The organism is Halobellus sp. MBLA0158, assembly GCF_041477585.1.
GTDB classification, from domain to species: Archaea; Halobacteriota; Halobacteria; order Halobacteriales; family Haloferacaceae; genus Haloquadratum; species Haloquadratum rubicundus.
The window spans coordinates 666,579-892,195 of record NZ_JBGNYA010000001.1; the positions used below are offsets into that span (position 1 = coordinate 666,579).

Here is a 225,617-nt window from a genome sequence, read left to right on the forward strand (position 1 = left end):
TTACTGTATGATTGTTTCCGTCTAGCGATCCAGAGAACGAACTTACGGGATCAAATCCACGCTCATTACCCCACTGCGCAGTTCTGGAGGCATCAATATCGGCAACTAATTCATAATGCGCGTTCGGGTCATCTTCCATCGCCTGTAGTTCCGATGCGTTCGAGACCTGGTACGGATCAGCCCGCGTACCACCCCCAGGCAAGTCACTTGCATCAATATCCACTAAAGATCCATCTCCCCGGTCGTCTCCGCTATCGTCAGGAATAGATATCGTATCAGATTGTCCAGATCCACCATCATTTCCACCTGAATCTTCCGCAGTGCGTAGGATTGCAGTATAATCTCCTGACCCATCAACAGAATAATTTGAAGTATAAGTATGGTTATCTACGTCTCTTTCAATAAAGTCACTTCTGCGTAAATTCGTTACAACTGTTGTGCCGCGGATTAGATCAACGCTAATTCTGGAAAGTGGCTCTGAGGAGGTGAGATTAATTCTGAGAGCACTTCCATCGGTTTTTGAAAGAGAGATAGAGGGTGCAGATTCATCTACATCTTCTTGTACTGAAATTGTAGAACTGGTAGTGTCGACAAGCCCGCTACTATCAGTAACAGTCAGTGAAACTACCTTTTCACCTGCACTATTGAATGTATAATCTGGGCTGATACCTGTCGCCTCAATACTTCCATCCCCATCAAAATCCCACTCATATGATTCAATAGATCCGGACGGATCTTCTGATTCAGATGCATCAAAGCTTACAGTAGAACCAATGGATGGGCTTTGCGGCGAGTAGCTAAAGGACGCAGATGGTCCAACTACTGTTGTGAAACTCCAGACAGGACTCCTTGTGGTTAATCCGTGCTCATCTGTTGCTACAATTTGCCAGTAGTAGACTGAACCTCTCTCTAAATTGCTTGGAGAGTAGGAAGACTGTGACTGGCCACTAGCTACTTGTTCATCAGGAGTTGGATCACCTTTCTCCAGATATACATCGTACGAGACAGCATCTCCATCAGGATCATCACCGCTCCATTGTAGGACGGTATCTGTGCCTACAGAGTCCGCTCCGTCGCCAGGTGAAGGATTAGATGGTTCCTCGGGAGGGTTGTTTTGGTTGATCGTTATTGATTCGCTCAAAGCGTGCCTCTCATTGCTTGCATCAATTACTTCAGCAGAGATCGTATGGTCGCCCTCAGTAAGACTTAGTGAGACAGATTCCTCGTCTGATTCGCCAGCATCAACGTGGTAGGTTTCTGTCTCCACGATATTCCCATCAGCTTTGAACCGGATAATGTAGTTAGCCTGTGTTGAACCAGTGTTCTCCATACTAACACTCGCAGAAACAGGATTGCCAGCTGAACCTGTGTCAGGAACACTGAGTCCATTAATATCTAGGTCCGGGCCGAAATCATCTTCCACATAGAGGGTTGTCTCATCAATAACGCACCCGTCAACATCTGCAGTATCTGAGACAGTAACTGTGTACTCATCAGCACCTTCTAATTGAAGATCAGTACTTGACAGGCTGCTTCCCTGTTCTTCCTTAATAACGTCGACTTGACCATCATCCGGGTCTCCTTTGTATACATACCACGAGTAGCCTTCTATTCCAGTATCGCACGTATCCTCTTCTATGTGCGAGACATCAAGTGTGACCTCTTCATACGGACGGGGCTCAATCGGAAGTATAGACATTTCATCCTCGGGCGGCGAATGCTCTACATCAACCGTCGCTGATGTCTCAAAAGTATCCCCAGAGATCGAATGGCGGACAATGGCATCAACGGTATATGTTCCTGGCTCGCGGAATAATGCACCTCCCTCCAACTCCAAATCAGTAGCAAATTCTTCTCCCTCATTGGCATTATCCTCTTCAACGCCAATTACCGTACCACGCTCATTCACAACTCGGAGATCATAATCACTCTCTTGCACCCCGTCAATGTGCTCAACATAATTCATATACCCGAACTCCAACTGGTTATCCTTGATCTCCATAGGTCCATCCCGATCATCATTCTCGAACGAAATATCCGAAATAGAGATCGAACTATCTCCACTACTCGTCGAGAAAGTCCAGACACCGCTGGAACTCGTAGTTTGACCATCATCCGCAACAACTCTCCAATAGTACGTTGTACCCCGATCAAGTCCAGAAACCGTTACCTCAGAAGAGGAAGTTGTCGTATAAAATCCAGGATCAGAGTTTGCCCCGAAGTACACATTATACGATACGTCACTGTTACTGGATCCAGACCAAGACAAAGTCACATCTCCGGAGAAGCCGATTGAATCATTTTCAGGAACCGGATTAGAAGGCGCTGAAGGCGAATCACTTCCCGAACCACGTGTTGTGAAGCTCCACAGGTTGCTTTCTACTGTATTACCCTGTCCATCTTCTGCAACTATTTTCCAGTAGTATGTGGTCCCAGCTTCCAAACCCGCAGGATCATAACTGGTATCAGACTGATCTTCAGCAACTAATGCCGGTGTCTGGTCTCCTTTTTCTAAATATATATCATAAGATACGCTATCCGGGTTGTTTGATTCCCATTCTAGGATACTATCGGTGGGAATATTTGAAGCGGCATCAGTGGGGCTGGGATTTGAAGGTGGTTGGAGAGATGACGATTCAACCACATTCAAGTTGACCGATTTTGAAATCGAGCCTCTCTCATTGTCCACTCCAGATACGGTAACTGACAGAGAATGGCTGCCTAACGAGGTATCTTCAGATGTTTGAATTTCGGCAGCTGCCTGATTCTGGTATCCACTACTTAGATCCCCGATTGGAAGTACTTTGAAATCTCGGTCACTGCCGTTGAACGCCAATTCAGATTCAGAATTAAATGAAACTTCGCCTGTAACCGCAGCCACAGGTGCACCTGTACCTTGAACGGTGACAGGTAGAGTTACATTGTTACCTTTGGTTACAATTACTTCGCTCGGCACATCAACAGATAATGTGCTTTCTTCTGTAATAACACGAACAAGTCCTGCATAGTTCTCAGTTGGATGCAAAGGGTCAATTCCGTTTCCATCAACGGTGATTTGCCAATCCCCGGTAGATTCTGGATCTTGTATACTTATTTTCCTCACATTATTGGTATCACCGTCTGCGCAATACTTACTTGGGTCATCAACAGGCCCCACACAAACATCAATATCATTCACCAATGTGTCAGAGGAACTGATTGACGACTCTGGATCAAGCCAAGTGGTCGATACAACCACTCTCTCTGCATTTGGCGAAACTGAAAAACTATAAACATCCGTCTCATCAGCCACTCGCGTTAAACTACCACTGAACCGGTTCGCTGTAGATTCATAGCTATTATTATAGATCGCGTTGTGAACATTTGTTCCACCATATCCGGATGCATAATTTAGGCGATTTCTTACTGGGTGAGTCGTACCAATAATTGCAGCCTTAATCTCAGCTGCTCCAGCCTCAGGATATGCCTGCTTGTACATTGCCGCTACCCCAGCTACGTGCGGAGCCGCCATACTCGAACCAGCCTTCGTCCCGTATTCAGAGGCACCAGGTGGAGAAACGACAGGAGCCGTAATATACTCCCCAGGCGCAACTACATCCGGCTTAGTCCGTCCATCAACGGGGAGATCAAGATTATTGGAATCAGATACTTCCCCTAGCCGACTAGCCACACCATAAGGTTCGAACTCAGAAGAGCCATCTAACGATGAGCCAACGGTAAGTGCATTCTTTGCCAAACCAGGAGACGTGACATTTTCAACTATTCCATACTCTTCGGAATCATCCCCATAATTCCCACCAGAGAACAGAACAAGAGTATCTGGGTGATTATTAGCCCATTCATCAGTAGAGTGAGCCCCTTGATCATATCCACCGCCACTATCGTGACCCCAACTATTGCTGATAATAGTTGCACCAGCCTGTTCTACTTTATTATATAGATCGTCATACCCTGGTCCAATGATATTTCCGCAATTATTCACCTCAAACCCTCCAGTATCGTTGAAAATGCGCGAAATAACTAGTGTAGCTTCGGGGGCAACCCCGGTTAGGGTCCTACCTTCGTGAGTTCCTTCGCCTGCGACAGTACCAGCAACGTGAGTTCCGTGGTCATTGTCGATACCTGTATACGGCGCCTCAGGATCTACATCGCATCCTGCCCAATCATAGGAGTCAATAATATTAATCCCGGAAAAATGTGGATGATCGGAATCAATACCGGTGTCAATTATACCTACTCTTACTCCTTCCCCGTCATACTGTGAATCAACTTTGTGGGCGCCAACTAATCGGCGTCCTTCGGCCACGCTTGGATTTGGTTCCTGGTATTTTTCGATCCACGCAACCTTGTTTATTGATTGTAACTGTCTGATCTGAGAAACAGTTAGACTGCCTCGATAGGTGGTATTGTCAATACGACTTAAATTCGAATAGGATAACCTCTCAAAAGTTCTGATACTCACTTCATACTCTCCAGTAGCATTAGATATTGTAGAATTCAATGAGGGAGATATCTTCCATTTTGGTTTAATATCTATGATTGAACGAACAAATTGAATTTCATTTATTGAATTGATTTCTTCTGGAGGAATTGCAACATAGTATGTTCCATCAGTTACTGTTTCTACGAAAACAACGTCTTTACTACGAAGCTCACTGATTGCGTCTGTTGGCTTGTCTGCATAGAACTGTAGAATTGTCCAGTAAGTATCATTTGAAGACGTGTTAGAGATATTATCCTGTTCTATTTGAACGCCTTCTTTTGGAGTCACATTACCTGTACGAAGGGGAATTACGTACGAATTTGATTCAGAGTCTTCAGAAGTAGATGCTATAGAAGCACCTGTCAATCTCTCATTCTTTGGCTCGTTAACTTCGGTTAGATTGCCCATCAGAGTCTTCGTACTATTATTGGAATCGGGTTCGGTAGAATTTGATTTAGAACTCTCTACTGGTGGATTACTATCCGCTGTTGTGGATTCAGTATTACTTTCAGAAATATGGTTATCGTTAATTGATTTCCCCGGATCAGCGATCGCCGTACCTCCGACCGGTGCCGGAACTGTCGATAGCACCAGCATTAAAGCCAAAAAGAGCGCACACAGGCCCCTTTCACGCATACGCAAACAGGCTAATCTGTTGACACTTAATTCTGGTGCGGCCTTTGGATTAAACGGAAGCTTTTCCTAGTGCTCCGGCCAGCACCAAGTATTTAGAAAATGCTATTTTGAAGAAGCCGGATGAACTGGCACCTTATTTTTTAATCCACCTTGTATATTGATATCAAACGTGAAGTGATCCAACCGGGTTCTTTCATTTATTTTTATAATCAGTGTTTCAATTGTAAGCGTAGAAAGACTATTACCTCCACTGCAGTTTTCCTCTATATCAATTGTAATTGTCTGGTTCTCTTTAGCCACTGTTTTCACTGGATGTGAGCATTGACTGCTTGAACGAGTTTGTACGACCAGAATCGTTTTATTTCGCAGATTTGTATTTCGGATCGATTCTGAGGTTGAGTTGTTAGTTTCTTCAGCGATCCGGTCATAATTCAGTGAGACAAGTTGACTACGATTTTCGATTAACAAGGCTCTACTACCGTTATAATACGACCTTGTCGAGATTAGTCCGCCTTCAATAACCGGAATCATATCACTCTGCTTAAAATCAATAGTTTCAAAACCGATTTTCTGTCCCTCCAGCTCTGGTTCGTCCTCACTACCTCCAGGATCAGAAACAGAGTTAGACACACAACCCGAGGTTAGGACTGTAACAGCAAGAAGAATAATCAGTAACAAACGACCCATACAACATATTAGTCAGATAGAGGTTTAAAAAAGTAGGAAGGAATACGTGCATCTCAAAGATCCTCTACTTCGATGTCTGAGGAGTCTTGTGGTAATCCTAGACCGTTTCGACCGAGAAATTTCAAATAAGGGGGGATATATCCCTGAAATTGAATGGCGATCCTATCGAACTCGTCAACCAATTTCTCTTCCTCTATTAGTGTTTCACCATTGGTCGAGCCCGGCTTGCTGTGTGAGGACTTCGGTAGCTTCCATTACTTTTCGGTTGCCGGATTTCCGCAGTACCAGGTTTTCGTACTGTTCTTGGCCGTGGAGATCGGCTTGGTTCTCCAAGTACCGTTCGGCTTGTTCTATAGAGCCGAAGAACGGATCGACCGTGTCTTCCCCTGTCTCTGAGTGGTAGAGTACTCCTTGTTCTCCGCTCCAGTAGTACTGGGTGCCGCCATCCGGCAACAACTCACCTTCTTCCTCTTTTTCCTTTGTTTGTATGGCTTTCCGGTAATGAGCTTCAGGAAAGTAGTTCTCCAGTTCGTAGCGGAGAGGTCCGGAGAATGTGGTGCCGCCTCTAAGATTCAACCAGTACGGCTTCTCCTCCTCAACAAACCGTTTCTCTTCCTGATATTCTTCAAGCAGTTCGTCTACCTCTCGGATCGTGGATCACCCTCTTCGTATTCTGTTTCAAGTAGTGCTTGGAGCTCAGTCTCATACACTCCAACTATGTCTTCCACAGTACCTCCGTCCGGAAACAACGGCTCCTCCTCATCCGGATCTAGATCGGTACGGTAAGCACCCGCAGTTTCCAACTGGCTTTGGGTGAAGTAGCCGTACTCCCAGTTCCCGTACGTATTCGGAGATTTTACCCGGCCGAAGTAGACGCCGTCCTCTTCTTTGTCGTAAGCCTCCCACTCCCAATCAGGAAGCAAAGCCGCCTCCCAAGACGCGAGCGGTTCTTCTTCCTCATAATCTGTCATAGTAAGTCGAAGTTCAACAGGGCAAATTGAGGAAGATGTTTAGATACCTGATTTCAGATGAAGTTTGAGAGGCTTTTTTTCTAGTCGGTAGCGTGTTCTCCGAGAAATTCTTCCGCTGTCAGTATTGGAATATCTCTGAATTCGTTGAGTTGGAGCAGATCGGAGTCACCGGAGATCAGGTAGTCTGCGTCGACTGCGGCCGCACATTCCAAGAAGATATCATCGGCAGAATCAACGGAAGCGGATACGTTGATCTTTGAATCTGCGAACTCAAACTCGGCGACAACTATCTCCAGAAACGACTGCTTCTCCTTCTCTGTGAAGGGAAACTTGTCGTATTCAAGAACCTGTGAAAACTCATCAATCATCTCCTGAGTCGCATACGCCTCAATTTCATCCTCGAACACGAGTTGAAGACACTGCTCTGGTTTCCCATTCCAGCCAAGCGCCGAAATCAAGATATTAGTATCCAGTACTACCCGCGTGCCCATTCTACCGCATCCTCAACCTCATCTTCGCTGATATCCTGCTCGTTGAACCGTTTTTGAACCTTCTCGCTCAACCGGTCATACTCTTCCTGGACGTCAAAATCGATTTTCTTGAACATCACGCCATCTTCAACTGAAACAGCGATAAACCGGTCAGACGGCTCAAAGCCCGCTTCTTCACGTATCTCCTTTGGAACCACCAACTGCCCCTTCGGAGACATCTTCACAACATCTTCCCCACTCATAACTGTAAAACAATTAAACAGTTTAAAATTTAAATAAATAAGTAGTAGACTCTACGCTTGTATCTCGTGTTGCTGCATTAGTTCTCTCAGGGATTCGTCTTCGCCTTGCCAGTACTGAGTGTCTTCCTGTGAGTCAATCCGTTGTTGCACACGGCGTTCTACTGTTTCCCGACCCAAATATTCAGGATCAGGTATCTCGCTGTACCCGTTTTCAAGTAGTTTTGAGGCAGATTCGAACCCGTGGTCCAGTTCGTAGTCAGGGATAGAGTCGTCACTGTAGTGTGTAAGTGCTCGTGTAGCCGCGTTATACGTCTCCCACAACGTCGGATTATCCGGATCCGCAACTTCAGCCTGAAGAGCATTGAGTAGGTCGGGTACAGGCTGCTCCAAGTACTCACCAACCCCATTCTCCAGGAGAACCAGTAATGCTTCATCCTGATTCAACAGCTCCCGGTTCTGGGCCTGCGAAAGCCTGTGTTCGATCTCTGCCGGCGATTCGAGGACAGCGTCAACCGCGTTGTACGTCAATCCTGGTTGGAACTGTTCACTGTGACTCTGCTCGAAATGCAGGTCGGTGACAAAAGCCATCATACCATTACTACAGACCTGTCGCTCCGCACCAACGTCGTACTTCAACGCGTGAAAACCCGAGTGTCCACTCCTCACTTTCAATCCTAGGTCGATCGGGTCATCCTGGGATGCGTAGACTGTTGCTCCGTCAAAATCGAGTTTAGCACTCATCTTATGGGCTGTAGGAGACAAGGAAACACTGCCTCGCACATCCAAGTTCTGATCACTGTGCCGGTCGACAGCATCACCAACCGTCTCTAAAATATCACCGTACTGGATAACGTTGTAGAACTCTTCGTTGCTGGAAACAACTCCCGTAGCACGTCCATCATCCGTCCACAAACTATCACGGTAACGAACACGCTCCCACTCACCCATTTCTTCGTGGTGAGCATACACGTCCTGCCTCTCCACCTCCGGCAACTGTTCCGCGGTTTCGTATAATTCGTCTAAATCATCGAAACTGTAGCGTTCAGATTGAATTAGTGAATCACCTTTCGGCTAGATGAAGGAATTAAAACAAACTGTATAGTATAACCAGTAGAGGCCGTGTTTCAGTTGCTGTCCGAATCACTTTGAAGCAAAGTTTTTCGCTGCTCGATACTGGGATGTGCATCTGATAACGCGAAATTTCCGTAGTAAAATCCGTAGATACGATCCCAGAGATTACGGACCCTCTCTGAGCGAAAATTGTTGATCGTCGGGGAGAACTCAGGTACAACATTATGTACCGATTCGTACCGGATGCTTTGAAGCCGATCTAAAGCATCCGCCAGTGACTCCTGACCCACCTTGTTAGCAGCGTATTCGTCAGCACGGTGCTCCCGTTCCCTGAATCCTAACACACTGAACAAGACGTTTCGACCAGTGAAAACAAAGGGGCTCAAGGCTCCCACTAAGACCGCTATACGGGTATCACCGTACTCAAGATGAGCTTGTTCGTGAGCAACAACCGCCTCCAACTCTTCCTCTTCAAGCTCGTCAAGTAATCCCTCAGATACCACGATGAACTCTCGAAAAAACAGTGAGACAGCACCTGCCATACAGATCTCAGAATCCAAAACCCGGACCGGATACTCCGAACTCAGTTCAAGATCACGGTTCTCTGAGTTCAAGAACAAGGTGGCATTCCCGTAGATGAAGGTCGCTAGCTGATAAGCCACTCCTCCAAGAACGTAGAAGAATGGCAGTAAGGCCGCAAACAAGACGAAATACGCAGTTACAGGTCCGGTTTTACTTACGAAGGCCAGTCCTCCTACCAGGGCATATACCGATAAAACAGCAAAACCCATCGAGACGAGTACTGCAGTCAAAGCCAGAACCAAACTTTCGGTACGAGAGAACTCGTCTAATCCGTGTTGATCGAACTGGACTGCCTCAATCTGCTGTGCTTCTCTGAACGTTCTAATGCAGTACGCAGCTATAAATAAAAACAGAGCTGTGGAAATGGATGCGAAAAGGAACGGCGAATACCTAAGCAAGCCGGAGAAGCTCGGATACTGCATCAAGATCAAAAATAGTGCAACCAAACCGGTCATCAGTAATAGGCCGATAAGATAGTTTCCAAAAACTCCGGGAAGACGGCCAACAGTCTGTAACAAACCTTTCTGCCACCAAAACGACCACCGAGCCACCCATTCATTATATCGCCAGTAAACCACTGAGAGAAGTACGGCTCCGAACACTGCCAGTATCTGCAGGAATGGAGAACCACGAGTTAAGAGAACAACTAATACCAGTACTCCAGCAACGAAAGAAGCAATCGGCATATACTGATCCCGATTCCGTCCTTTCCGCATAACGTCCTGTAAAGGACTATCAACCCCGATCTGAACCCAGATCAATAACGCGAATGTGAAAGTAAAGAGATTGGTTACCCCCATCATCAACAAAAACCTAAAACCAGAGAATATCGGGGTGATAACCGTTGAAATCAGCATTCCAATCAGCACCAACGCAGTAATCAAAAAGAGTCGAGAAGAAACGTAGACATCCTCTATCAAACAGTAACTAGATTCCCGAGCAACCAGCCTCCACTCAAAACGGGTACCGAATAAACCTCTGAAAATTGATCGGCTGCACCGAAAGCCGCCAGATTGTGTTTCAACTACGTCTTCAGGAAGCCTCTTTCTGATCTCAAACGGTGTTAATCCAGTCTTTGCCTCAGTTCTCCGCAGATGCAGCCACTTCGTCATTCAGTAGAACCGGGGGACGTCCTCAATCTCCTGCAGCTGATCCGAGTCTGAAAACCGCTTATCAAACTGGTCTTCTGTTAACACGTAACACGTCTTTGGATCAGTCTCGGTCATATCTTCGTGGAACACGAAGTGCAGCCAGCCATCTTTCTGCAGGTTGATCTTGTCCGCTGCACGCGGATCGATTTTGGGCTCACCACGGCCCTTAAAATCCGAAAAGAATGCCTTCGGAATACCAACAGTATACTCACTATCACCCTCTCTAAACTTTCGAGACTCACCGCTATACTCGTAGTTCTCCTCTTTCAACTCATTTCGGGAGATAATCAAAACCCCGACCGTCTTCTCATAATGCCATAGCACCGGAAACCCAGGCTTCACGATGCTTTCCTCACGGAACAAACGGTCAGGAATACGGACATACCGACTCTCCTCACCCTTGATCTTAGAAATACCAGCAACAGTCCAAGAACGGTCCGTCATCTCTGTGTACAACCAGAGGCAAGTAGGGCTCAACTGAAAAAATAAACGGGAAAAACAGGAAATTGCTTTACTCTAAGTATCGCTGGACTGGTTCCCTTATATCTTGATTTAGCCGGTATGCTTCTTCAGCAGCGGCACCTAACTCATCCATCGTAGCTTGAACCATTGCAGGATCGTAATCCATCGGTATCTGGACCTGTAATAAGTCAAACGTGAGATCTTCAGAGCTTTCAGCAGTTGCCAAATAATCTGTTTTGTGATCTTCTGCAATTGACTGGTACGCGTCGGCAAGTTGGTGCTCGAAAGAATCAGGTCCAGGTAATTGGTTCGGATGTGGGTCTGATAGAAGTGCTTGACGTGTCTGCCCTGTTAATATGTGTTCGTGGCCTTCTGACGGTACTTGCCCGTACAGAACCGTATCTGTGTCGGGGTGTACGAGTTCTATTTCAGCAGTTCCACCTTCCGAAGCAGTCGTAACAGTCTCATCAAGAGTAAGCCAGGTACTGGGATGCCATTTCCACTCTTCGTGAGAACTGATTTGGTTTAGAAAATTCTCGAAATATTCCGTATCAAAGGAATCATCGTCAAACTCCATATTTACCACCCATATTCAACAAATTTTTTATGCTTTTGCTCTGGTCGAGATATCGTTCAACTACCATATCCACCGAGTTTAGCACCAGCCCTCAGTAGCATCAGAGGATAGATTACAGAATCCTCAATCTTCCAAGATCCCCCACGATATCGTCTCAAACCACATATTCACCTCTCAAAGCACTGGCTGTGATGCCAGAAAACAGAACAAGGCACGCAGCCCGGACCATCGCCATCACTGCCCTGATAACAGTGGTAGCGTCGACGCCGGCTGCTGCCGTCCACGACTCGGTCCCGTGTAGCCCACCAGAATCCTTGATGCCGTTGTTCAACCTGCTTCACAGCATCGTCGAACTGACGTTTCTGGGCGGGATCGTGCTCGCCACTCTCGGATTCATCACCGCCGGAATCCTGCTGATGATTCCGGGTGAAGACAATAGTCGACGCGGCAAGTTGGTAGCGCGGAACGTCTTGTTCGGCACCGTATTGTTGTTGAGTTCGTCGATGATTGTCCGGTTCTTCGTTAGTCAAACCGGGAGCGGCTTCTGCACCTGAACAACAATGAAACGAAGTAATTCTTTGTACGTGCGTGTCGCGCTCGCTGCCCTGCTCGCGACGTCGTTACTGGCGGTGCCGGTCGCTGCCCAAGATAGTGGTCAAGAGGATGAGAGTGATGATGGCGGTAATACGATCATCGAGATAGACGTCGGCGATATTGTCGACGCGATTGAGGATTTGGCCGACGACTTTCAGGACTTCGCCGGCGACTGGGACAACACGTTACAGGAGGTGTTGACCGCGGTCCTGTTCCGGCCGTTCCGAACACTTGGACAGCAAACCCTGGAGTCATTGACCTACCTGTTCCTGAACACTCCTTCCGTCGATCCGAATCCAGCAGTCGAAGAAGTTCACCGCGAAGTCCTGCTCGTAACCACCTTGCTATCTACCGCGGGTTTTGCCGTGGCGGGAATCCTGTATATGGTTGGTCCGGTGGTTGGCGTCTCTTACAGCCAAGTCCGATCCATACTGCCGCGGCTGCTGTTAGCACTGATTTTCTCGACCGTTTCTCTGCCGCTGCTTCAACTAGCGGTCGATCTCACGGATGCGTTGATTCTGGCTTTCGCACCCGAACAGCTCTCGATGTCGTTCTCCCAGTTGTTCGGATTCAGTATCGGGTTGGTCTTGGTCTGGGTGGTGAAGGCTACGCTGTTGTTGGTGTTGGCGGCGTTATTCGTGATCAGAGATGTCTACATCCTGTTCGTCGCCGCAATCAGCCCGTTAATCGCGTTGATGTGGAGCCTGCCGTCGACCAAGAAGTACGCGGACACGTTCATCTCTGGTTGGATCGCCGCACTCCTCATCGCACCACTCGACCTGCTAGCAATCAAATTCTCGATGGCGCTCCTCCAAGGAAACGGAGCCACTGGAATACAGAGCGTGTCAAACTGGATACTGGGCATCGGCAGCCTGGTACTCCTACTACTGATCCCACGACAACTCTGGAAAGCCTCACAATCCACAGTCGGGAAAGCCAACGAGCTTGGTTCAGAGTTGAAAAAGCGGTTCAGGAACAGTCAAACCGGCAAAAAAGTGAATCCGGTACATCGGTACCGAGACCAGAATATGTGGCGTCGTCGAAACCGAAGCTTCCAGGAGGATGACTGAAAAATGTCTGGACCCAGCATCCGGATCCCTGGCGACCTCAACATCCCTACCCGTTTCTTCGGACGATTCACGCCCCGCGACCTCATCAGAATCAGTACTCCGCTCATCCTGATATGGATCCAAGTTTCTGGCTCCCCACTCAACCTCTCCACGGCCGTACTCCTCCTACTCGGAGCCGGTGTCAGCACTGTTTGGTACGGTTTCCGGCCCTACGGAAAGCCGTTAGACAATCACCTGTACCACTTCCTCCGCTGGCTGTACAGACAGCAAACCGAGTCAGAACAGCCGGAGATCAACATCGAACAAGAATGCATCGTAGTCGGCGAGGAAACCGTAGTCGGGTACGTCGAGGTCGAGCCGACCAACCTGGAGATGAAAACCACGGCCGAGCAGAAAGCCCTCCACAACGTCTACGAAAACCTGCTCAACACCGTCTCCTACCCAGTCACCATCCATTCTAGGCAAAAACAGGTCGACCTCAGCCAGTACCGCCGAAAGATTCTGGACAACGCCGATGACTCCACCCTGAGAAACGATTACCTGCGGTACATCGACCAATTCAGCGAAAATGAACTCACAGCAACAACCCACATCATCACGGTCAAAACCCATCAAAACAGCGTCCAATGGCTTCAGCAACGCCTACCCGAATGGCTACCGATAGAGACAGAATCGGAAGTCGACGTCGAAAACCTGGCAGAAGAACTCAACAACCGAATCAACGAAGTCATCGACGCCGTCAACACAGCCGACCTCTCACCCGAACACGTCACCGGAAGAGAACTCGAAGAACTGGCAAGGGAGGAACGGCTCGAACCGTTCCAACCGACGCCTACCAAATCCACGACCCCCGCCGAACGAGGCGGAACCCATCAGCATCCGGTTATAGTCTCTGAACTGCCTTCCCAGACTGAACTGGCTTGGCCGCATCAACTGCTCCAAGTCGACGGACAAGTCGACATAACACAGGTCATCCACCCGCGAAGCCCCGCCAAGACCTCAAAAAAGCTCCAACGGATCTCGGAGAAGCTACACGCCGAGATCGACTCTCTGTTGAGACAGGGCCATACAGGCACTAACAAACTCGAATCACTGCTCGAAGACACGGAATGGTTCCTCGACCTGCTCGCAGACAGAGAAGCACAGCCCGTCGACTACGCCGCCTACATCACCGCACACCACGACGAACAGGAGAAAGCACGCCAGACACTCGAACAAGTCATCAACCGATTGGAAACCTTACAGATCCGGTATCAGCAGCCGGTTCTCCGAACCGACCAAGCATACCACACCCACAACCTGCTGTACTCCGACCAGTTAGACGAGACCTGGCTGGTACCGACCAGTAGTGCCGCCGCTGGCTTCCCCTTCGCCACCCAAAACACAGACCAAGACCACGGAGTGATCTATGGCGTCGACAAAAACAGTCAGTCACCCGTCCTGCTCGACCGATTCCAATGGAGCAGTCATTCAACGGCGCGGATGGGAATGGTCGGCTCCGGCAAAAGCTACGCCTCCAAAATCGAACTCCTCCGCACCTGGCTCGCCTACCAAGATACGCAGATCATCATCGTAGACCCGAAAAAAGAGTACAGAAGCATAACTCGACTCCTCAACGGCGAAACCCAAGTCCTCAAACAAAGCCAGGAGATCAATCCCAGCGACCACTCCGTCGTCAACTACACTGTCGAAGACCGCGGCCAAGAAGAAAACAAGAAGCTGCTAGTCGACGCCGTCCGAGAAATCTACCGATCTACAAGCCAAAACCGGCGTAAGACACTCGTCTTAATCGACGAAGCCCGCATCCTCCTAAACGATGACGAAGGCCGAAACGTACTGAACCAGTTCGTTCTGGAGGCACGAGATACGAACACTGCCATCACTTTGGTAACGCAGAACGCCTCCCACTTCACCCACCACCGGAAAGGCCGCGAAATCCTCGACAATATACCCGCGAAAATCTTTATGCGGCACGACCGCGTCCCCGACTCAGTCAGTAACTACTTCGACCTGAGCCAACGCGAAAAGCAACGGCTCCACGAACTCAAAACCGGTACCGACGCCGAGTACAGCGAAGCACTAGTCAAAATCACCGGAAAACTCGACACACAAATCGAAATCCAAGCCACCTCAAAAGAACACGCCACAATCACCGCAGGAAACGGAGGCAGGAGTCGATGAACTCGATCAAGCACCGCCTCCTCAACAACCACATCGTCCTTACTGAGGACGAAGCAGAAACTCTCTCACAGCCCTCTACAAACCACTACACGGTAGAAGTCAAACCCGCAGACCCATCCACCTCCAACATTCCCGAGACACTCACAGAGTTCACCGACGCAATCACCGAATTCCAAACCAGTTATCTCGGACTCAAAAACACGTCACCCACCACAATCTTCGAAATACTGCGACCACAACCCAACCAACTCCGGTTCCAATACCACGCACCTACCAAAAGACTGGAGCGGAAAATCCGGCTCCACCTCTCCAACCAGATACCCAAAGTCGGATTCCAAGAGGGTACCACAGAACTACCAGTCGGAGAAGGCGGTACTGTTGGCGGCGGATTCCTTACTACCGGATACAGCAGTTATCATCCGCTCCGGTACGAGTTCGACTCACCGCCTAACAACGCTGTAGTTTCAGCTCTGCACCGACACGCTACCCAGAGCACACGGTACCTGATCCAGATCCTGTTCAAGCCCGTAGCCGGCCACTCACTGAAACAGTGGCTGTGGAGAAAACGGGCGTACCACCACCGCAACTACCTGAAAAAAGAGAAAGACAGCTTGTGGAGAACGGTACAGCCCACCCGGAGAGAACGAAGACAGGCACAGGAGATCGATGACAAAGCCGGCGAGCCCCGGTACCGGACCAGTATCCGGTTCCTCGTAATCAACGCCGCCGACTACACACCTAGCCGAGTCAAAGAACTGGCCGGAGCCTACAACACGTTCGAAAACCCGGAAACCGGGCAATACCTTGACGCAGTCACCGTAACCCGGCTCCAGCGAAAACCCTTTCTCCGGTTCGCAGAAGCCGTCGGACAACGCCGTTTCTCCGGTTGGACACGTAGCTTCCAAACCAGTGCGAAAGAACTCGCAGCACTGCTCTCACTCCCAGACAAACAACAAGAAAACATCCAGTACAACCGATGACACCCGAAGAAGCCCAAAACCTGATCGAGAACAGCGACGCATTCACAACCACGTTCATCGGCACCCGCACCAGCAAACTCGGCGTCGAAGAAGATGTGGGTATCCCCGACGATCAACGCCGCTTACACGTCTTGACTACCGGCCCTACCGGGTATGGCAAGACGCAGGTGATGATCCACGCCGCACTCCAAGACAGCTACAAGAATCGGGGATTCTGCTTCCTCATCCCGAAAGGCGGCGCTGAAAAACAAATACTCAGCAAACTACCTGAAGACCGGCTAGACGACGTACTCTACATTAACCCAGGAGAATCACCGTTACCCTCGATCAACGTCCTCCAGCCCCACACAACGGAGGAAATGACCAGGCAGCAGAAAGAGAACCAGAAAGAGATTATCGTCTCCGACCTCATCGACCTCTTCAAAAGACAAAGTGAGAACTGGGGTGACCAATTCGGCCGTGTACTCGAAACTCTGCTCCGCGCACACCTCAACCAGAACATCTACCACGGCCAAAACAAGTCACTGCTCGACGTCTTCCACTGCGTAACCCAAGACGAAGAACTCTCAGACCTGATCGATCAAACCGAGGACCCGGTAATCCGGAGACAACTGGTCCAAGTCAAAGAAGACCTGTCCAGCTATGAAATGGGGCCGCTACAACGACGACTAAACGACTTCGTGATGCGGCCAACCATCCGAAAAATCATCTCCTCACAACACAGCGACATCAACTTCCGAAAAGCGGTCAACCAAGGCAAAATAATCTTAGTCGACATCCAAAAGGGTGAGATCGGGGAAACAGTCTCCACCCTCGTCGGCAGCATAATCATCACCCAAGTCTGGGCAGCAGCACAAAGCCGAATCACCCAAACCCCAGAGAACAGGGAACCGTTCTACCTGTACGTCGACGAACTCCAAAACTTCGGCAGCGAGGGCTCCGCACTCGCACAAATGCTCGCAGAAGCACGAGAATACCGGCTCGGACTCTGGCTCGCCACACAATACATCTCCAACCTCGACTCCAAAACAATGCAAGAAGCCGTTCTCAACAACTGCCGCAGCAAAATCCTATTCCAACCCAGCGACAGCGAAAACAAAAACCGGCTCATCTCCACACTCAACCAAATCAGTAAAAACGAAATCAACCAACTCGGCCGATACCGAGCCATCCTCCAAACACCGAGTAGAAAAACGCAGAAACCTGCCGTCAAAATCGATACCTACCCACCCTGGACCGGCGACCGCGACAACATCGACGATCTCGAAGACAGGTGTTCCGTCGCCTCCGAAAACCCAGAACAGGAAACCCGGTTGAAACAGTCACTCGGAAAAGGAAACAACGCCGGCAAAGAAAAACACAGAGAACTCCTCGCCCAAGCCAAAAAACAGCTTGAGCAAAAGCGGGACGGGATTCAGGTCCAGCTACTGCACCAAGGCGCGGGTGAAGACAAACCGGATGGTAAAGTCATTCTCCCCGACGACACAGTCGCCCACCTCGAAGCCGAACACTCAACGCTGAGCAAACCCGCGAAAGTCCTCACCAACTACCTCCGCGCCGCACAACAAGGCCGAGAAACCATTTTCGTCGTCGAACAAGGAAACGCGGTCAAACTCCAGAACATCGTCGAAGAACCGGTCAACCGCCGCGGCAACGACCACGAAGACCAAGACGCAGACGGAAGCTACAGCTACTACACAAACCAGGATGGAGAAGAATTCACACAGATAGACGAACTGCAAAACAGCGAATACCGCATCATCGAAATCCACGAAGACCAGTTAGAAATCCACAACAGCCCGGTGGAACCCGAATGCCCCGAACTCGACCACAACGACCGCGAAGATCTAGAAAACTTCTGCCTCTACCGCGAAGAAGACGGACACTGCACCGCACTCAACCAAAAATGCGTCCTCACTGAATAAACAATGAGTGAAGACATAGCGTTACGCGAAGAAGACCGTCTCATCCTTCAGCAAATCCGGGAGGGGAATGACGACGTCCAGAAACTCACGGAAAGCACGCTCTTGGAAAACCACCAGGTCAACTACGCCTTCGAAAAACTCGAAGAACACGGCCTCATCCACGTCACCAAACCCGACGGCTACATCGAACGCACAATCAACGGACAAAAACGGGTCTTCCAACATCCCAAACAAGCCGAACTCACCAAAAAAGGCCGAACACTGCTTCAAGAATCAGACCAGGAAAATCTAGAACAATACCAAGACCTCACCCGAAAAGAACTCGTAGAGAAAACCCAGCAGCTCGAACAACGAGTCAACGATCTTGAAATATCATTCGAAATATTCCGAAAACAAGTCCAGAAGCGGATAACACAGTGAGAGACGAATTTGAATTCAGGTCACCAATCCTCACACAAATAATATGTGAGATTAGAGCAATATTCTAAGCGAAATTGCTTCCGAGCACTCATCCCTCTTGGCTTTTTAACTTAGTGAGTGTTTTGGATACTAGTTATTCAGTTTCAGGGTTAGTAGGATTTGCCACGTATACTTCTGTGATTTTCTATATGTATCGCAGATTCGATGACAATATTCAAACAGCGAGAAGTATCCCGAGAAAGAGGGAATACCAGCGAGCGTCAACTTGGTGTCTGAGAGGTTCTTTGACGTCTTTTTTTGGCTCAACAACCTATGTGTTCGCTTCATTCGGAATTCAACCACTAATTTTTAATTCTATCACACTAGCACTAATAATATGCTCTACAATAATATTATTTTTCAGTATGTTTATAACGAAGGAGTAAGTCTGGAGACAATATGGTTTGGGCAGAAGAATACCCAGAGACAACCAAGGAAATTGAGGATCAACTAAAAGCTCTGGGTCCACAGTTGGAAGAGTCCTTACTGGAAAGCTGTGCATACATCGCCGACGAGAGAGAATCCAAACTCGAAGAATTAGCAGGAAAGCAAGGAATTAATCCAGATCCAAGCGGAGAATACGTACCTCAAGCAATATCATTCATCCATAGGGTGGAAGATTCAAAAAGAAATAAAGTTGGTGAAATTGAGGAGCTTTTGAATCATAACTACGATTTTGAAATGACTGAGCTTAAAAGAAATCTCGCACGGTCTATTGTCGGTTTATTGATATTAAAGAATGGGTCTGATGAGAAGCCTGACTCTCCTATAGATGTTTTTAGACAGGAAGCCGGATTGAAAACTTAAACCCAGTCAACTAGCCCATCAACAGTTAGCAGATACATTCTTTCCTCTTCAGCAATCCGTTGTTCTCTTAATTCAGAGCGGTCATCGTACTGAGCAATATGAAAGCGGTCGTGAATCCTGTCCAAGCCCGCAAGGACATCTTCGACTGAGTAATTTTCAGACATACCGATTCGCAACAATTCCAACTGTTCATCGGAAGGATCCAAATCACCTAAATACGAGCCTATTAACTGCTCAAACACGGATGGATCAAAGTGATATTTATCAGCAAATTCCCGAGATCTCATTATATTGATAACGTCAATCCCGTCTAAATCATCCAAGTTTTCAGCGTGTCCTCGCATCACTTCATAGGCCAGTTCAGGATCTGCTGCTTGACCAGCCTCAACCAAATCATCAAACTCGTGAAATTCTAATGTCTCCCCTGATTCCACTTTCTCCAAATATTTATTCAGATCATCCACCTTGTCTTCATTTTTATTGCCAGAATTTTTAAAATGCCACTTGCTGATGACGCTTGCAGGCCGGGTAGCCTTCGAAAATCCTTCACTATCCAGATTATAATAGACAAAACCTCCTGCGCCGGTTATTGTCCGCTTAGCGGATCTTGAACAATCATCTAGCTCCGCGCTAAACGAATTCATTATTTTTCCGCTGTCAAGGAGCTTCACTTGGTCAACCTCATCATACCCCTCGACGTATTCTGGCAAGTCCACTTTGTATCTCATATTATCCTCCTCTGCACCAGGAGCAGACTCTAGTTGAGAGTCAGAACTACCTTTCTCCAGAACGGCGCCGCCATCAGCTATGGGTTTAGAGTCCTCGATAATAGTGATTCCATCCACTTCCTCAACATCTTTAAGTCCGATCTCGATCTCATAGATATCCTCATCGATCTCTTTGATCGAGACAGTCTTTGTTTTCCGGGAATTAACAGAGTTAAAGCCCTCTTTACCCAGTGGCGGATGATTATGATGTTCGTGCTTATCTCTTCCCGCATTTCCTCGACCTCCACGATGGCCAGCTCCTCTCCGATTTTTATGTGAGCCACCGCCGTGAGTCCGACTACCGCGTTGTCGCTTCTTTTTATTCGTCATAGATCTGTATGAGTATGAGGTCCTTGGGAATCGAACAGACCTGTCGATAATAGTCTTAAACTTATACCTTCTTTGCAGGTGTTGAACCAGCTACTGAGATGCGCCAGAAAGCCGAGAGATGTTAGGGAAACGAGCTTGTACTGCTCGATTAAGAATAACATCTCCCAGCTCTTGGTTTGTCGTCTATACTACAGGATAATATAGTTCAGGGGAGGTACACTACATTTCGCTTGCAACGTATTCTTATAGCTGTGCTACATTCTCCAATTGAAATTAAGGTTTGTTCGATGTATAGCTGGATCAATTCAATATGTACTCCCCGTACGGAGCGAAAGCTCTCCAGCCCACTTGGAGATATAATAATCTAAACCAACTAAAGGCGAGTATATGATCTCTGATAAGCTAGAGCAGGCACGTATCAGTCCTGAAGAGGACTATCATTTGAAGGGAGATATTCGCCGGGCGCTAAGGGCGATTGAGTCAGATAGAAATCATTCAGGCCTTATCGAGGAAGAGTTGGGTTCTCTGGATCCAGATCATCCGGTTTACCGGTTGATCGACTCAATCAGGGTATGGGAAGGGTCCGATCACGAAGAGTTCGAGTCGGGAGTTAGAGCTGCTTTGGAGGCGTTGGATGATCTCTATGAATTAGCGTTGGAAGAGGAGTGGTACAGTGTCGCCAGCTATGCCTTGTTGAAGTCGATAGAGTATCGTGAAGGGCTCGGAGGCTTCGACGCTACTGAACAATTCGATGAAGTTCTGAATTTTTTCTATGACCATTTTTATGGAGGGTCTGAGGTTGATCTGGGCCAGTTAGGAGATCACGTTGAGAAAATGCTGGAGCACTTGGACGAAATGGAGGAAGACAACATCAGCAAGTTATCTCGCCTCGTCGAAGATCGAGCCCAGCAGCTGCGAGAGAATAGGCAGTATATGGCCGAACGCGACTATCTCGACTACTATATCACCATAAAGAACCACTTGGGGGAGAATGTTTCGGAAGAAGAGTCTCGTTTGGTCGAGTCGTATGAAGACGAGTTAGAGCAGAAGAGCTCTGCAAACAGTATGTTGAAAGCGGATATCTTGGAGAGAGGTGTTTCGAGATGCCAGTCTTTTCTCCCGGATGAGAAGGAGAATGAGTGGCGGCTTCGAATCCGCGAGCTCAACAAACAGGCCAGAGAGGAGATGCCAGCTACGGAACACGAAGTTGATTTGAGCGAAGATATTACCCGTATTGTCGACCACTTCAAACAGGTTCAAAGCAAGACTTCATCTTGGGAAGCCTTAGTCAACCTTCTCTACCAACCTATCGGACAAGGCAACTTCGAGGAAGCCTTGGAAAACATCGATGAAGCACCTGCCGCCAATATGCTTCCGAAAAACGTTATCTCATCTGAGGGCGATTCTATCGGTTTTGAACCTGGTATGAATCAGGACGGAGAACGTGCACCGACCGGTTACATAGCCGGATTACGGGCTTCTAACCATACTTTGGCCGTTGCCCTACGTCGGTTGATCGATCAAAAATTGTTGTCCGAGTCAGACTTCTATATGGTCCTAACACTTCTCCCCGGAATCGCAATTCAGGACGAAGCATTTCTCACAGACACAATCATCAACCTGTTCGAAGAACGCTACGCCGAAGCTGTACACTTAGCAGTTCCCAGGCTGGAAAGCGTAACAGCCAACGTCTACGAAGAAATGGGAAAAGCAGTAACCAAAAACCAGGGCCAACTCTACCGACAAAAGGGGCTGGGCGGCCTCTTCAAACTAATCGAGGAAGATATCAGCACCAACTTCGGAAAATACCTGCAATACCGGTATACCGATACAGCAGGTCAAAACATTAGAAACCAGGTCGCTCACGGCCAAATCAAATACTCAGCAGCCAACTTCAAACAAGCCTCAACCCTTCTCTTCGACATCTATCGCACAGCTGCAAGAATCGAGGAGAACTATAATTGAACGTATCTGGCTCCGCTTCTTCAGCCATCCACCAACACCAAATATTTAATATTTTCTACATATATTAATCATATCTAGAGGTGATTGGTTTTTGTGGCAAGACTAAGCGTAGACGTACCAGACGGCTTGAAACAGGATATTGAAGAGACCGCTGAGAGGAAGAACTTCAAGAACGCTTCCGAATACATCCGGCAGGCCCTCCGCGAAAAACTGCGAGAAGACAACGAACTCGACCCAGAACTGCTTCTGCGAGCACTCAAAGTCAAACAGGGCGATGTGGAAACCGTGGACATAGACGAAGTTATCGAGAAGTACGAGTGATTTCCAAGTGAAACTAACCAGCGAAGCTGAGGATGATCTCGATAACCAAGTCAAATTCGACCGGAAGAAAATCGCACAGGAAATCAGGGACAGACTAAGCACAGATAGAGACCGAGACAATATCAGCTATATCCACAAACCCGATTTTGGCGTTGAATTCCACCGCTTGAAACTAACCAATAACGGTCTCAATCATCGAATCTATTTCGACTATCAAGACTCCGAGCCCATCGTCTTCGCAGTAAGGCACAGAGACTACGCTTACAGCCCAGAAGACCTGAAAGAGGTAGAAAACCGGCTCAACGACATAGAAACAGACTGAAGATCTGACCCAAAGGAGTATAACGGCGTTATACTGATATTATGGAGTCGAGTTGTCCGAGATCTTTGTTCCCGACTGCTGGTAAAAGAGTGGAATGTCGCCGCGAATGCCAAATTATTGTTCTGTGATGTGGTCGAGGAGTTGGTTTTGGGTTAGTGTGGAGATGAGAAGCAATCTTTCCTGCGCGCTCATTTTTGAGAAGGCGTTTTTGTATCGGTTGATGGTGTCGCGGCTGACGTCGAGTTCTTCTGCGGTCTGTGTCTGGTTGGAGCGGGTGATTGCGTCTACGTATTGAGCTGCTGTTTCTCGGGTAAGCCCGTATTTTTCCAGTACCTCGTTTGTGTTCATCTTGCTTCTATAGAAATTGTTGAGGGATTGATTTTTATTAGAGAACCTGACAGGCCGCAGATCTAGAGAAAGGGGGGAAGAGGTGTTTAGAATGGTCCATCGTTTGCCTGCCTCATACTGTAGTGGCTTTCTCTGGAGATGATGACGTGGTCGAGTAGTTCGACGTTGATTTTCTCCAGTACTTCCCTGGCTTCCCTGGTGACTTCGATGTCTTTTGCTGTGGCTTCAGCCGTTCCTGAGGGGTGGTTGTGTACGAGGATGACTGCGCCGGCGTTAGTGAGTGCAGCGGTTCTGACCACGTCTTGTATGTCTATTTGGACGTTGTCGCGGCTGCCTAACCCGATTATTTTGTCTCCGATGAACCGGTTGCTGTTGGTGAGGAAAACAGCGTATAGGTGCTCCTTTTGCTCATTTTTCAGGGATTCGTACCTGTTGGTGACGTCGTGAAGTGACTTTACGGCGTCGGGTTCTTGGTCTTGTATCTCGGCTTTGACTGTGAGGTTGCCGAGTTCCTGCCTCACGTGTTGCCACCTCCGAGGGCTTCTTTGATTGTTGAAGGGTTTCGGTTGATCAGCTTGTCCAGTTTCTGTTTCAGGTCTTTAGGTGAGTCGAAGGCTGTGATAGTGTAGCTCTCTACCACTGTGCCCTCCCTGTTTCTAACGTTGTATTCGTCGTGCTCCGGATGGCTCCAGTCCACCTTCTCCAACGTGTAACCACGGTATTCTACGGTGTGACCGCAAACCTTCGTAAGAGCGTTTTTGTACAGGTTTTGGAACTTTTCCAGTCCGTCATTTGTGTTGTCTGTGCTCGGCAAAAACAAACCACCTTATATTACAATTAGTCAACAACTTTTAAATAACTATCTTACATTTTGACTGGTTTGGGTTTGAAAACCAGCTTCAGAAACAGGTCACAACCCTACCCCTGCAGGTCAAATAGTTAGCCTTGAATCAGGTTAGAGAGAAACTCGCCGGCTTTGACTGAATGGTTTGAAACGGGTTTGAAAACGCGAACGACTAACCGTTGTCTCTTGATTTTACAGCAGAGAAAGGAAGAATGGAAGAGAGGAGAGGGAGAGGTTGTTTTTTTTTTACTCGATGTTGTTGACTGCGTCGCTTTGCCGAGAGGTGCTGCTATGTTCGTACTTCTCTGTTGTTCGTTTTGATTTGTGCCTACATTGTTGTGCTGCTACTGCGAGTCCTTCTTCTTCGGCGATGTAGGTTGCAGTGCTGTGTCTGATGCTGTAGGGTGTTAGGTCGCGTTTTTCGAGGTTGAGGTTGGCTTCTTTGGCGATTTTGCGGAAGACGTCCCTAAACGAGTCTTTGTCGTAGCGGTTGCCGTACATTGTGAGCCAGAGTGCGTCTCTGCCGTCGTACTTTTCTCGTGTTTCTCGTTCGTCGAGCCAGCGTTTGAGGATGGAGCTGGTTTCTTCTTTGAGTGCGACTATCCAGTTTTCTCGGTTTTTTGAGGATTCTTCGCGTGGTATTCTTAGTACGCTGTTTTCGGTGTCGACCCAGTGGATATTGCTTCGTTTGATTTCGATGGGGCGTAGTCCTGCGTCGAGTGCGACGTGGATCATCGAGGTGTATTTGAAGCTGTTTGCACGGTTCCAGTCCTTCATTGTGACCTCGTCTTTCGGTTTTTGGAGGCGTTGGGAGAGGTAGGTTTTCCACCGTTCGCGTTCTTCAGGGGTTACACTGTTGTAGTGGGGTACACTTCCGTAGCTCATTGCGGCTTCGCGCAGCTTCTTCCTGTCTTCGCGTGTGAGGTAGTCGCGAGGGGTGTAGGTTGTACTTGGGTCGCTGTATTCGATCTGGGGTTCCCATTCAGTGTCTTTGTTGCGTGCGTTTCGTTTCCATTTGAACAGGGTTTTCGCGGCTTTCTGGTAATGGCATTTCGTACTTTCTTTCATATCTTGCCGCGCGAGGTGCTGCATCCATTGATCAGCGTGATCCGTGGTCAGATCCTGTACGTATCGACCTTTTCTGTCCCAGATGAACCGGTAGAAAATGTCCAATCTGTTCATCCGGTTTTTGGCGGTGCTATGGCTGTAACCCTGAGCCTTCTCCGGATTTTTACCAAGAGCAAGCATCCATTCTACGAGTTCACGGCGATGCTCACGGTAGGTAACCTCCTGTTTCGGATTTAGATATTCGCGGGCGTCGTCAGTGACGAGCACGATTCCATCAACCTTGTTCTCAGAACTGTACGTCATAGTCGGCACTCTCCTACAATAGAAACTAGACTAGATCGCAGCCAAGATTTAAATTGTTTGTCAAATATGACCGATACTTCTCTGCAATCGCGTGACAGCGACGGGGTACCACATTTTCGACCAGGTACTCGTTCTTGCGTCGGACTCATACTTGAACGACAGAGAACCCTTGAAACACCCGAAAACAACAGGAAGGAAGCCTGAGGCGGGATTTGAACCCGCGCTCTCGTCCTTACCAAGGACGCGCTTTACCGCTAAGCTACCCAGGCGCGTTCTCTCGTAGCGCGGATTCGTCTTTAGGGGTTTCGATTCGTGGCGGTGATTTTGATCCCGGCGAAGCGCGGCACGGCGCCGCCCCGAGCCTCACGAGTCGGTCGCCGAGGAGGGGACGCGGTCGTTCGAGCCGCCGCCGACCGCCGACAGCGACGCGATGCGCTCGGCGGTCGACTCCGAGAAGGCGTCGTCGGCCGGGCGGAGCCCGTCGCCGGCGTCGCAGTCCCCGGCCAGTTCGGCGGCGTACTCCAAGAGCGCGGGCGAGGGCGTCTCGCCGACGGCGGTCATCCCGGCGACGACCGCGAGGGCGAACACGTCGGCTTCGAGGTTCCGATCGAGCGCGTCGCGGTCGGCGCCGTCGCCGCGCCGGAGGGTCTGATCGCGGCCGAACGCGCGGACCACCTTGACCGCGCGGTCGGCGGCGTCGGTCCGCGCGAGGAGGTAGAACCCCCGCGAGACGAGCACGTCGGCCGCGAGGATGTCCAGATCGGCGTCGATGTCCCCCTCGATCCCCCCCGTCCAGGGCTCGTCGTGCGAGAGCGACCTGGTGAGCCGCAGTCCCTCGTAGATCAACTGGACGCCGGCGGCCCGCTCTGCGAGCCCGTCGGCGTCGGTGTCCGTTCCGCTCTCGGGTGCGCGAGCGCTCACCAGCGCCAAGACGGCCGGCGTCATCGGCGCGTCTGCGAGGCGGTCGAACAGCACCTCCCGGAGCTGGTCCGGTTCGATGTCCTCGACCGCCTCGCGGGCGGCGTCGCGAACCCGCACGGCGTCGTCCATCGAAGTGTCCTAGCGACGGGAGCGGCAAAGACCTTTGGAAACCCGGCGGTTCGCCGTCGGGCGACCTGCCGGGTCGCGGCCGACCGGTGCGCCGCCCCGCCAGCCGCTCCCGATTCCCGTCCCGAAGCCCGCTCCGATCCTCGGCTCCGACCCGCTTTCGAGACGCTTTTCGGACCTGAGACGAACGAGGGAGTATGTTCACCGGCATCGTCGAGACGACGGGCACCGTCGTCGAGGCGACTGACGACGAGGGCGGTCGCCGCCTGCGCATCGAACCCGACCGAGTCGGCGACGGCGACGGCGATGGCGACGGGACCGCGGACGCCGAAGCCGACGCGTCCGGCCCCGACTTCGCCGACCTCCACCACGGCCAGTCGATTTCCGTCAGCGGCGTCTGCCTCACGGTCGAGGACTTCCGCATCGAGCCGACGCCGCAGTTCGAGGTGTTCCTCGCGGCTGAGACCGTCGAGAAGACCTACCTCGGCGACGCCGACGCGGGCGATCGGGTGAACCTCGAACGCGCGCTCCCGGCCGAGGGGCGCTTCGACGGCCACCTCGTCCAGGGCCACGTCGACACCGTCACCGAGATCACGGGGATCGAGCGGATCGGCGACGACTGGGTCTTCGAGTTCGACCTCCCCGAGTCGGTGGCGCGCTACGTCGTCGCGAAGGGCTCCGTCGCGCTCGACGGCATCAGCCTCACCGTCGCCGAACGGGGCCCCGAGCGCTTCGGCGTCGCGATTATCCCGACGACCTACGACCTGACGACGCTCTCTACGAAGTCCGTCGGCGACCCCGTCCACGTCGAGGTCGACGTGGTCGCGAAGTACGTCGAGCAGATGGTCTCGGGCTACGCCGACGCGGTCGGCGAATAGGATCCGTTATTCGAACTCGGTCAGCTCCGACTCGAAGTCGGACTCGTTGGCCGCCGGCGCGTGCGCCTCGTGGTACTTGTCGCGGTACCGCTGGATCTTCCGCAGGAGGAAGAGTCCGAAGATCCCGTCGTAGATGATCACGAACACCAGGTACGGCGCCAGCCCGGACAGCCCGGTCAGGACGCTGATGATCCCCGTCCCGATCCCGACGGTCGTGTTGTACGTGGCGTGGACGAGCGCCGCCAGGAGGAGCCCCTTCACGACGATCGGCCCCCGGTTTCCGGGGTTGTACTTCGCGAGCCCGAGGTAGTAGCCCGCGATCGCGGAGTAGATGACGTGACCCGGCCCCGCCAGCGCGCGCACCGCGGTGATGCCGCCGCCGATCCCGATCAGGCCGAGGCCGAAGTCGAGCTCCCGGCCCGGCGGGATCTGCCGGGTGATGTACAGCGCGTTCTCGATGACGGCGAAGCCGAGCCCCGCCATCGCGCCGTAGACGGCGCCGTCGAGGACGGCGTCGAAGCGGTCGTCGGTGTACGCGTAGAGCCGCACGGCGAGGAGCTTCACGCTCTCTTCGACGGGGCCGACGACGAGGTAGAAGAACAGCGCCGTCCCGAGGAAGCCGAGCACCTGGAAGTAGGGCCTGAGGAGGCTGTTGAGCACCGCCGCGAAGTTCGCCGTCAGGACGCCGAGCAGGAAGGTCGCGACGAGCAGCGACAGCGGCTCGCTCGACGTGACGTCCGTCGAGTAGACGTAGGCCGCAAGCCCGATCGCGGGGACCGCCGACAGCGCGGTGAGAAAGCCGATCTCGGGGTCGGTCAGGGCGGCGAGGCCACCGATCCCGAGCAGGAGCAAGAAGGCGACGAGGACGACCGCGACCCGCGCGGAGCCGGCCGCGACCCGCCAGATGACCGCGGCCGCCCAGTCGACCCGGGTCCGCACCTCCCAGGTCGCCACGTCGTAGAGGTCGAGCGAGCCGTCCGACGCCTCTTCGATCGGGTCCCGTCGGTCTTGCATCGTGGTCGGATTCAGGGGCGCGTCACGTAACCTCTTCGGCGGATGCGCGGACGCCGGCGCGTCGCGGGCGAGCCCGCGACCGCGACGAGTGGGATTAAACCGTCGCCCGCCCGTAGCCGGAGCCACGATGCACTTCGACCAACGGACGCAGGCGGCGCTCCGCGAGGTCGGCCTCTCACGCGAGGAGATCCGAGAGGCCTCCGACCTCGTCAGCGAGGCCGTCGACCGCGACGCCGACCGACTCCGCGAGTTCTTCGAGACCGACGTCGTCTACTCGGATATGGACAAGGCCCACAGCGCCGACGAGATCCACGAACACGACGTCTCCTTCCTCGACCTGTTCACCCACGGGAGCGACCTCCGCGGCTACCTCCGCTTCGACTCCTGGGGCGTGCCGGTCGAGGGCGGTCGGATCCTCTCGGAGGATGTCGTCGAACTCACCCTCGGACCCACGGTCGACGGCCGCGTGCGGTTCGCCCGCGACGAGGACGCGCTGTGACCGGGGGCGACGCGGAAGGCGACGTCGGGGCGGACGAACACGCCGAGAGCGACCCGCCGCGCGTCCGCGTTCGCGGCATCTACACCACCGCCGTCACGCGGCTGCTCCTCGACGCCGGCCACGAGGTCGTCCAGGCGTCCGAGCCGATCCGCGAGCGCTTCGACGCCGACTTCGGCGACGAGGCCCACGACGTCGCGGTCGCGACGACGGACGACCGCCAGGGCGTCGGAATCCAGGGCGACTCCGACGCGGTCGAGACCGTCGCCGCCGAACTCGAATCGGTCGGCCGCGACGCCTTCGCCTGGTCGGATCCGACGCCGCCCGGCGCGGTATTCGATGCCGAGGTGGCCGACACGCTCGGCTCCGGGGCGGTCTGTGACCTCGGCGGGAGCGAGGGATTCCTCCCGTACGGCGAGACGGACGACTACGTCGACGCGGGCGATTCGATCCGCGTGCAGGTGCGCGAGAGCGCGCCGCCGTGGGCCGACCGCCGGGCGACGCTCGGCACCGACGTCCACGCCGAGGCGGGGCTCGCGACGCTCGTCCGCGGCGGCGACGGGATCACGGTCGACACGCGCGACGACGCGGCCGGGCGCGAACTGGCGGGGATGACGGAGTTCCTCGACACCTCGGTCCCCGACGGCTGGGGCCTGCGGTGGTCCCACGCCGCCACCCGCGCCGAGATGGACGCGCTCGACGCGTCGCTCTCGCGGGCCGCCGACCGCGCGGAGCGCCTGGACGCCGTGCTCGGTGGCGCCAACGAGGGGGACTCCGAGACGCCGGCGGACGCCCTCGTCGCGCCCGCCGCCGGCCGCTGGCTCTGGTTCGGCCGCGAGTCCCGCTTCGCGCTCGACGACGCCCGCCGCGCGATCGAGACGACGATGCCCGGCCACCACCGCACCAAGGCCGGCAGCGAGGCCGCGAGCGCCGGCGTCGACCTCGCGGAGGCGCTCTGCGGGCGCGGGATCGGCGGCGGTTCGGACGACGGGACCGATTTCCCCTTCGCGACCGTCGCCCGGCAGTTCGGCCCCGTCGCGGGCGACCGCGTCGAGATCGTCCACGGCAAGCCCGACGGCCGGGCGTTCTCGCTCGGCCGCGGCGAGGTCACCGACTGGGACGGAGACGGCACCGTCGCGGTCGAGCGCACCCTCGAAAGCAGCGGCACCTACGACGCGCTCGGGACCTCGCGCGAGCCCGGCGACACGGCGCTGACGAAGTTCCGCGAGGGCCGCTGGTGGTACCCGACGGTCTACCGCGGCGAGGACGGGGAATCGAAGGGGACCTACGTGAACGTCTGCACGCCCGTCGAGTGCTTCCCCGACGCCGTCCGGTACGTCGACCTCCACGTCGACGTGGTCAAGCGCCCCGACGGGACGGTCGAGCGCGTCGACGACGACGAACTCGACGCCGCGGTCGCATCGGGGACCATCTCCGAGCCGCTCGCGGAGAAGGCCCGAGCGGTCGCGACGAGCCTCGAACGCGCGCTCTCGGACTGACGGGGAAACCGCGGCTCACAGCGTCGCTCCCGGGGGGCAAGGGATCCCGCGTAGAACGCCGCACGAGGCGAGAACAGCAACTTTATCAGTCGCTCGCGGCGAATTGCACCCAAGATTACTCTCTAGGAGGTCAATGGTGACACAACAAACACAACAACCGGAGGTGAACATCGGACTCGTCGGGCACGTCGACCACGGGAAGACGACGCTCGTGCAGGCGCTGTCCGGCTCGTGGACTGACCAGCACTCCGAGGAGATGAAGCGCGGTATCTCCATCCGCCTCGGCTACGCGGACGCCACGTTCCGGACGGTTCCCGGCGTCGACGCGCCGGAGTGCTACACGGTCGAAGAGACCGGCCCCGACGGCGAGGAGACGGAGGTACTCAGAACGGTCTCGTTCGTCGACGCGCCGGGCCACGAGACGCTGATGGCGACGATGCTCTCGGGCGCGGCGATCATGGACGGCGCCGTCCTCGTCGTGAGCGCGACCGAGGACGTCCCGCAGGCCCAGACCGAAGAGCACCTGATGGCGCTGGACATCATCGGCATCGACAACATCGTCATCGCGCAGAACAAGATCGACCTCGTCGACCGCGAGCGCGCCGTCGAGTCCTACGAGCAGATCCAGGAGTTCGTCTCCGGGACCGTCGCCGAGGACGCGCCGATCGTCCCCGTCAGCGCACAGCAGGAAGTGAACATCGACCTCCTGATCGACGCGATCGAGCGGGAGATCCCGACGCCCGAGCGCGACGAGACCGAGGACCCGCGGCTCTTCGCGGCCCGCTCGTTCGACATCAACCGCCCCGGCACGACGTGGGAGGACCTCTCCGGCGGCGTCGTCGGCGGCTCCGTCGTGCAGGGCAAGCTCTCGGTCGACGAGGAGCTCGAACTCCGCCCCGGCCGCGAGGTCGAGGAGGGCGGCTCCTCGGAGTGGCAGCCGATCGAGACCGAGATCCGCTCGCTGCAGGCCGGCGGCCAGTCGGTCGAGGAGGTCCGCCCCGGTGGCCTCTGCGGCATCGGCACGGGCCTCGACCCGAGCCTCACGAAGGGCGACGCCCTCGCCGGACAGGTCGCGGGCGAGCCCGGGACGCTCCCGCCCACGCGCGAGCAGTTCACGATGGACGTCGAACTGCTCGACCGCATCGTCGGCGAGGACGAGGGGAGCGTCGAGGAGATCTCGACGGGCGAGCCGCTGATGCTCACCGTCGGGACCGCCACGACCGTCGGCTCGGTCACCAGCGCCCGCTCGGACGAGGCCGAGGTGGCGCTGAAGCGCCCCGTCTGCGCCGAGTCGGGCGCGAAGATCGCGATCAACCGCCGTGTCGGCGCGCGCTGGCGGCTCATCGGCGTCGGGACGCTCCAGTGAGCGGCCAGACGGCGGGTCGCGTCGGCGACGGACGATAGCGCACGATAGCAGACACAGGAGATGACGACGGTGATACTCGACACGAACGCGCTGATGATGCCGGTCGAACTCGACGTCCGCGTCTTCGACGAGCTCGACCGCCTCGTCGGCGCCGACGCCGACCTGGCCGTTCCCCGCTCGGTCGTCGCCGAGCTGGAGAAGCTCGCCGAATCCGGGAACGGGACCGAGGCGACGGCCGCGAGCGTCGGTCGGGACCTCGTCTCGCGGTGCCGGGTCGTCGAGACCGGCGAGTCCTACGCCGACGACGCCGTCGTCGAACTCGCCGAGGCGGAAGGCGACTACGCGCTCACCAACGACAGGCCGCTCCGCGACCGGTTGCTCGAACGCGGCGTTCGCGTAATCGGTTTAAGGGGGCGAAACACATTGGAGATAACAGAACCATAACGTATGTACAAACGGGTACGACTCAAAGACACAGTCGAGGTGCCGCCAGAGCACCTCGCGGACGTGACGCCGCAGCGGGTCAAACGGCTCCTGCAGGACAAGCTCGAAGGACGGATGGACGAAGACGTCGGCAGCGTCGTCAGCGTGGTCGACGTCCACGACATCGGCGAGGGGACGGTGCTCCCCGGCCGCGCCGGCGTCTACTACGAGGCGGAGTTCGACGCGATCACCTTCGACCCCTCGATGCAGGAGGTCGTCGACGGCGAGGTCGTCGAGGTCGTCGAGTTCGGCGCGTTCGTCGGCATCGGGCCGGTCGACGGGCTGCTCCACGTCTCGCAGATCTCCGACGAGTACCTCGCCTACGACGGCGAGAACCAACAGCTCGCCTCCACCGAGTCGAACCGCACGCTCGGCGTCGGCGACTCGGTCCGGGTCCGCGTCGTGACGAAGAGCATCGACGAGCGCAACCCCCGCGACTCGAAGATCGGCCTCACCGCCAAGCAGCCCGGCCTCGGCAAGCACGGCTGGCTGGAGGCGGACCGCCAGGCCAACACGGCGACGACCGGCGCGGAGGGCGAATAGATGGCGGAGTCCCGTCTCGCCTGCCGGGAGTGCCACTACATCAACCACGCCGACGCGCAGGCGTGTGAGAACTGCGGGTCGAGCAGCCTCACCGAGGACTGGGCGGGCTACGTCGTCATCACGCACCCCGAGCGCTCGGAGATCGCCGAGGAGATGAACGTCAACGAGCCCGGCGGCTACGCGCTGAAGGTCCGCTGAGACACGGATGCTCTCGCTGCCCGCGAGCCTGCGGAGCTCGTTCAAGGAGCCGTTCGGCCCCGTCTACGAGGACGCCGAGCAGCTGCTCTCCGAATCCGGACGCCCCATCGTCGCCGTCGGCGACGTCGTCACCTACCACCTTCGGCAAGCGAGCCACGTCCCCGCGGTCGCGCTGGTCGACGGCCGGACCGAACGCGAGGAAGTCGACGCGGAAATCCGGGACGCCCTCGCCGACCCCGAGCACCGGCGCGAGGTCGCCAACAAACCGGGCACGCTCTCGGAGGCGCTCCTCACCGCGCTGGCCGACGCGGTCGCCGACCCCGAACCCGTCACCATCGTCGTCGAGGGCGAGGAGGACCTCGCGACGCTCCCGGCGGTGCTCGTCGCCCCCGAGGGCGCGACGGTCGTCTACGGCCAGCCCGGCGAGGGGATGGTCGCCGTCGCGGTCACGTCCGAGGCGAAAGTCGAGATGCGGTCGCTGCTCTCCGAGATGGAAGGCGACGTCGACGGCGCGCTCGCGGCGCTCGGCCTCGCCGAGTGAGTCCCGTCCCCGTCGGAGTCGAAGCCGATACGACCGTCCGTTTCCGACGTTTCAGCCGATTTCGCGCCCGAGTCGGGCCTTCGAAATCCTTTTACTCCTTTCGGCTGGATGGTAGAACAACTGAACCATGGAAATCGACATTATCTCCGAGGACGAGAACCCGATGTTGCATCGGTCCGACGTCCGGTTCGAGATCGTTCACGAAGAGGCGACGCCGTCGCGGCTCTCGGTCCGCGACAGCCTCGCGGCGAAGCTGAACAAGGACTCCGACGAGGTCGTCATCCACGAGCTCGACACGAAGTTCGGGATGCGGAAGACCGTCGGCTACGCGAAGGTCTACGAGTCGCCGGACTTCGCCCGCGACATCGAGCAGGACTATATGCTCGACCGGAACAAGATCGAGGCGGACGAGGGCGCCGACGCCGAGGCCGAAGAGGCCTGAGTCGGCCGTAGCGAACGCTTTTTTCGATGCGCGTCGTCGGGATCGAAGGCACCGCCTGGGCCGCCAGCGCCGCGCTTTACGACACCGACACCGAGGCGGTCGTCATCGAGTCCGACGCCTATCAACCCGAGAGCGGCGGGATTCACCCCCGAGAGGCCGCCGAACATATGGGCTCGGCGATCCCCGAGGTCGTCTCGGCGATCCTCGATCACGCCGACGAGACGAGCGACGGCCCGGGTCTCGATATCGACGCCGTCGCGTTCTCGCGCGGTCCGGGACTGGGGCCGTGCCTCCGCGTCGTCGGCACCGCGGCGCGGTCGCTGGCTGGCACGCTATCGGTCCCGCTCGTCGGCGTCAACCATATGGTGGCGCACCTGGAGATCGGGCGGCACCAGTCCGGCTTCGACTCGCCCGTGTGTCTGAACGCCTCGGGCGCGAACGCCCATCTCCTGGGATACCACGACGGCCGCTACCGGATCCTCGGCGAGACGATGGACACCGGCGTCGGCAACGCGATCGATAAATTCACCAGACACCTAGGCTGGTCCCACCCCGGCGGGCCCAAAGTGGAACGGCGCGCCGCCGACGGCGAGTACTACGACCTCCCGTACGTGGTGAAGGGGATGGACTTCTCCTTCTCGGGGATTATGTCCGCCGCGAAGGACGCGGTCGACGAGGGCGTCCCCGTCGAGGACGTCTGCGCCGGCCTCCAGGAGACGATCTTCGCGATGCTCACCGAAGTCGCAGAGCGGGCGCTGTCGCTCACCGGGACCGACGAGCTCGTCCTCGGCGGCGGCGTGGGCCAGAACCGCCGGCTCCGGGAGATGCTCGAATCGATGTGCGAGCAGCGCGGGGCGGACTTCTACGCGCCCGACCCGCGGTTCCTCCGCGACAACGCGGGGATGATCGCCGTGCTCGGCGCGAAGATGCACGCGGCGGGCGACACGCTCTCGATCCCCGAGTCGTCGGTCGACCCGGACTTCCGGCCGGACGAGGTGCCGGTGACCTGGCGCGGCGACGCGGAGTCGGTCGTCCGCGACCCCGCGGTGGCCGGAACCATCCGCGGCGCGGAGGCGGTCGTCACGATCGAGGCGGACCGCGTGGTGAAAGAGCGCGTGCCGAAGGCGTACCGACACCCGGCGCTGGACGACCGGCTCCGGGCCGAGCGGACGCGCGCGGAGGCGCGGCTCACGAGCGCCGCGCGGCGGTCCGGCGTCCCGACACCCGTCGTCTACGACGTCGATCCGGCCGAGGGAACGCTCGTCTTCCAGCGCGTCGGCGACGGCGACCTGGCGGCGGCGCTCACCGCCGACCGCTGCCGCGACGTCGGGCGCCACCTCGCGACGATCCACGACGCGGGGTTCGTCCACGGCGACCCCACGACCCGGAACGTCCGCGTCGGCGACGCGCGGACGTACCTGATCGACTTCGGCCTCGGCTACCACACCGGCCACGTCGAGGACCACGCGATGGACCTCCACGTCTTCGAGCAGAGCGTCGCGGGCACCGCGGCCGACCCGGCGCCGCTGCTGGAGGCGTTCGAGGCCGGCTACGCCGCGGTCGGCGACGACGCCGTCCGGCAGCGACTCCGCGACGTCGAGGGCCGGGGCCGGTACCAGTAGCTACCGCGGGCGTTTCGCGTTCGTGTTGTGGCGAACAGTCGGCACGGTCGCTCTCGTCGTTTCCCGCGTCGCTGTGCCGAACGACCGCTGACGACGCGGGAGCGTCGGTCAGATCACACGGCCGCTGGCCGCCCGTTCGTATATAAACACTCGCGCCGAGCGATCGGCAGACCGCCTTCGGATGCCAAAACGATTTATTACCGCCCGGCGTACCCGACGGTATGGCAGACAAACCGAAACAGGGCGAGATTCTCGGGATCCCGTACAACTTCGAGCGGCCGTCGATCGGCCGACTCCTCTCGTCGTACTGGCAGCCGGGCGAGGGGATGCTCGTGAAGAAGCCGTTCGGCATCGGCTACACCCTCAACCTCGCGAACTGGCGGTCGTGGATCGCGCTCGTCGTCGTCGGGGCGCTCCTCTGGCAGGAACAGCAGTCCGGCGGGAGCGCCGAGACCGAAGACGACGAGGACGAGGGGCCGGTCGAGGTCATCGTCGACTGATTTTCGGGGCCTTCGACCCGCTCTGCGTTAGCTCCGAATCGGAGCGAGAACCGACGGGACTTTCTCCCGACGCCGGCCAGTACAGGCGAATGCTCCGCTACGTCACGACCAACTCCGGCAAGGTGCGGGAGGCGCGCGAGTACCTGGACGCGGTCGAACAACTGAACTACGACTACACCGAGATCCAGGCCGCGGAACTGGGCCCGATCGCCGTCCGGGGCGCCCGCGAGGCGTACCGCCACGCCGGCGAGCCGGTCCTCGTCGACGACGCCGGCCTGTTCGTCGAGGGCTTCGACGGCTTCCCCGGGCCGTACTCCGCCTTCGTCGAGCACACGCTGGGGATCGAGACCGTCCAGCGGCTCGTCGCACGCGAGATCGACGCCCCGCGCCGGGCGTCGTTCCGCTGCGTGCTGGCGTACTGCGACGGCGACGCCTTCGACGCGAGCCCCGACCCCGTCGACCGCGAGGACCGCGCGGCGGCCGCGGCCGTCGGGGCCGACGATGACGCGGACGACGCCGACGACCCCCTCCCGGTGAAGCTGTTCACCGGATCCGTCCGGGGACGGATCGTCGAACCGCGCGGCGACGGCGGCTTCGGCTACGACCCCATCTTCGAGCACGACGGGACGACCTTCGCCGAGATGAGCGCCGAGGCGAAGAACGCCGTCTCCCACCGCGGCCGCGCCTTCGCGAAGTTCGCGTCCTGGTACCAGGAGCGGTAGCCGTCCGGCCGCGACGGCCGGCGGTCGTATTCTGACCTGAAATATCAAATTTGATCTTTGAACGCGAACATTAATACCGTCAACCGATTCTCAGCGCTTCGCGTTATCGAAAACTGAAAACGGATCGTGGCCTTATAGATACCCGTCGGCATCGACTTCGTATGCTCCTCGAATCGTACGAACGGCTCCTGTGGGGGACGATGGACATTCTCGGCGTCTCCCGGTCGGTCGCTCGGAAGGTGCTCACCGCCGTCGGGATCCAGTTCGGCATCTCGATCGCCCAGGCCGGCCTGCCGCTCGTCACGAGCGGCGGGACCCAGACGCTCTTGTCCCTGGGCCTCCTGCTCGCGGCGCTCGTAGCGTTTCTGAACACCGTGTTGGTCGTCCGCCGGGACGTCGTCGAGCCGATCGACGCGCTCTCGACGTCGGCCGCCGCGGTCGCCGCGGGCGACCTCTCGACGCCGCCGCCCGAGACCGACGGCGACGACGAGGTGGCACAGCTCGTCGACGACTTCGCCGACATGTACGAGCACCTCCAGTTGGTCTCCGCCCAGGCGACAGCGATGGCCGATCGGGACTTCGACGATCCGGTCCTCGACGAGCGGCTCCCGGGGGCGTTCGGCGACTCGCTCGGCCGGATGGCGACCGATCTGACGACCCACACGCGGGCGCTCCAGCGGCTCGTCGACGCCTTCGCCGAGGCCACAGAGCGCGCTCGGAAGGGCGACCTCACGGCGCTGATGCCCGCCGAGGAGCTGGCCGAAGAGGACGACCGCTACGGCGAGGTCGCCCGCTCGTACAACGAGTTCGTCCGGACGCTCTCGGAGACGATCGCGGACGTCCAGGCGTTCGCCGACCAGGTCGCCGCGATGAGCGACGAGGCCCAGCGGCACGTCGAGCGCGCGACCGAGTCGAGCGAGGCGGTCGCGGCCGCGGTCGACGAGATCGAGGCCGGCGCCGACGAGCAGGCCGACCACCTCGGGACCGTCGCCTCAGAGCTCTCGACCCTCTCGGCGACGGTCGAGGAGATCGCCGCCTCCGCCGACGAGGTCGCGGGCTCGGCCGAGCGCGCCGCCGAGCGGGGCCGCGCGGGCCGGGACGTCGCGACGAGCGCGATGGACGAACTCGACACGGTCGAGACCCAGATCGAGGAGACGGCCGCGGCCGTCGAGGAGCTCGCCGCCCAGATCGAGGAGATCGACGAGATCGCGGCGTTCATCGACGAGATCGGCTCCCAGACCAATCTGCTGGCGATCAACGCTTCGATCGAGGCGGCCCACGCCGGCGACGCGGGCGACGGCTTCGGGGTCGTCGCCCAGGAGGTCAAGGACCTGGCCGAGGAGACCCGCGACTCGGCCGAGGAGGTCTCGACGCTCATCGAGGAGGTCACCGCCCGCTCCGAGCAGACGCTCGCGACCGTGCGCGAGACCGACCAGCAGGTCAAATCAAGCGTCGATACGGTCTCGGAGGCGATCGCGGAGTTCGAGTCAATCGTCGACGACATCGAGGGGATCGACGCCTCCATCCGCGAGGTGAGCGACGCCACAGACCAGCAGGCCCAGTCCGCCCAGGACGTCTCCGCGCGCGTCGACGAGGTCGCGAACATCGCCGAGGAGACCACGGCGCAGACGGCCGCCGCGGTCGACGACGCCGCCGAGCAGTCCGAGTCCCTCCACGAACTCGACGACCAGGCCGCGACGCTTTCCGACCGGGCGAACGGCCTCGACGGCCTCGTCGGGGCCTTCGAGGTCCTCGAAGAGCACCGCACGGACGCGGCCGACTCCCTCGGCGGCTTCGAGTTCGGCGACGGCGACGGGATCGCCGCGCCGGCGTCCGCCGACGACTGATCTCGAAGGGACTGTTCCGCGCTCTTTCGAGTCCCAGTCTATACCCTTATCCGTCCGCCGGGCGAACGCGGTGATATGAAGATAGTGCCGGACACGAGCGCGGTCGTCGACGGTCGCGTGTCCGAGCGGGTCGAGTCGGGCGAGGGCGGGACTGTGTTGGTCCCCGAGGCCGTCGTCGGCGAACTCGAGTCGCAGGCCAACGACGGCCTCGACACCGGCTGGGCCGGGCTCGAAGAGCTCCAGCGCCTCGCCGGGCTCGCGGACGACGGCGACGTCACCGTCCGCTACGTCGGCCGGCGGACCAAGCCCAGCGAGGCCACCGGCGCCCACGAGGGCGACGTCGACGCGCTCATCCGCGAGGTCGCAGAGGACGAGGACGCGACGCTCCTGACGAGCGACGTCGTCCAGTCGGAGGTCGCGAAGGCGAAGGGCCTCGACGTCGAGTACGTCGAGCCGCGCGTCCGCGGCTCCGGCGGCCTCGTCATCGAGGAGTTCTTCGACGAGCAGACGATGTCGGTCCACCTCAAGACGGGCACCAGACCGAAGGCCAAGCGCGGCGCCATCGGCGAGATGTCCTACCAGACCATCCGCGACGAGGTCACAGACGAAGCCCAGATGAAGGAGTGGGCCGACGACATCGAAGAGACCGCCCGTACCAGCTCGGAGGGCTTCCTTGAACTCTCCGAGCCGGGGATGAGCATCGTCCAGTTCCGCGACTACCGCATCGCGGTCGCGCGGCCGCCCTTTGCCGACGGCATCGAGATCACCGCCGTCCGGCCGATCGTCAAGACCGACCTCGACGACTACGAGTTCGCCGACGAGCTCCGGGACCGACTCAAGGAACGCCAGCGCGGCGTCCTCATCTCGGGGTCGCCCGGCGCCGGGAAGTCCACGTTCGCCCAGGCAGTCGCGGAGTTCCTCACCGACGCCGACTACGCGGTGAAGACGATGGAAAAGCCCCGCGACCTCCAGGTCGGCCCCGACGTCACCCAGTACACCGCGCTCGGCGGCGATATGGAGAAGACCGCCGACTCCCTTCTCCTGGTCCGCCCGGACTACACCATCTACGACGAGGTCCGGAAGACGAAGGACTTCGGCGTCTTCGCGGATATGCGGCTGGCCGGCGTCGGGATGGTCGGCGTCGTCCACGCCACTCGCGCGATCGACGCCCTCCAGCGACTGGTCGGCCGCGTCGAACTCGGGATGATCCCGCAGGTCGTCGACACGGTCGTCTACATCGAGGACGGCCGCGTCGACACCGTCTACGACGTCACGACCGAAGTGAAAGTCCCCGAGGGCCTCACCGCCGAGGATCTCGCGCGGCCGGTCATCCAGGTCGCGGACTTCGAGACCGGGAAACCGGAGTACGAGATCTACACCTTCAACCGCCAGGTCATCACCGTCCCGCTCGGCGACGACGAGGGGGCGAGCGAGACGGGCGTCGACCGCCTGGCCCGCCAGGAGATCGAACGCGAGATCCGCTCGATCGCCCGGGGGCACGTCGACGTCGAACTCAAGAGCCAGAACGAGGCCGTCGTCTACGTCGAGGAGGACGACATCTCCTACGTGATCGGCAAGGGCGGCGGGCGGATCTCCGACATCGAGGACCGCCTGGGGATCGACATCGACGTCCGGACCCACGACGAGAAGCCCTCTCGCGGGGGTGCCGGCGGTGCCGGAGGGGCTGGCGCCGGCGCGGGTGCCGGCGGCTCGGGCGGCGACGACGGTATCGTCGTCACGCCCGAGGTCACCTCCCGGCACGTCGTCGTCCGGATGGACGAACACGTCGGCGAGACGGTCGAGATCCGCGCCGACGGCGAGTACCTCTTCACCGCGACGGTGGGCCGCGGCGGCGACATCCAGGTCTCACGCGGCAGCGCCATCGCCGACGAACTGGAGCAGGCGATCGACCGGAAGGAGCGGATCACCGTCCACCCGGCCTGAATCGGTCGTTCGCTCCCGGCCGTCCGCCACGGATCGCCCGCCGAACCGGACGTTTCTTCCCCCGAGGCCGACCTACGCACCCGTATGGACTCGGACACGCCGCCGGCGGAGGTGCTCGACGAGCTCTTCGCGACGATCCAAGACCGGAAGGAGACGCTCCCCGAGGGCTCCTACACGGCCTCGCTTTTCACCCACGAGAAGGGGCAAAACGCCGTCTTGGAGAAGCTTGGCGAGGAGACGACAGAGACTATCCTGGCGGCGAAGGACGGCGACGACGAGGAGCTGCTGGCCGAAAGCGCCGACTTAGTCTATCACCTGCTCGTCCTGCTCGCGATGGAGGACCGCGACCTCGACGATCTCCGCCTCGAACTCCGCGATCGGTTCTGATTCTACCGGAACGAGACCCCGAGGTCGCCGAGGCCGTCGTTCTCGCGGGCGACGTTGACGAGGAGCGGCGTCAGCGACTCCACCTCCGGGGCGTTCGCGAGCCCGCCGGCGTCGAGCGCGCGGAGGCCGTCGATGTCCTCCGCGAGGCCCGCTACGCGCGATTTCGCGTCCGCGTCGTCGCCGATCACCAGCGTGTCAACGCCCAGTTCTGCGTCGAGGTCGGCGAGGCGGCCGGCCGCGAGGCTGTGGAAGGCGCCGACGACGGGGACGCCGTCGGGCGCGGCGTCGGCGACGAGGGCGGTCACGCTGCCGGCGCTCGGCGGGTGGTAGTGGAAGCCGTCGTCGTCGCGCTTCATCCCCGCGGCGGGCGTCACGAGGACGTCGCCGTCGTCGAGGCTCCCTTCGATCGACTCGACCGTGTCGGCGACGTGGTACGGCGGCACACAGAGGACGACGACCTCGGCGCGGTCGGCCGCCATCGTGTTCTCGAAGCCCGTGATCTTCCGCTCGCGGCCGTGGTCGGCGACCGCGCGTTCGTACCTGTCGGCCGCGTCGTGCGCGTCGTCGGGGTCGCGGGAGCCGATCACGACGTCGTGGTCGGAGTGGTAGGCCCACCGGAGCGCCAGCCCCTCGCCGACGTCGCCGGTCCCGCCGAGCAGTGCGATTCGCATACCGAGGGGTCGGCGGCGACCCGCTAAAGGATTGGGTGTGCGGGGACGCCTACCGGTGTCGGAAGCGCCTCAACTCCGCGCTCGCGACCGCGACACCGTGGGCGCGTACACGAGCAGGAACCCAAGCAACGGAGCGACGATCAGCGTCCCGACGAGCACGACCGTTCGGATCGACGCCTCGGGAGGTAGAAGCCACCACACGCCCAGTCCGAGCGCGTCGACGGCGAGGACGACGGAGACGAACCGGAGGAAGTGGTGGGCGACGCCGCGTTCGAATCCGCCGTCGCTCCCCGCGGCGCTCGCTCCGTCCGCCTCGGGTCCGTCGGGTCGGTCTCCGCCGCTCGCGTCTTCCCCGCTCACGCGGCGCCCTCCCCGCGTTCGCCCCAGCGCTTCGGATTCAGGCGCTCGCCCCACATCGCCGCGAGCCACGCGGCGCCGAAGGCGACGGCGGCGCCCGCGAACCCGCCGAAGCCGAGCGTGCCGAGCGCGACCCGCAGCGCGAGCGCGACGACGAAGAAGGTGAGATACCGGGCGGTCTGGTCGCCGACGACCGCGTCGCGAGGGATCGACCCGAGCGCAAAGCGCGCGGCGAGCACGCTGACGACGGCGAAGGCCACGAGGGCGACGCCGGCCGCCACCGCCCCGGTCGGGTCGGGGACGACGAGCAGGGTCCCGAAGACCGCGACGACGGCGGCGAAGACGACCGCCCAGGCGAGCCGTTCGAGTCGGAGCGCGTCCATCGTCGGACTGTCGGCCACCGGGAAGATAAGCCTACTCGTCGCGTGCGGTGGCCCCTCTCGGGGTCGATCCCAGTCTCACTCTCCGAACAACAGATCCGGGAGGTCGTTCACGGAGTCGACGACGGCCGCGGCGCCGGCGGCCTCGAAGGCCTCCCGGCCGGATTCGCCGGTCAGCCCGCCGGTGAGGACGCCGATCCCGTGGTACGTCCGGTCGGGGTCCGCCTCGGCGGCGTTGACGGCGGTCTTCACGTCGTCGAGGGTGTCGCCGGCGAACGCGACCGCGTCGGCGTCGAACCGCGCCGCGAGCGTCGTCAGCGCGTTCGGGTGCGGCTTTCCTTCCTCCCAGTCGTCCATCGTGAAGCGGTGGTCCGCGGGGACCGAGAGCCCGGCGCGCTCCAGGGCGATGTCGGCCTCGGCGGCCGGCCGACCCGTGAGGACGCCCACCTGGACTCGCTCGCCGAGCCGGTCGAGCGTCCCGCGCTCGACGAGCACCGGCTCGTCGTGGATGTAGCCCGCGGCCTCGACCGGCGGCTCGCCGCCTTCGAGCTCGCGGTAGAGGTCCGCGCCGAGGTAGAGCGCCTGGAAGACGTCCCGGAGGTCCTCGCGGTTCCACTCGGCACGGACGGCCTCCCACGCTTCGTCGTCGAGGTGGGATTCGGCGACCGACTCGGCGGCGTCGAGACCGCCACCCGCGGCCTCAATCCGGTCGGTGAACGCGTCGAGGTCGAGGGGGCGCCGCTCGTCGACGAGGACATACAGCGCCGCCGCGTAGGTCACGTCCCAGTCGTTGTTGAAGCCGCCGGCGTCCTTGAAGAACTGGACGTCCTCGCGGTCGATCGTCTTTCCATACCTGCGCTCGACGGACTCGACGATCGCGCGCCGGTAGGAGTCGGCGACGTCGACGAGGACGCCGTCGATGTCGAGGACGACCGCGTCTGCGTGCATACCCGAAGGCGTCCGGCGGCAGCCTTAGCGTTGTCCGTTCGGCGCGGCGGAGTTAGGAGATATTTTACGCCGGCGTCGTCAGGGAACAGGTATGGACGAGTACGACCCACAGGAACTCGAAGCGCGCTGGCGCGAGCGGTGGGCCGAGGAGGGTCGGTACGAGGCCGACCCCGCCGAGGCCGACGAGGACCCAACGTTCATCACGGTCCCGTATCCCTACCCCAGCGGCGGGATGCACATCGGCCACGCCCGCACCTACACCGTCCCCGACGTCTACGCCCGATACCGCCGCCAGCGCGGCGACAACGTCCTCTTTCCGATCGCCTGGCACGTCACCGGCACGCCGATCATCGGCGCGGTCGAGCGCCTGAAGAAGGGCGAAGAAGAGCAACTGTCGGTGCTTCGGGACACCTACAACGTCGCCGAGGACACCCTTCAGGACCTCGAAACCCCGATGGGCTACGCCCGCCACTTCATCGAGGACCACTACAAGAAGGGGATGAAGGACCTCGGCCTCTCGATCGACTGGCGGCGGGAGTTCACCACCAACGACGACCGCTACTCGAAGTTCATCACCTGGCAGTACGAGACGCTGCGGGACCGCGGCCGCCTGGAGAAGGGCCTCCACCCCGTGAAGTACTGCACCAACGAGGAACAGCCCGTCACGACCCACGACCTGCTGGAAGGCGAGGAGGCCGAGTTCCAGGAGTACACGCTCATTCGCTTCGGCCACGGCGACACGGTCGTCCCGATGGCGACGCTCCGGCCCGAGACCGTCCGGGGGGTCACGAACGCCTACATCGACCCCGACGCCGACTACGTGATCGCCGACGTCAACGACGAGGAGTGGTTCGTCTCCGCGCCGGCGGTGGAAAAGCTCCAACTGCAGGGCCACGAGGTCGTCCCCAAACGAACCGTCTCCGGTGAACACCTCGTCGGCGAGCGCGTGGCGAACCCGATCACCGGCGACGAGGTGCTCGTCCTCCCCGCCGACTTCGTCGACGCCGAGAACGCCACGGGCGTCGTGATGTCGGTGCCGGCCCACTCGCCCGACGACTACGTCGCGCTCCGGGAGGCGAAGGAAGACGACGAGCGGATGCGCGAGTACGGGATCGACCCCGCCGACGTCGACGCGATCGAGCCCGTGCCGATCCTCTCGATCGAGGGCTACGGCGAGATCCCGGCCAAGACCGCGGTCGAGGAGGCGGGCATCGAATCGAGCGCCGACCCCGACCTGGAGGCGGCGACGAAGGAGCTCTACAACAGCGAGTTCCACCGCGGCGTCCTGAACGACGAGTACGGCGAGTTCGCCGGCGAGGTAGTCGAGGACGTCCGCGGGCGGTTCAAGGACGCCTACCGCGACGAGGGCGCCTTCGGGACGATGCAGGAGTTCTCCGAGGAGGTCGTCTGCCGGTGCGGCGGCGACGTCGTCGTCGCCGAGCAGGACACGTGGTTCCTCCGCTACAACGACGAGGACTGGAAGCAGTTGGCCCACGACGCCGTCGCGGAGATGGAGGCGATCCCGGAGAACACCCGCGGCGAGTACGACCACACGATCGACTGGCTCAACGAGTGGCCATGCATCCGGAACTACGGGCTCGGAACCCGCCTGCCGTGGGACGAGGACTTCGTCATCGAGCCGCTGTCGGACTCGACGATCTACATGGCGTACTACACGATCGCCCACCGACTGGCTGAGATCCCCGTCGAGGACCTCGACCGGGAGTTCTTCGACGCGCTCTTTTACGGTCCCGACGCGGTCGACGACCCCGACGAGCGGGCGCTGGAACTCCGCTCGGAGTGGCTCTACTGGTATCCCGTCACCTACCGCTTCTCCGCGAACGACCTCATCTCCAATCACCTCACCTTCTATCTCTTCCACCACGCCGAGCTGTTCGACCCCGACCAGTGGCCCGAGGGAATCGTCATTATGGGGATGGGCCTGCTGGAGGGCGAGAAGATGTCCTCCTCGAAGGGCCACGTCGTCCTCCCCGGCAACGCCATCGAGGAGTACGGCGCCGACACGGTCCGCTTCTTCCTCCTCAACTCGGCGGAGCCCTGGCAGGACTACGACTGGCGCGCCGAGCAGGTCGCTTCCGTCCGGAATCAGCTGGAGCGGTTCTGGAACCGCGTCCGGGACGTCGTCGACGAGCCCGGCCCCGAGGAGCGACCCGACCTCGACACCGCCGACCGCTGGCTCCTCTCGCGGCTCCAGCGCACGGTCGCGAAGGTCACTGACGCGATGGAGGGATCGGAGACCCGGACGGCGAGCCAGGCCGCCTTCTACGACTTCGAGGAGGACCTGCGGTGGTACCGCCGACGGACGGACCGCTCCCGACCCGCGGCCCGGTGGACGCTCCGCGAGGTCGCCGAGACGCGCCTGCGCCTCCTGGCGCCGTTCGTCCCGTTCCTGGCGAACGAACTCCACGAGCGGCTGACCGGCACGCCCGCCGAGGACGCCCCGTGGCCGGAGGTCGACGCCGCGCTCCTCGACCGCGAGGTCGAGGTCGCCGAGACGCAGATCGAGCGGCTCGTCGAGGACGTCCAGGGCATCCAGCAGTCGCTGGAGAACGCCGACGAGGACGTCCCCGAGGCCGACCCCGACCGCATCCGGATCACCGTCGCCGCCGGCTGGAAGCACGACGTCTTCGGGACCGTCGCCGAGGTCGGCGCCGACCAGGGCGCGGTGATGGGCGAGGTGATGCAGGACCCCGACCTCCGCGAGCGCGGCGACGCCGTCAACGACCTCGTCGGCGAACTGATCGAGTTCGCCCGCGGTCGCGAGGACGCCGACCTCGACGCCCTCGCGGCCCTCGACGAGGCCGCGGCCTACGAGCGCGCCGCCGACTTCCTCGGCCGCGAGTTCGACGCCGAGGTCGTGGTCGAGCGGGAAGGCGTAGACGTCGAGGCGCACAAACAGGCCGTGCCGTTCCGGCCGGCGATCGAACTCGAAGCCGAGTAGCTCGCGGACGGACTCTTCCCGGAAATATCAACGAACCGAACGCAACGGGGAACACGCTGCGAGTAAATATTTTCACCACGATCGATTATCGTAAAATAGGGTTATGCGTGTCGAGATCATACGATTCGCCACGAAATGCTAGACTCGTCGCGGCCGCGGACCGAACAGAATTCGATCAGCCCGTACCGGCGGGAGACGAACCCCGGACCGACGCTCGGCGAGAGCACGACGTGTGAACTGTGCGAACACGAGACACGGTGTTTCGACCGGTACGGCTTCACCGCGTGTCGGACCTGTCACCGGGACCTTCTGCCCGGCGAAGCCGTGTTCTGACCGCTGAGGTCAAAACGAGATGTGTGAGGTCGATCCCGGTTCGTCGCCGCCGGTGCCGCCGGCGTGCAGGAACGTGTAGTTGTCGTCGCTGAGGAACACCGCGCCGTCCTCGACGGCGACTTCGACGTCCGAGAGCTCGGTCCCGGCGGCGGGGCCGTTGTCGCAGCCGCCGTCGCAGGCGTCGAACAGCGACCCGTGGCGCGGGCAGATGATCTTCCCGTCGCGCATCGCCGCGCCGTCGCCGCGGTCGAACGCCTGCTCCTGGTGCGTGCAGGTGTTGGGCCAGGCGGCGATCCCCGGCTCCTCCTCGCACCGCACCAGGATGAGTTCGGTCTCGTTCGTGAAGGCGTCCTCCGCCGTGAAGAGATACGACCCGGACTCGGGCACGTCGCCGACGTCTGCGATCTTCGCGCCGTCTGTCATCTCCGACCCGTAGGGCGGGTCGCCGCAAAAGCGTGGCGTCCGCTCGGTGCCGCCTCGCTCCGCTACGCCCCGGTGACGATCTCGGCGACGCGGGACCGGTCGAAGAGGCGCTCGCTCGGCGGGATCTCGGGGTACGCCTCGCCGTCCGTGTACCCGGGCCACTCGCCGAAGACGTCGGGGTAGAGCTGCTTCGCCGTCATCTCGATCTGGAAGAGGTTCATCAGCGGCCCCTGGTAGCGCATCCCCTGGGCGTAGACGCGGTCGTTTTGCACGGCGGTCAGGTCGCTTCCGACGGGGTGCGAGCGGAGGCGATCGCGGACCGACGCCATCTCGTAACGGGGCGTCACTCCCCACAGGTGGAGGATGACGTCGGGGTCGGCCTCCGCCATCGTCTCGTAGCCGACCGAGCCCCAGAGCCCGTCCCAGGTCTCGCTCCCGAAGGCGTCGTTCGCGGCGAGCGGGCGCGTGTCGGCGAGCCAGTACCCCGGGCGATTCAGGTGGTAGGTCCAGAACTGCCCGTCGCCGAGGGTGACCCGCACGGCCGTCGGCCGCTCGGACTTCGGCGGGAGGTCCGCGCGGATCCGCGCGAGCAGGTCCTCGTGGACCGCGGCCAGTCGCTCGTAGCGCTCCCGCTCGCCGAACGCGTCGGCGACGCGCCCGAACAGCTCCCAGAGCGTGTAGTACTGGTACCCCTCGGCGTAGGGCTCCGGCGGCGTACCGTGGGTCCCGCTGTAGAAGTTCCCGAGGAACGGCCCGAGGTTGTCGGTGAGCTCCCCAACGTCGCTCCGGTTCCACCCGTCCTGGGTCACGGCCCACGCCGGGTCCAGCAGGTGGAGGTCGCTGTCGAGGCCGTAGAAGAACTCCTTCGAGAAGTCGTCGTAGGGGTTCGGGAGTCCGTCCCACTCGAAGGCGACGCCGTCGAGGCGCTCGTAGTAGCGGTTCATCGTCGGACCCGCCATCTCCGGGACGAACATCGAGTTGACGGCGTCGCCGCGCCCCAGCGCGACCAGCATATCCGCGTACTGATTGTACATCGTGAAGACGTTCTCCGGGACCGACTCGAAGCGCACTGTCCCGACCGGCGACAGCGACGCGGTGTAGGACCCGTCGCTTCCCTCGCCCGTCGCCGTCGCTTCGGCGGTCGACGATTCGGCGCCGCCCGCTCCCGAATCGGTTCCGTCGTCCGTCGAGGGGTCTGTCCCCCCGTCGCTTCCGGCACACCCCGCGATCAGTCCGCTCGCGAGGAGGGCACTCCCGCCGGCGAGATACCGGCGGCGCGTGACGCGTCGCGATCCGTCTGGCGTTCCCATAATTTAGGCAAACCTAATCCACCGTATAGTCGTTGCGGATTTTAGGCGCGCCGAAAGAGTCGGACGGTCGATCAGATCGATCGAGCGAGCGGTCGGCCGAAACGCGATTACACCGTTGTCACCCGCTATCGTTCCGTTATCGTCCCGATTCGCCGTCCCGACTCGCGAAGGTTTATGACCGTTCGCCTTCTCGATTCGTACCGATGGCAGAGGCAGAACAGGAGAGTCTCGACGACCTCCCGCCGAGCGCGAAGCTCGTCTTCAAAGTACTCGAGTACAACGGCCCGCTGACCCAGAAGGGGATCGTGCAGGAGTCGATGCTCTCCGCACGGACGGTCCGGTACGCCCTCGAACGGCTCGAGGACATCGACGTGGTCGACGAAGACGTCTACTTCGCGGACGCGCGCCAGAACCTGTATCAACTCACCGACGACGCGCCGGAGACCCACCCCGCCGAGGGCGACGCCGACGAGGCCGAAGCCTGCTGTGCGGAGTGACCCGACGCCGGCGCTGACAGTCGCGGATAGTCGCGTCTGTACGTCTCCCTCCGACCGGTCCCGTTCGGTCTCGTCGCGGGGACGACGGGAGCCGACGTAGCCGACCGGTTCCACGAGAAGTTATCCCCCTCGACCTCCCAGTACGCGTATGTCCCTTTCCCTCGACGCCACGCAGCTGGACCGCTACTCCAGACACATCATTATGGACGAGGTCGGTCCGGACGGCCAAAAGCGGCTGCTCGGCGCGCGGGTGCTCGTCGTCGGCGCGGGCGGGCTGGGCTCGCCGGTCCTCCAGTACCTCGCGGCCGCGGGGGTCGGCACCCTCGGCGTCGTCGACGACGACGTCGTCGAGCGGAGCAACCTCCAGCGCCAGATCGTCCACGCCGACGCGGACGTCGGTCGCCCGAAGGTCGAGAGCGCGGCCGACTTCGTCGCCGATCTCAACCCCGACGTCGCGGTCGAGACCTACGAGACGCGGCTCGACAAGACGAACGTCGCCGAGATCGTCCCCGAGTACGACGTCGTCGTCGACGCCTCCGACAACTTCCCGACGCGCTACCTCCTGAACGACTTCTGTCGGATCCACGATATCCCGATCGCTCACGGCGCGATCTACAAGTTCGAGGGCCAGATGACGACGCTCACGCCCGAGGGGCCGTGTTACCGCTGTCTGTTCCCCGAGGCGCCGGAGCCTGGGACCGTCCCCGACTGCGCGACGACGGGCGTTCTCGGCGTCCTGCCGGGCACCGTCGGCTGCATCCAGGCCACCGAAGCCGTGAAACTGGTCCTGGACGCGGGCGAGGGGCTGGAGGGCCGACTGCTCTTCTACGACGCGATGGACCTCTCCTTCGAGACGGTGCCCTACCAGCGGACCCCCGACTGCCCCGTCTGCGGCGACGACCCGATCGGGACCATCGAAGATGTCGAGTACACCGAGGCGTGCGCCGTCGGCGGCGACTGAGCGACTCCCTTCTCACCGGCGCCCGCCCGGGACCGACGCGACGACCTGCCGCAGTACGGTCGCCTCGGCCTTCCGGAGGTGTTCGGCCGCGGTCCCGACCGCGCAGTCGAGTTCCGCCGCCACGGCGTCGAGCGTCGCCTCGCGCGGGCTCGCGTAGTACCCGATGTCGACCGCGACTTCGAGCGCCGCCAACTGCCGCGGCGTGAGCGCGGCCGTCGGATCCGCCACCCGGCCGTCGTAGGGGCGGACGCGGCGGACGGTCACGTCGACGTCGCCCGGAAGGCCGTCGATCGCCGTGGTCAGCTCGCCGCTCGCCCCCACAAGCGAGACGTCGATCGCGCGGTCCTCTCGGTAGACGATCGGCGGCACGACGACGACGCCGGTGCCGAGGAACGCCGCCGTGAGCCGCGCGTCGGCCGTCCGCTGGTCCTCGGTGACGGCCAGGTGGAAGCCGCGCCGGCCCTCCGCCGCCGCGGTCTCGTACTCGGCGATCGAGGGCTGGTCCGCCAGGGCGTCGGTGTAGGCGGCCTCGTCATCGCCGTCGACGAAGAACACGAGCGTGTTCCGCTCGCCGACCGAGGGGTTCCAGTGTCGCAGCCGCGTCTCCCGGAAGCCGGGCGTGTCGGCGACGAACGCGTGCATCGGGTGGACGTACGCCGCGGGCAGATCGAGTCGGAGTCGGACCGAGCGCATCGGGACCGGTGTCTCGCGCGACAAATAAAAATACTCCTCACCTTTGAGGCAGTAATTCCAGGCACTCCCGTTCCGAACACGTGCGTATGCGACCCCCCTCCGCGTCCCCCGCCGAATCGGTTTCGCCCGACGCGCGGTCCCGTCCTTCCGCCGAGGCCGCGATCCGCGGCCTGGACGAGCGGTTCTCGGTCCGCCGCGACGACCACCTCCACGCGCCCGGCGTCGTGATCCGCCCCGACGCCGTCCAGGACGCCCTCCGCTACCTCCGCGACGAGGCGGGCTTCGATCACTGCTCGTGTGCCACCGCCCAGCAGTACGAGGACCGCTACGAGACCATCTACCACCTCAAGCGGTACGACGACCCCACCGCCGAACTGAGCGTCGTCGTGCCCGCGCCGCTGGACGACCCCGCGAGCGAGTCGGCGGCACCGGTCTTTCCGACCGCTGGCTGGCACGAGCGGGAGGCCTACGACCTGATCGGGATCGAGTACGACGACCACCCGGACCTGCGGCGCCTGCTCCTGCCCGAGACGTGGCAGGGGCACCCGCTGTCGAGGGACTACGACCGGGACCGGCCGCAGATCGTCCCCTACACGGAGAACGTCAATCCGATCCAGGACGACGACCGCGAGGGCGACACCCTGTTGTTGAACATCGGGCCGCACCACCCCGCGACCCACGGCGTCCTCCACCTGGAGGTGACCCTCGACGGCGAGCAGGTCGTCGACGTCGAGCCCGATATCGGCTACATCCACCGCTGCGAGGAGCAGATGTGCCAGTCGAAGACCTACCGCCACCAGATTATGCCGTACCCCGACCGGTGGGACTGGGGCGGCGCCGGCCTGCTCAACGAGTGGGCCTACGCTCGGACGGCCGAGCGACTCGCCGACATCGATGTCCCGGAGTACGCGCAGGTGATCCGGACAATGGCCGCGGAGCTCTCGCGGATGCTCTCGCACTTCCTGGCCGTCGGCGCGTACGCGCTCGACGTCATCGGCGACTTCACGGCGACGTTTATGTACGCGATCAAGGACCGCGAGCGGATCCAGAACATCCTCGAAGACCTCACCGGCCAGCGGCTGATGTTCAACTACTTCCGGCTCGGCGGCGTCGCCTGGGACCTCCCCGAACCGCGCGAGGAGTTCTTCGAGCGGGTCTACGACTTCGTCGACGACCTGCCGACGCGGCTCGCGGAGTACCACGACCTCCTCACCGGCAACGAGGTCATCCAGATGCGGACGGTCGACACGGGCGTCCTCTCCGCGGAGACGGCGAAGGCCTACGGCTGCACGGGCCCCGTCGCTCGCGGCTCCGGGGTCGACTACGACCTCCGCCGCGACGACCCCTACGGCTACTACGACCAACTGGCGTGGGACGTCGTCACCCAGCCCGACGGCGACAACTTCGCGCGGCTGCTCGTCCGCCTCCGCGAGATCGAGCAGTCCGCGCGGATCGTCGAGCAGTGCGCCGAGCTGCTCGAAGACTGGCCCGAGGCGGACCGAGAGATCCAGGCGAACGTCCCCCGCACGCTCAAACCGGACGACGACACCGAGGTCTACCGGGCCGTCGAGGCCGCGAAAGGGGAACTCGGGATCTACATCCGCGCGGACGGCACCGACTCGCCCGCGCGGTTCAAGATCCGCGGCCCCTCCTTCTCGCACCTCCAGGCGCTCCCCGAGATGACCCGCGGCGGCTACATCCCCGACCTGATCGCGACGCTCGGGAGCCTCGACACGATTATGGGCGAGGTGGACCGGTAGCTCGGCGAGCACAGTCGCTCCGAGGCGATTTGCGAACAGCCGGCACCTCCCATTTCGAACCGCTCCCGCGCCGACGTGCCGGACACCCGCCGACCGGCGCAGGACCGCTATTACGTCACGGCGGGCCTGGCCTCGCGATCGTATGTAAACGCTCGTGGCCGCGGACCCGCGGGACCCGGACCGCGGCACCTCCCACACCGTAGCGTTTTATCCGCCCGCCGCCCAGGTGCGGGTATGGCCTCGCAGGGAATCGTCGAGGAGTTCCTCTCTCTGAAGTCCGAGACCGACGCCGACATCCTGACGATGCAGTGCGGCGACTTCTACGAGTTCTTCGCCGACGACGCCGAGCGCGTCGCCGACGAACTCGATCTGAAGGTCTCTCAGAAGTCCTCACACGGCTCGTCGTACCCGATGGCCGGCGTCCCGGTCGACGACCTCACGCCGTACCTGAAGGCGCTCGTCGAGCGCGGCTACCGGGTGGCTGTCGCCGACCAGTTCGAGGGCGACGGCGGCGACCACTACCGCGAGATCACCCGGATCGTCACGCCGGGCACCCTGCTCGAAACCGACGACGCCGAGGCGCGGTACACCGCCGCGGTCGTCGGCGACGTGGGCGGCGCCGGAACCGCGACCGACGACGCACGGATCGGCCTCGCCTTCGCGGACGCGACGACCGGGCAGTTCCTCGTGACCGTCGCCGAGGGCGTCGACGCGGCGCTGTCGGAACTCCACCGCTTCGGGCCCGTCGAGATTCTCCCCGGGCCGGACGTCCGCGGCGACGACGCCGTCACCCGGCGCCTCCGCGAGGAGACCGATGCCACGGTCTCGCTGTTCGAGGTCGACGCCTTCGCGCCCGGCCGCGCGGAGCACGCGCTCCGCGAGCAGTTCGGCCGGGAGACGCTCGACAGCGTCGGCATCCGGGAGGAAGAAGCGATCCGCGCCGCGGGCGCGGTCCTCCGCTACGTCGAGGAGACCGGCGCGGGCGTGTTGCCATCGATGACGCGGGTCCGGCGCTTCGAGACGACGGACCACCTCGAACTCGACTCGACGACCCAGCGCAACCTCGAACTCACAGAGACGATGCAGGGCGGCAGCGACGGGACGCTCTTCGAGACGATCGACCACACGGTCACGAGCCCCGGGCGCCGGCTCCTGCGGGAGTGGGTGACGCGCCCCCGCCGCGACCGCGACGAACTCGACCGTCGGCTCGACTGCGTCGAAGCCCTGGCGTCGGCGGCGCTGGCGCGCGAGCGCGTCCGCGAGGCGCTCGACGGCGGCTACGACCTCGAACGGCTCGCGGCCAGAACGATCTCGGGGAGCGCCGACGCCCGCGACCTCCTCGCTGTCCGGGACACGCTCGCGATCCTCCCCGCCGTCGCCGACGCCATCGCGGGCTCGCCGCTCGCGGACTCGCCCCTGGCGGAGGTCGTCGACCGGCCCGACCGGGAGATCGCCGGGGAGATCCGCGAGGAACTCGACGCGGCGCTCGCCGACGACCCGCCGAAGACCGTCAGTCAGGGCGGCCTGTTCGAGCGCGGCTACGACGACGAACTCGACGACCTGCTCGACCGCCACGACGAGGCCCAGGAGTGGATCGACACGCTGGCCGAGCGCGAGAAGCGACAGCACGGCCTCAGCCACGTCACCGTCGACCGCAACAAGACCGACGGCCACTACATCCAGATCGGGAAATCGGTCGCCGATCAGGTCCCGGACCACTACACGGAGATCAAGACGCTCAAGAACTCGAAGCGGTTCGTCACCGACGAACTCGAAGAGCGCGAGCGGGAGATCCTCCGACTGGAGGAGGCACGCGGCGACCTCGAATACGAGCTGTTCTGCGACCTCCGCGACCGGATCGGAGAGCGCGCGGAGCTCCTCCAGGACGTCGGCCGCGCGCTCGCCGAGGTCGACGCGCTGGCGTCGCTCGCGGCCCACGCCGTCGGCAACGACTGGGTCCGGCCGGAGCTGGTCGAGTCAGGGCCGCTGGAGATCGAGGCCGGCCGGCACCCGGTCGTCGAGCAGACCACGGAGTTCGTCCCGAACGACCTCTCGATGGACCGAGAGCGGGGGTTCCTGCTCGTCACCGGGCCGAATATGAGCGGGAAGTCGACGTATATGCGCCAGGTCGCGCTCATCACGCTTCTCGCTCAGATCGGCAGCTTCGTCCCCGCGCGCTCGGCGACGATCGGGCTCGTCGACGGAATTTACACTCGTGTGGGGGCGCTCGACGAGCTCGCGCAGGGCCGCTCGACGTTTATGGTCGAGATGCAGGAGCTCTCGAACATCCTGCACTCGGCGTGCGAGGACTCGCTCGTCATCCTCGACGAGGTGGGGCGGGGGACCGCCACCTACGACGGCATCTCGATCGCGTGGGCCGCGACCGAGTACCTCCACAACGAGATCCGCGCGAAGACGCTGTTTGCGACCCACTACCACGAGCTCACGTCGCTGGCGGACCACCTCGGGCGCGTGGAGAACGTCCACGTCGCCGTCGACGACTCGGGCGAGGACGTCACCTTCCTGCGGACGATCGAGGAGGGACCCACCGACAGGTCGTACGGCGTCCACGTCGCGGAGCTGGCGGGCGTCCCCGAACCCGTCGTCTCCCGCGCGGACGAGGTGCTCGAACGGCTCCGCGCCGAGGAGGCGATCGAAGCGAAGGGCAGCGGCGGGGGCGGAAGCGACAGCGGCCCGACGCAGGCCGTCTTCGACCTCTCGTCGGGGCAGTTCGTCGACGGGAGCGGCTCGGATCGCGGCGCCGACGCGTCGGGAGCGGCGGAGGCGGCGGAAGCGACCGACGGCGGCCAGCGCTCGGAGTCGGGAGCGTCGGAAGCGGCGACGGGCGCCGGCGGAGGGTCAACTCCCGACCCTGATCCCGACCCGGCGCTCGCCGACGTCGCGGCGGACCTCGAAGCCCTCGATCTGGCGGAGGTCTCGCCGATCGAACTTATGAGTCGCGTCCAGGAGTGGCAGGAGCGCCTCGACGACGCGTGATCGGGATCTCAACGGCCGACGCGGCGACGACCGGTAACGATTAGGCCGTCTACTCCCAGGGTTGGGGTAGCATATGTGTGGGGACGAGCGACCGCGCCGCGGAACGGTCGGCGTGTACCGGGGTGAGCGCCCGTGACCGAAGCGGCGGAGCGCGACGCGGAGGCCGAAGCCGACGAGCAGGACGACCACCTCGAGGCGACGATCAGCCAGCGCGGCGTCCTCTTTTCGGCTCGGGACCGCATCCTGATTGTCCGCCGGAGCACCGACGGCGGCTGGGAGCTGCCCGGCGGCCGGCTCGGCCCCTACGAGGACGCGCCCGTCGGCGTCCACCGCGAGATCGTCGAGGAGACCGGTCTGGACGTCCACGTCGGCCGGCCGGTCCACACGGCGTCGTGGCGCAACGACGTCGATCGGGGGCGGTTCGCGGTCTACTACCGGTGCATCGTCCCCGCGGCGCTCGACGTCGCGAGCAGCGATCCCGTCTCGCTCAGCGACGAGCATATGGACCACACCTGGCTGCCGCCGGAGGCGGCCGCAGACCGGCTGAGCAACGTCCAGAGCGAGGCCGTCGCGGCCGCGCTGGAGGTCCACGATGGGTGAGGGATCCGACGCGAACGCCGAACGTAGCGGGACCGACGCGGACGAACGTGCGGCCAGCGGCGACGAGCCCCCGAGCCCGACGATCCACGAACTCGACGACCGGACGGTCAGGCAGATCGCCGCGGGCGAGGTCGTCGAGCGCCCCGCCTCCGTCGTGAAGGAGCTCCTCGAAAACAGCCTCGACGCCGACGCCTCCCGGATCTCGGTCGCGGTCGACACCGGCGGCACCGAGGGCGTCCGCGTCCGCGACGACGGCGTCGGGATGGACCGCGAGGCGGTCCAGCGCGCGGTCGAAGAACACACCACGAGCAAGATCGCGGACATCGACGACCTCGAAGCGGGCGTCGGCACCCTCGGCTTCCGCGGCGAGGCGCTCCACACGATCGGCGCGGTCTCGCGGCTCACCATCCGGACGAAGCCCCGCGGCGGCGACACGGGCACGGAGCTCCGCGTCGAGGGCGGCGAGGTGACCGCCGTCGAGCCTGCGGGCTGTCCCGAGGGCACGGTCGTCGCGGTCGAGGACCTCTTCTACAACACGCCCGCCCGCCGGAAGTTCCTGAAGACGACCGCGACGGAGTTCGACCACGTCAACACCGTCGTCACCCACTACGCGCTGGCGAACCCCGACGTCGCCATCTCCCTGGAGCACGACGACCGCGAGGTGTTCGCGACGGAGGGCCGCGGCAGTCTCCGCTCGGCGGTCCTCTCCGTGTACGGCCGCGAGGTCGCCGAGTCGATGATCGCCGTCGACCACGAACCCGACGCGGGCCCGATCGGCCGGATCGAGGGGCTGGTGAGCCACCCGGAGACGACTCGCAGCACCCGCGAGTACCTCTCGACGTTCGTCAACGACCGGTACGTCACCGCCGGCGCCCTCCGGGAGGCCGTCCTCGACGCCTACGGCGGCCAGCTCGCGACCGACCGCTACCCCTTCGCGGTTCTGTTCGTCGAGGTCCCCGCCGACGCGGTCGACGTCAACGTCCACCCCCGGAAGATGGAGGTCCGCTTCGACGACGAGCCGGGCGTCCGCGAGGCCGTCACCGAGGCGGTCCGCTCGGCGCTCTTGGAGGAGGGACTGATCCGATCGACCGCGCCCCGGGGGCGCTCGGCCCCCGACGAGGCGGAGATCGCGCCCGAGTCGCCCGAGGACGAGGTCCGCGGCGGCGCCGGCCACAGCCCGCAGCCGCGCGAGGGGGAATCAGAGAGCACCTCCCGTCGATCGGAAGGGACCGGCGCCCGAACCGGCGGCGCGGACGCCCGCGACGGGGCGAACGACCCGACAGCGCTCGGACGCGCCGCCGACGGGGCGGACGCCGGAGCGACCGCCTCCGGCCTCGACGACTTCGACGGTGGCGACCTTGATGGGGGAGATCTCGACGGTGGCGACCTCGACGAGGACGACTCCGGCACGGTCGCCGCCGATTCCGACGCCGACGATCCAACCGACAGCGACCGGGCGCGCGCGGTCGACCCGTCGGACGAGGACGCCTGGAGCGTCACCGGTGGCGGGAGCGGCCGCGCGGACGGGAGCCTCGACGGCGCTTCCGCGTCGAACACCTCGAAGTCCGACGCGAACCGCCGCGGCTCGTCGGACGTCGCTCCCGGCTTGGATTCTGACTCCGGCGCGGAATCGGACTTCGACACCGACTCCACTGCCGCCGACCACGACGCCACCGAGTCGGGGTCGCGACCCGGCCGGTCGTCCCGGCCCGATCGGCCGACCGGCATCGTCGGGCCGACGACCCAGCGCGACCTCTCCGGCGAGAGAGCGACGCTGGAACCGGAGTTCGACTCGCTGCCGTCGATGCGGATTCTCGGCCAGCTCCACGACACCTACGTCGTCGCCGAGACCGACTCCGGAATGGTGCTCGTCGACCAGCACGCGGCCGACGAGCGCGTGAACTACGAGCGGTTGCAGACCGAACTCGACGGCGACGTCGCGACCCAGGCGCTCGCCGAGCCGGTCGCGCTCGAACTCACCGCCCGGGAGGCCGCGCTCTTCGCGGAGTACCGCGAGGCGCTCGCCGAACTGGGCTTCCGCGCGGAGCGCACCGGCGACCGGACGGTCGAGGTCGCGTCCGTGCCCGCGGTGTTCGCCGAAGCGCTCGATCCCGAGCGCCTGCGCGACGCCCTGACCGCGTTCGTCGCCGAGGGCGACTCGGGCGGCGCTCGGACGGTCGACGCCGTGGTCGACGACCTCCTCGCGGACCTCGCGTGCTACCCCTCGGTGACCGGGAACACCTCGCTCACGGAGGGGTCTGTCGTCGGCCTCCTGGAGGCGCTCGACGACTGCGAGAACCCCTACGCCTGCCCGCACGGCCGCCCGGTCGTCGTCTCGATCGACGCCGAGGAGATCGGCGATCGCTTCGAGCGGGACTATCCCGGCCACGGCGGGCGCCGCCGCGAGTGAGGCTCGGGGATCGGTCGGTCCGCGACCGACAATCGCTCTTATGTACCCCCTGACCGAACGAGGGGGTATGTCTGCCATCGTGACGTTCGGCGAGACGATGCTCAGGCTCTCGCCCCCGCGGGGCGAACGTCTCGAACGAACGCGCGCCCTCGACGCCCAGCAGGGCGGCGCCGAGAGCAACGTCGCGGTCGCGACCGCCCGACTCGGCGCGGAGACGACCTGGCTCTCGAAGCTCCCCGACTCGCCGCTCGGCCGACGGATCACCGCGGAACTGCGCAGCCACGGCGTCGATCCGGCGGTCGCCTGGGACGACAGCGCGGACGCCCGACTCGGCACGTACTACCTCGAACACGGGGGCGACCCCCGCGGCACCGACGTCATCTACGACCGGGCGGACGCGTCGGTCACGACCGCGACGCCCGACGAACTCCCGACGGAGGTCCTCCGGGACGCCGACGTCTTCTACACGAGCGGGATCACCCCGGCGCTGTCGCCGACGCTCTCGGACACGACCGCCGCGCTCCTCCGGGGCGCCCGGGAGGCCGGCGCCAGGACGGCCTTCGACCTGAACTACCGCTCGAAGCTGTGGTCGCCCGACGAGGCCGGCGAGGGGTACGAGGCGCTCTTCCCGCACGTCGACGTGCTGTTCGCCGCCGAGCGCGACGTCGAGACCTGCCTCGGTCGCGAGGGCGACCCGATCGAGGTCGCCAACGGCCTGCTCCGCGACTACGACTTCGAGACCGTGGTGCTCACCCGCGGCGAGAACGGCTCGGTCGCCGTCGCCGACGGCGAGGCCTACGAACAGCCCGTCTACGACGCCGACACCTTCGACGCGATCGGCACCGGCGACGCGTTCGTCGGCGGCTACCTCGCGAGGCGGACCGACGGCGGCTCGATCCCCGACGCGCTCGCGTACGCCGCCGCGACGGCGTCGCTGAAGCGCACGATCGACGGCGACCTGGCCGTCGTCACGCCGGCAGAGGTAGAGGCCGTGATCGACCGCGACGCCGGCGGGATTTCGAGGTGATGGTCGGGGATGCATCCCACGACCGACGGCCGCTACCGCGTGCTCGGCCGCCCGCACGACCCCGCCGAGCTCCTCCTGCTCTCCGTTGAGGCGATCGACGCCGACCGCGTCCCCACAGAGCCCGTCGCCGACGCGGGCGGTAGCGCCGAGCCGACTGACTCGGCCGACTCTGCCGACTCGGCCGACGCGCTGGCGCCCGTCTACCTCGACACCGAGCGGTTCGACTACGAGGGCGACTTGGCGGCGACCGTCGAGGCCCTCCGCGCGGGCGTCCTCGTCGACGCGACGATCGAGTGGGTCGACGGCGACCCGCGATTCGACGCCGTATCCGTCGTCGCCGAGACTGCCTTCGAGTTCTACGACGACGTCACCGGCCTCTTCGAGGCGGCCAAGCGGACCTGGATGGTCGCCGAGGGCGACAACGCGCCGATGCACGGCCGGGTGACGAAGAACACCGACGGCGACCCCAACGGCGCGCTGTACGTCTTCGCCAAGCAATCTGGCGCCCGCGACCTCTTCGAGGAGTTCCGCACGGGCGTGACGCCGCTGGACCCGCTCGTTCGACGGGCCGACCGCGCCGAGTCGGTCCCGCCGGAGCGCGATCAGGCCCGCGCGGTCTTCGTCCTGCGTCCCGTCGCCGAGCCCTTCATCGTCGTCTACGTCGTCTTCCGCCGCGACGGGGTACTGGCGGAGACGCTCCGGTCGACGTACGGCTGAGGCGACGGTCCGCGCGTCCCGCGTGGGCGACGACAGCGACGCCCTCCCAGTTCCAACTCTGAGAATTTGGCCGGTGTCTACATACGATCCGAGGCATAACGGCTCTCTGAGTACCCGACGGGGGCGGAAGCGACGCCGCCCTCCGTCTCGGACGTGATATCGATGGACTACCCAGGCCACAGGCGAAACCGGGACCGCCCCCGGTCGAACACGCGATCCGCAGACGAGTCCGTGGACGCAGACGACAGCGACGCGGCCGTGGTCCGGTCGCAGTCGGGGCCCTCGCTCGGTCCGGCGGACGTCGCGTTTCTCGCCGCGATCCCGGCCATCCTCGTCGGCGTCTTCTCCCTCCCGAAGCCCCTCCGGGTGTCGCTCGGCCTCTCGTACCTCCAGCCGACGGCGCTCACCGCCTACACCTCACACTTCGTCCACCTCGAACGCACCCACCTCCTCGCGAATCTGCTCGTGTTCCTCGCGGTCGTCCCCTTCGCCCTCCTCGTGAGCGTCAAGAGCGGCCGACGCCGCCGATTCTACCTCGTCGCGTTCACGTTCCTCACCGTCTTTCCCCTCGTCTTCTCGGGGCTGAACGTCCTCTTTCCCCGCCCCCGGCTCGGGTTCGGCTTCTCGGGCGTCAATCTCGCCTTCGTGGGCTATCTGCCGCACGTCCTGGCCGATCGACTCGGACGCGACGGCCCCGAGTCGACGCCGGTCGCGGACTCGGTCCTGCCGCTCGCCTTTTTCCTCGGCACCGTGATCGTCGCCGTCCGGATGGGGCTGTCGATGCTCGATTCCGTGCCGCTGGCCGCCCACACGCCGCTTCTCGCCGCCGGGATCGGGAGCATCCTCTCGATCGTCGTCTTCGCGCACCCGATCGCCGCCCGCCTGCGCCGGGGAGACGCGTCGCTCTCGGAGCTTTTCCCGCCGTCGGTGGCGTTCGGCGCGCTGCTCTTCGTGTTGATGCTCGTGATCGCCTTCCCGCACGTCTCGCCCGCCGACGGGACGATCCTCAACCTCTTCGTTCACTTCCTCGGGTACAGCTTCGGATTCCTCGTCCCGTACGTCGCGTTCCGGCTCCTCGCCGTCGAGATCGACCCCGAGTGAGTCCCGTCGCGGCCGCGCGCCGCGTTATCAAGATTTAACATATTGTCGGGCAGATGTTAATATATGACCGTCGTCAGCGTCTCGATGCCCGAAGCCCTGGTCGAGCGAATCGACGCCTTCGCCGAGGAACACGGCTACACCGGCCGCAGCGAGGTCGTCCGGGAGGCGTCCCGGAATCTGCTGGGCGAGTTCGAGGACAAGCGGCTCGAAGACCGGGAGCTGATGGCCGTCGTCACGGTCGTCTTCGATTACGAGACCACGAACGTCGAAGAGCGGATGATGAACCTCCGCCACGAGTACGAGGGCCTCGTCGCCTCGAACTTCCACAGCCACGTCGGCGAGCACCGGTGTATGGAACTGTTCGTCCTCGAAGGCGGCCTCGAAGACATCTCGACGTTCGTCGGGAAGATCCGCGCCACGAAGGACACCCTCAGCGTAGACTACTCGGTGATGCCGGTCGACGAATTCAGTGGGTACGAGATCGAGGAGTAGCGATCAATCGAGCCGCGTCGTACACCACGGACAGAAGTCGAGGTCGGGGTCCAGTTCCTTCCCGCAGTTCGGACAGGTGCCGCCGTCGGTCGGCTCCTCGCCGACGGTCCCGCCGACGCCGGGCACCCCCGACGGCGTCGCCGCGGATCGGGCGTCCCCGGATTCGGCGTCCGCCGCGTCGTCGGGCGTCGGCTCGCCGGTCCGCGACCGTGCCTCGCGCTGGCTCGCCCGCGCGAGGACGTACGCGTCCGCGACGCTCGCGACGCCGACGACGAACATCGGGAACAGCGCCGAGGGGTCGCCCCCGCCGGTCAGGAGCGCCTGCGCGGCGTCCGCCGGGACGAACACGAGGGAGGTCACGACGGCGGCGAGGAACCACCCGAGCCCGCGTCGCCACCGCCGGAGATAGAAGTGGCCGAGCCCCGTGGCGAGCGTCCCGAGCAGCGCGGCCAGCCACGGCCGCTTGCCCCGTCGGCTACGGCTTCCCATACGTACGCGTTCGCACGCGTCCGATTAGGTCTTGTGGGTTTTCGCCCGACGTCGTCGCGGTCGCGCTCTCGCTCGGCTGACCTGCCGTCTTGTTTGGCACACCGTATCAAACGTTAACTGTTCGCAGTCCTTTCGAACGGCCGGATCCCGCGATGTGCCACTACGGAGACCACCCGCGCGAACCGACCCACGAGCGGCTCGAAGCACTGCTCGACGACCACGCGACCGAGACCGACGAGGCTGACCCCGGCTTCGCCGAGATGGACGAAGCGGAGGACGTCCGCATCCTCACCGACGGCGGCGACGAGTGATCGCCGGGGTCGGTCGCTCTTTTGCGAGCGGCGCGTCGCCCGCGGTATCCCCATCGCTATGTAGGTCGATATAGCCGTCCGGACGCGGACGGAGTGGTCATAGCAACCGTTTACGCCGGACTGGTCGATCCGTCCGGTATGGACCACACCGCGACGCCGACCGACGACCGGCCCCTCGCACCCCGTCCCGACGCGGGGGCGACGGTCTCCGACGGCGACCTCCACCCGGCCGTCGCCGAGCGCCACGAGCGCCTCGACGCCTCGGCGTGGGACGACATATACGTCGTCGGCGACGTCCACGGCTGTATCGACGAGCTCCGACGGCTGACGGCCGCGCTCGATCCCGGCCCCGACGACCTGGTCGTCTTCGTCGGCGACCTCGTCCGGAAGGGCCCCGACAGCAAGGCCGTCCTGGAGTTCGTCCGCGAGCGCGAGAACTTCCGGTCGGTCCGCGGGAACAACGAGGACAAGCTCATCCACGGGCGGAAGACCCTCGACGGCCTCGACGATGCGGACCGACGGTATCTGGAGTCGCTGCCGGTCGCGATCTCGTGGGACGACGCGTTCGTCGTCCACGGCGGGATCGACCCGACCCGGCCGCTCGCGAGCCAGGACATCGAGTCGCTCCTGAACTGCCGCTCGATCCCGGCCGAGAACGGCTACGACGGCCCGTTCTGGTTCGAGCAGTACCGGGGGCCACCGCGGACGTTCTTCGGCCACACGGTGCTCGACGAGCCGGTCCGCACGGAGTGGGCGATCGGCCTCGACACCGGCTGCGTCTACGGCGGCTCGCTCACCGCCTACGACTGGTCCGCCGACGCCTTCGTGCGCGTTCCCGCCGCCCGGACCTACGAGGCCCGCGCCGACGAGAAAATCCTCGAACCGGAGCAGCTGGACGCCTAGGCCCCGATGACCGACCACAGCGAGCCCGGCCCGGAGCCGGCGGCCGACGGCGGATCGGCGGAAGCCGACGCGTCGGCGTCGAGTGCCGGCGACGCGGTAGCGGAGTCCGACACAGCGACGGAGGCGGAGACGGACTCGGAGTCGGAACCAGAGCCGGACGCCGAGACGCCGGAGGCGGCAGGCGGGACGGATCCCGTCGGCTCCGGCGTCGGAACGGTCTGCGATCCCGCGGACGGGGGGCCGGCCAGCGTCGTCCACGGCCCGCGCTCCGCCGACCCGGTCGAGCCGATCGAGGCGGTCGACCCCGACGAGGCGGACTTCTCGGAGCCAAGGTGGTACCTGAACCGCGAGCTCTCGGCGCTCTCCTTCCAGAAGCGGGTGCTCCACGAGGCGATGGACCCGCGGAATCCGCTCTTGGAGCGGACGCGCTTTCTCGGCCTGTTCACCAAGAACGTCGACGAGTTCTGTATGAAGCGGGTCGGCGGGCTGAAACAGCAGATGGCGGGCGAGGTCTCGGACCTCACCCCGGACGGGCGGACGCCCGAAGAGCAGTGGCGGCTCGCGCTCGAGACGCTCCGGGAGCTGTTCGAGCGGCAGGACGCGTGCTACCGCGAGGTCGTCAGGGAGTCGCTGCCGGAGATCGGGATCGAGATCGTCCGTCACGACGACCTCCCGACCGCGGTCCGGGACGCCCTGCGAGCGCACTTCAAGGCGGAGATCCTCCCGACGCTGACGCCGCTGACGTTCGATCCGGCCCACCCGTTTCCGTTCATCTCGAACCTCTCGCTGTCGCTCGCGGTCCGGACCCGGCGGCAGGGCGAAGAGCCGAAGTTCTCCCGGGTGAAGATCCCCGAGAACCAACCCCGGCTCCTCGAGGTCGACCGCATCCTCGCCGATTCGGATTTGGATTCGGATTCGGAGGCCGCCACGCTCGACGCCGATGCGGGCGGAGCCGCGGACGACGACGGGACCGATCGGTTCGTCTTTCTGGAGGAGGTCATCGCGGCCAACCTCGACCTCCTGTTCCCGAACGTCGAGGTGCTCGACTGGTCGACCTTCCGGGTCACGCGGAACGCGGAGGTCCGGCGGAACGAGGAGGTCGCCGAGGGGCTGATCGAGATGATCGAGGGCGTCCTCCGGGACCGCCGCTTCGCGACGGTCGTCCGGCTGGAGGTCTCCGCGGATATGCCCGACGAGGTGCGGTCGCTCCTGATGGCGCAGCTCGACCTCGACGAGCGCGAGGTCTTCGAGCGCGAGCCGCCGCTGAACCTCCGGCACGTCTCGCGGCTGACCGATCTCGACAGGCCGGAGCATTCGGTCTCGCCGTGGACGCCACAACCCCATCCCAGATTTGTCGGCGTCGACGACGACGAGACCGACCGCGACGTCTTCGACGTCATCCGCGACGACGACGTGCTCGTCCACCACCCATATCACTCCTTCGAGAAGACCGTCCAGGCGTTCCTCAGCGAGGCCGCCCGCGACGACGACGTGCTGGCGATCAAGGCCGCGATCTACCGGACCTCGCGCGACTCGAAGGTGATCGAGAGCCTCATCGAGGCGGCCCGGAACGGCAAGCAGGTCGCCGTGATGGTCGAGCTGAAGGCGCGCTTCGACGAGGAGAACAACCTCCGGTGGGTCGAGCGCCTCGAAGAGGAGGGCATCCACGTCGCCTACGGGACGATCGGCCTGAAGACCCACAGCAAGACCGCGCTCGTCGTCCGCCGCGAGGACGACGGCGTCCAGCTGTACTCCCACATCGGCACCGGGAACTACCACGCCGAGACGGCCAAGGGCTACGTCGACCTCGGCCTGATGACCCACGACGCCGACGTCGGCCACGACCTCACCCGGCTGTTCAACTTCTTCACCGGCCACTCGTTCCACGAGGAGTACCGCAAGCTGCTCGTCGCGCCCGGGACGCTCCGGCAGGGGCTCGTCGAGCGGATCCGGGCCGAGGCCGAGCACGCCAGGAACGGCGACGGCGGCCGGATCGTCGCCAAGATGAACGCGCTCGAAGACCCGGACATCGTCGCCGAGCTCTACCGCGCGGCGCGGGCCGGCGTCGACATCGACCTGATCGTCCGCGACATCTGTCGGCTCCGGCCCGGCGTCGCGGGCGTCACAGACACCGTGACCGTCCGGAGCGTCGTCGGGCGGTTCCTCGAACACTCGCGCATCTTCTACTTCGGTGGAGGGACGTCCGCGGACGCCGACGCGACTGACGGCGGCGACCCCCAGTACTTCATCGGCTCGGCCGACTGGATGACGCGCAACCTCGACCGGCGCGTCGAGGCCGTCACGCCGATCGAGGACCCGGAGATCGAGGCGGAACTGGAGTCGCTCCTCGAACGCTACCTCGCGGACGACCGGAAGGCGTGGCTGATGCGGCCCGACGGGAGCTACGTCCAGCGGCGCCCCGATCCCGACGCGGACCCGCGGAACGTCCAGGCGGAACTGATGCGGCGCGCCGACGCGAGCGCGGACGCGTCGCGGGACCGGTCGCCGTCGTTCCGCCCGAATGCGGGCCCGGAGACCACGGACTGACGCGGACGGCCTTCCGGATTCTATCTGAACACGAATTCAGACCGGAACAACTATCTGAACCGTAACTCAAGTAGAGTCGATGGCGACCACATCCGATCGGATCCGGCGGCTCCTCACAGATCAGTTGGCGGAGTGCTGCGAGGCCGACGTGGAGCGGCGGCTCGACGAACTGGGGACGCTCGCGGACGACGCCTTCGGTGACGACGCGGTCCGCCCGGCGTTCGCCGCCCTCGGGAACGAGACGCGGTACCGACTCACGCGGGCGCTCGCCCTCGCGGACGAGGAACTCTGCGTCTGCGAGCTCGAACCGCTCGTCGACGTGAGCGAGAGCGCGGTCAGCCACGCCCTCTCGGACCTCGTCGAGGCGGGGCTCCTCACGCGCCGCAAGGAGGGGAACTGGCGGTACTACGCGGCGACGCCGCTCGCGACGGCGCTGTTCGAGACCGCCGAAGCGGAGGTGACGACGGAATGAGCGACAGCCTCGGGGTCCTCGACCGGTATCTCACCCTCTGGATCGGCCTCGCGATGGCCGTCGGCGTCCTGCTCGGCCGCTTCGTCCCGAGCGTCGCCGACGCGCTCAACGCGGTCACCTGGCACGGTACGAGCCTCCCGATCGCCGTGGGGCTCTTCGTGATGATCTTCCCGATTATGGCCGAGATCGACTACGACCGCATCCCGCGGGTCACCCGGACCACGCGCCGGGAGATCGGGCTGACGCTCGCGTTCAACTGGCTCGTCGCGCCGTTCCTGATGTACGGGCTGGCGACGGCCTTCCTCGGCGGCCACCCCGAGTTCGTCACCGGGCTCATCATCGTCGGGATCGCGCCCTGCATTGCGATGGTGCTCGTCTGGAACGAACTCGCGGCGGGCAATCAGGAGCTGTGTGCGGTCTGTGTCGGCGTCAACAGCCTCCTCCAGATCGCGCTTTTCGTCCCCTACGCCTTTCTCTTTCTCACCGTTCTCCGCGGGACGACGATCTCGGTCTCGATGGGGCTCGTCGCCCAGATGGTCGGGATCTTCCTCGGCCTGCCGCTGGTCCTCGGCTACCTCACTCAGCGGGTCGCGTTCCGGACGGTCGGCCGGGAGACGTACTACCGGCGGTTCGTCCCGCGGATCAGTCCGCTCGGCCTGCTCGGACTCCTGTTCACGGTGGTGGTGATGTTCGCGCTGAAGGGCGAGTACATCGTCGCCAACCCCGAGCAGATCCTGCTCATCGCGGTTCCGCTCTTCATCTTCTTCGTCGGCCTCTGGGCGCTCGCCTACGGCGCGAGCGCGCTGGCGGGCTTCGACTACACCGAGAGCGTGAGCGTCGCGTTCACCGCGGCGTCCAACAACTTCGAGCTCGCGATCGCCGTCGCCGTCGCGGTCTTCGGCATCGGGAGCAACGTCGCGCTCGCGACCGTCGTCGGCCCGCTGATCGAGGTGCCGGTGATGCTCGCGCTCGTCCGCGTCGCGCTCGCCACGAAGGACCGCCTGTTCACCGCCGCGCCGACTCCCACCACTAATGTCTCGGACTGAGGCTGATTCCGATTCCGAAACCGACTCCGGCGACGACCCGATCCGCATCGCCCTCGTCTGCGTGCAGAACGCGGGCCGGTCACAGATGGCGTACGCGTTTGCCGAGCGGGAGCGGGCGGCCCGCGGGCTCGACTCCGCGGTCGATCTCGTCACCGGCGGGACGCGTCCGGCAGACCGTGTCCATCCCGAAGTCGTCGACGCGATGGCCGCCGTCGGCGTCGACATCGGCGACCGGACGCCCCGCGAGGTGACCGTCGAGGAACTCCGGGCGAGCGACTACGTGATCACGATGGGCTGTTCCGCCGACGACGTCTGTCCCGCCGGCTGGGCGGGCGACAATCGGGACTGGGACCTGTCCGATCCGGACGGCGAATCCCCGGCGGAAGTAGCACGCATCCGCGACGAGATCGAAGAACGGGTCGCGGCGTTGTTCGACGAACTCGAAGCGGCGGACTGACGCCGACGCGCTCAGGCGGGCGCGTAGGGCTCGTCCAGGGCCCGCGCGCGGTCGAGTTCGGCCTGTACCTCGCCCCACTCGACGGGCGGCTCGGCGGCCGCGCCGGTCTCTCTGAACGCCGCGATCCGCGCGCCGTAGCGCTCCCGCCACGACGGCTCGGCGGCGTCGTTGAGCGCGGCCCGCGCGGCCGCGACCCGCGAGTCGAGGTCGGCCAGTCGATCTTCGAGGTCGTCCGCCCAGCCCCCATCGACGCCCGCGCGCTCGGCCATCGCGCGGAGATCGTCGAGTTCGGCGCGCAGGTCCGCCAGCAGCACCGGCGTCACCTCGACGCGGAGGACGGCGTCGACCCACGACTCCGCGTCGAGCGGCGGCGTCGCCGCCGTCCGCGCCGCCTCCAGCGCGTCGGCGACGACGTCGACGTCCTCTTCGAACGCCTGCCGCCGGCGCTCGTGGGAGTCGAGCCACGCCTCGAAGTCGTCGAGGTCGAACTGGAGTTCGTCCGCGGTCTGCTGGACGTCGTCGGCCTCGCCGGCGATCCGGCGGAGCTCGCACACCGCCTCGTAGACCGCGTCGGGGGTGTCGTCGGGGTTCGAGACGGCCTGGAGGTCGGCTCCGAGGTCCCGCACGCGCGAGTCTATGTCGTCGAGCGTCGCCTCGTAGCGGTCGAGCCGCGCGCTGACGACGTCGAGGTCGTCGACGCCGTCGGCGGCCGCGGCCGCGTCCTCGAAGGCGCTCCGCGCGAGTTCAGTCCGCGTCTCGGCCGTGCTCAGTCGCTTTGCGACGTCCGAGACGGTCTCGTCGATCCCGTCGCGCGACACCCGGCCGCCGTCGTCGGTGACGTGATCGAGCACTGACCGCACGGTCTCGGGGTCGCGCGTCGCGTCCGCGTCGACGATCGCCGCTACCGCGCGTTCTGTCGCCAGCCCGACGACGCCGTCCGCGCCGTCGGCTTGCTCCGGAGTCATCGTGTCTTCGGTCTCTCTGCGAGGGGGCTTCCGTCCTGCTATTGGGTGTATATAGTGCTCGGTAGTCCTCCGTCCCGATCATTGGGGTACGTTCCGATCCGAGCGCTCCCGATCGGACGGGAGCACCGTAGACCCCTATTATAAACCGCTTTTGTGGGGTGACGGGACCGAACAGGTGATGACGCGCGACTCAAAGCGCTTCGGAGACCACGTATCACGTCGGGAGTTCCTCGTTGCGACCGGAGCCGCCGGGGCCGCCGGGCTGGCCGGCTGCTCGTCGCAGTCGGGCTCGGAGACCGAGACGGAGGCCTCGGGCGGCGGCGAGAGCACCGCGACGCCGACGCAGTCCCAGTCGCAGTCCGACTCTTCGGGGTCGAGCGGCGGCCCGGCGATGCTCACCGCGGAGGGCTCTTCGACGGTCTATCCCATCGCCAACAAGGGCAGTTCCTACTGGAACTCCAACGCGCCGCCGAGCGACGGCGAGTACTGGGGCTCGAACCCCGAAGAGGGCAACACCGTCCCCGGCTGGGAGGCGCTCGGCGAACCGGATATGCGCCTGGCCGACTACTTCGCGAGCCTCTACGGCTTCGAGCCGACCGGTCAGCAGGCCACGCCGCCGTTTCCGACGAGCATCGGCCTGAGCCACTCGGGCACCGGCTGTCAGTCCGTCGTCGACGGCCTCGTCGACATCGGCAACTCCTCGGGCCCGATCACGGCCGAACTCGGCTGGAGCGAGGAGAAGGCCCAAGAGGAGGTCGTCGACCACGTGCTGGGCCGCGACGGCCAGCCGGTCGTCGTCAGCAGCGACGTCTACAACAACGGCGTCCAGCAACTGACGGGCGAGGAGGTCCGCGGGATCTACCAGAACGAGATCACCAACTGGAGCGAGGTCGGCGGCCCCGATCAGGAGATCTACGTCATCGGCCGCGCGGAGGGCTCCGGGACGGACACCTCGTTCCGACTGAATATGCTCGGTAGCGCCGACGCGCCGATGCCGGGCGTCGACACCCGCTTCGGCCAGAATCAGCAGGTCGCCCAGGCCGTCCAGCAGAACGAGGGCGCCATCGCGTACATGGCCCTGGCGTTCACGAGTGACCAGGCGCCGCCGATCGCCATCAACTTCGAGGGCACGGTCTACGAGCCCGACCGCGACGCCGAGAACACGATCTTCGACTCCGACTACCCGCTCAACCGCGACCTCCACCAGTACACGAAGATCACCGAAGAGACGCCGAGCGGGACGGACATGCGCGAGGCGGCGTTTATGAATATGTTCCTGACCGAGTTCGGCCAGCAGGTGTTCGTCGAGGCGAACAACTACATCCCGCTGCCGACCGCCGACATCGAGTCCGAGTTCGAGAAGCTCCCCGACCAGGTGTAACCCCGCCGCGACCGACTCGCGACGCCGCACCACACCACGCTCGTCCCGTTTCCATTCATCCTATGCATACACGGAGTAACGATGGCGCAGGCGACTGACGAACTGACCGGCGCAGAGCGGCTCGGCCGTCTCACGAGGCGCTTCCGCGACTTCGTCGACGAGACCGAACCCGAGGCGCTCGCCGTCGTCGGCGTGATGTCCCTTTCGCTCCTTTCGGCCTTCGTCGGCTTCCTCCTCGTGTCGAACTACACCGTCGTCCCCTTCGCGGTCTTCCTCGTAGCCGGCGGCTACGGCTGGATCCGGTACCAGGGCCTCACGGCGAAACTGCTCACGCTCTCGACGACGATCTCGACGATCATCATCCTCGTGTTGATCATCGCGTTCATCTCCGTCGAGTCGATTCCCGTGCTCTTCTACGAGCGCGCCACGGTGTTCGGCGTCTCCGTGCCGGGGCTCCGGATGTTCATCCAGCCCAATTGGGACGCCGTCTCGCCGCCGATCCGCTACTCGATGGTCCCGATGATCCACGGGACGGTGATGGTCACGGTCGTCGCGACTGCCGTCGCCGCGCCGCTCGGGGTCGCCGCGGCGCTGTTCCTCTCGGAGATCGCGCCCGCGACGGTGCGCGAACTCGTCAAGCCCGGCGTCGAGATCCTCGCCGGGATCCCCTCGATCGTCTACGGCTTCATCGGCTTCACCGTCCTCAGCCCGTGGGCCTCCGATCAGTTCCGCATCCTCGGCCAGGGGACGTACCTCTTCGTCGGCGTCGTCGTCGGGCTGATGGCGCTGCCGACGGTCGTCTCCGTCGCGGAGGACGCGCTCAACAGCGTCCCCGAGTCGATGAAGAGCGGGTCGCTCGCGGTCGGGACGACCGACTGGCAGACGATGACCTCGATCACGCTCCCGGCCGCGTTCTCGGGGGTCTCCGCGGCGGTGCTGCTCGGCGTCGGCCGCGCGATCGGCGAGACGATGGCCGCGACGGTGATGCTCCGCGGCGTGCCGAGGCTCACCGATCCGCTGTACAACGTCTTCTACGGCCAGGAGACGCTCACCTCGCTCATCGCGCGGAACTACGGCGAGGCCGACGGCTTCCAGATGGACGCGCTGTTCGTCGCCGGGATCATCCTCTTCGTTACCGTCCTCGTCATCTCGATCGGCTCGCAGTACGTCGAGTGGCGGATGCGGCAGAAGTTCGGAGGTGAGGTCTGATGGCGGGCGCGACGCGGAGCCGGCTGGTCCGCTCTGACACCACCGCGACCGACGCCGTCGCGGCCCTCTCTGTCGGCGTCGCCTCCGTGCTCTTCGCGCTCGGCCTCGCGGCGATGTTCGAGCTGATCGCGCTCACGGGGACGCTGGCCGGCGTCCCCACGCTGACGCTCCTCGGGATCCTCCTCGTCGTCCAGGGCGGCGCCGTCGTCGCCTTCGGCGTCGGCTCGCGGCTCGGCCTCGTCGAGACGAACCCCCGCCCCGACGCCGGCGCCGTCGCGGCGGTGGCGTTCGCGCTGCTGTGGTTCGTCGTCGGCGGGGTCGTCGCCTCGCAGGCGCTCGGGCTCGGCCTCGCGGGCTGGCTCCCGGCCGCGGTCCTGACCGGCGCCGTCGCCTTCGCGGTCACCGTCCTCCCGCGCGAGGACGTCGGCTCGACCGCGCCCGCGGGCGCGGTGGCGGTCCTCGCGGGGCTCGCGTTCCTGGGCGGACTCGTCGTCCCCGACTCGGTGTGGGACCTCGGCTGGGAACAGACGGCCTCGCTGACGGCCGAGTTTATGGTGCCCGTCCTGACGGTGTTCTGCGCCCTGCTCACCGGCTGGGCCGCGGCGAAGGCCTACGGCGGCTTCGGGGCCCGCGGCCGCCGCGTCGGGGCGTACCTCCTGATCTACCTCAACGCCGGCGCGATCGTGAGCGTGCTGTTCGCGCTCGTCGCGTTCACGCTGTTCAAGGGCCTCCCCGGGCTGTTCCGGGGGCTCGCGTTCGGGGCCGGCGTCGGCCCCGACTCGACGATCGCGCTGTTCGGCCTCCGCCTCACGATCTCGTGGCCGGTCTCGTGGCCGTTCGTGATGAACGGCGTGGGCCTCCTCAACGACGTCAACGGCGTGCTGCCCGCGATCGTCGGGACGTTCTGGCTCGTCGTCGGCGCGGTCCTCTTCGCCGTCCCGCTCGGCGTCGGCGCGGCGGTCTTCCTCACCGAGTACGCCGAGCGCGGCCGCTTCACGCAGGTCGTCGAGGTCGCGACGAACGGCCTCTGGAGCACGCCGAGCATCGTCTTCGGCCTCTTCGGCTTCGCGTTCCTGATCCCGCGGTTCGGCAACGGCAAGTCGCTGCTTGCCGGGATGCTGACGCTCGGTTTCATGCTCTTGCCGCTCGTGGTCATCACGAGCCGCGAGGCGATGCTCGCGGTCCCCGACGAGTACCGCGACGCCAGCGCCGCCCTCGGCGTCACGAAGTGGCAGACGATCCGGAGCGTCGTGCTCCCGGCGGCGCTGCCCGGCGTCGTCACGGGCGTCATCCTCGGCGTCGGCCGCATCGCGGGCGAGACCGCGCCGATCCTCCTGACGATGGCCGGCGGCGTGTTCGTCCCCGGGAGCCAGACCGCCGACGTGATCGGCGGCTTCACGTTCACGACGGCGCCGCCCTTCGTCTCGAACCCCGAACTCCTGCAGGCGACCTCGGCCCTCCCGTACCAACTGTACGCGCTCATCACGGCCGGCGTCGGCGCCTCCGGCAACGTCGGGAACCCCGACCAGTTCCGGTGGGCGACGGCGCTCGTCTTACTCGCCGTGGTGCTGTCGTTCTACGCGGTCGGCATCGCGACGCGGTACTACTTCCGGAGGAAACTGAGCTATGAGTGAAACCACACAGCAGACCCAGACGCAGTCCCAGTCCCAGACCGAGGCGGAAGCGGCACAGCCGCTACAGACGACGAGCGGCGAATCGGAAGAGCGGCTCCGCGAGGAGTGGACCGACTACCGCTTCGACGGCACGACGAAGCTCGCCGTCGAGGACCTCGACGTCCACTACGGCGATGACCACGCGCTCAAGGGCGTCTCGATGGAGATTCCCGAACGGAGCGTCACGGCGCTCATCGGCCCCTCGGGCTGTGGGAAGTCGACGTTCCTCCGGTGTCTCAACCGAATGAACGACCGGATCAAGTCGGCGCGGGTCGACGGCTCGGTGCAACTCGACGGCCAGGAGATCTACCAGGAGGGGACGGATCTGGTCGAACTCCGCAAGCGCGTCGGGATGGTGTTTCAGTCGCCGAACCCCTTCCCGAAGTCGATCCGCGACAACATCTCCTACGGCCCGCGAAAGCACGGCGACATCGACACGAGCCTCCTCGCGCGGCTGTTCGGCCGGAGCGACGAGGAGGCCGAAGAACAACTGGTCGAACGCTCGCTCCGCCAGGCGGCGCTGTGGGACGAGGTCAACGACCGCCTCGACGACAACGCCCTGGGGCTCTCCGGCGGCCAGCAACAGCGGCTCTGTATCGCCCGCGCGCTGGCGACCGACCCTGAAGTCCTCCTGATGGACGAGCCCGCCTCGGCGCTGGACCCGATCGCGACCGCGAAGATCGAAGAGCTCATCCACGAGCTCTCTCAGGAGTACACGGTCGTCATCGTCACCCACAATATGCAGCAGGCCGCGCGCATCTCCGATCAGACCGCGGTCTTCCTCACCGGCGGCAAGCTCGTCGAGTACGGCGACACAGACCAGATCTTCGAGAACCCCCAGAGCCAGCGCGTCGAAGACTACATCAGCGGGAAGTTCGGCTGATCGCCGACCGGCTGCCGTCCCGGCCGACGCGACGGCACCTCGCACAGCGCGGCGACCGACAGCGATTCCGACCAAGGATGGAGACACGGAAGATACAGCGAGTCAGCAACGGAACGTACACGGTGTCGCTCCCGCGGGAGTGGGCCACAGAGCAGGGGCTCTCGGCGGGCGACGTCGTGCAGCTACACGCCCACCTCGACGGCCCCCTGACGATCCAGCCGGCGACCGACGACCTCTCCCGGCTCGAACTCCCGATCGCCGAGGAGTCGCGGACGCAGGTCACCCGCCTCCTGCGGGCGGCGTACACCGCCGGCGCGCTCGACGTCGACGTCGTCGCCGCCGACGGCCTCGACGACGACCAGCGAACCGCCCTCCGCTCGACCGTGCGGGCGCTCTCCGGCGTCACGATTGCCGAGGAGTCCGACACGACCGTCGCCGTTAGAAACGTCCTCGACTCCGAGCAGGTCTCGATCAGGCAGTCGGTTCGTCACCTCCGGTTCGTCGCCCTCTCCCACCACCGCGAGGCGACGGCGGCGCTGTGTGACCCCGAGATCGACGCGGGGCCCGCGACGGACGACGCGCGTGCCGACCGCCTGTCGGCGGTCGTCGAGCGGTACTTCGTCCGGAGCCTCTCGCGGCTGGACGAGGTCGACCGGCTCGGGGAGGGCCGCCCGGACCTGTTCTGCTTCTTCCAGTTGGCGGACGACCTCCGCCGAATCGCGGCCTGTGCCGATCGGATCGCGACCGTCGCCGCCGACTTCGACTCCCCTTCCGACCCCGACGCGGACCCCGACCGCACCGACACCCGCGTCGCGGCGTTCGAGACGGTCGCCGAAGACGCACGCGAGGCCGTCGAAACGGCCGTCGATACGGTCTTCGATCCCGACACGGACGCCGTCTGGAACGTCCTCGAACGCCGCGACGCCGTCCGCACGACCGTCGACGATCTCGGGCGCCGGCTCTTCGAGGCGCCCGACGGCGAGTACCGCCTCGCGCGGGCGCTCCCGGCGATCCGCGAAACGGCCGACTGCGCCGCGTCGATCGCGTCGATCGGCCTCCGGCGGACGCTCCAACAGCGCTCGCTCGGCTCGGCGGGACTTCACGACTCTGACTCCGCGGGAACGGATCCGCCCGTTCCGTCCGAAACGGACGATTGAGACGTTCTCTCACTCTGGTCATTTCCGGCGGGAGCGTCTCCGAGCGCCCGTCTGCCGTCACAACAGATTCAAGTACGGGCTTCGCTGAGCCGGTGTATGTTCGCTGTCGGCCCGCTCCAAGCGGGACCCTCGCTCACCCAGGTCGAGCTTCTGGAGGGGCTCAGAACCGTCTTCCGGACCGTCACGAGCGCGGAAGCGCGAGCGGTCGCGACGGTGGCGCTCCTGATTCTGGGGGCCGTTTTCGCCCGGTTCGTCGTCCCGCTGGTGATCCGGCGGTCCAGGCGCTTCGCCACCGAACGGATCGCCGAGACCCGCGCCGGGGAGGCCTTTGAGCGCGTCTTCGAGTACGTCCCGATGTCCCGGCCGGCCCGGCTGCTGATCCGGTTCGTCCAGCTACTGATCGCGGTGGGGCTCGCAATTGCGCTCTTGGTCGTCTGGGGGCAGATCGACGCCGCGGCGTTCGTCCTCGGCGTCCTCGTCGCCTCGGCGCCGACCGCCGGCCAGATCGTGCTCACCGGGCTCCTGTTCTTCGGGGCGTACGTCGCGACCGACCTCCTGGAGGAGATCGTCGCCGAGTTCGGCTCCGGAACCGACGAGATCACCGCCCACCAGGAGGAGATCATCGTCCGGGTGCTCCAGCTGGGGCTCTTCGTCTTCGTCGCGATGGCCGGCCTGTCCGTCTGGCAGATCGACCTCGGGGGCCTGCTCGTCGGCGCGGGCTTCCTGGGGATCGTCGTCGGGATGGCCGCCCGTCAGACGCTCGGCTCGCTCATCGCTGGCTTCGTCCTGATGTTCTCCCGTCCGTTCACGATCGGCGACTGGGTCGAGATCGGCGACGAGGAGGGGATCGTCACCGACGTCACGATCATCAACACCCGACTGGAGAACTTCGACGGCGAGTACGTCGTGATGCCGAACGACAGCGTCGCGAACGCCGCCATCACGAACCGCAGCGAGAAGGGCGTCCTGCGTCTCACCGTCGAGGTGGGCATCGACTACGAGGCGGACGTCGACCACGCCGTCGACGTGGCGATGGACGCGATCCGGGGGGTCGACGTCGTCGCGGACGCGCCGCCGCCCCGGGTGTTCCCCAAGTCGTTCGGCGGGTCGTCGGTGGTCCTCGAAGCCCGCTTTTGGATCGAGCCGCCGAGCCCCCCGCTGAAGGTCAACGCGACCTCCCGGGTCGTCCGCGCGATCAAGGAGGCCTACGACCGCGAGGGGATCAAGATCCCCTACCCGCAGATGGAAGTCTCCGGGCGGGCGGAGACCGACGGCTTTCGGATCAACCGCGAGCACGACCTCCCCGCGGAGGCGACCGGGCCGTCCGCCGGGGAACACGACTGAGGCGCGGGATTCGTCGGGGAGACTTCTCCTCGCTTCGGCTCAGAATCGGGTGTTCTTCGGATGGGCCCTGACGGATTCGAACCATCGACCACTCGGTTATGAGCCGAGCGCTCTAACCAGACTGAGCTAAGGGCCCTGCGAGACGCTACCGCTGTCTCCCTCTTAGACGTTACCGTTGACGCCGTCGCAGTAGACCTATGGTCCCGGTCATCCACCGTCCCGTATGCGACTCGCACGACTGCAGACCTCGGAGGGGATCGTTCGCGGACGGTACAGGGACGGCGTCGTCGTCGCGGACGACGGCGAGTACGTCGTGGGCCGCGACGGCTCGCTCGTCGCGCCCTGTTCGCCCTCGGCGCTGTACTGCGTCGGTCGGAACTACGCGGAGACGCTCGATCAGATGGACTACGAGCGGCCCGAGGAGCCGGACTTCTTCATCAAGCCGCCGGCGTCGCTGACCGGCCACGACGCGCCGATCCGGTACCCCGAGTGGACGGACGAACTCACCTACGCGGGCGAGCTCGCCGCCGTCATCGACGAGCGGTGTCGCGACGTCGCCGTCGAAGACGTCCCCGAGGTCGTCCGCGGCTACACCGTTATGAACGACGTCGACGCGCTGGACCAGCAGGGGCGGACCACCCGGAAGGCCTTCGACGGGTCGGGGCCGCTGGGCCCGTGGATCGAGACCGATCTCGACCCCGCGGGGATCGATATGGAGACGCGGATCAACGACGAGGTCCGGCAGGACGCGAACACCGAACTGATGCTGTTCGGCCCCCGCGAGATCGTCTCGTTCCTCTCGCGGCGGTTCACGTTCCGCCCCGGCGACGTCGTCGCGTTCGGGAGCCCGGCCAACCCCGGGCTGATCGAACCGGGCGACGAGGTCGAGATCACCTACGAGGGCGTCGGCACGCTCCGGAACGAGGTCGTCGCCGCCGACGGGGACGGCTGAGAAAGCGGAGTTACGGCTCGTAGCCCTGCTTTCGCAGCGCGTCTTCGAGCGCGTGCAGGACCAGTTCGACGTTGCTTGTCCGCGCCGAGTACCCCATACAGCCGATGCGGATGATCTCGCCGTCGAGGTCGCCGAGCCCGCTCGCGACTTCGAGATTGTGCTCTTCCTTCATATCGCGGAGCAGCGCCGACTCGTCGATCCCCTCGGGGATCCGCACCGCGTTCAGGGAGGGGAGCCAGTACTCGTCTTCGGGGTTCAGTTCGAGGCCGAGCGTTTCGAGGCCCTCCTTGAGGTGGGTCGCCATCTCGCGGTGGCGCTCCCAGCGCGCTTCGAGGCCCTCCTCGGCGACCAGCTGGAGCGCCTCGCGGAGCGCGTAGACGTTCGTGATCGGCGCGGTGTGGTGGTAGGAGCGCTCGTCGCCCCAGTAGCCCTCAAGCAGCGAGAGGTCGAGGTACCACGACCGGACCTCGGAGTCGCGGTCGAGCACCTTCTCCATCGCGCGGTCCGAGAGCGTGAGCGGGCTCGCGCCCGGCGGACACGAGAGGCACTTCTGGGCCCCGGAGTAGGCGACGTCGATGCCCCACTCGTCCACGCGGAGTTCGACGCCGCCGAGCGACGTGACCGTGTCGGCGATGACGTACGCGTCGTTGTCGTGGGCGATGTCGGTCAGCGCCGGGACGTTCGGCTGGAGCGCGCCCGTGCTCGTCTCGGCGTGGACGAACCCGAAGACGTCGGGGTCGTGCTGGTGGAACGCGTCGGCGACGGCGTCCGGGTCGAGCGGCTCGCCCCACGGCGCCTCGACGTAGGCGACCTCGCCGCCGGCGCGTTCGGCCATCGAGGCCATCCGCCCGCCGAAGTAGCCGTTCGTCGGGACGAGCACGGTGTCGCCCGGTTCGACGACGTTCGCGAACGCGGCCTCCATCGCCGCCGATCCCGTGCCGCTCACCGGGATCGTCCACCGGTTTTCGGTCTGGAACGTGTATCGGAGCAGCTCCTGTACCTCGTCCATAATCTCGATGAACGAGTCGTCGAGGTGGCCGACGAGCGGCGCGCTCATCACCCGAAGCACGCGCGGGTGGACCTCGCTTGGCCCGGGGCCCATAAGCGTCCGATCCTCCGGCGTGAGCGGATCCGTGTCTGGCGGCGTCAGCATATATTCCGCCAAGGGAAACGACAAAATAAAACCACAGGAAACGGATGCGGGGCGCTCGGCGCTCGGAAAACCACGCCGTCGCCAGGGCTCGAACCTGGGACCACCTCGTTAACAGCGAGGTGCTCTACCAACTGAGCTACGACGGCTCTCCGTCCGCACACGAACGTAGACCGAGGTGCAATGATAGGGCTTTCGTTTTCACCGCACGGAGCGGAGTACGGCGATCCGCGCCGACGCCGTTGGCGACGCCGACGCGGTCCGGCGCCCGTATCGACACCCTTTCGCCGGCGCCCCGCGAAGCCGCGACAACGATGGCCGCAGAGGAGGCACGCCGCCGCGTGATCGAGCGGGTCCGCGAGCGCGTCACGCCCGACGCCGACGAGCGCGAGGCGATGCGCGAGGCGACCGCGACGCTCGTCTCGCGCATCGAGGCCGAACTCGACGCGCTGCCGGTCGAGGCCGACGTCGTTCAGGTGGGCTCGACCGCCCGCGGCACGTGGCTCGCGGGCGACCGCGACATTGACGTCTTCGTCCGCTTTCCGCCCTCGCTCGACCGCGCCACGCTAGAGCGCTACGGCCTCGAAATCGGCAACGCAGTCCTCCCCGAGGGCCACGAGGAGTACGCCGAACACCCCTACGTCACCGGCGAGTTCGCGGGGTTCGACGTCGATCTGGTCCCCTGTTACGACGTCGCTGAGGGCTCGGCTCTCCAGTCGTCGGTCGACCGCACGCCCCACCACAACGCCTACCTCAGGGCGCACATCGACGACGACCTCGCCGGCGAGATCCGGGTGTTCAAGCAGTTCCTGAAGGGGATCGGCGCCTACGGGAGCGACCTCCGGACGCGGGGCTTCTCGGGCTACCTCTCGGAGCTTCTGGTCCTCGAGTTCGGCGACCTCGACTCGCTGCTCGCGGCGGCGGCGGACTGGCACCCGCCGGTCGCCTTCGACCCCGAGGGCCACGCGACCACCGAGCACGACGACCCGCTCGTGATGGTCGACCCGACCGATCCGTCCCGGAACGTCGCCGCCGTCTGCTCGGCCGAGAACGTCGCGCGGCTCCAGCACTACGCCCGCGAGTTCCGCGCGGACCCGCGCGAGGCGCTCTTCGAGCCCCGCGAGCCCGAGCCGCTCGACGCGGAGGCGGTTGCGACACACGTCGAACGCCGGGGGACGACGCCCGTCGCGGTCGTCTTCGACGCCCCGGACGTCGTCGACGACCAGCTGTACCCCCAGCTCGAAAAGTCGCTGTCGGGGATCCGGGACGCGCTCGACCGGTGGGGGTTCGGCCCGCTCCGCGCGACCGCCTTCGCCGACGACCGGGCGGCGCTGTTCGTCGAACTCGCCCACCGGACGCTCCCGGCCGTCGAGCGCCACCAGGGGCCGCCCGTCCACGTCCGCCGGCACGCCGAGGGCTTCGCGGACGCCTACGCCGACCGATCGGGCGAGCGGGTCGACCCCTACGGCCCGTTCATCGACGGCGACCGCTACGTGGTCGAGCGCGAGCGCGACTTCACCGACGCGGTCGCGTTCCTGGAATCCGACGAACTGTTCTCTGTGGGGCTAGGCGCCCAGGTCGAGACCGAACTGGAGAACGACTACGAGGTGCTCGCCGGCGACGAGGTGGCGTCGCTGGCGGCGGAGTTCGGGACCGAACTGGCCCGGTACTTCGCGCCGCGGCCGTAGGCGGGTCGGCTCACCCGTCGAGGTCGTGGGCCTCGCGGACGTCCTCGACGAGCCGACGGGTCTTCTCGTCGGGCTCGCCGTCGGGGTCCATCGCCTCGCGGCCGTCGAAGGTCTCGTGGACGATCGCGACGCCCTCCGAGAGCGTGTCGAGTCCGTAGCCGCCCTCCAGGACGAACGCGAGCGCGGCGCCGACGTCGTCGGCGAGCGAGCGGATCCGATCGGTGAGGAGGGCGTAGCCCTCCGTCGAGACGCGCATCCGCGAGATGGGGTCGTGGCGGTGGGCGTCGAAGCCCGCGCTGACGATGAAGAGGTCCGGGTCGTACCGCTCTGTGACCGGACGGAGCAGTTCCTCGACGGCGAGCAGGTAGTCCTCGTCGCCGGCCCCCGCAGAGAGCGGGACGTTCAGCGTCGTCCCCTCCCCGTCGCCGTCGCCGGTCTCGGCCACCTCGCCGGTGCCGGGGTAGAGCCCCTCCTCGTGGATCGACGCGTAGAGGACGTCGCCCTGATCGTAGAAGATGTCCTGGGTGCCGTTGCCGTGGTGGACGTCCCAGTCGAAGACGACCGCGCGCTCGACGCCAGTAGTGGAATCGTCCAGGAGGGCCTGGGCGGCGACGGCGGCGTTGTTGATGAAGCAAAAGCCCATCGCGTCGTCCTCGACGGCGTGGTGGCCGGGCGGCCGGCCGATCGAGAAGGGCGTATCGCGACCGTCGGCGCCGTCGACGGCCGCCTCGGCGGCCCACTGGGCCAGCCCAGCGGAGGTGAGCGCGGCGTCCCAGGTGGCGTCGGAGGCGACCGTGTCGGGGTCCCAGTTGCCGCCGCCGTCCTCGCAGAACTCCCGGATCTCCTCGACGTAGTCGTCGTCGTGGACGGCGGCCACGGCGGCCGCGTCGGCGGGGTCGGCCTCGACGTAGGAGACGCCGTGGCGCTTCGCGAGCGCCCGCCGGATGGCCCGGAGCCGGTCGGCCGTCTCGGGGTGGCGCTCGCCGGTGTCGTGTGCGAGACAGGTCTCGCTGTAGCCGAACTGCATCGCTACTCGAAGAGCGCGAAGTACGTCTCGATGTCTTCGGCCTGTACGGTCCGGCGGTCCGCGTGCCGCGCCAGCGTCGCGGCCGCGCTCGCGACGTTGTCGGCGTAGTCTTCGAGGATGTCCGCCAGGGCGATCCGGGCGTCCATCGCGACGCGGTAGCGGTCGTCGATCTTCAGCCGGGCGATGCGGTCGACCGGCGCGATCGGGAGTTCGAGTTCGCGTCGGCTGACGACCTGCTGGACGCCGAAGTCCTCGGCCATCAGCGTCTTGCGGCCGTCGCTCCCCGCTCGCTCGGCCGCGTCGACGGCGAGCTCCGCCCCGTGCTCCTGGACGCGGCGAGCGAGTTCCTCTGCGGCCCCCGAGCTGACCCGGAGGTCGCCGGCTCTCCGTCGGATGATGGCGTCCACGGGGGCGAACGGCAACTCGACACTCATTACCACTATATCCTGTTCGACCGGCGTATAATCCTTTCCGTAGCCGTACTGTGGCGGCCGGTGGCTCGGTGCGAGCGCCGCCGCTCGGTGCCGGCTTTGAGTCGATTCACGAGTCCCCTTCTCGGGGCCGGGGGCGAAACCGACGACCGACGACTGACGACCGCGGGATCAGTTCGGCCGCTCGATCTCCGTCGCTGCGATCGTCCCGCCGTCGACGGGCCCGGTGACGGTCACTTCCTCGCCCAGGCGGAGCGACTCGTCGGTCTCGACGCTTCGGGTCTCGGTGCCGTCGTCGAGGACGACCGGGCTCCCCGCCTGGACGACCGTGCCGGTGAAGGTCTCGGTCTCGTTCGCGCCGTCGCCGGCATCACCCCCTGCGGAATCGGGGCGCTCGGCCACGGCCGCGGCGTTGCCGCCGCTCGCGCTTCCGCCGGCGTCGGACGCCCCCGACGAGGCGGTCGCCGAGGCCGCCTCGCTCCCGGCCTCGGAGTCGGATCCGTCGCCGAAGGCGCCCAGCCCGGTCGACTGCGCGGACTCGGTCTCGGTGTCGGCGGCGTCCTCGGGCGCGTCGTCCATCACGCTGACCGCGGACTGCCAGCCCGCCGAGGCTTCGAGGTCGTCCTGCCAGCCGTCCTGGATCTCGACGTCGGTGAAGACGACGTAGTCCGCGAGGTCGATGTCGAGGTCCGCCTTGTCGCCCCACAGCGCCACGCGGATGTCGCCGGTCTCGTCCTTGATGCGGACGTTCCGCACCTGGCCCTCCGAGCCGTCGTCGCGGTCGAACGTCCGCTTGGGATCGGTCTCGATCACGCCGCCGGCGATATCGACGGTCTCGCCCATCTCCAGGTCGGCGACGTCGGTCGTGTCGGGGACGTACTCGATCTCCTCGTCGAGGGCGTCGACCGCGCCGCGGTTCCCTACGTGGAGTTCGAGCGTCCCGTCGCGCTCGCGGACGTAGCCGTCGACGACCTCGACGGACTCGCCCGGCCCGAACTCCGTCGCCAGGTCGGCCTTCTCGTCCCAGAGGGTCACTCTGATCCGCCCCGTCGGATCGCCGAGCGTGAGGTTCGAGACCCGGCCCTCCGAGCCGTCGTCGCGGTCGAACGTCCGCACGCTGTCGGTGCTGAGGACGCGGCCCTTGAGGTTCACGTCCGAGAGCCCGAGCGCGAGGTCCTCGACGCGGTAGGTGTCCTGGGTGTCGACGTCGACCTCGGCGTCCGGCGCGGGCTCGACCTTGTCGACGTCGACCTCGACGCCGTTGTAGCCCTCCTTGGGCCGGCCGGCCACGCGGAGGGTCTCCCCCTCTTCGAGGCTCTCGACGGCGTCCTCGGCCATATCGTCCCACATCGCGATCCGGATGCGGCCGGACTCGTCGGCGACCTCGACGTTGACGACCTTGCCGTCTTCGTCGTCGCCGTCGCGCTCGAAGCTCCGCAGCTCGCCGATCCGCATCACCTTCGCGAGGAACTTCACGTCGTCCATCCCGGGCGCGACGTCGGCGACGCCCTCGACCTCCTCGTCGCGGAGCTCGTGGGCGATGAGCATCGCCGCGGTCTCCTCGTCGGCGAGACCGCCCATCTGTTCGACCTTGTCCTCGACGGCGGCCTCGAACTCCTCGAAGTCGACGTCGGTGTCGAGGTCCTCGTACACCTCCTCGATGGCACCCATCTACGCGACACCCCCCCGGCGACCCGCGGGCCCGATCGGGAGCCCCGCGGGTCGAGCGAATACGGCCACAGGCATATCCACAGCCAAGGTAGGCCGCCGCTTAAGCGTTGTCTTGTCGGCGGTCTCGCCGTCGCTGTCGTGGCCGCGATCGCGCCGCAGTCCGTCGATCTCCGGCGCGTGGCTCGACAAATGCATACCGGCTGTGGCCCCGCCTTCGGCTATGAACCTTCGCCCGTCTATCGCGTCACGTCCGTGACGACCCGGCGGCCCTCGATGTCGTCGTGGACGACTTCGACCCCGGTCAGCGTCGCGTCGCCGGCGTCGACTCGGACCTCGTAGCCGAGATTGACGAGCGCCTCGGTGCAGGCCTCGTCCTCGCCGCGCTCTTCGACGGCGGCGACGACGACGGTCGCGACGTCGGTCTCGGCGTCGATCGTCACTTCCCGCAGGCTCGGGACGGTACAGCCGTTCTTCCCGACGACGCACCCGCGGACCGTGGCCGAGCCGTCGCCGAGTTCGACGGTCGCGTCGCCGGCCGTCGGGCACTCCTCGCGCGGGACCAGCGTCCCGCTGACGAGGTCGGCGTCGTCCGCCGTTCGGCTGGGTTCGTCGGTCGCGGTCGCTGACTCGTCGGTCGTCGGCTCGGAACCGTCGTTCGCGCTGCCGGTACAGCCGGCCAACAGCGGGAGGGACGCGGCGGCGCCTGCGAGGACCGTTCGGCGGCGCATACCTCCGCTTGGACAGTCGCCCCAAAAGCCGTACCGGAGAATCAAACGCGCCCTTGTCCCTCTTCCGGTTCCGTGCGTCGCCGTACCGCGGGGCTCTCGCATCGTAACCCTCATAAGTCAAAGCGGAGTACGGAGAGATGAGTCCTGATAGGGTAGTGGACTATCCTCTTGGCTTGCGGAGCCAGGGACCGGAGTTCAAATCTCCGTCAGGACGCTACATTTTACCGGCGCCACGCGACGAGCGTAGCGAGTCGCCTGCGCCGGTTTATGCGACTCCCGGAGATCTGAGCAGCGAGCATCGCTTCGCGATGCGAGTGAGTTCAAATCTCCGTCAGGACGCTCACTTCGTTCGCGACCTGACGTGCCCACGCTCGCGTTTGCTCGCGTGGACTCCGTCAGGACGCTACATTTTACCGGCGCCACGCGACGAGCGGAGCGAGGACTCTGTCCTCAGTCTCTATACGTGAAAAGATCGCGCGTCGACGGCGCCGGCTACTCCTCGCGCTCGTCGTACCGCGGGGGCGCGTCGGCCTCGTCGTCGTCGAGGTGCCGCACCGAGGGGGTCGTCCGACCGCCGAGGCGTCGCGGCTCCGGATCGGCGTCGTGTTCGTCGGTCCACGACTCGTGGCAGTCGGGGCAGTAGTTCCCCGCGTAGCCGTTCGGGCGGACGAACTCCGCGCCGCAGTCGAGGCAAGTCACGCGCGAGCGGGTCATCGTCGGACCGTGGAGGCGGGCTGTCTGATCATACGCTATTCATCGTACAAGAGGCACTGGACGCGGATAAGTCCGTCACCGGATGACATTCTCGAAGCCCCGAGCGCCGAGTATTTACTCCCGCGCGGCCGACGCCCGAGCGTGCAGGAGTCCCTGCGGGTCGGCGTCGCGGTGTTCAACGCCGGCGACTACCGCGCGGCCCACGAGGCCTGGGAGGAGCCGTGGCTGGGGCTCGATTCCGGCACGGCCGACGAGCGGCTCCTCCACGGACTCATCCAGTACGCCGCGGCGGTCCACCACGCCCGCGGACGCAACTGGAGCGGCGCGCAGAGGCTCGCGGCGAGCGCGGCCGGGTACCTCTCCGACCTCGACGACGACTACCGGGGTATGAACGTCGGCGACGTCCGAGGACACCTCCGCCGGCTCGCCGCCGACCCGGAGTTCGCCGAGCGCCGCCGCCCGCTCCCGCTGCGACACGAGGGCGCGGAACTGACGCCGCGGGCGCTCTCCTTCGCGGAGGCGGGGAGCGCCGCCGCGCTCCTCGCCGAGGAGTACGACGCGTTCGACGAATCGGTCGTCGACGACGCGGTCCGGTACGCCCGCGCGGAACTGGACGGGGACTCGGACTCGACGCTCGCTTCGGACCGCTCGCGCGGCTTCGCCGGGATGCTGTTCGAGTTCGCCGCCGACCGGGAGCGTCGGACCGTCGTCTACGACCGACTGCGGGCCCACGTTGAGCGGCGTCGGAGCCGCGAGCGCGACGTCTCGGGGCTGTTCGACTGATCCGGCTCGTCCGGACAAAACACTGATACGATTCCCGGCCCGTACCGACGCGTGGCTATGGTCATCCAAGACGACGTCAAAGACGCGCTCGAAGAGGGCCGAGACGAACTCGTCCGCGTGCTCGCGAGCCACGGCGTGCTCCCGACCGTCGTCGACGACTCGTCGGGATCCGACCTGCTCGGCTCGTCCACGCCGACGTTCCGCATCGAGACCGCAGACGGCACGAGCGTCGTCGACCGCCAGACGCGCTCGCAGGTCGTCGACGCCTTCGAGATGCGCTCCGAGGCGGACTGCGAGGCGGTCCGCGAGGAGATCCGCGCCCACGACGCGTGGAGCGGATCGTAGGGAACGGACGCCGATCGGCGACGCGCCGCCTCAGCGCTCGCCGTCGACGTGGTCTTTGCCGTCCCACTCCGCGGAGTTGTCCTGGGGCTCGTAGCCCAGCACCTCTCGCGCGCGGTCGATCGAGTAGTACTTTCGATCGTTATCGGAGACACCGCGAGACACGCCTCGCGAGGTCCCGCTCGCAACCTCGCGGGACTGCCGTAGACGATCTCGGGAGTCGTCGGTATCGTCCGTCGGTTCGGACCACCGATGAGCCGAGAACACAATCCCCCGACGGACGGGGACCGACCGAGGCGACTCGAACCGACCGAACCGACCGAAGCGAAACAACTGTATCTGCGATCTCGACAGGATGAATTAGCAGAGCGGTCCCTCGAATTGCACGACAAGCACCTTACGTCGTTCTCCGAGTGGTGCATCAAGAACGACATCCGAAACCTCAACGACGTGACGGCCCGCACCGTCCACGAATACCATCTGGCGCTCAAAGAAGAGTACCAGCAGTCGACGGTGAGTATCTACCTGTCGACGGTGCGGCAATTCGTTCGCTTCTGCGAGGGGATCGACGCCGTCCCGAGGGGCGTCGCCGAGCGGATCGTCCTTCCCGAGCGAGAGCGAAACGCCAGCTCCGAGATGTTGGAATCGGACGAAGCGACCGAGATCCTCGGGTACCTCCGCAAGTACCATTATGGGAGCCGCAGTCACGCCCTCTTTGCGCTCTTGTGGCACACGGGGATTCGGACGGGCACGGCCCAGGGACTCGACGTGAGTGATTTTGAAGCCGAGCGGGACCGCCTACGGATCCGACACCGACCCGACACAGGGTCACCGTTGAAGAACGGTGAGAACGCCGAGCGGTTCGTGACGTTGTCGACGGACGTCTCGGCGGTGATCGACGCCTACGTCGATGAACATAGACACGACGTCGTCGACGATCACGGGCGAGAACCGTTGTTCACAACGCACAACGGACGCCCCGCGAAAAACTCGATCCGACGGACGATCTACGCAGTCACACGCCCTTGTCAAACGGGGCGAGGTTGTCCGCACGGGGAAGATCCCGATACCTGCGAGGCGGCCCAACGGACGAACGACGCCTGCAAGTGTCCGTCGACGGTGTCGGGCCATCCTGTGCGTAGAGGCGCGATCACCCATCATCTCCGTCAAGACGTTCCTGAAAAAGTTGTGAGCGATCGGATGAACGTCTCCCAGGACGTGTTGGATCGACACTACGATCGACGGAGTGAGGACGAGAAAGCAGAACAGCGACGGCAGTTCTTAGACAAAATCTAACCACGTCTCCCTGTCTCTCTGCTGTTTCCAATGGAAACGGTGGCCTTTGTGATATATATCAGTCTGTACTCCCACATACAGACTGTTACCCTCTGCAATAAGTATAGGATTCCGTATAACTCTCTCACTATTCACTGAAATTTGATACTATCTCACGGGGAGAATCGACGGCATCGACGGCGAGATCGGAAATACTGGCCCTCTGTGAATCACACCCTTGGAGCGATTTTCTCCGACCAGATGATCCAACCCCCTTGCCCTCGGTGGGAAACGCGATAGTGGGGGGTGATTCTACACTCACGTTCGTTCTTTTGCCCCCTTCTCGGAGCTGTCGGTGGCGGCGTTCCGAAGGGTATCTTCTCAAAATATCGTCAAGGGCGTACTGTGCAGACCTCTCACCAAGAGGATACAGCCTATGTATTACCCACTCGAAGGCTACAGAACGAGGACTAACAGCCATACAGCGGGTTCCATAGTCGGACTGTGGGGTATCAACGTCGACGGCGACGTTCCTACCAATCTATTCGAGGGCCGATAAGCGAATAATGGGGCCGTGTATTTGATCGCTGAGAGAGTTTTTCGACCGAGATGATGACACCCTCTTACCCCACCTCCAAGCGCCAAAGGGCCCACCAAGAGAGATAACACAAGCAAGTTCTTGGGTGACTCTCTCGGTGGCTGTCGCCTCGGTGTTGGCGTCGTCGATTGGGACGGCGTCGATTCGGTCTCGACTGCTGTTAGCGAAGCCGACGGAGGGAGGGGGGCCGTCGAAAGAACACTTTCTTTTTCCCTCCCCGTAGGGGAGGGTTTTCTTTGTTTGTTTGCACTCCCCGAGTGAACGTAGTGAACGAGTGGGAGTGGAACGATTGCCGTAGGCAATCGCCGCCTACGGAGTAAAACCACTCCCTAAACTAACGCTCCTTCAAGAGGTAACATCTCTTTAACCGCAGTACACGGTGAGGGTGGTTGTCGGTGAAGTCGGGTTGTCGGTGGGGGAATAGATACTGTATATCAGTAAAACCCCGATACTGTGCCTCGGTCGCCGAAGGTGTTATTACTATCAAGCATATATTTACGGATATGGGTCGGATTGATCCCAACGAAATCGCCCTCCAAGTGGCTCGTCGGCGGGAGGAGTGCTACACTTGGAAGGAGGCTCGAAGGCGGTGGGGGGAGGCCGAAAACGAATAGCTATCGGAATTTAGTGTACTAAATTAATCTGATACGTATTATGCGCGCAGCGCATACGCGTATGCGCACCGTATGGCCGCACTGATCGAAAAGTCGACGACGACACCAGAATCGCAATACTGTGGCGTCCCGTCATTCCCTTCTCGGTTATGCCTCACGCGCATATGGGCACCTTACACCCGTTCCTCCGAGGGGCCGACGTCGACGAAGTCAGCGGAAGCGAGGTGTCCCGTCGAGGGCTACCGTGGCGGGCCATATACTCCTGACTCTCCCGAGTCCGAGAGCTACCCGCCCGCGGCTATGCCTGTTGTTCCCACGAGTCTACGATCTCGATGTCGTCCTCAATATCGGTTTTCAACCCGACGTTCAACTCGGTGTAGTAGGGTTGCTCGTCGGGTGAGGGATTCGCGTACAGGTGATGATGTACTCGCTGGACCTCGTAGGTCAGCGGTTCTTGGTCAACCTCGTTTTGACACGACGGGACGGCCTCGACGGTGTCGAACGGAACGATGGGACTCCGCGGAAGCGTCTGGATCGTTCCCGCCGTCGTCTCATCGATGCGCTCTTTCAGCATCGACCGAGCCTCGTTTTCGACCTCAGTCTTCGATTCCGCGTCAGTCTGTTTGACCGTACTCCCACGCAGTTCCGTCCCACCGCTCCGTCGGTACAGTGGTTCGTGACGGGCTTTCACCGTCGTAAACTCCGAACGTGAGGCGTTGATTTCGAAATCACCGACAGCGGCGAGCGACCGCGCCGCTTTCCCGTTCACCACGATCGTATTGATTGGGCGAAGTTCCGCGAGCGCGTCGTTGCTGATGATGATACAGTCGCCGCCGAGGTTGTGGGCGACGTGGTGGCTGCTATCGGCAGTCGGATTCTTTGACCCGACGAGGGCAACACCGTTCGGGGTCGGCTCCAGCCAGATGCGAGCCCCCGCCTTGTCACGCGCCCACCGAACGACGTCGGCCAGCGTGTGTTTGTTTGCCTGGAAGGTCTTGCGTGTGGAGATTTGCCCGACGCCGATCTCGTTAACCAAGTCGGCGACAATCGGGATTGTGAGCGGGGTCGCGGGGTCGCCCTGGACGTCGACGTCGTCGCTTCGGGTAGCGACGGGGAACGGGAGCTTCTCGGAGAGCCTATCAGCGACATCACTCAGGATCAGTGAAAGATCAGCCCCGTTGTAGTTCTGCGACGCGGGGATCTTATCGAGGAGTTGCCCTGGCCCTTGGGCTCTGGTCTTCCAGATTCGGCTCCCGCCGTTGGCCGTCGAGCCGACCCCCGTAACGACGCCACGGAAGGTGATCGAGTAGTCGTCCGTGATGTAGTCTTTCACATCGAGACGGAGGACGTCGGGCGAGGACTGCTCCGAGGGATCGACTCCGTTGAAGGCTTCAATCCAGTCGATGCCCGCATACGGCGACGGGAATTTCGCCTCGACGTACCGAGTCACGTCGAGCGGCCCTTCCTTGCGAATGTGGACGTCGACGTCGGCGACAGGGAGCCGTGTCCCGTTGATATAGAAGCGAGTGTTCGTTTCCGTCGTCGTGGCCCCGATGTCAGCAGGGTCGAAGTCGCGGACCATCTATAGTTCCTCCTGCGGGACTCGCCCGATTGTGCCCTCGGTGCCCACGATGGCGCCGCAGTCGAGTACCGCCGCGTTGTCGGGGACGTCCTCGCGGCGAACTATTGGGAGGTCGCTATCTTCGTCGGTCTGCGGGGCGGTTTCCCCGTCGTCGACCCCTGTGGTAGTGCCCGAAGATCCCGAAGGACCGTCGTTCGTTTCGTCGGTATCGCTCTCGCTGGTATCCTCGTGGTGTGACATAGTGTACCGTGGGGTCGATATACTGCTTCGCCGTAGGCGACGGGGATCTTCCGACCCCAACTGATCCCCGTCGATGGCGAACAGTGCAAGCGGGGCTACTCCGAGCGGGCCGTCTGGTCCTCGGTCTCACCGACGACAGCCTGTGCCCGCCGCTCGACACTGTCTTTCGTCGGTGCCTCGCCGACGACGATGATGTAGCGGTCAGTCATAGGTCGGTGTCTGGTGCCTCGCTCATCGAGAAAGTCAGTTTGTCCTCGCTCTCGTCCCCGTTGCTCTCGTCGCTCTCGGTGTCGCCGTCTTCGTCTTCGGTGTCGTCTTCGTCGGGCGGAAGCCCAGGCTTCGGATTGTCGCCGACGAAGACGAAATCCAGTCGCCCGTTGCGCTCGAAGGCATCGGGGTACTGGTCGGTATATCGCTTCACGAAGTACCGCTTCGCTAACCGCCGAGGCTGATAGACGTCCCACTCAACCGACGCCGCGAGGTGACGCCCGATCTCCGACAGCGACGAGTCGATCCGTTTCTCCACGTCGACGACCTCCTCGTCCTGGTCGTCGCTCATAGTCGTTCCTCGGAGGGGGAGGATTCGACCGAAAACATTACTCATTTAGGCTATGGGATTCCGTACGGTTAAAACCTACGCTAAAGTTACTCGTAACGTATAATCGACGGCGGAATATTCTGACTCTCACGAGGAAATTCGCAGAAATAGCACCGTCGGGGTTGGGGATCTCCCCTGACGCGACCGTGACCGTGGGTGCGTCGCCTCGGAGTGTGGGCAGACGAGTTGTTACCGTGTTTATTTCACTCGTCTTTCGCTGAATCAACCGTGAGAGCTTGTATGCTTATATATTTAATAAATCCTCAATCTCTTGTATCTTATCGTCATTCTCAATTGGGTCCCCCTGAGACAATCTATTTGATAGAAAAATTAAATTATCATTTGCGTTTTCAATGGCATCTCTAGAAGGGACCAGTTGTAGTGTACTCCATAGCCAATAAAATGGCAAGGATTCGGCTTTGGCCACCAATTCTGAAGCATCCTCACGTAATTCGTATCTTGTATCTTCTCTTTCGGATTGTGAGTGGTTACCACCAGGATTTGTAATGATATGACGGTATGTAGATATGTCTTTATCAATTTTAGCCTTCATATTTCGCAGTTCGACAAGAGGACTAATCAAAAGACGCGTAATTGCAGAGCCAATAACAGTTGCCAATACAAGACCAAGAAATCCCGTTAAAGCATCAAACCCCGAACTCATAGAACATTATAGCCTTTGAATGTCACAAGTTAGTTTTGATAACTATACCCACTGCACTGAGCGGTCCCTGTCTGGTGTAGGAAGCCCCCTATGACATAGTCACCTCCTGATTAGTCTGAGGTGTATCTCCGTGCGAAGGGTGGAGTGTGCGCGAGGTGTCGGATCCCCTCCCCCTGCTGATATAGCCGTCGGTATCTCTCTCATCGTGATGGTGGGGGATAGGGGCTGTCTACCCCGAACTTTCTTATAGCACCAACTTCAACACTCAAATAAATTATAAGTATCTCCCACCCGTCTATCGAAGTGGATGTCACTCGATGACACCACGCCGACGACCGACGAAACGCCCGACAAACGCCCCACCGACTGCTATTGCAGCGACCTCGACGACGACCTCCCTGGGGAGCTATGTGAACCGTGCGCGGAAGCGGACTTCGACCAGTCCCCCGCCGACGACGCGGTCTCCGCGGACCACGAGCGTCCGCGAAGGTGTTACTGCTCCGACCTCGACGACAGGGACCGAAACCGAGTGTGTCGCTTCTGCTATACGGCTTGCTTCCGCGCCCGCCCGTCCGACGATGTCGACGGCACCGACGACACCCCCGAGATGAAAACCATCGGGATCGAGGAACGGCAATTCGTGAGCCTGTCGACGGACGTCTACGTTGGCGATCTATCGCCCCCGCGACGGAACGAACTGCTCTCGAAAGCCCGAAAGATAGAGCGGGACTTTGCCGACGCCGTCGACATCGATCCACAGGACTATCCCGTCGTCGAGGAACCAGTCCCGAAGCGAAAGCGCGTCTACGTCGAGACGACGGCCTACGTCGGTGACCGATCCGTCGACGAGAAGCGAGAGATGGTCGAGGAAGCCCGCAAAGCCGAACGCCGCCTACTCGCGGAAGCCCGCAGGATCAAAACCATTGACGGAATCGAACCCGTCGCGTAGGTGTCAGACGCCGCTCACTCCGCTTCTGTCGTCTCCCATCGTAGGCTGTTGCCTATCTTCTCCTTCCGTACCTTTCCGTTCTCTCGGAGCGTGTGCAATCGCTCGTAGGCGGACTGTCTCGCTACGCCGACGGCGTCGGCTATCTCCGACGTCGTCTGATTGCCCTCACGGATCGCAGTCAGATACTCGTCATCGGAGTGGTGTTCGGGCATTGGTTGTCGTTGGATTCGGGACTACTTGAATCCTGACTTATGGCAGGAAATAAGTGGCTGGCGTATAGTGTTGCTACTGTCGAAGTCGCCCGCCGTGCGCAGAAACGCGCCCCCTGCTGGTGACAGGGTGCGCGGGTGGCTTCGTTAGGGAACCCGAAGCCAATGTCGAGTACGCACTCAGGGGCAAATAAGCCCCACGACGACAGGAGCATAGACGACTTAGACAAGAGAGACGTCCGTGCGCTCACCGAGGCGATGTCGGTGTTGCCCGACTACGGACGGGCGAGAGGCGCCGACGGCCTATTCGTCGTCATCGGTGAGAACAGCAACGACCCCTACTTAGTCGACGTCGTCGGGAAGGCGTGTGAATGTCCCGACGCCGAGTACCGTGATCCCGACGGCGGGTGCAAGCACATTAAGAGGATCGAATACGCGACGGGACGGACGGCAATTCCCCAGTGGGTCGACCGTGACGTCGTCGACGACAACCTCGGGTGCGCCGTCGACGCCGAACCTCGCTACGCCGTCGCGGACGGCGGCATCATCGAGGCGGACGACGATGGGGAGATCATCGACGACGACACCAACGGACGTCCCGAGGACTGCGACTGTGGGCCGTGGAACGCAGACGCAGGGCTCCCGTGCTGGCCGTGCTATAGGGACGGCTTCCGTATGCCTGTGGGTGAGATCGACGGGTAGAGCCCATTCGGTCAGCTCTCCCTCGCAACTGCGTTGCCAAAGGATCTGACCGACAGAGCACCGCCCTACACCAATTTTATCCGACCAGTTAGAGCACGAGACATTATGACAACCGAACGACACAGAAGATACGCAAATCAGTGGCTCCAAGAGGCACTTGGTATCGGCGTCGTCCTTGGGATCATCGCCTATGGATTGATAACGATCGGCGGCACGGGAGCGGTGATGGCCGTCGTTGTGGCGCAGTTCCTCGCTGTTATCGCCTTGGTGTATAGTTTGTTCGGGAAAGTCGAGTCGATGATCTACGAGATTGCAGGAGTTGACGATGCGCTCGAACCCCAAGACGACACGGGGGATACGAAAGAGTGGTCCCACGAGGTCCGAAGCGATGGCGACGATCACAAAGTCGTGCAAGTAACTGACGGTGTCCAGACGGCAAATTTCGTCCTCACGGATGACGATATTCGACTCAAGTCACGGGTGAATCAGTGGCTCATCAGTGACGACTGGACCGAGGAAGCGACTCAGTATTTGGAGGCTGAATTTTGCGGAGGTGGTCCAAACAGGTAGTCAGTAGTGTAGTCATTAACTATTTACTCAATTGTCACGTTCTTCTATGCGATGGCTGAGTCACTATGTCACGTCTGTGGCTCAAAAACCACCGATGGCGGACTGACCTATCGGTGTGCGTACTGCGGCGAACCTGTCTGTAGCGACCATCGCTTACCTGAGAACCACAACTGCACGGGGAGCCGACTGCCCGATGAAGAATCCGCGAAGGGCCGTGAGGCAAAGTCAATGAAACTGAAAAATGAGCAGACGGTCGGGACGACGCCGTCTGATACAGGGCAATCGAGTCCAGATGTGGCCCTTGATGGCTCGGTCGTCGGTGCGGAATCCGAGCCAGAACAATCCGAGACGCAATCTTGGTGGCGGCGACTACTCCCGTGGTGACAGAGTAGAGAGCCGTCGGTCCGATTACTCCTGCTTCACCGACGCCGTGGAAAACTGACCGACGGGTAATGCTGACAGTCGGAAACGGAGATATTAGTCGGTGTAGAAGCCGAGTGTCTGAAGACGACGATACAGTTTCTTCGTAGACTCAGGGCTGTTGTAGAATAATCGCGCTAAGATCAGAGCAATAATCCCACCTTCACTGAGTGAATTGATAGCTTCATACCCCCGAATAAATCGATCTTCACCAACGGCGTGGATAGCGTCCAAGTCAGCAACGGTTTCTTCAGCTCGATTCAGCCCCCACGCGACGAACGTCAGCGTGGCTCCGAAATAAGCAGCCTCAGCCACAGCCGACGGTTGGGCACCGAGGGCAACGCCGAGTCCTGCGTAGAACAGCAATACAAGACCAACTGCAAAGCCTGAAAGAACCAATCCTAACCAGGGACCACGGATGAGCGGATCCCGCTGCTGGTGACTCCGCTCGTGTTCAATGACTACTTCTTTCGATTCAGGTGGCAACTCATCAAACATTCCACGATTAAGGATGATTGTGTCGGCAAAAGGGACGTTCTGACCAAACTTCGCCGAATCATCGGAGAACCAGTATATCTCTATCTCCTCACCACTGCTAAGCTCGACTGATCCCTGTTTTTCGATAGGTGTGCCTGCCAGTCGAGCGAATAGCCTCACATACCCGTCTTTCAAGCGTTCTGCCAAGTCTTCTGACGAACGCATATAGAAATTACGACGTGACAGTTGAAAAGACTTTCACCGCATCGTTTGAAAAACATTGCTACCCGCGTCACCGACGCCACAGAATACTGACCAACGCAGTCACTTCCTGAGAAGGCGGGAGTCGCCGCGGATCAGTCTTCGTCGACGAGCGTCAGGACGAGGCCGTCTTCCCGTAGATCCTCCCACCGATCCCGATGGACCTTCGCGAGGTGATTACTGAGTCCGCGTTTTGTCTCGACCTCACGTGCGCATTCGGGACACCGATACCGATCCTCACGTTTCGATAACGACTCACCGTGAGCGAGCTTATGATGGATTCGCATCGCCCGCTCGTCGGCAAAGTCGTCTCGACCGCAATTCGGACACCGTGTTTCGTCGGCGAAGGCGGTGAGTGACTGCTGACTCATCGGTCACCTCCGTCGGCGACGAGTGGATTCTCCTCGGGATCGCTCACCGACTCGACGACCCGCTCGAAGTCCGCCTTCGGGACTCGCCAGACCTTCGCCTCGGCATCGAAGCGAGCGGTGGGCAGCTCCGAGAAGAATCGCAAGAAGGCCTTGAACGAGTCGGTATCCATATTGCCTGTACTGCTAAACTGGACTGTGGGAGCCGTCCCGTCGCCGTGGACAGCATCGTGACACTGACGGCACAGGAGGGCGAGGTTGGATAGCCTGTTGGACCCTCCTTGGCCGCGCGGAACGATGTGATGCACGTCGAGCGTCACGTCGGGACCCGAGGCACGACAGTTGACACACTGACCTCGATCCCGCTCGTGGACGGCTTCCCGCGTATCTGCGTTCATTGCTATCTCCTTGCCGTGGAAGACAGTGATGCCTCTCACTGGTATGGCCACCTGAGGCACCTCAGCGGGCGGAGAAGCCCACTTCGCCTCCAGCGGTATATCTAATATCGTTCGGATATAGTACAAATCTTTCGTGTCGACATATTGTGAACTTTTATAACTATTTGCTAATTCCTGTGTCTCAATGGACCTCCAAGGATACGAGGTTGATCTCACGAGAGAACGGGGTCAAGTTACGATCCAACGACGAAGATATGGACGCCGTGGTTATCCTTGGGACTATGTCGTCTCTACTTCGCCCGAGTATTTCGCCGAAGAAATCGAATTTGTACGTCAAGAGTGGGAACAAGCACGCAGCTTGGCGATTATACTGAATCGAGACTACGAGTACGTTGCTTATGCTGAGGATGGTATGGTACCTCAGGAGTTAGCAATAGAGGGAAAACCAGCGATTGCCACATATCTATGCGGTGTCCACGAGAACTCGACGGAAGAAGTGGCCGAGATGATGGATGTACAACGCGATACCGTAGTCAAGTATCTGTCACGGTTTGATCCTCAAAGACGGTCTGAAGGTTGACCACGGAACCCGACTGATGGAGTAACTCCAAACCGAGTAGATACTACTCCACGCCCTCCACCGCGAGGGCGCGGACTCCTGAAGCGTGTCGGTGTCGCGTGCGGGACGCCGTCGTCGCGTCGACCCCGTCGACCGACGACAAGGAGCGCCGCGACCCGACCGCTTCAACCTCCCTCATCCCTCCGTATCCTCCGTCACTACGGTAGTACTATCCGTGCAAGTCATACACAGAGGTCACGGGGACAACACCGATATCGGTTCCACAGAGTCCACGAGAGGCCACACGTACAATAATCTGTATTGATCGTCAATGGCTGGGCAAATATGTCGGACGAATCTGAGACCGAGATTAAGACCCGAGAAGAGATCCTGGACGAGGCGACCAGAGAAGCCGATTATAAATCGAATACGGCTCAGTTAGGCGAAGTAAATAATGATCTTACGAGGACTCAGATCCACCAACAACAGAGGCTTGAGCAAGAAATAGAAGCACTTAGGATAAGTCTGGAAAAATTCACGTTTTGGTCAAGAGCCCTTACGTTTATTTTGATTATCCTCGGTGTTGCCTCACTTCTTGCACAAATTAATGTAATATAATATCACATTTCCCACGTCCTAACAGCTAATTTTGCTTTGTTGAAAGATACCTCGTCAAAATGGATCTCTCGCTTGAGCAGGCTCTCTATCCATCTAACCCCAGGTTTGATTGTCATCCCGTAACACACTACGGTTGAACCGACGGACGACACTGACCACCCAACACGCAGTGTAGCACTTCACCATCGGATGTGCGAACCACGTCGAGGCTCGGGCCGATTTGCGAGCGAAACAACGGCAGAGCTGTTTCTATACGAATTAGTCGAGATCGCTCAAACGACCGAAAACCCGCCCATCAGCGCTCGCCGTCGACGTGCTCTTTGCCGTCCCACTCGGCGGAGTTGTCCTGCGGGTCGTAGCCCAGCACCTCTCGCGCGCGATCGATCGAGTAGTACTTTCGATCGTTATCGGAGATGCCGTAGACGATCTCGTAGTCGTAGTCCGCGAGCACACAGCGCTCGAAGAGGTGCGCGCAGTCGCGGTAGGAGAGCCACATCGCCTGCCCGCGCTCGTAGTCGATCGGCGGGTGTCCCTCGGTGAGGTTGCCGATCCGGACGTTCACCACCGAGAGGTCGTGGTGGTCGTGGTAGTACCGGCCCAGCACCTCGCCCGTGGCCTTGCTCACGCCGTAGAGGTTGCTCGGCCGCGGGAGTTCGGTCCCGTCGAGCCGGTAGTCGTCCTCGGGGCGGTACATCTCCGGCGTTCTCGACTCGGTCTCGTAGGCGCCGACCGCGTGGTTCGAGGAGGCGAAGGCGAACTTCTCGACGCCGGCTTCGACGGCCGCCTCGAACATCGTCTGGGTGCCGTCGATGTTGTTCTGGAGGACGCTGTCCCAGGGGGCCTCCGGACGCGGGTCGCCCGCCAGGTGGATCACGGCCTCGCATCCGGCGATCGCCTCCCGGACAGCCTCGCGGTCGGTGACGTCCGCGACGTAGACGTCGCCCTCGTCGATCCCCTCGGGCCGCCGCGCGGCCGACAGCGGGGCGCGGTCGAGCAGCCGCCACTCGAACGAATCGCCGAGGTGTCGGAGGATCGCCTTGCCGACCCGTCCGTTCGCCCCCGTCAGGAGCACCGGTTCGTCCATTCGCTCGCCTATCCGCACAGGGAGGCCAAGAAACGTCCGATTCGCGCCGGTGACAGCCGTCTAACACCTTCGCGGCGCGCCCGGCACGGTCGTCGCTCGACTCCGACAGTAACGTCCTTTGCCCCCGCGGCCGAGCGTCGACTATGCCGACAGACACGGAGCGCGCGAGCTTCGAGGCCGGGATCAAGTTCGGCTCGCTCTACCACCAGTTCGCCGGGACTCCCGTCAGTCCGGACAGCGCCGAGAGCCTGGGCCGCGCGATGGAGGAGGCGATCGAGAACCAACCGCACTGCGTCGACGTCGACGTGACGGTGCGGACCGACCGCATCGCGGCCGAACTGGACTCCCAGTCGGCCGAGTACACCGAACTCACCGGGCGCTTTCTCGACGTCGAGATGCGGATCGAGTACGAGGGCGTCACCGCGCGCACGAAGATGGAGATGGAAGGCGACTACCCGCTGATGCGACTCGTCGCGGTCGAGGAGTGACCGACGGCGGGAATCGACGCGGACGGGAACGCTGGCGCCGCGCTCCCGACACTTCCGTATTTCACTTTCACTTTCGGGCGTGTTTTTAACCCCTCCGGCGTCGAATCCCCTGGTATGAGTAGTCAGAGCACGCTCGCGGACGACGACCTGTTCGGCGAGGCCGCCGCCGAGATGCGCGAGGAGGTCGAGGGCCACCTCGCCGACGCACGGGCAAGCCTGCCCGACTCCGAGGATATCTGGGACGCCGAGGCGGACAACGTCCTCGGCGTCCTCAACGCGCTCAAGTCGGCGCTGGACGTCGGCGACGCCGAGGAGCACCTCCGACAGGCGAAGAAGACGTTCATCGTCGGCCAGCGCGCCGAGGCCTTCGACGACCCCGACTCCCTGGAGGCAGAGATCGAAGCCATCGAGGAACTGCTCGCCTCGATCGACGACGCCGAGGCGCTCGTCGGCGACCTCACCGGCACGATGCCGCAACTGCGGAGCCAACTCCAGGAGGCCGCCGAGGCCGCGGCCGACGCCGAGGACGGCGACGAATCCGACGACTGAACCGCGGATCGGCCGCCCCATCGGCCCGCGAGCCCCGATTTCCCAACGGCTTTTAAATAGTCGACGGACATATCCACGACGCGATGAGTATCTTCGATACGATCCTGTCGTCGTTGCGTTCGCTGATCGGTGGCGGTGACCGGTCGGGCGCGTCGGGTGGCGGCTCCGACTCCGGCTCGTCGCGCTCGGAGGGGACCGTCTCCGTCGAACACGACCCCGACGCCGAGGCCGACCGCTCGGAGGCCGACCCCTCGACGGAGTCGGCGGTCAAGGGGGCCGCGGCCGAGACGGACGCGTCGGCGTCGACCGAGACGCTCGTCGACGAGGCCGAGGGCCGCGAGCCGGGCGAAGCGGTCGAGACCGCGGGCGAGGGCGAGGAAGCCGTCGAGACCGACCCCGACGCCGCGGACGTAGAGACCGAAGACGACGCCGCGGCGGCCGAGACAGACGCGTCGGCGTCGACCGAGACCCTCGTCGACGAGGAGACCGGCAAGGAGCCCGCCGAGACCGTCGCCGATCCCGAGGCGCCCGAAGAAGACGAGAGCGAGGAGTCGGCGGACGAGGAAGAACCCGAGTCCGACCCCGTCGAGACGCTCAAGGGGATCGGCCCGGCGTACGCCGAGCGCCTCGCGAGCGTCGGCATCGAGACGGTCGCGGACCTCGCCGACGCCGACGTCGACGAGATCACGGCGAACACCGACCTCTCGGAGACGCGCGTCACCACCTGGATCGAGCGCGCCCGTGAGCAGTCGTAGCGCCTCCCCCGATCGCGGCTCGAATGGCTGACCTGCGCTACCACGTCGACGGCGACCTCGTCCCCGCCGACGAGGCCACCGTGAGCGTCCGCGACCGCGGTTTTATGTACGGCGACGCGGTCTTCGAGACGCTCCGGGCCTACGGCGAGGAGGTGTTCCGCTGGGACGCCCACGCCGAGCGCCTCGCCCGGTCGGCGGCGGCGATCGAACTCGACCACGGCCTCGACTCTGGAGAGCTGAAGCGCCGAATCGACGAGACGCTCCGCGCCAACGACCTCGAAGACGCGTACGTCAAACTCTCTGTCACCCGCGGCGTCCAGCCGGGGAAGCTCACCCCCTCGCCCGACGTCGATCCGACGGTCGTCGTCCAGGCGAAACCGCTCCCCCGCGGCGGCGTCGACGCCGAGCCGATCTGGGACGGGCCCGCGACGCTCCAGACGGTGAAGACCCGCCGCGTGCCCGACGCGGCGATCCCCTCGCAGGCGAAGACCCACAACTACCTGAACGGCATCCTCGCGCGCCTGGAGCTCCGCGTTTCCGACGCGGACGAGGCCGTGATGCTCGACGCCGACGGCCACCTCGCGGAGGGCGCGACGAGCAACCTCTTCTTCGTCGACGGCGACGCGCTCTGCACGCCGAGCCTCGACGGGCCCGTCCTCCCGGGAATCACCCGTGAGGAGGTCCTCGATATCGCCGGTCAGGAGGGCATCCCGGTCAACGAGGGCTCCTTCACCCCCGAGGACCTCCGCGACGCCGAGGAGGCGTTCGTGACAAACACGACCTGGGAAGTCCGACCCGTCGAGACTGTCGACGGCATCAATATCGGCGGCGGCCCCGTCACGACGCTCTTCCAGCGCGTCTACGACGCCCGCATCGAGCGCGAGCACTACGGCGGCGAGCGGATCGGAGACGGCGCGGAGTCCGGTCCGGCCGACTGACTTCCCCTCTCTCCGCGCCGAATCGTCACACTTGAATCGCGCTACTCCCGAGCGGGGGTATGGACGCGGACCGCCGGATCGCCGCCGCCGAGGACGTCGCCGCCGACGAGACGATCGTGTTCACCGCGAAGCGGGGCTTCGAGTCGACCGAGGGGATCCTCACCCGGCTCGCCGACGGGACGGTCGTCGCCTACACGAACTACTGCCCGCACTGGCGGGACGTCCGCCTCGACAAGGGCTCGGGCGCGACCGTCCGGAACGGTGAGCTCGTCTGCGGCAAACACGGCGCGACCTTCCAGAAAGCCGACGGCCACTGCGACTTCGGCCCCTGCGAGGGTGCCGTCCTCGACACCTTCGAGGTCACCGTCGAGAACGGCGACGTCTACCTCACCGACGACGACTGGGACGCCGCGGAACCGGGACTCTCAGAGGAGCGCGACCTCTCGTCCGGCGGCCGGATCGACTTCTGACGGCTGCTTGACGAAGTGCCGTCTCGCAAATTGAGTTCGGCAAAACAGTAGCGGGAAGTAGATTTGAACCCCGATCGCTTCGCTCCCTGGCTCAAATCTCCCGTCGCTACCGTGCCGAACGCACGTGGTACTCGGCGACGGAGCGCCTCGCGGAGTGAGTTCGGCAAAACAGTAGCGGGAGGTAGATTTGAACTACCGATCTCCGGGTTATGAGCCCGGCGGAATCTCCTGGCTATCCCATCCCGCTACCGAAACGAAGCCGTGGGCTACGGTTAAGGGTTGTGTTTCGCCCGCAGTGTGGCAATTTCCCTCGCAGTAGATCCCGATCACGACCGGGTCACACGCCAGGTGAGCAGGCTCTCGGCGACGTAGTTCAACACGACCGAGGCGCCGATCGCGATCGGGATCGGGATCAGCTGCCAGAGGTCGAAGCCGAACACCGGAACCGTGACCGAGAGCTGTCGGAGCGCGCGGACGATCAGGAACTGGACGGCGAGGCCCCCGCTTCGGACGATGTTCGAGCGGACGAACCGGCTCAGAGTCGGGACCGCGCCCGACTTCCCGAGTTCGGAGAACGTCCAGCGCTCGTTGATCGCGAACATCACGACGATCGCGACCTCAGCGCCGACGAGCTTCGCGTACTCGCCGAGCACGCCGAAGCCGACGATGAGCGCCGTCGTCGTCGCCATATCGAAGACGGCGCCGACTGCGCCGACGGAGACGAACTTCCCGAAGCGGACGCCCGAGAGCAGGGCGTCGGCCGACTCCCGGAGCATTCAGTCGGCCTCGCGGACCTCGGCGTCGGCGACGGCGAGGCGTTCGATCAGCGACTGTTCGTCGCGCTGGGAGTCCAGCAGTTCGTGGAGGCGATCGTCGCCGAGCAGCCGGGCACGGTGTCTGGCGGTCACGAGCGCCCGGGCCAGGCGGAACGTCGTCCCGACCGTCGAGACCGTCGAGCCGGGGCGGTCCTCCCAGCGGACGGGCACCTCGACGACGCGGTGCCCCAGCGCGCCCGCGACGGCGACGAGCTCGATATCCCAGGCGAAGCCGGGCTCGTAGAGGTGCGCGCGGACGTCCCGCCACGCGTCGGCGCTGATCGCCTTCGCGCCGCACTGGTAGTCGTAGAGCGGCTCGTCGAGCATCCGACGCGCGAGCCACGCGAAGCCGTCGCCCAGGCGCCGCCGGGCGAACGTCTGGTGGGCGGCGACGTCCGCGTCGGGGTGGCGGCGCGAACCGACCGCGAGGTCGGCCTTCCCGTCGGCGACGGCGTCGACGACGTCGGCGAAAGAGGGCGCGGGCGTGCTCCCGTCGGCGTCGGCGAATGCAAGCGTGTCGACGTCGTCGGCGAGCGCCTCGAAGCCCGCGGTGATCGCGGTGCCCTTGCCGCGCCGGCGGTCGGCGGTCGCGATCTCGACGCGATCGGGGAGGGGCGCGAGCCGATCGCGGACGTCCGGCCGCGGCGCGTCGAGTTCGACGCGGACGACCGCGGGGTCGAGCCGATCGACGAGGGCGCCGAGGTAGCCGCTGAGACGCTCGGGATCCGGGCGGTAAGCGGGAACGACGATCCCGACGGCGCGAGTCATCACCCACAGGTATCGGCTTCTGTGTGAAAAACGAATCGCTACCGTCCCGCCCCCGTCCGTCGGCCCTCGGCCGATCCGCGATTCGCCGGCCATCACAAAGCGTATGTTCCGGGCCCGCCCCCGTGGGATACGGAGAATGGAGTACGCCCTCGTCGCCCGCTGGCTGGTCCTCTATGCCGCCCTCTTCGCCCTCGGCCTCCCCCTCGCGGCGCGGCTGCTCCCCGACGCGCGCGGCCGGGGCGCCGGGCTGGCGATTCCGATCGCGCTCGTCGTCCTCAGCGTCCTCGCGTACTGGGTCGGCCACCTCGCGTGGGGGGCGATCGCGCTCGCCTCGGGCGTCCTCGCGCTCCTCGTCGCCAGCGCGCTCGCGGGACTCGATCTCGGCGCCCTCCGCGAGCGTGAGATCCGCCTAGCCGTCGACGTCGACCGCGATGCCGTCACCGACGCGGCGCTCGTTTTCGTCGTCGGCTTCCTCCTCGTGGTCGCGATCCGGTCGTTCGATCCGGCGGTCTACCCCGTCGGCGGCGAGAAGTTCCTCGACTTCGGTCTCCTGAAGACGCTCCGGCGCTCGCCCGTCCTCCCGCCGGAGGACTTCTGGTTCGCGAACGAGCCGGTGAAGTACTACTACGGCGGCCACCTGACGGCGACGCTTCTGGGGTGGCTCGCCGCGACGCCGCCGAAGTTCGCCTACAACCTCGCGCTCGCGGGCTTCTACGCGGCGCTTCTCTCGGCCGCCTTCGAGCTCGCGGGCGCTGTCGGCGCCGATCGGCTGCCGTCGCTGTCTGGCCTCTCCCCGCGCCGCGCCCGCCGCCTCGCGGGCGCGTGTGCGGTCCTCTTCGTCGGCGTCGCGAGCAACCTCGCCACCGCGGGTCGGTTCGCCCTGCTCGCGCTTCCCGAACCGCTCCGGCGCTCGGCCGCCGAACTGGTCGCGGCACAGAGCCAGTACACCGTCGATCGGATCCTCGCCGGCGCCGACTCCTTCTCGTACTGGAGCGCCTCGCGGATCATTCCGGGGACGATCAACGAGTTCCCCCTGTTCGCGTGGCTGAACGGTGACCTCCACGCGCATATGATCGGCACGCCGACGCTGCTCCTGGCCGCGGCCGTCGGCTACGCGTACTACCGGACGCCAGAGTCGGCGCTGCGGCGGCGACGCGCGCTCCTGTTCGCCGTGCTCCCGCCGATCGCGGCCTGGCAGGCCGTCCAGAACACCTGGAGCTTCCCGAGCGTCCTCGCGCTCGGGTGGCTCGCGGCGGTCTTCGCGCCCGCCGCCCCGGCGACGTTGCTCCCGGCGGCGCTCGCGGGTCGGCTCGACACCGACGCGGACGTCGCTGCGGACGCCTCGACTCCCGCGCGGCTCCGCGCCGAAGTCCGCCGCGTCGGCGCGGCGACGCTGGCGGCGGCCGTCGCGGCCCTCGTCGCCGCCGTGCTGGCGTCGCCGTTCCTGCTCGGCGCCGCGACCGGCGCGGGCGGCCGCTCGATCGAGTTCCTCGGCCCGGCGATGCGGAGCGGCTTCGGCGGCCTCCTCATCGTCCACGGCGCGTTCGTCGTCGGCTTCGCCGCGTACCTCCTCGCGCGGGTGCGCGTCGAGCGCGCCTGGGCGCTCGTCCTCGCGGTCGGTTGGGCCGCGTACATCGGCCACCGGATCGGCTTCGCGGCGCTCGCCCTGTCGGTGCCGATCCTCGTGCTCGCGTGGGTCGGCCTGCGCGCGTCGCGGTCGCTGGGCTACGAGGCCGTCCTCGTCGTCGCCGGCGCGGGACTCGTCACGCTCGTCGAACTGGTCTACGTGAAGGAACAGGCCGGACCGGGCCGGATGAACACCGTGTTCAAGACGTATATGCAGGTGTGGGTCTTCTGGGGCACGGCGATGGGCGTCGCCCTCCCCGGGCTCGTCCTGGGTGCCTTCGACCGCGGAGAGAGCGCGGGGGGTGACGCCGATCCTGACCCCGACTCGCGGCTCCGGCACGCCGCCGACCTCCCCTGGCGTCGCGCCGGCGCGGTCGGCCTCGCGGTCCTGCTCGTTCTCTCGACGAGCGTCTACGGCGTCATCGCGGTCGGCGCGCACTTCCAGTCCGCTCCCGCCGGCGGCGCGACGCTGGACGCGACGCAGTTCGTGGAGACCCAGCATCCCGGCTACGACCGGGCGATCGCGTGGATCGACGACCTGGAGGGCCAGCCGACGATCGTCGAGGCGCCGGGGACGGGCTACTACCCCGGCGGGACCGACGGCCGCGAGCGGGTGATGTACTCCTGGCACGCGAACCCCGCCTCCAGCCTGACCGGCGTGCCGACCGTCGCCGGGTGGCAACACGAGGTGGGCTACCGCGGGAGAGCGGCGTACCGGGAGCGCGTCCGCGACGTCGACGCGATCTACACGGGGAACGCGACGGTCCGCGCGGAGTTACTCCGAAAGTACGAGGTGGAGTACGTGTGGGTCGGGCCGAGCGAGCGCGCCCGCTACGGGTCGGTGTCGTTCTCGGGGGCGGCGTTCGAGGCGGTCCACCGCTCCGGCGACGTGACGATCTACGCCGTCGACCGCGACGCGCTCTCGGAACCGTAGCCGGCGGACTCGGAGTTACGCGCCGCGCTTCGAGATGACGTCGATCGCCTCGGCGTCGACCGCGACGACGTCCAGGAAGTGCGGGACGAACTGCCGCTTCTCGAAGGTCTCCCGTTCGTCTTCGGTGCCGACGGTACACCACAGCTGCGGGCGGTCCGGACCGTGGTAGTCGCCCTGGCGGTCGATCGAGAAGCAGACGACCTCCTCGCCGTCGACCTCGATGGTCGCGCCGCGGTTGATGTCCGGGTCGCCGCGAATGATGACCTTCTTCATACCACGCCGTTGGCTCAGTCGGGGCTTAATCGCTTCGGAGACGGTTCGGCGCGGCTGGGCAGCCGTCGTCGCCCTGCCGCCGGACGGGGCGCTCGCGGTCCCGCCTCCGAACCAAACGGGTTTTAACCGACGATGTCGAAACGCGGACAAGGTCGATATCTATGGAGATGCCACGCCGATTCAACACGTACTGCCCGAACTGCGACGGGCACCACGAGCACGAGGTCGAGAAGGTCCGGACGGGCCGCTCGACCGGAATGAAGTGGAACGCGCGGCAGACCCGCCGCGGCAAAGCGGTCATCGGGAACGCCGGGAAGTTCTCGAAGGTGCCCGGTGGCGACAAGCCGACGAAGAAGACCCACCTGAAGTACATCTGCTCGGACTGCGGCAAGGCCCACATGCGCGAGGGCTGGCGCGCGGGCCGACTCACGTTCCAGGAGTAACGATGGCAGGGAACTTCTACCGCGTGCAGTGTCCGGACTGCGACAACGAACAGGTCGTCTTCGGCAAGGCCTCGACGACCGTCAACTGCGCCGTCTGCGGGACGACGCTGGCGACGCCGACCGGCGGCGACGCCGACATCCACGGCGAGGTCGTCGAGACGGTCGAGCGCCGCTCGGCCGACGCCGAGGCCGAGGCATAAGGCTCCCTTCGGAGGCTCTCATATATGAAGTACAGCGGATGGCCCGAATCGGGTGATCTCGTCGTCGGCGAAGTCGACGAGATCACGGACTTCGGGGTCTTCGTCGACCTCGACGAGTACGAGGACAAGCGCGGCCTCTGTCACATCAGCGAGGTCGCAAGCGGCTGGATCAAGAACGTCCGCGACCACGTCCGCGAGGGACAGACGGTCGTCGCGAAGGTCCTGGAGGTCGACGAGGGCTCCCAGCAGATCGACCTCTCGATCAAGGACGTAAACGAGCACCAGCGCAAGGAGAAGATCCAGGACTGGAAGAACGAGCAGAAGGCCGACAACTGGATGGAGATCGCCTTCGGCGACGACGTCACCGACGAGCGCTACGGCGCCATCGCGAACGCGCTGCTCGTCGATTTCGAGTCCCTCTACGACGCCTTCGAGTCGGCGGCGATCCACGGCGCGGACGCGCTCGAGGACGTCGACCTCGACGACGAGGAGATCGAGGCGATCGTCGAGACCGCCCGCCAGAACGTCTCGGTCCCCTACGTGAACGTCACGGGCTACGTCGACCTCCGGTGTCCGACCGGCGACGGCGTCGACCGGATCAAGGAGGCGCTCCAGGCCGCAGAAGGCGAGGACGTCCCCGAGGAGATCGATCTGGAAGTCACCTACGTCGGCGCGCCGGAGTACCGGATCCGCGTGCAGGCGCCCGACTACAAGACCGCCGAGGACGCGCTCGAAGCCGCGGCCGACCGCGCCAGCGACTCGATCATCGCCGACGGCGGCACCGCGGAGTACCACCGCGAGCGGCGCGAAGACGAAGAGTAGCCGGGATGAAATCCGACATCCGGGTCTGTTCGGCGTGGCGCGACGTCCACGACCGCCCGGTGTACTCGCTCTCCGATACCTGTCCCGACTGCGGCGCGGCGACCGAAAACTCCGCGCCGGCCCCGTTCGACCCCGAAGACGCCTACGGCGAGTACCGACGCGCTCTTAAACGCCGCGGCCGCGAGTGAGGGTATGGACGACATCGAGGTCGAGACGGTCGCAGAGCCCGATCTGCGCGATCCGGTGCTGATCGAGGGGCTCCCGGGCGTCGGGCACGTCGGAAAGTTGGCCGCAGAGCACCTGCTGGAGGAATTCGACTCCGAGGTCGTCGCCCGCGTGTTCTCCGACGAGTTCCCGCCACAGGTCGCCGTCGATGACGACGGCGTCGCCGAACTCGCCTGCGCGGAGTTCCACGCCGTCGAGACGGCCGACCGCGACCTGCTGGTCCTGACCGGCGACCACCAGGCGCAGTCGCACTCGGGCCACTACCACCTCACCGACGCCTTCCTCGACGTCGCCGAGTCCCACGGCGTGAGCGAGATCTACGCCCTCGGCGGCGTCCCCACGGGCGAGCTCGTCGAGGAGCCGGACGTCCTCGGCGCCGTCAGCGACGCCGCCGACATCGAGGCACTCGAAGACGCGGCTGTGGAGTTCCGCGAGGGCGAGCCCGCCGGCGGCATCGTCGGCGTGAGCGGCCTGCTCTTGGGCCTCGGCGAGCGCCGCGACTTCCGCGCGGCGTGTCTGATGGGCGAGACCAGCGGCTACCTCGTCGACCCCACGAGCGCGCAGGCGGTCCTCGAAGTCCTCGAAACCGTCGTCGGCTTCGAGGTCGGCTACGACTCCCTCGAAGAGCGGGCCGAGGAGATGAAGGAAGTCGCAGAAAAGATCCAGGAGATGCAGAACCAACAGCAGGGGATGCCGACCGACGACGACCTGCGGTACATCGGCTGAGTCTCTTTTTTCTCAGGCTTCGATGATGCCGTCATCCTCGTCGTCGGGCACCGCCAGCCGCCCGTCGAACGAGGTCACGCCGCGGCCGCCGACTCTGACTCCCGTCTTCGCTTCGACGCGAATCCGCCCCGGCCGATCGAGAAAGTGGCCCTGCTCGAAGACCATCTCGTCGGGGAAGTCGTCGAAGGCGCCGACCTCGCGGAGGTACGCGCCGCAGGCCCCGGCGGCGGTGCCGGTGACCGGGTCCTCGGAGATCCCGAGCGAGGGCGCGAACGCCCGGGCGTGGAGCGTCGAATCGCCCTCCAGCGCGTCGAAGGTGAACGCATAGACGCCCGCCGCGTCGTGTTCGTCGGTGAGCGTCTCGACCGCGTCGGGGTCGGGGTCGGCCCGGCTCAGATTCTCCAGGAAGTTCACCGGCACGATCAGGAACGGCAGACCGGTGGAGGCGACCGCGACGGGCGCGTCGGCGCCGACGTCCCGGAGCGCGGCGGGGTCGATACCGAGCGCCGTCCCCAGGCGGTCGTAGTCGACGTCGACCCGCTCGACGCGCGGCCGGTCCTGGCTCATCCAGACGGTGCCGTCGGCTTCGACCTCGACGTCGAGGACGCCGACGTTCGTCTCGACCGTGTGCTCGCCGGGCTCGACCTCGCCGGCCTCGCGGAGGTGCGCGTAGGTGGCGATCGTCGCGTGGCCGCAGAGGTCGACCTCCTGGCTCGGCGAGAAGTACCGCAGCCGGCGGTCGGCGGTCGTCGAGGGGCGGAGGAAGGCCGTCTCGCTGACGGCGAGCTCGCGGGCGATCGCCCGCATCTGTTCCTCTGAGAGGTCGCCGGCCGCCGGCACGACCCCGGCGGCGTTGCCGGCGAGCGGCTCGTCGGCGAAGGCGTCGACCAGGAGCGCGCGACGGGTGTCCATACCCGCTCCAGGGCGCGCCGGGTGAAAAGTCCTGGCTGACCGGCTGCTCGACGAGACGAACAGATTAAGGAGCCCACCGGACCCTTACCCGAACGGTGACCCTATATGGGCGACCTGCCCGATCAGTTCAACTGCACGATCACTAACTGGGAGTACATCTACGGGCTCTGCCGCGACGTCGCAGACCAGGTGAAGGCCGCGGACTTCGAGCCGGACGTCGTCGTCGCGCTGGCCCGCGGCGGGTGGTTCGCGGGCCGGTGCATCTGTGACTTCCTCGGCCTCGACGACCTCACGAGCCTGAAGATGGAACACTACGTCGGCACCGCCCAGAAGTCTGACGAGCCCGAGGTCCGCTACCCGATGCCGGAGGGCAGCGTCGAGGGCAAGGACGTCCTCATCATCGACGACATCGCCGACACCGGCGGGTCGATCGAGCGCGCCTACGAGTACGTGACCGACCGCGCCGCCGGCGAGGTGCGGACGGCGACGCTCCAGCTCCTCCAGACGAGCGCCTTCGAGCCCGACTTCGTCGGCGAACGACTGGAAGAGTGGACCTGGATCGTCTACCCCTGGAACTTCATCGAGGATATGATCGACCTGGTCTCGGGCGTGATGGAGAAGGCCGACGCCGAGACCTTCGAGGTCGAGGACATCCGTCATTACCTCTCCGAATATCACTCCGTCGACCGGATCGAGATGGAGATCGCCCAGCCCGGCCGGATGGACGAGGTGATGACCGAGATGGACCGCCGCGGCTACGTCGAGTCTGCCGACGGAGCGGCCTGGCGGCTGGTCGACGATTCCGGGGCGTAATCAGCTTCAGCCGCCGGCTCCGGCGCCGCCCTACCGTCGGCCATCGATCGAAGCGCTTGAGTAGCGACTGGCTGTCCCTCCGTTGTGGTCTCTCTGGTCTCCGTCTTTGCGACCGCCATCCTCCCGATCGTCGCCGTCGGCGGCGTCGGCTACCTGCTCGGCCGGGTTCGGGACGTCGAGACCGACGGGATAAACACCCTCTTGGTCTACGTGCTCGTCCCGGCGCTCATCTTCCACAGCCTGGCGACGACGACGCTCGCGGAATCGACGCTCGTGCGGATCACCGTCGCTATCCTGGCGTTCCACATCCTCGCGATCGCCGTCGCCGAGCTGGCGGGCCGGCTCTTCGGCGCGTCCGAACGAGCCCTGGGAGCCATCGTGCTGGTCGCGGCGTTCGGCAACACCGGCAACTACGGCATCCCCGTCTCGAACTTCGCGTTCGGCGCGACGGGCCGGGCGACGGCGGTCATCTTCCTCACCGTCCAGTCGGTCCTCATCTGGACCGTCGGCGTCTACATCGCCTCGCGCGGGAACGCCCAGAGCCGCCTCGATGGCCTCCGCCGGGTGTTCGGCGTGCCGCTCGTCTACGCCGTCGCGGCCGCGTTGCTCGCCCGTGCGATCGGCGTGGTGCCGCCGACCGGCTCCTCCGCGATGTCGACGATCCAGCTCGCCGGCGACGCCTCGATCCCGGTGATGCTGCTGGTGCTCGGCATCCAACTCGCGCGGACGGACATCGGCTCGACGCTGTCGGCGGTCGGCGGCGTCGTGGTGCTGAAGATGCTCGTCGCTCCGCTGCTCGGGATCGGCATCGCGCTCGCGGTCGGCTTCTCCGAGCCCGCGGTCGCGCGGACGTTCGTGCTCGAATCCGCGATGCCGTCGGCGGTGACGGCCGTGATCCTCGCCGCGGAGTTCGCCGATGGAGAGGTCGCGGGCGTCCCCGTCACGGAGTTCGTCTCGACGGCGATCTTCGCGACCACCCTCGTCTCGGTGATAACGCTGACGGCACTCATCGCCGTCCTAGAGAGCGGCGTCGTCGTGTGAGCCCCGCTCGTCGATTGGCTGTGACGCAGGTGTGCGTGGCTGACAGTCGGCCCACGGACTCGTCCCCACGTCGACGGGCCGAACAATCGCTGCCCGACGCGGGGTCGTGTTCAGTACACACCCGCGCTGGTCCCGTCTTGGTACATAAATCTCCGCGCGGCTGATCTCGAACGCCCGAGACCCACGGATTTTAGCGTCGGCGGCCGAACGGTCGCCTATGGCCATCGGATTCATCGGCGGCAGCGGCATCTACGACGCCCTGCCGTTGCGAAACACGCGCGAAGTCGACATCGACACGCCGTTCGGGAAGCCCTCGGCACCGCTCACCGTTGGGGAGTTCGGCGACACCGGCCGCGAGGTCGCCTTCGTCCCGCGACACGGCGTCGACCACGAGTACTCGCCCACGACGCTGCCGTACCGCGCGAACATCTTCGCGCTGAAGAAGCTCGGCGTCACCCACGTCATCGCCTCGAACGCCGTCGGGAGCCTCCGCGAGGACCTCCCCCCGCAGACGCTCGTGCTCCCGGACCAAATCTACGACCGGACCAAGCACCGCGACCTGACGTTCTTCGACGAGGACGTCGTCGTCCACCAGCAGTTCGCCGAGCCCTACTGCGCGGAGTTGAACGGAATCCTCGCCGAGGCGGCCGAGTCCGCGACCGACGCCGACGTCGTCCGCGGCGGTACCTACGTCTGCATCGAGGGCCCGCAGTTCTCGACGCGCGCCGAGAGCGAGTTCTACCGCTCGCAGGGCTGGGACGTCATCGGGATGACGACGATCCCGGAGGCGAAGCTCGCCCGCGAGGCCGAACTGGCCTACGCGACGATCACGGGCGTCACCGACTACGACGTCTGGAAGGAAGACAGCGAGGTCTCCTTGGAGGAGGTGCTTGAGAACGCCGCCGCGAACGAGACCGCGATCAAAGAGACCGTCGAGGCTGCCATCCGGGCACTCCCCGCGGACCACGAGTGCGACTGTCACTCGGCGCTGGCGGGCACCGTCAACACGCCCGACGAGGCGATCCCGGCCTCGACGAAGGACGCGCTGGAGCCGCTGCTCGGCGAATACGTCGACTGAAATCCAAATCCAGAGTCAATCGTCGTCGGTCGTCGGCGCGAGCGCCTCTGCTTCGGCGTCGGATTCGTTTTCGTCCGCGCCGTCGACGTCCGCCTCGCCCGTCTCGGCCTCGGTTTCGGTGGCTTCGTCGCCGTCGTCGAACTCCGCCTCGGGGTTCCGCACCCACAGGTCGCCGAAGAGGTCGTCCTGCTGGAGCTGGATCTGCCCCCGGTGGGAGAGGAACAGGAGCGCGAGGTACGTCGTCACCGGCGTCTCGGCGGCGTCTTTGATCTCGGCGAACAGCACCTCGTCGCGGCCGTTGTCGTAGTGGACCTCGACGGCCTCCCGCACCGCGGCGATCGAGGTCTCGATGTCCTCGGTGTGGGCCGTATCGGTCACGTCGGCCGCGGTCGGCTCGTTCGTGTCCCGGAAGTCGTCGGCCGACCGGTAATCGAGCGTCTGGGTCCCGCGCTGGGCGCCCCGCGGCGAGTCGGAGGTGTCGTACTCGCGGCGGCGCTTCCACCACGATTCCCGCTCGGCCTCGCGGAGTTCGCGGACGAGTTCGTCCAGCGTCTCCGGCGACCCGCGGGCGTGTTTCCGGTCGAGCCGGCGGTCCATCTCGGCTTCGAGCGCGTCGACGGGGTCGAATCCCGGCGCGCTGTCGCCGTCGGCGCCGCCGGCGATCGGGCCGCTCCCGCCGCGTTCGAGCGCTTCCTCCCACGGCTCCAGTTCGTCTTCCTCCTCTTCGTCGGGTTCGAGCAGCGCGTCGCTCTTCATCCGCAGGAGCACCGCGGCGTAGAAGAGCGCCCGCCCCGACGTCCGCAGGTCGGTCTCGTCGAGCGCGTCGAGGAAGGCGTCCGTCGCCTCGACGAGGTCGACGTCCCAGGGGTCGATCTCGCCCTCCTCTGCGAGCTGGACGAGCAGTTCGACCGGCTCGACCTCGTCCTCGTCGACGTCGCCGCCCGAGGGGTCGCCCGGGCCGCCGGGGAGGCGGTCGCCGTCGGCGTTCGCGTCGGGGTCGCCCCCGCTCCCCAGACCGCGCGCGAGGCCCTTCGTTCCCGGCGCGGAGCCGGCCGAGTCAGTCATCCGCGGGCACCTCCGGTTCCTCCTCGGCGCCCAACTGGATCCCCGTCACGGCGCTGACGTTGTCGCCCTGCATCGTCACGCCGATGGCGCGCTCGGAGCGCTCCAGGAGGGCAGAGCGGTGCGAGACAACGACGAACTGCGCGTCCGCCGAGAGGTCGTCGACCATCTCGCCGACGCGCTCGGCGTTGGCGGCGTCGAGGAACGCGTCGATCTCGTCGAGCGCGTAGAACGGCGCGGGATTGTGCCGCTGGATCGCGAAGATGAACGCGAGCGCGGTCAGGGACTTCTCGCCGCCGGACATCGCGTTCAGCCGCTGGATCGGCTTGTCGCCGGGCTGGGCCTTCATCGTCAGCCCGCCCTCGAACGGGTCTTCGGGGTCTTCGAGGTGGAGTTCGCCCGTCCCGTCGGAGAGGCGCTCGAAGATCTCGGTGAAGTTCTCGTTGATCGCGTCGAAGGCGTTCATAAACGTCTCCTTCTTCTGGGCCTCGAAGCGCTCGATCCGCTCTTCGATCGCTTCGCGCTCCTCGACGAGGACGTCGCGGCGCTCCTGGAGGTCCTCCAGGTCGGCCTTCACGTCGTCGTACTCGTCGATCGCGAGCATATTCACCGGCTCCAGCGCCTCCATCTCCTCGGTGAGGCGCTCGATCTCGGCCTCGACCTCGTCGTGGTCCGGGATCGCCTCGGGGTCGTAGTCGCCGACCTCGCTCTCGAGCTCGTCGATCTCCCAGGCCAGCCGCTCGGCGGTGTCTTCCAGGGAATCGAGCTTCGACTCGATCCGCTCGACCTCCTCGCGCTTTGCGTCGCGCTCGCTCTTCGCCTCGCGCAATGTCTCCTTGAGGTCCGAGCGCTCCGCCTTCAGGTCTTCGAGCTCCGATTCCAGCTCCTCGACGGCCGCGCGCTTCTCGTCGAGTTTCTCCTCGCGGGCTTCGATCTCGCCCTCCTTCTCGCGGATGGCGTCGCGGGCGTCGGCCTTCCGCTCTTGGGCCGTCTCGATCGTCTCTTCGAGGTCGTCGATGGCGTCCTCGGCGTACTCCTTCTCCAGTTCGAGCTCGTTGAGCCGACCGTCGAGGTCGTCCATCCGATCTTCCTTCTCTGCGATCTCCGCGCGGATCTCGTCGGCCTCGCTCGTGAGCTCGGGGATCTTCGAGTCGGCGAGCTCCTGCTCTAGGTCGTCGATTTCGGCTTCGACCTCCGCGATCTCGCCTTCCAGCTCGTCGATTTCGGCGTCGATCTCCCGCATCTCCGCGTCGACGTCGGCCCGCTCCTCGCGGAGCTCCTCGGCCTCGGCTTCGAGGTCGTCGATCCGGTCTTCGGCCTCGGCGACGTCGGCCTCGGCGTCCTCGATGTCGGATTCGACCTCCCGGACGCGCTCTCGGGCGTCGGCCGCACGGCCGCGGGCGTCCTCGATGTCCTCGTCGAGCTCGCGGATCTCCGCCTGGAGCTCCCGGCGCTCGTCTTCGAGGTCTTCGATCTCCTCGGCGAGGCGTTCGAGCCGGCCGCTGCCGGACTTCGAAAAGGAATATCGGGAGCCGCCGCCGGAGCCGCCGGTCATCGCACCCGAGCGCTCGACGAGGTCGCCGTCGAGCGTCACCATCCGGTAGTCGCCCATCAGGTCCCGCGCGGTCTGCATATCCTCGACGACGAGCGTCGAGCCGAGCACGTACGAGAAGACGCCCTCGTACTCGGCGTCGTAGTCGACGAGGTTGCGCGCGAAGTCGACGACGCCGGGGTGGCTCGGCAGCGACGGGAGGCCGCGGTCGTCCATCTCCGTGATGGGGAGGAACGTCGCGCGGCCGGCGTTCCTCGATTTGAGGTAGTCGATCCCGTCGGAGCCGACGCCGTCGTCGTCGACGACGACGTGGGCGAGTCGGCCGCCCGCGGCGGTCTCGCAGGCGGTCGCGTACTCGCCGTCGACGGCGCCCAGCTGGCCGACGGTGCCGTGGACGCCGCTCATTCCGGCGTTGAGGATCGTCGTGACCGCCCGCGGCCAGGAGTCGTCGCCGTCGTCGCCGGCGCGGGCTTCGAGGGTCGCGTACTCGGACTGCTTGGACTGGATCTCCTCGACGACCTCGTCGAGGTCGCTCTTCAGCTCCGATTTCTCCTCTTGGAGGTCGTCGACGATCCCCTCGATCTTCGCCTCGTTCTTCTCGGCTTTGTCCAGCTCCGAGCGGAGGTCCGAGACCTCGGCCTTCAGATCGGGGAGCTTCTCTCGGAGCTCTTGGGCCTCGGCTTCGAGTTCGTCGATCTCGCTGGCCCGCCGCCTGGTCTCGTCCAGCAGGCGGTCCTTCTCGCGCTGTTTGTCGTTGCGCTCGGTCTTGAGCTCCTCTAAGCGCTCCTTCTTCGATTCGAGGTCGGCCTTCAGTTCGTCGAACTCGGTGTCGACGTTCTCGATTTCGGCCTGCACCTCCGCGAGGTCGGTCTCCAGCGAGCCGATGTCGGACTTCACCGAGGCCTTCTCGACCTTCACCGATCGGATCTCCTCGTCGAGCTCGTCGATCTGCTCTTGCTTGCGGTCGAGCTGGACGAAGGCGTTCCGGCGGTCGCTCTCGGCGTCGTCGATCCGCTCTTCGGCGGCCTCGATCTCGTTTTCCAACCGGGAGATCTCGCCTTTGATCTCCTCGATCTCGGATTTGATCCGGAGCTGTTCGTCCTCGCCCTTCCGCTCGATCTCCCGCGTGAGCTCGTCGAGCTCGTCCTCCAAGCGCGTGACGCGCCCCTGGCGTTTGTCGAGCTCCTCGCGGTGGGACTGGAGCTTCGCTTCCGTTGCTTCGACCTTCGCCTCGGTCGATTCGAGGTCCGCGCGCTTGTCTTCGAGTTCTGCGGCCTTCTTGTAGCCCTCGTACTCCTCGCGCTCGTCGCGGAGGGACTGGTATTCGAGGGCGGTCTCGCGCTCGTCCGCCAGCTGTTCGAGCCGGTCTTCCTTCTCTTCGATCCGGAGGTCGGCCTCCTCGATGCGGTCTTCGACCGCCTCCAGCTCCTCGAAGGCGTCTTCCTTCTTGGCGTCGAACTCCGCGACGCCCGCGATCTCGTCGATGATGCCCCGGCGCTGGTGGGGCGTCATGTTGATGATCTCGGTCACGTCGCCCTGCATCACGACGTTGTAGCCCTCGGGGGTGATGCCGGCCTGCGCCAGGAGATCTTGGATGTCCGAGAGGTTGCAGGCGCGGCCGTTGAGGTAGTAGTACGAGTAGTAGTTCTCTTCGGTCTCCTTGACGCGCCGCCTGACCTCGATCTCGGAGACGTCGCCGACGTCCTCGCTGCCGGCGGCGTTCACGACCTGCGAGCGGTCGAGCGTGCCGTCGCCGTTGTCGAGGACGACCGTGACGGTCGCCTCGTTCGGGCCGGTCGGGGCCGCGTCGCCGTCGCTGCCGTCGGCGTGGCCGGGATTGTAGATGAGGTCTGTGAGCTTCTCGGCGCGGATGCCGCGGGTCCGCGCGAGCCCCAGCGCGAACAGCACGCCGTCGATGATGTTCGATTTCCCGGAGCCGTTCGGCCCCGTGACGACCGTGAAGTCCTCGTAGAACGGAATCTCGGTGGTCCGCCCGAAGCTCTTGAAACCGTCGAGGACGAGCTTTTTGATGTGCATAGATGTGCTCGTGGCGGGCGGAGCGCCCGATTACGCGACGATGATGTCGTCGTCTTCGGTCGCCGCCTCGTCCTCACTCTCGGCGTCGTCGGCCTTATCCCCGTCGCCCGCGGCGTCGGTCCGGCCCTCGGGGCCGACCTCGCTCGGGATCTGCTCGTCCGCGTCGGCGTCGATGAAGTCGGCGTCGTCGGCGGTCTGCGCGGAGGTCTCCCGCCGCGACTCGGCCTGCGCGGGCGACTCGGAGAGCGGCCCCCCCGCCGGCTCCTCGTCGGCCGTCTCCTGGGCGGCGTCCGTTGTCGCGGTCGCATCGGCGGTCGACTCGACGGCGTCGGCGCCCTGCTCGGCCCCCTGTTGCGGCTCGTGACCGACCGGGCGGCTCCCGGCCGCGAGGTCGACCTCGATCTCCTCTTCGAGGAGCCGCACCCGCTCTTTCGTCTCGACGAGCTCTTCTGTCAGTCCGTTGACGGCGGCCTGTAGCTCGGCGACCTTCGACTCCAGTTCCTCCACGCGGTTGCTCATAGGGTAGATAGCCCGTCTCCGGCCACATAAACGTACGTCAGACACCTACCCGGAAGATGATAGTTCTCGTGAATGTGTGAGGGCGGACCACGGACGGTTCCGCCGACCGCCTCCCGCGCTACCGGAGGTGCCGATCGAGGAAGCCCGCGGTCCACTCCAGGACGAACGCCCGCTGGGTTTCGTGGACGTCGTGGCCGGCGTCCGCGGCGACGACGCAGTCCGCGGGCGCGTCGCGGGCCTCCAGGAGGTCGTAGAACAGTTCCGAGCCCATTGGGGGGACGACGTCGTCGTCCTCGCCGTGGAGGAGCAGGACCGGCGGGGGGGAGTCGGCGCCGTCCGCACCGAGGTACGTCGACGGCGACGCCCGCTTCCAGGCCTCGGGCTCGGCCTCGCGGTCCCCGCCGAGGAGCGCGACGAGGGCGTCGGTCTCGGGCTGGTGTTCGAGCGCGTACGTGCCCGCGACGCCGACGACGGCCGCCAGCGCGTCGCTCGCGGCCGCGGCGCCCTCGCGCGTCGACTCCGCGAACGCCGTCGCCCGCGGCGCCAGTTCGTCGCCGCCGGCGGAAAGCGCCGCGAGCACCGCGAGGTGCGCTCCGGCGCCGTGGCCGAACGCCCCGATCCGGGCCGGATCGATTCCGATATCGCCGCCGCGGGCACGGAGCCACTTGACTGCGGCCTTCAGATCCCGCACCTGCGCCGGGAAGGTCGCCGCGTCGCTCCCGCGGTACGCGGGGACGGCGCAGACGTACCCTCGCTCGGCCAGATCGAGCGCGTAGCGGGCCCACTGGCCGCGGTCCGGCGATCGCCAGTCGCGGCCCGGCACCAACACGACGGCGGCGCGGCGGGCGGCGGCCGGATCGGTTCCCGCAGGGGATCCGCGCGGCCGACCCGGACGGTAGAGATCGAGGCGCAGCGTCGCCCCGCCGGGCGCCGCGAACGGCACCCCGCGGTCGACGTCGATCGGCGTCGCGTCGCCGAGGCCGGAGGTCATCGCTCCCGCCGTCTCCGCGCGGCGCGGAATAGGTTTCGCTTTGCTATCCCGGTCCCGTTAGCCTTTAGCCGCGCTACGTCGAACCGAGCGGTAATGACCGCGAAGGCGCTCTCCCAGCGGGATCTCGCCACCGTCATCGGGCTGGAGGTCCACGTCCAGCTCGAGACGGACACGAAGATCTTCTGCGGATGCTCGACGGAACCGGCCGACGACGAGGAGCCGAACAGCCGGACCTGCCCCGTCTGTCTGGGCCTGCCCGGCGCCCTGCCCGTCCTGAACGAGGGGGCCGTCGAGGCCGCCGTCAAGGTCGGCAAGGCCCTCGACGCCGACGTCGCCGAGCACACCCGCTTCCACCGGAAGAACTACTACTACCCCGACCTCCCCAAGAACTTCCAGATCACGCAGTACGACGCGCCGATCTGCGCCGACGGGACCCTGGAGATCTCCGTCGAGGGCGAGCGCCGCGAGATCGGCATCCAGCGCGCTCACCTCGAAGAGGACCCCGGGAGCCTCCAGCACAAGGGCGGCAGCATCGACACCGCCGACTACACGCTCGTCGACTACAACCGCGCCGGCACCCCGCTGATGGAGATCGTCACGAAGCCGGACTTCCGCAGCCCCCAGGAGACGCGCGCGTTCCTCGCCAAACTGGAGGAGGTCCTCGAATACCTCGGCGTCTTCGACTCCACGCGCGACGGTTCGCTCCGGGTCGACGCCAACATCTCGCTCGTGCCCGCCGAGGAGGTCGACGACGACGGATCCATCGCCGTCGAGTCACTGGAGGCCGCGAACCGGACCGAAGTGAAGAACATCTCCAGCCACAAGGGCGCGGAGCAGGCGCTCGCCTACGAGGTGACGCGACAGAAGAACGCCGTCCAGCGCGGCCGCGCGGTCGAACAGGAGACGCGCCACTGGGACGAGTCGCGGGGGATCACCGTCTCGATGCGCTCGAAGGAGGAAGAAAAGGACTACCGCTACTTCCGCGAGGCCGACCTCCCGCCATTGGAAGTCTCCGACTGGAAGGAGAAGATCGCGATCCCCGAACTCCCGGACGCCCGCCGCGAGCGCTTCCGCGCGGAGTACGGCCTCGATCAGGAGTCCGCCGCGAAGCTCACTTCGACCAAGGAGGTCGCGGACTTCTTCGAGGACGTCGCAGAGCAGTTCGACCCGGACCTGGCGGCGACGTGGGTCGCGGACAACCTCCTCGGGGAACTGAACTACCGCGATATGTCGATCACCGACGTCGACCACCGCCTCGAAGAGTTCACACGCCTCGTCGAACTCGTCGACGGCGAGGAGATCACGACCAAGAACGCCGAGGAGATCGTCCTCCGGCGGATGCTCGACGAGGGCGAGGCCCCGGACGCGATCATCGAGGCCGAGGACCTCGGCACGGCAGACGACGACGAGGTCGCCGTCGCCGTCGCGGAGGCGATCGAAGAGAACCCCGACGCCGTCGAGGACTACCACGCCGGCGAGGGCGGCGCGATCAACTTCCTCGTCGGGCAGGTGATGCAGAAGACCGGCGGCAGCGCCGACCCCGGCGACGTGAACCAGATGCTCCGCGAGGAACTGCAGTAGCGACGGCCGGATCCCCCTTCGTCGGGATGGAGGTGCGCTTTGCCAAGCTACTTGAGTCGCCGGAGCGTAGTACGGATGTGTCTGTTCTCACGCTTGTCGGACTCGGATTCGTGCTTCCTTCGCAGGTGACGTTCGGGCCGGGTGCAGCGTGAACCCGAGCAGCGTCGACTCGATCGTCGACCTGATCTACGGGCTGCTGATCGCGGTTTCGGTCGTCTTGATCGTCGTCGCCGGCAACGTCGTCGGGCTGGCGTTCGGGTTCGGGGTGCTCCTCTCGTACGTCCTGCACGTGGTCTGGAAGATGGCCCGCTTTGACCCCAACTGGATGACGACCGCAGTCGAAGAGACGGTCAACGAGACCGTCGAGCAAACGGTCGACGAAACCGTCGAAAAGACCGTCGACGAGACGGTCGAGCGAACGGTCGGCGAGACCGTCGACGAAACCGTCGAAGAGAAAATCAGCGAGACGGTGGAGACGACAGTCGGTGAGACGGTGGAAAAAACCGTCGACGAAACCGTCGAGAAAACCGTCGAAGAGACTGTCGGCGAGAGCGTGGAAAAGGCGGTCGACGAAACCGTCGAAGAGACGGTAGAGCAGACGGTCGGCGAAACCGTCGAGGAGACCGTCGAAGAGAAGGTGAGCGAGAAAGTCGAAGCCACCCTGGACGAACAGCGCGCCGGTGAGCGCGCGGACGAGGCGGCGGACGAAGGCGCCGACGAAGACGACGATCCGGACGGGAATCGATGATCAGCCCCCTCCTCGTCGTCGGGATCCTCGTCGCGATGTTCGTCGCCTACAACATCGGCGGCTCGACCACGGGACCGGCGTTCGGGCCGGCCGTCGGCGCTGACGCCATCTCCAAGCCCGTCGCCGCGGCCCTGATGGGCGTGTTCTTCTTTCTCGGCGCCTGGACGCTCGGCCGCAACGTCGTGACGAAACTCGGCAGCGAGCTGGTCGTCGACACCGGCGTCTTCACCCTCGAAGCCTCGATTGCGGTGCTGTTCTTCATCGGCATCGCCCTGCTCGTCGGCAACGTCTTCGGCGTGCCGGCCTCGACCTCGATGACCGCCGTGGGCGCCATCGCCGGGCTGGGGTTAGCCGGCGGGGTGCTGGACCTCGCCGTGATGGGTGAGATCGTCATCTGGTGGGTCGTCTCCCCGATCATCGGCTTCTGGGTCTCGCTGATCATCGGCCGGTACTTCTACGCGCGGCTGAACCGGATGGTCGCGATGGAGCGCAGCACGGGACCGCTGTTCGACGTCGATCGGTCGGGGGCGGTCCCGATCCCGCGCGTCCACCGGACGACCAACCGTCGGGAACTGGCCGGGACGGCCACCGTTGTCGCGATCGGCTGTCTGATGGCCTTCTCTTCGGGCACCTCGAACATCGCCAACGCGGTCGCGCCGCTGGTCGGCAGCGGCGAACTCGCGATGGATCCGGCGATCGTCTTCGGCGGCATCGCCGTCGCCGTCGGCGCGTTCACCATCGCCCGACGGACGCTGGAGACGATGGGCAGCGACATCACCGAACTGCCCCTGACGGCGGCCATCGTGGTCGCCTCGGTCTCCTCGACGCTCGTGGTCTTCCTCTCGGCGCTCGGCATCCCCGCGAGCTTCGTCATCATCGCGACGATGTCCATCGTGGGACTGGGCTGGGGCCGGGCGACCCGGCCGATGACCGCCTCCGAGTTCGTCACCGGCGAGGAGAGCGCCCCAGTCACGGTCGACGCCTTGGCGGCCGACGAGGAGGGCGAGTCGCTCCCCCCGATCGGCGCGGAGGACGCGGCGGACATCCCCAGTCCGGGGGCGCTGTTCAATCCGGTGACGACCGCCAGAGTCGTCCTGATGCAGAACGTCGTGCCGGCGATCGCGACGATCGGTGCCTATCTCACCTTCCGGTTCGTTCCGGTGTTCGGAATCTGAGTGGCCGGCCGACCCGATAGCGTTCGTCGCGCACACGCGCGCAGTCGTCCGATTTTCTTCGATTCCACGCCACGAAAGGTTTAGGCCGACCCCTCGCTTAGCGGCCTCCAATGAGCCAGGGCCCGGAACTCATCATCACCGAGAAGGACAACGCCGCTCGGCGGATCGCGGACATCCTGAGCGGCGGGTCCGCCGAGGCCGACCGCCTCAACGGCGTCAACGTCTACAAGTGGGGCGGCAAGCGCTGCATCGGCCTCTCCGGCCACGTCGTCGGCGTCGACTTCCCGCCGGAGTACAACGACTGGCGCGACGTCGAGCCGGTCGAACTGATCGACGCGCCGATCGACAAGCACCCGACCCAGGAGAACATCGTCGCGGCGCTCCGCCGGCTCGCCCGCCGCGCCGGCAGCGTCGTGATCGCGACCGACTACGACCGCGAGGGCGAGCTCATCGGCAAGGAGGCCTACGAGCTGGTCCGGGAGGTCAACGAGGAGGTCCCAGTCGACCGCGTCCGCTTCTCGTCGATCACCGAAAACGAGGTCCAGGAGGCGTTCGCGAACCCCGACGAGCTCGACTTCGACCTCGCGGCCGCGGGCGAGGCCCGCCAGATCGTCGACCTCGTGTGGGGCGCGGCGCTCACCCGCTACCTCTCGCTTTCGGCCCGACAGCTCGGCGACGACTTCATCTCCGTCGGCCGGGTCCAGGGGCCGACGCTGAAGCTCATCGTCGACCGCGAACGCGAGATCGAGGCGTTCGACCCCGAGGACTACTGGGAGCTGTTCGCCGACCTCGAGAAGGACGAGGGGAGCGACGGCGCCTTCGAGGCGCAGTACTTCTACCTTGACGAGGACGGAAACGAGGCCGAGCGCGTCTGGGACGAAGCCGCCGCCGAGGCCGCCTACGAGACCCTGGAGTCGGCGTCGACGGCGACGGTCGAGTCGGTCCGCCGGCGCACCCGGACCGACGACCCGCCGGCGCCGTTCAACACCACCCAGTTCATCCGCGCGGCGGGCTCGCTCGGCTACTCCGCCCAGCGCGCGATGAGCATCGCCGAGGACCTCTACACCGCCGGCTACGTCACCTATCCCCGGACGGACAACACGGTCTACCCGGACGACCTGGACCCCCGCGAACTGCTCGATTCCTTCACCGGCACCCGGACCTTCGGCGACGACGCCGACTCCCTCCTGGAACAGGAGTCGATCGAGCCCACCGCGGGCGACGAGGAGACGACAGACCACCCGCCGATCCACCCGACGGGCGAACTGCCGGGCCGGTCGGACCTCACGGAGGACGAGTGGGAGGTCTACGAGCTCGTCGTCCGGCGGTTCTTCGCGACCGTCGCCGAGCCGGCCACCTGGGAGCACCTCCGGGTCGTCGCCGCCGTCGGGGGCGACGAGGACGAACTCTCGCTGAAGGCCAACGGCAAGCGCCTCCTGGAGCCGGGCTACCACGCGGTCTACCCCTACTCCAACGCCAGCGAGTCGTTCGTTCCCGACGTGACCGAGGGCGAGGAGCTGGCCGTCACCGACACCGCGTTCGAGGCGAAGCAGACCCAGCCGCCGCGGCGCTACGGCCAGTCGCGGCTCATCGAGACGATGGAGCAGATGGGCATCGGGACGAAGGCCACCCGCCACGACGTCATCCAGAAGCTCTACGACCGGGGCTACATCGAGAGCGACCCGCCGCGGCCGACCCGCCTCGCGCGCGCCGTCGTCGAGGCCGCCGAGGAGTTCGCCGACCGGATCGTGAGCGAGGAGATGACCGCCCAGCTGGAGCAGGATATGCAGGCCATCGCCCGCGGCGAGGCCAGCCTGGAGGAGGTGACCGCCGAGTCCCGGGAGATGCTCGACGCCGTCTTCGAGGGGCTGATGGAGTCCGGCGAGGAAGTGGGAAAACACCTCCAGGAGTCGCTGAAGGCCGACAAAACCGTGGGAGAATGCCCCGAGTGCGGCGGCGACCTCGTGATCAGAAAGAGCCGGCGCGGCTCGTACTTCATCGGCTGTGACTCCTACCCCGACTGCGAGAACACGCTGCCGCTGCCCTCGACGGGCAAGCCCCTGCTGCTCGAAGAGACCTGCGAGGACCACGGCCTCCACCACGTCAAGATGCTGGCCGGTCGGAAGACGTTCGTCCACGGCTGTCCGCTCTGCAAGGCCGAGGAGGCCGACGAACAGGAGGATCTGGTGATCGGGCCGTGTCCGGACTGTGGCGAAGAACACGGGGGCGAACTCGCGATCAAGCGCCTCCGCTCGGGCTCGCGGCTCGTCGGCTGTACGCGCTATCCCGACTGCGATTACTCGCTTCCCCTCCCCCGCCGCGGCGACGTCGAGGTGACGGACGCGACCTGCGAGGAACACGGCCTCCCGGAGCTCCGGATCGTCTACGAGGACGACAGCGAGCCCTGGGAACTCGGCTGTCCGATCTGCAACTACCGCGAGTACCAGGCCGAACAGAGCGAAAGCGGCACCGACCTAGAGAGCGTCAGCGGCATCGGCTCGAAGACGGCGGAGAAACTGAAGGACGCGGGCGTCGAGGACGTCGACTCGCTGAAGTCCGCCGAGCCCGACGCCCTCGCCGAGCGGGTCGACGGCGTCGGCCCCGACACCGTGCGGAAGTGGCAGGCCGACGCGGACTGACGGGGCCGTTCCGGCGTCGCCTCACTCCGCCTTCGGGAGCCGAACGACGAACACGCTCCCGCGGGGATCGTTGTCCTCGACCGCGACGTCGCCGCCGTAGCCGTCGATGAGCGTCTCCACGAGGTGGAGCCCGAGCCCCGCCCCGGAGCTCTTGATGCTCTTTTTGCCCTTCTGGAAGATCAGGTCGCGTTCGTCCTCGGGGATGCCAGGGCCGTTGTCGGCGACGCGCACGATCGCTTCTTCGTCGGTCGTCTCGCCGGACACCTCGACGACCGGGTCGTCGCTGTCGTTGTGCTGGACGGCGTTGTTCAGGAGGTTTCTGAACACCGACGCCAGCATATCGTTCGCCGTCACCTCGACGTCCGGGAGGTCCTCGACGACGAACTCCGCGTCCGGGTAGGACTCCCGGCGGAGCTCGACCTCCTGGTCGAGTATCGGCTCCAGCGCGACGGGATGGATGTCGACCTCGCCCTCGCCCACCACCGCCTCGGCGTAGTCGCGCGCGATCTCGGTGAGCTCGACGACGTGCTCGCCCGAGCGGATGATCCGCCGGAGGTGCTCGCGTCCCTCCTCGTCGAGGTGGGATTCCAGGAGCTCCGCCCACCCGAGGATCACGCTCATGTCGTTCCGGATGTCGTGGCGGACGATCCGGTTCAGCACTTCGAGCTCCTCCTCGCGCCGCTTCACGTCGGTGATGTCCACCGTGATCCCGACGACGCTGTAGTCTCCGCTGTCGTCCTGAATCGGGAAGTGCCGGGTCTGGGTCCACCGCACCGTCCCGTCCGGGCGGACGACCCGCGCCTCGTAGAACGCCTCGGACACCTCGTCCGCCGACGTCGCGACGCGCGATCGGACCATCTCCCGATCCTCGGGGTGGATCGTCTCGAACAGCCGCGTGACGTCCGATTCGACCTCCTCGGAGGGGATCCCCCAGATGTCCTCGAAGCCCGCGCTGATGTACTCGAACTCCCCGGGCTCGCCGACGATCCAGATCGACACCCCGTCGATGTGGTCGATCAGCGTCCGGAAGTCCGAACGCTGCTGGAGCGGCTGTTGATTCATACACGATCTTGGGTCACCCGCGCAATAAGTCCTCTGTGAACGCCACCTCGAAACGCACAGTTTATCGCGGTTTCGATCCTGAAACGCGCGTTTTCGGTGCGGCTTCGCGTCCGTCCGCGGGTCTCTCGGACGCGCCGCGGGGATCCCGGGGCCATCGACGTCGAGCCGCGAACGGACGCGCGGCGCCGCTGTCGTTCGCGGACTGAAAGGGACTTTAGTCGCGAACCGTTCTGGTGACGTATGTGTCCGGTTTCGCTGCCGTGTGGGTCTCCCGACCGGGGCTTCGACTCCGGAGGTGATCCCGACCGATGATCGGCGACACGGACGAGCGGGTGATCGCCCTCGGTCTCGCCCGGATGGCCGACGCCCTGGGGAACTCCTTTCTCATCATCGTGCTGCCCCTCTACATCGCCAGTGGACAGGTCTCGATCGACGCCCTCGTCGGCGGGGACCTCTTCGGGTTCGTCGTCGGCGAGGAGTTCCTGATCGGCTTCGTCCTCTCGCTGTTCGGCTTTCTCAACAGCTTCGGCCAGCCGTTCACCGGCCGCCTGTCGGACCGGACCGGCCGGCGCAAGGCGTTCGTCCTGTTCGGGCTGGTGCTCTTCGCGATCGGGAGCGTCGCCTACCCCTTCCTGAGCAACTACTGGGCGGTCCTGCTCGCGCGGGGCTTCCAGGGCGTCGGCGCGGCGTTCAGCGTCCCGGCGACGGTCGCGCTCGTCAACGACTACGCCCGCTCGGACCGCGAGCGCGGCGGCAACTTCGGCGTCTTCAACACCTTCCGGCTGATCGGGTTCGGCTTCGGGCCGATCGTCGCCGGAATCGTGATCCGGTTCGGCCCCTACGCGACGCCGTTCGGCGCGCTCTCCGGCTTCAACGCCGCGTTCGGCATCGCCGTGCTGGGCGCGGTCGTGAGCTTCCTGCTCGTCGCCGCGGTCGTCGACGACCCGCCCTCGGTCGACGCCGAGGCGGGCGAGGACCTCTCGATCCGGATCCTCGACCGCGGCGGCCCTCGTCTGCTCGATTCGGTGTTCGTCCTCGGCGTCGGCACCTTCTTCATGGCGGCCACGATCGCGCTGTTCGCGCCGCTGGAGGCGCCGATCCGCGCCCGGCTCGACGAGGGGACGTTCCTCTTCAGCGTCCAGTTCGCCGCCGTCGTCATCGCGAACGTGCTCCTCCAGATCCCCATCGGCAACGCCAGCGACGCCTACGGCCGGCGCCCGTTCCTGCTGGCGGGCTTCGTGCTCCTCGTGCCCTCGGTGTTCGCCCAGGGCGTGGTCACGACCCCGCTGACGATGCTGGGCGCGCGGCTGCTCCAGGGGGTCGCGGTCGCGCTCGTGTTCGCGCCGTCGCTCGCGCTCGCGGGCGACCTCGCGGGCGAGGGCCAGTCCGGGAGCACGCTCTCGGTGCTGACGATGGCGTTCGGTCTCGGCGTCGCGGTCGGCCCGCTGGCCTCGGGGTTCCTCTACAACCTCGGCGGCTTCGCGACGCCCTTCACCGTCGGCGCCGTCGCGGCGCTCGCGGCGCTCGTCCTCGTCTACTCGCAGGTCCGCGAGTCGCTGACTGACGACCCCGGCGGCGGCGCCGGCCCGGCCGCGGCAGTCGCAGAAGAGTAGCGAGAGCGGGAACGCCGGAGCGGTTCACACCGCGATCTCGGTCTCGTGGGGCGACGTCGAGAGCGCCTCACAGACGCGCTCTGCGGCGTCGAGGTCGGCGGCCTCCACGACGTTCTCCATCAGCACGGTCTCGGACGGAAAGAGGTGCTCGCCGAGGATCAGCCCGTGCTCGCGGGCGGTCGAGCCCGTCATCGTGAGGTAGACGCCGAGGCCGACGTCGGCGATGGCGGCCTCCTCCTCGCGCTCGTCGTCGGGGTACGCGAAGGTGACGCCCTCCAGGGGGCGCGTCCCGAGGACGGCCTCGACGAGCCGCTCGTACCGGGGCGAGATGCACAGCGGCCCCTCGTAGCCGGCGACGAACTCCCGGTCCAGGTCCGCGCCGGGCGGGAGGATCTCGGGGCGGGCCATCAGCGTGTGATAGACCGTGTCGCCGAGGCCGGAGACGACGCGGACGTCGGTGTTCATCGGGTCGATCCGGGCGTTGACGTCGGCGATGGACTCCACGCCCTCGGGTTCGAGTTCGACCACCTCTTCGAGGACGAGGTCGGCGCTGTCGAAGCCCAGCGCGAACTCGTGGGTCCGGAGCGCGCGGAAGGGCTCCTCGCGGCCGACGAACTGGACCGGCACGCCCGCGACGTCGACCGTCAGGCTGTCGAAGACGATCCGCCGGGGCATCCCCTCCCGCTGGTCGCGGAGGAGCGTGTACTCGGGCGCGTAGTCGTCGTCGAGGTCCGAGTAGGTCGCGAGGCGCTGGTAGACGTCCGCGCCCGGCTCGGCGTTGCCCTTCGTGATCGCCTTCTCGTGGCGGAGCGTCGAGATGATCTCGTCGGCCACGTGCTCGGGGTCGCGGCCGTCGCCGGACTGCGCCCGGTCGCTCGGCTGGCGGGTCTCGCCGACGTCGGCGACGCGTTCGAGCACGGCTTCGAGCGGGCGGCCCTTGCGCGGGACGGCGACGCGAATCGCCTCCGTCTGGGTCATTACCGGACCCACGAGTGGGCGCGCTAAACCGATTGCGCTTCGCGGTCTCTGCCTCAGTTACTCTCCGTTCCCGGCGCCGCCGGGGCCGAAGGCGCTGTTGAGCCGGTCGCGGAACTGCTTGAGCGTCTCGATGTCGTCTTCGATCGACTCGATGCGGTCGAGCGCCGCAGACAGCTCCGAGAGCTCCCGGCGGACGTCGTCGATCTCGGCTTCGAGCGCCTCGCGCGTGTCGAGGACGTCGCTGTCGAGGGCCGCGATGTCCTCGCGCACGTCGCCCATCTCGTCGTCGAGCCGCGCGACCCGCTCGTCGGTGTCGGCGACGTCGAGCGCGACGTCGTCGAGGTCGCTCGCGAGGTCGTCCACGTCGCCCGTGACCGCCTCGACGTCGGCGGCGACGGCGTCGAGCCGTTCTGCCGTCTCGTCGAGCCGGTCTTCGATCGCGTCGGTCTGCTCCTGGAGGTCGTCGACGCCGGCGCTCGCGGCCGCGGCCGTCTCCGCCACGTCGTCGAGGCGCTCGTCCGTCGCCGCGAGGTCCGACGCGGTCGACTCGACGTTCGTGCGGACTCCGGTCACGTCCTCGCGGATGGCCTCGCGTTCCTCTGCGGCGTCGTCGACGGCGTCCCGGAGGTCGTCGAGCTCCGCTTCGACCTCGGTCAGCTCGGTGTCGACCCGCTCTACGAGCTCGGCGCCGGTGCCCTCCTCGTCGATGAACTCCGCGATCGCGTCGGCGTAGGCGTTGAGGTCTTCCATCTGCGCCTGCACACGGCGGATGCGCACGTCGGCGCTCCGCGGGAGGCCGGCGTCGAACTCCTCGCGGAGCGTCTCCAGGTCGTCGTCGTCGACCTCGCCCGCGCGGATCTCGGCGGCGAGCGTCGCCGCCAGTCCGCCCTCGGGACTCGTCGATGCCGCGGCCGCGCCGCCGGCGGGCTCGGCCTCACTCGCCGGCTCCTCGTTGGCGCCCGCGGTCTCGCCGTCTTCGACGTCGACCTCCGCTTCGATGTCGACGTAGTCCGCGTCGGCTTCGGCTTCGACTTCGGCTCCCTCGTCGACCGACGGCTCTGCCGCCTCTGGCTCGGCCTCTTCGGCCGCCTCCGCGGGCTCCGGCTCCGGTTCCTCCGCGGCTTCCTCGGGCTCGGAGTCTGCCGATTCTGCGGCGGCTTCGGCTTCCGCTTCTGCCTCTTCGGTGCCCGTCTCGACCGGAGAGACCGTGGCCTCCTCCGTCCGCTGGAGCGCCGGCGTCAGTCCGGGGGCGACGGCTCGGGGCGTCGGCGACTCCTCGGCGTCCGACGGCGTCGGCTCCGCGTCGGCGTCCACGTCGTACTCTACGACCTCCGGCTCGATGTCGGCCTCTTCGGCCCCGACGTCCGGGTCGGCCTCGACGTCGTCGGGGGCCGCTTCGACGCCCGGCTCCTCGCCGGGCTCGGCCGCCGGGGGCTCTTCCGCCTCGCGGGCTTCCTGGGCCTCGTCGGCGAGTCGTCCCCGCCCCTGGAGCGCGTCGCGCACGAGCTGACTGCGGTCGGCGCCGAGGATGTCCTCGACGTTCGAGCCGGCCTCGTCGCCCTCGGCCATCTCCTCGGGGCGCGGCGGGCGTTCGAGGATCGGCTCGCCGAGGAAGTCCTCGATCTCCGCGGAGTCGTCCAGTCGGATGCCGTAGACCGTCGTCACCGACTCGCCGGGCTCGAGCGTCCGCTCGAACTCGACGCGGTGGTCCTTGTAGGCCGTCCAGGCCTCGCTCTCGTAGTCCGGGTGGAACCCCACTCCCTCCATCGGGAAGTCCTCGGGGATCTGGTCGACGATGCGGACGTGGACGGGTTCGTCGCTCTCGGAGGTGAGTCGGAACTTGATCGCCGGGACCGGGAACTCCTCGCCGGCGAACGATTTCTCGACGCGCACCTCCTCGTCTGCAACGGAGACCGTTCGGTCGGGGTCGGCGTCGTGGCTCATAGGGCCCCTTACCGAAACGGCTCACATAAAACAACCGGGCAAAATACCGCCTCTGAGAACCGCGGCAGAAGTCTTTTTCCCTGACGGCACCCTCCGTCGAACGATGGCAACCGACGACGACGCGTCGGTGACCGCCGAGGGGGGCGGCGACGACGCGTCGGAGGGCGACGGGGACGACCCGCCGTCGACCCTCGAGGGGGGCACCGTCGATCGTGCCGCAGCGGCGGCCGAGGCGACCGACCAGCTCGCGGTCCGAGCGGACGATCCGTCGGCCGAAGGCGGCTCTGAATCCGCCGACGGCGATGCCGACGCCGACGCCGGCCCGGGCGCGGTCCGCGGCGAGTACACCTGGGCGGACTTCCTCGACGAGTACGGCGCCGACGGCGACGTCGAGTCGCTGTATCGCGGCCGCGACCCCCGCGAACTGGACCGGGCCGACGCCGACAGCGCGCGCTGGGACGACGGCGTCGAGATTCCGACGCCGACCCGCGAGGACTGGGACGGGGTGAGCCTCGATCCCGAGTCGTACCTCGATTTCCACCCCGTCGACGTCGACGGCGAGGTCGCCGACGCCGTCGCGGAGGCGGTCCGGCTCGACCGCGAGTTCGAGGACTTCTGCGACCCCGAGACCACGCCCGTCGTCAAGGACGTCTGGCTCTGGGAGCACTACAAGCGGGAGCACTACTACGAGGCCGACGGGTCGCGACCGCGCGACGACGCGGGCGAGATCGAGCCCTTCGACGCGACGGAGGCGCTGGGCTTCGATCCCGACCACGTCGAGAACGCGCTGGCCCGCGGCGGGCAGCGCGCCGCAGAGCTCAAGGACCTCGTCGACGAGCGGACGGTCGACGTCGACCCCGAGTTCGACGAGGACGCCTTCTTCACCGACGCCCGCGGGGCGACGACAGTCGTGAACCGCTACGACCTGGAGAAGGCGGTCCCGATGGAGAAGAAGACCCACTTCCGGGAGGTCGAGCGCTACTGGGTCAACAAGCCCCACGCGTTCGTGATCCTGTTTCACTCCGAGAAGGAAAACGAGAAGAAGTACTACGTGATCGAGCCGCACCGCAACCGCATCGAGGCCGACCTCGTCGAGTTCCTCACCGGGAAGCTCCGGACGGCGATCAAGTACGACGACGAGAGCGTCGTCGCCGAGGGCCCCGACACGCGGCGGCGGGTGATCGAACAGCAGGCGCTCGAACTGCTCGAACGCTACAATCTCTACCGGACGCCGGAGCGACCCTGGGAGGCCGGGCTCTCGGTGCTTCCGACCGGATCGAGCGACGGCGGCGACGGCGGACTGCTCGCCGGGCTCGATCTGGACCTCGGATTCGGCTCCGACGACGGCTCGGCGAGCGGCGAAGCCGACGACAGCGCCGACGCGCCGTCCTTGAGCGGCCGCTCGCTCTCGTCGGTCGCCCGCGCGCTCGGCCTCCGCGAGGGCTCGCTCGGCGGCCGGCTGGACGGCCTCCTCGCCGACGACACGCGCGGCCCGCCGGACCCCTCGCTCGACGGGATCGCGGCGCGCCCCGAGCCCGCGGTCCTGGAGGAGGACCCGACGGAACTGAACGACTACCAGGTCGAGAAGCTGCTCTACGCGCTCCGCCGGGACTTCATCGGCTACGAGCGGATCGACGGCATCAAACACGACGTCAACGTCGAGGACATCTCCTGCGACGGCTACAACTCCCCCGTCTTCGTCTACCACTCCGACTACGAGCAGATCATCACCAACGTCTACCACGGCGAGGAGGAGCTCGACGACTTCGTGGTCAAGCTCGCCCAGCGCTCGGGCAAGGGCATCTCGAAACGCCGGCCCCAGGTCGACGCCACCCTCCCGGACGGGTCGCGGGCGCAGTTGACCCTCGGCCGGGAAGTGTCGGACCACGGCACAAACTACACGATCCGACAGTTCAAGGACGTCCCCTACACGCCGATCGACCTGGTGAACTGGAAGACCTTCTCCTTGGAGGAGATGGCCTTCCTCTGGCTCTGCATCGAGAACGACAAGAGCCTGATCTTCGCCGGCGGCACGGCCTCGGGGAAGACCACCTCGCTGAACGCCGTCTCGCTTTTCATCCCCTCGAACGCGAAGATCGTCTCGATCGAGGACACCCGCGAGGTCGAACTCCCCCAGCGCAACTGGGTCGCCTCCGTCACCCGGCCGTCGTTCAGCGACGACGACCGCGGCGACGTCGACGAGTTCGACCTCCTCGAAGCCGCGCTCCGCCAGCGCCCCGACTACATCGTGATGGGCGAGATCCGCGGCGAGGAGGGCCGGACGCTCTTCCAGGTGATGTCGACCGGCCACACCACGTACACGACGTTCCACGCCGACAGCGTCGGCGAGGTCCTCAAGCGGTTCACGACCGATCCGATCAACGTCTCGAAGACGATGTTCACGGCGCTGGATCTCGTCTCCGTCCAGACCTCCACGCGGGTCCAGGGCGACAAGGTCCGCCGGAACAAGGCCCTGACCGAGATCAACCACTACGACGCCGAGAACGACGAGATCAACGTCCAGGACGTCTACCAGTGGCAGGCGGAGGGCGACGAGTTCCTGAAGATGGGCTCGTCCAACACCTTAGAGGACATCCGCTTCGACCGCGGGTGGACCCGCGAGCGGCTCGATGACGAGCTGTTCCAGCGGCACGTCGTCCTCGCGTACCTGATTGACCGCGGGCTCAACACCTACACCGAGGTCGCAGCGACGCTCCAGGCGTTCATCAACGACCCCGAGGCGATCCTCGCGCTGATGGCGCGCGACGAACTCGAACGGAGCCTGGAGGACCTCCGCGAGATGGAATCGGTCGAGATCGACGTCGACCCCGAAAAGGAGGAGATGGTCCCCCGACCGGACCCGACGGCCGACGTCCAAGACCAATGCCGCGAGATCCTCGACCGGGCCGAAGAGGAACTGTGGCCCGACTACCGCGACCTCGACGACGTCGACGTCGCCGACGCCCTGGTCGACGTCGAGTCCGCCCCGGACCTCGCCGCCGACCCCGGCGACGAGCACCCCGAACTCGACGCGCTCGACGAGCGGACCGAGACGCCCGAACTCGACGCGGGTGACGCGGCGGACGACGGCCCGGCCGCAATCGACGCGGACGCGGACGCGGATGCCGAAGACGACGACGTCCCCGCACTCGACGGGGACACCGAGGGGCCCGCAGAGGCGGGCTCCGATTCCCGGTCCGGGTCCGGGTCTGAATCCGGATCCGGTGACGTCACGTTCGAGGACCTCGTCGAGAGCGGCGGCCCGACAGAAGCACAGAGTGACGACGCCGAGGACGCCGGCAGCGACTCTCCGGAGACGGACGACGGTAGTGATCCGCTCGCCGCCGACGGCGACAGCGATGCCGGGATCGCCGACGGGAGCGATCTCGGGGACGGTCGCGACGCCGGCGCGGGAGATGACTCGGATGCGGATTCGGACTCGGAATTGAATGCGGATTCGAATTTGGACTCAGACCCGGCCGCAGATTCCGATTCGGGCTCGGACGCGGATTCGGATTCAGGCTCGGACGCCACCGTCGACGAGTCCGACTGGGACTTCGGGGACGTCGAGGGCGCGGCGGACGACGAACGCGACGGCGAGACGACCGACACCGACGACCGCTCGGGTGAGGACGGATGAGTCTCGACGTCGGCGACGGCGAGGAAATCGACCGCAGCACCGACACGCTCGGCGACGCGTTCTATCCCCTCTTCCAGTTCCTCTTCGACGAGGACGGCGACTTCGTGGCCGACGTCGGGACGAAGCTCGAACAGGCGCGGATCGGCGCGACCGTGGAGCTGTATCTCTCCCACGCGCTGGCCATCGGCGTCATCGTCGGCGGCGCGCTGTGGCTCCTCGGCACGCTCGTCGGCTGGGCGGTCTTCGAGTTCGGCCTCGTCGACCCCGCCGTGTTCAGCATCGGCCTCCCGGTATCCGACAGCGCGACGGCCGCGGCCCTCAACGCGCTCACGGCGCCGGCAGTCACGATCGTCTCGGGGCTCGTCTTCGGCTCGATCGGATTCGCGCTCGGGTTCGGCACGCTCGTCGCGATCCCGTACTCGCGGGCCTCCGCGCGGGAGCGGGAGATCAATATGCTGCTCCCCGACGCGATCTCGTTCATGTACGCGCTGTCGGTCGGCGGGCTGAACCAACTCGAAATCCTGGAGGCGATGGCCCGCGCCGACGACACCTACGGCGAGGTCGCAAAGGAGTTCCAGAGCATCGTCCGCGAGACGGAGTACTTCGGGACCGACTACCGGAACGCTATCCGTGATCAGGCGATGCTGACGCCCTCCGAGGAGCTCTCGCAGTTCCTCACCGACATGCTCTCGATCGTCAACTCCGGCGGCGATATGGAGGGCTTCCTCGACGACAAGAAGGAAAAGCACCTCAGGACTGCAAAGCAGGAACAGGAGACGATCCTCGAAACGCTGGAGCTGTTCGGCGAGATGTACATGACGCTCTCGCTGTTTCCCCTGCTTCTCATCATCATCCTCGTGATCATGAGTATGCTCGGCAACTCCCAGGAGCGCCTCCTGTACGCCACCGTTTATGCCCTCATCCCGCTCACCGGCGTGGGCTTTCTCGTGCTCGTCTCGACCGTGAAGCAGGACGAGCCCGGCGACGGCTACCTCCAGCCCTCCGAGAGCACCGACCGCCTCGAACAGGTGACCCGCGAGGGGCTGATCCACATGGGCCTGATCGAGAGCTTCGTCGGGGAGTTCCGGCTGTTCGACCGCATCCGCGACCGCGAGGGGACCCACAAGACCGCCCAGCTCCTCCGCCGGCCGCACATCTTCTTCCGCGACCACCCGCTTTATACCCTCGTCGTGACGGTGCCGGCGGCGGTCGCGCTCCTCGCGGTCGCGGTCGTCAACGGGGCCGCACCGCTCTCCTGGGGGCGGATGCTCGACTCGCCCGTCTGGGGGACCTTCGTCTGGTGGTACGTCCCAACCTACGTGGTCGGGATCCCGCTCGCGTTCTTCCACTCCTGGAACGTCCGCTCGCGGAACGCCATCACCGGCAAGCTCTCGGACGACCTCCGGAAGCTCTCCAGCGCGAACGACACCGGCCAGACGCTCCTGGAGTCTGTCAAGACCGTCGCCGACACCTCCTCGGGCAAGCTCGCCGACGAGTTCGAGGTGATGCACGCGAAGGTGAACTACGGGATGAGCCTCCGCAGCGCCCTCGTGGAGTTCAACAACAAGTATCACATCCCCCGCCTGGCCCGCACGGTCAAGCTCATCTCGAAGGCCCAGGAGGCCTCAAGCGAGATCACCGAGGTGCTGACGACCGCGGCGCAGGCCTCCGAGAACCAAGACGACATAGAACGCGAGCGGAAGTCCAGAACGCGGATGCAGGTGGCGATCATCCTGATGACCTACCTCACGCTTCTGGGCGTGATGGCGATCCTCAAGACGCAGTTCCTCGACGTGATGGCCGGGCTGGCCTCGCAGGCCTCCTCGGCCGGCGGGAGCGAACTCTCCGGGCAGGGGTTGAACTTCGGCGAGGGGGTCGACACCGCTGTGCTGTCGCTTCTGTTCTTCCACGCCGTGACGCTCCAGGCGGGGCTATCGGGGTTCATCAGCGGCTACATCCGGGACGCCGACATCGTTTCCGGGGTGAAGTTCGTGGTCGTCCTCCAGACCGTCGCGCTCGCCGTGTGGATGGTGGTCGGGTGAGACCGATGGCCGTCGGACCCGAGACCGCGCGCGGCCAGACCACGATCGACTTCGCGATCGCGATCGGGCTCTTCCTCGTCGTCGTCGCGTTCGTCGTCGCCTTCGTGCCGACGATCTTCGCGCCGTTCCAGAGCGCCGACGGCCCACAGGCGGCCGACCGGGTCGCGACGTCGCTCTCGACGGACCGCCTCGGCGACCCCGCGGAGCCGTACGTCCTGAACGAGACGTGTACGAGCGCGTTCTTCGAGCAGTTGGACGGCGACGCCGACGACGGCGGCGCGCCGACGACGTGCCGGTACGACACCACCGTCGACAACACCTCCGCGATGTTCGCGCTGCCGGACCCGGGCGGCGTCAACGTCTCGGTCCACCGCCTCGACGGCCCGGTGGCGGCCCCGTTCGGCGAGGCGCTCGCCGCCGGCCCCGCGGTCCCCGACAGCGGCACCGTGACGGCCGCGCGGCGGGTCGTCCTGCTCGACGGCGAGACGTACCGGCTCCTCGTGCGGGTGTGGTGACAATGGCGCGCGCACAGGCTCACACGCTGGAGGCGATCGCCGCCGCGATGATCCTGGTCTCCAGTCTCGTCTTTGCGCTCCAGGTGACGGCGGTGACGCCGCTCACGGGCAGCACCTCCAGCCAGCACATCGAGAACCAACAGGCCGCCGTCGCCGAGGGGCTGCTCGCGACGGCCGACGCGAACGACACGCTCCGGCCGACGCTCCTGTACTGGAACGAGTCGGACGAGAACTGGCACGGCGCCACGGACGACGGCTACGTCCAGGGGCCGCCGCCGACGGCGTTCGGCGCGGTCCTCGACGACGCGCTGTCGAACCGGGGCATCGCGTTCGACCTGACGGTATATTACGTGGACGAGGAGGGCGACAGGCGCCGACTGCCGATCGTCGACCTCGGCGAGCCGAGCGACCACGCCTCGACCGCCCGCCGGCTCGTCACCCTCACGGACGACGACCGGCTCCGCGCGGCCGACGGCACTCGCACCGACGACACGCTCGGAAATTCGTCGTACTTCGTCGGCGACGCCGATCCCGAACAGAATCTCTACGCGGTCGTGGAGGTGGAGCTCGTCGTATGGCGGATCTGAGGCGTCTCTCCTCCGTTCGGACGGGCGCGCCGGAAAACGGCGGCGACGGCGGAGCGGACCGCGGCCAGCTCCTCCTGGTGGGAGCGCTCGCGCTCGCGGTGCTCTTCGTCGCGCTCGCGCTCCTCCTGAACACCGCCATCTACACGGGCAACCTCGCGACGCGGGAGGCCGGCGTCGACGGCACCGCCGGGATCGACTACGCCGGGGCGGCCGAGTCGGCCGGCGTCGACGCCGTGCGGTCCGTCAACGAACGGAACGACAGCTCCCACGCGGCGCTGCGGACGGCCCTCGAAGACACGATGCGAGCCTGGGACGACGCCGCCTCGCACCACCGGGCGACCGCGGGCGACCTGGCCGACGTCGACGTCGTCGCCGTCACGAACGGCACGCAGTTCCGACAGAACGACTCCTCGCGGAACTTCACCAGCCACGGGGGCGCCGAGAACTGGACGCTCGTCGCCGACTCCGAGGGCGTCTCCGGCGTCCACTCGATCCGGCTAGCCGTCGACGCGACGCGGCTCACCGACGACCCCGCCGACGTCGTCGCCGCCGACGTCTTCCACGTGAACGTCTCCTCCGACGTCGGGACGCGGAGCCTCTTCCTCTACAACGACTCCGGCACGCCCACGGCCCGGATCGTCGAGCCCGCCGGGACGACGACCTGCGCCGCCGGCTCCGTGACCGACGGCACCGTCGTCGTCAACGTCGCGAACGCCTCCGTCGGCGGCGCGTCGTGTCCGGCGCTCGCCCGCCTCGACGACACCTCCGGGAGCGTCTCCGTCGACTACCGCGACGGCGGTGCGGCCGGCGGGACCTATCGCCTCGTCGTCGACGAGCCGCCGTCGGCGCTCTCGCGCTCGGGCTTCGCCGACGCCGGTTCGGGCCAGCCGTACTGGACCTACGGGCTCTACGCGGCGGAGTTCCGCGTCACCTACCGGACGCCGCAACTGGACTACGCGGCGCGAATCGAGGTGCGGCCGCCGTGATCCGAGAGCCGCGCGGCACCGGTGGGGACGCGGACCGCGCCGTCTCGATCACGGTGAACTACGTCATCGCGCTGGCGATCACGGCCGTCCTGATCTCGGGGCTCCTGATCGGCGCCGGCGGCTACGTCGAGGACCAGCGCGACCGGGTCGTCCGCGAGGAGCTGGACGTCGTCGCCGAGCAGCTCGCGGCCGGGATCGCCGACGCCGACCGGCTCGCGGCGGCCGAGGCCGTCTCCCGCTCGGTCCGGGTCGGCGTCGACCTCCCGCGGCGGGTCGCCCGCGAGTCCTATCGGATCGAGGTCACCGAAATCGCCGCGCCCGGCTCCGAACCGGCGCGACACGACCTGACGCTGCGCGCCGCGCGCTCCGACGTGAGCGTCACGCTTACCCTCACCACCAGCGTAGACCTCACCGAGGGCTCGACCGCCGGCGGCTGGACCGTCGTCCGACTCGACGCGGCGAACGACACGCTCGTCGTGGCGGACGGCGACCGGGAGGGGACGCTGGCGCTCGAACCGATGCGGGGAGTCTAATATGACCGCAGGAACCAGGGGGCAGTCGTCGAACATCGGGCTCGTGCTGCTGCTCGCTTTGACGATCGTGGGCGCGGGCGTCGTCGTCGCCGTCGGCTCGTCGGCGCTCGCCGACGTCCAGAACGAGGCGTCGCTCGACCGGACGGCCAACGCGATGACGCTGCTCGACGCCCGGACCGCGATCGTTGGCCTCGGCGAGGGCTCGGTCCAGACCGTCCGGCTCGGTCGCACCGACGGCGGCCGCTACGTCGCCGACGCCGAGCGCGGGTGGATCCGGGTCACGCACACGAACTACACGGCGAGCGAGACGGAGACCATCTACAACGCCAGCCTCGGGACCGTGGCGTACGAGGACGGCGAGACCACGATCGCCTACCAGGGCGGCGGCGTCTGGCGCGCCCGCGACGGCGGCACGTCGATGGTGTCGCCGCCGGAGTTCCACTACCGCGGCACGACGCTGACGCTTCCCGTCATCCGGATCCGCTCGAACGACGCCGCCGGCGGCACGACGACGGCGACGATCCGGCGCACCCACGAGACGGTCCGGGTCTTCCCGAACGAGACGGACGCGACCGGCGACGGCGTCGGCGCGCCCTACGACGTCGACGACCCCGACGGGTCGACCAGACAGTACGTCAATCCGGTCCGCAACGGCACCGTCTCGGTGACGGTCCACAGCCAGTTCTACGAGGGCTGGGCCGACTACTTCCGGACGCGGACGAGCGGGAACGTCTCCGTCGACGACGACGCCCGCACCGCCACGGTCGTCCTGGAGACGACCCGCGGCGTCGGCACCTTCGACTTCCCGCAGAAGGAAGACAGCATCGCGGTCCGCGGGATCGCCGCGGGCCACGCCGTCACCGACTTCCAGGTGTCGGTGCGGAAGGACGACGGGACGTTCAACAACCTCTATGTCTCCTTCTACATCGAGGAGGGATCGAAGGCCTGGGAGACGCGCGTCGGCGTCCCGAACGGCATCGGTAACAGCTACTGTCCCGGCCAGACGTCCACGGAGTCCGTCCCGATGGATGTCTACTACCACGACGCCGCGACGCCCGAAGGCGTCCACCTCTGGTCGAACGACTCGATCCCCTCGGACTCGGGCCCGGTCCAGCTCGCCTGCGACGGCGACGATATGATCATCCAGGTCGACTTCACGAGCCCCGACCAGCCGCTGACCTACACCGACGGCGACTTCGACGGCGACGACGGCGACGAGACCGCACTCGACTGGGCGGACCGGAACGACTCGTCGGCGCAGGCGCCGAGCCCGACCACCTTCGCCCACCCCGGCGACGACGGCGAGAACACCACCTACTCGTTCGGGGACCGGCAGAACCTCCGGATCCTCACCCGCCACTACTTCGCGACCTTCGACTCGGACTTCAAGCTCGCTGTCAGCCACGGGCCGGGCGACCGCGGCACCTCACAGATCGACGTGAGCGGCTCTGGCGGGACGCTCCGCTACAACACCACCGGCGAGGGCTCCTACATCACCTACCTGCACGTGACCGAAAACAACGTGAGCGTGGCGCTGAACTGAGGGCGGTCCTATCCCTATCGGTCGTGCAGCCCTTCGGTGAGGCTGAGCACGCCGTTGCCGACCTCGACCAGGACCGTCCCGTCGGGCGAGTCGTCGATCAGACAGCGAAGGGTCCGGCTGCGTTCGTCATCGAGCGTCGCCCGGACCTCGTAGGCGCCCGTCGGGAGCGCGTTGATCTCGCTCCTGAGCGCGCCCGGCTCCAGCGCGTACGTCGTCTCGAACGCGACGTCGCCGTCCGGCGCGCGGACTTCGAGGTCGAGTTCGTAGGTCGTCTCGTGGGCGTAGCTCCGGACGTGGACGTCCTCGCTGTTCAGCGTTCGCGGGTCGTCGACGCCGACGTCGCTGTCGATGTCGTCGCTTTCGACCTCATCGGCGACCGCTTCGCGGGAGGGGCTGGGGGCGGCGCCGGCGTCGGTTCGCTCGTCGGTGACGCGTCGCCGCGTCGTCTGCTGCGGGGCCATATTCGAGACGTTGTATTCGACTAACAAATAGCCACCCTAGGGTCAAAGCGCCTTTTGAGTGATCGCTACTCGAAGGCGGTCGTCACCCGCGTCCAGACGACGGTGACCCGCTCGACGTCGCCGACGTCCGAGACGGTACAGGCGATCCGGCCGGACGCGTCGGGCGTCGGCGCCGCGACCTCGTCGCAGGCGAACCCCCGCGACTCGTAGTGCCGCGCCCAGGCGTCGGTGTAGGGCGTCGTCACGTTCACGCGGACCATATCGTAGCTCGCCGAGTCCTCGTCGTAGAACACCCGCGACCTGTCCGCGAGCATCCGGATCCGGACGGTGTCGGAGCCGCCGACGGCCGGCGTACCGACGTGTTCCTGCTTGATCAGCCGCAACAGCACCCGGTCGTCGGCGACGACGAGCGGCGGCCCCCGGACGACCGTCGCGCCGCCCCGCTCGCTGTCGCGGATGACCGCGCCGTTTGCGAAGCGGATCTCGCCGCCCGTCTCGACATCGTAGACGAGCGCGGCGGTCGCGTACGACCACGACTCCGCCGGACCGCTCGCCGGGTCGACCGTCACGTTCACCGCGACGCCGTCGGTCGAGCGGAGGGTCGCGTCCGCGAGCCTCACCTCCGTCCCCCGGCTCGGCGCGCCTTCCAGGAGGTCGCCGAGGTTGTCCGCGAGGACGTCGAACGCCCGCTGGGCGTTCTCGACCCGCTCGGCGTCGCGGGTGGATTCGAGCTCGGAGACCCCGAGTGCGTAGACCGTGCCGACCGAGGCGACGACGAGCGCGAAGACGAGGACGAAGCTGATCGTCTCGCTGACCGCGCGGTCGCGGCTGTCTCCCCCCGCTTTCCTCCCGCCCCCGCGTCCCATACCCGAAGCTATCACGGTCGCGGAGTTAAGTGTGCTGTCGGCGACTCCTCCGCGTTGCCGGACGTTTATACGCGATGACGGACCCACGACCCCCGTGATCTGACGACGGCCTCGCGTCGGACCGCGGGTGTTCGGCATCCCGACGCGAGGAACGGTGGACCGTGCCGACTGTTCGCACTCGGCTCCCGGAGAGCGTCGCGAACGCGAAAAAAACGCGGGCGATTCGGAGTCGGGCGACCCCGTCAGTCGTCGCTGGTCTGGGCCGCCGCCGCGCCGTCGTCTTCGGCCGCCGCCGTGGCCGCCGGCGGCAGTTCCTTGCGGACGTCGTCGCGGGCGCGCTCTTCGATGACCTCCGCGTACGCGTCGGGCATCACCTTCACGAAGTCGGAGACGACCTCGCTCCAGTCGTCGAGCATCCACTGCGCGCGGTCGCTGTCGGTGTAGTCCGCGTGGTTCTCGACGAGCCGGCGGAGCATCCGCAGGTCGGAGTCGTCGAGGTCCTCCGACAGCGAGACCATTCCCGTGTTGGTCTTGCCGGCGAACTCGTCGTCGGGGTCGTAGACGTAGGCGACGCCGCCCGACATCCCAGCCGCGAAGTTGCGCCCGGTGTCGCCGAGCACCGCGACCACGCCGCCGGTCATGTACTCACAGCCGTGGTCGCCGACGCCCTCGACGACGGCCTTCACGCCGGAGTTGCGGACGGCGAAGCGCTCGCCGGCGACGCCGTTGACGTAGAGTTCGCCCTGGGTCGCGCCGTAGAGGGCGACGTTGCCGACGAGGACGTTCTCGTCGGCCTCGTAGGCGGCCGTCTCGGGCGTCTTGACGATGAGCTTCCCGCCGGAGAGGCCCTTGCCGATGTAGTCGTTGGCCGCGCCGGTGAGATCCATCGTCACGCCGTCGGCGAGGAACGCGCCGAACGACTGGCCGGCGACGCCGTCGAAGGTACACCGGATGGTGTCGTCCGGCAGGCCGTCGCCGCCGTACTTCGTGCTGATCTGGTTCGACAGCATCGCGCCGACCGCGCGGTCGACGTTCGAGATCTCCGATTCGATCGCGACCGGCTCGCCCGACTCGATGGCGGGCTGGGCCCGCTCGATCAGCTCGTGGTCGAGCTGGGCCTCGACGCCCGCGTGGATCTGCTCTTCGGTCTTCCGCCGCGAGTCGCCGGCGGGCTCGGCGATGACCTCCGAGAGGTCGAGGTGTCTCGCCTTCTCGTGGTCGGTCTCGCGCTGGGTCAGGAGCGACGGTCGCCCGATCATCTCGTCGAGCGAGGTGAAGCCCAGTTCGGCCATGATCTCGCGCAGTTCCTGCGCGATGAACGTCATGTAGTTGATGACGTGGTCGGGCTGGCCGGGGAAGCGGTTCCGGAGGTTCTCCCGCTGGGTGGCGACGCCGACCGGGCAGGTGTTCTCGTGGCACTGCCGGGCCATCACACAGCCCGAGGTGACGAGCGAGGCCGTCCCGAAGACGTACTCCTCGCCGCCCAGGAGGGCCGCGACCGCGACGTCGCGGCCGGTCTTCATCCCGCCGTCGACGGTGACGCGGATCCGCGAGCGTAGGCCGGTCGCCCGGAGCATCTGGTTGGCCTCCGAGAGGCCGAGCTCCCACGGCAGGCCGGCGTTCTTGATCGACGTCTTCGGCGACGCGCCGGTCCCGCCGTCGTGGCCCGAGATGTGGACCACGTCGGCGTTGGCCTTCGCGACGCCGGCGGCGATGGTGCCGATGCCGGCCTCCGAGACCAGCTTCACGTTGATGTCGGCGTCGGGGTTGGCCGCCTTGAGGTCGTGGATCAGCTGCTTGAGGTCCTCGATCGAGTAGATGTCGTGGAGCGGCGGCGGCGAGATCAGGCCCACGCCCGGCGTCGCAAAGCGGACGTGCGCGATCATCTCGTTCACCTTCTTGCCGGGCAGGTGGCCGCCCTCGCCGGGCTTCGAGCCCTGCGCCATCTTGATCTGGAGCTCCTCGGCGTTCGAGAGATACTCCGAGGTGACGCCGAAGCGGCCGGAGGCGACCTGCTTGACGTTGCACTCCTTTTCGGTGTTGAACCGCTCGGGCGGCTCGCCGCCCTCGCCGGAGTTGGACTTCCCGCCGAGGCGGTTCATCGCGATGGAGTTGTTCTCGTGGGCCTCCGGCGAGAGGCTCCCGAGCGACATCGCCGCCGTCGAGAAGCGCTGGACGATCTCCTCGACCGGCTCGACCTCCTCGATCGGGACCGGGTCGCGGTCGGAGTCGAACTCCAGGAGGCCGCGGAGCGTCTGGAGCTCCTCGGACTGGTCGTTGATGAGCTGGGCGAACTCCTGGTACTTCTCGTAGTCGCCCGAGCGGACCGCCTGCTGGAGCGTGCCGACGGTCTGGGGGTTCCACTGGTGGTGGATCCCGTCGGAGCGGTGCTCGTACTCGCCCTGGCGTTCGAGCTCGGGGTCGGCGCCGTAGGCGACGGCGTGCCGCGTCAGGGTGTCCTCTTCGATGACGTCGATGCCGATGCCCTCGGTGCGGATCTCAGTGCCCTCGAAGTACTCGGCGACGAACTCCGAATCGAGGCCGACCGCCTCGAAGATCTGCGCGCCCTGGTAGGACTCGACCGTCGAGATGCCCATCTTGGCCATCGTCTTCAGGAGGCCGTCTTCGAGCGCCTTCTTGTAGGCCGCGATCGCCTCGCTCTCGTCGGCGCCGTCGGGGCCGGCGACGATGTCGCCGATCGTCTGGTAGGCGAGGTAGGGGTTGACCGCGTCCGCGCCGTAGCCGACGAGCGTCGCGAGGTGGTGGACCTCCCGCGGGTCGCCCGACTCGACGACGAGGCCGGCGTGGTTGCGCAGGCCGTTCCGGACGAGGCTGTGGTGGACCGCCCCGGTCACCAGCAGGCTCGGGATCGCCACCCGCTCGGGGCCGAGGTCGCGATCGGAGAGCACGACCACGTCGGCGCCGTCCTCGATGGCTTCCGCGGCGTCCTCGCGGACCGCCTCGACGGCCGCTTCGAGGTCCTCGCCCTTCTCGTAGGTGATGTCGACGATCGTCGACTCCATCGCGTCGTCGTCGGCGTCGCCGAGCGACTTGATCCCCGCCGTCTGTGCGTCGGTCAGGACGGGCGAGTCGAGGACGAGCTGCCGGGCGTGTTCGGGGGTCTCATCGAGGAGGTTCTGCTGGGCGCCTAGCCGCGACTCCAGGGACGTGACCAGCTCCTCGCGGATGTAGTCAAGCGGCGGGTTCGTCACCTGGGCGAACAGCTGCTTGAAGTACGTGAAGAGCGGTCGGTTGAAGTCCGAAAGCACCGACAGCGGCGTGTCGTCGCCCATCGAGCCGACGGGGTCCTTGCCGTCTTTCGCCATCGGCTCGATCAGGTGATCGAGCTGGTCGTGGGTGTAGCCGAACGCCGCCTGCTGCGAGCGGAGGTGTTCGACCTCGCCGCGCGGCTCGTAGTCGTCCTCGTCGACGAGCTCGTCGAGTTGGCGCTGCTCCTCGTCGACCCACTCGCCGTACTTCTCGTCGGTCAGCGACTCGAAGACCTCCTCGTCGGGGATGACGCGCCCCTCGTCGGGGTCGGCGACGAACAGCTGGCCGGGCTGGAGCCGGCCGCGCTCTTTGATCTCGCTGGGGTCGGTGTCGAGGGCGCCGACCTCGCTGGCCATCACGAGCGTGTTGTCGGTCGTGACGTCGTACCGGCAGGGCCGGAGCCCGTTCCGGTCGAGGACGGCCGCGACGCGGTCGCCGTCGGTCGCGGCGACGAGCGCGGGGCCGTCCCACGGCTCGATCAGGGAGGCGTGGTAGTCGTACCAGTCGCGGCGCTCCTCGTCCATCCGGTCGTCGTTGCGGTACGCTTCCGGAATCAGCATCCGCAGGACGTGCGGGAGCTCGCGGCCGCTCTGGAGGAGGAGTTCGACCGCGTTGTCGACCGAGGCCGTGTCCGACTGATCGGGGTCGTTGATGACGGGCTTGAGCGTCTCCAGGTCCTCGCCGAAGTCCGGGTGTTCGAGGTCCGTCTCGCGGCTCCGCATCCAGTTGATGTTGCCCTGGATGGTGTTGATCTCGCCGTTGTGGATGATGTGTCGGTAGGGGTGTGCGAGGTGCCACGCGCCGAGGGTGTTCGTCGAGAAGCGCGCGTGGACGAGCGTCAGCGTCGTCTTGAGCCGCTCGTCGGCGAGGTCGAGGAAGTAGTCGGCGAGCTGGTCGCCCTTGAGCAGGCCCTTGTAGACGACCGTCTTCCGGGAGAGCGAGCAGATGTAGAAGCGCGCCGCGCCCGCGGAGTCGAGCTCTTCGACCTCGTTCTCGACGGCGCGCCGCGCGACGTACAGCGCGCGGTCGAACTCGTCGGCGTCGAGGTCGCCGTCGGGGACGACGAACGCCTGCCAGATGTCCGGCTCGGATTCGAGCGCGGTCGCGCCCAGGTCGCTGTTGTCGGTCGGGACGTCGCGCCAGTGGCGGACGGCCAGCCCGTGCTCGGCGAGGATGCGCTCGAAGATGGCGATGAGCCCCTCGCGGGCGGCGTCGTCCTGGGGCATAAAGATCGAGCCGACGGCGTACTCCTCGGGGAGGTCGGCGTCGACGACGGCCTCGAAGAATTCGTCGGGCCGCTGGATCATAATCCCGGCGCCGTCTCCCGTGTTCTCCTCCGCACCGGTGGTGCCTCGGTGCTGGAGGTTCTCCAGGAGTTCTACCCCGTCGGCGATGGTCTCGTGCGATCGGCCGCCGTCGAGATCGATTACGGCGCCGACGCCGCAGTTCGACCGCTCGTCCGTCGGATCCGCGAGCCCGACGGACTCGCCAGTCGTGTGGTTGTGTGGCTTGGTCATAGGCCCCCTTTGAACTACCCCCTAAAGGACCTTCTCCTGTAAGCATAATGGTTCACTAACCACATATAAGGACATATCAGCAATACAAATCTGATCGGGGTTCGATTCGACGTTCGACGAACTGCCGTCGTGTCGACGGGCGTCAGCGCGGGTCGGTACCGGCGACGCCGGTGAACTCGAAGCGCGCGCCGCTGTCCCACTCTACGATGTCGACGCTCCAGCCGTGGGCGTCCGCGATCTCGCGGACGACCGCGAGGCCGATCCCCGTGCCCTCGTCGGCGGTCGAGTACCCGCGGTCGAACACCCGCGACGGGTCCGCGACCGCGATCCCCGGGCCGTCGTCTTCGATCGCGAACCCGTCGGCGAGGGGCTCCACGCGGACCGTCTCGCCGCCGTGTTCGATCGCGTTCACCAACACGTTCTCCAACAGCTGTCGGAGCCGGTCTTCGTCCGCTTCGATCCACCCCAGCTCTCCGATTTCGAGGGACGTCCGGTGGCTCGGTCCGCCGATGACCTCCCAGGCGTCCTCGATCGCCTCCGCGAGATCGATCCGGTCCGTGCTCCCGATGTCTTTGCCCTCGCGGGCCAGCCACAGCACGTCGCCGATGATCCGCTCCATCCGGTCGAGGCTCCGCTCGACCTGCTCGAAGTACGCGTCGTCGCCGGTCTCGCGGGCGAGCTCGACGTACCCTTGGGCGGTCGCCAGCGGATTCCGGAGGTCGTGGCTGACGGTGCTCGCGAACACCTCCAGCTGCTCGTTTTTCCGCTCGATCGCCCGCTTTTGCTCCTCGTGTTCGGAGATGTTGCGGGTGATCACGAGGAAGCGATCCTCGCCCTGGATGTCGAGCCGGCGGACGTGAACCTCCGCGGGGAAGGTCGAGCCGTCGACCCGCTTGAACTCGGTCTCGACGCTGAGCCGCTCGTCGAGGTCGAGCCCCCTGATCGTCTCCTTCAGCGTGTCGGGGTCGAGGTTCGTGTCGACCTCCCAGACCTTCTTGCCGACGAGTTCCTCCTTCGAGGCGCCCATCTCCTCGCAGAACCGACGGTTCACGTCGAGGATCGTCCCCTCGGCGTCGTGCATATCGATCATGTCCGGCGACTCTTCGAGGAGCGCCTCCAGCCGAGCGGTCTTCCGGCGGAGCTGGCGCTCGCGCTCCTGCTGTTCGGTGATGTCCCTGATCGTACAGACGATATCGCCCTGTTCGGTCTTCGAAAGCGAGTGCGACTCGACGAAGGTGCTCCCGTCGGCCCGGAGCCCGACCGTCTTCCCCTGCCAGGAGCCTTCCTCGTACACCGTCGGGAGGACGTCGTTTTCGATCCACTCGATGTCCTCATCGCGGTAGATCAGCTCCCAGCGCTCGCCGACCATCTCCTCGGGGTCGTACCCGTAGAGGTCGGCGTACGCCTCGTTCACGTAGACGAACTCCTCGTTCTCGTCGAGGATGCTGATGCCTTCCCTGGCGGTCTCGATCGCGCTGAGGTGTCGCTGCCGCTCCCGTTGCGCGCGGGCCCGCTCGACGCTGTTCCGGATCCGGTTCGCCAGCAGTTCGTACTGCTCGGTGCCCGGGCTCTTCTGGAGGTAATCGGAGACGCCCGCCGAAATCGCGTCGCTCGCGACCTCCTCGGAGCCCTTCCCGGTGAACAGAATGAACGGGAGATCCGAGTGGGTCTCCCTGACCGCTTCCAGGAACTCGATCCCGTCGCGTCCCGGCATCTCGTAGTCGCTGACGACGCAGTCGACCTCGGCGTCGACCGACCGCAGCCGTTCGAGCCCCGCTTCGGCCGACGTCACGGTCTCGACCTCGAAACGCGGGTCCACCCGTTCGAGAAAGTCCGCGGTCAGATCGCCGATGCTCGGTTCGTCATCGACGTGGAGGACCCGGATCGAGTCTGCCATCGAGCGAGTAACGCCTGCAAGCGAATATAAGATTTTGGTCCTGAAGTGACAACAGAATGTCGGAGATGAGATTTGAGCGACGTGTTTTCGGACGGTTCGGTTCGGAGGTGATACGCCAGCCGGGAATCCCGCGAGCGAACGGAGTGAGCGAGGGGGATGTCGGCCGGCAGATAATCGGAGAGAGTGCGCCGGCCGGGATTGTGAACCACGGTCGCTCTGCTCGCTGCGCTCGCGTCGCTCCCTGATTCAAATCCCTGCGGGGCGATTTCGCTGCTCACTTCGTTCACAGCAGAAATGCGCCGGCTGGGAATCTCCCGAGCGAACGGAGTGAGCGAGGGGGATGTCGGCCGGCAAACGACCGAAGGGAGTGCACCGGCCGGGATTGTGAACCACGTCGAGACGTTCCTGCTCGCTCACTTCGTTCGCTGCGCGGGCTGCGACTCGCCTGGCTCAAATCCCTGCGGGGCGATTTTCGTCCTCGCTGTCACTCGGACAGAAAATGCGCCGGCCGGGATTTGAACCCGGGCCATGAGCTTGGAAGGCTCAGGTCCTACCACTAGACCACCGGCGCGCACCCGACTCTTTCCGGTCCCCGAATAAGGGTGTTACCCTTTCGGTCGGCCCGGATCAGTCGTCGTCTGCGGGCTCGGCGTCCGGGACGTCGAGCGGCGGCGCGCGGGCCTCCTCGAACGCCTCGGCGGCGCCGCGGATCCGCTCGCTCACGTTCGGCACGTCGTCGGCGCCGACGGGGCCGTGCTCGCGGATCTCGTCGAGGTCGCGCGGGAACGCCCGGAGCCCGTAGTGGATGTCGATGCCGGCCTTCGCGCCCTCGCCCATCGCCACGGGGACCTGATTGTGCCCGGGCGTGATGTCGCCAACGGCGTAGACCCCGTCGACGCTCGTCTCCATCCCCTCGTCGACGGCGACCGTCCCGTCGTCGTTCAGGTCACAGCCCAGTTGCTCGGGGAGGTCGGTGTTGTAGTTCGAGCCGTACATCGGGAAGCCGCCGCGGTACCGGCGGACCGTCCCGTCGTCGAACTCGAAGGCCTCCAGCCAGCCGTCGTCGCTCTTCTGCATCCCGGTGATCTCGGCGTCGACGATCTCGATCGGGTGGGCGCGGAGTTGCTCGTCGGTCTCGTCGCTCCACTCGGGGTCTTCGCCGCGGAGGAGCAGGTCCACGTCGTCGGTGAAGTTGAGCATAATCATCGCGACGTGGGCCGCGGCCTCGCCGGTGCCCATCACGTAGACCGGCCGGTCGATGAACATATACGCATCACAGTGGAGGCAGTAGTGCAGCCCCTTGCCGGTGCGCGGGACGGGCGGGTCGGGGCGCTCGTCGTTGAAGCCGACCGCGAGGACGACCCGGTCGGCCAGGAACTCGGCGTCGTTGCCGACGAGTCGGAAGCGGCCGTCGTCGGTCCGCTCGATCTCGGTGACGAAGTCGCGGACGACGTCGCCGCCGTAGGACTGCACCTGCTCTTTGGCGGTCTGGAGGAACTCGTTGCCCGAGGTCTCCTCGGGGACGCCGATCACGTTGTGCGTGTCGAGCATCATCGCCGCGCGGCCCCCGCCGCGGTCGACGACCGCCGTATCGTGGCCCAGTCGAGTCGTGTACAGCGCGGTCTGTACCCCCGCGGGGCCGCCGCCGACGACCACCACTTCGTAGTCGCGCCCCTCGGTCTCGGATCCGTCCTCGGTGTCACTCATTGTCTCCGAGTAGCGGTCGCGCCGACTTAAACGCAGAGTTCGCGTGCGTTGCGATCGCCCGCCCGCCAGGGCTTCACACACCAGATCCGTCGCCGCCCCGCTCGGGCGTCACGACGGCGTAGCAGTTCCCGCTGGAGACGACGCTGTCGACCGTCCGGAGGTCGCTCGCGGCCAGGTCCGCGTCGAACTCCGCGGAGTCATAGATGTGGTAGAACCGGGGCACGGTCTCGCCGCCGGGCAGCGTCCAGTCGACGGTCGTGTCGAACCCCGACGCGGCGTCGAAGCGGTCGTGGGCGGTCGACCAGACGCTGACGAGCGCGCGGCCGCCCGGCCGCAACACCCGTGCCAACTCCGAGAGGCTCGCGACCCGGCGCTCGCGCGGCCGGAGGTGGTGGAGCGTCGCGACGTAGACCGCGACGTCGACGCGGTCCCCACGAAGCGGCAGCGACGCCGCGTCGCCCTGCACGAGGCGGGCGTCGAACCCCCGGTCGAGCGCTCGCCGCCGGGCGGTCCGCAGGAGCCCGGCGCTGGCGTCGACCGCGAGGACGCGCTCTGTGACGTCCGCCAGGAGTTCGGCGTGGCGGCCGTTACCGCAGCCGAGATCGAGGCCGACGCGCTCGGCCCGGTCGTCGGCCCCGATGCCACTTCCGCCGATCGACTCCGCGCCGCGACCGCGGAGCGCCGGTCGGGCGCCGTCCGCGAGCGTCGCCGCGTCGTCGTCGAGATCGGCCCCCCCGCCCGGTTCCCGTCCGAGGAACGCCGCGACCTCCGGCCACGGGTACTCCCGCGTCGACGCGAAGTGGTCGGCGATGCGGTCGTAGGTCTCCCTGACCGATTCGGTGTCCCGTCCCGGTTCGGCCTCGGAGTCACCGCCGCTCGACGACCGCTCGTCGTCCATACCTCGGCCAGTCGGCGGCGATACAAAGCCGCAGCGGTCGCCGGCGGCGAGGTGGGGGCCTCGCGCGTCACAGGACCGCGAACACGACGTACGCGACCGTCAGCAGGAAGCTCGCGTGCTTCAGGCCGTCCATCACGCTCCCCTCACCGAGCTGCCCGGCGACGAGCCCCGAGCAGAGCCCCTGGATCGCCGCCGTGTGGAAGAACAGCAGTTCGTAGGCGTCGGTGTCGACGTCCTGCAGGCCGCCGAAGATCCCGGTGTCGACGCCGGCGATGTCGCCCGCTGCCCCGCCCGCGGACTGGCTCGCGGCCTCGATCGCGGGGATGAACGAGACCGTCAGCGCGACGACGATCCCGAGGAAGACGAAAAAGGAGACGTAGATCACGACGAGGTAGGTCAGCATCTCCTGGCGGCGCTCACGGCGGAGCCGACGCGCCTCCTGGGCCTCGTCGGCCGCGATGTGGAGCACCGGGCTGATGTCGCCGCTCGCGGCCATCGCGTTCCGGATGAGCGTGACCGCCCGCGACACCGATGGCGCGCCCGTCCGCCGCTCCATTCTGGCGAGCGCCGCGTCGACGTTCGATCCCCACCGGATGTCCCGCCAGACGCGCGCGACCTCGTCGCCGAGTCGTCCGAGGTCGGCGTCCGACAGGCGCTTCAGGCAGCCGACGACGGTGACGCCCGCCTCGTTGATGCTCGCCATCCGGTCGAGGAAGTCCGGCGTGTCGGCCTCGATCGCGCTGATGCGGCGCTTTTGGATCTCGTGGGCCAGCGCGATCCCCGCGAGCGCGAGGATCGTCATCTGCACGACCGGCCCGTCGATCGCCGTCGCGAGCGTCAGGACCGCGTCCGCGGGATCCGTCGCCCCCGACTGGAACGCGGCGACCGCCTCGCGGACCGCCCCGTCGATCGACAGCGCGAGCGCGACGAGCCCGACCGGCACGGTCACGAAGAGCGAGTACACCGGCGACTCCAGCACCGTCCCGACGGGGTTCGAGAGCGTCCGCCGCAGGGCGCCGATCCGGTCGTAGACGGCCAGCCGCTCCCAGTTCGCCCGCGCCGCGGCGTCCGCCCCGACGTCGGTCCCGCCGTCGCCGCGGCGCGCCCCCTCGCCGACCGCCTCCCAGCGACCCGCTCCCCGCTCCGTCGGGGAGCCCGAGGCGATGGCCTGCGCCGTCGCGTCCTCGCTCCCGCGGGTCGGGACCGTCAGGCTCTCTGTCATGCTGTCGACGTACACGACGAAGCCGAAGGTCAAGAGCGGGATCGCGACGTAGCTCACGATCCGGACCAGCGTGAGCGTGTTCTGGATGACGAGGCCGATCACCACGAGCACGGTGAGGAAGAACAGCGGCCCGGCGACGAGCACCGTGACGTACACCTCCGCGAACGTCGAGAGCAGTTCGAGGTACTGCCGCTGTTGGGCCTCTGCTTCCTCCTGGAACCGCTCGTACTGGTCCCGGAGGAAGTCCGGGACGCTCTGGCCCGAGGAGAGCACGCTCGCGAGGTTCTCTGTGAACTCCGCGAGGCCGTCGCTCGGGGTCCGCTCGGCGGTGTCCTGCAGCGCCGTCAGGATGTCCGTCCCGAAGGCGTCGATGTCGCGGACGGTGACCGCCAGCTCCCGCGCGGACTCGCCGTAGACCTCTTGGTTCCGCGCCAGCGTCCGCAGCACCGCCTGGAACGGCATCCCCGACCGCGAGAGCGCGTAGACGAACGCGACCGTCCCCGGAAGCGACGTGTCGATCTCGATCGCCCGGGCCCGCGCCCGCTGGTCGAGGTACGCCCACCGGCCCCAGTACGCCAGCGCCGCGAGGCCCGTCCCGACGGTGGCGCTGGCGACCAGAAAGAGCGCGAACAGCTGGAGGAACGAGAGGTCCGGGACGCTGGCGATCGCCCCGAGGAAGGCGAGCGGCTCCGGGAGCGCCGCCCGGAGCGCCTCGGGCTCGATCGCCAGCGACCGGAGGACGACCGCGGCGAGGTAGACGCCGTAGACGCTCCCCGCGACCCCCGCGACCCCGGAGATGAAGAGCGTCTGGGCGGCGAACACCCGGTGGCTCTCGCCGACGAACGCGGCCCGCATCCGCGCGGTCTGCTCGCGGCGACGCGGGCTCCGCTCGACGTACTGACCGAAAATCGGCAGCGAGAGCCGGGTGACGAGCAGGCGCGCCCGGGGGCTCACGGGCACGAGCGCGACCGGCAGCGCGAGCAGGGTCACCGCGACGAGCGGCCCGTAGCCCAACAGCAGTTCAATTACCGCCATCGGTCTCGATCTCCCCGGCGTCGGTCCGTTCGGTGCCGGTGTCATCGTCGACTTCCGCCCCGACGCTGGCGGTGACGTCGCCGACGTCGCCGTCGCCGGCCTCGCTGTCGTCGTGGAGGCCCTCCAGCCGCTCCATCACGCGCTCGGGGTTCGCGTAGTACTCGTTGACGAGCGCGGTGAACTCCCGGTAGTCGGTGACGCCGAGGTCGACGAGCAGGCGCAGGAACCGCTTGCGGCGGTTCATCTCCCGCTTGCGCTCGGTCCGGCTCCAGCCGCGCTCGCTTTGGATCTCCGAGAGGAGGTTCGAGTCCGACTCCCGGAAGCTGTCGGTGTCGGGCTCCCAGCTGAACGCCTTCGCGTAGTCGAGTTCGCCCGTCCGCTGGTCGATCTCGCCGATCTCGCCGATCGACTTCGACCGCCGCACGCGCTCGCCCTCGACCCGCGTGAGCGTCTGGACGCACAGGAGATCGAGCGACTGGACCATCGCCCGCGGGACGTTGATCGGCTCGTTCTCCAGGCGATTGATCACCGTCTCGATGCTGTCGGCGTGCATCGTCGAGAACGTGGTGTGGCCGGTGTTCATCGCCTGGAACAGCGTCACCGCCTCCTCGCCCCGCACCTCGCCGACGATGATGAACTCCGGGCGGTGGCGCAGCGCCGACCGCAGCAGGTCGTACATCCCGATGTCGGACCCCTCGTGGAGGCGCTCGCGGGTCACGGACGCCAGCCAGTTGTCGTGGTACAGCGACAGCTCGCGGGTGTCCTCGATGGTCAGCACCTTCGCCCGCGGCGGGACGAACATCGAGACGGCGTTCATCGAGGTGGTCTTCCCCGAGGCCGTGCCGCCGGCGAAGATCAGGCTCTTGTTGCTCTCGATGCAGAGCCAGAGGTACGCCATCTGGTCGACCGAGAACGTCCCGAAGTCGATGAGATCCACGGGGGTAAACGGCTCGTCGGCGTACTTCCGGATCGTGAAGGCCGACCCGCGGGGGGTCACCTCCTCGCCCAGCGCGAGTTCGACCCGCGAGCCGTCCGGCAGGGTCGTCCCGACGACGGGATCGCCGACGCTGATGTGGCGGCCCGACTCCTGGGCGAGCCGGATCACGAAGTCGTCGAGGTCGTCGGCGCCGAAGACAACGTTCGTCTCGATGTCTGTGTACTCGTCGTGATAGACGAAGATCGGCAGGTCGTAGCCGTCGCAGGAGACGTCCTCGATGTGGGGGTCGTGCATCAGCGGATCGATGCGCCCGAACCCCCGGAAGTCGCGGCTGAGGTAGTACAGGAGGGCGTGGAACGTGCGCATCGAGACGTCGACGCCGTACTGTTCGAGCAGCGTCTGCAGCTCCGCGCGGAGCGTCGACTCAGCGGTCGGTTCGTTCCCGCCGCGGTAGAGGAGCGGGTCGCGGATGTCGACGCGGGCCCGCGAGAGCAGTTCGGCCTCGAAGTCGTTGAGGTCGGGCTCGACCGCGTAGTAGTAGTGCTCGCTGTTCGCGTCGTCGTGGGTGATCGCGACGTAGGCGTACGGCGCGTTCACCCAGTAGCGGTCGACGACCTCCTCTCCCGCGGGGGGCTCGAACGACGCGAAGACGCCGTCGTCGGGGCGGTACGGGCGCACGTCCAGTGACGAACCCCGCAAGACGTCGATGAGCCGCTCGATTCGCCGCTGGAGCCCGTCGAGCGCCCCGCCGCCGGAGGCGTCGTCGGTGAAGCGCTCCCCGGCCATTTCCGACGACGCCTCCGCCGCCGGCGACGCGGACTGGACCGACGGCTCCGCGTGCCCGCTCGCCGAGTCGATGCCGTCGCCGGGCGAGCGCGCCTCCCCCATCCCGGCGTCTCCGTCCCGATCGTTCCCCTCCATTGTTCTGCGATCCGAGCCGTTACCTACGGTTTCGCTCGGAGCGACTTATACTGTCGGCCGCGTTCGGGCGTCGTCGCGGCGCCGCGGCGCCCCTCTCATAGTGATTACTCTCACTGTTTACCGCCGAACGCCATCCCCGGTGACGGCGTTCGGCGGGAAGAGACGAGAGTAATCACTATCACGCCCGCTCGACCGTCAGCAACACGCCGCCGAGGACCAGGAGGAAGACGACGCCGACGGGCAGGGGAATCCCGGGGAAGCCGCGGGTGACGAGCAGGTACGTCGCGCCCGCGAGGACGAGCCCCGAGAGCCCGAGCACCCCCCCGAGGAAGCGGACGGGGTCGACCGGTCCCGACTCGACGCGCTCCTCGTCGAGGTAGTACGCGACCGCGACGAGGACGCCGACCGCCAGGACGGCCGCCCCGAACGCCCAGGCCTGGTAGGCCGCCTGGATCGTCTGGCCCGACTGGAACGCGATCGCCGAGAGCGGATCCGAGACCGTGACGCGGCGCGCCAGCGGGACGCCGAAGGCGTACCGGACCTGGAAGAACGGGAAGCGCACGAACAGCACCGCGCCGCCGGAGACGTCGCTCGAATACGTCACGTTCCAGGGGATGAGCGCGGCGAGCCACGTCGAGACGACCGCCAGCTCCCCCGCGTACTCCGAGCGGACCCACACCATACTCCATCGGTGTCGGCTCCCCGGTAAAAACTATGCGTCGGACGGCCGGCCTACGCCAGCCCGAGGAGGTCGAACGGGTAGCCGTTGTCGTTGTCCTCCGCGTGCTCGTAGGCCACGTGGGCGGCGGCGACGTCCTGGATCGCCAGCCCGGTCGAGTCGAAGACGGTGATCCCGTCGGCATCGACGCGGCCCGCCTTCGTTCCGACGACGATCTCGCCGAGTGCGGCGTGGATGTCGTCGTCGCCGAGGACGCCCTCGCTCCAGGGGACGTTGATCTCGCCGGAGTGGGTCGTCTGCTCGTAGTCGTCGATCACGAGCTTCGAATCGAGGAGGATCCCGTCGGCGAGTTCGTGCTTGCCGGCCGCGTCGGCGCCCATCGCGTTGATGTGGGTGTGCTCGCCGACCGACTCCCGGGAGACGATCGGCGACTCGACGGGCGTGACCGTCGAGAGCACGTCGCAGGCGGCGGCCTCCGCGACCGATCCCGCGCGGACGTCGTAGTCGGTCTCGAACTCGTCGATGAAGGCCGCGACGCGCTCCTCGTCGAGGTCAGAGATCACGACCGTCTCGATGTCCCGCACCTCGGAAATCGCCCGCAGTTGGGTGTAAGACTGGGCGCCCGCGCCGACGATGCCCAGCGAGGAGGCGTCCGCGACGGCGAGGTGGTCGGTCGCGACCGCCGCGGCCGCGCCGGTCCGCAGCATCGTCAGCGTCCGGCCGTCGAGGATCGCGAGGGGCACGGCCGTCTCGGGATCGGTGTAGATCATCGTCCCCAGCACGGTCGGGAGGTCGAACTGCTCCGGATTGTCGGGGTGGGAGTTCACCCACTTGACGCCCGCGGCGTCCCACGATCCGGCGTCCAGGTACGCCGGCATCGACCGGAAGTCGCCGTTGTACTGCGGGAGGTCGATGTAGGACTTCGGGGGCATCTGGGCGTCGCCCCGCTCGTACGCCCCGAACGCCGCCTCGATCGCCGGCACGAGCTCCGCCATCGGCGCGTTCTCGCGGACATCCGCGTGGTTCAACAGGAGCGTCTTCATACCTCGACGTTCTCGCTTATTCCACTTAATACTATTACATCGGAATTCAATTCTAATATAGGAAAGAAATTAGGATACAACTACAACACTCCGTCGCTCCACCGACGTTCCGCGACAGTCCCTCGACTACCGGATACGCGGTGGATGCGGAGACGGAAAAAACGCGACGCGCCGTCGTGGGGAGGAGGGGTCGCGGCCGTCGGGCGGTCAGCCGAACGACCCGACGGACCGGGGGAACGAGAGCGGAGGGGATCGACTGGACGTGATTCGGAGCGGTTCGAGCGGTGGGACAGATGCGGTGGCGTGGGGCCTGCGGGCCTATGGAACGTCGTCGCCGACGTTCACATCGCGCCGCCCATGCCGCCCATGCCGCCCATGCCACCCATACCGCCGCCGGGGGCGCCGCCTTCGTCGTCGCCGTCGCCGCTGGTGCTCAGCTCGTCGGCGGCGATGATGTCGTCGATCTTGAGCACGAGGTTCGCGGCCTCGGTGGCGGAGGCGATCGCCTGTTCCTTCGCCTGGGCCGGCTCGACGACGCCGGCCTCGAAGGTGTCCTCGACGTCGCCGCTGAAGACGTTCAGGCCGGCGCGGGTGTCCTCGTCCTCCTGGTGGGCCTCGCGGAGGCGGACGAGCGTGTCGATGGAGTCGAGGCCGGCGTTCTCGGCGAGGACGCGCGGGACGAGCTCCAGCGCGTCGGCGAAGGCCTCGACGGCCAGCTGCTCGCGGCCGCCGACGGAGCCGGCGTAGCTGCGGAGGCGACGCGCGACCTCGACCTCGATGGCGCCGCCGCCGGCCACGACGCGGCCGTCGGAGACGGTCGTCGAGACGACGTCGAGGGCGTCCTGGACGCCGCGCTCGATCTCGTCGACGACGTGGTCGGTCGAGCCGCGGAGCAGCAGGGTCACGCCGTGGGTCTCTTCGTCGAGGCCCTCGACGTAGAACAGCTCGTCGTCGGCGTCGCGGCGGACCGAGGCGCGCCCGAGGTCCTCACTGGAGAGGCTGTCGAGGTCGGAGACGACGTTCGCGCCGACGACGTCGCGCAGGAACGCGATGTCGGACTTCTTGGTCCGGCGCACGGCGAGGATGCCCTCCTTCGAGAGGTAGTGCTGGGCGAGGTCGTCGATGCCCTTCTGGCAGAAGACGACGTCGGCGCCGGAGTCGACGATCTTGTCGACCTTCTGGCGGAGCTGCTTTTCCTCCTGGTCGAGGAACTGCTGGAGCTGGTCGGGGGACTCGACGTTGACCTGCGTGTCGACGTCGGTCTCCTCGATCTCGATCGGCTCGTCCAGGAGCAGGACGTCGGCCTCGTCGAACTCGGTGGGCATGTCGTCCTGGACGGGGTCCTTGTCGATGACCGCGCCGTTGAGGAGCTCGGACTCGGCGGTCGAGCGGCCGGTCTGGGTCTCGATGTTGACGTTCGCCAGGTCGACGACGTAGGAGCCGTCGTCGGCCTCGACCGTGACGGCCTCGACCGTGTCGACGACGAGCTCGGCGAGCAGGTCCTTGTTGAGCTCGGAGCTCTTGCCGGTCATCGAGGTCTCGGCGACCTTCTGGAGCACCTCGCTGTCGCCGGGCTCGACGCCTTCGGCGACCTCGTTGATCTGGGAGCGGGCCTCCTGGCTCGCGAGGTGGAAGCCCTTGATGATCGCCGTCGGGTGGATGTCCTGTTCGAGGAGATCCTCGGCGTTCTTGAGGAGCTCGCCCGCGATCGCGACCGCGGTGGTGGTGCCGTCGCCGGCCTCGTCCTCCTGGGTCTCGGCGACCTCGACGATCATCTCGGCCGTGGGGTTATCGATGTCCATCTCCTGGAGGATGGTGACGCCGTCGTTCGTGATGGTGACGTCGCCCATCGAGTCGACGAGCATCTTGTCCATCCCCTTCGGGCCGAGTGTCGAGCGTACCGCGTTCGCGACGGCCCGAGCGGCCTGGATGTTGTATTCCTGGGCGTCTTTGTCCTTGACGCGCTGGGCGTCCTCGCCCATGATGATCATCGGCTGACCCTGTTGCATTCGCTGGCTCATAGACACCGACTGATTGTTTGTGATTCTATATAAATTCTTTGCTCCGGAGCGGTCGCCGTCGGGGAATTCCGCGTCCGACGAGAAGGGATAATCGGCTCGAAAACCGCTCGAAACGGCCATATGCGCCGTTCAATGTGTGGTAACAAATACCACGTTATGCCGACTCACTACGGCCCCCGTTCCGGCTTTTATATATTACCGTCCGTCAGCGGCGCGGCTCGCTCCACGCCGTCTCGGGATACGACTGCCTCCCGCCGTGGCTGTTGCGGGCGACGATCTCGACGGTCGCCGAGCGGCTTCCGTCCACCACCTCGCTCGACTCCTCGTAGTACAGCACGGTGAGGTCGAGACACGCCCGGAGGAGCTCGTTCGCGCGAAACCGATAGCGGTCCGTGCTCGGGCCCATCTCCGCCGGCGGGTCCGCTCGGAGGTGGTGCTGATAGAACAGCAGCCCGCCGGGTCGCAGCGCCGCCTTGATGTCGCCCAGCCGATCGAGCGTCCGGTAGAAGCTGATCGTCACCACGTCGTATCGGTCCTCCCGGTACGCGAACTGCGTCGCGTCCGCACGGATGGGATTGAGGCGGTCGTCGACGCCGCGCTCTGCGGCGTTCGCGCGGGCGATGCGGAGCCCCTCGGCGGACTGATCGAGCGCGTCGACCTCGTACCCCCGGTCGGCGAGAAACACGGCGTTGCGTCCGGTCCCGCAGGCGACGTCGAGCGCCCGCCCGTCGGCCGCTTCCCCGACGTACTCGCACAGCACCGGCGACGGGTCGGGATCGGAGGGGTACTCGCCGCGGCGGAAGCGCTCGTCCCACGTGGTCATACGCCCACGACGGTGCCGCCGCCCTTGTCACTGTCTCTCCGGCGTTACGTCGCTCTGGTCGGCGGGCCTCACCGTCGGCTCTCGGCTCCGACTCGCGACGGTGTCACGACTGGCGCCTCGCGACGATCGAAGAAGTGGACCGCGGTCGACTTATCGTGATTACTCCTCGTCGGGCAGTTCGTCCGCCACGAACGGGCGGTCGCGCTCGGGCTCGAACTCCGGGAGGTCCTCGTCGGAGTCGAGCGCGTCGATCTCCTCCTCGTAGAGTTCCTGCTGGAGCTGGGTGCGCTTGTTCCGCCCCTTCCGCTCGCGGCCCGCTTTCGTGTCAGGCATTGTCACTCGTGGGGATGCTTGCCACACTAATCAACTTTGTGTTCGTGGCGACTCCGGCCATCGCCGGATCCTTGTCGTCGGCTCCCGACTCGGCCGGTATGGATGTCCACGACCAGTTCGTCCCCGACGACGACTTCCGGGCGTTCCTCGAAGCGATGCCGCAGGTGTGCGTGGAGGTCGTTCTCGAAACGGACGAGGGGGTGCTCCTGGCCGAGCGGAACCACGAACCCCGCGTCTGGTTCTGGCCGGGGAGCCGGCTCTACAAGGGCGAGGAACTGACCGCGGCCGCCCGCCGCGTCGGCCGGGAGGAACTCGGCATCGAGATCGACGTCGGCGAGCGCCTCGGCGTCCACGCGCACTTTTGGGACGCCGACCGGACGCCAGAAGGCGTCAGCCGCCACACCGTCAACATCGTCTACCGGGCGTCGCCCGCAGTTCCCGACGCCGAGATCGACCTCGACGACCAACACGCCGACTACCGGTTCGTCTCACAGCCCGATCCCGATTTCCACGAGTACGTCCGGGAGTACTTCGCCGCGTACGACCTGCCGTGACGACGAAAATTTGACAGATCGGTAGTGATCTCCGATGAGAATATATAATTGGGAAACAATACCACACTCGTTACAGTTGCCGACGACGCCGATAATCTCCAGCCCCCATCCATCCGAGGGCCTGATGCAAACACAGCACACGCAAAACAGACTCCGTTCGAGCGATCTCGCCTACAGCGTACTGGCCGACAAACGTCGGCGCTACGCGGTTCACTACCTCAAGCAGCGCAACGAGCCGGTGCCGCTCAGCGAGCTCGCCGAGCAGGTCGCCGCCTGGGAGAACGACAAGCCCGTCGACGAGCTCACCTCGAAGGAGCGAAAGCGGGTCTACATCGCGATGTACCAGTCGCACCTCAAGACCCTCGCGAAGGAGGGCATCGTCGACTACGACGCCGACCGCGGGGTCGTCTCGATCTCCGAGGCCTTCGCCGACCTCGACGTCTACCTGGAGGTCGTCTCCGGCGGCACGATCCCCTGGAGCCTGTACTACGTGGGCCTCTCGATCGTCAACGCGGTGTTGCTCCTCGTCGCCTGGCTCGAACTGTGGCCCTTCGCCACCGTTCCGGACCTCGCCTGGGGCGGCGTCGTCCTCGTCTCCTTTGCCATCTCCGCGTTCGTCCAGACGTACCAGACGCGCCGGATGCGCTTCGGCGACGAGGTCCCGCCGCCCGAACTCCGGGAGCGCTCGTGAGGGGGCGCCGTCGATGAACTCCGACGACGGACCGGGCGACGACGGGGGGCCGGAGCGGCACTCCCTGGCCGACCTCGTGGAACTGCTGGAGCGAGAACGCCCGCTCTCTCCGCCCTCGGACGCGGAGCCGGACCCGGACCTCTGGGTAGACCCGGAACTGGAGGCCGCGACCGACCCCCCTCACGACGACCGCGAACCGCCGGACGACGACGCCGAATCCGCACAGGCGGACGCCCTCGAAGCCGACTCGGCGGACGCCCGCTCCGATCCGAGCGAGGGCCCGGACCCGACTGCCGTCCCGTCCGACCGCTCTCGCGACGGGCGCCCGTCGCTGGGTGACCTCGCCGACCGCGTCTCCCGACTGGGCGGGACGGCGGGACGCGACGGATCGGAGTCGGCCGACGCGTCAGCCGGAGCGAGCCGAACCGAACGAGCCGAGCGATCCGAGGGATCCGACCGCGTCGACGCCGATTTCTCCGCCCCGTCGCGCGGTCTCGGGCGCGAGACGGTGCGGGACCTCGTCGGGGAGTCGCCGAACGTGCTCCTGGTCGGCCCGGAGTCCTGCACCGCGGACCAGCACCTCTGTACGCAGTTCCTCGCGCCCGCCGCCTCCGAAGGCGACGAGGTCAATCTCCTCCTCGTCACCTACGGGCAGTCGGCCGCCGAGCGCGCCGAGGCCGTCGCCGGCGACCTGGCGGGCCTGCCGGAGCGCACGGCGATCGTCAGCCTCGGCGGCTCCGACCGGGCGCGGACGACGGTTTCGGCGCCGGGGTCCGAGACGACGATCCCCGTCAAGTCCGTGCCCAATCAGGGCGACCTGATGAAGCTCGGATTCGCGATCACGAAGTACCTCTCGGAGTGGGAGTCGTCGTCGGCTCGGACGCTCGTGTGCTTCCACTCGCTGACCGACGCGCTCCAGGCGGCCTCCGACCCGCGGCTCGTGCTTCGGTTCCTGCACGTCCTCCAACACCAGATCGAGGCCGCGGACGCGCGGGCCCACTTCCACCTGGATCCCGACGCCCACCCCTCACAGCTGATTCTGACGTTCACGTCGCTGTTCGACACCGTCCTTCGGTTCGATCGCGACGGGAGCGTCTCGCTCGATCAGTGATCGGTAATCAGTAATTAGTAATCGGCTATCGGTGATCAGTAATCGGCCATCGATAGTCTCGGATCGATAATCTCGGGGCACACGCTCCCGATCTGCCGCGCCACTCGCTACTCCGCGTCGGGCGGCAACTCCGGCAGCACCGTCTTTCTCTTTGGGTCCTCTCTCGGCCGCTGTTCGTCGGCCTCGGCGCCGTCACCGCCGCTGGCGACCGTGAGCACGTCCGACCCGAACCACCAGCCCGTGTGGGGTTCGACCCCGTCGAACGGCTCCGCGCAGTGCGGGCACGCCGGCGTCGACAACAGCGCCAGCCGGACGGTCGAACCGCACGCCTCGCAGTCCGCCCGCTCGACGCCGAGCCGGTTCGCGCGCTCTTTCAGCTCGCTCAGCGCCGCTTCGGCCTCGACGTGGTCCCCGAGGGCGGCCAGCTCCGAACGGACGGCCGCGAGCGCGTCGTCGTGGCCGTGCTGGCTCTCGATCAGGCGGCGCAGCACGGTCCGAGAGTTCCCGAACTCGGTGTTGACGTGGGCGTCGAGGGAGTCGAGCCGGGAGCGGTCCGCCGCCCGCGCCGCGTCGAACTGCTCGGCCAGCGCCGTCACCTCCTCTCGGGAGTCGGACTGCGCCGCCTCCAGCGCGGCTTCGACGTCCGACAGCCGCGCCTGGAGGTGCGATAGCTCCGCCCGAAGCGCGTCGGCGTCGGATCCGGACGGCTCCTCCGTCCCGCGGTCGTTCGTCCCGCGGTCGTTCGTCCGTTCGGCGTCCCGCGGCCTCGACGCCTCCGGCGTCGGGTCCGCGTTTCGGTCGCCGCTTTCCGCCCGTCGAAACAGCGTCGACTCGCTGCCGACGCGCTCGACCAATCCGAAGATCTCGTTGAGCGTCCAGTACGCCGAGACCAACTGCTCGAACACCTCCTCGGTACTCAGGTCCGTCTCCGCGGCCAACTGCTCCATCCAGTCTTCGAACGCGCCCGTGGCGTCGGGCGAACTGGACTGGTCTCTGTAATCGTCACTCACGGGTGTTCGACTTCCACCGCCCGTTCGTCAGATGTCGTATTAAATCTACGTTTCCCGCCCGCGCCGGACCGTCTCACGGCGCGTCGGCTCGCTCGGACCCCGACTCCCGAAACCATCTTATCCTCTTCTCGCGTTATTTATGTAAATATAGCTGAACTGTCGGAGCGTCGTCCGCTCGTCCGCTCGGCGGACACCGCGACCGTCTCGCCGACCAGTAGTCTCCTCGTATGTCGATCACCACCCACAGCCGTTCTGTCGCCCCCGACACCGAGCGACGGCCGCCGGAGCCGGAGTCGCGCGGTCGATGACGCCCCGTCGCGCGGCCGAATACGCCCTCGTCGGCGTCCTCCTGCTCGTGATCGGCTCGCTCGTCCTCGGTCAGGCGATCGGCCAGCCGGTGCTCTTCAGCTACGTCGAGACCGGGAGTATGGAGCCGATGCTCCGCCCGAACGACGGCTTCGTCGCGATTCCGATGGCCGTCGCGGGCCCGGTCCGCACCGGCGACGTGATCGTCTTCGACGCGGTGAACCTCAACGGCGGCGACCTGGTCACCCACCGCGTCGTCGGCGAGACCGACGGGGGCTACATCACGAAGGGCGACGCCAACCCCGTGACTGACCAGGACAGCGCCGAGCCGCCGGTCCAGGACGCCCAGATCGTCGCGAAGGCGCTCCAGGTGGGCGGTCGGATCGTCGTCGTCCCGCAGCTCGGCGTCGTCGTCGTCACCATCAACGACGGCCTCTCGGGCGTCCAACGGAGCCTCGCGACCCTGTTCGGGACGCGCGCGCTCTTGGGCAGTCAGGGCCTCGCGTACATCCTCTTCGGCTTCGGCATCGTGACGTACGTCCTCACGGACCTCCTCGGTCGGAAGTCCGGCCCGACGCGGACGCGGCGGACGTCGCGATCGGGCATCGACGACGGACGGGCGATGGGTCGCATCTACGTCCTCGCGCTCACCGTCTGCCTGCTCATCCTCGTGACCGGGAGCATGACCGTCCCGGCCGGCCCCCAGTCGTTCGACATCGTCAGTTCGAGCCAGGACGCGCCGGGGATCCGCGTCGTCGCCTCGGGGACCTCCGAGACGGTCCGGTACCTCGTCCCCTCGAACGGACTGCTCCCCGTCGTGGTGTTCCTCGAACCCGCGACCGAGGGCATCGCCGCCCAGCCGTCGATGGTGTACGTCCCGTCCAACAGCGTCCGCGAGAGCATCGTCACGGTGACCGCGCCGCCGTCGACGGGGTACTACCAGCGCACGCTCGTCGAGCACCGCTACCTGGCCGTGCTGCCGACGAGCACGATCGAGGCGCTCTATCGGATCCACCCGTGGCTCCCCATCGTCGCCATCGACGCGCTCCTCGGCGCCGGCGTGGCCTCGCTCGGCCTCTCGACGCTGTACGGCGCCCGGCGGGTCCGTTCGCGGGACCTCCCGCTCCGCGAGCGGCTGTATCGGTTCTTCAAATAGTGGCAGCGGGGTCGGCGTCGCTCTCGAGGGGCTACATATTGAACCACGACGTCATCGCGCTCTCGTCGGTGGCGTAGTAGTACACGATGTCGTCGGTGACGACGGTGTAGACGTCGGGCTCGGGATCGTGGAGCACGCGGTTGTTCGAGTCGATCGCGATGTCGACGAGGCCTTCGAGGCTCGTGGTCCGGACGTACTTTCGGTCCGGGTCGGTCGGGATCTCGCTCGTGGTGATCCACTCCTCGAAGCGCGCCCGGTCCATCCGGAGTTCGATCGCCTCGACGTCGATGTCCTCACGCCGCACGTACGCGACGCCGCCGGCGGAGGCGAACGCCGACAGCGCCAAGAGCCCGAGCAGCCCCACGAGCGCCATATTCGGCTCGTCCGCCACGGTCCGGGTCACCGGCCGGGAGTGGGTCCGCGTCGCCGACAGCGGCGATTCGATCCAGTAGGCCCGCTCGGAGACCACCACGGGACTGGAGGCGGTCAGGCTCCCGGTGTACGCGCCCGTGTCGTAGGTGACGTTCAGTTCGAGCCGCGTCTCGAAGCCGCCGATGGTGCCGAGAGTCCCGCGGTTCCGCCGCACCTCGTCTTCTATCGCGGACATGTTCACCGTCGCGCTCGTCGCGGCGCTCCCTTCGCTGGTGGTCGTTTCCCCCTCCGTGATCACGCGGTTCGACGTCCAGAACGGCCGGTCGCCGCGGGTCGCCGTCTGGACGAGCGCGAGCCGCTGGGTGACCCGCACGTCCGTCCCCGAGGGGACGGCCACGCGCGTCTCGACGGTCAGATTCGGCGTGGCCGCCATCAGATACGCGGGCTGGTCGACCAGCCGCTGGCCGTTCCGGTAGAAGGTGGTGTTGCCGGTCACGACGGCGCTGGTCCGCACGTCGGCGCTGACCTGCTGGACCTCGGTCTGCTCTGTGACCCGCTCCGTCGGCGGGGTCGCGTACACGTAGCCCGCCCCCGCGGCCGCGAGGACCCCCAGTACGAGAAGCGCGAAGAACAGATACCGCCCGTAGTAACCGATCAGCCGCTTCGCCCGCAGTTCTGCCGACATTCCTGCACTCCGGTAGCACCCGCCGACGTATAGCTATTCGCGTCGGATCAGCCCGCTGTGAGGTCTGTCCGATCACGAGTGGCCGTCACGGAGTGACGCCGGAGATAAACCTCCGAGAGGATCGGTATCAGTCGTCGTCCGCGGCGGACTCGCCGCCCGCGCTCGGCCGGCCGAGGGGGTACCGGAACGGGTCGGACCGGACCGTCGCCCGCTCGACGCACTCGGCGCCCGCCTCGTCGGTGACGCGGACCCGGACGGTGTAGGCCGCATCCGGCGGGAGGGACGCCGACTCGTCGAGGGTGACGTACACCTTCGTCCCCTCGTAGGTGCGCTCGCCGCCGATCGTCCCAGACTCCATCCCGATCCGGCGGCCCGAGGGGTCGCGGACCTCCACGGAGATCTCGTCGAGGTCGTCGCCGCGGTCCCGCACCGCCAGCCGCTCGATCACCACGCGGGCCGCGACGACGTCGATCGACGGCGACTCGAACGCCGTGATCTCGGGCGGGTGCCGCCGCACGGCCGCGACGATCCACCCCGAGAGGGCGTCGCGGGCGAACACGAGCAGGAGCAACAGGAGTCCGAGCAGGAGCCACCCGAGCCCGCTCACGGGGATCTGCTGGAGTTCGACCGAGGGGAGCGACCGGCCCACGGTGACCGTCTCGATCGTCTCGCCGCGGGCGCCGAATTCGTCCGCGGCGACGACCGTGATCGTCTCGGTGCCGGCGGGGAAGCGCCGGTCTACGACCCGTCCGGTGGCGGTCGTCCCGTCGGAGAACTCCCAGGTGACGGTGACGTTGCCGTACTCGTCGACGACGTCGGCGACGAGGGTGACCGTCTCGTTCGGCCAGATCACCGGCGGCCGCTGGACCGCGACCCCGGGGACGTCGTTGACGAGGATCCGGTACGTGGCCGCGTCGGTCAGCCCGAAGGCGTCGGTGACGGTAAGCGTCGTCTCGTAGATCCCGACCGCGTCGAACGAGGGCTCGATCTGGCGGCCGGTGAACGGCTCGTCGTAGGTCTCGACGGTCCACTCGTAGGTGACGCTGTTGTCGGCAAACACGGCGAACTCCGAGAAGCCCGGCGTGTAGGCGCTGAGGACGACGTACTCCGGCGTCTCCTCGACGATCTCGGTCTCCAGCAGCTGCCAGCCGCCGCTGTTCCGGGCGACCGTCGCGTTCGCGGGGTCGGTCTCGCCGAAGCGCTCTCGCGGGACGCGGAGCTGGAGGATCGCAGAGCGGTTCTCGTACTCCGGCGGGACCGTGATCTCGACGCGGTGGATCATCCGGAGGTTGTCGTCGATCGATTCCTTGGAGCCGAAGAGCGAGTGGCTCCCGACGAGCAGGATCGGATCGCGGACGAGCGTCAGCGTGTCCGCGCCCTTCAGGTCGATCTCTTCTTCCGAGATCCCCTCGCCCGAGATCGTCAGCGAGATGTCGTCGCCGAAGTCGATCCGCTCGGCGTTCTCGCCGATCTCCCTCCCCTGGGCGATGGCCGCCTCGGGCCCGTCGCGGCCGCCGACGTCGGGCGCCGGCACCCCGAGGTCCTGGACGTCGATGAGGTCCGCGAGGTCTCCGTTCTCCTCGCCGGGGAACGTGATCGTAGTGTCGCCCTTCCGGACGACCGTCTCGGGGCCGTCGTCGTCCTCGTCGCCCTCGTCGTCCGGATCGTCGTCGCCGTCGGGATCTCCGTCGCCGTCCGGCCCGTCGTCGCCGGGCTCGGTCTGGGGCTCGCCCTCGGGCGCGGTGAGCACGAACTGCGAGAAGCCCGGCGGGTCGACGAAGAAGACGTACGCGGTGGCCGTCTCGTCGATTAGTTCGGGGTTCAGGCGGTTCCACCGGCCGTCGGCGTAGCGGTAGATCCGAAGGTCCTCGGGGTCGACGTCGGCGGGGAGCGCGCTCTTCTTGACCGAGTAGGTGAACTCCGTCAGGCCCAGCCGCTCGTTCGGGATGGTGTGTTCCAGCCCGAAGTGCTGGGTGACGGCGCGGCCCGCCTCCGGCTCGTACTGGACGCCGCCGACGACGCCGGGCGCGGTGTCGTGGTGGACGAAGTGCATGTCGAAGGTGACCTTCTCCCCGGATTCGGACCGGGGCGCGACGCTGACGGTCGTGATCGTCGCCTGCTTCTCGCGCGTGCTCGGCACCGACACGTCGACGGTCAGGCCGACGCCCGGCGGGACGTCGTTGGCGTCGAGTTCGGCGCTGGCGGCGTCCGGGAGCGTCACCGGGCGCGTCCAGGTCTCCACGTCGCTGTCGACGCCGGGGTCGTTCTCGGCGAGCTGCTGGACGCGGATCCGCCAGCCGGTGTTGGACATCCAGATGTCGATCTGCTCCTGGTCGGCGTCGCTGATGATCCGCAGTTGGGCGGTCTTGATCCCGACCGACTGCGGCGCGTAGCGGATCGTGACCCGCTCGGTCTCGCCGGGGGCGATCTCGAAGGGCGCCTCGCCCTCGACGATCTCGAAGGCCTCCGAGGAGCCGGAGACGAACCGCACGTCGGTCACGCGGACCGGAATCGCCGGGTCGCCGGGGTTCGAGAGCGTGATATTCAGCGTCTTCGAGCCGCCGACGGTGACATTCCCGAAGTCGAGGTGGTCCGTGCTCACGTCGATGTGCGGCGGGAGCCCGGTGCCCGAGACGCCGACCCGGGCGGTCGGCTCGTTCGGATCGTTGCTCTCGAAGCGCACGCCCGCCGTGAACGCGCCGTCGTCGGTCGGCTCGAACCGGACGGTGACCGTCTCGCTGGCGCCGACGTCGAGCGTGAGCGGCGTCCCGAGGTCGGACGTGACGGCGAACATCTCGCGGCCGCTGCCGACGACGGCGACGTCGGTGATGGTGAGCGGGGCGGTCCCGCGGTTCTCGACGGTGAACGTCGCGGTCGCGTTCAGCCCGCGGCCGATCGGCTCGAAGGCGACCGTTTCGGTGGGGACCGCGATGTCGGGCGCGAGGCCCCGACCGGCGAGGTCGACGCGGAGCGGGCTGTCGTCGGCGTCGGTCTCGACCGCGAGCGTCGCCGCCTGCGACCCTCCGGCCGTCGGCTCGAACGCCGCCACGAGGACGTGCCGCGCGCCCGGCGCGAGGGTCACCGGCGCGCCGCCGTCGTCGGCCGCGAACGCGGCTGCGTCGGTCCCCTCGATACTGACCCCGCGGATGGTCACGGGCGCGGAGCCGGTGTTCGCGACCGTCACGGCGGTCCGCTCGCGGTCGCCGACGCGGACGTCGCCGAAGTCGACGTCGCGGGTCCCGATCACCGACAGCGACTGGATCGTGCCCTCCCCGCGCAGCGTCACGGTCGCCGTCGCCGCGTTCGGGTCGTTCGTGCCGAGCCGGAGCGTCGCGGTCGCGTCGCCTTCGGCCTCGGGCGCGAACCGGATCGGGATCGTCGCCGAGCCGCCGGGCGCGATCGTCGGGAGCGCGCCCAGCTCGCTCTCGAAGGCGGCCGCGTCGTCGCCGACGATCGCGAGGTCGCGGAGCACGAGCGGCTCGCCGCCGGTGTTCCGGACCGTGACGTCGACGACCGCGCTCGTGCCGAGCGGGACCTCGCCGGCGTCGACCGAGTCGGGCACGTCGATCTGGGCGCTCGTCGTCGGGTCGATCGTCTCGACGTTGAGGATGAGCTTCGTCACGAGCGTGCTCTCGGGCGCGACGCCGGGGCTCCGGGTGTCGATGCGCACGCTCATCAGGAGCTCCTCGCCCGGGACGAGGGTGACGTTCCGCTCGGCGCCGACGGGCTGGCCGCTCGCCGCGGAGTAGAACGTCACCGCCTCCACGTTCGTCTGCGTGATCCAGACGCGGACCGAGGAGTTCCCGGTGTTCGTCACGGTGAAGACGCCGTCGATCACGGTGACGGCGTCGGGGTTGACGCCGTGTTCGGTGATGTTCAGCGTGAGTTCGTTGCTCGCGTCGATCTGCGCGTACGCGCCGTTCGGGCCCGTCGCGGGCGCGAGCACGATCGACTCGTCGGGGCCGACGGCGTCGAACTGATTGACGACGATGGCGCCCGTGGGCACGACCAACAAGAGCAGCACGCCGGCGACCGCCGCGACCTGGTGGAGCGACAGCGAGGCGAGTATCGACGACGCCGACCGACTCATTCGACGCTCCGGCGAGTGGGGGTCCCGGAGCGCCCGCTACGGACGGTTGCGGGGTCTCGAAGAGCGATGGAATCGGTGTGCGTCATCGGGTGTATGAATGGATTTACCGCAGTATTTCGTCTATTTCGCGTATCGGAACGCGCCCCGGAGAGATACCGTTTTCGTCCCCGGCCGAAGACGGGCTACGACTGGACGGCCTCAGCCGTGATCTCGATCGTCTCGATGAGGAAGTCCTCGTCATCCACGTCCAGACCGGCGGTGTCGACGTAGATGCTGACGGTCACGGTCTCACCGCTGTCCAGGTAGTAGTCGCCGTCCTCGAAGGCGCTCGTGGTGGCCTTCTCGCCGTCCACGCTGACGTTGTAGAACGTCACCGCGTCGGGGTGATCGCCCGTGTCGTTGATGGAGATCGAGACGTTCTGGGTCCCTTGGTTCGTGATGGTGAAGACGTCCTGGATGTCGGTCTGGGCCTCCATGTTCACGCCGCTACCGATGTTTTCGCCGAAGGTGATCTGGAACAGCCCGTTTTCCTCCGCCGCGTACGCGCCGTCACCGTTCGGGCCGCTCGTGGGGTTGAGCGCCAGCAGCGCCGAGCTGTCGCCGGCGACGCTGACTTGGGCCGTCCGCTCGGCGGACACGGTGGTGAACGCCCCCGTCGCGGTGACGACTCCGAGCGCCGCGACGATCGTGACCAGTGCGAGTAACTTTCCTTTTGGGAGTTTCATGTGTTTTCGTCTCCGTGCCCGCCACAGCCGTCTCGGCCGGGGACCGGGCTCGTTTCTCTCAACGATCTATAGGGTCTTTGTAAGACCGCTCTAACGCCGCGTTAGGGCGTCCTACCGCCAGATCCCGCCAAATTCGGGTGTTTTCGGACGTTCGCCGAGGTCCGGACGCCCGTCCGAACACCCGTATGAGGGGTGTAGTGGCCGTTTCCGACCGTTGGGGGCCTTCCCGCTAATCGAATAATGGGACGTTATCGCGACTCAGCGGCAAGATTTCCCCGGGTAGGGGGGGCTAACTAAATAGCTATCACGCCTTCTGTCCCCTACACATGGCCGGTCCCAAACTCATCTCTCTCGCCGTTGTCGTCGTGGCCATCGGTCTGGTCACTGGGAGCGGCGCGTTCACCACGGTCGCCGCCGACCGCACGGCGTCGGTCGGCATCGCCGGCGACGCGAACGCGCTGGTGCAGCTGACGCCCCACAGCGGGCCGAACGGCGCCTACGCGCCGATCTCCCAGGGGATGATCCAGCTCGAACTGGACGCCATCCCGGCCGACGCCGAGACCACCATCCCCGGGGTGTTCAACATCACGAATCAGGGGACTCAGCCGGTCGCAGTCTGGGTGACCGAGGGCGACGGCGGCGCGCCGCGGGTCACCTTCTACAATCCGACCTTCGGCGGGGGCGCGGCCACCACCGCACTGCGGTGTGAAAACGGCGTGAAGTCGATCGAGACCGAGGAGAACGCCGTCCGGCTGGCGCCGGGCGAGACGCTCGTCGTGAGCCTCCAGATCGACTCCACCGGACTCACCGCGGCCGACGAGACGCTCCTCGACTCGCTTTCCATCCACGCGAGCGCGACCGTCGAGGGCACCGACGCCCCGACCACCAGCGTCGTCTGCGGCGACGGCGACTCGGGGTCCGGATCGGGCGACGGCTCGGGTGACGGAAGCGGCGACGGCGGCTCCGGCTCCGGCGACGCCGACGGCGACGGCATCGACGACAGCACCGAGGCCGCCATCGGCACCGACCCGAACGACGCCGACTCCGACGGCGACGGCATCAGCGACGGGATCGAGACCACCCGCGGCGCCAGCGCCGACGGCCTCGCGCCCGGCTGGGAGGTCGACACCGACGGCGACGGCGTCATCGACGCCCTCGACCTCGACAGCGACGGCGATGGCCTCGGGGACGCCGCCGAGGGCACCGACGACGTCGACGGCGACGGCGTCGACAACTACCGCGACACCGACAGCGACGGCGACGGCGTCGGCGACGCGGTGGATCTGTACCCGTACGACTACGGGCCGCAGGGCGGCCTGGCGTTCGCCGACGCCGACGACGATCTCGTCTACGACGCGGGCGAAGAGACCTACACCGCGAGCGAACTGACGAACTTCAACGAGCGGGTCAATCTCGTGATCCCCGCGGACGTCGGGGCCATTCAGTCCGCCTCGATCCGGCTCCACGCGGTCAAGATCACGTCGTACGTCGACCTCACCGCGACGGGCGGGACCGTCGAGATCCTGGCGAACGGCAACGGGAACGACGACAACGCCATCACCGTCGACGGCACGACAGTCACCGCCAACGGCGCCGTGCGGCTCCACGGGAGCGCGATCAGCGCGGACGACGCGACGCTCGTCTCCCAGGGAGGTGCCGTCGAACTGCTCGCGAACGGCAACGGGAACGACGGGAACCCGATCTCCGCCGACAACGCGACGGTCACGGCGCTCCACGGCGTGAAGCTCCACGGCGGCTCGATCAGCGCCGTCGACGCCGACCTCACCTCGCAGGGCAGCTCGATCGAGCTTATGGCGAACGACAACGGAGACGCCGCCATCGACGCCGACGGCGCGACCCTCACGGCGCTCCACGGCGTGCGGATTCACGGCGAGACGCTCGGTCTCCTCGACGCCGACGTCACGTCTCAGGGCGCCGGCGTCGAACTCTTCGCCGAACGGAACGGCGGCGGGGACCTCGACGCCGCGGGCGCGACGGTGACTGCCCACCAGAAGATCGCGCTCAAGGCCGACGAGAACGCGGACGTCGGCGACTCGAACGCGCGCGAGGCGCGCCTCGAAGCCGGGACGACGATCTCGATCTCGTTCACGTCCTCCCAGAGCACGCTCCGGGTCGCCGGCGTCGAGATCGTCGATCAGGACAACGCGCTCACGCTGACCGGCAACGTGAACGGCATCACGGTCCAGGGCTCGCCGCAGTCCGGGAGCGTCCAGTGAGGCGCGGCCGCGGCGGTGAGGCGCCGTGACCCCGGGCAAGCCCCTCGCGGTCGCGGTCGTGCTCGTCGCCTTCGCGCTCCTGGCGGTCCCCTCGGGCGGCTTCGGCGTCATCGACGAGGTCCGGGACGCCCGCGTCGGCGTCGCGGCCCCCGACCGAGCGGTCGTCAGCATCGAGCCGGCCGCCGAGGTGCCGGTCCGCTGCTCGGCGCCGCTCGTCACCGTCCGAAACAACGGGGCGCAGTCCGCGACCGTCACCGTCCGGCTCACCGAGTCCGGCGGCGGATCGCTCCTGGCTCCGAACGGCGCCGACCGCGGCACCGAGTACGTCTTCGATCTGGACTCCGGCGACAGCCGGACGGTCTCGGTCGTTGGCGTCCGGTCCGGCGCCGACGCCGTCAACGTCACCGTGACCGCCGAACTGGACGGCGGCCTAGTCGTCACCGCCAGCGAGCGCGTGCCGACGTACGTCGACGAGTCCGGCGGCGACGGCGACGACGATGAGGGTGATGACGACGATGACGACGACAACGACGATGACGACGACAACGACGATGACGACGGCGCCTGCTGAGGCCGCCCCCTCTTCGCTCCCATCGGACGGATCGACAGATCCGAGTGCCCGAGGTCCCTCCGATCGACAACCCCGACGATGAAGGCCGTCATTCTCGCTGCGGGCGAAGGCACGCGGCTCCGCCCGCGGACCGCGGACATTCCGAAGCCGCTCGTCGAGGTCGCCGGCGCGCCGATCCTCACCCGCTGCTTCGAGACGGTGCGCGACCTGGGGATCGACGAGGCGGTCGTGGTCGTCGGCTACGAGAAGGAGGCGATCGTCGACCGCTACGGGGACGCCTACCGGGACCTCGACCTCCGATACGCTCACCAGGAAGAGCGCACCGGGCTGGCGCACGCCGTCCTCGCGGCGGCGGACCACGTCGACGCCGACTTCGCGGTTCTGAACGGCGACAACGTCTACGCCGGGAATCTCGATACGGTGCTCTGCAGGCACCGAGAGACGGACGCGGATCTCACCGTCCCGGTCCACGAGGTCTCGTATGAGACCGCGAGAGCGGGCGCCGTGTGCGAATTCGACGAAGACGGAACCGTCACCGGATTCGTAGAGAAGCCCGACGATCCGCCGTCGCGGTACGCCCCGGCCGCATTCTACGTCCTCCCGCCGGCGGTCTTCCACGCGTGCCGGCTCGTCAGGCCCTCCTCGCGCGGCGAGTACGAACTGGCCGACGCGATCGATCTGCTCGTTCGCGCCGGATACAGGGTCGAGACGGTCCCGTTCGAGGGCCGGAAGGTGAACGTCAACACCGAAGCGGACGTCGAGCGCGCGGAGCGACTGCTCGATAGAATCGACTGATCGTCGTATCTATACGGATTTCTGCATTCGAACGACCTCGATATTCGCGCATTTCCACGTGAATGAAAATCGAATTATGCTATTTATTAGGTGATGTTCAATACGATTTTATGGCGACCGACTTCCAGCCGATTCAGGGCGCGCGGATGGACGACTCGGCGATCGACCGGCTGCTCGAAGAGCGCGGGTATGGCGTGCTCTCGATGGCCGACGGGGAGCGGGCCTACGGGATTCCGCTCTCGTTCGGCTACGACGGCGACGACCGGCTCTACTTCGTGTTCGTCGGCTACTCGGAGCAGTGGAAGAAGATGATCTACGCCGACGAGTCGGCGGCGGTGAGCTTCCTCGTCCTCGACGTCGACGCCGATGGGGGGTGGCGGAGCGCCATCGTCTCCGGGCCGTTCGAGCGCATCTCCGCCGACGAGTGGGACGCCGCGCGCGAGGCGATGGCCGACAACGCGTTCCGGCCAGAACTCCTCACCGAGGTCGACATCCGAGAGCACCCGCAGGTCTGGGTCCTCGACGCCGAGGAGAAGACCGGGCGGGCGGTCGGGACGGAGTGACGACTCCCGATGTCGGCAACGAGACGCCTCGCGGGGGTTACGGTTCAAAAAACGCCGGGACAGGGATTTGAACCACGGTCGCTCTGCTCGCGACGCTCCCTGATTCAAATCCCCTCGTCGTCGGTTTCGCGGCGCAACGCGTCCGCTCGGCGACGAGACGCCTCGCAGGGGTTCCGGCTCAAAAAGCGCCGGGACAGGGATTTGAACCCTGGATCCCAGAGGGAACACGCTTTCCAGGCGTGCGCCTTACCACTCGGCCATCCCGGCTCGGTCAGAACTACCCTACTGCGCCGTTTAAGTCCTTCCTTTCGTCGCAAGTCGCGGCTCGGCGACGTACGCGATCGCCGTGACCACGGCGCCGACCAGGAGCGCGAGGAGGGCCCCCGAGAGGAGATCGAGACCGAGCGATCCCGCGATCAGTCGGTACGCCTGCACGAGGACCAGGAACGCCAACGCGCCCACGACTCCCCAGAGGAGCGCCGATCTCGTTCGGGTCACGCCAGCACCTCGACCTCGTAGCCCGCCTCGCGGAGCGCCGAGAGGAGTTCGTCGATGTGGTCGTGGCCGCGGGTCTCGATGTCGATCTCGACGTCCGCTTCGTCCATCGCGACGTCGCGGGAGGTCCGGTCGTGCTGGATCGCGTAGATGTTCGCGCGCCGTTCGGAGATGATCTCGACGAGGTCATCGAGCGCGCCCGGGCGGTCGCGCAGCACGGTCCGGATCTTCAGGTACCGTCCCGTCTCGACGAGGCCGCGCACGAGCACGGTCGTCAGCTGATTCGTGTCGATGTTGCCCCCGCAGAGCGCCGGGACGATCGTCTCGCCGTCGTCGTAGTCGAACGCCTCGAAGAGGACCGCCGCCAGCGGGACCGCCCCGGCGCCCTCGACGAGCGTCTTCGAGCGTTCGAGGAGGTAGGTCAGCGCCACCGCGGTCTCCTCGTCGGTGACGGTCACGACCTCGTCGACGCGCTCTTTGATCACGGCGAAGGGCTTCTCGCCGACCTTCCGGGTGGCGATCCCGTCGGCGATCGTGTTCACGGCGTCGAGCTCGTGGATCTCGCCCGTCTCGAAGGACTGCGGGAGCGACGCCGCGCCCTCCACCTGAACACCGACCACGCGGATCTCGGGGTCGATGGCCTTCACCGCCGTGGCGATGCCCGCGATGAGCCCGCCGCCGCCGACGGGCACGACCACGGTGTCGACCTCGGGGCAGTCCTCGACGACCTCCAGGCCGATCGTCCCCTGGCCGGCCATCACCGTCTCGTCGTCGAACGCGTGGACGTAGGTCCGGCCCTCCTCGCGTTCGATCTCGTGGGCCCGCGCCTGCGCCTCGTCGTAGTCCGCGCCGTGGAGCACCGCCTCGCCGCCGTAGCGCTCGGTCGCCTCGATCTTCGAGATCGGCGCGTGTTCGGGCATCACGATCTTCGAGTCCACGCCCGCGCGGGTGGCCGCGAGCGCGACCCCCTGGGCGTGGTTGCCCGCGCTCGCGGTGACGACGCCGGCCTCGCGCTCGGCCTCCGAGAGCGTCGCGATCCGGTTCGTCGCCCCGCGGAGCTTGAACGCGCCGGTCCGCTGGAACGTCTCCAGCTTCAGGTGGACGTCCGCGCCCGTCATCTCCGAGAACGAAAACGAGTACAGAAGCGGCGTCCGCCGGACCGCGTCCGCGATCCGGTCGCGCGCCGCTTCGACGTCGGCGAGAGAGAGCATACGCTCGAATTTCCCGTCGTCGTGCCTAATACTGTCGGACCACGGGCTCGGCCCTGTCGCGTCGCTCAGAGGGGATAAAGGGGGAAAGGGGGGAATGCACGCGTGTGACGTGCAGTTACCTATGCAGCCGCGAGGTACATAAATATCCCCCACGCGAGGCGAAAGTGAAATCGCCCGACAGCGACGACGTAACTGCCGCTGTCTGACGGTTGTCTGCCGGGCGTCTGTCCTGCGTCTGCTCTCTCAACACGGTCCGACCTCCTCACGGTGCTGCGATCACAGCGCGAACTGTCGGCGTTCGTGGATCACTGGCGGCGCTCGGATCTGGCGGTCGTTCGGCTTGCAGTGAGCAGTCAGACGACCGCTGACACGCGCGGAAAAAACAAGGGACCGACGTTACCGTTCGTCGAGCGGCGGGAACGTCTGGTCCTTGGGGCCGACGTAGCGGGCCCGCGGGCGGATCAGGCGGTTGTCCTCGTACTGTTCGAGCACGTGCGCGATCCAGCCGGCGACGCGGGACATCGCGAAGATGGGGGTGTAGATGTCGATCGGGATCCCCATCTGGTAGTACGTCGACGCCGAGTAGAAGTCGACGTTCGGGGCGAGACCCTTCTCCTCGGTGATGTAGTCCTCGATCGCGACCGAGTAGTCGTACCACTTGGTGTCGCCCGCGGCCTCCGCGAGCGCCTTGGACTTCTCGCCGAGGATCTTCGCGCGGGGGTCCTTGACGTTGTAGACGCGGTGGCCGAACCCGGGGACGCGCCGGCCCTCCTCTAGGGCGTTTTCGACCCACGCGGTGGGGTCCATGTCGCTCTCGTCGACCTCCTTCAGCATCCGCATCACGTTGGCGTTGGCGCCGCCGTGGAGCGACCCCGCGAGCGTGCCGACCGCTGAGGTGACGGCGCTGTGGAGGTCCGAGAGGGTGGAGGCGGTCACCATCGCCGAGAACGTCGAGGCGTTGAGGCCGTGGTCGGCGTGGAGGACGAGCGCCATATCGAACGTCTCCGCGAGGACGTCGTCGGGCTCCTCGTCGTTGAGCATGTACAGGAAGTTCGCGGCGTGGCTCAGATCCTCGCGGGGCTCGACCGGCTCTTTGCCCTTCCGGAGGCGCTCGAACGCGGCGAGGGCGGTCGGGATCTTGGCCGTGATCCGGCAGGCCATCCGGAGGTTCGCGTCGATGTCGGTGACGTCCTCGTGGTCGGCGTCCTCGTCGTAGGCCGACAGCGACGAGACGATGGTCCGGAGCGCCGCCATCGGGACCTCGTCGGCCGCGGCGAGCTTCTCGATCTCGGAGAGCACCTCGTCTTCGAGTTCGCGCCGCTCGGCCATCCACGACTCGAAGTCGGCGAGCTCCTCGGCGTCGGGGAGTTCGTCGTGCCAGAGCAGATAGACGACTTCCTCGTAGGACGCCTCGCGGGCCAGGTCCTCGATCGGGTACCCACGGTAGACCAGCTTGCCGGCGTCGCCGTCGATGTAGCTCAACTCCGATTCGGCGACGAGGACGCCTTCCAGCCCGCGCTTCAGGTCGTCTGACATACCTGTGCGATTCCCGGTCACGTGAAAAAAGCGTTACCGTTTACGGGTGATTCTGGTCCCCCCGGCCGTCCCGACCACCAAGCGTTTTTGTCACCCGCGGCGAACGGCGAGGTATGGATCCCCAGGACGTCGAGTACGAGCCGGTCAGCGTCAAGGAGGTGCTCGCAGAGATGAAAGACACCGCCGAGCTGCTCATCGACCTCTCGTACTCGGCCGTCCTGAACGGGAGCGACGACATCGCCCGCGAGGTCCTCGAACTCGAAGGCCGGATGGACATCCTCCAGCTCCAGGGGCGGATGAGCCTCCTGATGTCGGCCCGAAGCCCCGAAGACGCCGAGCAGTTGGCGCCGGTCCTCGGCGTGATCGGCGCCGCAGAGAAGATCTCGAACGCCGCCGGCGACATCGCGAAGGTGGTCCTCGAAGACATCGGGATGCCCGACGCCATCAGAGCGTCGCTCCCCGAGGCGGTCGAGGCGCTCGTGCGCGCGACCGTCGCCGAGGAATCGCCGTACGTCGGGCGGACGCTCCTCGACATCAATATGGAGACCGAGACCGGCGTCCGGGTCATCGCGATCCGCCGGGAGTCCGCGACGGGCAAGCGCCGGTGGCTGACGAACCCCGGCCCCGACAGCCAACTGCAGGCCGGCGACTCGCTCCTCCTGCGCGGCCCGCACGACGGCGTCGCGACGGTCTACGAGACCGCCACCGGCACGCCATACGAGCCGCCGGCGGTGGCCGAGCCGCCGATCGAGGACCTCGAACGCGCCGTCGACTCGATCACGCTGATGAAGGACATGAGCGAGCTCGCGGTCGACCTCGCCTACGGCGCGATGCTGTTCGACAGCGAGGGCGTCGCCGAGGAGGTCAAGGAGCTCGAAGCCGAGGTCGACGCCCTGAAGTCCCGGTTCGAGGCGTGGACGCTCCGCGCGGCGAGCCGCGTCGAGGACCCGGTCCAGCTCCGCGGCCTGGTCCACCTCGCGTCGGCGACGGAGGTCATCTCCGATGCGGCCTTAGAGATCAGCGAGGGCGTCTACCGCGGCATCGACGCCCACCCGGTCGTCGCCGCGGCGATCGAGGAGTCCGACGAGGTGATCGTCCGGCTCTCTGTCGCCCCGGACGCGCCGCTCTCGGGCACGACGCTCGGCGAGGAGATGGTGAAGACCGAGACGGGGATGCGGGTGATCGCCGTTCGGCGGGGCGGCGACGGCGCCGACAACGGCGGCGAGTGGGTCGTCCAGCCCGGCCCGACGACGGAGCTCCGGGGCGGCGACGTCATCATCGCCAAAGGGACCAGAGCCGGCGCCGAGCGGCTCAGCGAACTCGTCGGCGACGCCCGGGAGTTCGAGGGGTGACGGTCGAGAGGAGCGCCGGCCGCTCACAGCTCCCGCGCCCGCCTGATCGCCTCGATCACGGTCAGCGCCGACGTGACGAGCAGCGCCGTCGACGTGGCGAGGACGAACGCCAGGAGCAGGAACCACCCTTCCGGCCCGAGGACGGGGTATTCGCGCGTGCCGGCGAAGGGGCCGAACAGTTCGAGCACGCGGGCGAAGTACGCGGCGAGCGCGAGCGCGACGCCGACGCTGGCGCCGATCGCGGCGTTTCGCGGCACGCGAAGCGTATCGATCAGTCCCGCGCTGGGGGGTCGGTTCGGAACCTCGTCGCTCACGGCCGGTCGTAGCGACGCCGTCGGCAAAGCGCCGTCGGTTCTACCGCTCCCGGGACTCGATCGCGAGTAGCGAACAGCCGGCACTCCGCTCCCCCGCGCCGATGTGCCGGACACCCGCTGCCCGACGCGGGCCTTCCTCAGATCACGGGGGCGCTGGCCGCCCGATCGTATATAAACACCCGGTCGGCGCTAAGGCCGTATACCGAACCCCTAAAGGCCGGTGCCTCCGAGTGTGGAGTAATGACGACACTCGGCACGGCGAGTGCGGCCCCCGGCGAGATGGACACGGGCCGTCTCGAGGTCGGCGAAGCCCGCGACGGGACGACCGTGGCCCTCCCCTGTGCGGTCATCAACGGCGCGTTCGACGGCCAGACCCTCTATATGCAGGCGGCCTCCGACGGCGACGAACTCAACGGCGTCGGCGTCGTCAGCCGCGTCGTTCCGCAACTGGATCCCACGGAGCTCACGGGGACGGTCCTGGTGGTCGGCATCGTCAACTACCACGCCTTCCAGGTGGCCGAGCACCGCAACCCGATCGACGACACGAAGATGAACCGCGCGTACCCCGGCGACGACAACGGGACCTCCTCCGAGCGGATCGCGGCGGCGACCTTCGACGCTGCCACCCGCGCGGACGTCATTCTGGACCTCCACCAGGGCTCGACCTCGCGGATGATCGACGAGGTCCGCGTCCGGTGCGGGCGCCGCCACCGCCTCCACGACGAGTGCCTCCAGCTCGCGAAGACCTTCGGCTGCGGCTACGTGCTCGACCAGAAGGGCCCCGAGGGACAGCTCGCCCGCGCCGGCCCGGACGAGGGCATCCCGACGATCGACCCCGAACTCGGCGGCTGCGTCGGCTGGGACGAAGTGAGCATCCAGGCCGGCGTCGACGGCGTGTTCAACGTCCTGCGGGAGTACGGCTTCCTCTCCGGCTCGGCCTCTCCGGAGCGACAGACCCGCGCGAAGGGGTTTGACCAGTACGGCTCGCCCGCCGGCGGGCTCGTCCGCTTCGAGGCCGACCTGGGCGAGCGCGTCGGCGCGGGCGACCTCCTCTTCGAGATCACGGACCCCTTCGGTGAGCTGAAGGCCCGCGTCACGGCGAACAACAGCGGCGTCTTCTGGCGCACCCGCCGCCTGCCGCAGGTCGCGACCGGCGAGTACGTCTGCTCTGTCGGCACCAACGTCGACACCTACTGAGGCGCCGGAATGACCGACCCGCTTCCCTCTCTCGTGTGCTCGTCCTGCGGCCGCGACTACGACGCGCACGCCTGGCGTTGCGACTGCGGCGCGCCGCTGGACTTCGCCGCGCCGCCGACCGACCGCGCCGCCGACCCGCTCCCCGAGCGCCCGCCGGACTCGTGGATCGACACCCGTGCGGGCCTGTGGTCCTTCGAGCCTCTCCTCCCCGTCGACCGCCGCGTCTCGCTCGGCGAGGGGCTCACGCCCCTCGTCGACGCGCCCGAGTGGGACGCCGAATTCAAACTGGAGTACGTCTTCCCGACGGGGTCGTTCAAGGACCGCGGCGCGACGGTGACGCTCTCGCTGGCGGACGCCCTCGGCGTCGAGCGGGTCGTCGAGGACTCCTCCGGCAACGCTGGCGCGGCCATCGCCACCTACGCGGCCCGCGCCGGCGTCGACGCCGAGATCTACGTCCCGGCGTCGATCAAGCCCGCCAAGCGCCGCGCGATCGAGCGGACGGACGCGACGCCGGTCCCGATCGAGGGGAGCCGCGAGGACGTCACCGCGGCCTGCGTCGACGCCGTCGAAGACGGGGACGCCTGGTACGCCTCCCACGCGTGGAACCCCGCGTTCTTCGCCGGCACCGCGACCGTCGCCTACGAGATCTGCGCCCAGCGCGACTGGACGGCGCCCGACGCCGTCGTGACCCCGCTCGGCCACGGGACGCTCTTTCTGGGCGCGTACCGCGGCTTCCGCGCGCTCGTCGACGCCGGGTGGATCGACTCCCTCCCCAAAATGCTCGGCGCCCAGGCCGCCGGCTACGCGCCGATCGCCGACGAACTGCACGGTCGGGACGGACAGACGAACGACGTCGCCGACGGCATTCAGATCCGCGAGCCCGTGCGGCGGGACCAGATCCTCGGCGCGATCGCGGACACCGGTGGCGACGCCGTCGCCGTCTCCGAATCAGATACGGAAGACGCGCTCGCGGCCCTTCGGTCGCGTGGCTTCGACGTCGAGCCCACCTGCGCGGTCGCGCCCGCCGCGCTCGACACCTACCGCGAGCGCGGCGCCGTCGCCCCCGACGACGACGTCGTGGTCGCGCTCACGGGCAGCGGCCTGAAAATCCAGTGAGTCCGCGCTACCGCCGACGGCGCCTGCCGCCGCCCTGCAACTGCTCGTCCCAGTCGATCCACTCCTGCTCCCAGCCGGTCTTCGCGAAGTAGCCGTCCGCCTCCTGGCGTTCGATGTCCTCTCTCACGGTCCGGTTCCGCGTCGGGCGACTGCCCTGCTCGCCGTCGACCAGGAGCGGCTTGAACGCCACCGGGCCGCGGCGGTCGATCACCTCGCCCGCGTCGTCGACGACGGCGAGCGACTGCTCGGGGCCGCCGAGTGGCAGGACGAGCCGGCCGCCCGGCGCGAGCTGGTCGACGAGCGCCCTCGGCGGGTCTATGGCGGCCGCCTCCACGAGAATCCGGTCGAAGGGGGCGTACTCGGGGAGACCGTCGGCGCCGTCGCGGGCGTCGACGAGGACGCCGCCGTAGCCCGCGGATTCGAGGTTCGAGCGCGCCGCGTACACCAGCCGGCGGTCGATGTCGACGGCGTGGACGCGCGTCTCGCCCAACATCTCCGCGAGCAGCGCGGCCGTGTAGCCGACGCCCGCGCCGACGATGAGCACGTCGCCCGTGGGGTCGCGGTCGTCGTTCTCGTCGCTCGCGTCGCCGACCGCCGGGCCGCCGTCGGCGACGACGTCGAGTGCGGTGAGGAGGCGCGCGACGGTCTCGGGCGCGAGCACCGTCGTGCCCGCCTGCTCCTCGGCCCGGTGCTGGTACGGCGCCTCGTCGACGAACGACTGCCGAGGGACCGTCCGCATCGCGAGCGCGACGGCGTCGTCGATCGACAGCCGCTCTTCGAGGCCGTCGACCATCTCCGCGCGCAGGTCCTCGGGGTCCATACCCGCCCTCGGGGCCGGGTCGTAATCAACGCCACGCTCCGCGGGGGAGGCCTCGGATTTCTAACCCCGGATCCGGACGAACCGCACGCTCCCGTGCTCGGAGCGCTCGACCGTCCCGTCCTCGCGCTCGTCGAGGACGATCAGCTCCTGGTGGACGTCGCCGACGGGGGCGACGATCCGGCCGCCGCGGCGCACCTGCTCGCGGAGGGCCTCGGGCACGTCGGAAACGGCGCAGGTGACGTACGCGCCGTCGAACGGTGCCCGCTCGGCCCACCCCTCGCGGCCGTCGCCGATCCGGACCGACACGCGCTCGCCGTAGCCCAGCCGATCGAGCCGCGCCTCCGCCTCGGACGCCAACTCGGCGTCGTACTCGACCGTGTAGACGTGGCCGTCGGGGACGACCTCGGCGGTGACGGCGGCGTGGTAGCCGCAGCCGGTGCCGACCTCCAGGATCCGATCGTCGAGGTCGGGATCGAGGAGCTCCGTCATCAGCGCCACCATATGGGGCGCGCTCACGGTCTGGTCGTTCCCGATCGAGAGCGGGCGGTCGGCGTACGCCCGGGACCGACTCGCTTCGGGCACGAACTCGTGGCGCGGGACGGCGCCGATCGCGTCGGCGACGCGGTCGCTCTCGACGTATCCGCCCCGTCGCAGGCGTTCGACCAGCGACGCCCGCGCCTCGGCGTAGTCGTCGGCCATAGCGGCACTTCGCGCCCCAGCGGGTCGACTCTTTCGCCGCCTGCGAAGAACAGCCGCTCGGTATTGCCCTTGCGGTGAACAGCCGCTCGGTATTCCGCCAGCGAGGTTCTAGATGCTACCAGGCCGACCAGGCCGTGGTGGTCTGGTCGGTGCCGTAGAGCCGCTTTACGTCCTTCGCGTAGACCATATCGCCCTCGTGGTCGAGCTTGCCGTGGCGGTACTCCGGCGCGTCCGAGCGCACCTGGATCGCCTTGATCTCGAACTCCTCGTCGCCGTAGGACTCGGTCTCGCCCACGACGAACTCGTGGTCGCCGGGGACCCGCAGGTCGAAGCTCCGGGAGTCCTCGCGGTCGCCGGTGCCCTCCTTGGGGTTGACGGTGACCTTCACGGCGACGTTGTCGACGGCGCGCGTCCAGAGCGTGTCGACGTCTTCGATCCTCGCCTCGTCGGCGCGCTGTTCGGGCCCGACCTCGATGCCGGTGATCCGGACCTGGAGGATGGCCTCCTCGCTGTCGACGATGAACTCCTCGCCGACGGCGACGGTCTCCGCGGGCGGCGCCTCGACGGTGGTCGCGAAGGACTCGCCGTCCTGGGAGACGATGACGTCGCGTTCGATCTCGGTCTCGGATTCGACCTGGACCTTGTGGACGTGGCCGCACTCAGTGCAGCGGACGGTGTGGTGACCGCTGCCCTCCTTCAGTACCTCGTGGACCGTCGACTCGGCGGGCGAACAGGAGGGACAGTCGGCCGCGACGCGGTCCTGTGGCGTGCTCATACGGCCTCATAGCCCGTCGCGCCGTAAAAGTCCGCCCTTCCGGGCGTCGCGTGCTACGCCCAGTCGTGGTCGTCGATGCCCTCGTAGTGTTTGAGCCGACTCTCGATCTCCCACTTCTCCCACCCGCACTCGTGGTAGAGGACGTCGGCGAGCAGCTCGAAATTGCTCTGGTCCAGTTCGATTCCTCGTCCGCCGCGATACGTGATGTACGGCTCCGACCGGAGGTCGTCGTACACCTCGCGTGCGGTCGGGTAGTCGCCGTCGATGGCCGAGAGGCTGAGAAGCGCGTCCTCCGCAATCGGAGTTCCCCACTTGTGCTTCGCGATCATCGTCGCCAGAAGCGCACACTTCACCGACGGCTTCTCCATAGCCCGCGGTGTCGCCGCTGGTATATAAACAATGTCACTCGTGATTACCACCAGTGCAAACGCTTATAGACACATAGCCGCACCATCTCAGTATGAGCGGCATCGAGCACGCGGACGGCGACCTCGACCGGAAAGAACTCCGAAAGGAGCACCCGAGCGGGTGGCTCTATCTCACCCAGCACGACGCCGTGCCGATACTCGTGGATGCGCTTCTCGATCTCCCGCCGAACCGCGAATTCAACAAGACCGAGCTCGCGGAACACGCCGGCGTGACGCGGCAGACCGTCGGCAACTACACCGATCTCCTGATCGAAACCGAACTCATCGAGCGAGTCCCGAACACGTCGCCGCCTCGGTACCGCGTCGCCGACAGCGACGTCGTCCGGGAGCTGTTCGAGCTGAACAGCGCCCTCAACAACGTCGCGGCGGAGTGACTCGCCCCCGCCGTTCGCCTATCGCGGAAGATCCACTTCCGCGCCGTCTCGTGGTTTCACCGCTCGACACTCGGGAGGTCTACGACCTCCCCGTCCGCGAACACGGTCGGCTCCCGAATGATCCCGTCCAGATGCAGCGGCGCGTCGGTGTCGCCGCCGATCCCGGCGTCGTCGCCGATCGCGACGTGGACCGTCCCCGCGGCCTTCTCGTCGAGGAGGACCGAGCCCACTAGCTCCGTGACGCCGACGTTGGTGCCGATCCCCAGTTCCGCGAGGTTGTAGGCGTCCCGTCCAACCTCCTCGGCGGCGGTCTCGACCTGCGCGCGGATCTCGTCGTCCGAAATCTCGGTCACGTAGCCGTCCTCGACCTCGAATCGGAGTTCCGCGCCATCGTCGAGGCGGCCGTGCGGTCGCATCGTCCCGTCGACGACGTAGGTGCCGTTGGCGTTCGTCGGCGAGACGAACACCTCGCCCGCGGGGAGGTTCGAGAAGTCGCCCGGCTCGTGGACGATGCCCGTGTCCGTGTTCCACTCGCGCCCGCCGGGCTCGAAGGTGATGTCGGTGCCGGCCGGCGCGGTCACGCGGATCTCCTCGGCGTCTTCGATCTGCGCCAGCACCTCGCGGCAGTGCTCGGCGATGGCGTCGTAGTCGGCGTCCAGGCCCGTGAGAAAGACGTCTTCGGTGATTCCCGGGAGCGTCGCCCCGCGGGCGCCCGCCTCGCAGGCGTTCCCGCGAGCGCGGGTGTGACTGATGCTCTTCGTCGTCGGCGCGAGGAACACGTCCGCGCCCGCCATCGCGTCGGCGACCGGGCCCGGCGGCTCCTCGCCGTGCTGGGCTCCGGGCGGGTACTGGAGGATCACGGCGTCGCCCGTGACCGCGCTCGCCGCCTCGTAGAGGGCCTCGCCGATGGGCCGGCGCTCATCGTCGGTGACGACGACGCAGGACTCCGATTCGCCGAGTGCCATACACTGCTCGACCGCCGTCGTCGCGGCGGCCGCGAGTCCGTCGTTCGACATACCGTCGTGTGTGCGCTCCGCGGAGTTAGGGGTTCGCATCGAGGGGATCGGCCGCGCCCGGTCGGCCGCCAGGGGGCTTACTCGCGTCCGCGAAAATCCCCGGCGTTACTCGTCAGGGAATTAATTCCTCGCCTCGGCGCTCCGAAATAACTATGCGTCTGCTCGTCCGATTTCACGGCAATGATACGAGTGGGTGTCAACGGCTACGGAACGATCGGGAAGCGGGTGGCCGACGCGGTCGCCGCCCAGCCCGATATGGAGGTCGCCGGCGTCGCCAAGACCCAACCGAACTTCGAGGCCCACACCGCCGTCGAGCGCGGCTATCCGATGTACGCGGCGATCCCCGAGCGCGCCCCGCTCTTCTCGGACGCGGGGATCGAGATCGCGGGCGTCGTCGACGAGCTGGTCGCCGACGCCGACGTGATGGTCGACGCTACGCCCTCCGGGATCGGCGCGGAGAACCGATCGCTGTACGCCTCCTACGACACGCCCGCGATCTTCCAGGGCGGCGAGGACGCCACGGTCGCCGAGACGAGCTTCAACGCCCGCTCGAACTACGATGACGCCTACGGCGCCGACACGGTCCGCGTCGTCTCCTGCAACACGACCGGGCTCTCGCGCGTCGTCGCGCCGCTCGAAGAGGAGTACGGCGTCGAGAAGGTCCGCGCGACGCTCGTCCGCCGGGGCGGCGACCCGAGCCAGAACTCCCGTGGCCCGATCAACGACATCCTCCCGAACCCGATCGAGATCCCCTCCCACCACGGCCCGGACGTCAAGACGATCTTCCCCGACCTGGAGATCGACACGATGGGCCTGAAGGTGCCGGCGACGCTGATGCACGTCCACGCGCTCAACGTCACGCTCGAATCCGACGTGACCGCCGCGCACGTCCGCCAGCTCCTCGACAAGCAGACCCGGATCTACGTCATCCCCGAGGGGATGGGCCTCGACGGCGCCGGGAAGCTCAAGGACTTCGCGCTCGACGCCGGCCGGCCGCGCGGCGACCTCTGGGAGAACTGCCTGTGGGGCGAGTCGATCGCCACCGAGGGCCGCGACCTGTATCTCTTCCAGGCGATCCACCAGGAGTCCGACGTCGTCCCCGAGAACGTCGACGCCGTCCGCGCGGTGGCGGAGGCCGCCGACGCCGAGACCAGCATCGAGCGCACGAACGAGACGCTCGGCATCGGCCTCTCGGGCGACCCCTCCGGCTTCGGCGACGCCCAGGTCGAGGCCGAGGCGGCCGACGACTGACCTCGGAGCGTCCCGCGTTTTTCCTTTCCCGCCTCGCTTCTGCGTCCACGCCCACGCCCACGTTTATCACCACTCCCGGCGTGGCCGCCGGTATGTCAGCGAACGACCCGCCGTCCGAGCCCGGCGGCCCCGACGGGGGCGACGATCCGGCCGCCGCGGGCGACCCGGAAGCGGCCGTCGACTCGACAGACGAGATGGAGCGGCTCCTCGCGGAGTTCGACGCGCTCGCGGAGACGGTCGACTCCCCGGCCGAGCGCGAGCGCGTCCGATCGGCCCGCAGAGCGGCGGTCGTCGCCGCGCACGAGGCCGGCGCCTTCGGCCGCGTCATCCGCGGCTTCGACCGCGCCGACCTCGCGGAGGCGTTCCTCGGATCGGTGCTGTTCGGCATCCCGATGTTCGTCGAGGGCGGGACCAACGAGGTCGGCCACCACCTCGCGGCGCACCCGATCTCGCTCGTCGGAACCGTCGTCGGCGCGGTCGGCCTCGTGATCGGCATCCTCTACGTCGCCGACATCCAGGACGTCCGGATCCACGAGCCGTTCTTCGGCTTCGTCCCCCGGCGGCTCGTCGGCGTGCTCGGCGTCTCCGCGGTCACGGCCGTCGTGGTGATGACCGCGTGGGGGCGGGTCGACTGGGCGACGCCGATCCTGGCCCTGGCGGACGTGGTCGTCGCGTTCGCGCCGATGAGCGTCGGCGCCGCGCTCGGCGACATCCTCCCGGGGTCGTGATCGGGAGTCACTCGATCGCCACGAACTCCACGGTCCCCGCGTCGGTGTCGAGCACCGCGACGTGGTAGACGTCGTCGGCGCCGGGGAACGGGAGCCCGCCGGGGTTGACGTGGACGGTCCCTCCCCGCTCCTCGCGGGTCCGCTCGTGGGTGTGGCCGCGGACGACGTAGTCGTACTCTCCGGAGGCGACGAGCGCGTCGACGAGCCGTTCGCTCGTCCCGTGGTAGACCGCGACGTCGACGCCGTCGAACGTCAGGTGGGCGCTCTCGCCGTGGTAGGTGCCGAACTCGTCGATCGTCTCGGCCAGGGCCCACTCGCCGTCGTTGTTGCCGCGGACCGCGTGGAACGCGAAGTCGGCGTCGAAGACCGAGGCGGTGAAGGGCGCGACGATGTCGCCGCAGTGGACGACTGCCTCGACGCCCGCGTCCTCGAACGTCGCGACCGCGCTCCGCGCCAGATCGAGGTTGTCGTGAGTGTCGGAACAGAGCCCGATTCGCATAGGCCTCGGTTCGGTAGGCGGGCGCTTCAGCGCTTCGGCGATGTGCGGCCTCGATGCTCGACGCGACCGGGGCGACCTGCGGGCGTCGAGAACGGCGAGAGCCGCCCCGGTATAAGGAGGTTATACGATTAAGCTACAGACCGATGCAGTCGCGGGCCGTCGGCTCACGTATGGCAGCGAACACTCGTGCCACCGATCGGGACAGCGCGACCGACACCGCGGTCTACCTCCCCGCCGGGATCCCCCCGTCGGCGGAGGCCGATCGCCTCACGCGTCTCTGGCAGACGCTGTTCAGCCACCGCGTCGACCCCCCGAAGTAGGTCGCCGATGTCCGGACACAATCACCGCTCGAACCTCCCCGACGTCGACCAGTCGGACCGCACCGTGCCCAGGAATCTGCGGCAGACGGGCGACGCGGACGTCGATCTCGTGATCTCGACCCGGGTCCGGAAGTCGCCCTTCTGGCACCTCTCCGTCGAGGAGGGCTGCCACGAGGCGACGGTGTACAACCATATGTACCACCCGCGGGCGTTCATCGACCCCGAAGACGGCGGGTCGGAAGCCGAGTACGACCTGCTGGTCAACGACGTCGCGCTGTGGGACGTCGCGGTCGAGCGCCAGATCCGCGTCGCGGGCCCCGACGCCGAGGCGTTCGTCAATTACGTCATCACCCGCGACGCGACCGAGATCGAGCCGATGCGCGGCAAGTACGCCATCTGCTGCAACGACGACGGCGGCATCCTCAACGACTTCGTCCTGCTGCGGCCCGAGGAAGACGAGTTCTGGTTCTCCATCGCCGACGCGGACCTGTTGCAGTGGCTGCAGGGGGTCACGGTCGGCAACGACTTCGCGGTCGAGATCGACGAGATCGACGTCTCGCCGATGCAGGTCCAGGGCCCGAAGTCGCCCGACGTGATCGAGTCGCTCATCGACGCCGCGGTCGAGGACGTCCCGTACTACGGCCTGTTGGAGGCGACGATCAACGGCGTTCCGGTGTTGGTGAGCCAGACGGGCTTCTCCGGCGAGGCGGGGTTCGAGATCTACGTCCGCGAGGCGACGACGAACGCCGAGGCGGTGTGGAACCCGGTGCTCGAAACGGTCAAAGACCACGGCGGCGCCGCGGCGCCGGTCAACGGTCGGCGGCGGATCGCCGCCGGGATCCTGTCGCTGGGCCAGGATATGGACCACGAGACCTCGCCGTTCCAGGTCAACCTCGGCTATCAGGTCCCCGACGACAAGGACGCCGACTACGTCGGCAAGGCCGAACTGGAACGGCAGAAGGAGGCCATCGAAGACGGCGAGTTCCCGTTCACGCACAAACTGGTCGGCCTGAAGATGGCGGGCGGTCCGATCCTGGAGTGGCCCTCGGACTTCTGGCTCATCTCGGACCCCGAGACCGGCGAGGAATGCGGGTACGTGACGTCGGCGGGGTGGAATCCGGAACTCGAAGCCAACATCGGCCTCGGATACGTCCCCGCGGAGACGCTCCAGGCCGCGACCGACGTCCCGCTCGACGACTCGGTATACGACGCGGACCTCGATCTGGAGTTCGCGGTCCACCTCCCCGACGAGTACGCCGAAGCGCCCGGCGAGCCCGTCTACGCGACGACGGCGAAGGTCCCGTTCAAGGAGTCGGCCAACCCCAGCGCCCGCGAACAGGCCAAGATCCACGCTCGCGACGACGCCGGGGACGACGCGGAGTGAGACCGAGGGATGACCGACTCAGTTAAGCCGCCGCGCGGCCACCGGTACGACACCAGCAGCGGGGCGCCGTCGGACCTCGCCGACTGTCGCGGAGACCGTCGGATGCGGATGCGGATGCGGGTCCGACGCGGTCCGACTCTCCCCTAAACTATGGCCGACGTCAAAGCGGTCGTCCGAGCCGAGCACCCCGACATAGTGCTGACGCAGACGGTTGCACACGACCGGAGCTCGAAGGTCAAGTCGGTGTCTGAGGCGGGGACCGACCCCACCTCGGGGAAGTTCTTCTACCACATCGAGTCGTCCGACTTCGCCCGGTTCGAGGCGGGCCTGGAGATGGACCGGACCGTCGGGGCGTTCGAACGGGTCATCGAAACCAGGGACCGGAAGGCGATCTACAGCTTCGAGTACACCGACGAGGCGAAGATCCTCTCGCCGGTGATCTCGGCCGCGAACGGCGTCATCCTCGATATGAAGAACGACGGGAGCGCGTGGATCCTCACGGTGTGGATCCCCGATCGAACGGACCTGGTCCACCTCTGGGAGTACGCACAACAGCACGGCATCGACATCGAGCTCCTGCGCGTGAACGAGTACGCGAGCCTGGGCCACACCGACGCCGGGCTGACAGACAGCCAGCGGGACGCGCTCCTCGTCGCGTTCGAGACCGGCTACTTCGAGGAACCGCGGGACGCGACGCTGGGCGAGGTCGCCGACGAACTGGACATCTCCCAGCCCGCCGCGAGCGGGCTCCTCCGGCGCGGCGTCAAGCGACTCATCGCCTCGTCCCTGTTGGACGACGGCGACACGCGGGAGTGACGGGGGCGGGGGGTTCGGAGTGTTCGGCCGACGGTGCGCCGCTCAGGAGCGCTTCAGCGCCTCGACGCCCGCCAGCGGCTGGCCCGTCAGCGCCCGGATGTAGGCGCCGCCGGCGATCGAGACGTGGTCGAAGTCGGCCTCGTTCAGCCCGTACATCCCGATCGCGCGGGAGGTGTCGCCGCCGCCGACGACCGAGAAGCAGTCGGTCTCGGCGATCGCTTCCAGCACCGTGACGGTCCCGACCGAGAACGCCTCCTCCTCGAAGACGCCGAGGGCGCCCTTCACGAAGACGGCCTCGGAGTCGCGGACGACGTCGGCGTACGCCTCCGCCGTCCTGGTGCCGACGTCGAGGTAGGAGACGTCCTTCTCGTCGATGTCGGCGACGTCGACCTCCGCGCGCTCGCCGTCGTCGTCGTAGGCGAGGTCCGTCGCCAGCGTGATCTGGTCGCGGCGCTCTGTGAGCATCCCCTCGACGAGGTCGTGGTTCGCCTCCCACTGGGAGTCATAGAGGTCCTGCTCGGGGTCGAGGTCGAAGCCGAGCGGGCGGCCGTCGGCCCGGAGGAACAGCTCGCCCGCGATGCCGCCGAGCAGGAAGTTGTCGACCGCGTCGCCGAGGTTGTCCATCACGTCGATCACGTCGGTCGCCTTGGTCCCGCCGACGACCATCGTCACCCGGCCGTCGAACTCCTTCGACGCGATGGCGGTGTTGGCCTCGTACTCGGTCTCCATCACGCGGCCGGCGTAGGCGGGCAGGACCAGCGGAAAGCCCACGAGCGAGGCGTGCGAGCGGTGGGCCGCCGAGTAGGCGTCGTTGACGTAGGCGTCGAAGTGGGGGGCGAGCGCCCGGACGAACTCCGTCTCGGCCTTCGCTTCGGGCGCTTCCTCGGGCAGTTCGTCCTCGCACATCCGGGTGTTCTCGAGGAGGAGGACCTCCTCGGCCTCGAGCGCCTCGATGGCGTCGACGGCGCGCTCGCCGTAGGTGTCCTCGACGAAGGCGACCTCGCGGTCGAGGTGGGCGGCGAGGATGTCGGCGTGGCCGGCGAGCGAGACGAAGTCGTCGCGGCCGGGCCGGCCCTGGTGGGCGAGCAGGACGACCCGGTGGCCCGCCTCGGCGAGCTCGCGGACGGTCTCGGCGTGGCGCTCGAAGCGGCGGTTGTCCTGGGGCTCGCCGTCCTCGATCGGGGAGTTCAGATCGAGGCGGACGAGGACGCGCTGTCCGGGGTCGAGGTCGTCGAGCGTGTCGAAGCTGGCGGTGGAGGTGGACATCGGTGAGTGTGTCGCGGGCGCGTTACTTAGTGCTACTCGGATCGGCTCCGATCCGGGGCGCGGATCGGGCCCGGACGCGACTCACCCGTGAGTGACGTAGTGGGCGACGTCGAGCATCCGGTTCGAGAAGCCGTACTCGTTGTCGTACCACGTCAGGATCTTGTAGAGGCCGCCGCCGTTGACTTCATTTGTCGACTTAAGGTCGACCGTCGAGGAGAACGGCAGTCCCAGGATGTCCGAGGAGACGACCTCGTCGTCGGTGTAGCCCAGGACGCCCGCGAGCGGGCCCGAGTCGGCGGCGTCGCGGAAGGCGTCGTTGATCTCCTCGACGGTCGGCGCGGCGTCGAGGTCGACCACGAGCTCCGTGATCGAGCCGTTCGGGACGGGGACGCGGATCGCCATCCCGTCGAGTTTCCCTTCGAGCTGGGGGAGGATCTCGGTCGTCGCCTGCGCGGCGCCCGTGGAGGTCGGGACGATGTTCTCGGCGGCGGCCCTCCCTCGCCGGGTCTTCGCCATCGGGCCGTCGACGAGGTTCTGGCTCCCGGTGTAGGCGTGGACCGTGGTGAGGAGGCCGCTCTCGATGCCGAACTCCTCGTCGAGCACCTTCGCGACCGGGCTCACGGAGTTGGTCGTACAGGAGGCGTTCGAGACGACGTCCTCGCCGTCGTAGATGTCGTGGTTGACGCCGTAGACCAACTGCTTCACGGGCGTCTCGCCCTTCGGCGGCGCGGAGATGATGACCTTGTCGGCGCCGGCCTCCAGGTGGGCCGAGGCGTCCTCGTGGGTGCGGAAGATGCCGGTACACTCCAGGGCCACGTCGACGTCGAGGTCGTCCCAGGGGAGTTCGGTGGGGTTCTGGACGTTGAACAGCGGGACGGAGCTGTCGCCGACGAGCAGCGTGTCGCCGTCGCGGTCGATCGCGTCGAGCCGGCCCATCACGGTGTCGTACTTCGCGAGATAGGCCATATCCTCGAAGTCCATCACGTCGTTGATCCCGACGAGTTCGATGCGGGGATCCGCCCGGACGGCCCGCAGGACGTTCCGGCCGATCCGCCCGAAGCCGTTCAGGGCGACACGAACGGTCTCGTCGGCGTCGGCCGCGGCGTCGGTTTCATACTTTTCACTCATATCCGAGTACACCTGCTCCTCCTACTTGAATCCCGGTGACGCACCCCCGGCTGATTCGGGCGAAGCGTCGATAAAGAAGGGCTGAGGTTCCGATTTCGTCTGTCCGTGCGCGGCGTGGCTGCGGGACCCTCGGCGGACGCACGCCACCCCCGGATTTGACCGTTCAGGCATCGTCCGTCTCCGTTCCTCGTGGACGGGGCGAATCGCCGGACTGGTCGATTCCGCCGCGGGGAGAAGGCTTTTCATCGGAACCGACCTACTACCCGGTGATGAGAGACGACCGTGACGACCCGTTCGACGACTTCTTCGACGGGATCGAACGGATGATGGACGAAATGACCGGCAGCGACGCTTCCGGATTCGCCTCCGAGACCCACGTCGACATCTACGACGAGGGCGAGGAGCTCCGACTCGTCGCCGACCTCCCGGGCGTCTCGAAGGACGCCGTCGAACTCCAGTGCGACGGCGAAGTGCTCACGATCTCCGCGGCGGGCCCGCGCCGCGAGTACGACGAGCGGATCCGCCTCCCGACCCGCGTCGACGAACACTCCGCCAGCGCCTCCTTCAACAACGGCATCCTCCAGGTCACCCTGGCGAAGATCGACGACTCCGCGTCGATCGACCTCGACTGATCGACCGGGTCGTCCTCGGACCGACCCGACCTCAGCCGCCGTTCTCCGCCGTCCGCTCGATCACGCCCGCCAGCCGGTCCCAGAATCCCGCCTCGTACTTCCCGTCGTCGATGGTCGGCCGGGCGTTCGTCTCGGAGACGACCGCCCGCCCGTCCGAGACCAGGATATCGACGCCGAGGTAGTCGATGCCGAGGACGTCCGCCGTCTCGACGGCGAGGTCCCGAAGCTCCCCGGGGACGTCGATCCGACGCGCCGACGCGCCCCGGTGGACGTTGTGCTTCCACCGGCCGGCGCTGTGTGCGTCCGCGGGCAGCCGGCGCTCGACCCCGCCGACGACCTCGCCGTCCAGCACCATCACTCGGTAGTCGCGCGCGTCGGGGAGGAACTCCTGGAGGAGGTAGGACTTGTCGCCGGTCGCCCGGTAGTCGTGGACGAGGTTCAGGTAGTCGACGATCCCGAGCAGGGAGTCGAGGTCGGGCGCCTTCGCGACGCCGACGCCCCGGGTCGTCGAGTTCGGCTTGACGACCACTGGGAAGTCGAGGTCGGACGCGGCCGCGAGGACTTCCTCCTCGTCGACGGGGTTCGAGACGAGCTTCGTCTCGGGGACGGGCACGTCCGCGCCGGCGAGCGCGGCGATCACCCCTGCCTTGTTCCGCGAGGTCGCGACCGCATCGCGGCCGTTCACCCACGGGATCCCGTGTTTGCCGTCGACGACGCCGCCCTCCATCAGCCGGCTCGGGTAGACGAATCCGACGTCGACGTCGCGGTCGGGCGGTTCGGTCAGATCGACCGCTCGCTCCGAGGCCTGCAGGTGTTCGACGGCGATTCCGCGGTCGGCGAGCGGCTCGCGCATCCGCTCGAACGTCTCCGCCGCGGTCGTCACGGCCAGGCGAAGCATCGGCTACGAGAACGGAGCGACGGTGCAAAAAGCGGTGGGGTCGGAGCCGGCGGCTCTACGAGACCAGCAGCTTCTCGCCCTTCTCGACGTCGATGCGGCACGGCGGCGACATCTTGTTGTAGGCGCGGCGCAGCGCGTCCTTGGCGACGTCGGCGTCCTCGGGGTCGCAGTAGACCGTGAAGATGCGCTCGTTCGCCTGGACCCGCGCGGCCGTGCCGACGGGCTTGCCGAACGCCTGGCGCATCCCGTCGGAGACGCGGTCCGCGCCCGCACCGGTCGCCTGCTTGTTCTCGCGCAGGACCTGGTGGGGGAACTTCCGGAGGACCATCTTGTAGTTCTCCTGGCCGACCTCCTTGAGCATCACGCGGTTCGCCGACAGCCGCGCGGACTCGAGCGACCCGTGGCGGATCTGGCACTCCTCTTCGATGCGGAGGCTGATCTGGACCTCGTAGTCCTGGGGACCGGTCTTGAGGTTGCCCATGTTGTGCTGTGCGATCTTCGAGCCGGGGATGCCGGTGATGTACTCGCGTCGCGTGTACGACGGTTTCGACAGCTCCCGGTACATCGAGGCGGGTTTGTCGGACATAGTTACTTGTGAAGGAGAACGCCCATACGACCTAAAAGCGCTTCGAACTGTGCGCCGACTCGCCCGCGGCCACGTCGTCGGACCGCCGCTATGAGTCCCCGTCGCCGTCGACCGGCTCCAGCGCGACGAACTCCAGGTCCCGCTCGTCCAAGAGCGCGGCCGTCCGGTCGGTCACGGAGGGCGCCACGAGGACGCCGCGGACGCCCTCGTCGGGGAACTCCTCGTCGACGGCCTCGACGTAGCGCCGGAGTTGGCTCGCGGCCGAGGGGCCGACGCGCCGCCGCTTCAACTCCACGACGACCGGCCGCCCCGCCTCGTCGCTGCCGAAGACGTCGACCGGTCCGGCGGCGGTCTCCCGCTCGGTCGCGATCGGCTCGAACCCCGGCTCGACGAGGTCGGGCTCGTCGAGGATCCGCCGGCGGAGGTCCTCCTCGCTGCCGGTCAGCGTCAGGTCGCTCCGGTCGTCGACCTCGTAGGCCGTCACCTGCTCGATCCGCTCGAAGGCGACGTCGAGGACTTCGTCCGGCGAGGTGCGCTCGCTCCGGATCCGCAGCCGACCGTCGCGGACGCTCGCGCGGTGCGTACAGCCCGGCGGCTGCCAGTTCACGGGCTCGCGCCCCTCGTCGGTGTGGACGAGGATCGCCCCGTCGGGCTTGCAGACGACGAGCCGGTCGCCGGGGCCGAGGCTCGATGCGGCCCGGCCGTCGTACTCGACGGTGCAGCGGCCGAAGGCCGTCACCAGCCGGCCGTCGCCGAACGCCGATTCGAGGAGCCCCAGCGCGTCCCGGTGGGCGGGTCGGTGGAGCGTCGTAACCGCCATCTCCCCCGGAGTTCGCCTTCGCCGGGTAAAAACTGCGCGTCGTTCGACCGCGCGGGTCGGTCACCTCACCCCTCCGACGGACTCGCTCCGACCACCCTCTCCCACGCCGTCCGAGCCGCGACGCCGACCACCGCCCCGACGGCGTTCGCGACCGCGTCGGCGATGCTCGCGGTGCGGGCCGCGATCGGTGCTTGGATGATCTCGACGCCGACGCCCACCGCGAACGCGACGACGACCGCGAGGAGCGCGGCGCCCCTCCGAGGACCGGAGGCGTCGAACGCGGCCGCGAGGAGCCACGCCAGGACCGAGTACGCCCCGAGGTGTAGCCAGGTGTCGAGTCCGATCGCGAGGCCGCCGCCGGCGGAGCCGTTCGCCCCTTGGGCTGGGAGCACTCCCGAGGGATCGACCACCGACGCGAGCAGGACGATGGCGAGCCAGGCGACCGCGAGCCGGCGCGGCCGTCGCGTCGCGGCCGCCATCAGGAGCGGAACTCGCTCAGCACCCCGCCGAGCATCGCGGCGCTCGATTTGAGCAGCGAGGGCTTCGTGAGCTCGTCGATCTCCGAGCGGGTGAGCTTGAAGTCGAAGAGCGCGAGGTTCTGTTCGAGGTGCGCCTCGCTCGCGGACTTCGGGATCACGACGACGTCGCGGTGCTGGGTCGCCCACCGGAGGACGACCTGCGCGGGCGTTTTGTCGTACGCCTCGGCGAGCCGCCGCACGTCGGGGTCGTCGAGCGCCTCGCCGCGGGCCAGCGGGCTGTAGGCCGTGAGGAAGAGCCCCTCCTCCTGGCAGTGGCCGAGCATCCCGCGCTGGGGCTTGTACGGGTGGAACTGCACCTGATTCGTCACGACGTCCGCGTCGGCGGCGTCGCGAGCGCGGTCGAGCAGGACGCGCGGGAAGTTGCTGACGCCGACGTTTTCTACGGCGCCCTCTTCGACCAGCCGGTCCATCGCCGCCATCGTATCGCCGACCGACACGAGGGGATTCGGCCAGTGGAGCAAGAGGAGGTCGACGTACTCCGTGTCCAGCCGATCGAGGCTTCCCTCGGTCGATTCGAGGACGTCGTCGTAGCGGGCGTTCCCCGGCGCGACCTTCGTCGTCAGGAAGACGTCCTCGCGGTCGACGTCGCTGTCGGCGATCGCTCGGCCCACCTCGGATTCGTTCTCGTAGAGCTGTGCGGTGTCGATGTGTCGGTATCCCAGATCCAGCGCGGTCGACACCGCCTCGTAGCACGTCTCGCCGGTGAGCTGCCACGTGCCGAGCCCCACTTTCGGAACCCGCGTCCCGTACGCCTCCGCGTACTCCATCTCGACCATACGCACGCTTCGAACCCCGCCGCCGAGAACGTGTCGGCGGATCGTTCCGTTCCTCGATTCGACTCTCCGATTTTCCCAGGATATGAATCCGACAATAGCGGACAAATAGAACGACTGAAAATAGAATTTTCTGAGAGTACACACTCATTTTCAGATCGAGATTAACTCCTATTCTATCTTTGACTATCAAGTAAAATAAAAATCAGTATTTAAGAAATAAGTAGAATTAAATACAATACTCGTATATCGGACAGAATTTGAACGGCTATCACATCCGTTTTCGGTGGATAAGCGAATTTTCACGCTCTGAATCACCAGATTGGGGCGAAAATTCCATTTCGTCGATAGAGCGGCAGAGCCTGCAATTTAGTGTTTTGGACACCTCTGATCCGGAAATATCGGATTTCTCTGTGCAAATCACCGTACTTATATAACAAACTCACAACCCGAAATTTGGTGTCATAAACCGTGACAATCAATCGGCGGCAGTATCTCCGTGGTAGCGGGCTCGTAGTGACGACTGGACTGGCCGGACTCGCGGGCTGTTCCGGCGGATCGGGATCGGAATCGGACACGGAGTCCGACTCGGGTTCGGGAGGGGACTCCGAGACGGACTCCGACTCGGGGACCGTGACCGGATCGAGTTCGAGCGGGACGTACACGATCGGGGCGACGATCCCGGAGACGGGCGTGTTCTCCTCGCTCGGACAGGACCTCAAACGGGGCTACGAGATGGGCGTCCAGCGGATCAACGACAACGGCGGCCTCCACGGCCAGGAGGTCGAACTGATCGTCCGCGACGACGAGTCGACCCCGAAGAAGGTCCGCGAGGGGCTCCAGAGCATCATCAGCAACAACGACGTGGATATGCTCTGGGGAAGCTTCGCGGGCGTGCTCAACCTCGCGGCAGCGGCCGTCGCCGAGCGCTCGGAGATCCCGTTCTTGAAGATCGCCAGCTCCGGCGACAAGGTCCACGAACAGCAGGGCTTCGAGTGGACGTCGACGCCGTTCCCCGTCAGCACTGACCACACCCGAGGGACGAAAAACGCGCTCGATCTCATCCCCGAGAGCGAGCGGCCCTCGAAGGTGGCCATCTGGGCGCCGAACACCAACTGGAGCATCGAGATGGCAGATATGTGGGAGCAGACGCTCACCGACGGCGGCTACGAGGTCGTCTTCCGCGGGAAACACCAGCTCCACTCCAAGGACTTCACGACGCTCATCTCCGAGACGCAGTCGGCGGGTGCGGAGGTCCTCCTGGACACGCCGGCTCCCGACGGCGGCATCACGGCGATGCAGCAGATCAATAACTCCGATTACTCGCCGAAGCTCATCCAGTTCACCCGCGCCGCCGACACGAGCTCGTGGTGGTCCGCGATGGGCGAGGCCGGCGAGCACGTGCTGATGTCGCCCGGGTGGGTGCCGGGCCTGACCGGCAACGGCAACGAACAGATGATCCAGACCTACCGCGACACCTACGACATCGCCTCCGGGGAGCTCCTGCCCGTGATGGTCGGCGCGTCGTACAACCTCACGCAGGTGGCCGAACAGGCCGTCAACGCCGCCGAGGCGACCGACCGCGCGACCGTCCGCGACGCGATCCGCTCGGGCACCTACGAGACGGTCTCGGGGAGCTTCGGCTTCGACGACTACGGCCGCCCCACCGACTTCACCACCCCGATGGGCCAGTGGATCGACGGGAATCAACACCTCGTCTCCCCCGAGACGGACGGCGAGGCCTTCCGCGAGATGGTCTATCCGATGTCCTGAGGTGCGTCCCCGTCTCACGCCGAGCGTGTGCGTGTCGTCGGCGACGGACCGCGTGCCTGCCCGCGTGGCAGCGATCCGAGATCGCGAGCGGATCTCCCGACCGGTGTCGGTGTGCAATGGACGCTACTCGGATCCTTTTCACTGCTCATTCCGTTCACGAAGATGCAGGAACATGCCGCCTCCCGGATGAACTACGTCCAGAAATGCTCGCTCCGCTGCGCCTTTCTGGTCTAGTTCAAATCGCGGTCGGGGGCGTTTTCACTGCTCACTTCGTTCGCAGGAAAATGCCGCCTCCCGGATTTGAACCGGGGACAGCTCGATCTTCAGTCGAGTGCTCTCCCAGTCTGAGCTAAGGCGGCGCGCAGTTCGACCGAAGCCCAGTATATAAAAAAGGGTTTCGGATCGCCGCGCCGTCCGCGGGCCGTCGACGCGGGACGGCGTCCCCGTCGCGGCCGCTCGGGCCCGGATATGGCGGAAGCGTCCGGCGAGTGTCCCGTCGCGCTACGGCCTCGACGCCGACGCCGGTGGGCTCTTCTCGACCAGCATCTTTTTTCACGATGCCCCGGTTCGGTTCGGTGATGCGCGACTCGGACCCGAACCCGGACGACGCGGACGCTCGGTCGTCGAACGGCGTGCCCTCGTCCGGCGAGGTCGTTCCCGACCGCTTCTCCTCGGACGAGGTGTTCCAGCGGATCGTCGCCGACGCGGACCACGAGATCACGTCGGGGACGCGGGAACTGTTCTTCAGCGGCCTGGCCGCCGGCTTCGCGATCACGATCACGTTCCTCCTCTACGCGTCGATGTCGACCGGGACCGACAGCCGGGTGATCGCGTCGCTCCTGTACCCGCTCGGGTTCGTCTACATCATCATCGGCGGCTACCAACTGTACACCGAAAACACCCTCCCGCCGGTGGCGCTCACGCTCGAACGGCTGGCGTCGATCCCGGCGCTCCTCCGCCACTGGCTGATCGTCCTCGCGGGGAACTTCCTCGGCGGGGGCGCGGGCGCGGTCGTCCTCGCGTACGGCGGCGTCTTCGATCCGGCGACGATGCGCACGGCGACCGACATCGCGGAGAAGGGCGTCGTGACGCCGGCGTCGGCGCTGTTCTTCAAGGCCGTCTTCGCGGGGCTCATCGTCGCCGGCGTCGTCTGGATGAACTTCGCCGCGCGCGATACCATCTCCCGCATCGCCATCGTCTACCTGGCGTTCCTGGCGATCCCGCTCGGCAACCTCTTTCACGTCGTCGTCTCCTTCACGGAAGTCGTGTTCCTAGTTCTCGTCGGCGACCTGGGGCTCGTGTCTGGCCTCGGTGGCTTCGTTCTCCCGGTCCTCTTGGGTAACACGATCGGTGGGGTGCTCCTCGTCACGGTCGTGAACTACTACCAGACCAGCGAGCGACGCCTGGAGGTCGACCGCTTCGAGCATATGCGGCGGCTCTCGCCGCGGGAGTGGGTCCTCGGAAATCTGGCGGGGCGCTCCTATGTCCCCGTCGTCGACACGCTCGGGGACATCGTCCGCGATCCCGACTCCTACCGGATCCTCGTGCCGATCGCGAACCCCCGAACGGAGTCCCGGCTGGTGGAGTTCGCGTGCAAGCTCGCCTCCGACCGCGAGCAGGGAACCGTCCACGCGGTCCACATCGTCCAGACGCCCGATCGCATCACGAGCCACGCCCAGACCCAGCGGATCGGCCGGGAGTCCGAACGGCTGCTCGCCGATCTCGAACGGACGGCGGAGGGCTACGACGTCGCGTTCGAGACCTCGACGATCGTCTCCTCGCGGTCCTTCGAGGCGGTCTTCGACCGGGCGCGCCGGACCCGGCCGGACCTCGTGGCGATGGGCTGGGGCGAGGACCGGCTGTGGAAGTCCGCCCGCGCCGAGCGGCCGATCGACGAGCTGACGAACCGCCTGCCGTGTGACTTCCTCGTGATCAAGGACCGCGGCCTCGACCCCTCGCGGCTCCTCCTGCCGATCGCCGCGGGACTCGACTCCGAACTCGGCGGCGAGATCGCGCGGACGCTCCAGTCGGTCGCGGACTCGGCCGTCGAACTGCTCCACGTCGTCGACGGCGACGACGAGCGCGAGGCCGGCGAGGCGTTCCTCGACGAGTGGGCCGAGCGCAAGGACCTCTCGGACGCGACGCGTACGATCGACACCGCCGGCGACGTCGAGGACGCCATCGAGCGACGCGCGGCCGACTCGACGATGCTCATCCTCGGCGCGACAGAGCGCGGCCTACTCTCGCGGCTCGTCACCGACTCGCTGCACTTCTCGGTCTCGCACCACGTCGAGGCGTCGGTCCTGCTCGCCGAGCGGCCCTCCGACCGGACGCTCCGCGAGCGGCTCTTCGGCCGCGGGAGTCGCTTCCGCAGCCGGGACTCGGAGTGATCCCATCGCTTCGAGCGTCGTAGGGGTTCTGTCGCACTCGGGCGGATTCGAACTAATCGAGAGACGGTCGCCTCGCTCCGCTCGGCGCTGCGACTCTCTGAGTTCGAATCGCCCTCAGTAACAGAAATCCTGCTCGCTGTCGCTCGCAGATTTCAGTGGGCTCGGGCGGATTCGAACCACCGACCTCTTCCTTGTAAGGGAAGCGTCATAACCACTAGACCACGAGCCCGCAGGCGAAACGAGTCCGCTCACGTGTATAACCGTTTCCAATCCCGAGCGACGGAACGCTTAGGCCCGTCCACTCGAACCCCGTCATATGCCCGATCGACGGACGCTCTACGCGATCGCTCTCGCTCTCGCCGTCCTCCTCGCGCTCGGCGCCGTCGCGGTCGCGACGAACCCCGGCCTGCTTCCGATCGGCGACTACGAGCGCACGACCGTCGCCGTCGTCGACGCGGACACCGGCGAGACGCTCGCGTCGGTCGACGCCCGCGTCGCCGACACCTTCCAGAAGCGCTACACCGGACTCAGCGACACCGACTCCCTGGGGCCGAACGAGGGGATGCTCTTCGTCCACGACGCCGAGGAGCGCCACGCGTACGTGATGCGCGAGATGGCCTTCCCGCTCGACATCGTCTTCATCGGCGCCGACGGGAGGATCACGCAGATCCACCACGCCGAGCTCCCGCCCGAAGGCACGTCTGACTCTGAGCTGACCCGCTACGCCGGCCGCGGGCAGTACGTCCTCGAAGTCCCGTACAACTACACCGTCGACCGCGGCATCGAGATCGGCGACCGCGTCGAGATAGCGGGCCGCTGGGGACCGGACGAGGAGGCGTAATCGGTCGCGAAAGCGAAAAGCGAAAGAGAAGCGAAAGGCCGAGGGCGGTCGCGTCCGTGCGTCGGCGTATGGCAGAGGACGACCGGGTCGACGCCCTCGACGCCCTCGACGGCTGGCACGCCGAGGGGTACGCGGCGCGGGCGCACTACGAAGGGGCGGGCGATCGGTACAGCATCGAGTTCTACGCGCCCTCCGCGTGCGTGCTCTACTGGAAGGTGAAGGGCGACGGCGAGACGGCCGTGCCCGTCGCCCGCGACACCGTGCCCGATCCGCTCCGGGCGCGGATCCGCGAGGACCTCGTCGAGGCGGGGATCGACCCCGACGTCGAGGAGCGATCGCTCTAGGCCCTCGTCGCCGATCACCGGGGAATTCGGCTCCGAACCGACCCTTTAGGTCCGACGAGCCCCGAGAGGCGACGATGGACGTCCCCGCTGACGACGACGACCCCTTCGAGCGCCAACGCGAGCGCGCGGAGAACCCGATGCGGCGGCTCTTCGCGGAGTACGGCCGCGACAACGCCACCGCGTTCCTCGTCGGGCTGGTCTCCAGCGTCGTCGCTCGCGTGCTCGACCTCCTGCCGCCGATCCTCCTGGCGGTGGCGGTCGACTCGATCTTCTTCGACACGCGGCCCTTCTCGCTGTGGCTCGTGCCCGACGCGTGGCTCCCGGCGACGCAGATCGACCAGCTCTACCTCTCGGCCGGGCTCATCGCGGTCTCCTTCCTGGGCGGCGCGGCCTTCCACTGGACGCGCAACTGGGGCTGGAACGCCTTCGCCCAGCACATCCAGCACGCGGTCCGGACCGACACCTACGACAAGATGCAGCGGCTGAACATGGACTTCTTCGCCGACAAGCAGACCGGCGAGATGATGTCGATCCTCTCGAACGACGTCAACCGATTGGAAAGATTCCTCAACGACGGGATGAACTCCGCGTTCCGGCTGGGCGTGATGGTGCTCGGCATCGCCGGCATCCTGCTGTACTGGAACTGGCAGCTCGCGCTCGTCACGCTCGTCGTCGTCCCGCTCATCGCCTTCTTCACCTACCGCTTCGTGCAGACGATCCAGCCGCAGTACGCCGAGGTCCGCTCGTCGGTCGGCCAGCTCAACTCCCGATTGGAGAACAACCTCGGCGGCATCGGCGTCATCAAGTCCGCCAACACCGAGGACTTCGAGTCCGACCGCGTCGACGACGTCTCACAGGACTACTTCGACGCCAACTGGGAGGCGATCGGCACGCGGATCAAGTTCTTCCCCGGGCTGCGGGTCCTCTCGGGGATCGGCTTCGTGCTCACCTTCGTCCTCGGCGGCGTCTGGGTGCTCACCTACCAGCAGACCGGGAGCGCGCCGTTCTTCTTCACGGGCGGGCTCACTCCCGGGGAGTTCGTCGGCTTCATCCTCTTCACCCAGCGGTTCATCTGGCCGATGGCGCAGTTCGGCCAGATCATCAATATGTACCAGCGGGCCTACGCGTCGGCCGCGCGGATCTTCGGGCTGATGGACGAGCCCGCGCGGATCGAAGAGGCGCCCGACGCCGAAGCGCTGGCCGTCGACGAGGGCCGCGTCGTCTACGACGACGTCACCTTCGGCTACGACGCCGAGGAGACGACGATCGAGGACGTCTCCTTCGCGGTCGACGGCGGCGAGACGCTCGCGCTCGTCGGCCCGACCGGGGCAGGGAAATCCACGGTCCTCAAACTGCTGCTCCGGATGTACGACGTCGACGAGGGATCGATCTCGATCGACGGAACCGACGTCCGCGAGGTGACGATTCCCAGCCTCCGGAAGTCGATCGGCTACGTCAGCCAGGAGACGTTTATGTTCTACGGGACCGTCGCGGAGAACATCCGGTACGGCACCTTCGGCGCGACCCACGAGGAGGTCGTCGAGGCCGCGAAGGCCGCCGAGGCCCACGAGTTCATCGAGAACCTCCCGGACGGCTACGACACCGAGATCGGCGAGCGCGGCGTGAAACTCTCGGGCGGCCAGCGCCAGCGGCTCTCGATCGCCCGCGCGGTGCTCCGCGACCCCGACATCCTCGTCCTCGACGAGGCGACCTCCGACGTCGACACCGAAACGGAGATGCTGATCCAGCGGTCGCTCGACCGCCTCACCGAGGACCGGACGACCTTCAGCATCGCCCACCGACTGTCGACGATCAAGGACGCAGACCGGATCGTCGTCCTCGAAGACGGCCGGATCAAAGAGCGCGGCACCCACGAGGAACTGCTCGCCGAGGACGGCCTCTACGCCCACCTGTGGGGCGTCCAGGCGGGCGAGATCGACGAACTGCCCGAGGAGTTCATCGAGCGCGCCAGCCGCCGGGCCTCCCGGACGGTCGAATCGGACGCCGACGACTGATGACTCACGACTGACGACGATACTGCCGCGCGGCCGCACGTGACACCGCAGTTTCAGATCCGATACTCCGGAGGGAACACTGATCCGTGACGGGCGGGACCTCGGTCTATGGACCCCTCCATCCGGGGCTCGACGCGTGCGGTTTCGCCCGCGATCGGCACGGCGCTGATGCTGGCGATCCTCGTCGCGATCGTCGCGGTCTTCGGCGGCCTCCTCCTCGGCATCGAGATGCCGAGCGAACCCACGCCGCAGTACCGCCACCAGACGGAGTACGTCGCCGACGGCGCCGGCAACACCGACGACCGCCCGTACGTGAACATCACGCTCACCGGGGGACGGATCGAACCCGGCGAGGACTTCTGCGTCGTCGACGGCGACGGCAACGCGGTGCGGTGGGACCAGGTCTGGACCACCGACGGCCCGCTCACCGCCGGCGACTACGCCCACATCGACGGGTACGGCAGCGACGGCGCGCTCAATCACGCCTGCGAGGGCGAGGTCTACCGGATGGTCCACCGGCCCGACGACGGCCAGTCGGCGACCATCCTGGAAGTCGAGATCGACTCGCCGGCGGTCGGGCCCGCCGCGAGCCACTGCTGACCCGTCGCCCGCCGAGAGCCACCCGTCGCCCGCGGCGTCCGCGTTACAGCTCCGCCCGCAGCGCCTCGTTCATCGCGTCGACCGGGGCGTCGCGGCCGGTCCAGCGCTCGAACGCCTCGACGCCCTGGAACAGCAGCATCCAGGCGCCGTCGATCGTCGTCGCGCCCTCCGCTGCGGCCTCCCGGAGGAGCCGCGTCTCGATCGGCGCGTAGACGGCGTCCAGCACCGCGAGGTCGCCGTGGAGGTACTCGGCATCGACGGGCGTCACGTCGTCGTCGGGCTCCATCCCGACGCTCGTCGCGTTGACCAGGACGTCGGCGTCTGCGACCCGATCGAGCGTGTCGAGGCCGCCCGCGGTCGCGCCGGGGACGTCCGCCGCCAGCGACTCCGCGCGCTCGACCGTCCGGTTCGCGACGTGGACGCTCGCGCCCGCGTCGGCGAGCGCGAACGCGACCGCCCGCCCCGCGCCGCCCGCGCCGACGACGACCGCGTCTCGCTCTTCCAGGTCGACGCCGTGGTGGGCGAAGGAGCGCTCGACGCCCGCGACGTCGGTGTTGTGGCCGGTCGGCGGCGTCGTGGAGAAGTCGATCGTGTTCACGGCGCCGACGCGGCGGGCGACGTCGTCGGGCTCGACCGCATCGAGGACGTCCTGCTTGAACGGGATGGTGACGTTCAGCCCCGCGATCCCCAGCGTCTCGGCGCTCTCGACGGCCGCGGCCGCGGCGTCGCGGTCGGGCTCGAAGGTGACGTAGCGGGCGTCCAGGCCGAGCGCCTCGTAGGCCGCCTCGTGCATCGGCGGCGACAGCGAGTGCTCGACGGGGTTCCCGAGGAGTCCGAATACCTGCATACCCCTCCGTCGGCCGGCGACCGAATTAAATGGTGGCTCCGCGGCGGCTCTCGCGGTCGGGGCCGAAGCCGGGCGAATCTCCGAACCACAAGAAATAGGCGCGGAAGGGTCCGTAGCTCCGGTGATGACTTCTCGCTTGCGCCATCCGCTCACCGCGCTGGGCGGCGCCGTCGCCCTGACGCTCCCGTGGGTCGCCGTCTGGGCGACGGGCGTCGCCGAGGGGTTCGCCCCGCTGACCACCGTCGCCGTCAGCGGGCTCGCCGTCCTCGGCGCGTCGTTCCTGCTCGCGTGGGGCGCCGAGACGGCCGAGAAGGACGTCCCGCGGGCGTTCGCGCTCGCCGTCCTGGCGGTCCTGGCCGTCGCGCCCGAGTACGCGGTCGACGCGCTCTACGCCTGGCAGGCGGCGACCGATCCTGCGAAGGCGAACCTCGCGGTCGCGAACATGACCGGCGCGAACCGGATCCTCATCGGGCTGGGCTGGTCCGGCATCGCGCTCTTTTCGATCTACAAGGCCACCACGGGCACCGGCGACGACCGGAGCGTCGTCGACCGCGAGGGCCGCCTCCGCGACGCGGTCAAGCTCGACCCGAGCATCGCCACCGAGATTCTCTTTCTGTTCCTCGCGACCGTCTTCGCCTTCTTCGTGCCGCTCAGCGGCGGCATCGGCGCCGTCGACACGATCGTCCTCGTGGGGCTGTACGCGACCTACATCGCGATCATCGTCCGCGGCGACGTCGACGACCACGACGAGCAGGTCGGCGTGCCCGCGTACTTCCAGGCCAAACCCCGCAACGCGCGGATCCCGGTCGTCCTCACGCTCTTCGTCTACTCCGGCTTCCTGATCCTCACCGCGGTCGAGCCCTTCGCCCACGGCCTCGAAGACCTCGGGCTCCAGTACGGCATCCCGGAGTTCTTCATGATCCAGTGGATCGCCCCGCTGGCCTCCGAGAGCCCCGAACTCATCGTCACGGCGTACCTGGTGAACAAGGCCCGCGCGACCGCGGCGTTCAACGCCCTGATCTCCTCGAAGCTCAATCAGTGGACGCTGCTCATCGGGACGCTGGCGGTCGTCTACAGCATCTCGCTCGGCCGCTACGGCGTCCTGCCGTTCGACTTCAAGCAGGCCGCCGAAATCTGGCTCACCGCCGCCCAGAGCTTCTTCGCCTTGGCGGTGCTCGTGAACTTCCGGATCAGCGTCCGCGAGGCGGTGGTCCTCCTCGTGCTCTTCGTCTCGCAGGTGCTCATCGAGTTCGCGTTCATCCGGATCTACCCCGAGGCGCTCGCGGAGACGTACTCGATCTACGTCCTGTTGGCCTACACCGCGCTGTACGTCGTCCTCGGCGTCGCGCTCCTCGCCACGCGCCGGGAGGAGCTCCGGCTGCTCGGCGAGCGCACGGTCGCGAACATCCGCGGTCAGCCGATTCCGGAGCCCGAGCACGCGGACTGACGCCGATCGCTCCATCGCTCCGGTCGCTCCATCGCTCCGGTCGCTCCATCCCCCGATCGTTCCGACCACCGTCGCTTCGAGACCTTTTACACCGCCGAGCGATCAGAGCCGAGCGTGATCGGACTCGTAGTGAGCCGGGCGGACGACGCGTCGGTCGCGATCGGCGAGGCGCTCCGCTCGCTCGTCGACTGGGAGGCGCGGACCGATGACGCCCGGAGCGACGCCGACGGCGGCGGGACGTACTACCGCCACGGCGACTTCGAGCTCCGGACCTTCGAGGAGTGGCACCTCGAACTCTCGGGCGTCGCCGACGCCTTCTCGACCGAGCCGGAGTTCGTCGCCTTCCTCTCGCGGCACGCGGGCGAGACCGGCCCGCTCCTGACGGCGCACTTCACCGGGAACTTCGGCCCCGCGGAGTTCGGCGGCGAGCGGGGCGAACTCGCCCGTGCCTGTCCGAACGTCCAGCGCGCGATTCTGGCGGCGTTCGACCGCCACGCGCCCGACGGCTACGACGTCGGCATCGAGTGTACCCACCACGGCCCCTCGGACGTCGGCGCGCCCTCGCTGTTCGTCGAACTCGGCAGCAGCGAGTCCGAGTGGAGCGATCCCGACGGCGCCGAGGCGGTCGCCCGCGCGGTGCTGGAGCTGTCGGGCGTCGGGGCCGACGCCGAGGCGGCCGAGTCAGAGTCGGAGTCGGAGCCGCCGCAGCGCCGCCACGTCGTCGGCTTCGGCGGCGGCCACTACGCCCCGCAGTTCGAGCGGGTCCTCCGCGAGACCGACTGGCGCGTGGGCCACGTCGCCGCCGACTGGGTCCGGCAGTCGATGGGCGCGCCCGAGGCCAACGCCGAGATCGTCCACCGGGCCTTCGCGCAGTCGGCGGCGACCCGGGCGCTCGTCGCCGACGGCGACTCCGGCTCCGATTCTGACCTCCGGGCCGTGATCGAGGACCTGGGCTACCGCGTCGTCGACGAGACGTGGCTCCGCGTCACGAGCGGCGTCGACCTCGCGCTCGTGGACGCGCTCGACGGCGCCGACGACCTGGATTCGATCGACGACGGACTGCGGTTCGGCGCGCCGGCCGAGGCCGCCTCGTCGAGTGCGGCCGACGCGGTCACCGTCGTCCCCCTCCCCGACGACCTGCTCGCGGAGGCCGCCGGCATCGACCGGGAGGCGACGTTCGACGCGGTCGCCGAGCGCGTCCTCGCCTTCGAGACGGTCGAGGGCGGCACGAAGCCGCGCGGCCGCGCCGCCGTCACCGACGCAGACTCCCTCGACGCGCTCGTCGACGCGGTCTGTCGAATCCTCCGCGAGAAGTACGACGACGTCGCGGCGACCGACCGCGAGGTCGCCGCGACCCGGGAGACGTTCGACCCGGCGGCCGCCGCGGAGGCCGGCGTCCCGGAGGGCCCCGCCTTCGGCCGGCTGGCCGCGGGGGAGGCCGTCGAGGTCGACGGCCGGGAGGTCGCCCCCGAGGAGGTCCGGACGACCGAGACCGCGCGGTTCCCGCTTCCCGAGCCCGATATCAGTTCTGAGTCCGCTCCGGGCGTCGGATCCGCGGCCGATTTCGAATAATTCCCGCGAACGGCCGCCTCGAACCGTCTGCGCGTCAGACGCGCGTCAGACAAAAGGGGGAAAGATAATTAGGCTGTATCCGGTACGGATGGCCATACAATGGACTCCATCGTCGACGACGCAATAGACGAGGCCGAGGAGACGGGGGATGGGAGCCCCGTCGACGCCGACGACGAGGCGCCACGAACCGGGACGATGACCGACGAAGAACTCCAGGAGGTCCTGGTCGACCTCCAGACCGACATCACGGTCGTCGGCTGCGGCGGTGCCGGGGGGAACACCGTCAACCGAATGCACGAGGAGGGCATCGAGGGCGCGACGCTCGTCGCCGCCAACACCGACGTCCAGCACCTCGTCGAAATCGAGGCCGACACCAAGATCCTGATGGGCGAACAGAAGACCCAGGGGCGCGGCGCGGGCTCGCTCCCCCAGGTCGGCGAGGAGGCCGCACTGGAGTCCCAAGACGAGATCTACGAGGCGATCGACGGCTCGGATATGGTGTTCGTGACCGCCGGTCTGGGCGGCGGCACCGGCACGGGCTCGGCCCCGGTCGTCGCGAAGGCCGCCCGCGAGGCCGGCGCGCTCACCATCGCCATCGTCACGACGCCGTTCACCGCCGAGGGCGAGGTCCGCCGCACCAACGCCGAGGCCGGCCTGGAGCGGCTCCGCGACGTGGCCGACACCGTCATCGTCGTCCCCAACGACCGCCTGCTCGACGCCGTGGGCAAGCTCCCGGTCAAGCAGGCGTTCAAGGTGAGCGACGAGGTCCTGATGCGCTCTGTGAAGGGCATCACCGAACTGATCACGAAGCCCGGCCTCGTCAACCTCGACTTCGCCGACGTCAAGACCGTGATGGAGCGCGGCGGCGTCGCGATGATCGGCCTCGGCGAGTCCGACTCGGAGTCGAAGGCCCAGGACTCGGTCAAGAGCGCGCTCCGCTCGCCGCTCTTGGACGTCGACATCTCCGGCGCCAACTCCGCGCTCGTGAACGTCACCGGCGGGTCGGACATGAGCATCGAGGAGGCCGAGGGCGTCGTCGAGGAGATCTACGACCGGATCGACCCCGACGCCCGGATCATCTGGGGGACCTCCGTCGACGAGGAGATCGACGGCACGATGCGGACGATGATCGTCGTCACCGGCGTCGAGTCGCCGCAAATCTACGGCCGCAGCGAGGAAGAGGAGGCCCAGCAGCGGGCCCCGCCGCAGGGTGGGAGCCAGGGTCAGACACAGGGCCGGAAGCAGAACCAGAGCCAGGGCGGTCAGGGCGGCGAGCCCGAGATCGACTACGTCGAATAGCCGCCTCACCGGAGTCCACTCCCGATCCCGCGCGTTTTTCGCGTTCGTTCGGTCTCGCTCCCCATCCGATCGTCTCTCCTACGCCCGTCTCGACGGCTGAGCCGCGGCTTTGGCCGATCTCGCGGTCCGGTCGGCGCATCAATAGATAGAAAAAGCCCGACGCACTACTGGGGAGACAAGATGGACGTCAAGTACGACCTGACCAGCTACGTGCGGGTGCTGAAGCTGGCCAGCACGCCCTCGTGGGAGGAGTTCTCACAGATCGGTCTCATCGCCGGCGCCGGCATCGTCCTCGTCGGCTTCCTGGGCTTTCTCATCTACGCGATTATGAGCTTCCTCCCGGGAGGTGTCTGAGGTGCCGATCTACTCGGTCAAGACCACCGCCAGCCAGGAGCGCACCGTCGCGGACATGATCGCCAACCGCGAGGAAAACGAGATCCACGCCGTCCTCGCGCCGGACTCGCTCACGAGCTACGTGATGGTCGAGGCCGACAACGACGCCGTGATCACGCGCGTCCTCGAGGAAATTCCCCACGCCCGCGGCCTCGTCGAGAGCGGCGGCCAGGCCGGGCAGTCTTCGATGGCCGAGGTCGAGCACTTCCTCTCGCCGACGCCCGACGTCGAGGGCATCGCCGAGGGCGACATCGTCGAGCTGATCGCCGGCCCGTTCAAGGGCGAGAAGGCCCGCGTCCAGCGGATCGACGAGACGAAAGACCAGGTCACCGTCGAGCTCTACGAGGCGACGGTCCCGATCCCGGTCACCGTCCGCGGCGACCAGATCCGCGTCCTCGACAGCGACGAGCGCTGAGCGGCCGATCGGCTCCCGAGGGTCTGTCTCTTCTCGATTCGCTATGTCACGTCACGCTCAGGGCGGCCTGCGGCGGGAGGGCGCGGCGGGTCCTCACAGCGCGTCGCGGCGCTTCAGTTCCTCGACGACGGTCCGGAGGTCGGCCTCGTCTTCGATCTCGGATTTGACGTCCTCGCGGACGCGGACGGCCGTCGAGTCGGCGTCGTAGGCGCGGACGTACTCCGCGCGGGAGTGCTCCTCGAAGGCGTGGCGGATCGCGAAGTAGCCGTCGGGGACGACGCTGCCGCAGACCGCACACTCGTGGCGGTCGTGGTCCACCGTCTGGTGGATGATGGCGGACTCGATGTCCTCGAAGCGCTCCGCGCAGCCGCCGATGCCGCACTTCCACAGGGACATACCGGAACGCACGGCCAGGGGTGACAAAACCGTTCCGCAGCCGCCGGCGAATGGAAATCACTAACCGGACGCCGAGCGGATCGGTGGACGTGACCGACACGGCCGCGCCCGGAGGGGAGCCCGCATCCGCCGAGCCGGCAGCGGCGGCGGGCGGGCGAGCGGACGACGTCGACCGAGGCGCCGACGTTGATGCCGATACTGAGGCCGACACCGACGCCGACGCCGACCCCGACCCCGACGCGGCGTCGACCCGCGTGGACCTCCATGTGAAGATCCTGAACGAACGCGTGGTCGCCCGCGCGAAGGCCCGCGGCCTCGACGTTCTCGTGTACGCCCCCCACTTCACCCGACTGCCGGAGATCCGCGAGCGCGCAGAGCGCTTCTCCGACGAGGACCTGCTCGTGGTCCCCGGCCGCGAGGTGTTCACCGGGTCGTGGCGGAACCGCCGCCACGTCCTCGCCGTGGGACTCTCCGAGCCGGTCCCGGACTTCATCACCCTCGACGGCGCCCTGTCGGCCTTCGAAGAACAGGGCGCCGCGGCGCTCGTGCCGCACCCCGAGTTCCTCACGGTGAGCCTCGACGCCGACGCGGCCGCCGAACACCGCGACCGACTCCACGCCGTTGAGACGCACAACTTCAAGGCCTGGCCGCGGCAGAACCGCCGCGCCCGGGCGGTCGCCACCGACGTCGACCTCCCCGGGTTCGGCTCCTCGTACGCCCACCTGCTCGGGAGCGTCGGCGAGGTCTGGACAGTCTTCGAGCGCCGGATCGAGAGCGAGGCCGACCTCGTGTCGGCGCTCCGCGAGGGCGCGCCCCGACGCGTCCTGCGCCGCGACGGCCTCCGCCATCGGGCCCGGGCAGCGGTCGAGTTCGCGCACCTGGGATACGAGAACACCTGGAAGAAGATCGAGCGGATCTTCCTCTCGGGCACGGAGCCGACCCATCCCGACCACATCGCGTACGACGGTCGTTTCGACGCTGTGAGCGTGTACTAGCCGGCCTCAGACGCCCATCGCCGTCCGGAAGACGTTCCCGGCGTCCGCGAGCGACGTGTCGAGCGCGAAGGCGTAGTAGTGGACGAGCGCGAGCGCGAGCAGTTCGACTCCCGTCACCGCGATCGTCACCGGATTCGCCCACTGGCTTGAGGTCGCCACGCCGGTCGGGAAGCCGTACTCCTTGCTGGAGAATGGGTAAAACAGCGCGATGCCGCGCTTCGAGCCCAGGACGTCGAGCACGTAGTGCGTCGCGACGCCGATCCAGACGAACTGGAGGTTCCCGAAGAGGTACGGAAACGCCACGAAGACGACCAAAAGCGGCAGATTGTGCAGCGTCTTGCGGTGGCGGCCGAACGCGGTGTCGACGTCCGGAAAGAGCGCGCCGAGGACGACCGGCAGCGACAGCTCCGCGACCATCCAGGCCGTGTCGCCGGCGACGGTCGCCAGGTCCCGCGAGGCGCCGCCGTCACCGCCGCTGAGGAGCGATCCGGTCGTCGGGTCGATGGTGAGGATGACGCCCAGGCCGACCGCCAGGAGCGCGCCGTTCAGCACGTGTCCCTCTTTGTTCATCGGATGTGGCTCCGCTCCCGGGCCCTACAAACGTTGTGCCTTCCCGATCCCGCGGGAAACGCCCCGTCGCGTCGCCCCCGCTCGCGCCGTCACGACTCTGCGACCGCCTCGCGGAGCGTCGACAGCGCGCGCCTGGCGATCTGTTCTTTGACCTGCGTCCGGGAGCCGTCGAACTCGTGGCGCTCGACGCGGGTGTAGGAGTCGCCGGTCCCCCACTCGCCCCGGTAGGCGAGGCCGACGAACACCGTGCCGACCGGTTTCTCCGGGGTTCCGCCGTCGGGGCCCGCGATGCCCGTCGTGGCGAGGCCCCAGTCCGTCCCGGCGACGTCGCGGACGCCGGCGGCCATCTCGCGCGCGACGGGCGCCGAGACCGCGCCGTGGTCGTCCAGGGACTCCCGCGCGACCCCCAGAGACGTCAGCTTCGCCTCGTAGGAGTAGGTCACGAGCGACCGGTCGAAGTAGTCCGAGGAGCCGGGCACGTCGGTCAGGAGCGAGCCGATCAGGCCGCCGGTGCAGGACTCGGCGACGGCGACGGTCGTCCCGGCGTCGCGCAGGGCGTCGTCGACGCGGCGCTCGATCGGCGGGTCGGAAGCGAACTCGCGCATATCCGCGGCAACGACGCCGACGGGTAAAGGTGCGGCGTCCGCGTCGGGCCCGCGGTCGCGTCCGCCGACGAGAGCGAAACACACACCTACGCCGCTTCCCTCACCGAAGACGAATGACCGACACGGACGACGCGTACGACGAGCCGCTCTTCTACCGCGTCATCCAGTACGCCGTCGACGCCGACCGCGACGTCGTCGATATGGTGTCCGGGAACCCCGACTGGGAGCCGCCGACGGCGCTCCGCGAGGGGCTGAAGACCTACGCCGACGGCGAGCCGCGGGACTTTCAGTACCAGGCGAGCGAGGGCCTGCGCGTCCTCCGCGAGGAGATCGCCGCCCGCCGGAACGTCGACGCCTCGCGACTCGTCGTCACCAACGGCGCCGGGGAGGCCAACTACCTCGCGATGGCGGAAGCGATGGAACGGGACGCCGGCGCGGAGTTCCTGCTCACGGACCCCGTCTACCCGTACTACCCCGGGAAGGCGACGATGCTCGGCGGCGAGGCGACCCGCGTCCCCGTCCACGACGACGGCCACGTCGACGTCGCGGGGATGCGCGCGGCCGCCTCGGCGGACACGGCGGCGATCGTCCTCAACACGCCGAACAACCCCACGGGAGCGGTCTACGACATCGACGCCGTCGCCGAGATCGCCGACGTCGCGGCCGAGGTGGACGCGCTCCTGATCGTCGACGAGGTGTACGACCACTTCGACTTCTCGGGCCGGTTCGAGAGCGCGCTCACCCTCGATCGGGACCACGTCGTCGTCACCTCCTCGTTCTCGAAGTCGATGGCGATCACGGGCTTTCGGGTCGGCTACGCGGTCTTCCCCGAGGATCTCGTCGAGGCGGCGCGGACCCGACACATGCTCGTGAACGTCACCGGCAGCCGCCCCGCCCAGGCCGCCGTCGCCCAGGCCCTCGACGAGACGCCGCCGTCGTACTACGAGTCCGTTCGCGACACGCTCCGCGAGCGCATCGATGCCTTCACGACCGCGCTCGACGCCGCGGGCGCGGAGTACACCACGCCCGAGGGCGCCTTCTACGTCCTCGCCCGGTTCGATGGCTTCCCCGGGACGATGGACAACGTCGAGCGCCTGATCGACGAGGCCGGCGTCGCGGGGATGCCCGGCGAGGCCTTCGGCGACGCCTACGACGACTGGATCCGCTTTTCGCTCTGCACCGACCGCGCCGCCGAGGCCGCAGACCGCCTCGCCGAGTACTTCGCCGGTCGGTAGCCGGTTCGACGCCGCGCCCCTCGGCACCCAACACGGCCCCTTCGACGGGCGGGGAGTTTATGCGGATCAGCGCGCATCTTCGAAGCGGGTACCGATACCGTACCCACCCGGTCCGCGGACGCTGACCACGTCCGCCGCCGGATCCTGACCACGGTCGGGGGCGCACGTGTTGTCTCCAGACCCACACGCGGTGAAGGTGCCCCCGACCACCCCGACGCGCGATGGCTCTGTCTCGCGACCGAGAAGTACACAAGTCCCCACCCCGTCGTGCCGCGTATGTCGAGCATCGACGTCGACGCCGTCGACGAGGCCGACGACGCCGGCGATGACGACAGCGACGCACCCGAGGCAGACCACGATCACACCGTCGACGTCGAGCCGGTCGACCGCGTCGAGACCGACGACGCGACGGACCTGCCGGACGAGATCGACGCTCCGGACTACGTCCTCTACGGCGGGAAGGGCGGCGTCGGCAAGACGACGATGGCCGCCGCGACGGCGCTGGCCTCGGCCGCCTCCGGCGTCGCGACGCTCGTCGTCTCGACCGACCCCGCGCACTCGCTTTCGGACACCCTCGACGTCGACGTGCCCGCCGACCCGACGCGCATCCGCGAGGAGGTCCCGCTGTACGCGGCCGAGATCGACCCCGACTCGGTCGTCGCGGGGCCGTTCGGCGGCGAGTCCGCGGCGGGCGACGCGGCGAGCGGCCCGGGCGGCGCCGGCGACGCGACCGGGAGCGGCTTCGACCAGAACGCCGACGTTGAGGGCAACCCCTTCACCGGGGCAGGCGCCGGCGCGGGTGCGGGCGCCGAATCGCCCTTCGGCGACCTCGGCGGGATGGAAGAGTTCCTCGGCGGCGCGATGGGCCCGGGCTCGATGCCCGGCGCCGACGAGGCCGCGGCGATGCAGCAGCTGCTTGAGTACCTGGACGACCCTCGGTTCGACCGCGTCGTCGTCGACACCGCGCCGACGGGCCACACGCTCCGGCTTCTGGAGCTCCCCGAGATGATGGACTCGATGCTCGGGAAGATCGCGAAGGTCCGCCAGCAGTTCTCCGGGATGATGGAGGGCGTGAAGGGGATGTTCGGGATGGGCTCGGACGACGCTGCGCCCGAGATCGATCTCGACGAACTCCGCGAGCGGATCGAGCGCCTGCGGACGGTGCTTCGGGATCCCACGAAGACCGACTTCCGGGTCGTGATGATCCCCGAGGAGATGAGCGTCGTCGAGACCGAGCGCCTCGTCGAGCGCCTCGACGGCTACGGCATCCCGGTCCAGACGCTCGTGGTCAACCGCGTGATGCAGGACCTCGCGGACGTGACCGACGCCGCCGTCGACGACCGCTGGATCGTCGCGCCCGACCTGGAGCACTGTGACTTCTGCCAGCGGCGCTGGCAGGTCCAGCAGGACGCGATCCAGCGCGCAACCGACCTCTTCCGCGGCCGGGACGTAAAGCGCGTGCCGCTGCTGGCCGAGGAGGTCCGCGGCGAACAGGCGCTTCGGGTCGTGGCGTCCTGCCTGGAGTAGCGAGTCGCGAACAGCGGACTGCGAATCAGGCCGCCGGTCCGTCAGAGCTTCCGCAGGTACCGGTATCCGGCGTCGAGCCACGCGTCGGGCAGGAACCGCGCCAGGACGGTGAGCCGCGCGGCCGTTCCGGGCTGGTAGCGCGCCCGCGGCTTCGTCGAGGAGGCGGCGTCGACGATGTCCTCGGCGACGCGCTCGGGCGTGATCGCGCCGAGCCCGCCCCCGCCGATCAGCTGCGTGTCGCTGAAGAGCTCGTAGAAGGACTCGTAGGCGCCGGAGCGGTCCAGTCCGGAGATGTCGGTATCGGCGTCGTCGCTCCCGTCGTCATCGCTCGCGTCCTCGCCCAGCACTTCGCGCTCGGCGCGGTCGCTGAAATTGGTCTCGACCGGTCCGGGTTCGATCACCGCGACGTCGATGCCGTACTCGTCGACCTCGTTGCGGAGCGCGTCGCTCATCGCCTCCAGGGCGAACTTCGAGCCCGCGTACACGCCGCCCCCGGGGAACGAGAGCCGGCCCGCGGCGCTGGAGACGTTCACGATGGTCCCCTCCTCCTGCTCGCGCATATGCGGGAGCACCGCGCGGATCAGCCGGTGGGGGCCGTAGACGTTCACGTCGAACTGGCGGTGGACGCGCTCTGTGGGCACGTCCTCCAGCGGCCCCATCTGCCCGAAGCCGGCGTTGTTGACGAGACAGGAGATGTGGCCCTCCTCCTCGATGATCCGGTCGACGACGCGGTCGACGTCGGTCTGGTCCGTCACGTCGAGCGTCGCGATCTGACACCCCTTCTCGCCGAGGGTCTCGACGTCCGCAGGGTTGCGGGCGGTCGCGTAGACCTGCCAGTCCTCTTCGAGGAAGGCGAGCGCGGTCGCGCGACCGATCCCGGACGAACAGCCAGTGATGAGGACCGTCTTCGGATGCACGGCCGGAGCAACGACCCACGCGGTGTTAACTGTGCGGTCCTCGCGCCGTCGGCGCGGCACCGCTCCGTCGCCGCCCGGCCACACCCTTAACTGCCTGCCAGAGTTGGTCCGAGTATGCAGTTCGATCGACGCGCCGGCGTCTTCCTCCACGTCACCGCGCTGCCCGGCCCGCACGGGATCGGCGACCTGGGCGAGGGCGCCCGGCGGTTCCTCGACTGGCTCGCGGCCGCCGAGCAGTCCTACTGGCAGTTCTGCCCGCTGGGGCCGACGGCGTCGGTCCACGGCGACTCGCCGTACCAGGCGTACTCGGCGTTCGCGGGGAATCCGCTCCTTGTGAGCCTCGACCGACTCGTCGCGGCCGGACACCTCGACGAGTCTGACCTGGAGCCGGTCCCCGAGTTCTCGGCCCACGAGGTCGACTACGACCGCGTCCGCGAGTACAAGACCGACCGCCTCCGGACCGCGGCGGAGCGCTTCCACGCCGGCGACGGGCCGGGCGTAGACGAGGACGAACGCGACGCCTTCGCGCGCTTCCGCGAACGCGAGTCCGCGTGGCTCGCCGACTACGCGCTGTTTATGGCGCTCCGAACGCGCCACGACGGCGCGTGGACGTCGTGGCCGGAGCCGATCCGGGCCCGCGACTCCGAGGCGCTCGCGGCCGCACGCGAGGACCTCGCCGACGAGATCGCCTACCGGGAGTACGTCCAGTTCGTCTTCGACCGACAGTGGCGGGCCGTCCGCTCGTACGCCCACGACCGCGGCGTCGACCTCGTCGGCGACCTCCCGATCTACGTCGCCCTCGACAGCGCCGACGTCTGGGCGAACCCCGAGGTCTTCGACCTCGACGCGGACGGCCGTCCCGCGGCCGTCGCGGGCGTTCCGCCGAATCCGGGCGACGACGGTCAGCGGTGGGGGAACCCGGTCTACGACTGGGAGACGCTCCGCGCGAACGACTACGGCTGGTGGGTCCGGCGGCTGGAGCGGCTCTTCGACCTCGCCGACGTCACCCGCATCGACCACTTCAAGGGGTTCGACGAGTTCTGGGCGATCCCCGCCGAGGCGGACTCGCCCGCGGCGGGCGAGTGGCGCGACGCGCCCGGTCACGACCTCTTCGAGACCCTCCAGCGACGGCTCGGCGACCTCCCGTTCGTCGTCGAGGACCTCGGCTTCCTGGACCAGGGGCTCGTCGACCTCCGGGACCGGTTCGGCTTCCCGTCGATGCGGGTGCCGCACTACGCCGACTGGTGCCGCGAGGGCGATATGTACCAGCCGATGCACTACCCCGAGAACAGCGTCGCCTACACCTCGACCCACGACACCGACACCCTCGTTGGCTACTACGAATCGCTGTCGGACGAGCAGCGCAGCTGCCTGGAGTACAACATCGGCGCCGGCGCGGAGCTCACCTGGTCGATGATCGAGGCGGTCTGGCGCTCGGACTCGGTGCTGGCGTTCACGACGATGCAGGACGTCCTCGGCCTCGACTCCCACGCGCGGTTCAACGAGCCGGGGACGACCGACGGGAACTGGGCGTGGCGCGCCACCGACGCGGCGTTCGACGAGGACCTGGCCGCGCGGCTCGCCCGCGTGACCGACGAGCACATCCGGAACTGACTCGCGAAAGGCGAACAGTCGGCACTCCCGCTCCCGCTCTACTTCCGCGCCGGTCGTGCCGAGCAACCGCGGGCCGACGCGGGACAGCTCTCAGCGCATACGCGCCGTGGTCCCGCTCTCGTACATAAACGCACGGCCCGAGCCCGCCGTTTTTTGTGTCGAGCCGACGTGTGGCGAACGTGGTACGTCGCTCCGTCGGTTACCTCTCGCTCGTCGCCGCCGCGGTGCTCGCGGTCGCGTCCGCGCTCGTCCCCTCGATCGGGCTGCTCGCCGACGCTGCGCTCGGCGACATCGCCGTCCAGCCGCTCGTCGTCCGCGGGCTGAACGCCGCCGCCGTGCTCTCGGCCACGGCCGGCGCCTACCTCGTCGTCGAGTCGGTGCTCGTCGCCCGCGTGGCGAACAAGCGCCGGAGTCACGACGCCCGCAACGTCCTCCGTCTCGCCTTCGGCGCGGTCGCAGCCGTCGGCGTCGCCGGCGCGCTCACAGAGCAGTGGCTCGGCGTCCTCTTCTCGCTTGGCGTCGTCGGCTTCGCCGTCACCTTCGCGCTCCAGCAGCCGCTGCTCTCGCTCATCGGGTGGTTCTACATCCTGGTGAAGCGCCCCTACGCGGTGGGCGACCGGGTCGAGATCGCCGACACCCGCGGCGACGTCATCGAGGTGGGCTTCCTCACGACGACGCTGTGGGAGGTCGGCGGCCGGCTGGTGACGTCGGGCCAGCCCTCCGGCCGGGTCGTGACCGTCCCCAACGCGCAGGTGCTGTCGGCGCAGGTCGTCAACGACACGACGCTCTTCGAGTTCGTCTGGACCGAGGTGACGATCCAGGTGGCCTACGAGACCGATCTCGCGTTCGCCCGCGAGGTGATGGTCGAGGAGGCGGACGCGCTCTTGGGCGAGGAGATGCGCCGCGGCATCAAGGCCTACCGGAACCGCCTCGATCGCACCGCCGTCGACCTGGACGTGCGCGAGGGCCCCTCCGTCAACGTCGTCCAGACCGAGTCGTGGGTCGAACTCCGGCTCCGCTTCCTCTCGCGGTCGCGGCAGGCGACCCGCAACCGCAACGCGCTCTACGAGCGGATTCTCGATCGCTTCAACGACGAGCCCGAGCGCGTGAAGTTCCCGATCGGGCGGAACCGGTAGGCCGCAGAGCCCCGGGCGACCGGCCGCGCATCGAAACCCCGATACCCGCCGGTCCCTACCCTCTGTCGATGACCGCTTCGCCGACGTTCGAGTCCGGCGCGATCCCGCTGTCGTCGATTCCGGGCCCCTTCGACCTCCAGGCGACCCTGGAGAGCGGCCAGTCGTACCTCTGGGACCGCGCGGACGGGCGGATGTACGAGTCGATGGACGTCCACGGCGGCGACGCGTGGTACGAGACGGTCGTGCCGCCGATCGAGGGCGTCAGCGACGAGGACGTCGTCGTCCGCGTCCGCCAGCGCGACGGCGCCCTGGAGTGGGAGGCGACGACCGATCCCGTCCCGCTCCTGACGCACCTCCTCCGCTTGGACGACGACCTCGACGCGATCTACGACGCGACGCCCGACGACGACCTCATCGAGTCCGCCTACGACGCCTATCGGGGGATGCGGCTCGTCCGCGACCCGCCGTTTCCCTGCCTGATCTCGTTCATCTGCTCGGCGCAGATGCGCGTCTCGCGCATCCACGGGATGCAGACGGCGCTCGCCGAGGCGTTCGGCACGCGCCACGAGGCCGACGGCGAGTCGTTCGCGGCGTTCCCCCGCCCCGAGCAGCTGGCCGCCCGGACCGAATCGGAGCTCCGCGACCTCAAGCTCGGCTACCGCGCGCCCTACGTCCAGCAGACCGCCCGGATGGTCGCCGACGGCGAGGCCCACCCCCGCGAGGCGGTCGGCCTGCCGTACGAGGAGGCCCGCGAGTCGCTGACGCGGTTCGTCGGCGTCGGCGACAAGGTCGCCGACTGCGTCCTCCTCTTCTCGCTGGGCTACCTGGAGGCGGTCCCGCTGGACACCTGGATCCGGAGCGCGATCGCCGAGCACTACCCCGACTGCGACCGCGGGAGCTACGCGGAGACGTCGCGGGCGCTCCGCGAGCGGCTCGGCGGCGAGTACGCCGGCTATGCGCAGACGTACCTCTTCTACTACCTGCGGGCGCGCGGCGCGTAGACCCGGGCGAACCTTTGATGCCGTCGGCGCCGCTACGTACACGTATGGACTGCAGAGTCGTCGTTGAGGCCGCCATCCCGGTGTACGACGTGACGACGCCCGACGAGGCGATCCGTATCGCCATCTCGAAGACGGGCGAGATGCTCAACCCCGACCTGAGCTACGTCGAGATCTCGATGGGGTCGCGGACCTCGCCCGACGGCGAGGAACTCCCGCCCGCGTTCATCGCCGCCGACGAGGCCCTCGTCGCCCTCGAACTGGAGATGACGGTGTTCAACGTCGAGCAGCAGGAACACGCCTCCCGGATCGCCCGCAAGGAGATCGGCCAGCGCCTCGAAAACGTCCCGCTCAAGGTGCTCTCCGTCGAGACCGTCGAGGACGCGGACGACGAGGAAGACGACCACGGCGACGGAGCGGACGACGGCGACGACGCCACGGGCGACGACGGAGACGAAGACGACGATCTCATCCCCGAGTTCGACGACCTGGTCGAAGACGGGTGAGTCGTCCCTCACGGACTGGGCCCTTGATCACTTCTCGGCCTCTTGGACTTTCGGTTCCGTTCTCGATCGGCGGCTCCAACCGACACTCTCGTATGAATCGACGAGATACCCGTACGTATGGCACAATCGACGCTGTACGAGCGGCTCGGCGGCCGCGAGGGGATCCGCGCCGTCGTCGACGACTTCTACGACCGACTGCTCGACGACGAGGAGATCGGTCCGTTCTTCGCGGACGCCGACCTCGAAATGCTCCGGCGGACCCAGACCGACTTCCTGTGTGAGGCCGCCGGCGGCCCGGAGACCTACGACGCGGCCCCCGTCCGGGAGGCGCACCTCCACGTTCCGTTCACCGAGGCGCACATCCAGCGGGCCGTAGAGCACCTCGCCGACAGCCTCGACGCCTTCGACGTCCCGGAGGACGACGCCCAGCTCGTGATCGGGGCCGTCGCCGACTACGAGGAGGAGCTGCTCGCGCGCCCGGACGAAGAGACGTAACTCGGGGTCGCGGTCCGAATCGGAAGGAGGGAGGATAGAAGCGAGGAGGCGGCGACGCCGTCGCTAGCGGGCGTGGGGTCCTGAGGAACGGCGAAGTCGTCGTGATCAGTCGGCGGCCGCTGGGACGCGGTCCTGCTCGACTTCCTCCATCGAGGAGGTGATTCCTTTGACCAGTTTGAAGACGGCGGCTTTGTGGTCGGTCTTCGACTTGTGGATCGAGGTGGGTCGGACGCCGAGTTCGTTATACGCTTCGAGCGGTACTTCCTCGTCTTCCCACGCCTCGACCTGTGTGTGTACCTCCGCAAGCAGGCCGTGAAGGTGGATGAGCTCCTGCTTCTTCATGAGCAACCCTGACTTGCGACTGGAAGGATATATTATTATCCTGAGTCTCGTTAACACACACCTGTCGGATATCCGCCCGAAACGCCCGTATTCGCCCGATTTGCTGTGTTCAATGATGAGGGATACACCGCCGTTCCGTCGACGGGGTCGTCTCGGGCGCGCGGTATATGAACGCTTTACACCACGCGTCTCCTACCCCGCCGTATGGACTACGAGGACCAACTCGACCGAGCGCTCGAACAGGCTCCCGAGATCGCCGAAGGCGGCGAGCGGTTCGAGGTCCCCGACCCGGACGTCCGCCCCGAAGGGAACGTCACGGTCTGGGAGAACTTCGAGGCGACACACGATCGCCTCGCGCGCGACCCCGATCACCTGGTCCGGTTTATGCAGTCCGAACTCGGAACGAGCGCGCAGATCGACGACCGCGACCGCGCCCGCTTCACCGGCGACTTCAAACAGCGGCGCGTCGCGGACGCGCTCGACGCCTACGTCGAGGATTTCGTCACCTGCAGCGAATGCGCCTCTCCGGACACGCGACTCGTCGAAGAACAGGGGACGACCGTGCTGAAATGCGACGCCTGCGGCGCGCTCTCGTCGGTTCCCGACCTCTGATCGGTTACTCGAACTGTTTTACGGTTTCGAGGTCGTGTTCGGTCCGCATAAACTCCGCGAGCCGGCGGGTCGCCCCGCAGGCCGAACACGTGAAGTTCTCGCGGTGACCGGGGAGCGCCGTCGGTTGGGCCTCCCAGTCTTTGCTGCACTCGGGACACAACAGCCGCACAAACGCTTCGACCATAGCCGAGTCGAATCCCGGTACGTCAATAAATGTTGGCAGTCGGCCGCCTCGCGGCCCGCCTCCCCGCCTACGCGACCGCGCCGGCGTCGTCTGGCTCTTCGACTTCCAGGAGCTCCTTGTAGCGGTTCCGGATCGTCACCTCGGAGACGTCGGCGACCTCGCTGACCTGGCTCTGGGTCACCTTCTCGTTCGTCAGCAGGGCCGCGGCGTAGACCGCGGCCGCCGCGAGGCCGACCGGCGACTTCCCGGAGTGGATGGCCGCGCGCTTTGCCTTCTTGAGCAGTTCGCGGGCCGTCCGCTCGGCCTCGTCCGAGAGGTCGAGGTCCGAGGCGAACCGCGGGACGTACTGCTCGGGGTCGGCGGGCTCTACCTCCAGCTTGAGCTCGCGGACGATGTAGCGGTACGTCCGGGTCAGCTCCATCTTGTCCACGCGGGAGACGCGCTTGATCTCGTCGAGCGAGCGCGGCGTTCCCGCCTGGCGCGCGGCCGCATAGAGGGCCGCGGTCGCGACGCCCTCGATGGAGCGGCCGGGCAGCAGGTCCTCGCTGAGCGCGCGGCGGTAGATGACCGATGCCGTCTCCCGGACGTTCTCGGGGAGGCCCAGGGCCGAGGCCATCCGGTCGATCTCGCCGAGCGCCTGCTTGAGGTTGCGCTCTTTCGAGTCGCGAGTGCGGAACCGCTCGTTCCAGGTGCGCAGCCGCTGCATCTGCTCGCGCTGGCGCGCCGACAGGGAGTTGCCGTAGGCGTCTTTGTTCTGCCAGCCGATGTTGGTCGACAGGCCCTTGTCGTGCATCAGGTTCGTCGTCGGCGCGCCCACGCGGGACTTGCGGTCCCGCTCGGCGCTGTCGAAGGCGCGCCACTCGGGGCCGCGGTCGATCGAGTCCTCGTCGACGACCAGTCCGCAGTCCGCACAGACCGTCTCGCCGCGGGCGCTGTCCGTGATGAGCGTGCCGCTACACTCGGGGCAGACGCGCTCTTCCTCGCTCGCCTGTTCGGCCTCGTGTTCGTGTCGGTGTTCGTGTTCCTGTTCGTCCGTCCGCGTTCGCTCCGTCTCCGGCGCGTTGCGGTCCTCTACGTGTTCTGTGGTGCGTGTGTCACTCATACTGGGGAGGGGGCTCGTCCGCGGCCGGGGAAAGCAGATCAAAAAACGACCCGGCCCGAACTGACCTTACTATGTGTAAGTACCTGAAGTACTTAAACCTTTCTTAGGCACGAAACGCGGTTTTACACGATCTTTGCGCCCGAATTCCAGCGTATTCGCGGATTTGCGGACGCGGACCCGGCGCGTCGCTAGGGTATATATACGTTCCGTGCCCGCGCCGGTCAGATCCACCCCTCCCGCCGGAAGTGGACGAGCAGGATGCCGGTGACGAGCGCCATCCCGACCACGACCGCCGGGTAGGCGAACGGCCAGGTCAGCTCGGGGAGGTTCGTCGCGTGGTCGCCGAAGTTCATCCCGTAGACGCCGACGACGAACGTGAGCGGGATGAAGATGGTCGCGACGACGGTCAGGCGCTTCATCACCTCGTTCGTCGACTGGGAGAGGACGTTGAGGTAGATGTCCCGCGTGCCGCGCGTGAGGTCCCGGTAGGTCTCGGTGAGGTCGACGATCTCGACGAGGTGGTCGTAGACGTCGCGGTAGTACTTCTCGGTCTCCTCGCGCACGCCGTCGGCGTCGCCCCTGGCGAGGGTCCCCACCGCCTCCCGCATCGGCCAGACCACCTTCCGGAACGAGAGCAGATCCCGGCGGACGGCGTTGAGGTCCTCGATGAGCGCCTCCTCGGGGTTCGAGAGGATCGCCTCTTCGAGCTCCTCGATGGTCTCGCCGACGGTGTCCAAGAGCGCGAAGTACTCCGTGACCGTGCGGTCGATCACGCGGTAGGCCGCGAAGTCCGGCCCCTGTTTCAGGGTCCGACCCTCCTGATTTTCGACGGACTGCCAGACGTCCGAGACGACCGCGACCTGCCGGTCTTCGGCGGTCACGGTCACGAGCCAGTCCTCGCCCAGGAACAGCCCGATCGGCTGGGTACGGATCTCCTCTTCGAAGGTCGTCTCGCCGCGTTCGAGCGCGGCCGTCTTCACGAGGACGAAGGTGTGGCCGTCGAACTCCTCGGTCTTCGGCCGGACGTCGTCGCGGACGTCC

218 protein-coding genes, 9 tRNA genes and 2 pseudogenes (2 of these 229 cut by a window edge) are annotated in these 225,617 nt (G+C 66.3%); 124 read left to right on the plus strand and 105 right to left on the minus strand.

Features of this window, described 5'->3' with window-relative positions; genetic code table 11:
• From OS889_RS03395 to OS889_RS03440, 10 genes are all read right to left on the minus strand, one after another.
• Window positions 1-5,119, minus strand: partial view of a GLUG motif-containing protein gene (locus OS889_RS03395; RefSeq protein WP_372387286.1) — the beginning only. 5,756 nt of this gene lie to the left of the window's left edge; the window shows 5,119 of its 10,875 coding nt (coding positions 1-5,119); its start codon is at window positions 5,117-5,119; its stop codon lies off the left edge, out of view.
• A gap of 102 nt (window positions 5,120-5,221) precedes the next feature.
• A complete protein-coding gene (locus tag OS889_RS03400; RefSeq protein WP_372387288.1) occupies window positions 5,222-5,806 on the minus strand; it encodes a hypothetical protein in 585 nt (194 codons plus the stop codon).
• 204 nt (window positions 5,807-6,010) lie between these two features.
• Window positions 6,011-6,382 (minus strand): hypothetical protein, encoded by a 372-nt coding sequence (locus tag OS889_RS03405; RefSeq protein WP_372387290.1) that lies wholly within the window; start codon window positions 6,380-6,382, stop codon window positions 6,011-6,013.
• Between the two features lie 62 nt (window positions 6,383-6,444).
• Window positions 6,445-6,777, minus strand: coding sequence for a hypothetical protein (locus OS889_RS03410; RefSeq protein WP_372387293.1), 333 nt, complete (start codon window positions 6,775-6,777; stop codon window positions 6,445-6,447).
• Window positions 6,778-6,857: 80 nt separating this feature from the next.
• Window positions 6,858-7,268, minus strand: a complete 411-nt coding sequence (locus OS889_RS03415) for a putative toxin-antitoxin system toxin component, PIN family (protein WP_372387295.1) — start codon at window positions 7,266-7,268, stop codon at window positions 6,858-6,860.
• Window positions 7,253-7,510 carry an AbrB/MazE/SpoVT family DNA-binding domain-containing protein gene (locus OS889_RS03420; RefSeq protein ID WP_372387297.1) on the minus strand — a complete coding sequence of 86 codons (258 nt, stop codon included), beginning with the start codon at window positions 7,508-7,510 and terminating at the stop codon, window positions 7,253-7,255. Before OS889_RS03420 ends, OS889_RS03415 begins: the two co-directional genes overlap by 16 nt.
• 51 nt (window positions 7,511-7,561) lie before the next feature.
• On the minus strand, window positions 7,562-8,494 hold the full coding sequence (locus OS889_RS03425; protein ID WP_372387299.1) for a DUF932 domain-containing protein: 933 nt from the start codon (window positions 8,492-8,494) through the stop codon (window positions 7,562-7,564).
• Window positions 8,495-8,634: 140 nt separating this feature from the next.
• Window positions 8,635-10,275 (minus strand): M48 family metalloprotease, encoded by a 1,641-nt coding sequence (locus OS889_RS03430; protein ID WP_372387301.1) that lies wholly within the window; start codon window positions 10,273-10,275, stop codon window positions 8,635-8,637.
• Window positions 10,276-10,770 (minus strand): hypothetical protein, encoded by a 495-nt coding sequence (locus tag OS889_RS03435; protein WP_372387303.1) that lies wholly within the window; start codon window positions 10,768-10,770, stop codon window positions 10,276-10,278.
• A gap of 55 nt (window positions 10,771-10,825) precedes the next feature.
• Complete coding sequence (locus OS889_RS03440) at window positions 10,826-11,353, minus strand: hypothetical protein (protein WP_372387305.1); 528 nt, start codon at window positions 11,351-11,353, stop codon at window positions 10,826-10,828.
• 191 nt (window positions 11,354-11,544) lie between these two features.
• On the opposite strand from OS889_RS03440, the gene OS889_RS03445 reads away from it, so the two are divergent.
• The 7 genes from OS889_RS03445 (at window position 11,545) to OS889_RS03475 (ending at window position 19,369) form a co-directional block, all read left to right on the plus strand.
• On the plus strand, window positions 11,545-11,907 hold the full coding sequence (locus tag OS889_RS03445; RefSeq protein ID WP_372387307.1) for a TrbC/VirB2 family protein: 363 nt from the start codon (window positions 11,545-11,547) through the stop codon (window positions 11,905-11,907).
• A gap of 6 nt (window positions 11,908-11,913) precedes the next feature.
• Window positions 11,914-13,017 carry a TrbL/VirB6 family protein gene (locus OS889_RS03450; protein ID WP_372387309.1) on the plus strand — a complete coding sequence of 368 codons (1,104 nt, stop codon included), beginning with the start codon at window positions 11,914-11,916 and terminating at the stop codon, window positions 13,015-13,017.
• A 3-nt stretch (window positions 13,018-13,020) separates the two neighbouring features.
• Window positions 13,021-15,198, plus strand: a complete 2,178-nt coding sequence (locus OS889_RS03455; protein ID WP_372387311.1) for a VirB4 family type IV secretion system protein — start codon at window positions 13,021-13,023, stop codon at window positions 15,196-15,198.
• Window positions 15,195-16,178: a DUF8128 domain-containing protein gene (locus tag OS889_RS03460; protein WP_372387313.1), complete on the plus strand. Its 984-nt coding sequence runs from the start codon at window positions 15,195-15,197 to the stop codon at window positions 16,176-16,178. The genes OS889_RS03455 and OS889_RS03460 overlap by 4 nt, the downstream gene beginning before the upstream one ends.
• Window positions 16,175-18,103 (plus strand): type IV secretory system conjugative DNA transfer family protein, encoded by a 1,929-nt coding sequence (locus tag OS889_RS03465; RefSeq protein ID WP_372387315.1) that lies wholly within the window; start codon window positions 16,175-16,177, stop codon window positions 18,101-18,103. Before OS889_RS03460 ends, OS889_RS03465 begins: the two co-directional genes overlap by 4 nt.
• Before the next feature lie 3 nt (window positions 18,104-18,106).
• Complete coding sequence (locus OS889_RS03470; RefSeq protein ID WP_372387317.1) at window positions 18,107-18,523, plus strand: hypothetical protein; 417 nt, start codon at window positions 18,107-18,109, stop codon at window positions 18,521-18,523.
• 438 nt (window positions 18,524-18,961) lie between these two features.
• Window positions 18,962-19,369, plus strand: coding sequence for a hypothetical protein (locus tag OS889_RS03475; RefSeq protein ID WP_372387319.1), 408 nt, complete (start codon window positions 18,962-18,964; stop codon window positions 19,367-19,369).
• Here the strand turns inward: OS889_RS03475 and OS889_RS03480 are convergent.
• Window positions 19,366-20,466 (minus strand): uL15 family ribosomal protein, encoded by a 1,101-nt coding sequence (locus OS889_RS03480; protein ID WP_372387321.1) that lies wholly within the window; start codon window positions 20,464-20,466, stop codon window positions 19,366-19,368. The genes OS889_RS03475 and OS889_RS03480 overlap by 4 nt on opposite strands.
• Before the next feature lie 387 nt (window positions 20,467-20,853).
• Between OS889_RS03480 and OS889_RS03485 the strand changes: the two genes are divergently transcribed.
• The 3 genes from OS889_RS03485 (at window position 20,854) to OS889_RS03495 (ending at window position 23,074) form a co-directional block, all read left to right on the plus strand.
• Complete coding sequence (locus OS889_RS03485) at window positions 20,854-22,431, plus strand: hypothetical protein (protein WP_372387323.1); 1,578 nt, start codon at window positions 20,854-20,856, stop codon at window positions 22,429-22,431.
• A gap of 93 nt (window positions 22,432-22,524) precedes the next feature.
• Window positions 22,525-22,752: a ribbon-helix-helix domain-containing protein gene (locus OS889_RS03490; RefSeq protein WP_372387325.1), complete on the plus strand. Its 228-nt coding sequence runs from the start codon at window positions 22,525-22,527 to the stop codon at window positions 22,750-22,752.
• Window positions 22,753-22,759: 7 nt separating this feature from the next.
• Window positions 22,760-23,074, plus strand: coding sequence for a hypothetical protein (locus tag OS889_RS03495; protein ID WP_372387327.1), 315 nt, complete (start codon window positions 22,760-22,762; stop codon window positions 23,072-23,074).
• Window positions 23,075-23,188: 114 nt separating this feature from the next.
• On the opposite strand, the gene OS889_RS03500 is transcribed toward OS889_RS03495, so the two are convergent.
• The 6 genes from OS889_RS03500 to OS889_RS03525 all read right to left on the minus strand — a co-directional run bounded on the left by OS889_RS03500 (window position 23,189) and on the right by OS889_RS03525 (window position 26,687).
• Complete coding sequence (locus OS889_RS03500; RefSeq protein WP_372387329.1) at window positions 23,189-23,422, minus strand: hypothetical protein; 234 nt, start codon at window positions 23,420-23,422, stop codon at window positions 23,189-23,191.
• Window positions 23,423-23,508: 86 nt separating this feature from the next.
• The gene (locus tag OS889_RS03505) at window positions 23,509-23,943 is read right to left on the minus strand and encodes a JAB domain-containing protein (RefSeq protein ID WP_372387331.1); all 435 of its coding nucleotides are present in this window, start codon (window positions 23,941-23,943) and stop codon (window positions 23,509-23,511) included.
• Window positions 23,940-24,236: a hypothetical protein gene (locus OS889_RS03510; RefSeq protein ID WP_372387333.1), complete on the minus strand. Its 297-nt coding sequence runs from the start codon at window positions 24,234-24,236 to the stop codon at window positions 23,940-23,942. Before OS889_RS03510 ends, OS889_RS03505 begins: the two co-directional genes overlap by 4 nt.
• A gap of 276 nt (window positions 24,237-24,512) precedes the next feature.
• Window positions 24,513-25,637, minus strand: coding sequence for a tyrosine-type recombinase/integrase (locus OS889_RS03515; protein ID WP_372387335.1), 1,125 nt, complete (start codon window positions 25,635-25,637; stop codon window positions 24,513-24,515).
• 197 nt (window positions 25,638-25,834) lie between these two features.
• Window positions 25,835-25,906, minus strand: a tRNA-Thr gene (locus OS889_RS03520).
• Between the two features lie 94 nt (window positions 25,907-26,000).
• Window positions 26,001-26,687, minus strand: a complete 687-nt coding sequence (locus OS889_RS03525) for a DUF7114 family protein (RefSeq protein ID WP_372387337.1) — start codon at window positions 26,685-26,687, stop codon at window positions 26,001-26,003.
• Window positions 26,688-26,881: 194 nt separating this feature from the next.
• Here OS889_RS03525 and OS889_RS03530 point away from each other — a divergent pair, with 194 nt between their 5' ends.
• On the plus strand, window positions 26,882-27,562 hold the full coding sequence (locus OS889_RS03530) for a riboflavin synthase (protein WP_372387339.1): 681 nt from the start codon (window positions 26,882-26,884) through the stop codon (window positions 27,560-27,562).
• A gap of 6 nt (window positions 27,563-27,568) precedes the next feature.
• On the opposite strand, the gene OS889_RS03535 is transcribed toward OS889_RS03530, so the two are convergent.
• Window positions 27,569-28,576, minus strand: a complete 1,008-nt coding sequence (locus tag OS889_RS03535) for a PrsW family intramembrane metalloprotease (RefSeq protein WP_372387341.1) — start codon at window positions 28,574-28,576, stop codon at window positions 27,569-27,571.
• Between the two features lie 127 nt (window positions 28,577-28,703).
• Between OS889_RS03535 and OS889_RS03540 the strand changes: the two genes are divergently transcribed.
• The 14 genes from OS889_RS03540 to hisE all read left to right on the plus strand — a co-directional run bounded on the left by OS889_RS03540 (window position 28,704) and on the right by hisE (window position 41,166).
• Window positions 28,704-29,075, plus strand: coding sequence for a DUF7532 family protein (locus OS889_RS03540; RefSeq protein WP_372387343.1), 372 nt, complete (start codon window positions 28,704-28,706; stop codon window positions 29,073-29,075).
• A gap of 77 nt (window positions 29,076-29,152) precedes the next feature.
• Entirely contained in the window at window positions 29,153-30,571 is a 1,419-nt protein-coding gene (locus OS889_RS03545; RefSeq protein ID WP_372391530.1) for a ribonuclease FAU-1 family protein, read from the plus strand.
• 136 nt (window positions 30,572-30,707) lie between these two features.
• A complete protein-coding gene (locus OS889_RS03550; protein ID WP_372387345.1) occupies window positions 30,708-31,937 on the plus strand; it encodes a translation initiation factor IF-2 subunit gamma in 1,230 nt (409 codons plus the stop codon).
• 60 nt (window positions 31,938-31,997) lie between these two features.
• A complete protein-coding gene (locus tag OS889_RS03555; protein WP_372387347.1) occupies window positions 31,998-32,381 on the plus strand; it encodes a type II toxin-antitoxin system VapC family toxin in 384 nt (127 codons plus the stop codon).
• Window positions 32,382-32,384: 3 nt separating this feature from the next.
• Entirely contained in the window at window positions 32,385-32,963 is a 579-nt protein-coding gene (locus OS889_RS03560) for a DNA-directed RNA polymerase (RefSeq protein ID WP_372387349.1), read from the plus strand.
• Complete coding sequence (spt4, locus tag OS889_RS03565; RefSeq protein ID WP_372387350.1) at window positions 32,964-33,161, plus strand: transcription elongation factor subunit Spt4; 198 nt, start codon at window positions 32,964-32,966, stop codon at window positions 33,159-33,161.
• Window positions 33,162-33,168: 7 nt separating this feature from the next.
• Entirely contained in the window at window positions 33,169-33,702 is a 534-nt protein-coding gene (locus OS889_RS03570) for a GTP-dependent dephospho-CoA kinase family protein (RefSeq protein ID WP_372387352.1), read from the plus strand.
• Window positions 33,703-33,829: 127 nt separating this feature from the next.
• Complete coding sequence (locus OS889_RS03575) at window positions 33,830-34,144, plus strand: 30S ribosomal protein S24e (protein WP_372387354.1); 315 nt, start codon at window positions 33,830-33,832, stop codon at window positions 34,142-34,144.
• Between the two features lie 26 nt (window positions 34,145-34,170).
• The gene (locus tag OS889_RS03580; protein WP_372387356.1) at window positions 34,171-35,766 is read left to right on the plus strand and encodes a bifunctional N(6)-L-threonylcarbamoyladenine synthase/serine/threonine protein kinase; all 1,596 of its coding nucleotides are present in this window, start codon (window positions 34,171-34,173) and stop codon (window positions 35,764-35,766) included.
• Between the two features lie 221 nt (window positions 35,767-35,987).
• Window positions 35,988-36,266 carry a DUF5808 domain-containing protein gene (locus tag OS889_RS03585; RefSeq protein WP_372387358.1) on the plus strand — a complete coding sequence of 93 codons (279 nt, stop codon included), beginning with the start codon at window positions 35,988-35,990 and terminating at the stop codon, window positions 36,264-36,266.
• Between the two features lie 89 nt (window positions 36,267-36,355).
• Window positions 36,356-36,988 carry a non-canonical purine NTP pyrophosphatase gene (locus OS889_RS03590; RefSeq protein WP_372387360.1) on the plus strand — a complete coding sequence of 211 codons (633 nt, stop codon included), beginning with the start codon at window positions 36,356-36,358 and terminating at the stop codon, window positions 36,986-36,988.
• A 161-nt stretch (window positions 36,989-37,149) separates the two neighbouring features.
• Window positions 37,150-38,835: a methyl-accepting chemotaxis protein gene (locus tag OS889_RS03595; RefSeq protein WP_372387362.1), complete on the plus strand. Its 1,686-nt coding sequence runs from the start codon at window positions 37,150-37,152 to the stop codon at window positions 38,833-38,835.
• A gap of 75 nt (window positions 38,836-38,910) precedes the next feature.
• Window positions 38,911-40,779 (plus strand): PINc/VapC family ATPase, encoded by a 1,869-nt coding sequence (locus tag OS889_RS03600; RefSeq protein WP_372387364.1) that lies wholly within the window; start codon window positions 38,911-38,913, stop codon window positions 40,777-40,779.
• An 84-nt stretch (window positions 40,780-40,863) separates the two neighbouring features.
• Window positions 40,864-41,166 (plus strand): phosphoribosyl-ATP diphosphatase, encoded by a 303-nt coding sequence (gene hisE, locus OS889_RS03605; RefSeq protein ID WP_372387366.1) that lies wholly within the window; start codon window positions 40,864-40,866, stop codon window positions 41,164-41,166.
• Between the two features lie 2 nt (window positions 41,167-41,168).
• Here hisE and npdG read toward each other — a convergent pair whose 3' ends face one another.
• From npdG to OS889_RS03625, 4 genes are all read right to left on the minus strand, one after another.
• Window positions 41,169-41,837, minus strand: coding sequence for an NADPH-dependent F420 reductase (npdG, locus tag OS889_RS03610; protein WP_372387368.1), 669 nt, complete (start codon window positions 41,835-41,837; stop codon window positions 41,169-41,171).
• A 69-nt stretch (window positions 41,838-41,906) separates the two neighbouring features.
• Window positions 41,907-42,197: a DUF7534 family protein gene (locus OS889_RS03615; RefSeq protein WP_372387370.1), complete on the minus strand. Its 291-nt coding sequence runs from the start codon at window positions 42,195-42,197 to the stop codon at window positions 41,907-41,909.
• A complete protein-coding gene (locus OS889_RS03620; RefSeq protein ID WP_372387372.1) occupies window positions 42,194-42,577 on the minus strand; it encodes a hypothetical protein in 384 nt (127 codons plus the stop codon). The genes OS889_RS03615 and OS889_RS03620 overlap by 4 nt, the downstream gene beginning before the upstream one ends.
• Window positions 42,578-42,652: 75 nt before the next feature.
• Window positions 42,653-43,522, minus strand: a complete 870-nt coding sequence (locus tag OS889_RS03625) for a TIGR01548 family HAD-type hydrolase (protein WP_372387374.1) — start codon at window positions 43,520-43,522, stop codon at window positions 42,653-42,655.
• A 91-nt stretch (window positions 43,523-43,613) separates the two neighbouring features.
• Between OS889_RS03625 and leuS the strand changes: the two genes are divergently transcribed.
• Window positions 43,614-46,484, plus strand: a complete 2,871-nt coding sequence (gene leuS / locus OS889_RS03630) for a leucine--tRNA ligase (protein WP_372387376.1) — start codon at window positions 43,614-43,616, stop codon at window positions 46,482-46,484.
• Window positions 46,485-46,826: 342 nt separating this feature from the next.
• Here leuS and OS889_RS03635 read toward each other — a convergent pair whose 3' ends face one another.
• Window positions 46,827-47,240: a Rieske (2Fe-2S) protein gene (locus OS889_RS03635; RefSeq protein WP_372387378.1), complete on the minus strand. Its 414-nt coding sequence runs from the start codon at window positions 47,238-47,240 to the stop codon at window positions 46,827-46,829.
• 62 nt (window positions 47,241-47,302) lie between these two features.
• The gene (locus tag OS889_RS03640) at window positions 47,303-48,550 is read right to left on the minus strand and encodes an ABC transporter substrate-binding protein (RefSeq protein WP_372387380.1); all 1,248 of its coding nucleotides are present in this window, start codon (window positions 48,548-48,550) and stop codon (window positions 47,303-47,305) included.
• A 203-nt stretch (window positions 48,551-48,753) separates the two neighbouring features.
• Between OS889_RS03640 and OS889_RS03645 the strand changes: the two genes are divergently transcribed.
• Together OS889_RS03645 and ubaA are read left to right on the plus strand one after the other, a co-directional pair.
• Complete coding sequence (locus OS889_RS03645) at window positions 48,754-49,047, plus strand: ArsR family transcriptional regulator (RefSeq protein ID WP_372387382.1); 294 nt, start codon at window positions 48,754-48,756, stop codon at window positions 49,045-49,047.
• Window positions 49,048-49,195: 148 nt separating this feature from the next.
• A complete protein-coding gene (gene ubaA / locus OS889_RS03650) occupies window positions 49,196-50,008 on the plus strand; it encodes an SAMP-activating enzyme E1 (protein ID WP_372387384.1) in 813 nt (270 codons plus the stop codon).
• Window positions 50,009-50,020: 12 nt separating this feature from the next.
• On the opposite strand, the gene OS889_RS03655 is transcribed toward ubaA, so the two are convergent.
• Window positions 50,021-50,701, minus strand: coding sequence for a helix-turn-helix domain-containing protein (locus OS889_RS03655; RefSeq protein ID WP_372387386.1), 681 nt, complete (start codon window positions 50,699-50,701; stop codon window positions 50,021-50,023).
• A gap of 86 nt (window positions 50,702-50,787) precedes the next feature.
• Here OS889_RS03655 and OS889_RS03660 point away from each other — a divergent pair, with 86 nt between their 5' ends.
• The 8 genes from OS889_RS03660 (at window position 50,788) to OS889_RS03695 (ending at window position 61,805) form a co-directional block, all read left to right on the plus strand.
• The gene (locus OS889_RS03660; protein WP_372387388.1) at window positions 50,788-52,461 is read left to right on the plus strand and encodes an NADH-quinone oxidoreductase subunit D; all 1,674 of its coding nucleotides are present in this window, start codon (window positions 50,788-50,790) and stop codon (window positions 52,459-52,461) included.
• A 234-nt stretch (window positions 52,462-52,695) separates the two neighbouring features.
• A complete protein-coding gene (mutS, locus tag OS889_RS03665) occupies window positions 52,696-55,458 on the plus strand; it encodes a DNA mismatch repair protein MutS (RefSeq protein WP_372387390.1) in 2,763 nt (920 codons plus the stop codon).
• A gap of 132 nt (window positions 55,459-55,590) precedes the next feature.
• Window positions 55,591-56,058, plus strand: a complete 468-nt coding sequence (locus tag OS889_RS03670) for an NUDIX hydrolase (protein ID WP_372387392.1) — start codon at window positions 55,591-55,593, stop codon at window positions 56,056-56,058.
• On the plus strand, window positions 56,051-58,468 hold the full coding sequence (gene mutL / locus OS889_RS03675) for a DNA mismatch repair endonuclease MutL (protein ID WP_372387394.1): 2,418 nt from the start codon (window positions 56,051-56,053) through the stop codon (window positions 58,466-58,468). Before OS889_RS03670 ends, mutL begins: the two co-directional genes overlap by 8 nt.
• Before the next feature lie 67 nt (window positions 58,469-58,535).
• A complete protein-coding gene (gene kdgK1 / locus OS889_RS03680; RefSeq protein WP_372387396.1) occupies window positions 58,536-59,495 on the plus strand; it encodes a bifunctional 2-dehydro-3-deoxygluconokinase/2-dehydro-3-deoxygalactonokinase in 960 nt (319 codons plus the stop codon).
• A 9-nt stretch (window positions 59,496-59,504) separates the two neighbouring features.
• A complete protein-coding gene (locus OS889_RS03685; RefSeq protein ID WP_372387398.1) occupies window positions 59,505-60,212 on the plus strand; it encodes a DUF6663 family protein in 708 nt (235 codons plus the stop codon).
• Between the two features lie 162 nt (window positions 60,213-60,374).
• Window positions 60,375-61,313 (plus strand): rhomboid family intramembrane serine protease, encoded by a 939-nt coding sequence (locus OS889_RS03690; RefSeq protein ID WP_372387400.1) that lies wholly within the window; start codon window positions 60,375-60,377, stop codon window positions 61,311-61,313.
• A gap of 63 nt (window positions 61,314-61,376) precedes the next feature.
• A complete protein-coding gene (locus tag OS889_RS03695) occupies window positions 61,377-61,805 on the plus strand; it encodes a CopG family ribbon-helix-helix protein (RefSeq protein ID WP_372387402.1) in 429 nt (142 codons plus the stop codon).
• 3 nt (window positions 61,806-61,808) lie between these two features.
• On the opposite strand, the gene OS889_RS03700 is transcribed toward OS889_RS03695, so the two are convergent.
• Window positions 61,809-62,294, minus strand: coding sequence for a DUF7575 domain-containing protein (locus OS889_RS03700; RefSeq protein ID WP_372387404.1), 486 nt, complete (start codon window positions 62,292-62,294; stop codon window positions 61,809-61,811).
• A gap of 152 nt (window positions 62,295-62,446) precedes the next feature.
• Between OS889_RS03700 and OS889_RS03705 the strand changes: the two genes are divergently transcribed.
• The 6 genes from OS889_RS03705 to OS889_RS03730 all read left to right on the plus strand — a co-directional run bounded on the left by OS889_RS03705 (window position 62,447) and on the right by OS889_RS03730 (window position 68,030).
• Entirely contained in the window at window positions 62,447-62,605 is a 159-nt protein-coding gene (locus OS889_RS03705; protein WP_372387406.1) for a hypothetical protein, read from the plus strand.
• 138 nt (window positions 62,606-62,743) lie between these two features.
• The gene (locus OS889_RS03710) at window positions 62,744-63,508 is read left to right on the plus strand and encodes a metallophosphoesterase family protein (RefSeq protein WP_372387408.1); all 765 of its coding nucleotides are present in this window, start codon (window positions 62,744-62,746) and stop codon (window positions 63,506-63,508) included.
• A gap of 6 nt (window positions 63,509-63,514) precedes the next feature.
• Complete coding sequence (gene ppk1 / locus OS889_RS03715; RefSeq protein WP_372387410.1) at window positions 63,515-66,055, plus strand: polyphosphate kinase 1; 2,541 nt, start codon at window positions 63,515-63,517, stop codon at window positions 66,053-66,055.
• Between the two features lie 79 nt (window positions 66,056-66,134).
• The gene (locus OS889_RS03720) at window positions 66,135-66,527 is read left to right on the plus strand and encodes an ArsR/SmtB family transcription factor (RefSeq protein ID WP_372387412.1); all 393 of its coding nucleotides are present in this window, start codon (window positions 66,135-66,137) and stop codon (window positions 66,525-66,527) included.
• Window positions 66,524-67,573 carry an ACR3 family arsenite efflux transporter gene (arsB, locus tag OS889_RS03725; protein WP_372387414.1) on the plus strand — a complete coding sequence of 350 codons (1,050 nt, stop codon included), beginning with the start codon at window positions 66,524-66,526 and terminating at the stop codon, window positions 67,571-67,573. The genes OS889_RS03720 and arsB overlap by 4 nt, the downstream gene beginning before the upstream one ends.
• Window positions 67,560-68,030 carry an arsenate-mycothiol transferase ArsC gene (locus tag OS889_RS03730; RefSeq protein WP_372387416.1) on the plus strand — a complete coding sequence of 157 codons (471 nt, stop codon included), beginning with the start codon at window positions 67,560-67,562 and terminating at the stop codon, window positions 68,028-68,030. The genes arsB and OS889_RS03730 overlap by 14 nt, the downstream gene beginning before the upstream one ends.
• Window positions 68,031-68,041: 11 nt before the next feature.
• Here OS889_RS03730 and OS889_RS03735 read toward each other — a convergent pair whose 3' ends face one another.
• Window positions 68,042-68,995: a halo transducer protein gene (locus OS889_RS03735; protein ID WP_372387418.1), complete on the minus strand. Its 954-nt coding sequence runs from the start codon at window positions 68,993-68,995 to the stop codon at window positions 68,042-68,044.
• 178 nt (window positions 68,996-69,173) lie between these two features.
• Between OS889_RS03735 and OS889_RS03740 the strand changes: the two genes are divergently transcribed.
• The 6 genes from OS889_RS03740 to OS889_RS03765 all read left to right on the plus strand — a co-directional run bounded on the left by OS889_RS03740 (window position 69,174) and on the right by OS889_RS03765 (window position 76,642).
• Entirely contained in the window at window positions 69,174-70,376 is a 1,203-nt protein-coding gene (locus OS889_RS03740; RefSeq protein ID WP_372387420.1) for a substrate-binding domain-containing protein, read from the plus strand.
• A gap of 81 nt (window positions 70,377-70,457) precedes the next feature.
• Window positions 70,458-71,585, plus strand: coding sequence for a phosphate ABC transporter permease subunit PstC (pstC, locus tag OS889_RS03745; protein ID WP_372387422.1), 1,128 nt, complete (start codon window positions 70,458-70,460; stop codon window positions 71,583-71,585).
• The gene (gene pstA / locus OS889_RS03750; protein WP_372387424.1) at window positions 71,585-73,219 is read left to right on the plus strand and encodes a phosphate ABC transporter permease PstA; all 1,635 of its coding nucleotides are present in this window, start codon (window positions 71,585-71,587) and stop codon (window positions 73,217-73,219) included. The genes pstC and pstA overlap by 1 nt, the downstream gene beginning before the upstream one ends.
• Window positions 73,212-74,141: a phosphate ABC transporter ATP-binding protein PstB gene (gene pstB, locus OS889_RS03755; protein WP_372387426.1), complete on the plus strand. Its 930-nt coding sequence runs from the start codon at window positions 73,212-73,214 to the stop codon at window positions 74,139-74,141. The genes pstA and pstB overlap by 8 nt, the downstream gene beginning before the upstream one ends.
• Before the next feature lie 77 nt (window positions 74,142-74,218).
• Entirely contained in the window at window positions 74,219-75,298 is a 1,080-nt protein-coding gene (locus tag OS889_RS03760) for an AbrB/MazE/SpoVT family DNA-binding domain-containing protein (protein WP_372387428.1), read from the plus strand.
• 96 nt (window positions 75,299-75,394) lie between these two features.
• The gene (locus OS889_RS03765) at window positions 75,395-76,642 is read left to right on the plus strand and encodes a mechanosensitive ion channel family protein (RefSeq protein WP_372387430.1); all 1,248 of its coding nucleotides are present in this window, start codon (window positions 75,395-75,397) and stop codon (window positions 76,640-76,642) included.
• Window positions 76,643-76,703: 61 nt separating this feature from the next.
• On the opposite strand, the gene OS889_RS03770 is transcribed toward OS889_RS03765, so the two are convergent.
• Window positions 76,704-76,778: transfer RNA gene (locus tag OS889_RS03770), tRNA-Ile, on the minus strand.
• 87 nt (window positions 76,779-76,865) lie between these two features.
• Between OS889_RS03770 and OS889_RS03775 the strand changes: the two genes are divergently transcribed.
• Entirely contained in the window at window positions 76,866-77,594 is a 729-nt protein-coding gene (locus tag OS889_RS03775; protein WP_372387432.1) for a fumarylacetoacetate hydrolase family protein, read from the plus strand.
• Window positions 77,595-77,604: 10 nt separating this feature from the next.
• On the opposite strand, the gene OS889_RS03780 is transcribed toward OS889_RS03775, so the two are convergent.
• The gene (locus OS889_RS03780) at window positions 77,605-78,747 is read right to left on the minus strand and encodes a pyridoxal-phosphate-dependent aminotransferase family protein (protein WP_372387434.1); all 1,143 of its coding nucleotides are present in this window, start codon (window positions 78,745-78,747) and stop codon (window positions 77,605-77,607) included.
• Between the two features lie 73 nt (window positions 78,748-78,820).
• Window positions 78,821-78,893: transfer RNA gene (locus tag OS889_RS03785), tRNA-Asn, on the minus strand.
• A gap of 165 nt (window positions 78,894-79,058) precedes the next feature.
• Between OS889_RS03785 and cca the strand changes: the two genes are divergently transcribed.
• Window positions 79,059-80,432: a CCA tRNA nucleotidyltransferase gene (cca, locus tag OS889_RS03790; RefSeq protein WP_372387436.1), complete on the plus strand. Its 1,374-nt coding sequence runs from the start codon at window positions 79,059-79,061 to the stop codon at window positions 80,430-80,432.
• Window positions 80,433-80,442: 10 nt separating this feature from the next.
• Here the strand turns inward: cca and OS889_RS03795 are convergent, their stop codons facing one another.
• From OS889_RS03795 to OS889_RS03810, 4 genes are all read right to left on the minus strand, one after another.
• Window positions 80,443-81,459, minus strand: a complete 1,017-nt coding sequence (locus OS889_RS03795) for a histone deacetylase family protein (RefSeq protein WP_372387438.1) — start codon at window positions 81,457-81,459, stop codon at window positions 80,443-80,445.
• 2 nt (window positions 81,460-81,461) lie between these two features.
• Window positions 81,462-81,893, minus strand: coding sequence for a histone family protein (locus OS889_RS03800; RefSeq protein ID WP_372387440.1), 432 nt, complete (start codon window positions 81,891-81,893; stop codon window positions 81,462-81,464).
• A 168-nt stretch (window positions 81,894-82,061) separates the two neighbouring features.
• The gene (locus OS889_RS03805) at window positions 82,062-83,561 is read right to left on the minus strand and encodes a single-stranded DNA binding protein (protein ID WP_372387441.1); all 1,500 of its coding nucleotides are present in this window, start codon (window positions 83,559-83,561) and stop codon (window positions 82,062-82,064) included.
• Window positions 83,562-83,797: 236 nt separating this feature from the next.
• Window positions 83,798-84,289 carry a hypothetical protein gene (locus tag OS889_RS03810; RefSeq protein WP_372387443.1) on the minus strand — a complete coding sequence of 164 codons (492 nt, stop codon included), beginning with the start codon at window positions 84,287-84,289 and terminating at the stop codon, window positions 83,798-83,800.
• Window positions 84,290-84,430: 141 nt separating this feature from the next.
• Here OS889_RS03810 and OS889_RS03815 point away from each other — a divergent pair.
• Window positions 84,431-84,503: transfer RNA gene (locus OS889_RS03815), tRNA-Arg, on the plus strand.
• Between the two features lie 278 nt (window positions 84,504-84,781).
• Here the strand turns inward: OS889_RS03815 and OS889_RS03820 are convergent.
• Window positions 84,782-85,003 carry a DUF7564 family protein gene (locus OS889_RS03820; protein WP_372387445.1) on the minus strand — a complete coding sequence of 74 codons (222 nt, stop codon included), beginning with the start codon at window positions 85,001-85,003 and terminating at the stop codon, window positions 84,782-84,784.
• A 141-nt stretch (window positions 85,004-85,144) separates the two neighbouring features.
• Here OS889_RS03820 and OS889_RS03825 point away from each other — a divergent pair, with 141 nt between their 5' ends.
• The gene (locus OS889_RS03825) at window positions 85,145-85,786 is read left to right on the plus strand and encodes a DUF309 domain-containing protein (protein WP_372387447.1); all 642 of its coding nucleotides are present in this window, start codon (window positions 85,145-85,147) and stop codon (window positions 85,784-85,786) included.
• Window positions 85,787-85,843: 57 nt separating this feature from the next.
• Complete coding sequence (locus OS889_RS03830) at window positions 85,844-86,131, plus strand: hypothetical protein (RefSeq protein WP_372387449.1); 288 nt, start codon at window positions 85,844-85,846, stop codon at window positions 86,129-86,131.
• Between the two features lie 30 nt (window positions 86,132-86,161).
• Here the strand turns inward: OS889_RS03830 and OS889_RS03835 are convergent.
• Window positions 86,162-86,284 (minus strand): annotated as a pseudogene (locus OS889_RS03835) (NAD(P)-dependent oxidoreductase); the annotation flags it as partial.
• A 96-nt stretch (window positions 86,285-86,380) separates the two neighbouring features.
• Here OS889_RS03835 and OS889_RS03840 point away from each other — a divergent pair.
• On the plus strand, window positions 86,381-87,424 hold the full coding sequence (locus OS889_RS03840; RefSeq protein ID WP_372387451.1) for a tyrosine-type recombinase/integrase: 1,044 nt from the start codon (window positions 86,381-86,383) through the stop codon (window positions 87,422-87,424).
• Window positions 87,425-88,913: 1,489 nt separating this feature from the next.
• On the opposite strand, the gene OS889_RS03845 is transcribed toward OS889_RS03840, so the two are convergent.
• The 4 genes from OS889_RS03845 to OS889_RS03860 all read right to left on the minus strand — a co-directional run bounded on the left by OS889_RS03845 (window position 88,914) and on the right by OS889_RS03860 (window position 91,699).
• On the minus strand, window positions 88,914-90,197 hold the full coding sequence (locus OS889_RS03845; protein ID WP_372387453.1) for a hypothetical protein: 1,284 nt from the start codon (window positions 90,195-90,197) through the stop codon (window positions 88,914-88,916).
• Window positions 90,198-90,437 (minus strand): hypothetical protein, encoded by a 240-nt coding sequence (locus OS889_RS03850; RefSeq protein ID WP_372387455.1) that lies wholly within the window; start codon window positions 90,435-90,437, stop codon window positions 90,198-90,200.
• 205 nt (window positions 90,438-90,642) lie between these two features.
• Window positions 90,643-90,996 (minus strand): hypothetical protein, encoded by a 354-nt coding sequence (locus tag OS889_RS03855; RefSeq protein ID WP_372387457.1) that lies wholly within the window; start codon window positions 90,994-90,996, stop codon window positions 90,643-90,645.
• 283 nt (window positions 90,997-91,279) lie between these two features.
• On the minus strand, window positions 91,280-91,699 hold the full coding sequence (locus OS889_RS03860) for a hypothetical protein (protein ID WP_372387459.1): 420 nt from the start codon (window positions 91,697-91,699) through the stop codon (window positions 91,280-91,282).
• Window positions 91,700-92,006: 307 nt separating this feature from the next.
• Here OS889_RS03860 and OS889_RS03865 point away from each other — a divergent pair, with 307 nt between their 5' ends.
• On the plus strand, window positions 92,007-92,648 hold the full coding sequence (locus tag OS889_RS03865) for a hypothetical protein (protein ID WP_372387461.1): 642 nt from the start codon (window positions 92,007-92,009) through the stop codon (window positions 92,646-92,648).
• Window positions 92,649-92,662: 14 nt separating this feature from the next.
• Here OS889_RS03865 and OS889_RS03870 read toward each other — a convergent pair whose 3' ends face one another.
• On the minus strand, window positions 92,663-92,860 hold the full coding sequence (locus OS889_RS03870; protein ID WP_372387463.1) for a winged helix-turn-helix domain-containing protein: 198 nt from the start codon (window positions 92,858-92,860) through the stop codon (window positions 92,663-92,665).
• A 162-nt stretch (window positions 92,861-93,022) separates the two neighbouring features.
• Here OS889_RS03870 and OS889_RS03875 point away from each other — a divergent pair, with 162 nt between their 5' ends.
• The 3 genes from OS889_RS03875 to OS889_RS03885 all read left to right on the plus strand — a co-directional run bounded on the left by OS889_RS03875 (window position 93,023) and on the right by OS889_RS03885 (window position 94,513).
• On the plus strand, window positions 93,023-93,559 hold the full coding sequence (locus OS889_RS03875; protein WP_372387465.1) for a hypothetical protein: 537 nt from the start codon (window positions 93,023-93,025) through the stop codon (window positions 93,557-93,559).
• 105 nt (window positions 93,560-93,664) lie between these two features.
• On the plus strand, window positions 93,665-94,129 hold the full coding sequence (locus OS889_RS03880; protein WP_372387467.1) for a hypothetical protein: 465 nt from the start codon (window positions 93,665-93,667) through the stop codon (window positions 94,127-94,129).
• A gap of 51 nt (window positions 94,130-94,180) precedes the next feature.
• A complete protein-coding gene (locus tag OS889_RS03885) occupies window positions 94,181-94,513 on the plus strand; it encodes an AN1-type zinc finger domain-containing protein (protein ID WP_372387470.1) in 333 nt (110 codons plus the stop codon).
• Between the two features lie 93 nt (window positions 94,514-94,606).
• Here OS889_RS03885 and OS889_RS03890 read toward each other — a convergent pair whose 3' ends face one another.
• The 4 genes and pseudogenes from OS889_RS03890 to OS889_RS03905 form a co-directional block, all read right to left on the minus strand.
• The gene (locus OS889_RS03890; RefSeq protein WP_372387472.1) at window positions 94,607-95,251 is read right to left on the minus strand and encodes a M48 family metalloprotease; all 645 of its coding nucleotides are present in this window, start codon (window positions 95,249-95,251) and stop codon (window positions 94,607-94,609) included.
• 131 nt (window positions 95,252-95,382) lie between these two features.
• The gene (locus OS889_RS03895; RefSeq protein WP_372387474.1) at window positions 95,383-95,658 is read right to left on the minus strand and encodes a C2H2-type zinc finger protein; all 276 of its coding nucleotides are present in this window, start codon (window positions 95,656-95,658) and stop codon (window positions 95,383-95,385) included.
• Window positions 95,655-95,828 carry a hypothetical protein gene (locus tag OS889_RS03900; RefSeq protein ID WP_372391648.1) on the minus strand — a complete coding sequence of 58 codons (174 nt, stop codon included), beginning with the start codon at window positions 95,826-95,828 and terminating at the stop codon, window positions 95,655-95,657. The genes OS889_RS03895 and OS889_RS03900 overlap by 4 nt, the downstream gene beginning before the upstream one ends.
• Window positions 95,829-95,885: 57 nt before the next feature.
• Window positions 95,886-96,053, minus strand: a pseudogene (locus tag OS889_RS03905) (HNH endonuclease); the annotation flags it as partial.
• A 184-nt stretch (window positions 96,054-96,237) separates the two neighbouring features.
• Here OS889_RS03905 and OS889_RS03910 point away from each other — a divergent pair.
• The gene (locus OS889_RS03910; RefSeq protein WP_372387476.1) at window positions 96,238-96,633 is read left to right on the plus strand and encodes a hypothetical protein; all 396 of its coding nucleotides are present in this window, start codon (window positions 96,238-96,240) and stop codon (window positions 96,631-96,633) included.
• A 324-nt stretch (window positions 96,634-96,957) separates the two neighbouring features.
• A complete protein-coding gene (locus OS889_RS03915; protein WP_372387478.1) occupies window positions 96,958-97,230 on the plus strand; it encodes a hypothetical protein in 273 nt (90 codons plus the stop codon).
• 295 nt (window positions 97,231-97,525) lie between these two features.
• Here OS889_RS03915 and azf read toward each other — a convergent pair whose 3' ends face one another.
• The gene (gene azf / locus OS889_RS03920) at window positions 97,526-98,314 is read right to left on the minus strand and encodes an NAD-dependent glucose-6-phosphate dehydrogenase Azf (RefSeq protein WP_372387480.1); all 789 of its coding nucleotides are present in this window, start codon (window positions 98,312-98,314) and stop codon (window positions 97,526-97,528) included.
• Between the two features lie 143 nt (window positions 98,315-98,457).
• Between azf and OS889_RS03925 the strand changes: the two genes are divergently transcribed.
• From OS889_RS03925 to OS889_RS03945, 5 genes are all read left to right on the plus strand, one after another.
• Window positions 98,458-98,802, plus strand: coding sequence for a dihydroneopterin aldolase family protein (locus OS889_RS03925; RefSeq protein WP_372387482.1), 345 nt, complete (start codon window positions 98,458-98,460; stop codon window positions 98,800-98,802).
• Window positions 98,803-98,916: 114 nt separating this feature from the next.
• Entirely contained in the window at window positions 98,917-99,351 is a 435-nt protein-coding gene (locus OS889_RS03930) for a DUF5790 family protein (protein ID WP_372387485.1), read from the plus strand.
• Window positions 99,352-99,434: 83 nt separating this feature from the next.
• A complete protein-coding gene (locus tag OS889_RS03935) occupies window positions 99,435-100,106 on the plus strand; it encodes a helix-hairpin-helix domain-containing protein (RefSeq protein ID WP_372387488.1) in 672 nt (223 codons plus the stop codon).
• A gap of 23 nt (window positions 100,107-100,129) precedes the next feature.
• Window positions 100,130-101,044, plus strand: a complete 915-nt coding sequence (locus OS889_RS03940; protein ID WP_372387490.1) for an aminotransferase class IV — start codon at window positions 100,130-100,132, stop codon at window positions 101,042-101,044.
• Window positions 101,045-101,103: 59 nt separating this feature from the next.
• On the plus strand, window positions 101,104-101,514 hold the full coding sequence (locus OS889_RS03945) for a Rieske (2Fe-2S) protein (protein ID WP_372387492.1): 411 nt from the start codon (window positions 101,104-101,106) through the stop codon (window positions 101,512-101,514).
• Between the two features lie 172 nt (window positions 101,515-101,686).
• Here OS889_RS03945 and OS889_RS03950 read toward each other — a convergent pair.
• The 3 genes from OS889_RS03950 to OS889_RS03960 all read right to left on the minus strand — a co-directional run bounded on the left by OS889_RS03950 (window position 101,687) and on the right by OS889_RS03960 (window position 103,097).
• Window positions 101,687-101,761, minus strand: a tRNA-Met gene (locus OS889_RS03950).
• Between the two features lie 79 nt (window positions 101,762-101,840).
• Complete coding sequence (locus tag OS889_RS03955) at window positions 101,841-102,290, minus strand: GtrA family protein (RefSeq protein WP_372387494.1); 450 nt, start codon at window positions 102,288-102,290, stop codon at window positions 101,841-101,843.
• Entirely contained in the window at window positions 102,291-103,097 is an 807-nt protein-coding gene (locus OS889_RS03960) for a glycosyltransferase (protein WP_372387496.1), read from the minus strand.
• Window positions 103,098-103,233: 136 nt separating this feature from the next.
• Between OS889_RS03960 and OS889_RS03965 the strand changes: the two genes are divergently transcribed.
• Complete coding sequence (locus OS889_RS03965) at window positions 103,234-105,657, plus strand: DUF2298 domain-containing protein (RefSeq protein WP_372387498.1); 2,424 nt, start codon at window positions 103,234-103,236, stop codon at window positions 105,655-105,657.
• Window positions 105,658-105,672: 15 nt separating this feature from the next.
• On the opposite strand, the gene OS889_RS03970 is transcribed toward OS889_RS03965, so the two are convergent.
• Window positions 105,673-105,930: an HAH_0734 family protein gene (locus OS889_RS03970; RefSeq protein ID WP_372387500.1), complete on the minus strand. Its 258-nt coding sequence runs from the start codon at window positions 105,928-105,930 to the stop codon at window positions 105,673-105,675.
• A gap of 161 nt (window positions 105,931-106,091) precedes the next feature.
• Between OS889_RS03970 and OS889_RS03975 the strand changes: the two genes are divergently transcribed.
• Genes OS889_RS03975 through OS889_RS03995 form a run of 5 tightly spaced genes read left to right on the plus strand, consistent with a single transcriptional unit; the run spans window position 106,092 to window position 108,346 of the window.
• Complete coding sequence (locus OS889_RS03975) at window positions 106,092-106,373, plus strand: 50S ribosomal protein L44e (protein ID WP_103992813.1); 282 nt, start codon at window positions 106,092-106,094, stop codon at window positions 106,371-106,373.
• Between the two features lie 2 nt (window positions 106,374-106,375).
• The gene (locus tag OS889_RS03980; RefSeq protein ID WP_372387502.1) at window positions 106,376-106,573 is read left to right on the plus strand and encodes a 30S ribosomal protein S27e; all 198 of its coding nucleotides are present in this window, start codon (window positions 106,376-106,378) and stop codon (window positions 106,571-106,573) included.
• Between the two features lie 24 nt (window positions 106,574-106,597).
• Window positions 106,598-107,395: a translation initiation factor IF-2 subunit alpha gene (locus OS889_RS03985; protein ID WP_372387503.1), complete on the plus strand. Its 798-nt coding sequence runs from the start codon at window positions 106,598-106,600 to the stop codon at window positions 107,393-107,395.
• 5 nt (window positions 107,396-107,400) lie between these two features.
• On the plus strand, window positions 107,401-107,583 hold the full coding sequence (locus tag OS889_RS03990; RefSeq protein WP_372387505.1) for an RNA-protein complex protein Nop10: 183 nt from the start codon (window positions 107,401-107,403) through the stop codon (window positions 107,581-107,583).
• A 4-nt stretch (window positions 107,584-107,587) separates the two neighbouring features.
• Window positions 107,588-108,346 (plus strand): proteasome assembly chaperone family protein, encoded by a 759-nt coding sequence (locus OS889_RS03995; protein ID WP_372387507.1) that lies wholly within the window; start codon window positions 107,588-107,590, stop codon window positions 108,344-108,346.
• A 12-nt stretch (window positions 108,347-108,358) separates the two neighbouring features.
• Here OS889_RS03995 and OS889_RS04000 read toward each other — a convergent pair whose 3' ends face one another.
• Window positions 108,359-109,258 (minus strand): PhzF family phenazine biosynthesis protein, encoded by a 900-nt coding sequence (locus OS889_RS04000; protein WP_372387509.1) that lies wholly within the window; start codon window positions 109,256-109,258, stop codon window positions 108,359-108,361.
• 105 nt (window positions 109,259-109,363) lie between these two features.
• Between OS889_RS04000 and OS889_RS04005 the strand changes: the two genes are divergently transcribed.
• The 3 genes from OS889_RS04005 (at window position 109,364) to mtnP (ending at window position 112,190) form a co-directional block, all read left to right on the plus strand.
• Window positions 109,364-110,071 (plus strand): phosphoribosyltransferase, encoded by a 708-nt coding sequence (locus tag OS889_RS04005; protein WP_372387511.1) that lies wholly within the window; start codon window positions 109,364-109,366, stop codon window positions 110,069-110,071.
• Window positions 110,072-110,155: 84 nt separating this feature from the next.
• Entirely contained in the window at window positions 110,156-111,112 is a 957-nt protein-coding gene (locus OS889_RS04010; RefSeq protein ID WP_372387512.1) for an AEC family transporter, read from the plus strand.
• A 217-nt stretch (window positions 111,113-111,329) separates the two neighbouring features.
• Window positions 111,330-112,190 carry an S-methyl-5'-thioadenosine phosphorylase gene (gene mtnP / locus OS889_RS04015; RefSeq protein WP_372387514.1) on the plus strand — a complete coding sequence of 287 codons (861 nt, stop codon included), beginning with the start codon at window positions 111,330-111,332 and terminating at the stop codon, window positions 112,188-112,190.
• A gap of 15 nt (window positions 112,191-112,205) precedes the next feature.
• On the opposite strand, the gene OS889_RS04020 is transcribed toward mtnP, so the two are convergent.
• The 4 genes from OS889_RS04020 to OS889_RS04035 form a co-directional block, all read right to left on the minus strand.
• A complete protein-coding gene (locus tag OS889_RS04020) occupies window positions 112,206-113,255 on the minus strand; it encodes a segregation/condensation protein A (protein ID WP_372387516.1) in 1,050 nt (349 codons plus the stop codon).
• Window positions 113,248-116,841 carry a chromosome segregation protein SMC gene (smc, locus tag OS889_RS04025; RefSeq protein WP_372387517.1) on the minus strand — a complete coding sequence of 1,198 codons (3,594 nt, stop codon included), beginning with the start codon at window positions 116,839-116,841 and terminating at the stop codon, window positions 113,248-113,250. Before smc ends, OS889_RS04020 begins: the two co-directional genes overlap by 8 nt.
• Window positions 116,842-116,871: 30 nt before the next feature.
• Window positions 116,872-117,360, minus strand: a complete 489-nt coding sequence (locus OS889_RS04030) for a DUF7518 family protein (RefSeq protein WP_372387519.1) — start codon at window positions 117,358-117,360, stop codon at window positions 116,872-116,874.
• A gap of 118 nt (window positions 117,361-117,478) precedes the next feature.
• Complete coding sequence (locus tag OS889_RS04035; protein WP_372387521.1) at window positions 117,479-118,351, minus strand: prolyl oligopeptidase family serine peptidase; 873 nt, start codon at window positions 118,349-118,351, stop codon at window positions 117,479-117,481.
• A gap of 93 nt (window positions 118,352-118,444) precedes the next feature.
• Here OS889_RS04035 and gatB point away from each other — a divergent pair, with 93 nt between their 5' ends.
• From gatB to OS889_RS04055, 4 genes are all read left to right on the plus strand, one after another.
• The gene (gene gatB, locus OS889_RS04040; protein ID WP_372387523.1) at window positions 118,445-119,932 is read left to right on the plus strand and encodes an Asp-tRNA(Asn)/Glu-tRNA(Gln) amidotransferase subunit GatB; all 1,488 of its coding nucleotides are present in this window, start codon (window positions 118,445-118,447) and stop codon (window positions 119,930-119,932) included.
• 148 nt (window positions 119,933-120,080) lie between these two features.
• On the plus strand, window positions 120,081-120,680 hold the full coding sequence (locus OS889_RS04045; protein ID WP_372387524.1) for a hypothetical protein: 600 nt from the start codon (window positions 120,081-120,083) through the stop codon (window positions 120,678-120,680).
• A complete protein-coding gene (locus OS889_RS04050; protein ID WP_372387526.1) occupies window positions 120,677-121,855 on the plus strand; it encodes an inorganic phosphate transporter in 1,179 nt (392 codons plus the stop codon). Before OS889_RS04045 ends, OS889_RS04050 begins: the two co-directional genes overlap by 4 nt.
• A 110-nt stretch (window positions 121,856-121,965) precedes the next feature.
• On the plus strand, window positions 121,966-124,494 hold the full coding sequence (locus OS889_RS04055) for a DNA topoisomerase I (RefSeq protein ID WP_372387527.1): 2,529 nt from the start codon (window positions 121,966-121,968) through the stop codon (window positions 124,492-124,494).
• Between the two features lie 21 nt (window positions 124,495-124,515).
• Here OS889_RS04055 and OS889_RS04060 read toward each other — a convergent pair whose 3' ends face one another.
• Window positions 124,516-125,556: a PAS domain-containing sensor histidine kinase gene (locus OS889_RS04060; protein WP_372387529.1), complete on the minus strand. Its 1,041-nt coding sequence runs from the start codon at window positions 125,554-125,556 to the stop codon at window positions 124,516-124,518.
• Between the two features lie 308 nt (window positions 125,557-125,864).
• Between OS889_RS04060 and OS889_RS04065 the strand changes: the two genes are divergently transcribed.
• Window positions 125,865-127,169 carry an MFS transporter gene (locus tag OS889_RS04065; protein ID WP_372387531.1) on the plus strand — a complete coding sequence of 435 codons (1,305 nt, stop codon included), beginning with the start codon at window positions 125,865-125,867 and terminating at the stop codon, window positions 127,167-127,169.
• A gap of 24 nt (window positions 127,170-127,193) precedes the next feature.
• Here the strand turns inward: OS889_RS04065 and OS889_RS04070 are convergent, their stop codons facing one another.
• Together OS889_RS04070 and OS889_RS04075 are read right to left on the minus strand one after the other, a co-directional pair.
• A complete protein-coding gene (locus OS889_RS04070) occupies window positions 127,194-128,147 on the minus strand; it encodes a phosphoribosyltransferase HisG-related protein (RefSeq protein WP_372387533.1) in 954 nt (317 codons plus the stop codon).
• 57 nt (window positions 128,148-128,204) lie between these two features.
• A complete protein-coding gene (locus tag OS889_RS04075) occupies window positions 128,205-130,091 on the minus strand; it encodes a coiled-coil domain-containing protein (RefSeq protein ID WP_372387535.1) in 1,887 nt (628 codons plus the stop codon).
• A 103-nt stretch (window positions 130,092-130,194) separates the two neighbouring features.
• On the opposite strand from OS889_RS04075, the gene OS889_RS04080 reads away from it, so the two are divergent.
• The 7 genes from OS889_RS04080 to OS889_RS04110 are packed head-to-tail and all read left to right on the plus strand — an operon-like array spanning window position 130,195 to window position 139,937.
• The gene (locus OS889_RS04080) at window positions 130,195-133,731 is read left to right on the plus strand and encodes a type II/IV secretion system ATPase subunit (protein WP_372387536.1); all 3,537 of its coding nucleotides are present in this window, start codon (window positions 130,195-130,197) and stop codon (window positions 133,729-133,731) included.
• Entirely contained in the window at window positions 133,728-135,773 is a 2,046-nt protein-coding gene (locus tag OS889_RS04085; RefSeq protein ID WP_372387538.1) for a type II secretion system F family protein, read from the plus strand. Before OS889_RS04080 ends, OS889_RS04085 begins: the two co-directional genes overlap by 4 nt.
• A 5-nt stretch (window positions 135,774-135,778) precedes the next feature.
• Complete coding sequence (locus tag OS889_RS04090; protein WP_372387540.1) at window positions 135,779-136,288, plus strand: DUF7287 family protein; 510 nt, start codon at window positions 135,779-135,781, stop codon at window positions 136,286-136,288.
• Window positions 136,282-136,875: a DUF7288 family protein gene (locus OS889_RS04095; protein ID WP_372387542.1), complete on the plus strand. Its 594-nt coding sequence runs from the start codon at window positions 136,282-136,284 to the stop codon at window positions 136,873-136,875. Before OS889_RS04090 ends, OS889_RS04095 begins: the two co-directional genes overlap by 7 nt.
• The gene (locus tag OS889_RS04100) at window positions 136,863-137,861 is read left to right on the plus strand and encodes a DUF7261 family protein (protein ID WP_372387544.1); all 999 of its coding nucleotides are present in this window, start codon (window positions 136,863-136,865) and stop codon (window positions 137,859-137,861) included. The genes OS889_RS04095 and OS889_RS04100 overlap by 13 nt, the downstream gene beginning before the upstream one ends.
• Window positions 137,858-138,394, plus strand: coding sequence for a DUF7266 family protein (locus tag OS889_RS04105; protein WP_372387545.1), 537 nt, complete (start codon window positions 137,858-137,860; stop codon window positions 138,392-138,394). The genes OS889_RS04100 and OS889_RS04105 overlap by 4 nt, the downstream gene beginning before the upstream one ends.
• 1 nt (window position 138,395) lies before the next feature.
• On the plus strand, window positions 138,396-139,937 hold the full coding sequence (locus OS889_RS04110) for a DUF7289 family protein (protein WP_372387546.1): 1,542 nt from the start codon (window positions 138,396-138,398) through the stop codon (window positions 139,935-139,937).
• A gap of 14 nt (window positions 139,938-139,951) precedes the next feature.
• Here the strand turns inward: OS889_RS04110 and OS889_RS04115 are convergent, their stop codons facing one another.
• From OS889_RS04115 to OS889_RS04180, 14 genes are all read right to left on the minus strand, one after another.
• Window positions 139,952-140,398, minus strand: a complete 447-nt coding sequence (locus tag OS889_RS04115) for an Ig-like domain-containing protein (protein WP_372387548.1) — start codon at window positions 140,396-140,398, stop codon at window positions 139,952-139,954.
• A gap of 65 nt (window positions 140,399-140,463) precedes the next feature.
• On the minus strand, window positions 140,464-141,264 hold the full coding sequence (locus tag OS889_RS04120; RefSeq protein WP_372387550.1) for a DUF7289 family protein: 801 nt from the start codon (window positions 141,262-141,264) through the stop codon (window positions 140,464-140,466).
• Window positions 141,265-141,506: 242 nt separating this feature from the next.
• Window positions 141,507-146,051, minus strand: coding sequence for a glutamate synthase large subunit (gltB, locus tag OS889_RS04125; RefSeq protein WP_372387553.1), 4,545 nt, complete (start codon window positions 146,049-146,051; stop codon window positions 141,507-141,509).
• A 142-nt stretch (window positions 146,052-146,193) separates the two neighbouring features.
• Entirely contained in the window at window positions 146,194-147,948 is a 1,755-nt protein-coding gene (locus OS889_RS04130; RefSeq protein ID WP_372387555.1) for a PAS domain S-box protein, read from the minus strand.
• A 500-nt stretch (window positions 147,949-148,448) separates the two neighbouring features.
• Window positions 148,449-148,519: transfer RNA gene (locus tag OS889_RS04135), tRNA-Gly, on the minus strand.
• Between the two features lie 56 nt (window positions 148,520-148,575).
• Entirely contained in the window at window positions 148,576-149,655 is a 1,080-nt protein-coding gene (locus OS889_RS04140; protein ID WP_372387557.1) for an NAD(P)/FAD-dependent oxidoreductase, read from the minus strand.
• A 73-nt stretch (window positions 149,656-149,728) separates the two neighbouring features.
• A complete protein-coding gene (locus tag OS889_RS04145; protein ID WP_372387559.1) occupies window positions 149,729-150,553 on the minus strand; it encodes a class I SAM-dependent methyltransferase in 825 nt (274 codons plus the stop codon).
• Between the two features lie 67 nt (window positions 150,554-150,620).
• On the minus strand, window positions 150,621-152,810 hold the full coding sequence (locus tag OS889_RS04150; RefSeq protein WP_372387561.1) for a type II secretion system F family protein: 2,190 nt from the start codon (window positions 152,808-152,810) through the stop codon (window positions 150,621-150,623).
• Window positions 152,797-154,533: a type II/IV secretion system ATPase subunit gene (locus OS889_RS04155; RefSeq protein ID WP_372391532.1), complete on the minus strand. Its 1,737-nt coding sequence runs from the start codon at window positions 154,531-154,533 to the stop codon at window positions 152,797-152,799. The genes OS889_RS04150 and OS889_RS04155 overlap by 14 nt, the downstream gene beginning before the upstream one ends.
• Window positions 154,534-154,846: 313 nt before the next feature.
• Window positions 154,847-155,350: a DUF7549 family protein gene (locus OS889_RS04160; RefSeq protein WP_372387562.1), complete on the minus strand. Its 504-nt coding sequence runs from the start codon at window positions 155,348-155,350 to the stop codon at window positions 154,847-154,849.
• 50 nt (window positions 155,351-155,400) lie between these two features.
• Entirely contained in the window at window positions 155,401-156,390 is a 990-nt protein-coding gene (locus tag OS889_RS04165; protein ID WP_372387563.1) for an ornithine cyclodeaminase family protein, read from the minus strand.
• Between the two features lie 341 nt (window positions 156,391-156,731).
• On the minus strand, window positions 156,732-158,381 hold the full coding sequence (thsB, locus tag OS889_RS04170; RefSeq protein WP_372391534.1) for a thermosome subunit beta: 1,650 nt from the start codon (window positions 158,379-158,381) through the stop codon (window positions 156,732-156,734).
• 235 nt (window positions 158,382-158,616) lie between these two features.
• Window positions 158,617-159,234 carry a class I SAM-dependent methyltransferase gene (locus OS889_RS04175; RefSeq protein WP_372387565.1) on the minus strand — a complete coding sequence of 206 codons (618 nt, stop codon included), beginning with the start codon at window positions 159,232-159,234 and terminating at the stop codon, window positions 158,617-158,619.
• A gap of 159 nt (window positions 159,235-159,393) precedes the next feature.
• Window positions 159,394-159,567 carry a hypothetical protein gene (locus tag OS889_RS04180; protein ID WP_372387567.1) on the minus strand — a complete coding sequence of 58 codons (174 nt, stop codon included), beginning with the start codon at window positions 159,565-159,567 and terminating at the stop codon, window positions 159,394-159,396.
• A 98-nt stretch (window positions 159,568-159,665) separates the two neighbouring features.
• On the opposite strand from OS889_RS04180, the gene OS889_RS04185 reads away from it, so the two are divergent.
• From OS889_RS04185 to OS889_RS04195, 3 genes are all read left to right on the plus strand, one after another.
• Complete coding sequence (locus OS889_RS04185) at window positions 159,666-160,121, plus strand: NUDIX domain-containing protein (protein ID WP_372387569.1); 456 nt, start codon at window positions 159,666-159,668, stop codon at window positions 160,119-160,121.
• A 124-nt stretch (window positions 160,122-160,245) separates the two neighbouring features.
• Window positions 160,246-160,812, plus strand: coding sequence for a DUF7344 domain-containing protein (locus OS889_RS04190; protein WP_372387571.1), 567 nt, complete (start codon window positions 160,246-160,248; stop codon window positions 160,810-160,812).
• 13 nt (window positions 160,813-160,825) lie between these two features.
• On the plus strand, window positions 160,826-161,923 hold the full coding sequence (locus tag OS889_RS04195; protein ID WP_372387573.1) for a DUF7504 family protein: 1,098 nt from the start codon (window positions 160,826-160,828) through the stop codon (window positions 161,921-161,923).
• 107 nt (window positions 161,924-162,030) lie between these two features.
• On the opposite strand, the gene OS889_RS04200 is transcribed toward OS889_RS04195, so the two are convergent.
• The gene (locus OS889_RS04200; protein ID WP_372387574.1) at window positions 162,031-162,933 is read right to left on the minus strand and encodes a hypothetical protein; all 903 of its coding nucleotides are present in this window, start codon (window positions 162,931-162,933) and stop codon (window positions 162,031-162,033) included.
• 304 nt (window positions 162,934-163,237) lie between these two features.
• Between OS889_RS04200 and OS889_RS04205 the strand changes: the two genes are divergently transcribed.
• Window positions 163,238-164,395 carry a signal peptidase I gene (locus OS889_RS04205; RefSeq protein ID WP_372387576.1) on the plus strand — a complete coding sequence of 386 codons (1,158 nt, stop codon included), beginning with the start codon at window positions 163,238-163,240 and terminating at the stop codon, window positions 164,393-164,395.
• Between the two features lie 31 nt (window positions 164,396-164,426).
• Here the strand turns inward: OS889_RS04205 and OS889_RS04210 are convergent, their stop codons facing one another.
• From OS889_RS04210 to OS889_RS04220, 3 genes are all read right to left on the minus strand, one after another.
• Window positions 164,427-165,452 carry a DUF5305 domain-containing protein gene (locus OS889_RS04210; protein WP_372387578.1) on the minus strand — a complete coding sequence of 342 codons (1,026 nt, stop codon included), beginning with the start codon at window positions 165,450-165,452 and terminating at the stop codon, window positions 164,427-164,429.
• Window positions 165,453-165,579: 127 nt separating this feature from the next.
• A complete protein-coding gene (locus OS889_RS04215) occupies window positions 165,580-169,542 on the minus strand; it encodes a choice-of-anchor D domain-containing protein (protein ID WP_372387580.1) in 3,963 nt (1,320 codons plus the stop codon).
• A gap of 182 nt (window positions 169,543-169,724) precedes the next feature.
• Window positions 169,725-170,267 carry a hypothetical protein gene (locus OS889_RS04220; protein WP_372387581.1) on the minus strand — a complete coding sequence of 181 codons (543 nt, stop codon included), beginning with the start codon at window positions 170,265-170,267 and terminating at the stop codon, window positions 169,725-169,727.
• A gap of 326 nt (window positions 170,268-170,593) precedes the next feature.
• Between OS889_RS04220 and OS889_RS04225 the strand changes: the two genes are divergently transcribed.
• The 4 genes from OS889_RS04225 (at window position 170,594) to OS889_RS04240 (ending at window position 174,433) form a co-directional block, all read left to right on the plus strand.
• Window positions 170,594-172,504, plus strand: coding sequence for a hypothetical protein (locus tag OS889_RS04225; RefSeq protein ID WP_372387583.1), 1,911 nt, complete (start codon window positions 170,594-170,596; stop codon window positions 172,502-172,504).
• 25 nt (window positions 172,505-172,529) lie between these two features.
• Complete coding sequence (locus tag OS889_RS04230; protein ID WP_372387585.1) at window positions 172,530-173,075, plus strand: hypothetical protein; 546 nt, start codon at window positions 172,530-172,532, stop codon at window positions 173,073-173,075.
• Between the two features lie 78 nt (window positions 173,076-173,153).
• Entirely contained in the window at window positions 173,154-173,870 is a 717-nt protein-coding gene (locus OS889_RS04235) for a sugar phosphate nucleotidyltransferase (RefSeq protein ID WP_372387587.1), read from the plus strand.
• Window positions 173,871-173,980: 110 nt separating this feature from the next.
• On the plus strand, window positions 173,981-174,433 hold the full coding sequence (locus OS889_RS04240) for a pyridoxamine 5'-phosphate oxidase family protein (protein ID WP_372387588.1): 453 nt from the start codon (window positions 173,981-173,983) through the stop codon (window positions 174,431-174,433).
• 186 nt (window positions 174,434-174,619) lie between these two features.
• Here OS889_RS04240 and OS889_RS04245 read toward each other — a convergent pair.
• The 4 genes from OS889_RS04245 to citZ form a co-directional block, all read right to left on the minus strand.
• A tRNA-Ser gene (locus tag OS889_RS04245) sits at window positions 174,620-174,700 on the minus strand.
• Between the two features lie 27 nt (window positions 174,701-174,727).
• On the minus strand, window positions 174,728-174,931 hold the full coding sequence (locus tag OS889_RS04250) for a DUF7981 family protein (RefSeq protein WP_372387590.1): 204 nt from the start codon (window positions 174,929-174,931) through the stop codon (window positions 174,728-174,730).
• Complete coding sequence (gene ilvA, locus OS889_RS04255; protein WP_372387592.1) at window positions 174,928-176,139, minus strand: threonine ammonia-lyase; 1,212 nt, start codon at window positions 176,137-176,139, stop codon at window positions 174,928-174,930. The genes OS889_RS04250 and ilvA overlap by 4 nt, the downstream gene beginning before the upstream one ends.
• 396 nt (window positions 176,140-176,535) lie before the next feature.
• On the minus strand, window positions 176,536-177,675 hold the full coding sequence (gene citZ / locus OS889_RS04260) for a citrate synthase (RefSeq protein ID WP_372387594.1): 1,140 nt from the start codon (window positions 177,673-177,675) through the stop codon (window positions 176,536-176,538).
• Window positions 177,676-177,788: 113 nt separating this feature from the next.
• Between citZ and OS889_RS04265 the strand changes: the two genes are divergently transcribed.
• On the plus strand, window positions 177,789-179,027 hold the full coding sequence (locus OS889_RS04265) for a potassium channel family protein (protein ID WP_372387595.1): 1,239 nt from the start codon (window positions 177,789-177,791) through the stop codon (window positions 179,025-179,027).
• Window positions 179,028-179,050: 23 nt separating this feature from the next.
• Here the strand turns inward: OS889_RS04265 and OS889_RS04270 are convergent, their stop codons facing one another.
• Window positions 179,051-179,341 carry a DUF7536 family protein gene (locus tag OS889_RS04270; RefSeq protein ID WP_372387597.1) on the minus strand — a complete coding sequence of 97 codons (291 nt, stop codon included), beginning with the start codon at window positions 179,339-179,341 and terminating at the stop codon, window positions 179,051-179,053.
• Window positions 179,342-179,581: 240 nt separating this feature from the next.
• On the opposite strand from OS889_RS04270, the gene OS889_RS04275 reads away from it, so the two are divergent.
• Both OS889_RS04275 and OS889_RS04280 read left to right on the plus strand, forming a co-directional pair.
• On the plus strand, window positions 179,582-180,538 hold the full coding sequence (locus tag OS889_RS04275) for a succinylglutamate desuccinylase/aspartoacylase family protein (protein ID WP_372387599.1): 957 nt from the start codon (window positions 179,582-179,584) through the stop codon (window positions 180,536-180,538).
• Window positions 180,539-180,547: 9 nt separating this feature from the next.
• Window positions 180,548-181,654, plus strand: coding sequence for a pyridoxal-phosphate dependent enzyme (locus OS889_RS04280; RefSeq protein ID WP_372387600.1), 1,107 nt, complete (start codon window positions 180,548-180,550; stop codon window positions 181,652-181,654).
• Between the two features lie 7 nt (window positions 181,655-181,661).
• Here OS889_RS04280 and OS889_RS04285 read toward each other — a convergent pair whose 3' ends face one another.
• The 4 genes from OS889_RS04285 to OS889_RS04300 all read right to left on the minus strand — a co-directional run bounded on the left by OS889_RS04285 (window position 181,662) and on the right by OS889_RS04300 (window position 184,316).
• A complete protein-coding gene (locus tag OS889_RS04285) occupies window positions 181,662-182,474 on the minus strand; it encodes a protein-L-isoaspartate O-methyltransferase family protein (protein ID WP_372387602.1) in 813 nt (270 codons plus the stop codon).
• 60 nt (window positions 182,475-182,534) lie between these two features.
• On the minus strand, window positions 182,535-183,173 hold the full coding sequence (locus OS889_RS04290; protein ID WP_372387604.1) for a protein-L-isoaspartate(D-aspartate) O-methyltransferase: 639 nt from the start codon (window positions 183,171-183,173) through the stop codon (window positions 182,535-182,537).
• Between the two features lie 115 nt (window positions 183,174-183,288).
• Complete coding sequence (locus OS889_RS04295) at window positions 183,289-183,948, minus strand: HVO_0476 family zinc finger protein (RefSeq protein ID WP_372387605.1); 660 nt, start codon at window positions 183,946-183,948, stop codon at window positions 183,289-183,291.
• A gap of 53 nt (window positions 183,949-184,001) precedes the next feature.
• On the minus strand, window positions 184,002-184,316 hold the full coding sequence (locus tag OS889_RS04300) for a hypothetical protein (RefSeq protein WP_372387607.1): 315 nt from the start codon (window positions 184,314-184,316) through the stop codon (window positions 184,002-184,004).
• 92 nt (window positions 184,317-184,408) lie between these two features.
• Here OS889_RS04300 and OS889_RS04305 point away from each other — a divergent pair, with 92 nt between their 5' ends.
• Entirely contained in the window at window positions 184,409-184,750 is a 342-nt protein-coding gene (locus OS889_RS04305; protein ID WP_372387609.1) for a DUF8612 domain-containing protein, read from the plus strand.
• 56 nt (window positions 184,751-184,806) lie between these two features.
• On the opposite strand, the gene OS889_RS04310 is transcribed toward OS889_RS04305, so the two are convergent.
• A complete protein-coding gene (locus OS889_RS04310) occupies window positions 184,807-185,766 on the minus strand; it encodes an aminopeptidase (protein WP_372387611.1) in 960 nt (319 codons plus the stop codon).
• A gap of 180 nt (window positions 185,767-185,946) precedes the next feature.
• Between OS889_RS04310 and OS889_RS04315 the strand changes: the two genes are divergently transcribed.
• Together OS889_RS04315 and OS889_RS04320 are read left to right on the plus strand one after the other, a co-directional pair.
• Window positions 185,947-187,017 carry a type II glyceraldehyde-3-phosphate dehydrogenase gene (locus tag OS889_RS04315; RefSeq protein ID WP_372387613.1) on the plus strand — a complete coding sequence of 357 codons (1,071 nt, stop codon included), beginning with the start codon at window positions 185,947-185,949 and terminating at the stop codon, window positions 187,015-187,017.
• Between the two features lie 92 nt (window positions 187,018-187,109).
• A complete protein-coding gene (locus tag OS889_RS04320) occupies window positions 187,110-187,745 on the plus strand; it encodes a DUF2391 family protein (protein ID WP_372387615.1) in 636 nt (211 codons plus the stop codon).
• A 7-nt stretch (window positions 187,746-187,752) separates the two neighbouring features.
• On the opposite strand, the gene OS889_RS04325 is transcribed toward OS889_RS04320, so the two are convergent.
• Entirely contained in the window at window positions 187,753-188,244 is a 492-nt protein-coding gene (locus tag OS889_RS04325; protein ID WP_372387617.1) for a metallophosphoesterase family protein, read from the minus strand.
• Between the two features lie 170 nt (window positions 188,245-188,414).
• Between OS889_RS04325 and OS889_RS04330 the strand changes: the two genes are divergently transcribed.
• The 3 genes from OS889_RS04330 (at window position 188,415) to OS889_RS04340 (ending at window position 190,764) form a co-directional block, all read left to right on the plus strand.
• Window positions 188,415-188,564: a hypothetical protein gene (locus OS889_RS04330; RefSeq protein WP_372387619.1), complete on the plus strand. Its 150-nt coding sequence runs from the start codon at window positions 188,415-188,417 to the stop codon at window positions 188,562-188,564.
• A 7-nt stretch (window positions 188,565-188,571) separates the two neighbouring features.
• The gene (locus tag OS889_RS04335) at window positions 188,572-189,948 is read left to right on the plus strand and encodes a glycine cleavage T C-terminal barrel domain-containing protein (protein ID WP_372387620.1); all 1,377 of its coding nucleotides are present in this window, start codon (window positions 188,572-188,574) and stop codon (window positions 189,946-189,948) included.
• Window positions 189,949-190,098: 150 nt separating this feature from the next.
• Window positions 190,099-190,764, plus strand: coding sequence for a helix-turn-helix domain-containing protein (locus tag OS889_RS04340; protein WP_372387622.1), 666 nt, complete (start codon window positions 190,099-190,101; stop codon window positions 190,762-190,764).
• Window positions 190,765-190,806: 42 nt separating this feature from the next.
• Here OS889_RS04340 and OS889_RS04345 read toward each other — a convergent pair whose 3' ends face one another.
• Together OS889_RS04345 and gap are read right to left on the minus strand one after the other, a co-directional pair.
• Window positions 190,807-192,030 carry a phosphoglycerate kinase gene (locus tag OS889_RS04345; RefSeq protein ID WP_372387624.1) on the minus strand — a complete coding sequence of 408 codons (1,224 nt, stop codon included), beginning with the start codon at window positions 192,028-192,030 and terminating at the stop codon, window positions 190,807-190,809.
• A gap of 81 nt (window positions 192,031-192,111) precedes the next feature.
• Window positions 192,112-193,158, minus strand: a complete 1,047-nt coding sequence (gene gap, locus OS889_RS04350; RefSeq protein WP_372387627.1) for a type I glyceraldehyde-3-phosphate dehydrogenase — start codon at window positions 193,156-193,158, stop codon at window positions 192,112-192,114.
• A 266-nt stretch (window positions 193,159-193,424) separates the two neighbouring features.
• On the opposite strand from gap, the gene OS889_RS04355 reads away from it, so the two are divergent.
• Window positions 193,425-193,790 carry an Hsp20/alpha crystallin family protein gene (locus OS889_RS04355; protein WP_372387629.1) on the plus strand — a complete coding sequence of 122 codons (366 nt, stop codon included), beginning with the start codon at window positions 193,425-193,427 and terminating at the stop codon, window positions 193,788-193,790.
• A 31-nt stretch (window positions 193,791-193,821) separates the two neighbouring features.
• Here the strand turns inward: OS889_RS04355 and OS889_RS04360 are convergent, their stop codons facing one another.
• The 5 genes from OS889_RS04360 to OS889_RS04380 all read right to left on the minus strand — a co-directional run bounded on the left by OS889_RS04360 (window position 193,822) and on the right by OS889_RS04380 (window position 197,400).
• Window positions 193,822-194,688: an ATP-grasp domain-containing protein gene (locus OS889_RS04360; RefSeq protein ID WP_372387631.1), complete on the minus strand. Its 867-nt coding sequence runs from the start codon at window positions 194,686-194,688 to the stop codon at window positions 193,822-193,824.
• Between the two features lie 55 nt (window positions 194,689-194,743).
• Window positions 194,744-195,274 (minus strand): 50S ribosomal protein L16, encoded by a 531-nt coding sequence (locus tag OS889_RS04365; protein WP_372387633.1) that lies wholly within the window; start codon window positions 195,272-195,274, stop codon window positions 194,744-194,746.
• Between the two features lie 88 nt (window positions 195,275-195,362).
• Window positions 195,363-196,094 (minus strand): endonuclease NucS, encoded by a 732-nt coding sequence (nucS, locus tag OS889_RS04370; RefSeq protein ID WP_372387634.1) that lies wholly within the window; start codon window positions 196,092-196,094, stop codon window positions 195,363-195,365.
• A gap of 65 nt (window positions 196,095-196,159) precedes the next feature.
• Entirely contained in the window at window positions 196,160-196,573 is a 414-nt protein-coding gene (locus OS889_RS04375) for a VanZ family protein (protein WP_372387636.1), read from the minus strand.
• Window positions 196,573-197,400, minus strand: coding sequence for an aldo/keto reductase (locus OS889_RS04380; protein WP_372391536.1), 828 nt, complete (start codon window positions 197,398-197,400; stop codon window positions 196,573-196,575). Before OS889_RS04380 ends, OS889_RS04375 begins: the two co-directional genes overlap by 1 nt.
• A gap of 522 nt (window positions 197,401-197,922) precedes the next feature.
• Between OS889_RS04380 and OS889_RS04385 the strand changes: the two genes are divergently transcribed.
• Window positions 197,923-199,179 (plus strand): ABC transporter substrate-binding protein, encoded by a 1,257-nt coding sequence (locus OS889_RS04385; RefSeq protein ID WP_372387637.1) that lies wholly within the window; start codon window positions 197,923-197,925, stop codon window positions 199,177-199,179.
• 285 nt (window positions 199,180-199,464) lie between these two features.
• Here the strand turns inward: OS889_RS04385 and OS889_RS04390 are convergent.
• Window positions 199,465-199,538 (minus strand) — tRNA-Phe (locus tag OS889_RS04390).
• Window positions 199,539-199,757: 219 nt separating this feature from the next.
• On the opposite strand from OS889_RS04390, the gene OS889_RS04395 reads away from it, so the two are divergent.
• Complete coding sequence (locus OS889_RS04395) at window positions 199,758-201,569, plus strand: formate/nitrite transporter family protein (protein WP_372387641.1); 1,812 nt, start codon at window positions 199,758-199,760, stop codon at window positions 201,567-201,569.
• 156 nt (window positions 201,570-201,725) lie between these two features.
• Here the strand turns inward: OS889_RS04395 and OS889_RS04400 are convergent.
• Window positions 201,726-201,798, minus strand: a tRNA-Val gene (locus OS889_RS04400).
• Window positions 201,799-201,885: 87 nt separating this feature from the next.
• On the opposite strand from OS889_RS04400, the gene OS889_RS04405 reads away from it, so the two are divergent.
• The 4 genes from OS889_RS04405 to OS889_RS04420 all read left to right on the plus strand — a co-directional run bounded on the left by OS889_RS04405 (window position 201,886) and on the right by OS889_RS04420 (window position 205,369).
• Window positions 201,886-202,410 (plus strand): DUF192 domain-containing protein, encoded by a 525-nt coding sequence (locus tag OS889_RS04405; RefSeq protein ID WP_372387642.1) that lies wholly within the window; start codon window positions 201,886-201,888, stop codon window positions 202,408-202,410.
• 68 nt (window positions 202,411-202,478) lie between these two features.
• Entirely contained in the window at window positions 202,479-202,754 is a 276-nt protein-coding gene (locus tag OS889_RS04410) for a DUF7538 family protein (protein WP_372387644.1), read from the plus strand.
• Between the two features lie 74 nt (window positions 202,755-202,828).
• Window positions 202,829-204,769, plus strand: a complete 1,941-nt coding sequence (locus tag OS889_RS04415) for an ABC transporter ATP-binding protein (protein ID WP_372387646.1) — start codon at window positions 202,829-202,831, stop codon at window positions 204,767-204,769.
• Window positions 204,770-204,877: 108 nt separating this feature from the next.
• Window positions 204,878-205,369: a type IV pilin domain-containing protein gene (locus OS889_RS04420; protein WP_372387648.1), complete on the plus strand. Its 492-nt coding sequence runs from the start codon at window positions 204,878-204,880 to the stop codon at window positions 205,367-205,369.
• 43 nt (window positions 205,370-205,412) lie between these two features.
• Here OS889_RS04420 and OS889_RS04425 read toward each other — a convergent pair whose 3' ends face one another.
• Entirely contained in the window at window positions 205,413-206,216 is an 804-nt protein-coding gene (locus OS889_RS04425; RefSeq protein WP_372387650.1) for a shikimate dehydrogenase, read from the minus strand.
• A 124-nt stretch (window positions 206,217-206,340) separates the two neighbouring features.
• Between OS889_RS04425 and OS889_RS04430 the strand changes: the two genes are divergently transcribed.
• The 5 genes from OS889_RS04430 to OS889_RS04450 all read left to right on the plus strand — a co-directional run bounded on the left by OS889_RS04430 (window position 206,341) and on the right by OS889_RS04450 (window position 211,342).
• Window positions 206,341-207,663: a calcium:cation antiporter family protein gene (locus tag OS889_RS04430; RefSeq protein WP_372387651.1), complete on the plus strand. Its 1,323-nt coding sequence runs from the start codon at window positions 206,341-206,343 to the stop codon at window positions 207,661-207,663.
• Between the two features lie 114 nt (window positions 207,664-207,777).
• A complete protein-coding gene (locus OS889_RS04435) occupies window positions 207,778-209,235 on the plus strand; it encodes a D-aminoacyl-tRNA deacylase (RefSeq protein ID WP_372387652.1) in 1,458 nt (485 codons plus the stop codon).
• A gap of 99 nt (window positions 209,236-209,334) precedes the next feature.
• On the plus strand, window positions 209,335-210,534 hold the full coding sequence (gene ftsZ, locus OS889_RS04440; protein WP_372387654.1) for a cell division protein FtsZ: 1,200 nt from the start codon (window positions 209,335-209,337) through the stop codon (window positions 210,532-210,534).
• 180 nt (window positions 210,535-210,714) lie between these two features.
• A complete protein-coding gene (locus OS889_RS04445) occupies window positions 210,715-210,888 on the plus strand; it encodes a protein translocase SEC61 complex subunit gamma (RefSeq protein WP_372387656.1) in 174 nt (57 codons plus the stop codon).
• 1 nt (window position 210,889) lies between these two features.
• Window positions 210,890-211,342 carry a transcription elongation factor Spt5 gene (locus OS889_RS04450; RefSeq protein ID WP_372387658.1) on the plus strand — a complete coding sequence of 151 codons (453 nt, stop codon included), beginning with the start codon at window positions 210,890-210,892 and terminating at the stop codon, window positions 211,340-211,342.
• A gap of 93 nt (window positions 211,343-211,435) precedes the next feature.
• Here OS889_RS04450 and OS889_RS04455 read toward each other — a convergent pair whose 3' ends face one another.
• Window positions 211,436-211,738, minus strand: coding sequence for a DUF7565 family protein (locus OS889_RS04455; protein WP_372387659.1), 303 nt, complete (start codon window positions 211,736-211,738; stop codon window positions 211,436-211,438).
• Between the two features lie 254 nt (window positions 211,739-211,992).
• Between OS889_RS04455 and OS889_RS04460 the strand changes: the two genes are divergently transcribed.
• The gene (locus tag OS889_RS04460) at window positions 211,993-212,733 is read left to right on the plus strand and encodes a PHP-associated domain-containing protein (protein WP_372391538.1); all 741 of its coding nucleotides are present in this window, start codon (window positions 211,993-211,995) and stop codon (window positions 212,731-212,733) included.
• 6 nt (window positions 212,734-212,739) lie between these two features.
• Here OS889_RS04460 and OS889_RS04465 read toward each other — a convergent pair whose 3' ends face one another.
• Both OS889_RS04465 and OS889_RS04470 read right to left on the minus strand, forming a co-directional pair.
• Window positions 212,740-213,303, minus strand: coding sequence for a metal-dependent hydrolase (locus tag OS889_RS04465; RefSeq protein WP_372387662.1), 564 nt, complete (start codon window positions 213,301-213,303; stop codon window positions 212,740-212,742).
• Window positions 213,304-213,392: 89 nt separating this feature from the next.
• The gene (locus OS889_RS04470) at window positions 213,393-213,908 is read right to left on the minus strand and encodes a CinA family protein (protein ID WP_372387664.1); all 516 of its coding nucleotides are present in this window, start codon (window positions 213,906-213,908) and stop codon (window positions 213,393-213,395) included.
• Between the two features lie 113 nt (window positions 213,909-214,021).
• Between OS889_RS04470 and OS889_RS04475 the strand changes: the two genes are divergently transcribed.
• Together OS889_RS04475 and OS889_RS04480 are read left to right on the plus strand one after the other, a co-directional pair.
• The gene (locus OS889_RS04475) at window positions 214,022-215,143 is read left to right on the plus strand and encodes a pyridoxal phosphate-dependent aminotransferase (protein WP_372387666.1); all 1,122 of its coding nucleotides are present in this window, start codon (window positions 214,022-214,024) and stop codon (window positions 215,141-215,143) included.
• A gap of 276 nt (window positions 215,144-215,419) precedes the next feature.
• Window positions 215,420-216,670 (plus strand): ArsA family ATPase, encoded by a 1,251-nt coding sequence (locus tag OS889_RS04480; RefSeq protein ID WP_504923072.1) that lies wholly within the window; start codon window positions 215,420-215,422, stop codon window positions 216,668-216,670.
• Window positions 216,671-216,711: 41 nt separating this feature from the next.
• Here the strand turns inward: OS889_RS04480 and OS889_RS04485 are convergent, their stop codons facing one another.
• Window positions 216,712-217,587 (minus strand): SDR family oxidoreductase, encoded by an 876-nt coding sequence (locus OS889_RS04485; protein WP_372387667.1) that lies wholly within the window; start codon window positions 217,585-217,587, stop codon window positions 216,712-216,714.
• Window positions 217,588-217,701: 114 nt separating this feature from the next.
• Between OS889_RS04485 and malQ the strand changes: the two genes are divergently transcribed.
• The 5 genes from malQ to OS889_RS04510 all read left to right on the plus strand — a co-directional run bounded on the left by malQ (window position 217,702) and on the right by OS889_RS04510 (window position 222,336).
• Entirely contained in the window at window positions 217,702-219,201 is a 1,500-nt protein-coding gene (gene malQ / locus OS889_RS04490) for a 4-alpha-glucanotransferase (protein ID WP_372387668.1), read from the plus strand.
• A 179-nt stretch (window positions 219,202-219,380) separates the two neighbouring features.
• Complete coding sequence (locus OS889_RS04495) at window positions 219,381-220,337, plus strand: mechanosensitive ion channel family protein (protein ID WP_372387670.1); 957 nt, start codon at window positions 219,381-219,383, stop codon at window positions 220,335-220,337.
• Between the two features lie 68 nt (window positions 220,338-220,405).
• Complete coding sequence (locus tag OS889_RS04500; RefSeq protein ID WP_372387671.1) at window positions 220,406-221,338, plus strand: DNA-3-methyladenine glycosylase family protein; 933 nt, start codon at window positions 220,406-220,408, stop codon at window positions 221,336-221,338.
• A 44-nt stretch (window positions 221,339-221,382) separates the two neighbouring features.
• Window positions 221,383-221,841, plus strand: a complete 459-nt coding sequence (locus OS889_RS04505) for a DUF555 domain-containing protein (protein ID WP_372387673.1) — start codon at window positions 221,383-221,385, stop codon at window positions 221,839-221,841.
• A gap of 117 nt (window positions 221,842-221,958) precedes the next feature.
• On the plus strand, window positions 221,959-222,336 hold the full coding sequence (locus OS889_RS04510) for a truncated hemoglobin (RefSeq protein WP_372387675.1): 378 nt from the start codon (window positions 221,959-221,961) through the stop codon (window positions 222,334-222,336).
• A gap of 105 nt (window positions 222,337-222,441) precedes the next feature.
• On the opposite strand, the gene OS889_RS04515 is transcribed toward OS889_RS04510, so the two are convergent.
• The gene (locus OS889_RS04515; protein WP_372387677.1) at window positions 222,442-222,678 is read right to left on the minus strand and encodes a UPF0058 family protein; all 237 of its coding nucleotides are present in this window, start codon (window positions 222,676-222,678) and stop codon (window positions 222,442-222,444) included.
• A 204-nt stretch (window positions 222,679-222,882) separates the two neighbouring features.
• Between OS889_RS04515 and OS889_RS04520 the strand changes: the two genes are divergently transcribed.
• Window positions 222,883-223,290: a translation initiation factor IF-2 subunit beta gene (locus OS889_RS04520; RefSeq protein ID WP_372387679.1), complete on the plus strand. Its 408-nt coding sequence runs from the start codon at window positions 222,883-222,885 to the stop codon at window positions 223,288-223,290.
• A gap of 4 nt (window positions 223,291-223,294) precedes the next feature.
• Here OS889_RS04520 and OS889_RS04525 read toward each other — a convergent pair whose 3' ends face one another.
• The 3 genes from OS889_RS04525 to corA all read right to left on the minus strand — a co-directional run.
• Window positions 223,295-223,474 carry a DUF7836 family putative zinc-binding protein gene (locus tag OS889_RS04525; RefSeq protein WP_372387680.1) on the minus strand — a complete coding sequence of 60 codons (180 nt, stop codon included), beginning with the start codon at window positions 223,472-223,474 and terminating at the stop codon, window positions 223,295-223,297.
• Window positions 223,475-223,541: 67 nt separating this feature from the next.
• Entirely contained in the window at window positions 223,542-224,576 is a 1,035-nt protein-coding gene (locus tag OS889_RS04530) for a transcription initiation factor IIB (RefSeq protein WP_372387682.1), read from the minus strand.
• 221 nt (window positions 224,577-224,797) lie between these two features.
• Window positions 224,798-225,617, minus strand: the 3' portion of a protein-coding gene (corA, locus tag OS889_RS04535) for a magnesium/cobalt transporter CorA (protein ID WP_372387684.1). It continues 179 nt past the right edge of the window; the window shows 820 of its 999 coding nt (coding positions 180-999); its start codon lies beyond the right edge, outside the window; its stop codon occupies window positions 224,798-224,800.

Coding starts and splice junctions, on each gene's coding strand:
- OS889_RS03400 (WP_372387288.1), bottom strand. CDS start 5,806: ATGGGTCGTTTGTTACTGATTATTCTTCTTGCTGTTACAGTCCTAACC.
- OS889_RS03410 (WP_372387293.1), bottom strand. CDS start 6,777: ATGACAGATTATGAGGAAGAAGAACCGCTCGCGTCTTGGGAGGCGGCT.
- OS889_RS03415 (WP_372387295.1), bottom strand. CDS start 7,268: ATGGGCACGCGGGTAGTACTGGATACTAATATCTTGATTTCGGCGCTT.
- OS889_RS03420 (WP_372387297.1), bottom strand. CDS start 7,510: ATGAGTGGGGAAGATGTTGTGAAGATGTCTCCGAAGGGGCAGTTGGTG.
- OS889_RS03430 (WP_372387301.1), bottom strand. CDS start 10,275: ATGACGAAGTGGCTGCATCTGCGGAGAACTGAGGCAAAGACTGGATTA.
- OS889_RS03440 (WP_372387305.1), bottom strand. CDS start 11,353: ATGGAGTTTGACGATGATTCCTTTGATACGGAATATTTCGAGAATTTT.
- OS889_RS03445 (WP_372387307.1), top strand. CDS start 11,545: ATGCCAGAAAACAGAACAAGGCACGCAGCCCGGACCATCGCCATCACT.
- OS889_RS03450 (WP_372387309.1), top strand. CDS start 11,914: ATGAAACGAAGTAATTCTTTGTACGTGCGTGTCGCGCTCGCTGCCCTG.
- OS889_RS03455 (WP_372387311.1), top strand. CDS start 13,021: ATGTCTGGACCCAGCATCCGGATCCCTGGCGACCTCAACATCCCTACC.
- OS889_RS03460 (WP_372387313.1), top strand. CDS start 15,195: ATGAACTCGATCAAGCACCGCCTCCTCAACAACCACATCGTCCTTACT.
- OS889_RS03465 (WP_372387315.1), top strand. CDS start 16,175: ATGACACCCGAAGAAGCCCAAAACCTGATCGAGAACAGCGACGCATTC.
- OS889_RS03470 (WP_372387317.1), top strand. CDS start 18,107: ATGAGTGAAGACATAGCGTTACGCGAAGAAGACCGTCTCATCCTTCAG.
- OS889_RS03475 (WP_372387319.1), top strand. CDS start 18,962: ATGGTTTGGGCAGAAGAATACCCAGAGACAACCAAGGAAATTGAGGAT.
- OS889_RS03480 (WP_372387321.1), bottom strand. CDS start 20,466: ATGACGAATAAAAAGAAGCGACAACGCGGTAGTCGGACTCACGGCGGT.
- OS889_RS03485 (WP_372387323.1), top strand. CDS start 20,854: ATGATCTCTGATAAGCTAGAGCAGGCACGTATCAGTCCTGAAGAGGAC.
- OS889_RS03500 (WP_372387329.1), bottom strand. CDS start 23,422: ATGAACACAAACGAGGTACTGGAAAAATACGGGCTTACCCGAGAAACA.
- OS889_RS03515 (WP_372387335.1), bottom strand. CDS start 25,637: ATGACGTACAGTTCTGAGAACAAGGTTGATGGAATCGTGCTCGTCACT.
- OS889_RS03525 (WP_372387337.1), bottom strand. CDS start 26,687: ATGGACGACGCCGTGCGGGTTCGCGACGCCGCCCGCGAGGCGGTCGAG.
- OS889_RS03530 (WP_372387339.1), top strand. CDS start 26,882: ATGTTCACCGGCATCGTCGAGACGACGGGCACCGTCGTCGAGGCGACT.
- OS889_RS03535 (WP_372387341.1), bottom strand. CDS start 28,576: ATGCAAGACCGACGGGACCCGATCGAAGAGGCGTCGGACGGCTCGCTC.
- OS889_RS03540 (WP_372387343.1), top strand. CDS start 28,704: ATGCACTTCGACCAACGGACGCAGGCGGCGCTCCGCGAGGTCGGCCTC.
- OS889_RS03555 (WP_372387347.1), top strand. CDS start 31,998: ATGACGACGGTGATACTCGACACGAACGCGCTGATGATGCCGGTCGAA.
- OS889_RS03560 (WP_372387349.1), top strand. CDS start 32,385: ATGTACAAACGGGTACGACTCAAAGACACAGTCGAGGTGCCGCCAGAG.
- spt4 (WP_372387350.1), top strand. CDS start 32,964: ATGGCGGAGTCCCGTCTCGCCTGCCGGGAGTGCCACTACATCAACCAC.
- OS889_RS03570 (WP_372387352.1), top strand. CDS start 33,169: ATGCTCTCGCTGCCCGCGAGCCTGCGGAGCTCGTTCAAGGAGCCGTTC.
- OS889_RS03575 (WP_372387354.1), top strand. CDS start 33,830: ATGGAAATCGACATTATCTCCGAGGACGAGAACCCGATGTTGCATCGG.
- OS889_RS03580 (WP_372387356.1), top strand. CDS start 34,171: ATGCGCGTCGTCGGGATCGAAGGCACCGCCTGGGCCGCCAGCGCCGCG.
- OS889_RS03585 (WP_372387358.1), top strand. CDS start 35,988: ATGGCAGACAAACCGAAACAGGGCGAGATTCTCGGGATCCCGTACAAC.
- OS889_RS03590 (WP_372387360.1), top strand. CDS start 36,356: ATGCTCCGCTACGTCACGACCAACTCCGGCAAGGTGCGGGAGGCGCGC.
- OS889_RS03595 (WP_372387362.1), top strand. CDS start 37,150: ATGCTCCTCGAATCGTACGAACGGCTCCTGTGGGGGACGATGGACATT.
- OS889_RS03600 (WP_372387364.1), top strand. CDS start 38,911: ATGAAGATAGTGCCGGACACGAGCGCGGTCGTCGACGGTCGCGTGTCC.
- hisE (WP_372387366.1), top strand. CDS start 40,864: ATGGACTCGGACACGCCGCCGGCGGAGGTGCTCGACGAGCTCTTCGCG.
- npdG (WP_372387368.1), bottom strand. CDS start 41,837: ATGCGAATCGCACTGCTCGGCGGGACCGGCGACGTCGGCGAGGGGCTG.
- OS889_RS03620 (WP_372387372.1), bottom strand. CDS start 42,577: ATGGACGCGCTCCGACTCGAACGGCTCGCCTGGGCGGTCGTCTTCGCC.
- OS889_RS03625 (WP_372387374.1), bottom strand. CDS start 43,522: ATGCACGCAGACGCGGTCGTCCTCGACATCGACGGCGTCCTCGTCGAC.
- leuS (WP_372387376.1), top strand. CDS start 43,614: ATGGACGAGTACGACCCACAGGAACTCGAAGCGCGCTGGCGCGAGCGG.
- OS889_RS03635 (WP_372387378.1), bottom strand. CDS start 47,240: ATGACAGACGGCGCGAAGATCGCAGACGTCGGCGACGTGCCCGAGTCC.
- OS889_RS03640 (WP_372387380.1), bottom strand. CDS start 48,550: ATGGGAACGCCAGACGGATCGCGACGCGTCACGCGCCGCCGGTATCTC.
- OS889_RS03645 (WP_372387382.1), top strand. CDS start 48,754: ATGGCAGAGGCAGAACAGGAGAGTCTCGACGACCTCCCGCCGAGCGCG.
- ubaA (WP_372387384.1), top strand. CDS start 49,196: ATGTCCCTTTCCCTCGACGCCACGCAGCTGGACCGCTACTCCAGACAC.
- OS889_RS03655 (WP_372387386.1), bottom strand. CDS start 50,701: ATGCGCTCGGTCCGACTCCGACTCGATCTGCCCGCGGCGTACGTCCAC.
- OS889_RS03660 (WP_372387388.1), top strand. CDS start 50,788: ATGCGACCCCCCTCCGCGTCCCCCGCCGAATCGGTTTCGCCCGACGCG.
- mutS (WP_372387390.1), top strand. CDS start 52,696: ATGGCCTCGCAGGGAATCGTCGAGGAGTTCCTCTCTCTGAAGTCCGAG.
- mutL (WP_372387394.1), top strand. CDS start 56,051: ATGGGTGAGGGATCCGACGCGAACGCCGAACGTAGCGGGACCGACGCG.
- kdgK1 (WP_372387396.1), top strand. CDS start 58,536: ATGTCTGCCATCGTGACGTTCGGCGAGACGATGCTCAGGCTCTCGCCC.
- OS889_RS03685 (WP_372387398.1), top strand. CDS start 59,505: ATGCATCCCACGACCGACGGCCGCTACCGCGTGCTCGGCCGCCCGCAC.
- OS889_RS03690 (WP_372387400.1), top strand. CDS start 60,375: ATGGACTACCCAGGCCACAGGCGAAACCGGGACCGCCCCCGGTCGAAC.
- OS889_RS03695 (WP_372387402.1), top strand. CDS start 61,377: ATGACCGTCGTCAGCGTCTCGATGCCCGAAGCCCTGGTCGAGCGAATC.
- OS889_RS03700 (WP_372387404.1), bottom strand. CDS start 62,294: ATGGGAAGCCGTAGCCGACGGGGCAAGCGGCCGTGGCTGGCCGCGCTG.
- OS889_RS03705 (WP_372387406.1), top strand. CDS start 62,447: ATGTGCCACTACGGAGACCACCCGCGCGAACCGACCCACGAGCGGCTC.
- OS889_RS03710 (WP_372387408.1), top strand. CDS start 62,744: ATGGACCACACCGCGACGCCGACCGACGACCGGCCCCTCGCACCCCGT.
- ppk1 (WP_372387410.1), top strand. CDS start 63,515: ATGACCGACCACAGCGAGCCCGGCCCGGAGCCGGCGGCCGACGGCGGA.
- OS889_RS03720 (WP_372387412.1), top strand. CDS start 66,135: ATGGCGACCACATCCGATCGGATCCGGCGGCTCCTCACAGATCAGTTG.
- arsB (WP_372387414.1), top strand. CDS start 66,524: ATGAGCGACAGCCTCGGGGTCCTCGACCGGTATCTCACCCTCTGGATC.
- OS889_RS03730 (WP_372387416.1), top strand. CDS start 67,560: ATGTCTCGGACTGAGGCTGATTCCGATTCCGAAACCGACTCCGGCGAC.
- OS889_RS03735 (WP_372387418.1), bottom strand. CDS start 68,995: ATGACTCCGGAGCAAGCCGACGGCGCGGACGGCGTCGTCGGGCTGGCG.
- OS889_RS03740 (WP_372387420.1), top strand. CDS start 69,174: ATGACGCGCGACTCAAAGCGCTTCGGAGACCACGTATCACGTCGGGAG.
- pstC (WP_372387422.1), top strand. CDS start 70,458: ATGGCGCAGGCGACTGACGAACTGACCGGCGCAGAGCGGCTCGGCCGT.
- pstA (WP_372387424.1), top strand. CDS start 71,585: ATGGCGGGCGCGACGCGGAGCCGGCTGGTCCGCTCTGACACCACCGCG.
- pstB (WP_372387426.1), top strand. CDS start 73,212: ATGAGTGAAACCACACAGCAGACCCAGACGCAGTCCCAGTCCCAGACC.
- OS889_RS03760 (WP_372387428.1), top strand. CDS start 74,219: ATGGAGACACGGAAGATACAGCGAGTCAGCAACGGAACGTACACGGTG.
- OS889_RS03765 (WP_372387430.1), top strand. CDS start 75,395: ATGTTCGCTGTCGGCCCGCTCCAAGCGGGACCCTCGCTCACCCAGGTC.
- OS889_RS03775 (WP_372387432.1), top strand. CDS start 76,866: ATGCGACTCGCACGACTGCAGACCTCGGAGGGGATCGTTCGCGGACGG.
- OS889_RS03780 (WP_372387434.1), bottom strand. CDS start 78,747: ATGCTGACGCCGCCAGACACGGATCCGCTCACGCCGGAGGATCGGACG.
- cca (WP_372387436.1), top strand. CDS start 79,059: ATGGCCGCAGAGGAGGCACGCCGCCGCGTGATCGAGCGGGTCCGCGAG.
- OS889_RS03795 (WP_372387438.1), bottom strand. CDS start 81,459: ATGCAGTTCGGCTACAGCGAGACCTGTCTCGCACACGACACCGGCGAG.
- OS889_RS03800 (WP_372387440.1), bottom strand. CDS start 81,893: ATGAGTGTCGAGTTGCCGTTCGCCCCCGTGGACGCCATCATCCGACGG.
- OS889_RS03805 (WP_372387441.1), bottom strand. CDS start 83,561: ATGGGTGCCATCGAGGAGGTGTACGAGGACCTCGACACCGACGTCGAC.
- OS889_RS03810 (WP_372387443.1), bottom strand. CDS start 84,289: ATGCGCCGCCGAACGGTCCTCGCAGGCGCCGCCGCGTCCCTCCCGCTG.
- OS889_RS03820 (WP_372387445.1), bottom strand. CDS start 85,003: ATGACCCGCTCGCGCGTGACTTGCCTCGACTGCGGCGCGGAGTTCGTC.
- OS889_RS03830 (WP_372387449.1), top strand. CDS start 85,844: ATGGTCATCCAAGACGACGTCAAAGACGCGCTCGAAGAGGGCCGAGAC.
- OS889_RS03840 (WP_372387451.1), top strand. CDS start 86,381: ATGAGCCGAGAACACAATCCCCCGACGGACGGGGACCGACCGAGGCGA.
- OS889_RS03845 (WP_372387453.1), bottom strand. CDS start 90,197: ATGGTCCGCGACTTCGACCCTGCTGACATCGGGGCCACGACGACGGAA.
- OS889_RS03850 (WP_372387455.1), bottom strand. CDS start 90,437: ATGTCACACCACGAGGATACCAGCGAGAGCGATACCGACGAAACGAAC.
- OS889_RS03855 (WP_372387457.1), bottom strand. CDS start 90,996: ATGAGCGACGACCAGGACGAGGAGGTCGTCGACGTGGAGAAACGGATC.
- OS889_RS03860 (WP_372387459.1), bottom strand. CDS start 91,699: ATGAGTTCGGGGTTTGATGCTTTAACGGGATTTCTTGGTCTTGTATTG.
- OS889_RS03865 (WP_372387461.1), top strand. CDS start 92,007: ATGTCACTCGATGACACCACGCCGACGACCGACGAAACGCCCGACAAA.
- OS889_RS03870 (WP_372387463.1), bottom strand. CDS start 92,860: ATGCCCGAACACCACTCCGATGACGAGTATCTGACTGCGATCCGTGAG.
- OS889_RS03875 (WP_372387465.1), top strand. CDS start 93,023: ATGTCGAGTACGCACTCAGGGGCAAATAAGCCCCACGACGACAGGAGC.
- OS889_RS03880 (WP_372387467.1), top strand. CDS start 93,665: ATGACAACCGAACGACACAGAAGATACGCAAATCAGTGGCTCCAAGAG.
- OS889_RS03885 (WP_372387470.1), top strand. CDS start 94,181: ATGGCTGAGTCACTATGTCACGTCTGTGGCTCAAAAACCACCGATGGC.
- OS889_RS03890 (WP_372387472.1), bottom strand. CDS start 95,251: ATGCGTTCGTCAGAAGACTTGGCAGAACGCTTGAAAGACGGGTATGTG.
- OS889_RS03895 (WP_372387474.1), bottom strand. CDS start 95,658: ATGAGTCAGCAGTCACTCACCGCCTTCGCCGACGAAACACGGTGTCCG.
- OS889_RS03900 (WP_372391648.1), bottom strand. CDS start 95,828: ATGGATACCGACTCGTTCAAGGCCTTCTTGCGATTCTTCTCGGAGCTG.
- OS889_RS03910 (WP_372387476.1), top strand. CDS start 96,238: ATGGACCTCCAAGGATACGAGGTTGATCTCACGAGAGAACGGGGTCAA.
- OS889_RS03915 (WP_372387478.1), top strand. CDS start 96,958: ATGTCGGACGAATCTGAGACCGAGATTAAGACCCGAGAAGAGATCCTG.
- azf (WP_372387480.1), bottom strand. CDS start 98,314: ATGGACGAACCGGTGCTCCTGACGGGGGCGAACGGACGGGTCGGCAAG.
- OS889_RS03925 (WP_372387482.1), top strand. CDS start 98,458: ATGCCGACAGACACGGAGCGCGCGAGCTTCGAGGCCGGGATCAAGTTC.
- OS889_RS03930 (WP_372387485.1), top strand. CDS start 98,917: ATGAGTAGTCAGAGCACGCTCGCGGACGACGACCTGTTCGGCGAGGCC.
- OS889_RS03935 (WP_372387488.1), top strand. CDS start 99,435: ATGAGTATCTTCGATACGATCCTGTCGTCGTTGCGTTCGCTGATCGGT.
- OS889_RS03940 (WP_372387490.1), top strand. CDS start 100,130: ATGGCTGACCTGCGCTACCACGTCGACGGCGACCTCGTCCCCGCCGAC.
- OS889_RS03945 (WP_372387492.1), top strand. CDS start 101,104: ATGGACGCGGACCGCCGGATCGCCGCCGCCGAGGACGTCGCCGCCGAC.
- OS889_RS03955 (WP_372387494.1), bottom strand. CDS start 102,290: ATGCTCCGGGAGTCGGCCGACGCCCTGCTCTCGGGCGTCCGCTTCGGG.
- OS889_RS03960 (WP_372387496.1), bottom strand. CDS start 103,097: ATGACTCGCGCCGTCGGGATCGTCGTTCCCGCTTACCGCCCGGATCCC.
- OS889_RS03965 (WP_372387498.1), top strand. CDS start 103,234: ATGGAGTACGCCCTCGTCGCCCGCTGGCTGGTCCTCTATGCCGCCCTC.
- OS889_RS03970 (WP_372387500.1), bottom strand. CDS start 105,930: ATGAAGAAGGTCATCATTCGCGGCGACCCGGACATCAACCGCGGCGCG.
- OS889_RS03975 (WP_103992813.1), top strand. CDS start 106,092: ATGGAGATGCCACGCCGATTCAACACGTACTGCCCGAACTGCGACGGG.
- OS889_RS03980 (WP_372387502.1), top strand. CDS start 106,376: ATGGCAGGGAACTTCTACCGCGTGCAGTGTCCGGACTGCGACAACGAA.
- OS889_RS03985 (WP_372387503.1), top strand. CDS start 106,598: ATGAAGTACAGCGGATGGCCCGAATCGGGTGATCTCGTCGTCGGCGAA.
- OS889_RS03990 (WP_372387505.1), top strand. CDS start 107,401: ATGAAATCCGACATCCGGGTCTGTTCGGCGTGGCGCGACGTCCACGAC.
- OS889_RS03995 (WP_372387507.1), top strand. CDS start 107,588: ATGGACGACATCGAGGTCGAGACGGTCGCAGAGCCCGATCTGCGCGAT.
- OS889_RS04000 (WP_372387509.1), bottom strand. CDS start 109,258: ATGGACACCCGTCGCGCGCTCCTGGTCGACGCCTTCGCCGACGAGCCG.
- OS889_RS04005 (WP_372387511.1), top strand. CDS start 109,364: ATGGGCGACCTGCCCGATCAGTTCAACTGCACGATCACTAACTGGGAG.
- mtnP (WP_372387514.1), top strand. CDS start 111,330: ATGGCCATCGGATTCATCGGCGGCAGCGGCATCTACGACGCCCTGCCG.
- OS889_RS04020 (WP_372387516.1), bottom strand. CDS start 113,255: ATGACTGACTCGGCCGGCTCCGCGCCGGGAACGAAGGGCCTCGCGCGC.
- smc (WP_372387517.1), bottom strand. CDS start 116,841: ATGCACATCAAAAAGCTCGTCCTCGACGGTTTCAAGAGCTTCGGGCGG.
- OS889_RS04030 (WP_372387519.1), bottom strand. CDS start 117,360: ATGAGCAACCGCGTGGAGGAACTGGAGTCGAAGGTCGCCGAGCTACAG.
- OS889_RS04035 (WP_372387521.1), bottom strand. CDS start 118,351: ATGACCTCCGGCCTCGGCGACGCGACGCCGATCGACGTCGACCGCGGG.
- gatB (WP_372387523.1), top strand. CDS start 118,445: ATGACCGCGAAGGCGCTCTCCCAGCGGGATCTCGCCACCGTCATCGGG.
- OS889_RS04050 (WP_372387526.1), top strand. CDS start 120,677: ATGATCAGCCCCCTCCTCGTCGTCGGGATCCTCGTCGCGATGTTCGTC.
- OS889_RS04055 (WP_372387527.1), top strand. CDS start 121,966: ATGAGCCAGGGCCCGGAACTCATCATCACCGAGAAGGACAACGCCGCT.
- OS889_RS04060 (WP_372387529.1), bottom strand. CDS start 125,556: ATGAATCAACAGCCGCTCCAGCAGCGTTCGGACTTCCGGACGCTGATC.
- OS889_RS04065 (WP_372387531.1), top strand. CDS start 125,865: ATGATCGGCGACACGGACGAGCGGGTGATCGCCCTCGGTCTCGCCCGG.
- OS889_RS04070 (WP_372387533.1), bottom strand. CDS start 128,147: ATGACCCAGACGGAGGCGATTCGCGTCGCCGTCCCGCGCAAGGGCCGC.
- OS889_RS04075 (WP_372387535.1), bottom strand. CDS start 130,091: ATGAGCCACGACGCCGACCCCGACCGAACGGTCTCCGTTGCAGACGAG.
- OS889_RS04080 (WP_372387536.1), top strand. CDS start 130,195: ATGGCAACCGACGACGACGCGTCGGTGACCGCCGAGGGGGGCGGCGAC.
- OS889_RS04085 (WP_372387538.1), top strand. CDS start 133,728: ATGAGTCTCGACGTCGGCGACGGCGAGGAAATCGACCGCAGCACCGAC.
- OS889_RS04090 (WP_372387540.1), top strand. CDS start 135,779: ATGGCCGTCGGACCCGAGACCGCGCGCGGCCAGACCACGATCGACTTC.
- OS889_RS04100 (WP_372387544.1), top strand. CDS start 136,863: ATGGCGGATCTGAGGCGTCTCTCCTCCGTTCGGACGGGCGCGCCGGAA.
- OS889_RS04110 (WP_372387546.1), top strand. CDS start 138,396: ATGACCGCAGGAACCAGGGGGCAGTCGTCGAACATCGGGCTCGTGCTG.
- OS889_RS04115 (WP_372387548.1), bottom strand. CDS start 140,398: ATGGCCCCGCAGCAGACGACGCGGCGACGCGTCACCGACGAGCGAACC.
- OS889_RS04120 (WP_372387550.1), bottom strand. CDS start 141,264: ATGGGACGCGGGGGCGGGAGGAAAGCGGGGGGAGACAGCCGCGACCGC.
- gltB (WP_372387553.1), bottom strand. CDS start 146,051: ATGACCAAGCCACACAACCACACGACTGGCGAGTCCGTCGGGCTCGCG.
- OS889_RS04130 (WP_372387555.1), bottom strand. CDS start 147,948: ATGGCAGACTCGATCCGGGTCCTCCACGTCGATGACGAACCGAGCATC.
- OS889_RS04140 (WP_372387557.1), bottom strand. CDS start 149,655: ATGAGTGACACCGAGGACGGATCCGAGACCGAGGGGCGCGACTACGAA.
- OS889_RS04145 (WP_372387559.1), bottom strand. CDS start 150,553: ATGGACGACGAGCGGTCGTCGAGCGGCGGTGACTCCGAGGCCGAACCG.
- OS889_RS04150 (WP_372387561.1), bottom strand. CDS start 152,810: ATGGCGGTAATTGAACTGCTGTTGGGCTACGGGCCGCTCGTCGCGGTG.
- OS889_RS04155 (WP_372391532.1), bottom strand. CDS start 154,533: ATGGCCGGGGAGCGCTTCACCGACGACGCCTCCGGCGGCGGGGCGCTC.
- OS889_RS04160 (WP_372387562.1), bottom strand. CDS start 155,350: ATGGTGTGGGTCCGCTCGGAGTACGCGGGGGAGCTGGCGGTCGTCTCG.
- OS889_RS04165 (WP_372387563.1), bottom strand. CDS start 156,390: ATGAAGACGCTCCTGTTGAACCACGCGGATGTCCGCGAGAACGCGCCG.
- thsB (WP_372391534.1), bottom strand. CDS start 158,381: ATGATCATCATGGGCGAGGACGCCCAGCGCGTCAAGGACAAAGACGCC.
- OS889_RS04175 (WP_372387565.1), bottom strand. CDS start 159,234: ATGACCACGTGGGACGAGCGCTTCCGCCGCGGCGAGTACCCCTCCGAT.
- OS889_RS04180 (WP_372387567.1), bottom strand. CDS start 159,567: ATGCCTGACACGAAAGCGGGCCGCGAGCGGAAGGGGCGGAACAAGCGC.
- OS889_RS04185 (WP_372387569.1), top strand. CDS start 159,666: ATGGATGTCCACGACCAGTTCGTCCCCGACGACGACTTCCGGGCGTTC.
- OS889_RS04190 (WP_372387571.1), top strand. CDS start 160,246: ATGCAAACACAGCACACGCAAAACAGACTCCGTTCGAGCGATCTCGCC.
- OS889_RS04195 (WP_372387573.1), top strand. CDS start 160,826: ATGAACTCCGACGACGGACCGGGCGACGACGGGGGGCCGGAGCGGCAC.
- OS889_RS04205 (WP_372387576.1), top strand. CDS start 163,238: ATGACGCCCCGTCGCGCGGCCGAATACGCCCTCGTCGGCGTCCTCCTG.
- OS889_RS04210 (WP_372387578.1), bottom strand. CDS start 165,452: ATGTCGGCAGAACTGCGGGCGAAGCGGCTGATCGGTTACTACGGGCGG.
- OS889_RS04215 (WP_372387580.1), bottom strand. CDS start 169,542: ATGAGTCGGTCGGCGTCGTCGATACTCGCCTCGCTGTCGCTCCACCAG.
- OS889_RS04220 (WP_372387581.1), bottom strand. CDS start 170,267: ATGAAACTCCCAAAAGGAAAGTTACTCGCACTGGTCACGATCGTCGCG.
- OS889_RS04225 (WP_372387583.1), top strand. CDS start 170,594: ATGGCCGGTCCCAAACTCATCTCTCTCGCCGTTGTCGTCGTGGCCATC.
- OS889_RS04235 (WP_372387587.1), top strand. CDS start 173,154: ATGAAGGCCGTCATTCTCGCTGCGGGCGAAGGCACGCGGCTCCGCCCG.
- OS889_RS04240 (WP_372387588.1), top strand. CDS start 173,981: ATGGCGACCGACTTCCAGCCGATTCAGGGCGCGCGGATGGACGACTCG.
- ilvA (WP_372387592.1), bottom strand. CDS start 176,139: ATGCTCTCTCTCGCCGACGTCGAAGCGGCGCGCGACCGGATCGCGGAC.
- citZ (WP_372387594.1), bottom strand. CDS start 177,675: ATGTCAGACGACCTGAAGCGCGGGCTGGAAGGCGTCCTCGTCGCCGAA.
- OS889_RS04265 (WP_372387595.1), top strand. CDS start 177,789: ATGGATCCCCAGGACGTCGAGTACGAGCCGGTCAGCGTCAAGGAGGTG.
- OS889_RS04275 (WP_372387599.1), top strand. CDS start 179,582: ATGACGACACTCGGCACGGCGAGTGCGGCCCCCGGCGAGATGGACACG.
- OS889_RS04280 (WP_372387600.1), top strand. CDS start 180,548: ATGACCGACCCGCTTCCCTCTCTCGTGTGCTCGTCCTGCGGCCGCGAC.
- OS889_RS04285 (WP_372387602.1), bottom strand. CDS start 182,474: ATGGACCCCGAGGACCTGCGCGCGGAGATGGTCGACGGCCTCGAAGAG.
- OS889_RS04290 (WP_372387604.1), bottom strand. CDS start 183,173: ATGGCCGACGACTACGCCGAGGCGCGGGCGTCGCTGGTCGAACGCCTG.
- OS889_RS04295 (WP_372387605.1), bottom strand. CDS start 183,948: ATGAGCACGCCACAGGACCGCGTCGCGGCCGACTGTCCCTCCTGTTCG.
- OS889_RS04300 (WP_372387607.1), bottom strand. CDS start 184,316: ATGGAGAAGCCGTCGGTGAAGTGTGCGCTTCTGGCGACGATGATCGCG.
- OS889_RS04305 (WP_372387609.1), top strand. CDS start 184,409: ATGAGCGGCATCGAGCACGCGGACGGCGACCTCGACCGGAAAGAACTC.
- OS889_RS04310 (WP_372387611.1), bottom strand. CDS start 185,766: ATGTCGAACGACGGACTCGCGGCCGCCGCGACGACGGCGGTCGAGCAG.
- OS889_RS04315 (WP_372387613.1), top strand. CDS start 185,947: ATGATACGAGTGGGTGTCAACGGCTACGGAACGATCGGGAAGCGGGTG.
- OS889_RS04320 (WP_372387615.1), top strand. CDS start 187,110: ATGTCAGCGAACGACCCGCCGTCCGAGCCCGGCGGCCCCGACGGGGGC.
- OS889_RS04325 (WP_372387617.1), bottom strand. CDS start 188,244: ATGCGAATCGGGCTCTGTTCCGACACTCACGACAACCTCGATCTGGCG.
- OS889_RS04330 (WP_372387619.1), top strand. CDS start 188,415: ATGGCAGCGAACACTCGTGCCACCGATCGGGACAGCGCGACCGACACC.
- OS889_RS04335 (WP_372387620.1), top strand. CDS start 188,572: ATGTCCGGACACAATCACCGCTCGAACCTCCCCGACGTCGACCAGTCG.
- OS889_RS04340 (WP_372387622.1), top strand. CDS start 190,099: ATGGCCGACGTCAAAGCGGTCGTCCGAGCCGAGCACCCCGACATAGTG.
- OS889_RS04345 (WP_372387624.1), bottom strand. CDS start 192,030: ATGTCCACCTCCACCGCCAGCTTCGACACGCTCGACGACCTCGACCCC.
- gap (WP_372387627.1), bottom strand. CDS start 193,158: ATGAGTGAAAAGTATGAAACCGACGCCGCGGCCGACGCCGACGAGACC.
- OS889_RS04360 (WP_372387631.1), bottom strand. CDS start 194,688: ATGCTTCGCCTGGCCGTGACGACCGCGGCGGAGACGTTCGAGCGGATG.
- OS889_RS04365 (WP_372387633.1), bottom strand. CDS start 195,274: ATGTCCGACAAACCCGCCTCGATGTACCGGGAGCTGTCGAAACCGTCG.
- nucS (WP_372387634.1), bottom strand. CDS start 196,094: ATGGCGGTTACGACGCTCCACCGACCCGCCCACCGGGACGCGCTGGGG.
- OS889_RS04375 (WP_372387636.1), bottom strand. CDS start 196,573: ATGGCGGCCGCGACGCGACGGCCGCGCCGGCTCGCGGTCGCCTGGCTC.
- OS889_RS04380 (WP_372391536.1), bottom strand. CDS start 197,400: ATGGAGTACGCGGAGGCGTACGGGACGCGGGTTCCGAAAGTGGGGCTC.
- OS889_RS04395 (WP_372387641.1), top strand. CDS start 199,758: ATGCGCGACTCGGACCCGAACCCGGACGACGCGGACGCTCGGTCGTCG.
- OS889_RS04405 (WP_372387642.1), top strand. CDS start 201,886: ATGCCCGATCGACGGACGCTCTACGCGATCGCTCTCGCTCTCGCCGTC.
- OS889_RS04410 (WP_372387644.1), top strand. CDS start 202,479: ATGGCAGAGGACGACCGGGTCGACGCCCTCGACGCCCTCGACGGCTGG.
- OS889_RS04415 (WP_372387646.1), top strand. CDS start 202,829: ATGGACGTCCCCGCTGACGACGACGACCCCTTCGAGCGCCAACGCGAG.
- OS889_RS04420 (WP_372387648.1), top strand. CDS start 204,878: ATGGACCCCTCCATCCGGGGCTCGACGCGTGCGGTTTCGCCCGCGATC.
- OS889_RS04425 (WP_372387650.1), bottom strand. CDS start 206,216: ATGCAGGTATTCGGACTCCTCGGGAACCCCGTCGAGCACTCGCTGTCG.
- OS889_RS04430 (WP_372387651.1), top strand. CDS start 206,341: ATGACTTCTCGCTTGCGCCATCCGCTCACCGCGCTGGGCGGCGCCGTC.
- ftsZ (WP_372387654.1), top strand. CDS start 209,335: ATGGACTCCATCGTCGACGACGCAATAGACGAGGCCGAGGAGACGGGG.
- OS889_RS04445 (WP_372387656.1), top strand. CDS start 210,715: ATGGACGTCAAGTACGACCTGACCAGCTACGTGCGGGTGCTGAAGCTG.
- OS889_RS04455 (WP_372387659.1), bottom strand. CDS start 211,738: ATGTCCCTGTGGAAGTGCGGCATCGGCGGCTGCGCGGAGCGCTTCGAG.
- OS889_RS04465 (WP_372387662.1), bottom strand. CDS start 213,303: ATGAACAAAGAGGGACACGTGCTGAACGGCGCGCTCCTGGCGGTCGGC.
- OS889_RS04470 (WP_372387664.1), bottom strand. CDS start 213,908: ATGCGCGAGTTCGCTTCCGACCCGCCGATCGAGCGCCGCGTCGACGAC.
- OS889_RS04475 (WP_372387666.1), top strand. CDS start 214,022: ATGACCGACACGGACGACGCGTACGACGAGCCGCTCTTCTACCGCGTC.
- OS889_RS04480 (WP_504923072.1), top strand. CDS start 215,420: ATGTCGAGCATCGACGTCGACGCCGTCGACGAGGCCGACGACGCCGGC.
- malQ (WP_372387668.1), top strand. CDS start 217,702: ATGCAGTTCGATCGACGCGCCGGCGTCTTCCTCCACGTCACCGCGCTG.
- OS889_RS04500 (WP_372387671.1), top strand. CDS start 220,406: ATGACCGCTTCGCCGACGTTCGAGTCCGGCGCGATCCCGCTGTCGTCG.
- OS889_RS04505 (WP_372387673.1), top strand. CDS start 221,383: ATGGACTGCAGAGTCGTCGTTGAGGCCGCCATCCCGGTGTACGACGTG.
- OS889_RS04510 (WP_372387675.1), top strand. CDS start 221,959: ATGGCACAATCGACGCTGTACGAGCGGCTCGGCGGCCGCGAGGGGATC.
- OS889_RS04515 (WP_372387677.1), bottom strand. CDS start 222,678: ATGAAGAAGCAGGAGCTCATCCACCTTCACGGCCTGCTTGCGGAGGTA.
- OS889_RS04520 (WP_372387679.1), top strand. CDS start 222,883: ATGGACTACGAGGACCAACTCGACCGAGCGCTCGAACAGGCTCCCGAG.
- OS889_RS04525 (WP_372387680.1), bottom strand. CDS start 223,474: ATGGTCGAAGCGTTTGTGCGGCTGTTGTGTCCCGAGTGCAGCAAAGAC.
- OS889_RS04530 (WP_372387682.1), bottom strand. CDS start 224,576: ATGAGTGACACACGCACCACAGAACACGTAGAGGACCGCAACGCGCCG.